191 protein-coding genes and 3 pseudogenes (2 of these 194 cut by a window edge) are annotated in these 230,686 nt (G+C 43.7%); 116 read left to right on the plus strand and 78 right to left on the minus strand.

All coding sequences use genetic code 11. The annotated features are described in order from the left end of the window. Positions 1–23, plus strand: partial view of a phosphoribosyltransferase gene (locus tag RT422_RS02580; protein WP_227522682.1) — the end only. 700 nt of this gene lie to the left of the window's left edge; only the last 23 of its 723 coding nucleotides appear in the window; its start codon lies off the left edge, out of view; its stop codon occupies positions 21–23. A gap of 38 nt (positions 24–61) precedes the next feature. On the opposite strand, the gene RT422_RS02585 is transcribed toward RT422_RS02580, so the two are convergent. Together RT422_RS02585 and RT422_RS02590 are read right to left on the minus strand one after the other, a co-directional pair. Then, complete coding sequence (locus RT422_RS02585; protein WP_313421174.1) at positions 62–847, minus strand: UDP-2,3-diacylglucosamine diphosphatase; 786 nt, start codon at positions 845–847, stop codon at positions 62–64. Between the two features lie 9 nt (positions 848–856). After that, entirely contained in the window at positions 857–1,366 is a 510-nt protein-coding gene (locus tag RT422_RS02590) for a peptidylprolyl isomerase (RefSeq protein WP_060994994.1), read from the minus strand. Between the two features lie 212 nt (positions 1,367–1,578). Here RT422_RS02590 and RT422_RS02595 point away from each other — a divergent pair, with 212 nt between their 5' ends. Further along, positions 1,579–3,330: a glutamine--tRNA ligase/YqeY domain fusion protein gene (locus tag RT422_RS02595; protein WP_313421175.1), complete on the plus strand. Its 1,752-nt coding sequence runs from the start codon at positions 1,579–1,581 to the stop codon at positions 3,328–3,330. A gap of 356 nt (positions 3,331–3,686) precedes the next feature. Continuing rightward, on the plus strand, positions 3,687–4,721 hold the full coding sequence (locus tag RT422_RS02600; protein ID WP_284033984.1) for a D-alanyl-D-alanine carboxypeptidase family protein: 1,035 nt from the start codon (positions 3,687–3,689) through the stop codon (positions 4,719–4,721). 89 nt (positions 4,722–4,810) lie between these two features. Here the strand turns inward: RT422_RS02600 and RT422_RS02605 are convergent, their stop codons facing one another. Continuing rightward, entirely contained in the window at positions 4,811–5,137 is a 327-nt protein-coding gene (locus RT422_RS02605) for a TraR/DksA family transcriptional regulator (protein WP_284033985.1), read from the minus strand. A 278-nt stretch (positions 5,138–5,415) separates the two neighbouring features. On the opposite strand from RT422_RS02605, the gene RT422_RS02610 reads away from it, so the two are divergent. From RT422_RS02610 to ruvA, 4 genes are all read left to right on the plus strand, one after another. After that, positions 5,416–6,606, plus strand: coding sequence for a phosphoglycerate kinase (locus RT422_RS02610; RefSeq protein ID WP_284033986.1), 1,191 nt, complete (start codon positions 5,416–5,418; stop codon positions 6,604–6,606). A 175-nt stretch (positions 6,607–6,781) separates the two neighbouring features. Then, entirely contained in the window at positions 6,782–7,186 is a 405-nt protein-coding gene (locus RT422_RS02615; RefSeq protein ID WP_007116727.1) for a hypothetical protein, read from the plus strand. A gap of 214 nt (positions 7,187–7,400) precedes the next feature. Beyond that, positions 7,401–8,438 carry a class II fructose-bisphosphate aldolase gene (gene fba / locus RT422_RS02620; RefSeq protein ID WP_007116726.1) on the plus strand — a complete coding sequence of 346 codons (1,038 nt, stop codon included), beginning with the start codon at positions 7,401–7,403 and terminating at the stop codon, positions 8,436–8,438. 108 nt (positions 8,439–8,546) lie between these two features. Next, a complete protein-coding gene (gene ruvA, locus RT422_RS02625; RefSeq protein ID WP_007116725.1) occupies positions 8,547–9,167 on the plus strand; it encodes a Holliday junction branch migration protein RuvA in 621 nt (206 codons plus the stop codon). A 51-nt stretch (positions 9,168–9,218) separates the two neighbouring features. On the opposite strand, the gene accC is transcribed toward ruvA, so the two are convergent. From accC to RT422_RS02655, 6 genes are all read right to left on the minus strand, one after another. Beyond that, positions 9,219–10,586, minus strand: coding sequence for an acetyl-CoA carboxylase biotin carboxylase subunit (gene accC, locus RT422_RS02630; RefSeq protein ID WP_284033987.1), 1,368 nt, complete (start codon positions 10,584–10,586; stop codon positions 9,219–9,221). A gap of 56 nt (positions 10,587–10,642) precedes the next feature. Next, positions 10,643–11,062, minus strand: coding sequence for an acetyl-CoA carboxylase biotin carboxyl carrier protein (gene accB / locus RT422_RS02635; RefSeq protein ID WP_007116723.1), 420 nt, complete (start codon positions 11,060–11,062; stop codon positions 10,643–10,645). A gap of 168 nt (positions 11,063–11,230) precedes the next feature. Beyond that, on the minus strand, positions 11,231–11,722 hold the full coding sequence (aroQ, locus tag RT422_RS02640; RefSeq protein WP_313421176.1) for a type II 3-dehydroquinate dehydratase: 492 nt from the start codon (positions 11,720–11,722) through the stop codon (positions 11,231–11,233). Between the two features lie 10 nt (positions 11,723–11,732). Continuing rightward, the gene (locus RT422_RS02645) at positions 11,733–12,914 is read right to left on the minus strand and encodes a CCA tRNA nucleotidyltransferase (protein ID WP_313421178.1); all 1,182 of its coding nucleotides are present in this window, start codon (positions 12,912–12,914) and stop codon (positions 11,733–11,735) included. Positions 12,915–12,997: 83 nt separating this feature from the next. Further along, positions 12,998–15,304, minus strand: coding sequence for an NADP-dependent malic enzyme (locus RT422_RS02650; protein WP_313421179.1), 2,307 nt, complete (start codon positions 15,302–15,304; stop codon positions 12,998–13,000). A gap of 141 nt (positions 15,305–15,445) precedes the next feature. After that, positions 15,446–16,960, minus strand: a complete 1,515-nt coding sequence (locus RT422_RS02655; RefSeq protein WP_313421180.1) for a protein adenylyltransferase SelO family protein — start codon at positions 16,958–16,960, stop codon at positions 15,446–15,448. A gap of 364 nt (positions 16,961–17,324) precedes the next feature. Between RT422_RS02655 and RT422_RS02660 the strand changes: the two genes are divergently transcribed. Continuing rightward, positions 17,325–18,668, plus strand: a complete 1,344-nt coding sequence (locus tag RT422_RS02660; RefSeq protein ID WP_096488864.1) for a calcium-binding protein — start codon at positions 17,325–17,327, stop codon at positions 18,666–18,668. Between the two features lie 44 nt (positions 18,669–18,712). Next, positions 18,713–19,393, plus strand: coding sequence for a lipoyl(octanoyl) transferase LipB (lipB, locus tag RT422_RS02665; RefSeq protein ID WP_050324406.1), 681 nt, complete (start codon positions 18,713–18,715; stop codon positions 19,391–19,393). Positions 19,394–19,439: 46 nt separating this feature from the next. Here the strand turns inward: lipB and RT422_RS02670 are convergent, their stop codons facing one another. Next, complete coding sequence (locus RT422_RS02670) at positions 19,440–20,393, minus strand: LysR family transcriptional regulator (protein WP_065252623.1); 954 nt, start codon at positions 20,391–20,393, stop codon at positions 19,440–19,442. A 255-nt stretch (positions 20,394–20,648) separates the two neighbouring features. Between RT422_RS02670 and RT422_RS02675 the strand changes: the two genes are divergently transcribed. From RT422_RS02675 to RT422_RS02685, 3 genes are all read left to right on the plus strand, one after another. Beyond that, on the plus strand, positions 20,649–21,770 hold the full coding sequence (locus RT422_RS02675; RefSeq protein ID WP_313421181.1) for a DUF805 domain-containing protein: 1,122 nt from the start codon (positions 20,649–20,651) through the stop codon (positions 21,768–21,770). A 268-nt stretch (positions 21,771–22,038) separates the two neighbouring features. Next, a complete protein-coding gene (locus RT422_RS02680; protein ID WP_313421182.1) occupies positions 22,039–22,410 on the plus strand; it encodes a hypothetical protein in 372 nt (123 codons plus the stop codon). 172 nt (positions 22,411–22,582) lie between these two features. Continuing rightward, positions 22,583–23,311 (plus strand): hypothetical protein, encoded by a 729-nt coding sequence (locus RT422_RS02685; protein ID WP_313421184.1) that lies wholly within the window; start codon positions 22,583–22,585, stop codon positions 23,309–23,311. Between the two features lie 153 nt (positions 23,312–23,464). Here the strand turns inward: RT422_RS02685 and RT422_RS02690 are convergent, their stop codons facing one another. From RT422_RS02690 to RT422_RS02700, 3 genes are all read right to left on the minus strand, one after another. Then, positions 23,465–24,655: a serine protease gene (locus RT422_RS02690; RefSeq protein ID WP_313421185.1), complete on the minus strand. Its 1,191-nt coding sequence runs from the start codon at positions 24,653–24,655 to the stop codon at positions 23,465–23,467. Positions 24,656–24,751: 96 nt separating this feature from the next. Beyond that, positions 24,752–25,354 (minus strand): TerD family protein, encoded by a 603-nt coding sequence (locus RT422_RS02695; protein WP_050324412.1) that lies wholly within the window; start codon positions 25,352–25,354, stop codon positions 24,752–24,754. Between the two features lie 67 nt (positions 25,355–25,421). Then, positions 25,422–26,000: a TerD family protein gene (locus RT422_RS02700; protein WP_007116710.1), complete on the minus strand. Its 579-nt coding sequence runs from the start codon at positions 25,998–26,000 to the stop codon at positions 25,422–25,424. A 557-nt stretch (positions 26,001–26,557) separates the two neighbouring features. Between RT422_RS02700 and tolQ the strand changes: the two genes are divergently transcribed. From tolQ to purF, 9 genes are all read left to right on the plus strand, one after another. After that, the gene (gene tolQ, locus RT422_RS02705) at positions 26,558–27,286 is read left to right on the plus strand and encodes a protein TolQ (RefSeq protein ID WP_313421186.1); all 729 of its coding nucleotides are present in this window, start codon (positions 26,558–26,560) and stop codon (positions 27,284–27,286) included. 52 nt (positions 27,287–27,338) lie between these two features. Further along, entirely contained in the window at positions 27,339–27,806 is a 468-nt protein-coding gene (gene tolR, locus RT422_RS02710) for a protein TolR (RefSeq protein ID WP_159676249.1), read from the plus strand. Positions 27,807–27,922: 116 nt separating this feature from the next. Beyond that, positions 27,923–28,888 carry a cell envelope integrity protein TolA gene (locus RT422_RS02715; RefSeq protein WP_313421187.1) on the plus strand — a complete coding sequence of 322 codons (966 nt, stop codon included), beginning with the start codon at positions 27,923–27,925 and terminating at the stop codon, positions 28,886–28,888. A 126-nt stretch (positions 28,889–29,014) separates the two neighbouring features. Next, positions 29,015–30,325: a TolB periplasmic receptor gene (locus RT422_RS02720; RefSeq protein ID WP_313421188.1), complete on the plus strand. Its 1,311-nt coding sequence runs from the start codon at positions 29,015–29,017 to the stop codon at positions 30,323–30,325. Between the two features lie 61 nt (positions 30,326–30,386). Then, complete coding sequence (locus RT422_RS02725; RefSeq protein ID WP_313421189.1) at positions 30,387–31,394, plus strand: hypothetical protein; 1,008 nt, start codon at positions 30,387–30,389, stop codon at positions 31,392–31,394. A gap of 74 nt (positions 31,395–31,468) precedes the next feature. Next, entirely contained in the window at positions 31,469–31,981 is a 513-nt protein-coding gene (locus RT422_RS02730; protein ID WP_007116703.1) for a DUF4870 family protein, read from the plus strand. Between the two features lie 277 nt (positions 31,982–32,258). Then, positions 32,259–33,302 (plus strand): quinone-dependent dihydroorotate dehydrogenase, encoded by a 1,044-nt coding sequence (locus RT422_RS02735; RefSeq protein WP_062330420.1) that lies wholly within the window; start codon positions 32,259–32,261, stop codon positions 33,300–33,302. Between the two features lie 24 nt (positions 33,303–33,326). After that, a complete protein-coding gene (locus tag RT422_RS02740) occupies positions 33,327–33,842 on the plus strand; it encodes a CvpA family protein (protein WP_095355465.1) in 516 nt (171 codons plus the stop codon). Positions 33,843–33,953: 111 nt separating this feature from the next. Beyond that, on the plus strand, positions 33,954–35,489 hold the full coding sequence (gene purF / locus RT422_RS02745) for an amidophosphoribosyltransferase (RefSeq protein WP_313421190.1): 1,536 nt from the start codon (positions 33,954–33,956) through the stop codon (positions 35,487–35,489). A gap of 38 nt (positions 35,490–35,527) precedes the next feature. On the opposite strand, the gene RT422_RS02750 is transcribed toward purF, so the two are convergent. From RT422_RS02750 to yajC, 5 genes are all read right to left on the minus strand, one after another. Then, a complete protein-coding gene (locus RT422_RS02750) occupies positions 35,528–35,905 on the minus strand; it encodes an AzlD domain-containing protein (protein ID WP_313421191.1) in 378 nt (125 codons plus the stop codon). Between the two features lie 61 nt (positions 35,906–35,966). Then, positions 35,967–36,674 (minus strand): AzlC family ABC transporter permease, encoded by a 708-nt coding sequence (locus RT422_RS02755; protein ID WP_313421192.1) that lies wholly within the window; start codon positions 36,672–36,674, stop codon positions 35,967–35,969. Positions 36,675–36,744: 70 nt separating this feature from the next. Continuing rightward, a complete protein-coding gene (secF, locus tag RT422_RS02760; RefSeq protein ID WP_313421193.1) occupies positions 36,745–38,007 on the minus strand; it encodes a protein translocase subunit SecF in 1,263 nt (420 codons plus the stop codon). A 14-nt stretch (positions 38,008–38,021) separates the two neighbouring features. Beyond that, positions 38,022–39,917, minus strand: a complete 1,896-nt coding sequence (gene secD, locus RT422_RS02765) for a protein translocase subunit SecD (RefSeq protein ID WP_313421194.1) — start codon at positions 39,915–39,917, stop codon at positions 38,022–38,024. Positions 39,918–40,085: 168 nt separating this feature from the next. Continuing rightward, positions 40,086–40,430, minus strand: coding sequence for a preprotein translocase subunit YajC (gene yajC / locus RT422_RS02770; RefSeq protein WP_159375694.1), 345 nt, complete (start codon positions 40,428–40,430; stop codon positions 40,086–40,088). Between the two features lie 345 nt (positions 40,431–40,775). On the opposite strand from yajC, the gene RT422_RS02775 reads away from it, so the two are divergent. Next, positions 40,776–41,285, plus strand: coding sequence for a hypothetical protein (locus tag RT422_RS02775; protein WP_313421195.1), 510 nt, complete (start codon positions 40,776–40,778; stop codon positions 41,283–41,285). Positions 41,286–41,512: 227 nt separating this feature from the next. Then, the gene (locus RT422_RS02780) at positions 41,513–44,569 is read left to right on the plus strand and encodes a LysM peptidoglycan-binding domain-containing protein (protein WP_313421196.1); all 3,057 of its coding nucleotides are present in this window, start codon (positions 41,513–41,515) and stop codon (positions 44,567–44,569) included. 175 nt (positions 44,570–44,744) lie between these two features. Here RT422_RS02780 and RT422_RS02785 read toward each other — a convergent pair whose 3' ends face one another. Next, a complete protein-coding gene (locus tag RT422_RS02785) occupies positions 44,745–45,017 on the minus strand; it encodes an HU family DNA-binding protein (RefSeq protein ID WP_007116691.1) in 273 nt (90 codons plus the stop codon). A gap of 449 nt (positions 45,018–45,466) precedes the next feature. Here RT422_RS02785 and RT422_RS02790 point away from each other — a divergent pair, with 449 nt between their 5' ends. The 8 genes and pseudogenes from RT422_RS02790 to fdx all read left to right on the plus strand — a co-directional run bounded on the left by RT422_RS02790 (position 45,467) and on the right by fdx (position 52,270). Further along, positions 45,467–46,129 (plus strand): hypothetical protein, encoded by a 663-nt coding sequence (locus RT422_RS02790; protein ID WP_144917634.1) that lies wholly within the window; start codon positions 45,467–45,469, stop codon positions 46,127–46,129. 206 nt (positions 46,130–46,335) lie between these two features. Then, positions 46,336–46,767: pseudogene (locus RT422_RS02795) on the plus strand (Rrf2 family transcriptional regulator); the annotation flags it as partial. Between the two features lie 179 nt (positions 46,768–46,946). Next, positions 46,947–48,164 (plus strand): IscS subfamily cysteine desulfurase, encoded by a 1,218-nt coding sequence (locus tag RT422_RS02800; protein WP_095355459.1) that lies wholly within the window; start codon positions 46,947–46,949, stop codon positions 48,162–48,164. A 101-nt stretch (positions 48,165–48,265) separates the two neighbouring features. Then, the gene (gene iscU / locus RT422_RS02805) at positions 48,266–48,649 is read left to right on the plus strand and encodes a Fe-S cluster assembly scaffold IscU (protein ID WP_050324430.1); all 384 of its coding nucleotides are present in this window, start codon (positions 48,266–48,268) and stop codon (positions 48,647–48,649) included. Between the two features lie 108 nt (positions 48,650–48,757). Next, complete coding sequence (iscA, locus tag RT422_RS02810; RefSeq protein ID WP_050324431.1) at positions 48,758–49,078, plus strand: iron-sulfur cluster assembly protein IscA; 321 nt, start codon at positions 48,758–48,760, stop codon at positions 49,076–49,078. Between the two features lie 52 nt (positions 49,079–49,130). Beyond that, complete coding sequence (locus tag RT422_RS02815; RefSeq protein WP_144917636.1) at positions 49,131–49,763, plus strand: Fe-S protein assembly co-chaperone HscB; 633 nt, start codon at positions 49,131–49,133, stop codon at positions 49,761–49,763. A 176-nt stretch (positions 49,764–49,939) separates the two neighbouring features. Next, entirely contained in the window at positions 49,940–51,892 is a 1,953-nt protein-coding gene (gene hscA / locus RT422_RS02820) for a Fe-S protein assembly chaperone HscA (protein ID WP_313421199.1), read from the plus strand. A gap of 39 nt (positions 51,893–51,931) precedes the next feature. Continuing rightward, complete coding sequence (fdx, locus tag RT422_RS02825; protein WP_313421200.1) at positions 51,932–52,270, plus strand: ISC system 2Fe-2S type ferredoxin; 339 nt, start codon at positions 51,932–51,934, stop codon at positions 52,268–52,270. A 137-nt stretch (positions 52,271–52,407) separates the two neighbouring features. Here fdx and RT422_RS02830 read toward each other — a convergent pair whose 3' ends face one another. Next, the gene (locus tag RT422_RS02830; protein WP_313421201.1) at positions 52,408–54,276 is read right to left on the minus strand and encodes a SurA N-terminal domain-containing protein; all 1,869 of its coding nucleotides are present in this window, start codon (positions 54,274–54,276) and stop codon (positions 52,408–52,410) included. A 171-nt stretch (positions 54,277–54,447) separates the two neighbouring features. Then, positions 54,448–56,103: an ATPase gene (locus tag RT422_RS02835; protein WP_313421202.1), complete on the minus strand. Its 1,656-nt coding sequence runs from the start codon at positions 56,101–56,103 to the stop codon at positions 54,448–54,450. Between the two features lie 222 nt (positions 56,104–56,325). Between RT422_RS02835 and RT422_RS02840 the strand changes: the two genes are divergently transcribed. The 4 genes from RT422_RS02840 (at position 56,326) to RT422_RS02855 (ending at position 60,648) form a co-directional block, all read left to right on the plus strand. Further along, positions 56,326–57,024 (plus strand): FFLEELY motif protein, encoded by a 699-nt coding sequence (locus RT422_RS02840; RefSeq protein WP_313421204.1) that lies wholly within the window; start codon positions 56,326–56,328, stop codon positions 57,022–57,024. Between the two features lie 85 nt (positions 57,025–57,109). Continuing rightward, entirely contained in the window at positions 57,110–58,141 is a 1,032-nt protein-coding gene (gene ubiE / locus RT422_RS02845) for a bifunctional demethylmenaquinone methyltransferase/2-methoxy-6-polyprenyl-1,4-benzoquinol methylase UbiE (protein ID WP_186303368.1), read from the plus strand. A 55-nt stretch (positions 58,142–58,196) separates the two neighbouring features. Further along, the gene (locus RT422_RS02850; RefSeq protein ID WP_282841048.1) at positions 58,197–58,838 is read left to right on the plus strand and encodes a hypothetical protein; all 642 of its coding nucleotides are present in this window, start codon (positions 58,197–58,199) and stop codon (positions 58,836–58,838) included. Between the two features lie 145 nt (positions 58,839–58,983). After that, positions 58,984–60,648, plus strand: coding sequence for an ABC1 kinase family protein (locus RT422_RS02855; protein WP_313421205.1), 1,665 nt, complete (start codon positions 58,984–58,986; stop codon positions 60,646–60,648). Positions 60,649–60,652: 4 nt separating this feature from the next. Here RT422_RS02855 and RT422_RS02860 read toward each other — a convergent pair whose 3' ends face one another. From RT422_RS02860 to rubA, 3 genes are all read right to left on the minus strand, one after another. Beyond that, the gene (locus tag RT422_RS02860; protein ID WP_409520107.1) at positions 60,653–61,615 is read right to left on the minus strand and encodes an alpha/beta fold hydrolase; all 963 of its coding nucleotides are present in this window, start codon (positions 61,613–61,615) and stop codon (positions 60,653–60,655) included. A 92-nt stretch (positions 61,616–61,707) separates the two neighbouring features. Continuing rightward, positions 61,708–63,159, minus strand: coding sequence for an FAD-dependent oxidoreductase (locus RT422_RS02865; RefSeq protein ID WP_313421208.1), 1,452 nt, complete (start codon positions 63,157–63,159; stop codon positions 61,708–61,710). Between the two features lie 21 nt (positions 63,160–63,180). Further along, positions 63,181–63,345 (minus strand): rubredoxin RubA, encoded by a 165-nt coding sequence (gene rubA / locus RT422_RS02870; protein WP_036589380.1) that lies wholly within the window; start codon positions 63,343–63,345, stop codon positions 63,181–63,183. A 366-nt stretch (positions 63,346–63,711) separates the two neighbouring features. Between rubA and RT422_RS02875 the strand changes: the two genes are divergently transcribed. Further along, positions 63,712–64,248, plus strand: a complete 537-nt coding sequence (locus RT422_RS02875; RefSeq protein ID WP_313421209.1) for an adenine phosphoribosyltransferase — start codon at positions 63,712–63,714, stop codon at positions 64,246–64,248. Positions 64,249–64,352: 104 nt separating this feature from the next. On the opposite strand, the gene RT422_RS02880 is transcribed toward RT422_RS02875, so the two are convergent. Beyond that, positions 64,353–65,291, minus strand: a complete 939-nt coding sequence (locus tag RT422_RS02880) for a transaldolase (RefSeq protein WP_313421210.1) — start codon at positions 65,289–65,291, stop codon at positions 64,353–64,355. A 407-nt stretch (positions 65,292–65,698) separates the two neighbouring features. Between RT422_RS02880 and pheA the strand changes: the two genes are divergently transcribed. From pheA to RT422_RS02915, 7 genes are all read left to right on the plus strand, one after another. Further along, positions 65,699–66,799, plus strand: a complete 1,101-nt coding sequence (gene pheA / locus RT422_RS02885) for a prephenate dehydratase (protein ID WP_313421211.1) — start codon at positions 65,699–65,701, stop codon at positions 66,797–66,799. 54 nt (positions 66,800–66,853) lie between these two features. After that, positions 66,854–67,939 (plus strand): histidinol-phosphate transaminase, encoded by a 1,086-nt coding sequence (gene hisC / locus RT422_RS02890; protein ID WP_065263655.1) that lies wholly within the window; start codon positions 66,854–66,856, stop codon positions 67,937–67,939. Positions 67,940–67,943: 4 nt separating this feature from the next. Then, positions 67,944–68,846, plus strand: a complete 903-nt coding sequence (locus RT422_RS02895; RefSeq protein ID WP_313421212.1) for a DMT family transporter — start codon at positions 67,944–67,946, stop codon at positions 68,844–68,846. Continuing rightward, positions 68,847–71,081 (plus strand): bifunctional prephenate dehydrogenase/3-phosphoshikimate 1-carboxyvinyltransferase, encoded by a 2,235-nt coding sequence (locus tag RT422_RS02900; protein WP_313421213.1) that lies wholly within the window; start codon positions 68,847–68,849, stop codon positions 71,079–71,081. A 125-nt stretch (positions 71,082–71,206) separates the two neighbouring features. Then, a complete protein-coding gene (rarD, locus tag RT422_RS02905; protein ID WP_313421214.1) occupies positions 71,207–72,175 on the plus strand; it encodes an EamA family transporter RarD in 969 nt (322 codons plus the stop codon). An 11-nt stretch (positions 72,176–72,186) separates the two neighbouring features. Beyond that, positions 72,187–72,714 carry a dihydroneopterin aldolase gene (gene folB / locus RT422_RS02910; RefSeq protein WP_284034021.1) on the plus strand — a complete coding sequence of 176 codons (528 nt, stop codon included), beginning with the start codon at positions 72,187–72,189 and terminating at the stop codon, positions 72,712–72,714. A 40-nt stretch (positions 72,715–72,754) separates the two neighbouring features. Beyond that, a complete protein-coding gene (locus RT422_RS02915) occupies positions 72,755–73,291 on the plus strand; it encodes a hypothetical protein (protein ID WP_313421215.1) in 537 nt (178 codons plus the stop codon). On the opposite strand, the gene RT422_RS02920 is transcribed toward RT422_RS02915, so the two are convergent. Beyond that, positions 73,288–74,994 carry a sigma-54 dependent transcriptional regulator gene (locus tag RT422_RS02920; RefSeq protein WP_313421217.1) on the minus strand — a complete coding sequence of 569 codons (1,707 nt, stop codon included), beginning with the start codon at positions 74,992–74,994 and terminating at the stop codon, positions 73,288–73,290. The two genes, RT422_RS02915 and RT422_RS02920, sit on opposite strands and share 4 nt — an antisense overlap. A gap of 159 nt (positions 74,995–75,153) precedes the next feature. Next, positions 75,154–75,435 (minus strand): hypothetical protein, encoded by a 282-nt coding sequence (locus tag RT422_RS02925; RefSeq protein WP_159676279.1) that lies wholly within the window; start codon positions 75,433–75,435, stop codon positions 75,154–75,156. 372 nt (positions 75,436–75,807) lie between these two features. Between RT422_RS02925 and RT422_RS02930 the strand changes: the two genes are divergently transcribed. The 6 genes from RT422_RS02930 (at position 75,808) to iscX (ending at position 80,821) form a co-directional block, all read left to right on the plus strand. Further along, positions 75,808–76,857 (plus strand): ribonuclease Z, encoded by a 1,050-nt coding sequence (locus RT422_RS02930; RefSeq protein ID WP_284034024.1) that lies wholly within the window; start codon positions 75,808–75,810, stop codon positions 76,855–76,857. A 222-nt stretch (positions 76,858–77,079) separates the two neighbouring features. Further along, the gene (locus tag RT422_RS02935) at positions 77,080–78,201 is read left to right on the plus strand and encodes a Re/Si-specific NAD(P)(+) transhydrogenase subunit alpha (RefSeq protein ID WP_096488902.1); all 1,122 of its coding nucleotides are present in this window, start codon (positions 77,080–77,082) and stop codon (positions 78,199–78,201) included. Between the two features lie 43 nt (positions 78,202–78,244). Next, on the plus strand, positions 78,245–78,607 hold the full coding sequence (locus tag RT422_RS02940; RefSeq protein ID WP_007116659.1) for a proton-translocating transhydrogenase family protein: 363 nt from the start codon (positions 78,245–78,247) through the stop codon (positions 78,605–78,607). 11 nt (positions 78,608–78,618) lie between these two features. Further along, positions 78,619–80,007 (plus strand): NAD(P)(+) transhydrogenase (Re/Si-specific) subunit beta, encoded by a 1,389-nt coding sequence (locus RT422_RS02945; RefSeq protein WP_095355761.1) that lies wholly within the window; start codon positions 78,619–78,621, stop codon positions 80,005–80,007. 88 nt (positions 80,008–80,095) lie between these two features. Beyond that, entirely contained in the window at positions 80,096–80,608 is a 513-nt protein-coding gene (locus RT422_RS02950) for an acyl-CoA thioesterase (protein ID WP_065252659.1), read from the plus strand. A gap of 12 nt (positions 80,609–80,620) precedes the next feature. After that, positions 80,621–80,821: a Fe-S cluster assembly protein IscX gene (iscX, locus tag RT422_RS02955; protein WP_065252660.1), complete on the plus strand. Its 201-nt coding sequence runs from the start codon at positions 80,621–80,623 to the stop codon at positions 80,819–80,821. Positions 80,822–81,072: 251 nt separating this feature from the next. On the opposite strand, the gene dapE is transcribed toward iscX, so the two are convergent. After that, entirely contained in the window at positions 81,073–82,311 is a 1,239-nt protein-coding gene (gene dapE, locus RT422_RS02960; RefSeq protein ID WP_282841065.1) for a succinyl-diaminopimelate desuccinylase, read from the minus strand. Positions 82,312–82,481: 170 nt separating this feature from the next. Between dapE and RT422_RS02965 the strand changes: the two genes are divergently transcribed. Beyond that, the gene (locus RT422_RS02965) at positions 82,482–83,096 is read left to right on the plus strand and encodes a LysE/ArgO family amino acid transporter (RefSeq protein WP_284034025.1); all 615 of its coding nucleotides are present in this window, start codon (positions 82,482–82,484) and stop codon (positions 83,094–83,096) included. Here RT422_RS02965 and RT422_RS02970 read toward each other — a convergent pair. Next, the gene (locus RT422_RS02970; RefSeq protein WP_284034026.1) at positions 83,082–83,696 is read right to left on the minus strand and encodes a 2OG-Fe(II) oxygenase; all 615 of its coding nucleotides are present in this window, start codon (positions 83,694–83,696) and stop codon (positions 83,082–83,084) included. The genes RT422_RS02965 and RT422_RS02970 overlap by 15 nt on opposite strands. Positions 83,697–83,828: 132 nt before the next feature. Here RT422_RS02970 and RT422_RS02975 point away from each other — a divergent pair, with 132 nt between their 5' ends. The 7 genes from RT422_RS02975 to RT422_RS03005 all read left to right on the plus strand — a co-directional run bounded on the left by RT422_RS02975 (position 83,829) and on the right by RT422_RS03005 (position 97,039). Beyond that, positions 83,829–84,716, plus strand: a complete 888-nt coding sequence (locus tag RT422_RS02975; protein ID WP_007116651.1) for a 23S rRNA (adenine(2030)-N(6))-methyltransferase RlmJ — start codon at positions 83,829–83,831, stop codon at positions 84,714–84,716. A 129-nt stretch (positions 84,717–84,845) separates the two neighbouring features. Then, positions 84,846–85,763, plus strand: a complete 918-nt coding sequence (gene pssA / locus RT422_RS02980) for a CDP-diacylglycerol--serine O-phosphatidyltransferase (protein WP_313421218.1) — start codon at positions 84,846–84,848, stop codon at positions 85,761–85,763. A 169-nt stretch (positions 85,764–85,932) separates the two neighbouring features. Further along, positions 85,933–87,597 (plus strand): prolyl oligopeptidase family serine peptidase, encoded by a 1,665-nt coding sequence (locus RT422_RS02985; RefSeq protein ID WP_313421219.1) that lies wholly within the window; start codon positions 85,933–85,935, stop codon positions 87,595–87,597. 470 nt (positions 87,598–88,067) lie between these two features. After that, positions 88,068–90,881 (plus strand): DNA gyrase subunit A, encoded by a 2,814-nt coding sequence (gyrA, locus tag RT422_RS02990; RefSeq protein WP_313421220.1) that lies wholly within the window; start codon positions 88,068–88,070, stop codon positions 90,879–90,881. A gap of 172 nt (positions 90,882–91,053) precedes the next feature. Beyond that, positions 91,054–91,749, plus strand: coding sequence for a glutathione S-transferase (locus tag RT422_RS02995; RefSeq protein ID WP_313421221.1), 696 nt, complete (start codon positions 91,054–91,056; stop codon positions 91,747–91,749). Positions 91,750–92,029: 280 nt separating this feature from the next. Then, complete coding sequence (gene aceE / locus RT422_RS03000) at positions 92,030–94,843, plus strand: pyruvate dehydrogenase (acetyl-transferring), homodimeric type (protein WP_313421222.1); 2,814 nt, start codon at positions 92,030–92,032, stop codon at positions 94,841–94,843. Positions 94,844–94,927: 84 nt separating this feature from the next. Further along, positions 94,928–97,039 (plus strand): 2-oxo acid dehydrogenase subunit E2, encoded by a 2,112-nt coding sequence (locus RT422_RS03005; RefSeq protein WP_313421223.1) that lies wholly within the window; start codon positions 94,928–94,930, stop codon positions 97,037–97,039. Positions 97,040–97,143: 104 nt separating this feature from the next. On the opposite strand, the gene ppsA is transcribed toward RT422_RS03005, so the two are convergent. After that, positions 97,144–99,510, minus strand: a complete 2,367-nt coding sequence (gene ppsA / locus RT422_RS03010; RefSeq protein WP_284034032.1) for a phosphoenolpyruvate synthase — start codon at positions 99,508–99,510, stop codon at positions 97,144–97,146. Between the two features lie 477 nt (positions 99,511–99,987). Between ppsA and RT422_RS03015 the strand changes: the two genes are divergently transcribed. The 10 genes from RT422_RS03015 (at position 99,988) to kdsB (ending at position 110,470) form a co-directional block, all read left to right on the plus strand. Then, positions 99,988–100,872, plus strand: a complete 885-nt coding sequence (locus RT422_RS03015) for a pyruvate, water dikinase regulatory protein (RefSeq protein ID WP_007116642.1) — start codon at positions 99,988–99,990, stop codon at positions 100,870–100,872. A 93-nt stretch (positions 100,873–100,965) separates the two neighbouring features. Next, a complete protein-coding gene (gene sthA / locus RT422_RS03020; protein WP_227522783.1) occupies positions 100,966–102,660 on the plus strand; it encodes a Si-specific NAD(P)(+) transhydrogenase in 1,695 nt (564 codons plus the stop codon). Further along, complete coding sequence (gene rsmG, locus RT422_RS03025; RefSeq protein WP_007116640.1) at positions 102,660–103,307, plus strand: 16S rRNA (guanine(527)-N(7))-methyltransferase RsmG; 648 nt, start codon at positions 102,660–102,662, stop codon at positions 103,305–103,307. The genes sthA and rsmG overlap by 1 nt, the downstream gene beginning before the upstream one ends. 101 nt (positions 103,308–103,408) lie before the next feature. Continuing rightward, complete coding sequence (locus RT422_RS03030; RefSeq protein WP_007116639.1) at positions 103,409–104,209, plus strand: ParA family protein; 801 nt, start codon at positions 103,409–103,411, stop codon at positions 104,207–104,209. A gap of 178 nt (positions 104,210–104,387) precedes the next feature. Continuing rightward, positions 104,388–105,551, plus strand: a complete 1,164-nt coding sequence (locus RT422_RS03035; RefSeq protein WP_007116638.1) for a ParB/RepB/Spo0J family partition protein — start codon at positions 104,388–104,390, stop codon at positions 105,549–105,551. Between the two features lie 63 nt (positions 105,552–105,614). Next, entirely contained in the window at positions 105,615–106,238 is a 624-nt protein-coding gene (locus RT422_RS03040; protein WP_050325337.1) for a MotA/TolQ/ExbB proton channel family protein, read from the plus strand. Between the two features lie 30 nt (positions 106,239–106,268). Beyond that, positions 106,269–106,724, plus strand: a complete 456-nt coding sequence (locus RT422_RS03045) for an ExbD/TolR family protein (RefSeq protein WP_007116636.1) — start codon at positions 106,269–106,271, stop codon at positions 106,722–106,724. Between the two features lie 63 nt (positions 106,725–106,787). Then, a complete protein-coding gene (gene msbA, locus RT422_RS03050; protein ID WP_313421224.1) occupies positions 106,788–108,551 on the plus strand; it encodes a lipid A export permease/ATP-binding protein MsbA in 1,764 nt (587 codons plus the stop codon). Next, positions 108,551–109,654 (plus strand): tetraacyldisaccharide 4'-kinase, encoded by a 1,104-nt coding sequence (lpxK, locus tag RT422_RS03055; RefSeq protein WP_313421226.1) that lies wholly within the window; start codon positions 108,551–108,553, stop codon positions 109,652–109,654. The genes msbA and lpxK overlap by 1 nt, the downstream gene beginning before the upstream one ends. Before the next feature lie 21 nt (positions 109,655–109,675). Continuing rightward, positions 109,676–110,470: a 3-deoxy-manno-octulosonate cytidylyltransferase gene (gene kdsB / locus RT422_RS03060; protein ID WP_313421227.1), complete on the plus strand. Its 795-nt coding sequence runs from the start codon at positions 109,676–109,678 to the stop codon at positions 110,468–110,470. Positions 110,471–110,527: 57 nt separating this feature from the next. Here kdsB and RT422_RS03065 read toward each other — a convergent pair whose 3' ends face one another. Beyond that, entirely contained in the window at positions 110,528–111,529 is a 1,002-nt protein-coding gene (locus tag RT422_RS03065; RefSeq protein ID WP_036593985.1) for an LLM class flavin-dependent oxidoreductase, read from the minus strand. A gap of 61 nt (positions 111,530–111,590) precedes the next feature. Next, positions 111,591–112,517: a LysR substrate-binding domain-containing protein gene (locus RT422_RS03070; RefSeq protein WP_128677843.1), complete on the minus strand. Its 927-nt coding sequence runs from the start codon at positions 112,515–112,517 to the stop codon at positions 111,591–111,593. Between the two features lie 541 nt (positions 112,518–113,058). Here RT422_RS03070 and RT422_RS03075 point away from each other — a divergent pair. From RT422_RS03075 to RT422_RS03090, 4 genes are read left to right on the plus strand one after another with little or no spacing between them, the layout of a single operon-like run. Next, on the plus strand, positions 113,059–114,657 hold the full coding sequence (locus RT422_RS03075) for an AmpG family muropeptide MFS transporter (RefSeq protein WP_313421228.1): 1,599 nt from the start codon (positions 113,059–113,061) through the stop codon (positions 114,655–114,657). Positions 114,658–114,661: 4 nt separating this feature from the next. After that, the gene (gene prmC, locus RT422_RS03080; protein ID WP_313421229.1) at positions 114,662–115,504 is read left to right on the plus strand and encodes a peptide chain release factor N(5)-glutamine methyltransferase; all 843 of its coding nucleotides are present in this window, start codon (positions 114,662–114,664) and stop codon (positions 115,502–115,504) included. 55 nt (positions 115,505–115,559) lie between these two features. Continuing rightward, positions 115,560–116,354, plus strand: coding sequence for a HesA/MoeB/ThiF family protein (locus RT422_RS03085; RefSeq protein WP_313421230.1), 795 nt, complete (start codon positions 115,560–115,562; stop codon positions 116,352–116,354). A gap of 13 nt (positions 116,355–116,367) precedes the next feature. Further along, complete coding sequence (locus tag RT422_RS03090) at positions 116,368–117,681, plus strand: AarF/UbiB family protein (RefSeq protein ID WP_313421231.1); 1,314 nt, start codon at positions 116,368–116,370, stop codon at positions 117,679–117,681. A gap of 12 nt (positions 117,682–117,693) precedes the next feature. Here the strand turns inward: RT422_RS03090 and RT422_RS03095 are convergent, their stop codons facing one another. Both RT422_RS03095 and RT422_RS03100 read right to left on the minus strand, forming a co-directional pair. After that, positions 117,694–119,904, minus strand: a complete 2,211-nt coding sequence (locus RT422_RS03095; RefSeq protein WP_313421232.1) for a DNA primase — start codon at positions 119,902–119,904, stop codon at positions 117,694–117,696. 87 nt (positions 119,905–119,991) lie between these two features. Further along, positions 119,992–121,074: an outer membrane protein assembly factor BamD gene (locus tag RT422_RS03100; protein ID WP_050325350.1), complete on the minus strand. Its 1,083-nt coding sequence runs from the start codon at positions 121,072–121,074 to the stop codon at positions 119,992–119,994. A gap of 249 nt (positions 121,075–121,323) precedes the next feature. Between RT422_RS03100 and RT422_RS03105 the strand changes: the two genes are divergently transcribed. After that, on the plus strand, positions 121,324–122,379 hold the full coding sequence (locus RT422_RS03105) for an RluA family pseudouridine synthase (protein ID WP_286130689.1): 1,056 nt from the start codon (positions 121,324–121,326) through the stop codon (positions 122,377–122,379). 93 nt (positions 122,380–122,472) lie between these two features. Here the strand turns inward: RT422_RS03105 and RT422_RS03110 are convergent, their stop codons facing one another. From RT422_RS03110 to RT422_RS03120, 3 genes are all read right to left on the minus strand, one after another. After that, complete coding sequence (locus RT422_RS03110) at positions 122,473–123,288, minus strand: TIGR03915 family putative DNA repair protein (RefSeq protein ID WP_284034043.1); 816 nt, start codon at positions 123,286–123,288, stop codon at positions 122,473–122,475. An 84-nt stretch (positions 123,289–123,372) separates the two neighbouring features. Further along, complete coding sequence (locus tag RT422_RS03115; RefSeq protein WP_313421233.1) at positions 123,373–124,629, minus strand: putative DNA modification/repair radical SAM protein; 1,257 nt, start codon at positions 124,627–124,629, stop codon at positions 123,373–123,375. A gap of 184 nt (positions 124,630–124,813) precedes the next feature. Next, on the minus strand, positions 124,814–125,371 hold the full coding sequence (locus RT422_RS03120) for a hypothetical protein (RefSeq protein ID WP_050325353.1): 558 nt from the start codon (positions 125,369–125,371) through the stop codon (positions 124,814–124,816). 381 nt (positions 125,372–125,752) lie between these two features. Here RT422_RS03120 and RT422_RS03125 point away from each other — a divergent pair, with 381 nt between their 5' ends. From RT422_RS03125 to RT422_RS03175, 11 genes are all read left to right on the plus strand, one after another. Then, positions 125,753–126,949 (plus strand): amino acid aminotransferase, encoded by a 1,197-nt coding sequence (locus RT422_RS03125; protein WP_284034046.1) that lies wholly within the window; start codon positions 125,753–125,755, stop codon positions 126,947–126,949. 290 nt (positions 126,950–127,239) lie between these two features. After that, the gene (locus RT422_RS03130) at positions 127,240–128,022 is read left to right on the plus strand and encodes a hypothetical protein (protein ID WP_313421234.1); all 783 of its coding nucleotides are present in this window, start codon (positions 127,240–127,242) and stop codon (positions 128,020–128,022) included. A gap of 64 nt (positions 128,023–128,086) precedes the next feature. Next, a complete protein-coding gene (locus RT422_RS03135) occupies positions 128,087–130,204 on the plus strand; it encodes a PP2C family serine/threonine-protein phosphatase (protein WP_313421235.1) in 2,118 nt (705 codons plus the stop codon). Between the two features lie 3 nt (positions 130,205–130,207). Beyond that, entirely contained in the window at positions 130,208–132,658 is a 2,451-nt protein-coding gene (locus RT422_RS03140; RefSeq protein ID WP_313421236.1) for a hypothetical protein, read from the plus strand. A gap of 41 nt (positions 132,659–132,699) precedes the next feature. After that, a complete protein-coding gene (locus RT422_RS03145; protein ID WP_313421237.1) occupies positions 132,700–133,005 on the plus strand; it encodes a zinc-ribbon domain-containing protein in 306 nt (101 codons plus the stop codon). A gap of 75 nt (positions 133,006–133,080) precedes the next feature. Then, positions 133,081–133,578, plus strand: coding sequence for an RDD family protein (locus RT422_RS03150; RefSeq protein WP_313421238.1), 498 nt, complete (start codon positions 133,081–133,083; stop codon positions 133,576–133,578). A 49-nt stretch (positions 133,579–133,627) separates the two neighbouring features. Continuing rightward, positions 133,628–135,868: an FtsW/RodA/SpoVE family cell cycle protein gene (locus tag RT422_RS03155; protein WP_313421239.1), complete on the plus strand. Its 2,241-nt coding sequence runs from the start codon at positions 133,628–133,630 to the stop codon at positions 135,866–135,868. 75 nt (positions 135,869–135,943) lie between these two features. Then, positions 135,944–138,976 (plus strand): penicillin-binding transpeptidase domain-containing protein, encoded by a 3,033-nt coding sequence (locus RT422_RS03160; RefSeq protein WP_313421240.1) that lies wholly within the window; start codon positions 135,944–135,946, stop codon positions 138,974–138,976. A 16-nt stretch (positions 138,977–138,992) separates the two neighbouring features. Next, complete coding sequence (locus tag RT422_RS03165) at positions 138,993–140,582, plus strand: hypothetical protein (RefSeq protein ID WP_313421241.1); 1,590 nt, start codon at positions 138,993–138,995, stop codon at positions 140,580–140,582. A gap of 57 nt (positions 140,583–140,639) precedes the next feature. After that, entirely contained in the window at positions 140,640–141,536 is an 897-nt protein-coding gene (locus RT422_RS03170; RefSeq protein WP_313421242.1) for a pseudouridine synthase, read from the plus strand. A gap of 51 nt (positions 141,537–141,587) precedes the next feature. Then, complete coding sequence (locus RT422_RS03175) at positions 141,588–142,958, plus strand: FAD-linked oxidase C-terminal domain-containing protein (protein ID WP_313421243.1); 1,371 nt, start codon at positions 141,588–141,590, stop codon at positions 142,956–142,958. Positions 142,959–142,987: 29 nt separating this feature from the next. On the opposite strand, the gene thiE is transcribed toward RT422_RS03175, so the two are convergent. From thiE to RT422_RS03200, 5 genes are all read right to left on the minus strand, one after another. Beyond that, positions 142,988–143,644, minus strand: coding sequence for a thiamine phosphate synthase (gene thiE, locus RT422_RS03180; protein WP_313421244.1), 657 nt, complete (start codon positions 143,642–143,644; stop codon positions 142,988–142,990). Beyond that, a complete protein-coding gene (locus RT422_RS03185) occupies positions 143,634–144,095 on the minus strand; it encodes a GNAT family N-acetyltransferase (RefSeq protein ID WP_313421246.1) in 462 nt (153 codons plus the stop codon). Before RT422_RS03185 ends, thiE begins: the two co-directional genes overlap by 11 nt. Before the next feature lie 22 nt (positions 144,096–144,117). Then, the gene (locus tag RT422_RS03190) at positions 144,118–145,050 is read right to left on the minus strand and encodes a hypothetical protein (RefSeq protein WP_050325366.1); all 933 of its coding nucleotides are present in this window, start codon (positions 145,048–145,050) and stop codon (positions 144,118–144,120) included. Between the two features lie 239 nt (positions 145,051–145,289). Continuing rightward, positions 145,290–145,592, minus strand: coding sequence for a polyhydroxyalkanoic acid system family protein (locus RT422_RS03195; protein ID WP_313421247.1), 303 nt, complete (start codon positions 145,590–145,592; stop codon positions 145,290–145,292). A 72-nt stretch (positions 145,593–145,664) separates the two neighbouring features. Beyond that, positions 145,665–146,264, minus strand: coding sequence for a TetR/AcrR family transcriptional regulator (locus tag RT422_RS03200; protein ID WP_060995738.1), 600 nt, complete (start codon positions 146,262–146,264; stop codon positions 145,665–145,667). 223 nt (positions 146,265–146,487) lie between these two features. Between RT422_RS03200 and RT422_RS03205 the strand changes: the two genes are divergently transcribed. The 5 genes from RT422_RS03205 (at position 146,488) to RT422_RS03225 (ending at position 151,880) form a co-directional block, all read left to right on the plus strand. Then, entirely contained in the window at positions 146,488–147,237 is a 750-nt protein-coding gene (locus RT422_RS03205; protein ID WP_096488941.1) for an SDR family NAD(P)-dependent oxidoreductase, read from the plus strand. Positions 147,238–147,270: 33 nt separating this feature from the next. Continuing rightward, on the plus strand, positions 147,271–148,944 hold the full coding sequence (locus RT422_RS03210) for an FAD-dependent oxidoreductase (protein ID WP_313421249.1): 1,674 nt from the start codon (positions 147,271–147,273) through the stop codon (positions 148,942–148,944). 147 nt (positions 148,945–149,091) lie between these two features. Then, positions 149,092–149,877, plus strand: coding sequence for a DUF1365 family protein (locus RT422_RS03215; protein WP_313421250.1), 786 nt, complete (start codon positions 149,092–149,094; stop codon positions 149,875–149,877). A gap of 29 nt (positions 149,878–149,906) precedes the next feature. Continuing rightward, the gene (locus RT422_RS03220; protein WP_313421251.1) at positions 149,907–151,391 is read left to right on the plus strand and encodes a cyclopropane-fatty-acyl-phospholipid synthase family protein; all 1,485 of its coding nucleotides are present in this window, start codon (positions 149,907–149,909) and stop codon (positions 151,389–151,391) included. Between the two features lie 72 nt (positions 151,392–151,463). Beyond that, the gene (locus RT422_RS03225) at positions 151,464–151,880 is read left to right on the plus strand and encodes a DUF2177 family protein (protein WP_313421252.1); all 417 of its coding nucleotides are present in this window, start codon (positions 151,464–151,466) and stop codon (positions 151,878–151,880) included. 75 nt (positions 151,881–151,955) lie between these two features. Here RT422_RS03225 and RT422_RS03230 read toward each other — a convergent pair whose 3' ends face one another. The 3 genes from RT422_RS03230 to RT422_RS03240 form a co-directional block, all read right to left on the minus strand. Beyond that, positions 151,956–152,687: an SDR family NAD(P)-dependent oxidoreductase gene (locus RT422_RS03230; RefSeq protein WP_313421253.1), complete on the minus strand. Its 732-nt coding sequence runs from the start codon at positions 152,685–152,687 to the stop codon at positions 151,956–151,958. 3 nt (positions 152,688–152,690) lie between these two features. Then, a complete protein-coding gene (locus tag RT422_RS03235) occupies positions 152,691–153,725 on the minus strand; it encodes an NAD(P)/FAD-dependent oxidoreductase (RefSeq protein WP_096488945.1) in 1,035 nt (344 codons plus the stop codon). A 157-nt stretch (positions 153,726–153,882) separates the two neighbouring features. After that, a complete protein-coding gene (locus tag RT422_RS03240; protein ID WP_144917696.1) occupies positions 153,883–154,398 on the minus strand; it encodes a fasciclin domain-containing protein in 516 nt (171 codons plus the stop codon). Positions 154,399–154,661: 263 nt separating this feature from the next. On the opposite strand from RT422_RS03240, the gene RT422_RS03245 reads away from it, so the two are divergent. After that, complete coding sequence (locus RT422_RS03245) at positions 154,662–156,107, plus strand: FAD-dependent oxidoreductase (RefSeq protein WP_313421254.1); 1,446 nt, start codon at positions 154,662–154,664, stop codon at positions 156,105–156,107. 106 nt (positions 156,108–156,213) lie between these two features. On the opposite strand, the gene RT422_RS03250 is transcribed toward RT422_RS03245, so the two are convergent. After that, complete coding sequence (locus RT422_RS03250) at positions 156,214–157,878, minus strand: fatty acid--CoA ligase (protein ID WP_313421255.1); 1,665 nt, start codon at positions 157,876–157,878, stop codon at positions 156,214–156,216. 272 nt (positions 157,879–158,150) lie between these two features. On the opposite strand from RT422_RS03250, the gene RT422_RS03255 reads away from it, so the two are divergent. The 3 genes from RT422_RS03255 to RT422_RS03265 all read left to right on the plus strand — a co-directional run bounded on the left by RT422_RS03255 (position 158,151) and on the right by RT422_RS03265 (position 160,660). Further along, positions 158,151–159,338, plus strand: coding sequence for a cupin domain-containing protein (locus RT422_RS03255; RefSeq protein WP_313421256.1), 1,188 nt, complete (start codon positions 158,151–158,153; stop codon positions 159,336–159,338). 12 nt (positions 159,339–159,350) lie between these two features. Further along, a complete protein-coding gene (locus RT422_RS03260) occupies positions 159,351–160,022 on the plus strand; it encodes a hypothetical protein (protein WP_284034068.1) in 672 nt (223 codons plus the stop codon). Positions 160,023–160,102: 80 nt separating this feature from the next. Then, entirely contained in the window at positions 160,103–160,660 is a 558-nt protein-coding gene (locus RT422_RS03265; protein WP_135889207.1) for a hypoxanthine-guanine phosphoribosyltransferase, read from the plus strand. A gap of 102 nt (positions 160,661–160,762) precedes the next feature. Here the strand turns inward: RT422_RS03265 and recD are convergent, their stop codons facing one another. Genes recD through RT422_RS03280 form a run of 3 tightly spaced genes read right to left on the minus strand, consistent with a single transcriptional unit; the run spans position 160,763 to position 171,922 of the window. Then, positions 160,763–162,742, minus strand: coding sequence for an exodeoxyribonuclease V subunit alpha (gene recD, locus RT422_RS03270; RefSeq protein ID WP_313421257.1), 1,980 nt, complete (start codon positions 162,740–162,742; stop codon positions 160,763–160,765). 29 nt (positions 162,743–162,771) lie between these two features. Continuing rightward, entirely contained in the window at positions 162,772–167,307 is a 4,536-nt protein-coding gene (locus tag RT422_RS03275) for a UvrD-helicase domain-containing protein (RefSeq protein WP_313421259.1), read from the minus strand. Positions 167,308–167,332: 25 nt separating this feature from the next. Further along, entirely contained in the window at positions 167,333–171,922 is a 4,590-nt protein-coding gene (locus RT422_RS03280) for an exodeoxyribonuclease V subunit gamma (protein ID WP_313421260.1), read from the minus strand. 375 nt (positions 171,923–172,297) lie between these two features. Here RT422_RS03280 and RT422_RS03285 point away from each other — a divergent pair, with 375 nt between their 5' ends. Beyond that, complete coding sequence (locus RT422_RS03285) at positions 172,298–172,504, plus strand: hypothetical protein (RefSeq protein ID WP_188874220.1); 207 nt, start codon at positions 172,298–172,300, stop codon at positions 172,502–172,504. Between the two features lie 24 nt (positions 172,505–172,528). Here the strand turns inward: RT422_RS03285 and RT422_RS03290 are convergent, their stop codons facing one another. Next, positions 172,529–173,200 (minus strand): YoaK family protein, encoded by a 672-nt coding sequence (locus RT422_RS03290; RefSeq protein WP_313421261.1) that lies wholly within the window; start codon positions 173,198–173,200, stop codon positions 172,529–172,531. Positions 173,201–173,372: 172 nt separating this feature from the next. Then, positions 173,373–174,176, minus strand: coding sequence for an enoyl-ACP reductase (locus RT422_RS03295; protein ID WP_313421262.1), 804 nt, complete (start codon positions 174,174–174,176; stop codon positions 173,373–173,375). A 189-nt stretch (positions 174,177–174,365) separates the two neighbouring features. On the opposite strand from RT422_RS03295, the gene folE reads away from it, so the two are divergent. Together folE and RT422_RS03305 are read left to right on the plus strand one after the other, a co-directional pair. After that, positions 174,366–174,944 carry a GTP cyclohydrolase I FolE gene (folE, locus tag RT422_RS03300; RefSeq protein ID WP_007115330.1) on the plus strand — a complete coding sequence of 193 codons (579 nt, stop codon included), beginning with the start codon at positions 174,366–174,368 and terminating at the stop codon, positions 174,942–174,944. A gap of 257 nt (positions 174,945–175,201) precedes the next feature. Next, positions 175,202–176,260 (plus strand): nitronate monooxygenase, encoded by a 1,059-nt coding sequence (locus tag RT422_RS03305; RefSeq protein ID WP_313421264.1) that lies wholly within the window; start codon positions 175,202–175,204, stop codon positions 176,258–176,260. 78 nt (positions 176,261–176,338) lie between these two features. Here RT422_RS03305 and ggt read toward each other — a convergent pair whose 3' ends face one another. From ggt to RT422_RS03330, 5 genes are all read right to left on the minus strand, one after another. After that, positions 176,339–178,108 carry a gamma-glutamyltransferase gene (gene ggt, locus RT422_RS03310; protein ID WP_313421265.1) on the minus strand — a complete coding sequence of 590 codons (1,770 nt, stop codon included), beginning with the start codon at positions 178,106–178,108 and terminating at the stop codon, positions 176,339–176,341. Between the two features lie 224 nt (positions 178,109–178,332). Beyond that, positions 178,333–179,733: a siroheme synthase CysG gene (gene cysG, locus RT422_RS03315; RefSeq protein ID WP_313421266.1), complete on the minus strand. Its 1,401-nt coding sequence runs from the start codon at positions 179,731–179,733 to the stop codon at positions 178,333–178,335. An 88-nt stretch (positions 179,734–179,821) separates the two neighbouring features. Next, positions 179,822–180,457 (minus strand): phosphoadenosine phosphosulfate reductase family protein, encoded by a 636-nt coding sequence (locus RT422_RS03320; RefSeq protein WP_313421268.1) that lies wholly within the window; start codon positions 180,455–180,457, stop codon positions 179,822–179,824. Between the two features lie 219 nt (positions 180,458–180,676). Beyond that, positions 180,677–181,252, minus strand: coding sequence for a DUF934 domain-containing protein (locus RT422_RS03325; protein WP_313421269.1), 576 nt, complete (start codon positions 181,250–181,252; stop codon positions 180,677–180,679). 3 nt (positions 181,253–181,255) lie between these two features. Continuing rightward, positions 181,256–182,965, minus strand: coding sequence for a nitrite/sulfite reductase (locus tag RT422_RS03330; protein ID WP_313421271.1), 1,710 nt, complete (start codon positions 182,963–182,965; stop codon positions 181,256–181,258). A 267-nt stretch (positions 182,966–183,232) separates the two neighbouring features. Here RT422_RS03330 and sat point away from each other — a divergent pair, with 267 nt between their 5' ends. Further along, a complete protein-coding gene (gene sat / locus RT422_RS03335) occupies positions 183,233–184,489 on the plus strand; it encodes a sulfate adenylyltransferase (protein WP_313421272.1) in 1,257 nt (418 codons plus the stop codon). 234 nt (positions 184,490–184,723) lie between these two features. Here sat and RT422_RS03340 read toward each other — a convergent pair. From RT422_RS03340 to RT422_RS03355, 4 genes and pseudogenes are all read right to left on the minus strand, one after another. Next, positions 184,724–185,434 (minus strand): annotated as a pseudogene (locus tag RT422_RS03340) (sulfate/molybdate ABC transporter ATP-binding protein); the annotation flags it as partial. A 26-nt stretch (positions 185,435–185,460) separates the two neighbouring features. Further along, a complete protein-coding gene (gene cysW, locus RT422_RS03345) occupies positions 185,461–186,318 on the minus strand; it encodes a sulfate ABC transporter permease subunit CysW (protein ID WP_313421273.1) in 858 nt (285 codons plus the stop codon). Beyond that, positions 186,315–187,226 (minus strand): sulfate ABC transporter permease subunit CysT, encoded by a 912-nt coding sequence (gene cysT / locus RT422_RS03350; RefSeq protein ID WP_409520098.1) that lies wholly within the window; start codon positions 187,224–187,226, stop codon positions 186,315–186,317. The genes cysW and cysT overlap by 4 nt, the downstream gene beginning before the upstream one ends. A 233-nt stretch (positions 187,227–187,459) precedes the next feature. After that, positions 187,460–188,608, minus strand: coding sequence for a sulfate ABC transporter substrate-binding protein (locus RT422_RS03355; RefSeq protein WP_409520099.1), 1,149 nt, complete (start codon positions 188,606–188,608; stop codon positions 187,460–187,462). Between the two features lie 266 nt (positions 188,609–188,874). On the opposite strand from RT422_RS03355, the gene xseA reads away from it, so the two are divergent. Next, positions 188,875–190,407, plus strand: a complete 1,533-nt coding sequence (gene xseA / locus RT422_RS03360; protein ID WP_313421274.1) for an exodeoxyribonuclease VII large subunit — start codon at positions 188,875–188,877, stop codon at positions 190,405–190,407. A 23-nt stretch (positions 190,408–190,430) separates the two neighbouring features. Next, positions 190,431–190,625, plus strand: a complete 195-nt coding sequence (gene xseB / locus RT422_RS03365) for an exodeoxyribonuclease VII small subunit (protein WP_007115343.1) — start codon at positions 190,431–190,433, stop codon at positions 190,623–190,625. A 71-nt stretch (positions 190,626–190,696) separates the two neighbouring features. Here xseB and RT422_RS03370 read toward each other — a convergent pair whose 3' ends face one another. From RT422_RS03370 to RT422_RS03380, 3 genes are all read right to left on the minus strand, one after another. After that, positions 190,697–192,745 (minus strand): potassium transporter Kup, encoded by a 2,049-nt coding sequence (locus RT422_RS03370; protein WP_313421275.1) that lies wholly within the window; start codon positions 192,743–192,745, stop codon positions 190,697–190,699. 153 nt (positions 192,746–192,898) lie between these two features. Next, complete coding sequence (locus RT422_RS03375) at positions 192,899–194,476, minus strand: DHA2 family efflux MFS transporter permease subunit (protein WP_313421276.1); 1,578 nt, start codon at positions 194,474–194,476, stop codon at positions 192,899–192,901. A gap of 8 nt (positions 194,477–194,484) precedes the next feature. Next, positions 194,485–195,786, minus strand: a complete 1,302-nt coding sequence (locus RT422_RS03380; RefSeq protein WP_313421277.1) for an HlyD family efflux transporter periplasmic adaptor subunit — start codon at positions 195,784–195,786, stop codon at positions 194,485–194,487. 295 nt (positions 195,787–196,081) lie between these two features. Between RT422_RS03380 and RT422_RS03385 the strand changes: the two genes are divergently transcribed. Then, positions 196,082–196,639 (plus strand): TetR/AcrR family transcriptional regulator, encoded by a 558-nt coding sequence (locus RT422_RS03385; RefSeq protein ID WP_313421278.1) that lies wholly within the window; start codon positions 196,082–196,084, stop codon positions 196,637–196,639. Between the two features lie 72 nt (positions 196,640–196,711). Here RT422_RS03385 and RT422_RS03390 read toward each other — a convergent pair whose 3' ends face one another. Continuing rightward, complete coding sequence (locus RT422_RS03390) at positions 196,712–197,824, minus strand: metallophosphoesterase (protein ID WP_099808095.1); 1,113 nt, start codon at positions 197,822–197,824, stop codon at positions 196,712–196,714. A gap of 257 nt (positions 197,825–198,081) precedes the next feature. Between RT422_RS03390 and mnmA the strand changes: the two genes are divergently transcribed. Beyond that, positions 198,082–199,257, plus strand: coding sequence for a tRNA 2-thiouridine(34) synthase MnmA (gene mnmA / locus RT422_RS03395; RefSeq protein WP_313421279.1), 1,176 nt, complete (start codon positions 198,082–198,084; stop codon positions 199,255–199,257). Positions 199,258–199,326: 69 nt separating this feature from the next. On the opposite strand, the gene RT422_RS03400 is transcribed toward mnmA, so the two are convergent. The 3 genes from RT422_RS03400 to RT422_RS03410 form a co-directional block, all read right to left on the minus strand. Further along, the gene (locus RT422_RS03400) at positions 199,327–200,205 is read right to left on the minus strand and encodes a metal ABC transporter permease (protein ID WP_313421280.1); all 879 of its coding nucleotides are present in this window, start codon (positions 200,203–200,205) and stop codon (positions 199,327–199,329) included. Between the two features lie 63 nt (positions 200,206–200,268). Further along, the gene (locus tag RT422_RS03405) at positions 200,269–201,063 is read right to left on the minus strand and encodes a metal ABC transporter ATP-binding protein (RefSeq protein WP_284034088.1); all 795 of its coding nucleotides are present in this window, start codon (positions 201,061–201,063) and stop codon (positions 200,269–200,271) included. A gap of 204 nt (positions 201,064–201,267) precedes the next feature. Next, the gene (locus RT422_RS03410; RefSeq protein WP_313421282.1) at positions 201,268–202,455 is read right to left on the minus strand and encodes a metal ABC transporter solute-binding protein, Zn/Mn family; all 1,188 of its coding nucleotides are present in this window, start codon (positions 202,453–202,455) and stop codon (positions 201,268–201,270) included. Positions 202,456–202,717: 262 nt separating this feature from the next. Here RT422_RS03410 and RT422_RS03415 point away from each other — a divergent pair, with 262 nt between their 5' ends. Further along, complete coding sequence (locus RT422_RS03415) at positions 202,718–203,488, plus strand: MipA/OmpV family protein (protein ID WP_284034090.1); 771 nt, start codon at positions 202,718–202,720, stop codon at positions 203,486–203,488. Between the two features lie 67 nt (positions 203,489–203,555). Here the strand turns inward: RT422_RS03415 and RT422_RS03420 are convergent, their stop codons facing one another. After that, entirely contained in the window at positions 203,556–203,825 is a 270-nt protein-coding gene (locus RT422_RS03420) for a hypothetical protein (RefSeq protein ID WP_284034091.1), read from the minus strand. A gap of 55 nt (positions 203,826–203,880) precedes the next feature. After that, positions 203,881–204,756, minus strand: coding sequence for a DNA/RNA non-specific endonuclease (locus RT422_RS03425; protein WP_313421284.1), 876 nt, complete (start codon positions 204,754–204,756; stop codon positions 203,881–203,883). 269 nt (positions 204,757–205,025) lie between these two features. Here RT422_RS03425 and queC point away from each other — a divergent pair, with 269 nt between their 5' ends. From queC to rlmKL, 5 genes are all read left to right on the plus strand, one after another. Continuing rightward, positions 205,026–205,736: a 7-cyano-7-deazaguanine synthase QueC gene (queC, locus tag RT422_RS03430; protein ID WP_313421286.1), complete on the plus strand. Its 711-nt coding sequence runs from the start codon at positions 205,026–205,028 to the stop codon at positions 205,734–205,736. A 107-nt stretch (positions 205,737–205,843) separates the two neighbouring features. Further along, on the plus strand, positions 205,844–206,158 hold the full coding sequence (locus tag RT422_RS03435) for a hypothetical protein (protein WP_065252727.1): 315 nt from the start codon (positions 205,844–205,846) through the stop codon (positions 206,156–206,158). 145 nt (positions 206,159–206,303) lie between these two features. Beyond that, positions 206,304–206,804, plus strand: a complete 501-nt coding sequence (locus RT422_RS03440) for a peroxiredoxin (protein ID WP_313421287.1) — start codon at positions 206,304–206,306, stop codon at positions 206,802–206,804. A gap of 76 nt (positions 206,805–206,880) precedes the next feature. Next, positions 206,881–207,984, plus strand: coding sequence for a mechanosensitive ion channel family protein (locus RT422_RS03445; protein ID WP_313421288.1), 1,104 nt, complete (start codon positions 206,881–206,883; stop codon positions 207,982–207,984). A 96-nt stretch (positions 207,985–208,080) separates the two neighbouring features. After that, complete coding sequence (rlmKL, locus tag RT422_RS03450) at positions 208,081–210,327, plus strand: bifunctional 23S rRNA (guanine(2069)-N(7))-methyltransferase RlmK/23S rRNA (guanine(2445)-N(2))-methyltransferase RlmL (RefSeq protein WP_313421289.1); 2,247 nt, start codon at positions 208,081–208,083, stop codon at positions 210,325–210,327. Between the two features lie 56 nt (positions 210,328–210,383). Here rlmKL and RT422_RS03455 read toward each other — a convergent pair whose 3' ends face one another. The 3 genes from RT422_RS03455 to dusB all read right to left on the minus strand — a co-directional run bounded on the left by RT422_RS03455 (position 210,384) and on the right by dusB (position 212,625). After that, positions 210,384–210,554, minus strand: coding sequence for a hypothetical protein (locus tag RT422_RS03455; RefSeq protein WP_313421290.1), 171 nt, complete (start codon positions 210,552–210,554; stop codon positions 210,384–210,386). A gap of 259 nt (positions 210,555–210,813) precedes the next feature. Beyond that, complete coding sequence (locus RT422_RS03460; RefSeq protein ID WP_313421291.1) at positions 210,814–211,452, minus strand: peroxiredoxin; 639 nt, start codon at positions 211,450–211,452, stop codon at positions 210,814–210,816. A 174-nt stretch (positions 211,453–211,626) separates the two neighbouring features. Beyond that, entirely contained in the window at positions 211,627–212,625 is a 999-nt protein-coding gene (gene dusB, locus RT422_RS03465; protein ID WP_313421292.1) for a tRNA dihydrouridine synthase DusB, read from the minus strand. 597 nt (positions 212,626–213,222) lie between these two features. Between dusB and rlmN the strand changes: the two genes are divergently transcribed. The 9 genes from rlmN (at position 213,223) to RT422_RS03510 (ending at position 224,730) form a co-directional block, all read left to right on the plus strand. Next, the gene (rlmN, locus tag RT422_RS03470) at positions 213,223–214,422 is read left to right on the plus strand and encodes a 23S rRNA (adenine(2503)-C(2))-methyltransferase RlmN (protein ID WP_313421293.1); all 1,200 of its coding nucleotides are present in this window, start codon (positions 213,223–213,225) and stop codon (positions 214,420–214,422) included. A 208-nt stretch (positions 214,423–214,630) separates the two neighbouring features. Then, positions 214,631–215,584 (plus strand): type IV pilus biogenesis/stability protein PilW, encoded by a 954-nt coding sequence (gene pilW / locus RT422_RS03475; RefSeq protein WP_282849584.1) that lies wholly within the window; start codon positions 214,631–214,633, stop codon positions 215,582–215,584. A gap of 1 nt (position 215,585) precedes the next feature. Further along, entirely contained in the window at positions 215,586–216,494 is a 909-nt protein-coding gene (locus tag RT422_RS03480; protein ID WP_099808110.1) for a helix-turn-helix domain-containing protein, read from the plus strand. 64 nt (positions 216,495–216,558) lie between these two features. Next, a complete protein-coding gene (ispG, locus tag RT422_RS03485; protein WP_313421295.1) occupies positions 216,559–217,674 on the plus strand; it encodes a flavodoxin-dependent (E)-4-hydroxy-3-methylbut-2-enyl-diphosphate synthase in 1,116 nt (371 codons plus the stop codon). 48 nt (positions 217,675–217,722) lie between these two features. After that, a complete protein-coding gene (gene hisS / locus RT422_RS03490) occupies positions 217,723–219,021 on the plus strand; it encodes a histidine--tRNA ligase (protein ID WP_313421296.1) in 1,299 nt (432 codons plus the stop codon). A gap of 65 nt (positions 219,022–219,086) precedes the next feature. Then, entirely contained in the window at positions 219,087–219,914 is an 828-nt protein-coding gene (locus RT422_RS03495) for a YfgM family protein (protein ID WP_313421298.1), read from the plus strand. Between the two features lie 84 nt (positions 219,915–219,998). Beyond that, positions 219,999–221,240, plus strand: coding sequence for an outer membrane protein assembly factor BamB (gene bamB / locus RT422_RS03500; protein WP_313421299.1), 1,242 nt, complete (start codon positions 219,999–220,001; stop codon positions 221,238–221,240). Positions 221,241–221,441: 201 nt separating this feature from the next. Continuing rightward, positions 221,442–222,845: a ribosome biogenesis GTPase Der gene (gene der / locus RT422_RS03505; RefSeq protein WP_007115378.1), complete on the plus strand. Its 1,404-nt coding sequence runs from the start codon at positions 221,442–221,444 to the stop codon at positions 222,843–222,845. A gap of 34 nt (positions 222,846–222,879) precedes the next feature. Further along, entirely contained in the window at positions 222,880–224,730 is a 1,851-nt protein-coding gene (locus RT422_RS03510; RefSeq protein ID WP_313421300.1) for a HAMP domain-containing sensor histidine kinase, read from the plus strand. Positions 224,731–224,794: 64 nt separating this feature from the next. On the opposite strand, the gene RT422_RS03515 is transcribed toward RT422_RS03510, so the two are convergent. From RT422_RS03515 to tsaA, 5 genes and pseudogenes are all read right to left on the minus strand, one after another. After that, a complete protein-coding gene (locus RT422_RS03515) occupies positions 224,795–225,934 on the minus strand; it encodes a D-alanyl-D-alanine carboxypeptidase family protein (protein WP_313421418.1) in 1,140 nt (379 codons plus the stop codon). Between the two features lie 202 nt (positions 225,935–226,136). Further along, positions 226,137–227,291: an RNA-guided endonuclease InsQ/TnpB family protein gene (locus RT422_RS03520; RefSeq protein ID WP_036605163.1), complete on the minus strand. Its 1,155-nt coding sequence runs from the start codon at positions 227,289–227,291 to the stop codon at positions 226,137–226,139. Then, positions 227,288–227,893, minus strand: a pseudogene (locus RT422_RS03525) (IS607 family transposase). Before RT422_RS03525 ends, RT422_RS03520 begins: the two are co-directional and overlap by 4 nt. Before the next feature lie 229 nt (positions 227,894–228,122). Further along, positions 228,123–228,515, minus strand: a complete 393-nt coding sequence (locus tag RT422_RS03530; RefSeq protein WP_313421301.1) for an MCR_0457 family protein — start codon at positions 228,513–228,515, stop codon at positions 228,123–228,125. A gap of 188 nt (positions 228,516–228,703) precedes the next feature. Beyond that, positions 228,704–229,435 carry a tRNA (N6-threonylcarbamoyladenosine(37)-N6)-methyltransferase TrmO gene (gene tsaA, locus RT422_RS03535; protein ID WP_313421302.1) on the minus strand — a complete coding sequence of 244 codons (732 nt, stop codon included), beginning with the start codon at positions 229,433–229,435 and terminating at the stop codon, positions 228,704–228,706. Between the two features lie 177 nt (positions 229,436–229,612). On the opposite strand from tsaA, the gene RT422_RS03540 reads away from it, so the two are divergent. Then, positions 229,613–230,389: a ferredoxin--NADP reductase gene (locus tag RT422_RS03540; protein ID WP_062330698.1), complete on the plus strand. Its 777-nt coding sequence runs from the start codon at positions 229,613–229,615 to the stop codon at positions 230,387–230,389. A gap of 72 nt (positions 230,390–230,461) precedes the next feature. Here the strand turns inward: RT422_RS03540 and RT422_RS03545 are convergent, their stop codons facing one another. Then, on the minus strand, positions 230,462–230,686 hold the end of the coding sequence (locus RT422_RS03545) for a capsule assembly Wzi family protein (protein ID WP_313421303.1). Its footprint extends 1,212 nt past the window's final position; the window shows 225 of its 1,437 coding nt (coding positions 1,213–1,437); its start codon lies beyond the right edge, outside the window — the gene reads right to left on this strand; it ends in the stop codon at positions 230,462–230,464.

Consider the following 230,686-nt stretch of genomic DNA (forward strand, 5'->3'; position numbering starts at 1 on the left):
GACTCATTGAAGCAGGACTTTAAAAGAGCCTCTATTAATAGTCAAAAAATTTTAAAGATGACTAAAGTGGTAATAAGATAATCGAGGTTTCATCAATAAGACAAATTTCAGCAAGTACCTGATTATCTCTAATCCGCCAATCGCCGAGCACTAACCGTTGTTTATCGCCAATTTGATGAAGAGCAGGGCGGTGAGTATGCCCATGAATCAGTATATCGGCTTTTTGCAAGGCTTGTCTGACGGCTTGTTCATTGACATCCATGATTTGCAGGGATTTTTTGGCATTATCAGTTTTGCTTTTTTGGCGCAAATCTTGCGCAATTTGTTGGCGTTTTTTGATGGGTAGCGCGAGTAAAATTTTTTTAGTGATAGGATGTTGGATGATTTTGCGAAAGCGTTGGTAACCTTTATCATCGGTGCACAGCGCATCGCCATGTTCTAGGCGAACTTTTCTGCCATTTAATGTCAGATAAAACGGCTCAAAAATCAATTGCCCGCCAAATTTGTCGCAAAATTGCTGCCCAAGCAAAAAATCCCGATTACCATGCATGACAAAAATCTGGCAGTTTTTATCAGATAATGTTTTGAGCTTTGCTATAATCGGCTGAAGCGCATCTGTTAATGTGTCTGTATCGGCAACATCATCCCCTAGCCAAGCTTCAAACCAATCACCCAAAATAAAAAACTGTGTTAAGTTGGGCAATAGAGCCAATTTATCTAAAAAATCTAAAAAAGCCTGCCCTAAAGGATTAGTGGCAGGCTCATTCATGCTCAAATGTAAGTCACTGATAAGAACCTGCGCAATGGCAGAGGGATTATCGATGACCAAATCTGCAAAACTTTGCATACAAAAAAATTATTTCTCAATTACTTTTGCATGGGTGATCACCACAGGCGTGGTTGGTACATCAGCGTGGAAACCGTATTTACCAGTCGGCACACCTTTGATTTTATTGACAATGTCCATGCCCTCAGTCACTTTACCAAACACCGCATAGCCCCAACCTTGTGGGTTTTTGCCCGAGAAGTTGAGGAAGCTATTGTCTTTTACATTGATAAAAAATTGCGCGGTCGCTGAATGTGGGTCAGAAGTACGTGCCATCGCAATCGTGCCGACTTCATTTTTCAAGCCATTATCTGCTTCGTTTTGGATTGGGGCATTGGTAGATTTTTCTGTCATGTTGGCGTCCATACCGCCACCTTGAATCATAAAACCGTCAATGACGCGGTGAAAAATCGTGCCATCATAATGACCTGATTTGACGTATTCTAAGAAGTTTGCCACGGTATTGGGGGCTTTTTCTTGATTGAGTTCGATAACGATGTTACCCATGGTGGTTTCTAATTCTACGTATGGCATATCCATTGTGTGCTCCTAATGGTTTTTATGGTTAAAAAAACGTATCTTGCAATTGTTGTGGCTATCCTAGCGATTTTCAATCAAAAAGTCAGTATTTAGTTTGCAAAGTTGGCAAAATTAAATGTTTCAATTAAATTCATTTAAGTTTTTTCAATGTCAAAAAACTGCTAGAATGGAAGATTAGTTCACCATTTTTGTAATAGGTAAGGGGCAACCAAATGACGGCGACGACCGACAAAAATACAAAAACCGACGATACAGCAACCAGTAGTGAAAAAAATGACTTTATCCGTGCGATCGTACGTGATGACCTTGCTTCGCAAAAATATAGCCAGATTGTGACCCGTTTTCCACCTGAGCCAAATGGCTACTTACATTTGGGTCATGTCAAATCTATTTGTCTCAACTTTGGGCTTGCCAAGGAGTTTGCAGGGCTGTGTAACCTACGGTTTGATGACACCAATCCTGATGCTGAAGATCAGGAGTTTGTCGATAATATCAAAGATGATGTCAAATGGCTCGGGTTTTATTGGGCAGGCGAGGCGCGCTATGCGTCTAGTTATTTTGGTCAATTGTATGATTGGGCGGTGAAATTAATCAAACAAGGCGATGCCTATGTTGATTTGCAAAGTCCTGAAGATATTCGTGAAAACCGCGGTAATTTTGGTCAAGCAGGTAAAAATTCACCTTACCGTGATGCCAGTGTTGAAGAGAATTTGCAACGCTTTGACGATATGAAATCAGGCAAATATGGCAACGGTGAAGCGGTGCTTCGTGCCAAAATCGACATGGCAAGCCCCAATATGAATATGCGCGATCCAATTTTGTATCGTGTCATGCACCAAGCGCATCACCAAACAGGCGATGATTGGTGTATTTATCCCATGTACGATTATGCTCACCCGTTGTCAGATGCCATCGAAGGTATTACCCATTCGATTTGCACCCTAGAATTTGAAGACCACCGTCCGTTTTATGATTGGGTGGTAGATAAAGTGGGCTTTGCCAAAGAACCACACCAATATGAATTTGCCCGCCTAAACGTAAACCATATTTTGACCAGTAAACGCAAACTCAAAAAACTGGTCGAAGATGACTTGGTGAGCGGGTGGGACGATCCTCGTATGCCGACAATTGCCGGTATGCGCCGCCGTGGTTATACCCCTGAAGGCTTGCGAGATTTTTGTGACCGTGTAGGCGTCAGCAAGTCAGACGGCGTGGTGGATTTTGGCTTACTGGAATTTAGTATCCGTAACTCATTAGAGCATGTGAATCGTGCCATGGCGGTACTAAGCCCACTAAAAGTGACCATTACCAATTTTGATGAAGCCGTCGCCAATGTTGAAACACTCAAAAAAGACAGTGTAAAAACTAAACTCGACAATGGTGTTTTATGGTTGACCCAGCCTAAAAATAGCCATGATGACAGCCAAGGTACGCGTGACATTCCTTTTACTAAAGAAATTTATATTGATAAAGGGGATTTTGAAATCACGCCACCTGAAGGCTATAAACGTTTATCACCGCAAAACCCAGAAATCCGCTTACGCAATAGTTATGTGTTAAAGATTGAGGAGCACATCACCGATGACAATGGTGAAGTGGTGGGGTTAACAGCGACTATTGACCCAAAAACGTTGGGCAACAATCCAGAAGGACGTAAGGTTAAAGGTGTGATCCATTGGGTGTCAGCCAGTCTAGGTGTACCCGCGAAGGTACGTCTGTATGAGCAGCTGTTTACCCAAGAAGACCCTGCCAAAATTGACATCAATAATTTAGCTGCAGAGATTAACCCTAACTCGCTACGTGAAGTAGATGCCATTGTCGAGCCTTCTTTATCACAAGTCAATGCAGGCGAGCGGTTCCAATTTGAACGTGAAGGGTTTTTTGTGGCAGATAGTAAAGATTATTCACCAGAGCATTTGGTGTTTAACCGTATTGTGACCTTAAAAGACAGTTTCAAACCATAAATTATCTTTAACTTAAAAACTAGCTGGCATAGCAATATGTCAGCTTTTTTTATAAAAGGATATCTTAACCTATTGTTACTTATGGTTTTATTATTGTATTAGCTAAACGGTTTTGTTATTTTTTTACATGCGTAACATATGTACTGTGCTAAACTACTCATCGTAAATTTAAGTCAGTCTTGCGTAATCAATCCGTTATTCTTGTTAGATTTTGTAACTTTTAATGGCTTGATTTTAATGGCTATTAGGCTTAAGGTATTGTTGTTGATCTGTTTTTCGTAAATATATTGGTATTTTTGGTAACTGTATGCTTTATCCAACAGCAAGTTAACCATGATTTGATTGAGAGTGTTGATATGAAAACATTGTTAAAGAAAACGTTGTTAGGTGCTGTCATTGCACTGGTTGGCGTACAAAGTAATGCTGAATTAAATATGCAGACAGGTAGCCAAGCTAAGGTTAGTTGGGGTGGGCAAGGTAGTTTAGATAAAGCCCGTGCCATCATGTATAACAGCACGCCACAGACGACAAGTTTTAATAGCGGTAATTATAATAACTATAACAATGCATACAGCGAGGATGATAGCTACAATCCTGCTTGGTCTCAAGACACCACGCGGGCTTCGGGCAGCTATTTTGCCAATTCCAAAGGCGCTTTGGTAGTGGATGCGTTAACGGGCAATACCATTTATGAAAAAAATGCTGATATCGCTCGTCCCATTGCCTCAATCAGTAAATTGATGACGGCTGTGGTAGTGGCGGAATCAGGCGCTAATATGAGCGAAATATTGACGATTAGTCCATTAGATTTCAAAACCCCAAAACAATCGGGTAGTGACCGTCTAAAAGTTGGCGATCAGCTTAATCGTGCTGAAATGCTACTGATGATGATGATGAAATCAGAAAATCCCGCGGCTAAAGCATTAGCACGTACTGACCCTATGGGCTATGACAATTTTATCAGCCGTATGAACCAAAAAGCGCGTGAATTGGGGATGACGCAAACCCGTTATTATGACCCATCGGGTTTGGATTCTCGGAATGTGGCATCACCGCGTGATTTGGCAATTTTGGCGCGCTATGCTTATAAGCATAATTTAATTAGCCAGTTTAGTACCACGCCTAGCCGCCAATTTGGGGTAAATAATATCAATTCAGGTTATCGCACGGTTGCAGCGCGCAGTACCAATTACATGGTGCGTGATGGTTTATACAATATTGGCCTATCAAAAACAGGGTATATTCGTGAAGCGGGTAACTGTGTTTTATTTGAAACCAATGTCGGTAATCGTCCAGCCATCGTAGTTTTATTGGGCGCCAATGACTCAAAAACCCGCTGGAACGATGCAGAAAACATTATTGCTAATTTAAGCATGCGCCGATTCACCTAATCAATTCGCAATTTACTGACTGATTTTTTGATAAAAAAGCAAGGATAACTGTCCTTGCTTTTTTATGGGGACAAAACTACCAAAACCAGCTATTTAGCGTGTTTCATACAGGTGGTTGCAAAAGGTACTGCTTCTAGGCGCGCGGGCTCGATTTCTTCACCACTCACAGCGCAAATACCATAAGTTCCATTTTCGATACGAAGTAAGGCATTATTCACCAATTCAAGGTTTTGCTGGGCTTCGACTAGCAAGTTTTTACGTACATCGTTTTGCTCATTAATCACCGCTTGGTCATCCCAATCTTGGGTCATATCCGTATCAGGATTTTGCATATCATGTTGGATTTTATACACGCGAGTTTGGTATTCTTGTTTTAGGTCAAGTAATCGTTGTTTTGCTTTGTCAAGGTTAACCATACGGCCTCCAATTTTATAATAAAATATTGAACGCAGTGCTGCGTTCATGTTTTTGTTATTATAAGCTTATCATCAACACCCTTCTTAATAAAGTAGTAATATAGTAGTAATACCGTGTTATCACCGCGCGTGGCGTTAGTTGATAGCATCAATAATGTTAAAAATACTCAAAATATGCTAATCTACGCTTATTTTTTTATTCAATTTTTGTTGTCATGTGACGACGTTTTAGCAACCCCTACGGGTCACCATCCTGTTGTTAACTTAGAGGTTAATCCATGCAATTTGCTCGTTTAAACGATATTGATGTTTCTGGCAAAACAGTTTTGATTCGCGAAGATTTAAATGTACCGTTAAAAGATGGCAAAATTGCCAATGATGCCCGCTTAAAAGCAAGCTTGCCCACTATTCAGTTGGCTTTAGATAAAGGCGCAGCGGTTATCGTGTGTTCGCATCTAGGCCGCCCAGACCCATCAAACCCTGAAGCCAAATATTCGTTGCAGCCAGTCGCAGATTATTTGGGCGATGCCCTTGGCAAACCTGTCAAATTAATGACCGATTATGCCCAAAATAATGTGACAGTAGCCCCAGGTGAAGTTGTGCTACTGGAAAATGTACGTTTTAATGCGGGTGAGAAGAAAAATGATGCCGCTTTATCTGAACGCTACGCTGCTTTATGTGATGTATTTGTGATGGATGCTTTCGGTACGGCTCACCGTGCTGAAGCGTCGACAGAAGGCGTTATCGCCAAAGCAAAGATTGCCTGTGCAGGCCCATTATTGGCGGCAGAACTTGATGCATTAGCCAAAGCTTTGGATAACCCAGCCAAGCCAATGCTTGCGATTGTTGGTGGCTCGAAAGTTTCTACCAAATTAGATGTGCTTAAATCATTGGCAAAAATCTGTGACCAAATCATTGTAGGCGGTGGTATTGCCAATACATTCTTGGCAGCCAAAGGTGCCAATGTCGGTGCATCCTTATATGAAGCGGACATGGTGGAAACGGCCAAAAGCATTATGCAAGAAACCAATGTATTATTACCTGACGAAGTGGTCGTCGCCAAAAAATCACAGATTGATTTTGATGATTTTTTGGGCTCGCTAGAATCTGCCGATGCGGTAACCAAATCAGTCGATATCATTGCAGATGATGAAATGATTCTAGACATTAGTGCAAGCAGTGCGGCGAAACTTGCCGATGCGATTAAAAATGCCAAAACCATCTTATGGAATGGTCCTGTCGGCGTATTTGAAGTCGATAAATTTGGTGAAGGTACCAAAATCGTTAGTGAAGCAGTCGCAGCAAGTGCAGGCTTTAGCATTGCAGGCGGTGGTGATACGCTCGCTGCGATTGATAAATACAAGGTCGCCGATAAAGTAAGCTACACATCAACCGGGGGCGGGGCGTTCTTAGAATTTGTGGAAGGTAAAACATTACCTGCCGTGCACGCACTGAGCCAACGTGCCTAAATGCTACCAATCATTATCATTAATTCAGCGATTTAAATTTATCATGGCTGAATAAATGTAATGTTAAGTTAATATTTGTATTTTAAACATTGTAATTAATTGCACCAAAAATATCTTGTCGATAAGATATTATATAAGTATGTATACCCATATGTTTGGCGTTTAAGGAATGAATATGTTAAAACGTAATTTAGTATTGGCAACTTTATTAGCCACTTTATCAATCACGGCATGTAGTAAAAAAACCGAAGAAGCCGCAGCTAACGGTCAACCTGAAGCCGCAGCAAGCGCAGCGGGTCAAGACATTAAAGACGCGACTGCAAGTGCCGCCAGTGCAACAGCAAATGCAGGTGACGCAGTTGCCAGTGCTGCTACCACGGGTGCCGCGGTTGCCCAAGGCGCAGCAATCAACGCGACTGAAGCTGTTGCCAATGGCGCCGCGCAAGCCACCGAAAACGTAGCCTCTGCTGTAGCGACTGGTGCAGCCAATGTAGCCCAAGGTGCAGAAGCGGTTAAAAACGATGCAGCAAATAGCAATACTGATATTCAAACAACCGTGCCAGAAAAACAAAAATACTAAATTTAGCATTCAGCCTAAAAAAGCCCCAAAATCATTTTGGGGCTTTTTATTTTATTGAGTTAACTATTTTTTCATAATATCAATCATTTCAAAGTTATTTTTTTGAATTTAAATTGTAGTGCACTTCTGTTATACTCAAGCCTTGTCCAACATGGCAAAACCCAATTTTTCTAAAATTTTCAATTGATTATTAACTTTACTAAGAGAAAGTAATATGGCTTTGATTTCTTTGCGTCAGCTTTTAGACCATGCAGCAGAAAACAACTATGGTGTTCCTGCATTTAACGTCAATAACTTAGAGCAAATGCGTGCCATTATGATGGCAGCCGATGAAACCAACTCACCTGTGATTGTGCAAGCATCGGCAGGCGCACGCAAATACGCAGGTGCCCCATTTTTACGCCATCTTATTTTGTCTGCCATTGAAGAGTGGCCACATATTCCAGTGGTTATGCACCAAGACCATGGTACCAGTCCAGAGGTTTGCCAGCGTTCAATCCAATTGGGTTTTTCATCGGTGATGATGGATGGCTCGTTAAAGAGTGATGGTAAAACCCCTGCAGACTATGATTATAATGTGGCAGTGACGCGTGAAGTGGTAAAACTCTCTCATGCTTGTGGTGTATCAGTAGAAGGTGAAATTGGCGTTTTGGGTAGCCTTGAAACAGGTATGGCTGGCGAAGAAGATGGCGTAGGGGCAGAAGGTAAACTTGACCATTCACAGCTGTTAACCAGTGCTGATGAAGCTGAGCAATTTGTTAACGATACCCATGTCGACGCACTAGCGATTGCAGTCGGCACTAGCCACGGGGCGTATAAATTTACCCGACCACCTACCGATGATATCTTATCGATTGCACGTATCAAAGAAATTCATGCGCGTATTCCTAATACTCACCTTGTGATGCACGGCTCTTCAAGTGTGCCACAAGAATGGCTCAAAGTGATTAATGAAAATGGCGGCAATATCGGTGAGACTTATGGTGTGCCAGTTGAGCAAATTGTAGAAGCCATCAAACATGGTGTACGTAAAGTTAATATCGACACCGATTTACGTCTGGCATCAACGGGTGCGATTCGCAAATTCCTCGCTGAAAACCCAGCAGAGTTTGACCCACGCAAATATTTTGCCAAGACTATCGATGCGATGAAAGCGGTTTGTATCGATCGCTATACCGCATTTGGTACGGCGGGTAATGCGGATAAAATTCGCCCAATTAGCCTAGAAAAAATGGTTAGTTTCTATAACTAAATACTAGAACTAAAGTTTTAGCAAATGACTAAAAAGCATGACATTCAAGTGGGTTGACTGAGGTTGCCCACTTTTTTATTGGATTAAATTATTTGTAGTGAGTCATCAATGATAGGATTAATTCAAGGGCAAGTGCATCATCTAATGGCACCTACGGTAGTAGTGATGACCACAGCGGGCGTTGGGTATGAAATTGAGATGCCGCTCAATGCATTTTGCCAAGTACAATTAAATCAGTCCGTCACTTTGTGGACACATTTTTTGGTACGCGAGGATGCTCAGTTGTTATTTGGGTTTTTAAGCCATAGCGATCGGGAAGTGTTTAGACTGTTGCTTAAAGTCAATGGGGTTGGGGCAAAGATGGCCTTGGCGATGATGTCAACCGTAACGGTGCAGGAGTTGCACCAGTTTGTGATGAATAATGATGAGCTGGCATTGACGCGTATTCCAGGTGTTGGCAAAAAAACCGCACAGCGATTGATTGTTGAATTAAAAGACAAAATCAAGCACTTAGGTGATACATCAGGTTTTGCACCTTCATTGCCATTAGAGACCGATAGTGGCAATGAAGGCATTATTATTGCTGAAGTCGAAGCGGGGTTGATTGCACTAGGATATCGCGATAAAGAAGCGCAAGCTGCGATAAAACTGGCAAAATCTGCCATTGATTCACCGTTAACCATTCAAAATCTGCTTAAGGCGTCTCTTAAAAATTTGGCGATGAATTAAAATTGCATAAAAAAAGAGGCTCAAATGACCCTCTTTTTTTTACCATTAACTTTATTCTTTTTCGGTTTTTGACGTCTCTGGGGGAGATAATAAGTTTTTTTCTAGATAATGAATGTTTTGCGCTTGTTTACAAAATGCCTTATCTTGCAAAATCACATCGCGATGCAATGGCACATTGGTTTTGATGCCCGTAATAATCAGCTCGTCAAGGGCATGGCGAAGCTTGGCAATCGCTTGTTCACGGGTTTGACCATGACAGATTAATTTGCCGATTAATGAGTCATAAAAGGTAGGGATGGCATAGTTGGGATAAAGGTGCGAGTCAAAACGTACACCGCTACCATTTGGCATAAAGAAGTGGGTCACCGTACCGGGTGAGGGCATGAAAGTCACAGGATCTTCGGCATTGATACGGCACTCGATGGCATGACCGCGAATTTCGATTTCGTTTTGACGATACGATAGCCCATAGCCAGATGCGATTTTGAGTTGTTCAACCACCACATCAATGCCGGTAATCATCTCAGTGACAGGATGTTCAACCTGTACGCGGGTGTTCATCTCAATAAAGAAAAATTGCTCGTCTTCATATAAAAATTCAAACGTCCCTGCACCGCGATAGTTAATTTGCTCACAAGCACGAACGCAAGCTTGCAAAATGGGTTCTTTAATATCATCAGGAATCTCTGGGGCAGGGGCTTCTTCAAGCACTTTTTGGTGACGACGTTGTAGCGAGCAATCGCGATCAAATAAATGAATGGCATTGCCTTCGCCGTCACCTAACACTTGCACTTCAACATGGCGTGGGTTTTTTAAAAAGCGCTCCATATAGACGCTATCATCCCCAAACCACAATTCGGCTTCTTGTTTGGCGGCTTGCACTTGAGATAGTAACTGCTCAAGGCGTTCAACCACACGCATACCACGACCACCACCACCAGCTGCCGCTTTGATTAACAGAGGAAAGCCAATGGCTTTAGCTTGTTCTTCAGCGTTAGCCAGAGTGACGCTACCCACTGAACCAGGGACGGTAGGCACACCGGCTTTTTTCATGGCGTTGATAGCGGATATTTTGTTGCCCATTAAGCGAATGTGCTCAGGCGCAGGACCTACGAAGGTCAGCCCTGCCTCTTCCACGCGTTCGGCAAATTCGGCATTTTCAGATAAAAATCCATAACCTGGGTGAATGGCATCAGCGCCAGAAATTTCTGCGGCTGTTAAGATAGTATCGATATTGAGATAGCTTTGACTGGCATTGGGCTTGCCAATACAGATGGATTCGTCAACGAATCGAAGGTGCATCAAGTTGTCATCTGCAGTTGAGTAGACGCCCACCGTTTGGATGCCAAGCTGCTTACAAGCGCGAACAATGCGAAGTGCAATTTCACCACGATTGGCGATCAGTAATTTTTTTATCATTGCTATCCCTAATTTTTATCGATAATCAAACTTCAAATATACAAAAAAGTTAAAAATTAAGACTCGTAACGGACAATCGGTTGACCAAATTGCACCACATCGCCGTTTTGTACCAAGATTTCTGCAATGATACCGCTTTGGGTTGCTTCAAGCGGGTTCATGATTTTCATGGCTTCAATAATGCCTAAACTATCGCCTGCTTGTACTTGTTGACCGACCTTGATAAATGGCGCGTCATTAGGACTCGGTGCAACATAATAGACCCCAACCATTGGTGATGTTTCTACCATGCCAGATTTTACAGGGGCAGCATTAGCGGTTGTCGTGGTGGTTGTAGTTGCTGTGACGGGTTGAACATTCGCTTGGGGTAAATGGCGGGAAATAGAGACCTTTTTATCGCCATCTTGTACGGTTAATTCTGCTAACGTTCGCTCTTCCATTAAGTCAATAAGTTGTTTGATTTTACTTATATCCATATCCTAACTACCTTAAAATTATACGCTTCATAGACAACTAATTCATAGATTGCCGTATTGTAACAAGATTTTTCTAAAATAAATAGATATAGCAGGGTATATTTGTGTACGTTTGTACACTTAAAATTTGCTGCGATGTTGCTATTAATTTTAGGCTATATTATGTTGCTACTGATATTTCTGAACCAGATAATTAAACGCCGCGGTATAACCAAAAGCGCCCATACCACAGATGACGGCTTGAGCTTTGTCACTAAAATAAGAATGCTGTCGAAATGGCTCACGGGTGTGAATATTGGAAAGATGAACTTCTATAAAAGGTTTATTCACGGCGAGTAAGGCATCGCGAATTGCTACCGATGTGTGAGTAAAGGCAGCGGGATTGATAATAATCGCGTCAATCTGCTCATTAGGATTTGTGGTCAACAAACCGTGATGATGGATTTTATCAATCAGGGCAGATTCCTGATTTGTTTGAAAACAGGTGAGTTTAACTTGATGATTGATGGCTAGTTGTCTTATATCATCTTCAATATCTTGTAGGGTTTGAAATCCGTAGATTTCTGGTTCTCGCTTGCCAAGCAAATTGAGATTGGGACCATTTAATACTAACACATGGGTTAGTTGGGTCTTTGTTGCTATTGCTGTCGTTGTCGTCATGATGCTTCCTTTATCGTGGGTGATTTAAAATTTCCTCAAGTTTTTGCAACCTCAACTTATCAATGGCTTCGCCGATGTGTTTGCCGGTCAGCTCACTTGCCACATCTTTGGCAGAAATTTGCGTTAATTGCGTTTTGATGGTGGCTAACAGCGCGGTTTGTTTGACCTGTTGATAAAGATGAACGACTTGTAAGGCTTGCTCTAAAAGTGAGGTGTCTTTAAGGCTATTAGTTAATCTTAACAGTTCAAATAATTGCTCCGCAGTTAAGTGATCGAAATTTTTTAATTTATCAAAGTGCTCAAGAATAAATAACCCCAAGCGCTCAGTGTTTTTTGGTACCTTTAAACCTTGGCAAAATTCTAAATACTCGGTAGTTGGGTTGTTAAGTTGCTGATCAGACTTAAAGCAGGTTGCAACCAAAGCAAACTTTATGAGGTTGTCCGCTTGTTGCTCTCCCGCCATCCGCAGAGCAGATAGCATCAATTGCCATTGCTTAGGATTATCATTCGATGCTTGATACAGTTTTGGCATAATCACATCGAGGACATTGAGCTGATAAAGCGTGTCAAAATAAATATCCGGCCAAGCCTGCGTTAACGCTTTTGATGTCTCTGACCATACCCGCTCAGCGACAAGATGATTGAGCTCACCCGCGGCTTTCATTTGGCTGGTAAGTTTCGTGGTTGATTCATCAACCGTAAATCCGAGCGGGGCATAACGACTGGCAAAACGGGCAAGGCGCAAGACACGTACCGGATCTTCTGCAAAAGCGGCGGACACATGGCGTAATTTTTTTTGGTTAATATCTGCTAAGCCATCATACGGGTCGATGATATCGAGCACATCAAATTTGCCCTGTTTAAAACCGCAGTCAAACAACCCATTAACTTCTATGGCCATGGCATTGATGGTGAGATCGCGCCTGGCTAAATCCTCTTCTAAGGTGACAGCGGCGTCAGCGTGTACGTTAAAACCAAGATAGCCGTTACCGCTTTTGCGTTCCGTGCGAGCCAGTGCATATTCGTCATGGGTCTTTGGGTGTAAAAAAACCGGAAAATCGGCACCTACTTGCGAAAAACCCAGTTCCAGCATCTGCTCAGGCGTTGCGCCGACTACCACATAATCGTGTTCAGTGACCTCTCGTGCTAATACATAATCGCGTACCGCACCACCGACCAAATAAACTTGCATGACCACCCCGATGTTTTAACTAAATTAAACCCATAAAAAAACCAGTTTAGAACACTAAACTGGTTTTATCAATCAACACAAAATTATTTTGCCAATTCTTGCGCTTGCGTCACCGCTACAGCTGTCATATTGACGATACGACGTGCTGTCGCAGAAGATGTCAAGATATGCACAGGTCTTTGCGCTCCCAATAACAATGGACCGACAGTGACACTATTGGTCGCGGTTTTTAGCAAGTTAAATGCGATGTTAGCCGCATCTAAGTCTGGCATGATGAGTAGGTTGGCTGAACCTGTTAATTTGCTAAATGGGAAAGAAGTATGGCGGATACGGTCATCAAGCGCGGTATCACCATGCATCTCACCGTCAAACTCAAAATCAACATTCATATCGGTCAGTAAATCATAGACTTGACGCATTTTTTTCGCGCTTTCAAAGTCAGATGAACCAAAGTTTGAATGTGATAACAATGCCACACGGGGTTCAAGACCAAAGCGGCGGACTTCTTGCGCTGCTAATACCGTCATTTCTGCTAGTTGTTCAGCAGTTGGGTCTTCATGCACGTAAGTGTCAGCGATGAACAAGTTACGACCTTGAATCAATAAGGCATTTAACGCATAAAAATCTTTAGCATCCGCTTGTTTTTTGATCACATTTTGCACGTAGTTTAAGTGCAAATGGTATGAGCCAAAAGTACCACAAATCATACCATCAGCATCGCCACGTTCAACCATTAGCGCGCCAATCAAAGAAGTTTTACGGCGAACATCACGACGTGCCAACTCAACCGTCACACCATTGCGTTTGTTCATCTCATAATAAAACTGCCAGTAGTCTTTGTAACGTGGGTCGCTTTCGATGTTGACTAGGTCATAGTTTTCACCCGCCACCATGCGTAAGCCCAACCGTTGGATTTGGTTGGCAATAATGGTGGGACGACCGACCAAGATAGGTTTTGCCAAGCCTTCATCCACCACCACTTGCACTGCCCGTAATACGTTTTCATCCTCACCTTCACAGTAAACGATACGTTTTGGCTCTTGTTTGGCACGGGTGAAAATAGGTTTCATCAAGAAGGCAGAGTTATAAACAAACTCTGAGAGTTTATCGCGATAAGCACGCATGTTTTCGATGGGTAGCGTGGCAACGCCAGAATCCATCGCAGCTTTGGCAACCGCTGGTGCAATCTCCAAAATCAAATTTGGCTCTAGCGGTCCCGGAATTAAGTATTCACGACCAAAACGTTGGGTTTCATCCACCGTTTTTTGACCTTTTTGTGGCGTGGCTTCTACATGTGCCATGGCAGCAATGGCTCGCACGCAGGCAATTTTCATTTCTTCGTTGACGGTCGTGGCACCGACGTCAAGCGCCCCACGGAAGATATACGGGAAGCACAGTGCGTTGTTTACTTGGTTTGGATAGTCAGAGCGACCTGTAGCGATAATCGCATCGGGACGCACCGCTTTGGCATCTTCAGGTAGGATTTCTGGGTTTGGATTGGCGAGGGCGAAGATAATGGGATCTTGCGCCATGCGTTTTACCATATCTTGGGTCAGCATACCAGCGGCAGATAGACCTAAAAACATGTCCGCGCCTTCAATCACATCTGATAAGGTTTTGGCTTCGGTGTCGCGAGCATAACGCTGTTTTGACTCATCTAGGTTAGGACGAGTGGTTGCGATGATACCTTTTGAGTCAGCGACAAAGATGTGTTCTTTTTTGGCGCCTAACGCACAAATCAAATCTAAGCAAGAAATCGCTGCGGCACCCGCACCAGATACCACAATTTTGATGTCTTCGATTTTTTTGCCGGTAATTTCTAGCGCGTTTAATAACGCAGCTGATGCAATAATCGCGGTGCCATGTTGGTCATCATGGAACACAGGGATATTCATGCGTTTACGCAATTCTTTTTCGATATAAAAACACTCAGGGGCTTTGATATCTTCAAGATTGATACCGCCGAAGGTAGGCTCTAAAGAGGCAATCGCTTCGATGAATTTATCCGGATCGTTTTGTGCCACTTCAATGTCAAACACATCAATGCCGGCAAATTTTTTGAACAGCACGCCTTTACCTTCCATCACAGGTTTTGACGCCAAAGGACCGATATTGCCCAATCCTAAAACAGCGGTACCATTGGTCACCACCCCGACTAAGTTGCTACGAGCAGTATAAAGCGCGGCTTTTTTGGGGTCTTTTTCAATTTCCAGACAAGGTACGGCAACGCCAGGCGAATAGGCAAGTGCCAAATCCCGTTGGTTGGCAAGTGCCTTGATGGGAGTAACAGAAATTTTACCTGGGCGTGGATTGGCATGATAATGCAAAGCGGCTTGTTCAAATAATTCTTTGTCTGATAAGCCATTGTTGGTCGGCGATAATTTATCCATAATATCCTTCGTTGCGACAGTCGTTTTCGAATCGTAGTGTTCGCTATTCTAGCACTATTGACAGATTGATGACTAGTTGAGTACCGGCAAAAAATAAAACTAGTTAGGTAAAAAATCGCGCTACCGACCTTGTCTGTTACCTCAAGATGAGCAGCTGACACATATTTCAGGCGCATCTGCCAACGGTGGCTCAGTGTCACTTGGCTTGGCTAATGCACTAACTTGGTAAGGATTAGCCAATAGCTGATATAGTCTATTTACCTCGCTCATGTCATTTTGTTCAGCCAATTCAATGGCTTGCTGTGCCATACTATTTCTTAATATATACACTGGATTGTGGGCCATTACCAACTGCAAAGAATCCTGCTGTAATTTGGTATGGTAGGTAGCAATCCAGTCCGCTAAGGTGGCATTGGGTTGACCGTTACCGCTGCTAATTGAAATTTTCAACTGATTAAGTAAATTAAATTCATGTAATAGGTTTAATTTATCATTGGGTTTGGCGTCAGCAACGATTGCTACTAGCGCTCGCAAACTGTTGGTAAAGTCGAGTTTGTTTTGCTGCATGGTCTCTAAGTACTGCAAAGCAAAGTCACAGTTTTCTTCACTGCTGGGTAAGCCAAATTTTTGGCAGAGACCTTGCTGATAATACTGATAAAAAATCTCACCAAAACTGTCTAAAATGTCGGTTAAATGCTCGCGCGACAAGGTTTCTGGCGGATGATTGGCGGTCAGTTTTTCGCCATTAAGACGTAAAAATAAGGTAATCAGACGTGACAAATTCCAAAGTCCAATGGATGGCTGGTTTTGATAAACATAACGCCCGTTGTAATCAGAATGGTTATTGATCCAAATCGGATTAAAGCGCTCCATAAAACCATAAGGACCAAAATCGATGGTCGCACCTGTGATAGATAAATTGTCGGTATTCATCACCCCATGGGCAAAGCCAATCAGCTGCCAGTCGGCAATGGTTTTGGCAGTTTTATCAACGACTTGTCTCAAAAAATCTTGAATGGGCGTATCACTGTCAAAACAGTCGGCGAAATAAGTTTTGATGACATAACGGGTAAAATACAGCAATAAATCAGGCGCATAATTTGCCACCCATTCAAAATGCCCGAAGCGAATATGACAATCTGCGGTACGTAGTAGCGCCGCGCCGCGTTCACGTGTCTCACGGTTGACAGGGGTATCTGACACCACAAAGCCTAGCGCGTTGCTAGACCGAATGCCCAAGCCATTAAGCGCATGACCTGCCAAATACTCTCGCACGACGCTTCGAATCACCGCACGACCATCCCCCATGCGCGAGTAGGGGGTTAATCCTGCGCCTTTTAGATGCAAATCGGTCAATTGTCCGTCTTTATTGATTACCTGCGCGAGTAATAGACCACGACCATCGCCTAATTGCCCTGCCCATTGCCCAAATTGGTGTCCAGCATACGCCATGGCTAATGGTTCAAAACCGTCGGGAACCATGTCACCGCCCAAGATTTCGACCCAATGCTGTGTTAAAAACTCATCATCAGCCCAACCAATTTGGTGGGCGACTTGCGGATTAAAATGCCCTGCTTGCGGGTTCGTGAGCGGTTTTGGGGGTTGTTTATGATAAAGCCTTGGATCGAGCGTGGCATACGAGTTTTCAATTTTCATAATTTTTCCATGTTTATAGGCATTACTAATCTGGATGTTAAATGCCCCTGTTTAAGGCGTTTTAAGTTATTAATTGCGCTATAATAGCGCGTTAACAGCCGGCTTAAAATTTGATTAAGCTTGCTGACGTTTTTTAAAATTTATATTGCTTACTATACATTTATCCGACGATAGGGTCTGTGCAATAACTGTGCATGAGGCAATGCCGCTATAAAACTCACTTTTTGCTGTGATAACTTTTTACTGTCATTAAGCGTTACTTGATAGAAAATCCGCTTAAAAAAGCAGTAAAAAAACAGGTAAAGAAAGCCACTTAAAGAAACTACCTAAACTAACTAAAAAGCCACTTACGTAAAGGAAGGTCATGCCTGCGTTAGATCTTAACAATCCCAACAATGTCTATTTGGTTCAATCGGGATTTAATGTCCAAGATATCGAAAAATCGCCTACCTTGGTCAATTTGCTCAATCGATTTCAAGGTAACTTACTCATTGATGAGCAAGATACCACCGTCGGTGTCGGCGCAAAAGCCTACGGCAATACCATTCATATTGCTAAAAGTTACAAAAATTTTTTGAACATTGCCCATGAGCTAGGACACGCAACCGGTCAATACCAAAAAATCAATAGTGATAAAGACAATTTGTATCAATTTGATACGCCACAAGCCTATGGAATGGCACGCGCCAAAGCGGAGGGTGAGGCAACTTATTATGAGTTTTTGGTGGCAAAAGAATTGGGGTATCAACGGTTTGTCAAACCCTTGTGGCTCGATAACGCGGCAAAACCGCAAGATAAAGATGTGTTTACTGAAGTCGATGAAATCATGCGCCAAGCAATCAGTGAAAACGACAAAATAACCCAATTGGCAGTCCTTAATCAAAGCATGTTGCCTAGTGGGCAGTTTCACGCGCCACTTTATACGTATGATGAATACAATACCTTGGTGTTCTTGAATAACCGTTTTGCCATTTCGCGTATATCGCAAGATTATCAGCAAGCATTTGGCAAGCCACTGGATTGGAACAGTTATGAAGCCAAATCCCTTGCTAATAAAGCTAACCAGCATTTTGGCACCTTAGCTAATGACGTCATTATCAATCACCATATTGATGGTTCTGTACTTGGACAGCAGGGCGTAGGGGATTTATTATGGGGTAGTCAGGGGGACGATGTGCTAGTGGGTAATAGCGGTCAAGATAGGCTGCTAGGCGGTGCTGATGATGATGTGCTCATCGGCAATGCTGGTGATGATATGCTAGTGGGTGGCACGGGCAATGATTTATATTATTTCACCAAAGGATTTGGTCATGATACCATCATCAATGCAGGCGGTGGCAAAGATACGCTTTATCTTGCGGATAGAGGCTATGACGAGCTCAGCTTGGTCACTCAAGAAAAGCAGGATTTAACGCTGGATTTTGCAACTACCTCGCCCAATAACAATGAGAACAACGATAAGCCGACTGACGATCAACTTACCATCAAAGATTTTTATTTGGGCGGCGATAACGCCAGTTTAGCCATCGGTTTTGCAAAAAGCGGTATCGCCAACCCTGCGATGCTGATGCCAGTCAGTCAATTAACCATTCAATTAACAAATTTGGGCTCAGTCGCAGAGCGTGATATGACTGATTATCAGCCAGTGCTAGAAAAATCTCTTTTACAACTGGGCAAAGTCAATCTTACTGCTACAAACGACAAATAAGCGGTTTGTCACACAAACACAAAAAGATACTGCAAGGAAATGCGATGTTACCATTAGAAATTAAATATTTGCAAAACGCTCAATATGAACCCACCCATGCGGCGATGCTGGCGCGCGTGTTATCACGTATCGAGCAAAAAAAATCTGCCAGCAGCGAGCAGGCGCAGCTTAGCGCTGATGAGTTATGGATTGTAGATCATGATAATGTGTTTACACTGGGTCAAGCTGGCAAACCTGAACATATTTTGCAAAGAGATAATACCCCCATAATCCACACCGATCGTGGCGGTCAAGTCACTTGGCACGGTCATGGGCAATTAGTGGTGTATTTTTTATTTGATTTAAATGCCTTGGGGTGGGGCGTGCGCGATTTGGTCAGCAAAGCTGAAAACATCATCATTGATGTCATCACGCCTTATTTGCCGCCAGATTTTTATGCCAAAGCGCGTGCAGATGCGCCAGGGGTGTATGTGTATAACCAAGACGATTTAGAACTTGGTAAAATTGCCTCACTGGGATTTAAGATAAAACACGGCTTTAGTTATCATGGCATCGCCATCAATGTACAAAATGATTTGACCCCATTTCAAATGATTAACCCTTGTGGCTATGCCGGCATGACCATGTTGCGTCTAGAAGATTTTGCGGACGTGGATTATCAAGCATTTACCCAACAATTTATCAGCCGTGTCAACCAAGAGCGTCAATTTAGCCTAAGCAAATAAAATTTTACTAAAGGCTTAAATATAAGAGCCTTTAATATAAATGTCTTTAATTTAACGATTGATTAGAGTAGGTAATGCCTTTAGCTTCATACACTTGGTAAGTCGCCTGCAGTAAATCATCAATATACGGATTGGATTGGTGTGCCAGTACATTCATAAAAATCGGGGTTGTCGCATCTTCGTGACGTAGACGATGATAATGAATTTGCTCGGTACGGACGGTTTTTAAACTATCAGGCACTAAGGTGATACCTTCACCTGCCGCCACCAAGCCCAAAGCAATTTGGATATCGCGCACTTTGGTGGTCAAATGAGGTGACAACTGATAGCGGGCAAACAAATACATGAGTTGGTCAGTTTCGCCATTAAATAGCGGATTTTGCAGCATTGGCAAGGGCGTGCGATGATACAAAATGAGGGTATCTTCTAGCAACTCTTTGAATGCGATGCCGATATCATCGGGGCGTGTTGCCAAGGGGTGCGCCATCGGCAGCGCCACCACAAAGCGCTCATGGCGTAAAAATATCTGTTGCACAAAGTTGTCACTGTGCCGAAATCTTCCAAACCCTACATCGATGTCTCCCGACTTTAGCGCTGACATTTGCTGCTCTGAATTGATTTCGACCAGCTTGATATCCAAATTTGGGTGTCGCTGTTTGACTGTAGAAATAATCTCAGGCAACAAACCATATAGCACTGAGGCGACAAATCCTATCGTCAAATGATTGTTTCGATGCGGTTGGGCAAAGCGCTGAGTCAACTCACTGGCTTGCTCAAGTTGCAACAATATTGGCTCAATCTGTGCCAAAAAAAAATGCCCTGCTGCAGTTAAGGTCATTGGGCGGTGATAGCGATCCAGCAGCTCGACACCCAGCTCGCTTTCAAGTTGCTGCACATGGCGGCTTAGCGATGGCTGTGATATAGCCAAGGTTTTGGCAGCTTGGCTAAAACTACCTGCTTTTGCCACTACCACAAAATAAGTGAGTTGTGAAATATCCATATCAATACTCAATGATAATTACAGCGTTGTGTTATCGGGGTTAAAAGCTGTTTACTCATTCAATAAATTTGCTATCAAGCCAAACCATTAAATCAATGTCACTAAATCAATGTTACAAAAAATGTCAAATTTATGTCGCCATTTCAAGATATTCTAACCAATATATTATAAAATTTGGGCAATACTACGTTAAAAATATTATGCTAAAAACCTTACGCTAAAAAAAGTTTAAACCTCTAAATTAAGTTGCTCATTATGGCCATCCGTCTACCCAAGCCAAAAAAAGCCCAGTCTTTACCCCCGATTGAACCCAGTTTCGATAATGTGCATCAAGTTGATGAAATAATTGAAACTGAAGCTGGTACGTCTTTTGTCACGTTAACCGAGCTGCATGAAGGCTTTAATAATCGTCGGTTTTTTGATTGGCACGGTCGGGTTAGCCGTGTTCAGTTTTTAGCGTATTCCACCTTCAATGCGTTGATAGCATTAATGCTGGTCGCTTTGCTATTTGTGATGATTGGTGGCTTTCAAGGCATGGTAAATGCCAGTAGTGAGCAGTTGCCGATGAGTTTGCTTGGTGCAAGTAGTGTTGGTGTGGCGGTTTTGTTTTATCTACAGCTTGCCGTTAGCAAACGCCGCTTCAATGACCTTAACAAAACAGGGTGGCTTGCGCTATTGATGCTAGTGCCTGGGGTAAATATCTTAGTTTACCTTTACTTGCTAGCAATCGAAGGGACGGCAGGCGCCAATTATTATGGCTTACCTGCTAGACCTGCTAGCCAATTGAAAACGGTACTGATGGTATTGATTCCGCTTTTAGTCATGTCACTCATCGGTTTGTTAACCCAAGTTGTCGTGCCCAGTTATCAGAGTTATCACAGTTATCAAGTGATAAGAAACAGTAGAGACACTCAAAACAATGTCATTGTGACGGCAGCAAAACCTAGTCAATCGTCACAGGCATTGCCTGCAACTGCTTCCGCTGTTGCCGCTTCGACCACTCAACCAGAGAATTTAAGAACAGAAGCGGTAATAATTACCGGTGAGCAATTAGGAAACGGCGTCTCTTCCACCCCACAACCCACCGCGCCAGCGAATGTCAATCCCGCTATGACCACCAATCAAGTGTCAACAGATACACTTGCCAATACGCCAAGTAGGACTAATCAGATGCCTGAGGCGCCAACTGACACCGCTAATCCCAATACCCTAAATCCTAATAGCTCAAATCCCAATAACCTAAATCAAGGTTCAGATGAGCGCGCGCAGACGGGCAGCAGTAATTCCACAACAAATGCCCCTAATAGTCAAGGGGTGGTTTCTTATGAAGATTTTGTCAAAGCCTCTGAACAACAAATATTCATCGATAGAAGATAAGTTGTTTAAAGTAAAGGTTAAATAAATGGTTTAATCATGACCAAAATATAAATTAACTGTCAATGAGTTTAATTATTAGTGGTTTACAAACGGTTTCAAATCTGCACATTTGCTAATACAAGTTAGCTAAGCATAACAAAACCACAATTAAACCTATGCTTAAATTAAAGCACGATATCCCTATAATGTTAGCTATCAAAAAGGGGTATTTTACATGAAGATGAACAAAACACATGACAATATAAAGAGGGGCCTAACATCTCAAAGTATGGCTTCTCAATTAGTTTTTGGTGACGTGGATGAGAGTGATTATAGTCAGGCACCTATTAAATCCCTATTACCGCGCTATGATAGTCAGCAAACGTATTTGGCAGATTACCCGTCTAATTTCTTTACTATGCAAGATGAGGACAATCAATTAACCCAAGACTTGCGGTGTAAAGATAACGTTAAAGAGTCTGCAAAACTACCAAAAAAGCCACCAAAAAAATCAGCCAAAGATGATTTGGTGGATGATTGGGCAACCGATAATAAAATCGATGATGAGTCTTGGCGCTATCATCGTAAATGGCTTAGTACCGTCTTTATGATTTGGTTCTTTTTAGCGGTCGCCTTATTGCTAAACGCTGCTTATTATTAACTGTAACTTTTAACTACCACAGTTTTTTTGAGTAATCATTACATTTCACCATGTAATGATTTTTTTTGGCTCAAATAAATGAAAAAAGTTTTATAATGAAGTCATTATGATGAAAAAAATCATTTAGATAAACAAACCATTTAGATAGACAAATCATTTAAAAGGAAATCGCTTGCTAGTCACTCAAACGGATGTTAATACACAAACTATAGCCAAGAGTACAAACAATAATACAATCATAGATTTGCTTGCGCTTATCACTGATACCATGCCGCAGTGGAAAGTGCATCGGTGTCAAGTGACGGATGGGGTTATTTCACAGCACTTGCCTATGAAATTTATTTACCATTATGAGTATTTATCTGACCTACTCAAACTGCAACATCCGTTAAATGGTCAATTGCTAGCAAGCTTTGATCGATTGCTGACGCGAGAACAATTTGCGCAAATGCTTGGCATTCATCTCCACCAAGTAGTCAATCCTTGGCAAATAAAGTTTGCTGGCAAATTAGTGGTGTTTTACCAACAACCTGATATTGCCTTGCGTCTGCATTGGGTGAATACTAGCAAAACATTTGAGCCCATCCACCTCTCATCAAAATTATCTCAAACAGAAGCTTTGCCTTATGCGATTGATAATGCTTTTACCAATTGGCAGATTACCGGGTTGGAAATCATTCTAAAAAATCCGCAGGTTGAGCTTGTGTATGACAGTGATGAAACCAATGGCACCCAATCCATTTTGCCTTCCACCCAATTTGTGCCCGTGCCTACGCCGTTAGCCCATTGGATGATGGCATATTTTCAGTCGCATCCCGTCATTGCCAATGAATGGTTGGCACTAATCAAATCAGAGGCACAATCTTATGCCCAAACACAGCATTTTATTGCCGACCCGTGAATAGCCACCAAAAATCTAGACGCATTTAGCCATCTGCTGCAGTATTAGCGCTTGATTGAGTGATTTTTTAATCGTTGTGAGTCTAAAGTGTTAACTTTTTTGATTGTATATCTTCTCTGCTGACTTCGATAAGTTCAGTCTGATAAAAAGCTGTCACGCACCACAGCCAACTAACCACAAAGCAGATTTACTCTGTTTGGTAATCTGAGGCGTGGATAGGGGTGTTTGGCTAATATTGTGGGTAAGCTCGCCTACATTAAGACCGCAGCTGGTCAAAAGCGCGGATAATAATTGATATTTGACGGCATAATTCATGTTTTGGGTATTGGCAATGGTGTGGGTAACCATACCGACCACTTCGCCTGTGGGAAGCAGGAGCGGACTGCCACTTGAGCCAGGCTGAATTGGCGCAGTAAACTGCATAAAACGAATATCATTGCCAATGCCTTGTAGCCCTGCGATATTGCCTTGGGTGACTTGTAATTGGCTACCAAGACCTGTTAGCGGAAAACCAAGCGTGGTAATCTGCTCACCCAGCAAGTCATAGCCACGTTCTCGCACGGGCAGATAACTTGGTAAAGGCTGATTGACTTTAAGTAACGCTGTATCACTACCTTCATCTGTCAGAACCACTTGGCATTCCATATCGGGATATCCTTGTTGACGCAGTGCGATTTGCGTTGTCCCGTCCACCACATGTTCACAAGTGAGTAAATGATAGGGATCAATTGCAAAAGCCGTCCCAGTCCAAGTGTCACCTGGCTGAGGGCGAGGACGTCTGTTGTCTGGTATGGCGTGCAAAACGTTGCCTGTCGTCATGTTGTTAGGGTAACGGGCGTCAAGGCTGATTTGTAAACGTTCGGCAAAATTGGCTAGACTTTGACTAGATGTTTCCGCGAGTGCTCGGCATTTATATTGCCCATTACGCTGGTAGATCTCCAGTACAATACTGGCTTTGATATGGCGCTCTGGGGTATGAAACGCATAGTCAATATCGCTAGCGACTTTGATACCCAGATCATTGACTTCCACAGCTGGGGCAATCACACTCGCGTCTTGGTAAGCATACACGATCAGTTGCAGATGCTGGGTTTGATTTTGGGAAAAGACATTGGCTAAGTCTAATGTCCAAACATGGATGTTATCACTCTCGACTGTCACCGCTGCCCAATCTTTGCTTTCATGCAGATAAGCAGGGCTGGTAGTTGCTCGGCGACTCGCATCCATCGCTATCCAAACGCACCCCATCTCAACCCCAAAACGATTGGCATTTTGGCTGGTTACTACCACTTGGCAAGGCGTGTGGGGGATAGGCGTGTTTGCCCCAGGTACCAAAGTTGGCATCGTGTTTCCTTATTATTTTTTTGATTATCCGAATAAAAAAATACCCCATTGACTGCAAATAGAGTCAAATAGGGCATTTTTATCTACAATTTAAATTTAGGCATGTGGTGTAATAGCGGGCATCAAATCATGAAAGGTACGACCACTGGCAATTTCGCCAATCGCATGCATTTTCCATTCACCATTGTGGCGATAAATCTTTGCTAAAATCAGCGCGGTATGACTGCCTTGGGCTGATAAGTTATAGCGAGCTACTTCGCTATTATTGCCGGCATTAACGATACGACAAAACGCATTGGCAACTTTCTCAAACGTTTGACCCGTAAAGCTATTGACGGTAAATACCAGTGACTGTACATGAGCAGGGACACGAGATAAATCGACATTGATGACTTCATCATCGCCATCCCCTGCGCCTGTGCGGTTATCGCCTGTATGAACGATACTACCGTCCTTTGACTGCAATTGACCAAACCAGATTGCATCGATGGGCTGTTTGCTCGCGTCAAACATAATGCAAGATGCATCCAAATCGATACTATCATTATTACCGCCACCACCAAATAGACTGCCCAAAAAGCCACCGGATTTTGGAGTGGATGCAACATCCCACCCTAGACCCATTTTGATCCGAGTCAGTGCCGTGCCTGCTTCTTTATCAAGTGAGATCTTTTGCCCTTTTTGTAGACTAACCGCCATCTTCATATCCTTTATTTAATGAGTTTTTATCATTATTTTAATGGTAAATTGCTGCTTGAAATCTGATTTAGCCGATATTTACGCCATATTGTTGGCACATAGCTGCTAAGCCACCTGCATAGCCTTGACCCACCGCACGAAATTTCCATTCGCCATTGTGTTTATAGACTTCGCCAAATACCATGGCAGTTTCGATGGAATAGTCTTCTGCTAAGTCAAACCGTACTACCTCTGCCCCTGTTTCTTCATTGACCACACGGATAAAGGCATTGGATACTTGACCAAAGTTTTGATTACGAGCTTGGGCATCGTGGATGGTCACAGTGACTGCAATTTTTTCAATATCGGCTGGTACTTGTGACAGGTTAACTTTGATCACTTCGTCATCACCGTCACCTGCCCCTGAGCGGTTGTCCCCGGTGTGTTCAACTGCACCGTTGTCAGATTTTAGTTGGTTATAAAAAATAAAGTCATGGTCACCGCGTACTTTGCCTGTATTATTAAGCAAAAATACGCTGGCATCTAAGTCAAACTCTGCCCCTGATGTGGCACGCTCATCCCAACCTAGACCAATTAATAACCGTGTTAGGGTAGGATCTGTTTTTGACAGGGATAAGTTACCGCCTTTATTAAGTGAAATAGCCATTTGTATCTCCTATATTATAATATTGAATTAGCTAAAATTTTTCTGAGGGTGTTTTCCTCCCTTAAATTAAACAATTATCTGTATAAAGTCAAAGCTCTATTCTTTAGCTTAACGCTTTATACAAAAAATATTTTAAAATTTTTGAGGTATGCTTAAAAAAAACGGAAGAAAAATATTTACTAAACTTGCATCCTAAACCAGAGTTTACCATGAGTAAGAAAAGAGTAGAACACAGCGACACCTATAAGGCTGAAGCCCGCGCCAAAATCAACTGATGGCAGCCTTGTCACCTGCGGGAATTTCTAATACTTTGACCGTCAAGCTGCTTGATAAAATCTACCAAAAGTTTTTATACGATTAGCAGATGTTATTGGTTACAATATGCTTATGTAAATTCTAGTGCTCGACCTTATAATTGCACTAGTTTTTGTTTTTTGGTTTTTGGTTTTAATCGGGTATGGCTGGCGGGCTGTTAATAAGCTGGCATCAAAATATTTAGTAATTTATATTTAGTGACTTATATTTAGTAATTTGGATGGTTGGGGAAGCATAACTTTATGGAAGGCTCGATTGATCTCGTTAGTTTGGTAACGCACGCCAGTATTTTCGTCAAAATTATCATGGGCATTTTATTATTTGCTTCTTTGTTGTGTTGGGTCACTATTTTTCGTTTAAGTAGTCGCTTGGCAATTGCCACGCGCGCCGATAATTATTTTGAGCAAACCTTTTGGTCCGGGGTTGAATTGCCAACCCTATACAAAGGCGTTCAAGGTAACCCAGATAGAAGTGGACTTGAGCAAATCTTTTTTATTGGCTTTAGTGAGTTTTTAAAACTGCTCAAAAACACCCAAGCGCGTAGTGAAATCATTGAAGGCGTCGAGCGCAAACTTCGCGTTGGCTTAGGGCGTCAACAAATTGAGCTAGAGCAAGGATTGCCGTTACTAGCCAGTATTGCCTCGGTCTCGCCATATATCGGTCTGCTTGGTACGGTCTGGGGGATTATGACGGCTTTTATGGGCTTATCGACTTCTGCGCAAGCCACACTGGCTGCGGTTGCCCCTGGTATTGCCGAAGCCTTGATTGCCACGGCGCTCGGGTTGTTTGCTGCGATTCCAGCGGCACTGGCTTTCAACCATTTTACCGCAAAAAACGATAAAGTTTATCAAAGTCGTAGCCTGTTCTGTGATGAGATGACAGGCATGTTGTTGCGACAAACTGTGGATACGGCTACCAATTTACCGACAGGGATGAATTCACCTGCCATGATGCCACCGCTCGCTAGATAAATGCTAAACGCTAAATGAATGTTAGATAAATTTTATTGAACAACTTGACACTATGAAAGCAAATCCTTACAGCCGTAGCCGTCCTCAAAAACTCAATGCGGGTATGAATGTGGTGCCTTATATTGATGTTATGTTGGTGTTGCTTGTTATATTTATGGTGACTGCGCCCATGCTAACGACGGGGGTGGATATTGATTTGCCAAAAGCGCAAACCAAATCACTACAGCAAGGCACGCAGTTACCGGTGATTGTGTCACTAAAATCTGATGGGCAGCTATATTTAAGTACCCAAGACAAAACCGATGAGCCAATGAGCGAAGAGGCACTAATCGCGACTTTGAATAATTTACAATCTCAGCCTCAATATCAGTTCGATGGTAAGCCCAATGTCAATGTGATGATTAATGCCGATCAAAATAACCAATATGGGGATATTATCCAATTAATGGCAAACTTGCAGCAAGCGGGCATTCAAAAGGTTGGCTTGTTAACGGCACCGCCAAAAGCAGCCAGCAATTAGCCTTTTAATCAAATGGCTTTTTAATGAAGTAGCTTTTTAATCAAGCACCCTTCTAATACGATGACCTTTTAATTTTTGATTGAACATTTTTGCTAGAATAAGGAAATACTGAGACGATGTATGCTGAAGTGACCTCAGTCTATGTACCCGTCAAAACACCCGATTACCCGGTATGGGCGATTGTGCTCAGCGCCATTGCCCATGCGTTGGTGGTTGGGTTATTGTTTTTCTTTTATCATAACACCCAGCCAGCGCCCATGGAAACGTCGTTGGTTACCCCTGAGCAGTTGTCGGCAATGGAAGGGCAAATCAAAGCCAACCAACAAAATGAGCTTGCGCAAAACCAAGCCACGGCTGGCGAGATGGCTGGTGCGCCCACACCGTCTTTAAATTCCCAAACCCTATCAACTGTGCCAATGAACACGCCCCATTCGACCTCAATAAATCAAATTGAAACGGTCAAAGATAATTTGGCTGCCAAGCAAGCGCAATGGGAAAAAGAGCAGGCGCTATTTGCTGAAAAGTTAGACCGGGAAGTAGCAGCTGAAAGACAAAGCGTGATTGATGAATTAAACCAGCGCAATGAAACCCAGCAGCGAAATCTGCAAGATTATAAAATTGCCGAAAGTAATATTGACGAGGTAAAAAACGAAATACGCGCGAACAATGCCGCCTATAATAAAAATCTCAATGCCAATAGCGAGCGGCAAAGTGACAATAGTATCAAGTCACTGGATTTGGGTAAAGATGGTCAATCTACAGGTGCAGCGCAATCGCAATTATCTGGCGGTCAAGGTTCTAGCAGACGTGGTGGTGCATCGGGTGGGAGTTCGGCAGGCTATGTCAGCCAAGTCATGGCGATGATTGATGCAAACTGGAATGTACCAACCAATAGTAATGGCAATTCATTAACGGCGTCATTTAGCATTGCTGCGGACGGTACAATTAGTAATATCACTATTCGCGGTAGCAGTGATGCCGCTTTTAAAGCAAGCTTACAACAAGCAATCAACCAATCAAGTCCACTGCCGCCCCCGCCAAATGGCGCAAGAACCATGACGGGCAATTTTAAAGCTAAATAGTAAATCTAAGTAGTAAAGCTAAATAGTGTAGTAGCGCTTAGTCTTGCCCAGTCTTTTTTGGCGATCAAAACAATGCTATTATTTTAAAATCACTTTTTTAATAATTATAAATGTTGCAGGCTAATTATGAACAAGACTTTTTTGAAAGCGGCAGTCATTGCCTTGGCTACCACTGCGATGCCACCTCTAGCGAACGCTGCCGATAATGTTGACTTTACTCTAGTCAAGCAGGCACCACGCTCTAACTTGCAAGTCGCCATCGTACCATTTGCTGGCGCAGAGAGTATCTCAGGGATTGTCACCAATGATTTGACCAATTTGGGACAATTTACTTTGGATAGTAATTTGCCAGAGCGACCTCATAGTAGTAGTGAAGTCACTTTGCCTGTCTGGCAGCATAACGCCGTGCCTTATTTGGTGGTCGGCAATACGCGCAGCAACCGTGGCAATGTTGAAATTAATTTTGAAGTGATTAATGTGGCGACAGGCGAGGTGATGCAGGGTCTGCAAACCGTCACCAGCAAAAATAACTCACAAAGTTTGCGTATGGCAGGGCATAAGGTTGCTGACCGTATCTATGAGATATTGACAGGCATCAAAGGCGATTTTTCTGGGCGCATTGCGTATGTGGTTGAAACAGGCAAGCCCAAAAACCGTGTCTCACGTTTGGTCATTTCTGACGTGGATGGGTTTAACCCAAAAGTGATTTATGAGTTTAACGGTACCATTAAAACCCTAAATACCTCTGCTGACAATCAAACCTTTACTTTTCAAGTTCAGCCCGACACGCTAGGCTATCCGCAGGTCATGTCTGCCAATATTGTCAGCGGGGCAGTCAGCAATTTGACGAATTTTAAAGCCATGAATTATGGCGCGTCCGTGAGTAAAGATGGCCGTGTGATATTTAGTAGCAGTTTTGAAAACGGCATACCGCAGATTTATTTGGCGCAAGGTGGCAATTCTCGTCGCTTGACCAATGACCCTGTGGGGGCTATTTATCCTAGTTGGGCGCCTGATGGCCAATCATTTGTCTATACTTCAGATAGAGCCGGTGGTAAAAAAGGCGGTAATAAAGGTCAAATTTATCTATACAATCTGGCAACCGGTAGTGAACAACGCTTGACGGGCGGCGGACTGAGCAGTATGGGGCGCATCAGCAATGATGGTAAAAAAATGTCCTATTTGTCGGGCGCCAATCAAGGCGCGGTGATGGATCTGGGTTCGCGCTCGGTAACCGCTGTAAATAACGTTGGGTTAAGTGAAGCCCCAGGTGTCTCACCCAATGGACAACACTATATTTATTCCAATAAAAATGTCATTACCATTGTATCGAATGGCAAATCCATCAGTATTAGCCCATCCCAAAATGGCGTACCCAATGGCTTGATTTATGGACCACTTTGGCTCAATCCAGACGCCAATAATGTTTTACCTTAACCAAGCTACAAATAACATGAAGCATGTTTATCTCTTACCCCGTTTATGGTGCGCCGCTGTTATGGCAATTGTCATGGCAATTAGCTTGGCGATGACAGGCTGTCAGACCATGCGCTCGCCATCAACAACCTTATCTAGCAACAACACCCTGCAAGGTTCGACCTCACTGCCCAAAGTCATAGAGGCTGTACCCACCAATTTGCCGCACATGGATGCTCGCCAGCTGTCAGGTAAGTTGATTTTTATTTATTTAACCGGATTTGGGGAAAATCGCCAAGCGCAGCTGATTGAAACCCAAATCGATGGCAGCGACCCAAAGACTTTGTATAAGGTCAATGGGACGATAATGAGCTTATCCGCCAGTCGCTTAGGCGACCGCCTGATTTTTACGGTTCAAGCAGGCAAAAGTTATCCTAAAGTTGTTATCCTTGATAGAGCGACTTTGCAAGTTACTGAGATTTCTGCGGTTTCTGCCAAACGCACCCATAATTTTAGCGGCGCAATCTCCCCCGATGGGCGCCAATTGTTACTAGCAAATAGCCAAATGGGTAATCCAGAGATTTTTTTGACCGATAGCAGCGGCAATATAAAACAACAACTGACCCATCAACCAGCGATTGATTTAGCCCCTGTGTGGCTGCCAGATGGTCAATCCTTTATATTTACGTCGGATAAAGCCAAATTTTTACAACCGCAACTTTATCAGTACTATTTTGCAAAACAACAATTTTTGCCTTTAAACTTGCCTGGTAAAACCAATGCCATCGCTCGGGTTAGTCCCTCGGGGCGTTTGATCACTTATGTCAGCGATAATAGCCAAGGCAGGCTCGCAGATATGGCAACTAAAAAAAATATCGCTATCAATGATGAAGGATTGGCTGAACCTGCCAACTTTTCGCCCGATGGCAACTATTTACTTTATTCGGCAAAAAACCGCATAAAAATCATCCCAGTACCAACCTTTAAACCATTGGCATCACAGCAGTCCCCTGTTAGCTGGACGGTCGAGTTTGCCGATAGCAACCACCAACCATTTACCATTCGAGAGCCGATTTGGGTAACACCCTAAAGTCCATAACAATCAATTGAAATTCTAGTGTATGACCCGATAAAAAAAGTAATAATCATTAATGGAAAATTATAATGAACCTAGAAAAACCAACAGATGCTCACACACCTGACCCAGCCAATCCACAATTTGGTAGTGGGGCGAATGGTTATCCATCAGCGTTACCGCAATACACGCAGCTTAGTCAAAACTTACCGGTGACCCAAAGCCAAATCAGTTATAACCACATTACTTATGCGTTGGCGCTGTTTAGTTATTTTACTGCGGGACTGACTTGGATTATTCCGATTGTGATGAATTACTTAAAGCGCGATGAGGCTAGAAACACGTGGCTTTATAGTCACTTTGATTGGCAAATCAAAACGTTTTGGTACAGTATATTTTTTTGGGTGATTGGTTTTGTCATGGTGATTTTTGCGACTGGCGGGCTATTTTTTGGCGCCGCCGTTGATAGTAATCATACGATGGGTGGTAGTTTTATTGTCGGTGCTTTAGGCGGCCTGATAATCGTCGCCACAGTCTTATGGCATCTGTATCGCATTATTCGTGGTTGGATTGCCTTGTCAAATGGTCGAGCTGTGCCTTAGTCTTTGATTATAGGACGTTAAAAGCTAAATCCTGCAATCTATATTCTAAATACTCTGGGTTGATAGCTGATATGGTAGTTAATATAGCGGTGAAGCAAAGAAAATTGCAGGTGTTTATTTAGCGTCAACACTGATATAATAGCTTTTCTGATTTTGACGAGATAGTCTAGACAGCACGTCAACGGGTGCTATCTCTCAAGCTAAATAGGTTAGTTCTGCTTGTATAAAGGGCAGAGTCAATTAGATTCACCCATGCAATGTGAGTGCTTATTCAACTATGTATGCCTTTCTTCGTCCGTTCTTATTTAACACCGATCCTGAAAAAGCCCACGAAATCACGTTATCATTACTCGAAAAATCGCAAAAATTTGGGATGCTCGGGTTTTTGTACGGTAAGCAAGAATTGACGACAGAATGTATGGGGTTAACCTTTACCAATCCGGTTGGTTTGGCAGCCGGGCTTGATAAAAACGGCGAATATATCGATGCGTTAGCGGCATTGGGTTTTGGCTACATCGAAATTGGTACGATTACCCCAAAACCACAGCCTGGCAACGAAAAACCCCGTCTATTTCGTATCAAAGAAGCCCATGCCATTATCAATCGCATGGGATTTAATAATAAAGGCGTCGATTATCTCATCGAGCAAGTTAAGCGTGCAAAATATCAAGGCATTTTGGGTATTAACATTGGCAAAAATGCCAGCACGCCTGTTGAAAATGCCCTAGATGACTATATTTATTGTCTAGAGCGAGTGTATCCTTACGCGTCTTATATTACAGTGAATATCTCCTCTCCCAATACCAAAAACCTGCGTGACTTGCAAAGTGGTGATGCGCTCACGGCGCTGCTTGATGGCATCAAATCACGCCACAGCCAACTCGCTAGCCAACATCAGTATTATGTGCCATTGGTACTGAAAGTTGCCCCAGATTTGGAAGAAGACCAAATTGATTATATTGCCAAAGAATTGGTGCGTTTTGATATTGATGGGCTGATTACCACCAATACCACCTTAAGCCGTAATGGGGTAGAAGACTACAAAATCAGTCAAGAAGCAGGCGGGCTATCAGGTCGACCACTGAGCCACCGTAGTACCCAAGTTCTTGAGCAGTTTGCCGAACGCTTACCGAGCTCAGTTGCGCTTATCGGCGTAGGCGGCATTGACAATGGTCAACGCGCGGTTAAAAAGATTGAAGCAGGTGCGGATTTGATTCAGCTCTATAGTGGTTTGATTTATGAAGGACCAGAGCTCATTCAAACCTGTGTTGAAGCCCTTGACGGTTATCGTCTAAGCCAACATTCGCCGTCTACTTTGTAAATCCCATGATACGAGCTTGACCCGATGACTTTGTTAGATATGCTAGTGTTGTTTGTATTGTTTATGGGGTTGTGGCAGGGATTTAATAATGGCTTAATGCGCTCACTGGTGGGCATGTTTGGTTGGCTATTGGCACTGCTGCTAGCCAGTTATTTGGCAAAACCTTTAGCACCGTTTTTTGTGTCATTCACTGGCTCAACCGGCCTTAGTATCATTGCGGCATTCTTGGCAATTGGCTTATTTGTCATCGTGGGACTGCAAATCGTATTATGGGTGATGAGTAAAACCTTGCAGGGGCTTAGACTGAGCATTCTAGATAAATTGGCGGGCGCAGGGTTTGGCTTGGTCAAAAATTTGGTCATTGTGTTGATGGTGCTGAGTTTATTGGCGCCTTTTGTCGGTCAACGTGACTTTTGGCAGCAGTCTAAGTTTGCCAATGCGCTACTGCCAATGGCACCTTTTGCCACACAAATCACCCAACAGCTTGCTGCCAATCTGGGGAAAACCGCTTTCGAAGGAATAGGGCAAATGGGCCAATAGCATTGGTAAGTTTAACTGACGGCTAACATCTTCTAAGCCGCCAAATAAGGTAGTTTCATTCAATTTTCATCAGGTCTCATAGCCATCCGTGAAAAATCAAAGGGGTAAAATATGTGTGGAGTTGTCGGTATAGCCGCTCACAGTCCGGTTAATCAAATGCTATACGATGCGCTGACTATGCTGCAGCATCGCGGGCAAGATGCCGCGGGTATTGTGACATGTCAAGATGGACGTCTGTTTTTGCGTAAAGAAAATGGCATGGTGCGCGATGTGTTCATGACACGTCATATGATGCGTCTTGTCGGTAATCAAGGCATCGGGCATGTACGTTACCCAACAGCTGGTACGTCTAGCAGTGCGGAAGCTCAGCCTTTTTATGTCAATTCGCCGTATGGTATTACCTTGGCGCATAATGGTAATTTGACCAACGCAGAAGAGATTGCCAAAGAACTGTTTATGGAAGATATGCGCCATATTAATACCGATTCTGATTCAGAAGTCTTGCTCAATGTGCTAGCGCATGAGATGCAAAAACTCGGTATCCAGCATCCAAGTCCCGATGATATTTTTGAAGCGATGACATCCGTCTACAAACGTATCGAAGGTGCGTATGCGGTGGTCGCCATGATTACGGGCTATGGTATTTTGGCATTTCGTGACCCCAATGGCATTCGTCCGCTGATTTTTGGTCAACGATTAGCGGAAAATGGCGGCTTTGAATATCTGGTGGCATCTGAGTCAGTTGCGTTAACTGCATTGGGTTTTGATATTGTTCGAGATGTGAAGCCCGGTGAAGCGATTTTTATCGATGAAAACAATAACTTTTTTAGTCGTCAGTGTGTCGAAGCTAAAGAGTTTAGACCTTGCATTTTTGAATACGTCTATTTTGCCCGCCCAGATTCGATTATTGATAATATTTCTGTTTATAAAGCCCGTATGCGTATGGGCGAGTCGTTAGCGCAGAAAATCATCAAAGAATGGGGTGAAGATCACGGTATTGATGTGGTTATTCCTATTCCCGATACCTCACGTACTTCTGCGATGGAACTGGCTCAGCATCTAGGCGTAAAATACCGTGAAGGCTTTATGAAAAACCGTTATATCGGTCGCACCTTTATTATGCCAGGTCAACAGCAGCGCAAAAAATCGGTACGTCAAAAATTAAGCGCGGTGCCTTTTGAATTTAGAAATAAAAACGTATTGTTGGTCGATGATTCAATTGTACGTGGCACGACTTGTCACGAGATTATCCAAATGGCACGTGATGCAGGCGCCAATAATGTGTATTTTGCCAGTGCCGCGCCACCGGTCAAATATCCCAATGTGTATGGTATTGACATGCCAGCGCGCAATGAGCTGATTGCCTCAGGTCATAGTGTGGAAGAAGTGTGTAAAATCATCGGCGCGGATCGTTTGATATTCCAAGATTTGGATGACTTGATTGAAGCGGTACAAGACAAACACAGCGATGCCAAAAAATTTGATTGTTCGGTATTTGATGGCAAATACATCGCCGGTGGTATTGATGAAGATTATTTGGATGAATTGCAGCGTAAACGCAGTGATAAAGCCAAACAGAAAAAATCTGGTATACAAGACGTGGCTGATACGCCTGTGGATATCGTCGGGGTGCAAACCGAGGTATAAGTTATCCTTCATAAAAAAAGCCCAAGTAGGGCTTTTTTTTATGGGGATTGAAAACCTATCAGATTTAGTAGCCATAAAAACCCATTAAGGCTAGCAATCCCCACCAGCATACTTAGCAGTAATTGCTTTTTCCAATGATAGCTGAGCAACACCACTAAAAGCGCCAATATCTCTGCCACAAGTAATGGCGATAAGCCCAGACTCATACTCATAGGCTTAGGCTGCTGCCAATGCAATGAAGTTAAAATCAACAGCGTCATCACGGATAATGGCAATGCTTTATTCACCGCGAGCAACAAGGGCGCATCCAATAATCGCTTTGGCAAAATTATTGGGGTGATGCGGGTGAGAAAAGTCACCAACGCCATGGCAAAAGTAGCGGCGACTAAATAAAAGTTATCAGGTGGTGTGTTCATAATATTCTAACGATTAATGGATAAATTTTTTGGCGGTTGAGCTGTCAGATAGTTTGAACTGTCAGAGAGCTTGCTCATGAGCAGATTTATTGCTCATAAAAAAGTGGATGATAATGAGTCCCAAACTCACGCAAATCGCTGATAGTAAAAGCCAATCGGATATAAAATAAAACGCCGCTGTGAACGCAATGATGGCGATGAAGATGGGATAGTAAGCCTTGACTGCTTTAAACTGCTCGTAGGCTAAAATAGCAAACAAGCACACTAACGCAAAATCCAAATGGGGCACCCAATCATTGAGCCCTGCACCCAGCATAATGCCTAATATGGTACCGATAACCCAATAACACTGATTGAGCAAACTCACCGGTAGTATGAGTCTTTGGCGTTCATTTTCATCAAGGGTGGTTAATACGGAAAAAGTTTCATCGGTTAACGCAAACAAGCAATAAAATCGACTGATAGGATTGGTTGGTAATTGTTTTAACAAAGGAATGGCATAAAAAGCATGGCGCAAATTTATCGCTAAGGTATTGCTGGCGAAGGTTGAGATTCCAACCCCGCCCGCTAACAGCGTAATAGAAGCATATTGCGCCGCACCCGCGTATAACACCACACTAGATAAAATCGCCGCCCATATAGGAAGTTTTGCTGCCACAAACAACACGCCAAAGGCAATCCCTGCAGGGATATAGCCCATTGCCACAGGAAAACTTACTTTAAACGCCTGTTGCCATAACCCATTTTTCATCAATTCATTTTTCATCATTGCTATTCTTGTTTAGATTCTAGCCATAAAAATACCCTAGCAAGTAGGGTATTTTTGCCGCTCAAACCATTTATTGATTATCTAACGCTTTGTTGTCGTACATAGGCGCATTGATAGGCGCATTGCGGTCTTCAAAAACCACTTCGTCCTCAACAAATTCTGGTTTGACTTCGACAATAAAGTCTTTACGCGACATACCGAGCCACAGTGGAATCGCACTGGCGATATACACCGATGAGAAAGTACCTAAAATCAAGCCAATGAGCAATGCTACAGAGAACCAATGTAAGCTTTCGCCGCCAAGCAGCAGCATCGCGACCACCACTAGCAACACCGTTGAAATGGTCATAATAGTACGACGTAGCGTTTCAGTGAGCGATAAATTGACAATTTGCGTTGGGCTAGCACCACGGACACGGCGGAAATTCTCACGGATACGGTCAAATACGACGATAGTATCGTTAATCGAGTAACCAATCAGTGATAACACCGCGGCAAGCACGGTCAAATCAAACGGCCATCCGAAAAATGCGAAAATACCCACGGTGATAATACTATCATGAAATAACGCCAACACCGCGCCTAAGGCTAATTTGGCTTGGAAACGCACCATCACATAAATAAACATACACAGTAATGCCAGTGCCGTTGCCCCCAAGGAGCTGATATAAATCTCATTACCTACTTGACTGCCAACCACGTCAATGTTCTTGATGGTAGCATTGTTATTGGGTAAATCTAACGCAGTATCGAGAGAGTTTGATAACCCTTCGATTTGTTTTTGCGGGGGCAGGCGTACCAGAATTTCTTTGTTACTGCCCAAATATTGCACCACACTGTCATTGATTTTATGGCTCGTTAAGGCTGACTGAACTTGGGCTTGTTGCACGGGTTGCTCATAAACAACCGTGGCTGACACACCGCCAGTAAAGTCCAAGCCTAGATTTAAACCTTTGGTTAAAATAGCGACCAAAGCCAGAATCGTTAAGATGGCAGATAATATGGCAAAAGGTTTAGATACTTTCAAAAAATTAATGATACGCCGACCGGCAAAAAGTTTTTCACCGCCAAAATCCTCTGCCGAAAATTCAGCACTGGCAGTGTTCGCCACAGCCACCTCAGCGTTTTGGGTTGTTGTATCGGAGGAGTTGGCAGGTTGCTTGACCAAATTTTTATTCACCCCTTTACCATTACGGCGCGGCGTTTTGCGGTGCTGTTTATTTGATGCTATTTCATCACTACGACGTACGCCGAGCTCTGAGAGTTTTTGCTCGGGGTTGATGGGTTCTGAGCCGTCTAAACCGTCTAGATCCTCTAACTTGTCATCATTCATTATTTATTCGCTCCTTAACCAATACTTAGGCGTTTGACAGTTTTGCGGTAGCCATAAGCTAACTGTACCAGTGCACGCGTGACGGTCACTGAGGTGAAGATAGAGCTGGCAATACCAATGGCTAAGGTGACAGCAAAACCTTTAATCGGACCTGTACCAATCGCAAATAAAATAAATGCGACAATCAAGGTAGTCAGCTGTGCATCAAAAATACTGGTAAATGCGCGGTTAAAACCTGCCACAATCGCAGATTTTGGTCTGGCGCCGTTGGCAAGCTCTTCGCGGATGCGTTCAAATATCAGCACGTTGGCATCCACCGCCATCCCGATGGTTAACACGATACCTGCGATACCCGGCAATGTCAGGGCAGAACCAATCAATGACATGATGGCTAAAATCATCATTAAGTTAAAAATCAGCGCGATATTGGCAATTAAGCCGAATAAACGATAAAAGATAATCATAAATAAGAACACGAGTAAGTAGCCGACTTGGGTAGAGAACATACCTTTTTGGATGTTATCTTGCCCCAATGATGGACCAATAGTACGTTCTTCAACAAAATACATGGGCGCCGCTAGCGCACCTGCACGAAGTAACAAAGCCAGCTCTGAGGCTTCTGCATTACTATCTAAGCCCGTGATTTGGAAAGTTGAGCCAAAGACGCCTTGAATGGTCGCTTGATTGATAATATGGCTTTCTGCGTAAGGTGTTCTTACTTCTTTATTTTGACCCGTCACTGGGTCTGGCTGGAAGGTGACACGCTGCTTATTTTCAATAAACAGCACCGCCATTTGTTTGCCCACTGATTTTGCTGTGGTGTTTTGCATCAAACGACCACCCGCGTTATCCAGCGTGATATTCACTTGGGGGCGACCATTTTGATCCATCCCTGCTTGGGCATCCTGTACGTTTCGACCGGTGACCACAGCTTGACGTTCCAATAAGGTTTTTTGTGGGCTATCGACTTCACCAAATGAATAGGCTTCAGTGCCTGCAGGCAATACCCCAGATGGATTGGCTTGGAAAGTATTGTTTTGGTCAGACACCATACGAAATTCTAGATTGGCAGTACGACCAATGACCCGTTTGGCTTCTGCGGTATCTTGTACCCCGGGTAATTCCACCACAATACGGTTGGCACCTTGGGATTGCACCACGGCTTCAGCCACGCCTAGCTCATTAATACGGTTTCGTAAAGTCGTCAAGTTTTGGGTGACCGCATCTTGAGAGATTTGTGAAATCGTTGACTGGGTCAAGGTCATGTTAATCGCTGGACCCCCCGCATTGATTAGCGGTTGTAATTCGTAATTTGTCCCAAAGCGACTACGTAACACATTCATGGCTTGATCACGCGCGGCATTATCGACAAAGTTTAACGTCAGATTATTTTGCCCTGCTTGTAAATTGGTCACGGCAATTTTTTGGTTGCGTAGCTCTGTACGAATATCTCGGGTTAGGTTTTCCAAACGCTGAGAGACGGTTTTGCTCATATCGACTTCTAGTACAAACCGTACACCACCCCGCAAGTCCAACCCTAATTTAATAGGATTGCCACCAATATTACGTAGCCATGCTGGCGTGGTTTGCGCCAAGTTCAACGCCACAACGTAATTGTTGCCAAGCTTTTCTTTTAGCACTTGTTGCGCTTTAAGCTGCGTTTCAGTCGACTCATCACCAATTTTTAACAAAGCTGATTTACCATCAAAACTGTTGTTTTTGGTTGGAATATTGGCGGCATTTAGGATAGTTTCCGCTTGTTTTAGCACATCATTGGTCAATGTGGTACTCGCGGAAGCCCCCGTGATTTGAACGGCGGGCTTGTCTGGATAAAGGTTTGGTAGGGCATACAGGGTGCTCAGTAGCAGCACAATGCCGATTAAAAAGTATTTCCAAGCAGGGTAGTGCATAATCTTGACTTCTTAAACTTGATTTTTTAGGTAACTAGTTGTTCTACTAGGTCTATTAACCCTAGGGCTATTAACCGCGATCAACAAGGCAATACAATATCATAATAGCCAGTTGGCAACTTTACAGACCGCTAGGTCACCAACCTGACAGGTGAGCTGCATCAGCAATTATTTAAGACTATCAATGGTACCCACAGGCAATACCGAAATGATTGAGGCACGTTGCACCATCACTTCTTGGGTAGGGTTTAATGCAACAACCGCATATTCACCTTGAAGCTTTTTGATTTTTCCCATCAAGCCACCGGCAAATACCACTTCATTGCCTTCTTTAATGGCATCAATCATTTGACGATGCTCTTTGTTACGACGGCTTTGGGGTCGGATAATGATGAGGTAAAAAATAGCAAAAAAAGCCAATGGCAATAGCATTTGCATGATGGTGGAAGCACCCGTTCCAGTAGGCGCTGCCGCCGCACCTTCCGCATGGGCAGATTGGATAAATGCTAAAATAGCGGTAAGTAGCATAGTTGAAATACCCTTAAATTGAGATTTAGTAATAAAATGGTGATAAAAACAACCTGTAATGATAACCGATTTAGCCAAATTAATAAATGATTAACCCTTGTTTGCTGAAATAATTCACCGCTGTAAACACGATAATTGATTTGGCGATCCAGCGATTTTGGATAGTTTTGGATAATAAGTTCAAAAATTTTTATCGGAATTATTCACTATTTTATGCTTGATTATTAACAATGACGTAACAATAAAGTTAATGGTTATGCTATGCTTAGTTGTAACAAATTATTTCTTTTAGGGTCAAACAATTGGTGTTACCAATTGAAGGAAAATCTCATGGCTATTAAGTTAAATTTTCAACCGATTGATAAAATCCGAAAGCAGGTAAGGTCAAAACTATGGCTAGGTGTAGTCATCGCGACTTCGTTAACCGTTTCAAATTTGGCAAATGCTGAAATTACCCAGCGTGATATCGAGAATTACGGTACTGCGATGGCGGCTGCAGCAAATGCCAAAAGTATTTCGCGCGTTGCAAGCCTAGTAGCAGATGATGCGTTGATATCTGTGTCGCGTAAAGGAAAAACCACGACCTTAAATAAAAGCAATTATCTAAACCTCTTGCAAAACAACTGGTCAAAAGCAACGCGATATGGCTATGATATACAATTAAATAATGTGGTATCTAGCGGTAACCATGCCAAAGCAGATGCGATAACAACAGAAGTTATCGTCGAAAATAACGTAACGACACGTTTAGTAACAACTTCACGTATTACCTTCGCTGAAAGCGGTAACTCGGTGTTATTGTCTAGGGCGATTAGCCAACTTGTGATTGAAAAGCACTAATTTAGTGGTATTAAAAGTGGTGTTAAACAGGGTGGTACAAAAGTTTTGTGCCACTTTTTTTATGGATTCTAGTATAATTTCAGCCAATATTTAATTTCACTGGCTTGAAATCACAGCCGTTTTTTTATTTATAATGTCAAATTTTAGCTTATATTCTTTCATAGTTTTACGCTATGAGATGGATATATGTCCTACATCTAAATTGCAAAAAAGAGCTAGGAATTATCATGTTGCTTTCGATAAGCCATTCATCAAAAAAAACTATCAAACCGTTAAGTTTAGCTATTTCCTCTATTATTTTGGCAGCCTGTAGCAGTGCGCCAACCACCAGCACCACCAGTCCAGCCGGTAAACCTATGATTGGATCATCCAGTCACAGCAAAAGCACGGTGCGTAGCGCGCAAGAAAATGCGGCGCTACTGGATATGGATAGTTTGGATGAACTGGAAGGCCTGCTTGAAGCCACCGACATGAGCATGGTAGAGAATAACGCTTTGTTGGTTCAGCGCTATGGTAATTTGTGGGATAGACTGCGCGTCAATTTTCGTATGAACTCGAATGTGTACGATCCGCGTATTGAAGCGCAAAAAAGTTGGTTTATTAGCCGCCAAGACTATCTAAACCGCTTAACAGCGCGTGCTAGCCGCTATTTATACTACACAGTGCGCGAAGCTGAACGTCGCAATATCCCAACAGAACTGGCATTATTGCCTGTGATTGAAAGCTCTTATGACCCCAATGCCAATAGTAACGCGTCTGCTGCAGGGTTATGGCAGTTTATTCCAAGTACAGGCCGTATTTATGGGTTGAATCAAACCAGCACCTTTGATGGTCGACGCGATGTGATTGAGTCAACCCGTGCCGCTTATGACTTTTTGACGGCTTTGTATAACCAGTTTGGGAGTTGGGAGTTGGCATTGGCATCCTACAATGCCGGTCCAGGCCGTGTCCAATCCGCGATTAATTATAATGCAGCACGTGGTCTACCAACGGATTATTGGTCGCTTAAGTTACCTACTGAAACGATGAACTATGTTCCTCGGTTTTTGGCTGTGGCGCAAATCGTCAAAAATCCGAGTACCTACAATGTGTATTTACCCGCAATTGCGAACCGTCAGCATTTTAGAAGTGTCCCTGCCAATGTTGGCGTGAGCTTGTATGAGATTAGTAGTTTGACAGGCGTAAGCTATGAAGAACTGCGTGCCCTAAATCCTGCGTTGATTGCAGGTACGGTAGATATGTCAGGCCCAAGCCGTATTCTGATTCCTAATGATCTCAATGAATCAATTGACCGTAAAATCACCCAATTACGCGGTAATGGTTATATGAGTCAGCAAGGTTATTTGGCAAACAATAGCTATGTCACGCCTAAAACTGTTACACCGACTTATAACACACCGACCACAAATTTTGGCAATCAAACCCGAACTACCACCACAAGTCAGGGTGATTCACTCAGTGCCGCCAAACAAGCCTATAGCAAAAAAGAAACAGTTAACTTGCCATCCTCTAGCAGCGATTTGGCGGCGATGGCAACTAGTATGGTTAAAAACCAAACCACGACTTATATCGCCCCCATTCCTAGTACACCAAGCATCCAAAGCCGCAATACAGTAATCAAAGAACCACCGATTACCGCCACCGAGCAAAAAATGGTGACCGCTGAAATGCAGTCTACCAATACATTACCAACCACTTCAGCCGTTGTTACTGCCAACAACACCGTGGTGCAAGAACCACCTTTATCCAATCAAGAGCGTAACTTGATTGCTAAAGAAATCGAAAAAACCGCACCCCAAGTAGAGCAAGCGATTAACCCTACAGATGGTAATATCAAGCTCAATGCCATCCAGACCCAGCAAGCTATATTAGAAGCCAAAGGCGAAACCAAAAAACTCAGTTACGAAGAGCCGCCAGTGGTGTTGCCAAAAGAGGTCAAAATTACCCAAGCGTCGAGCTTAAATGGTAAAGCACCAAACACGGCGCAAGTGACCACGAGCAAATCCAATACCGCCAGTGAAAGCAATGCTGTCACGGTTAGCAAGCCGGCTGCCAAAAAACGTCCAAGTGGCACACGCAGCACCTATCAAGTCAAAGCTGGCGACACCTTGGCAAATATCGCCAGTCGCATGGGTGTAAATTGGCGAGATATCGCTGAATGGAACCAAATTGACCCAAATGCTGCCTTGCTAGCAGGTTCAACACTTTACTTATACAACGCCAAGCCTATCGAACCCAAAGTAGCAGAATCGCCAAAACGTAAAGCCAATAGCTATATCGTGCAAGCGGGGGATACCTTGACAGGCATCGCCGACAAGTTTGATCTAAATGTCAGTGAGTTAGCAAAATTCAATAATTTACCAGTCACTTATCAAGTGCGTACCAACCAAAACTTGTGGTTAATTCCAGACAAAATGCCAGAGCCGCCAGTGGCACAGCCCGCAGCGCAAAAGCCTGCCCCTGCTAGAGCTGAAGTGCAACCGGTATCAAGTCGTTATACGGTTCAGACGGGTGATACCTTGTCGGGTATCGCTGATCGACTGTCCGTATCGCCCAAAGACATTGCCGATGTCAACGGTTTTAACACCAATTATCGTGTGCAAAAAGGACAAGTCATCATCGTGCCTGTCACAGTTGAAAAGGTCAAATATGCGCTAGCTGGCAAATCGATTAACTACACGGTACGTCCAGGTGATAGCTTAGGTAGCGTCGCCAATAACTTTGATTTAACGGTAGCAGACTTGGCCAAAGCCAATTATCTAAAACCGACTGCAAATTTAATTCAGGGGCAAAAACTGGTTATTCCTCAAGCAGGATTGGGTACGGTGGCTAGCGTGACAGCGACCCGCGAACCGATGAGCAAGCAGGACTCTGCAAAACCAGAGAGCAAAAAAGAAACAAAAAAAGAGACCAAAACAGCCAAAGATACCCAATCAGAGGATGATAACAAGCCAGCGTCAAAACCAGTAAGCAAATATAGCCGTGGTGATACGCAAAGCTACCAAGTAAAATCTGGTGATAGCCTGACAAACTTGAGTGCAAAATATGGCGTTTCCAAAAGCGAACTTGCCGCCTTAAATAACTTAAAAGGTAATGAGTCGTTATTGATTGGTCAAAACATCAAAATCCCGAAAACCACAACAACCTATAAAGTCAAAGCAGGCGAAGGCTTAATTTCTTTGGCGGGACGCTTTGGCATCAGCCCTAAAGAACTGGCTAGCTTAAATAACTTGTCACCAACAGCATCGCTAAAAGTGGGTCAAACCATTACGGTGCCAAGATAGGTTATAGTTTATAAAATAAAAAACCGCTATGTAAAAATAGTGGTTTTTTATTTAGCTGTTTTACTTGGTTTTTGTGTTTGGTTTTTTATATTTGATTTTCATAGCCATTAAGGCAATAAAAAAGCGTATTTAATTAAAAATACGCTTTTTTAGATATAAAGAGATAAAGGGTTAATTAATTAACCATATCTTTTAAACTTTTACCTGCTTTAAAGCTTGGCACTTTGCTTGCTGGAATTTGAATTTCTTCTTTAGTCTGTGGGTTACGACCTGTACGTGCTTGGCGTTCTTTTACGCTAAACGTACCAAAGCCAACCAGTGACACGGTATCATTGGCTTTCATCGCTTCGCCAATCGTTGCGATAAAGGCATTTAATGCTTCAGTTGATTGGGCTTTAGAAAGACCACTTTTTTTAGCAATGCTATCAACTAATTCTGACTTATTCATAAGAATATCCTTCAAATTTTTAGGGATGAAAATAAACGTTATATATACAAAGCACACGCTCGGCAATTAATTAGGCTCAAAGCCTTAAGTATCAAGTGCTGCATAAGTAATTATGATTCGATTATAAGTAAACTCCAACGGCTTCACAAGCAGTTTAAGCATAATTTCTGTGGAATTAAGCATTGATTAACGTGTTTTTGCAAAATATAGTGGTTAGCACACCAAACGATAACATTTTTTTTCAACAAAAATCGCTAAAACTTGTTATATAAAACCATATGGCTAAAATCAATCTAGCCATTATGCTTTTATTAGCAGCCAATATGAATATTGAACGACTAGCATTGTTTTATACCAGACTTACAATAATTAATGTTATTAACAACCTTTTGAAGTTACACTATCGACAAATTACAAAACCCATATTTGATTAATTTTGTGGAAATTTAATGAACGATAATTTTCAAACTTCGACCAATGCCCCAAGCAATATAGCCACGACAGCGCTCAATGTTGTATTAGTGATTATTGAAACCTTGCTGACCCTGTTGCTACGTTTCGATGCGGATCTTCGTAAGACTGTTTATCCTTTAGCCACTACCAATACCGTCGTCCGTATTCATGCTTATGTCCCAAGCGTCACTTTTTATATGACCTTTACGGTTAATGGTATTTTGCTAGACAGCCAATTACAGCCTTCTCAGCAGGTCGATGTGACCATCAATGGCTTTACTTGGCAAATTGCACAGAATTTATTTACCAACCAGCCTAAAGCCATCGAGCAGCTACAAATTCGCGGCGAAGCACAAAAGATGGCAGAGGTGAAGGCTTTTTTACATCAAATTGGTATCAATCAGCTATTACAAGTCATCACAAAGGCAGTCAAAGGCGATAAAGACAAGCAAAAAACCAAAAAGCCTATCAAAACCGATGCTGACTACAAACAACAAGTTGAGACACTCAATAGCCAAGTCAACGCCGCAAATCTACAAAAAACAGCGCTTGAAGCACAAATTGTAGAATTAAAAAGTAAAAATCAATGGATGAAACGCGCGGCAATCGCATTTTTTGTATTATTCGTTATTTGCGCGATTGGCTGGGCGGTAAAATAACAACTATTGCCTGCATTGCTTTGATTAAAGTCGCTTATCATTAAACAAATAAATCTGAGAAATAAATAAATCCGAGTGTTTTAGTAAGAATTAATCTTGACTAAAAGACTCGGATTTTCATATAATAGTCCTACCAATCATAAAACGCGTTTTCACAATTTACGATGCTTGAACAGATTTAAATTTTTAACTTAAGTGGGGCTATTATGCGATTGACAACCCGAGGACGCTATGCAGTGACGGCGCTGCTAGATTTGGCATTGCAAGAGCAAAAACATGAATTGGCTGTGTCATTGTCTGATATCGCAAAACGTCAAGAGATTTCTATTTCTTATCTTGAGCAGTTGTTTTCAAAGCTGCGTAAAAAAGGTTTGGTGGTAAGCACTCGTGGCGCATCAGGTGGTTACCATATTGCCAAACCCATCAATGAAATCTCAATTATGAGTATTATTTCAGCAGTTGATGAGTCGGTTGATGCCAGAGCTTGCGAAGGTAAAGGTAACTGTCAAGATGGCGCTATGTGTTTAACCCATGATTTATGGAATGGCTTGTCAGAGCAAATTGAAAATTATCTGTCCACCGTGACATTAGATACGCTCATTAATCGTCAAATTATCCGTGAAATTTCTGAGCGTCAAATTTTGATGGTTGAAGACATGCAGGATAAAAATCAGTCTGCGGTAAACCCGATGACAGAGGCACCCGTATCGCAACGATCAAAGAAAATCACCAATAAAGTTAGTAACATTAGTAATAATCATTCATTAGCTGATAACAGCAAAACCTTACAACAAAATTCCGGGGAGAATTTGTTAGCATGAATAAATTAGTCTATTTAGATTATGCCGCGACTACACCAATTGATGAGCAAGTCGCCCAAAAGATGATGAAATACATGACCTTTGATGGCGTGTTTGGTAATCCTGCCTCACGTTCACATGGGTTTGGTTGGCAAGCGGAAGAAGCGGTTGAAACTGCCCGTGAGCAAATTGCAGAATTAATCAACGCCGATCCACGTGAAATTGTATTTACTTCAGGTGCTACTGAGTCAGACAATTTAGCGATTAAAGGGGTGGCACAGTTTTATAGTGGTAAAGGCAAACACATCATTACTAGTAAAATCGAACATAAAGCCGTGCTAGACGTCTGCCGTGAATTAGAAACAGAAGGTTTTGAAATCACCTATCTAGACCCACAACCAAAGACAGGCCTGATAACGATTGACCAAGTTAAAGAGGCTATTCGTGAAGATACTATTTTAGTGACCCTAATGATGGTTAATAACGAACTTGGTACGTTAACAGATGTCGCGGCGATTGGTGAAATCACACGTGAAAAAGGTATTATTTTTCATGTCGATGCGGCGCAGGCAGCCGGTAAAACTCCGATTGATTTAGAGCAATTAAAAGTTGATTTGATGAGTTTTTCTGGGCATAAAATTTATGGTCCTAAAGGTATTGGTGCGCTATATGTTCGCCGTAAACCACGTGTGCGCCTAAAATCACAAATGCAAGGTGGCGGTCATGAGCGTGGTATGCGTTCAGGTACGTTGGCAACGCATCAGATTGTGGGAATGGGTGAAGCCTTTGCCATTGCGGGCAAACGTATGGCAGAAGATGAAGCCAGACTGACAAAACTGCGCCAACGTCTGTGGGATGGCTTAAAAGAGCTTGATGAGGTTTATCTTAATGGTGACATCAATCACAGCATCCCAAATATCGTCAACATCAGCTTTAACTTTGTAGAAGGCGAATCGTTGATGATGTCATTGAAAGATTTTGCCGTGTCGTCTGGTTCTGCTTGTACATCAGCGACGCTTGAGCCTTCCTACGTATTACGTGCGATTGGATTATCAGATGAGCTTGCTCACAGTTCAATTCGTTTTAGTTTGGGACGTTATACCACCGAAGAAGATGTTGACCATGCGATTGCTGAGATGCGAACCGCGGTTGAAAAATTACGCGCTTTATCACCGCTTTGGGATATGTATAAAGAAGGCGTTGATTTAAATAGTGTGGAATGGAATGAACATTAATTTGAATTAAAAATTAATTTCCATTAAAAATTTATTCAATCAAATTAATAAGTAAAGATTAGTCAGTTACGTTTAACGTAACCAGCCAAAAGGAAAATGAAATGGCCTACAGTGATAAAGTGCTTGACCATTATGAAAATCCACGAAATGTGGGAAACTTAGATAAAGATGCCAAAAATGTCGGTACCGGTATGGTCGGTGCCCCAGCGTGTGGAGATGTGATGCGCCTGCAAATCCAAGTGGGTGATAACGGTATCATTGAAGATGCGCGCTTTAAAACCTATGGTTGTGGTTCAGCCATTGCCTCAAGCTCATTGGTGACAGAGTGGCTTAAAGGCAAAACCCTGGATGAAGCTAGCGCAATTAAAAACAAAGATATCGCAGAGGAGCTGGCATTGCCACCGGTTAAAGTGCACTGCTCAGTGCTGGCAGAAGACGCCATTAAAGCAGCGATTGAAGATTATAAATCTAAAGCCAATGCTTGATTGATTGTACGATTGTCAAAGTCTTATTGACTCATCCTCAATAAGACTTTGGCTCAGTTACTTAAAGTGAGTCGCTTAAAGATTGAAATTAGTAGATGGGGTAGTAAAGTGATTGAATTATCAAACGATGCAGCTGAACATGTACGCGATTTTTTACAAAACCGTGGTCATGGTGAAGGTATCCGTGTGGGTATCCGAACCGCAGGTTGTTCTGGCTTAGCGTATGTGCTGGAATTTGTCGATGAGCCAGACCCTAACGACCAACGTTTTGAAAGCAACGGGGTTAGTGTATTTGTCGATCCAAAAAGCTTGGTTTATCTTAATGGTTTGAAAATGGATTTTGTCAAAGAAGGTCTCAATGAAGGCTTTAAATTTAGTAATCCAAACCAAAAAGGTGAGTGTGGCTGTGGTGAATCTTTCACCGTTTAGTTTTTAATATTTTTTTGTCAGTATATTGATGGCTCGGTAGGGGAAATTGAAAATGGTTAATTATTTTGAGTTGATGAATGTACCCCAACACTATCAAATTGATATAGCCAAGCTTCAGCAGACCCTTCGCCAGCTTCAATCTAAGTTCCATCCTGATACTAATCTTGATGCGTCTATAGCTGAGCAAACCCTTTCGCCATCTGCTAATACGGATAGTTCTTTGCGTGAATCAATCGCTAAGTTATCCTCACTAAAGCCTGAGCAAGCGTCTGCGATTATTAATGAAGCCTACAATACGCTTAAAAACCCCGATTCTCGCGCGTCACATTTATTGGCACTCAAAGGCATTTCACAATCTATTAACCAGCCGATTCGTGATTTGGACTTTTTAGACGATGCCATGTCATTTCGTATCGATTTAGACGATGCTGATAGCCAAAGTATTACCTTGCTTAGCAAAAAACTTACCGAATGGCTAAATAATTATCAACTTGCTTTTGACGAAGTTTATCAAAAAATTGATAACTCAGATGCAGCTGAGGCTAATGATGATGCCTTAACCAAGCAAGCGATAGATATCATTCAAAAACTGCAGTTTTTGGTTAAACTGCAAGTAGATGTGGCAAAAACCACCGATGAATTAGCCAAGCAGAATTTTGATAATGATGACGATCTGTATGTGTAAATCATGATTAAAGGGTAAGTTGTCATAGCGTTGGTTAATTTATTTGGTTTATCATATTTTTAATTTATAATACCATCCGTTTTGACTTTCTATAAAGATATAACCTAAGCTAAAGATATAAACTAAGCTAGTTTTATCTTCAAATTATTTTTTCTATTTGTTAATTGGTCCAATATATGTCGTTATTACAAATCGCTGAACCCAATCAAAGTGCCAAGCCCCATGCGCATCGTTTTGCTTTAGGAATTGATTTAGGAACCACGCGTTCAATTGTAGCGGTAGTCCGTTCAGGCGAGCCACAAGTGATTGGCGATAAAGTTAGCGAATGTCAATCCAGTGACAATAACGCCAATGACGACAGTCAAATTGCTAATCAGGTAAAAGGTATCGATTGCCAAAAGCTTTTACCCTCGGTGGTGTATTTTGGCTTAGATGACAATGGCAATCCAGAAACTTTGGTAGGTAGTCAAGCGGAAGCAATGGCAGAGCAAGCGCCAAGCTACACTGTACGCTCGGTCAAACGGTTTATGGGTCGAAGCATCAAGGATATTAAGTTTAATCATCCCTATGAATTAGTCGGCGATGTCGACGTCATGCCAAGTATCCAAACCCCACAAGGTGCCAAAAACCCTGTTGAAGTATCAAGTATCCTGTTAAAACATCTGTATGATCGGGCAAAATTGGCGTTACCTGACAATAGTATTGTGGGTGCGGTGATTACGGTGCCGGCTTATTTTGATGAAGCACAGCGCCAAGCCACCAAAGATGCGGCTAAATTGGCAGGCATTCATGTGATTCGCTTATTAAACGAGCCGACTGCCGCCGCGATGGCGTATGGGCTGAACCAAGCACAAGACGAAGCGTATCATCTCATTTATGATTTGGGCGGCGGCACGTTTGATGTATCGGTGTTAAAGCTCAATCACGGTGTGTATGAAGTGCTGGCAACGGGTGGCAATAGCGCACTGGGTGGCGATGATATTGACCGCCTGATTGCTAATTGGCTCATTCAACAAACAGGCTTGAATCCATCAACCATTGATAACCATCAAAAACAACTGCTAAACGTACAGGCTCGCACGCTTAAAGAGCAGTTGTCAAAAACAGACCAAGTGACTGCCGAAGTTTCACTGAACGGTCAAACTTTTGATATTGTGTTAACCCAAAGCAATCTTCGTCAAATCATCCAGCCTGTGACTGACCGTACATTAGCGGTGTGTGCGCAAGTGCTACGTGATGCTGGACTTGAAACGTCCCAGCTTGATGAAGTGGTATTGGTAGGGGGTTCGACACGAATGCCATTGATTCAGCAAATCGTGGCAGAAACGTTTAATCAGCCGCCACTGTCACGCATCAATCCCGATGAAGTCGTCGCGTTAGGCGCAGCCAAATATGCTGACCAATTAATTGGACAACAGCAAAATACGGTGTTGCTGCTTGATGTCACGCCTTTATCCTTGGGGCTTGAGACTATGGGCGGTCTTACCGAAGTAATTATTCCGCGTAACACGCCCATTCCTGTGACGCGTAAACAGGTGTTTACAACCTATCAAGATAACCAAAATGGTATGATTATCCATGTGGTACAAGGTGAACGCGATACGGTGGCTGACAACCGCTCGTTAGGGCAGTTTAAACTGACTGATATTCCAGCGATGAAAGCAGGATTGGCGCGTATCGAAGTTACTTTTCAAATTGATGCTAATGGCCAATTAACCGTTTGGGCTAAAGAGTTAACAACGGGCAAAGCAAGCCAAATTCAAGTCAAGCCGTCTTATGGGTTATCAGAAGATGAGCAGGAAAAACTGCTCAAGGCAGGCTTTGATTTTGCCATGCAAGATCGACTGCAGCGCAGCTTGATTGAAAGTCAAGTAGAAGCAAAACGAGAATTGTTGGCGCTAGCATCCGCGCTTGCAGAATTTGGCTTTTTATTAACCGATGAGCAGAAAAATACGCTGCAAACCTCGATGGCTGATGTTCAACAGGCAATTGATGGTGCTGAACAAGCCCAGTTAGAAACAGCGAGCGCGCAGCTAAAAGTTCATAGTGATGACTTTGCTGCACTTATCATGAACCAAGCGGTCAATGAAACCATGAAAGGCACTTCAACCGCGGATTGGTCAAATTAATTTTGAATACATAAGACTATTAATCGTTAAGAGATTGCTATGCCAAAAATTACTGTATTACCACATCACCAAATTTGCCCTACTGGCGCAGAGATTGAACTCAATGCAGGCGATAATCTATGCCGTGGTTTGCTAGAAAAAGGCGTGAAAATTGAGCATGCTTGTGATATGTCAAAAGCTTGTACTACCTGCCATGTTATCGTGCGAAAAGGCTTTAATAGCTTGGAGGAAATGGATGATATCGAAGCTGATTTGCTGGATCGCGCTTGGGGGCTAGAGCCAGATTCAAGACTGTCTTGCCAAGTCATCATCGATGGTCAAGATTTGACCATTGAAATTCCAAAATACACCATCAATCACGCCTCTGAAAATCATTAATACCGACCAATAAAAAAAGGCTTACTAATCATCGTTAGTAAGCCTTTTTTGATAGCGCTACGTATTGCTAAACACTCGTTATTGCTAGAACAAGGCGCTGACTCATTCAGATTCAGCGCATATTTATTCACAGCATATTATGGTGCAGCAGTCTGCGGTTTAACCGTGACTTGAGTGATGGATTTTAGGTATGCTAAATAATCCTCAAACTGAGACTGACCGATATTTTCGCGCACGATTTGGGCAGTTTGTTGTTTGACTTCGGGTGTGATTTGCGCGTTATCATTGCTAATAACCCCACCAACAATCACGCTTGCACCCGATACAGTAGGCCGCGTCATGACCGCTAATTGATTGTTAACAGCAGGTTGACTAAATGCCACACCACGCTCGTCATCGCTGAGTTTGCTGTCTTGACGAGTCACAATCCCCAAATCTTGGAATGGGGCACCCGCCGCTGCAATTGAATTGGCTTGTTTGACTTTGGCAGCGATGGCATTGGCCTCTGCCACGGCTAAACTTTTTGCTTTCTCTTCAATAAGTTTGGCTTTGATAACCGGCTCGGCTTCGGCTTGTGTCATGAGTTTGCTGGTGCGGTGATTGGTTGATTGTAACCATACCACTTTATCAGAGACATCTATGCCGACTGACACACTGCCTTCTTGCAGCGCTAGTGGCTCAAATGCTGCCGCTACAATGGCAGGTTGATTGAGAGCAGACGAGTTATTGGTTTTAGGGTAGTTTTTAATCGATTTCGCGGTTAATTTATAGCGATTGGCAAGCTCGGTGATAGTAGCGCCAGCAACTGCGTCATTGTTGATTTTACCAATCAAATCTTGATAGGCGGCTTCACGCTTTTGCGCCATCACTTGTTCGGTTAACACAGGCGTCAAGCTTTCAATGGTTGGTGGGGTTTGACCATTGATTTTTACCAATTTGAATAAATGATAGCCATAGTTGGTTTTGATGGGGCTGGTGACTTGACCGACTTTTAGGGTCTTGATTTGGGTCATGATGGAATCATAATCATTGGGGAACATCGATTGGGTAATTGGACCGATATTACCGCCATCGTTTTTACTGCCTTCATCTTGCGAGTACTGTTTGGCAAGTGCCGCAAAATCCGCTTGGTTGGCATCAAGTTTGCTTTTTAATGAGGTTAAGGTGGCTTGTGCTTGAGCGCCATTCATCAAAATCATTGCCAATTCGTATTCGGTCTGGTTGTTGCTATTTTTCAAATAGGTTTGATACTGTTGCTGCAATTCCTGAGCCGTTGGGGCAGCAACAGGCAGGGTATCTTTATTGAGTTCTAAATAAGTTAAATCCACCATGTCACTAGATTTAAGTGTCGCTTGATTTTTTTGATAATAGCTTGCAATTTCTTGCGGCGTCACTTGTACCTGCGGCACAAAGCTGTGCCAGTCCAAACGCAGCACTTGCACAGGGCGAGACTCAGACTGCATTGACATAAGTTTATCAATACTCCCTTGCGCAAAAATCCCTGTATTAATGATACCGCGGCTAAAGGCAGTTACCAACAAGTCTTGACGAACCGAATCAAATAATTGTTCTTTGGTCATGCCGCGACTGGTTAAATAGTTAGCAAACAACTCGTTAGAAAATTTTCCGCTGGCGTCTTGAAAGGTTTTTTCTGCCATCAGCATTTGGGTGATAGTCGCATCTGACACAGTAAAACCCAGCTGGTTGGCTTGGTTTATAATCAAATAACGGTCAATTAAATTGTGCAGCATCTGCTCACGTAATTTATCGCTATTAAGTAGGCTTGCATCGCCATTCACTTGCTCAAGCAAGGTTTCGCGGCGATTGTTAATCATGGTTTGCAAGGTGGCATTATCGATATTTAACTCTGCAACTTTGGCGACAGCATTGGGGTCATCTCCGCTACGGACAATCGACTCAAATCCTGTGATGGCTAAAGGCAGTAAAAAAAGAACGAGCAAGGCTTTGCCCATCCAACCTTTCAAAAAATTGCGTAAAGATTCCATATTGCTCACTTGCAGTTTAGATGGATTTATTAAGGATAACTAATCAGGCTAAATAATCAAATCAAACACGATATTATAGGGGAACTGTCCACCAAAATCATTATCTTTCATCAAGTTGGGTAGACAGTTTTAAGATATAGCAAAATAGTAAAAAGGCAGACTGTTAATAATTTATAAATTTTTAGATAGCTCGGAAATAATAGCGTCAAGGATTTTGAGCCTCGCGGTATATTTATCATCGGTGGCAATCACATACCACGGGCGTTTTTTATGGTGAGTCAAATGAATCATGTCGGAAGCGGCTTGCACGTACTCGTGCCATTTGGCACGGTTACGCCAATCGTCATCGGTAATTTTAAACTGTTTATTGGGCGTCTCTTCACGCGCTTTAAAGCGTTTAAGTTCTTCTTGTTCACTGATAGCGAGCCAAAACTTGACCACAATGGCGTTGCTCTGTACCAAGTCGTTTTCAAAGCGATTGATTTCGCCATAAGCACGTTGCCAGTCTGCCGCTTTTGCAAAGCCCTCAATACGTTCAACGAGTACACGACCATACCAACTACGGTCAAAAATGGTCACTCGGCTATTATGCAGGCGTTGTTTGAGTAAGGCGACGCATTTATTGCGTTTGAATTTTTGCGATAAATACGCTATATCCACATCTGCCATTTCATCATGGGGCAGGCGCGTCCAAAAACGCCACAGATAGGCGTGTTTTAATTCATCTTCGGTCGGTGCGGAGATAGCGTGGATGGTAAATTCACGCGGGTCGAGTGGGGCAATGATGCGGCGTATCGCACCGCCTTTGCCTGCCGCATCCATACCTTCAAAGACAAAGATGATATGGCGCTGACCTCGCTCACGAATCAGTTCAGCGAGTATATGTTGTTTGCTATGTAGTTGTTTTTTATAGTCTGCTTTTGCTAATGCTTGGGATTGGACGCTAACCAACTCATTAATCAGAGGGGTGGGTTTAAAAGGCAGCGGGTTGGGTTTAACAGGATTTTCGTCCGTTTTAAGGTGAACCGATTTATCAGTTTTTGCTCGGTTGTCTTGGTCATCATCGGCTGCAGCTAGTTGGTTCATGGTTTGCAGCGCTGCTAATACAACATTCGCAAATTGGATGTTTGAGGCATCAATATCCTGTCCATCTATGTGGTGCCAGCTTGATTGTAACCCCATCAGTCTGCTGCTAAAGCGTTTGAAACGTTTCACGTCTTTTTTTCGAAACCAATCTAAATGGTACAACTGCTCAGGGTCAGGCTCTTCATCGGTCAAGCGTTTTTTTAGCGTTTTATTATCGACCCAAAACAAGCACTTGACGATATCGGTGTTGTTATTGACCAAATCTTGTTCAAACGCCTCAATGTCTTCAATCATTTGCTGTAAGCGCTGTTCATCTATATCATCGCCACAGTCAAACACATAACGAATCAAGTCAGCGTACCAGTTGCCAAAATACACGGCAATTTCACCCTTTCTAGGCAGTTGCCATGTGTGACGTTGCCAAATAGGTTGGTAGCGGCTGGGATGCTGTCCCATGGTGGCGTGAACCTTGATATAGCGTGCGTCCATCCATTCGGTTAGCGCTTTGACCGCTTCGCCTTTGCCCGAATTTTCCATACCATTCACCAAGATTAGTAGCCCGCGCGAGTTTTTGCCAGCCCGTTGCTCGCGTAGGGTGGTTTGCGCGGTAATCAGGTCAAAACTTAATTGGTCTTCAAGCGTTAAAGATGAGGTGTTTTTTTCAAGTTTGGTTACTTTATCGGTGGGTTTAGAAGCGGCTATATCGTTGTTTTTGGAATTGCTGGTGCTGTGTATTGCCATGTGTCCTGCTTAGGGGAATACCCGAAATGATAGGGATGAAGTTTTTATTTTTCTAAAAGATAGCAGTTAAAGCACAGTTGAACAATTTACGATTTGTATTTTTGCTGGATTTACATTAAGGTAATGCGGCACAAAACTTCATTTTACTGTGGGTTTATACAATGGATAAACTGCAGTTTCTCTGTTTTGAATTTAAAAATTTTGCAAAAAAATCGAGGCCCTATGAGCAGCTTAAGCCAATTAGAACAAGATTTAAAACAATTCCGCGCCCTTCCATACCACAGCGATACCCAGTTAGCGCAAAAACTCAGTGAAGTACAAGCCTGGCAACGCGGTCGTATTCATAAAACCCACCAAGCGTTATTTGCCAGCGCCAACAACCAAGCCATGGGGGAATTTTTAATTGACCAACTATATGGGGGCGAAAAATTCAATGTGCTCGCTGAACAGCTAGAGCGCATGGTGCAAAAGGCTGAAAAATTAGAAAAATTTATCCCTGCCAATGCCGTGAGCACAGGGGCAGCCGGTATCATCGAAGCGATTAACGCCATTAAGCTTGATTTACAGCTTGCTCAGTATTTACAAGAAAATCATTTATCCGTGGATGAGCCATCCATGATTAAAGCCTATCAGTCCGTGAATGCAGAGTCGGCAAGACGCCAGCAGATGGCTGACCTCAAGCAAATGTGCTATCGCACGGATAAATATCTTAAATCATTTATCTTACAAAAAGCATTTTCACTCGCCAAAGGCACAGCGTACAAAAAAGGCTTTCAGCCGTTATATGACTTTATCGCTGAAGGTTTTGCTGCCATCAAACCGATTAAAAGTATTGGCGCATTTATTGAGCCATTTTGTGAAAAAGAGTTGCAAATCATTACCAATGTGCATGCTGGCAAAGAACATCCTTTTGATGTTTAATGATAAAATAGAAAAAAATTTGCACCAACTTTGCGCTTTTAACTTTGCCAAGTTTTGATTGGCGATGACCTCACTAGGAAACCACATGAACGACAATAACCATAATTCAATCCAAGACAGCTTGGTAAAAGACAGCCTCCAAGCCAATGACAAGCTCAATAGCCAAGTACAACAGTCACTGACAGCTGACACCACCATCAACCGTCAATTTACTGGCACAGCTGATTTGCCAGAATCTGTGCCGCAAGGTCAGCAGCTCACTCGCCCTGCAACCGCTACCCCAAATGACGCTATCCCCAATGAGTCGTCAGCGCAATCCCATAGCGGTTTTGATAAATCAGCTATCTACAATCCGCATACCGAAGCCACTGATGGCAATGAAGAAACTCATTTTGGCTACAAAACCGTCAAAAAAGCTGAAAAACAACAAAAAGTAGCAGAAGTATTTACCTCTGTTGCCAAAAAATACGACATCATGAATGATTTAATGTCACTGGGTATTCATCGTCTGTGGAAACGCTATGCCATCAGCCTAACGGGCGTGCGTGCAGGTCAACGGGTGCTAGATATCGCAGGGGGCACAGGTGACTTGGCAAAAGCCTTTAGTAAAGAGGTGGGTCGCACAGGTCATGTGGTATTATCCGATATCAATGAAGCGATGCTAGAGGTTGGTCGTGAGCGTCTGCTCAATGCAGGCTGTAGTAATGTCGACTTTGTACTAGCCAACGCTGAGACGCTGGCACCATTTGAAGATGAAAGTTTTGATTTGGTGACCATCAGCTTTGGGCTACGCAACGTCACCGACAAAGACGCGGCACTGCGCTCGATGTATCGGGTGCTCAAAAAAGGTGGTCGCTTGTTGATTTTGGAATTTTCAAAACCTGTGTTTGAGCCATTTGGTAAAGTCTATGATTTGTACTCGTTTACCGCATTGCCACTCATGGGTAAATTGGTGGCGAATGATAGCGAAAGCTATCAGTATTTGGCAGAGTCTATCCGTATGCACCCAGACCAACGCACCCTAAAAGGCATGATGGAAGACGCAGGCTTTGTCAATTGTGACTATCACAACTTAACAGGCGGTATCGTGGCGGTACATCGTGGGTTTAAAAAGTAACTGATGGCGAAAAATATAATAGCTCACTGAAATTTATATACTAAAAGAGAATCAGATGTTTACTGTATTACTACTCGCAGGTATTGAAAAAGTGGTTAATCTAGCGATTGCCACTGACCCCATCACCCAAGCAGGTTTACAACCGTTATCGGGTAAAGTTTTGCGCCTAGTGATGGCAGAGCCAGCCATTGAATTTGATACGATTTTTAATGATGACCACATTCGCTTTGAACCTGTGACGGTTGATGTTTTTGAACCTAAAGGTAGCGCTGTGGTAAGCAAACCTGATTGTGTTGTCAAAGTAGACAATCCTGTGCATTTGCTCAATTTGATGGGTGAACCACAAGGCAATCTGCCGATTGAGGGCGATTATAAAGTGCTGATGCAAGTCAAACAATTAGTCGCTGGGTTTGATCCTGATATTATTGGTAAACTGCAACCTCTGATTGGTCTTCCGATGGCAAGTCAATTGTCTAATCTTTTATCCAACCTAAAAGGCACAATCACTGCACCTGCTAAAGAGATGTTTGCCGATATTGCCAATATCAGAGAGTGGAAAACCAACGATGCAAATACTGATGACAATACAGGCAATGAATTAAAGCAACAGTTACTAAAACTGCGGGCGGATATTGAACGTGAACAAGCCAGACTCGATGCCATCAAGCAACAGCAAGCGGCTTTATTGGAAAAGTAGATTGCAAAAGTAAATTTATTGCAAAATTCGCTTTTGCACAATCAAAATGACGGGTTAAATCCCCGTCTTTTTTTTAACCATTAAAAAATTGCTTATATCATGCTAGAATTCCCACCATTGATAAGCTTTCTAACGAGTTGCCAACGTGTTACTAAATCATCGCAAACGTCTTTTACAACTGTGGCGCATTGCCGCTCATTATCGTGTTGATACGCATCTACCTATTGAAGAGACGCCGCAGCTTGAGCCCATTGCCAAACTTATCCGTATGCACCCTGCCAGCTATTTTCAAAAACCCCATCCAGACGGGGTTAGGCTGGCACTTGAAGAGATGGGCACGCTGTTTTTAAAATTAGGGCAGCTGCTTTCCACCCGTCGTGATTTGGTTACCCCTGAGATTATTGAGCAGTTGGTGCATCTGCAAGACAGGGTAAAGCCCTTTAGTGTCGATACGGTTATCGAGCAAATTGAACAATCGACAAAAAAAGGCGGTTTGGGGCAACCTATCAATCAGCTATTTGCTAGATTTGATGGCACACCGTTAGCGGCGGCATCCATCGCCCAAGTACACACCGCACGCCTGCATGATGGGCGTGAAGTGGTGGTTAAAGTCGTTCGCCCAACCATCCGTGAACAGATTATTGAAGATTTTGAATTATTGCGCGATTTGGCAGGGTGGGCATCGGCACGGATCGAAGCGGCGCGTGCCGTACATATTATCGATATCGTTGAAGATTATCGGCAAGTCTTGCTCAATGAGCTTGATTTAACCCTTGAAGCTGCCAATACCATCCAAATGCGTAACAACTTTTTGGGTTCATCGATGATGTATGTGCCTGAAGTATATCAAGCCAGCAAAAATATCATGATTATGGAGCGCATTGTTGGGGTGCCGATTTCGCAAACCCAAGTATTTGATGCGCTTGGATATGATAGGGCGGCACTTGCGGCAAAAGGATTAACGATTTTTTTCACCCAAGTATTTCGGGATAATTTCTTCCATGCTGATATGCACCCAGGCAATGTGTTTGTTGAAACGCTGCCAGCCGATACCCCAAATCCCAATCCCCGCTATATCGCCCTTGATTGCTCAATCGTGGGCGAGCTATCTAAAGCTGACCAAATGATTGTGGCAAGGCTTTTATTATCGGTAATGAACAATAACTTTACCGGTCTAGTGGATATCATCGCGCGAGCAGGCTGGATTCCACCCAATACCGATAAATACGCCCTCATGCGCGATATGCGCCGCACCGTGTCACCGATGATTAGTAAGCCAATCAACGACATTGATTTTGCAGGCGTGCTCATGTCGGTGCTCGATATTGCTCGTCGCTATCATTTGGATATACCGCCGCAATTAATGTTACTGCTTAAAACGCTCGTGCATGTGGAAGGTTTAGGACGGGATTTATACCCTGAGCTTGATATCTGGTCGCTCGCCAAACCGATTTTGACAGGCTGGGTAAAGCAGCAATTTGACCCGATGCAAAAAATTGGCGAGCTACGCAAGCAATTACCTGAACTGTTACTGAGTCTCAATGACATGCCACAATTGCTAGATAATAGTTTGCAAAGTCTGTCAAATCTGGGTGGCCACCAAGACCAGCAGCTGCGTGAAATACAGCAAATTCGCTCAGATATGCTCAAAAGTCGCCAGCAGGATTGGCTTGCGCTGCTTGGGTTTGTGGGTTCGTTATTTATCGCGCAAATGATTGCCAGTCATGCCGTTTGGCAGGTGAGTAGCTGGCTTGCACCAATTTTTTATGTGATTGCCGTGCTGTTTGTATTGTGGCGGTTGTTAAATTAGCGACTTAAACATGCTTCATATAATGATCGGTTAGCAGTTTGACAATCGTAGGGATAAAGGGTTTTGCCAAATCATGTCCCATATCCTTTATCAAATGAAACTCACTGTGCGCAATCGCTTTGGCAATCGCCCGACCATGCGCCGGTGGCACCAGTCCATCTTTTTCCCCATGAATGATAATAGTTGGCTGTTTGATTTTTTGGTCGAATTTAACAATAGAGCCAGTGGCTAATATTGCTTGCAGCTGCTGAAGCGCGCCACGTGGGTGATAACTACGTTCAAACCGCAAACGAATGAGTCGTTCTACTTCCTCTTCATCCACATGATTGGGTGAGCCGATACGCTGCATACACCACACGCCATATGCGACTACGTCATCAATTTGGGTGGTTTTGGGATGTGACAGTAGGGTTTGTAGCTGCTTTGGCTTGGTGGGTGGTAAAAATGGCTTGTTATTACTGGTAAACATGAGGCCCAGTGTCGACACGCGTTTTGGGTATTTGGCAGCCAAAATTTGCGCAATCATCCCGCCCATGGAGGCCCCCACCACATACACATTTTTTAGCTCAAGCTTATCAAGCAAGCGGCGGGTATCTTCCACCATGTCAAATAAGTTATACGCCACAGGAAAATGACGGTTCGTCAAACCCACTTGCATACGCAGCATCATTTTGACATTGTTGATGGGAAAACGGGGGAAAGGTCGGGCGATTTTTGAGGATAGCCCGATATCACGATTGTCAAAACGAATCACAAAAAAGCCGGCGTCAATCAAGCCTTTGACAAAACTATCTGGCCAAAACACCAACTGCGAGCCTAAGCCCATAATCAGCAGCAAGGGCGGATGATCAGGATTGCCACCAACTTCAACACACAGTTGTAATTCATCACCAATATCAATTATGGCATTTTGCATAAAGTCCGTAATCACCGAGGGTTCAAAATTAAATTTGGCTAAATCCATAATTTATTCCAAAAATATCAATCTGCTAGTGGGTTGTTGAATGAACTTTCCGCAATAGATGACCCGTTGCACGAGCGTGGCAACTAAGATAGTTACTAAGACAGCCAATCCGCCACTTGCTTGGTTAACGTTAAGCGCTGTTTTGCTGCTTCTTTACCGGCTAATACAAACCCTAAAATGCTATTAGAGCTATCTTTTGGATGGGCTGTCATGACCATGCCATCAGTCGTTGGGGTCGTTTGCCAATAAAGTTGATCGTCACTGTACTGCCCTGATACCGGTAATACCACCAAAGGTAAACTAGGTGTTTTGATAGCCACTGGCATGGCAGGATACGCCACTTTGGTCGGCGCCATGTTAGGGTCAGCTAAGGTTTTTGCCAACGCTTTGGCTTGGTTCATCAATGGCATGACATAGGGCATATAGCTACCCATCACGTTGGCACAATCGCCAATGGCATAAATATGCTTGGCTGATGTGGCTAGGTAGGCATCGACCTTGATGCCTTGCTGCACTGTTCTTGGTAAATGGGTTACTGTAGGATTGATGTGCTGTGACGATGCTATGGCAATGTTCGCTGATGCGGCAAGGTCAGTATTAGCCACCAAACCAATCGCTATCAAAACAATATCCGCCTCAAAGGTTTGTGATTGGTTATCCTTGTCAAACGAGATGGTCACGGTTGCATTATCGCTTGTGTCAATAGTTGTAGTAATATTTTTATTAAGGTTTGTCGTGATATTGGTGATATCAGTGCCTAAATAAAATGTCACCCCTGACTGAGTCAGAGCGTCTTGTAGCATGATACCTGCTTCGCTAGGGAGCTGCTGAGCCAGTGGGCGTGCTGCTTTATCAAACACTGCCACTGCGATGTCAGCGGTCTGGTTATCTGTATTTTGACCAATCAAATCATTGGCAAATTCACAACCAATCAACCCTGCACCAATAATCGCTACCTTAATGGGCGCTGATTTTTGAGATTTTAGGGTGTTTAGGCGCTGCTGAAAGCTTTTGTACTCATCTAAATGATTGACGGCAAAAATGGTTTGGTGATTGACAGCTAGATTGGGTAACAGTCTAGAATGCGCGCCTGTCGCCAATACCAAATCGCGATACGCAAGCGTTGTTTGAGACGCTTCATTGACTAACGAGCGAACCACAATAACTTGTTCATCGGCATTAATATCGGTGACTTGATGAAAATTTAATAGGGTCAGGTTTAACGTTTCTGCCATTTTTGCCGCGCTCGCATTGGCGATAGAATCGGCAAGTTTGTTTTGCGCATAGGCATTTGACAAGGTTGGCTTAGCATAGCTATCACCACTGTCTTGACACACCATGACAATAGGCAAACTAGTCGTTAGTTTTCTGAGCTCACGCGCTAGCGTATAACCCGCCATTCCTGAACCAACAATGATTACAGGTTGTGGCTCTGTATTTGATAGTTGTGCAATAGGCGCATCATTTGACATGATACTGTCTAAGCTTATACTATTGTCACTGGCACTATCGACACTCGCACTATCGGCATTGTTAGTTGATTGCATAATAAAACCCTATTATATTCATTATAGTTCAATCATTTCAAAGTCCACTTTGCTAACCCCACATTCAGGGCAAGTCCAGTCTTCGGGAATATCTTCCCAGCGTGTACCCGGCAGGATACCTTCTTCTGGGCAGCCCAGTGCCTCATCATACACCCAACCACACACGATACATTGATATTTTTTCATTGATAACTTTCCCTATGTTAGTGGTAACTTTTGCTATTGAAGATAAGGATAAAAATTGCAATTACAATGCCGAGCAGTATGTTAACCATGCAAAACTTGCGCAATCACCTAAAAATTTAACTTGCGATAGTTTACAAGTATGCACTGAAACAAGCAAGCCAATGACAGGCAACATTCAACCTCATACCGCAAATCTTTAAATCAGTTCGCCCAAGCCTAGCCTATTAATATGGTTAAAGTAAATACTTAATGCCATCCCTGACCCTGATTGGCTCAGCAGGAAAAAATTGCTAGAATGAGGCACGCTTTAGCAATTTTTACTTAATTTTTACTTAACACTTATTTTTTCTGAACTAGGTCAATCCTATGCAATCGACTATCACCCCTGATTCACCACACCCATTTTGGCAAATCATCAGAGTGGTACCTGATTTTCCCAAACAAGGCATTGCGTTTTATGATATCACGCCATTATTGCGCGCTCACGTCAATGCAGTAATTGATGCGTTACTGGCAGCGATACCACAGCCAGTATTTGAAGCGGTTGATTGCTTTGGCGCTATTGAAGCACGGGGGTTTATTTTTGCTAGCCTGTTGGCGGGTCGGACAGGCAAAGGCATGGTATTGATACGCAAAGAAGGCAAGCTGCCACCGCCTGTGGCGAATAAAAGCTATGCGCTAGAATATGGTACCGATACTTTAGAGATGCAGGCGGGACTTGCGCCGGCTAATGTGTTGTTGGTGGACGATATATTGGCGACAGGCGGTACCTTGAGCGCTGCAGTGGGGCTTTGTGAAGCCGCAGGACATCAAGTATTAGGCGCACTTGTGTTGCTTGATTTGGTGGATTTGCATCAACCGCTTGCTATACCACTTTATACCGTGTTGCAAGCTAAAGGCTAGTGGGGTGGCATGGGGCTAATCATGATTAAAGGACATGATTAGCCGCTCATAAAAATTTAATGAACTAAGCTTTATTATTCATTAAGGCTTTATTCATTAAAGCTTTAGTTAACCAAGCCTCTCAAGGTTTGTTCTAACGCTTCTCTAGCTTGGATAAAGCCTTCAATGCCTGCAGATAATAACGCTTGGCTGATAGGATCAAGCGCATGTTGTTCGGCAAATTGGGTCTCATCGAGGGTTTCTTTTTTTAGGTCAATAAATTTCATGTCTGGGAATAGCTGACGCTCGACTTTGACGTCCATCGTGGCAAGTTGGTCTAGCAAATCAGGCGCAATCGTCAATAAGTCACAACCCGCCAAAGCTAATATTTGCTCAATGCTGCGAAAACTCGCGCCCATGATTTGGGTCGTGTAGCCGTGCTGTTTGAAGTAATGATAGATAGTTTTGACTGAGCTCACGCCTTTATCACGGCTGATTTCGATGCTATCGAGTCCTTCATCTTTTTTCTGCCAATCCAAAATCCGTCCGACAAATGGCGAAATCAAGGTAACATCGGCATCGGCACAGGCTTTGGCTTGGTGCAAGCCAAATAGCAGCGTCACATTACAATGGATACCTTGTTGCTCTAACGCTTTGGCGGCTTGGATGCCTTCCCACGTGCCAGCGATTTTGATGAGTACGCGTTTTTTATCAATCCCGGCGGCTTCATAGGCTTTGATAAATTGCTGCGCTTTGACAATTGTGCCATCGGTATCATAAGACAACCTTGCATCCACTTCAGTGGAAACACGACCATCAATCAGTTTTAAAATTTCGGTGCCGATATAAATGGTGAGCTCATCAATCACCGCATCGATATCATTGCGGTGTTTTTTTAATGTCTCAATCAAAATAGGCTGCATTTGTGGCGCTGACAATGCCTTGGTAATCAAGCTTGGGTTGGTGGTCGCATCCACTGGTTTTAAGCGGGCAATCGCTTGTAAATCCCCAGTATCTGCCACAATGGTTGTCATCATTTTTAGTTGGTTTAAGCTGCTAGTCATGTACTTTCCTAAATGTCAAATTGCTGCATGTCTCTGATAACCAATCACAGACAAAATAGTATGGTTTCATTCAATGTTAGTTAACTTACCTTAAAAGCTATCACAAACATTGTGACAATCGCTAGTTTTTTTTCTATTTTGCAAGTATTTGTTAAGCTGCAAGCAGAAAAATCCAATTTTTTTTAGGGTATGCCAAAAATATTGTGTCTATATCACTATTTGTGATGAAAAAGCGCCGAGCGAAACTCGATTAACAGGCGTGATTTGTGCTAGTATTAGGCAATTTCTGCTATAAAGCCATTTGGTAACTTTATATATTTCAAGGTATATTTCAAGCTAGGCTGCCTGTGATTTATGACCCTCAATCCTATCGCGCAGGTCAGTGTTGACTGTTGAGTTGTAATTTTATGAATGAACAAACGATGAGCAATGATGAATTAATTGGACTTCGCCAAAAAATTGATGAAGTGGATGAAAAAATCCAGCGACTAATCAACGAGCGAGCAGACTATGCGGTGCAAGTAGCCAAAGCCAAAAAGACGCAAGAGGACAATCCGATTTTTTATCGCCCAGAGCGAGAAGCACAGGTGCTAAAAAAGGTGATGGCGCGTAATGAGGGTCCACTCCCTGCCGATAAAATGGCACGTTTATTCCGCGAAATTATGTCAGTGTGTTTAGACTTAGAAGCCCCACAAAAAATTGCTTATTTGGGCCCTGCAGGTACCTTTACCCACATGGCAGCGCTGAAGCATTTTGGCAAAGCCGCCACCACAGTGCCGCTATCGACCATTGCTGATGTGTTTCGTGAAGTGGAAGCAGGCTCTGCGATGTATGGCGTCGTCCCTGTGGAGAATTCGTCAGAAGGCGTGGTCAACCATACCCTTGATGGCTTCTTATCCTCCGATCTGAAAATCATTGGCGAGGTGGAATTACCGGTGCATCATCAGTTTTTGGTGGGTGAGCATACCAAAGTGGGCGCGATTTCAAAAATTTATGCCCACAGCCAAGCGCTTGCCCAATGCCGCCAATGGTTAGATACCCATTATCCCAATGTCGAGCGGGTCGCAGTCTCTAGCAATGGTGAAGCGGCGCGGCGTATCAAAAATGAGTGGCACTCAGCCGCCATTGCAGGGGAAGTGGCAGCAAGCGAATATAATTTGCACAAACTATTTGAAAACATCGAAGATACCCCGTCCAATACCACACGTTTTTTAATCATTGGCCGCGAAGCAGTAGCGCCGTCAGGTCAAGATAAAACCTCGATTTTAGTGGCAGCCAAAGATCAGGCGGGCGCGCTGATTCAAATATTGCAGCCACTCGCAAAACATGGGGTGTCAATGACCAGTATCGAAACCCGCCCAGAGCGTCCAAACAAATGGGCGTATGTGTTCTTTATTGATATGCTCGGTCATATTGACGATGCCAATATGCAAGCCGCCCTCGCTGAGATTCGCCCGCAAGTCAAAGATTTACGGGTATTAGGCGCTTATCCAAAAGCGGTGATTTAACCGTTTTTGGCAATAAAATTTTATCAGTATCAATCATCAACTAAAGGTTTTGATATGACGATCCAATCGGTCAATCACAGTATTGAGCAGTTAAAAGCTTATGAAATGGATAAATCCAATGAAGAGCTGACCCGTGAGTATGGCTTGGGTGACATTGTCAAATTGGCGAGCAATGAAAACCCAACCGGCTGCTCACCACACGTGACCTTGGCAATCACGTCAAAACTGGGCGAATTATCGCGTTATCCCGATGGCGCAGGGCAGGGGCTTAAACAAGCCTTAGCCGATTTTTTGGTCTGTGAAACAAAACAAATTGTGTTGGGGAATGGCTCTAATGAATTACTCAATAACATTACCGCAAGCTTTGCCGATGGCGATGATGTGATTGTGTATTCTCAATACGCGTTTTCGGATTACGAATTGGCGTCTTTGGGTATCAATGAGCGAACCCAACAAGTCGCTGCCAAAAATTTCGCGCATGATTTGCCTGTGATGCTTGAGACCGTCAATCAAACCGCCAATTGTAAAATGGTGATTATCACCAATCCCAACAACCCTACAGGCACCGTGCTCGCCAAAGATGATCTGATTAAATTCATCAAAAAAGTGCCATCGAAGGTGTTGGTGGTGATTGATGAAGCTTACATCGAATTTGTGCCAACGCTCAGCTGTGTAGATTTGACCCAAGAATATGACAATATCATTGTGCTACGTAGCTTTTCCAAAGCTTATGGACTGGCAGCCTTGCGCATAGGTTATGCAGTAAGCAGCGCAAGCATTGCCGAGATTTTAAATTATACGCGCCAGTCGTTTAATACCAGTACATTGGCGCATGCCGCCGCCACAGCAGCGATTAAAGACCAACATTTTATTAACCAATATTTGGCGTTTAACCATGAGCAAAAACAAGCCTTGTATGATGGCTTGGATAGCTTAGGTGTCGTCTATGTCAAATCAGCCACCAACTTTGTGATGGTCAATGTCGGCGATGGCATGGATATCTACCAAACTTTGATTGAGCAAGGCGTGGTAGTGCGACCGATGGTTGGGTATGGTCTGCCAGCCTGGATACGCGTGAGTGTGGGTTTGCCTGAAGAAATTAACCGTTTTTTAGATACGTTGGCGCAGGTATTGAGCTAAGCCGATGTTAGAAAAAAGGTTAGAAAAAAATCGTGAAGTATTTTGGCATTTTTTAGCGTTATTTGTGGTCATCGTTTGGGGAACAACATTAGCAAGCACTAAGGTGTTGCTGGCGGATATGTCACCCATTCAGATTTTGCTGTATCGGTCGTTATTTGCCTATGGATTATTGTTTGCCATGTCACCTAGACTGCAAACCTTTAGCAGTGTAAAAAACGAAGTGTTGTATTTTTTGTCGGGGCTGTGCGGTATCACCTTGTACTTTTTGCTAGAAAACACCGCATTGCTATATACCTATAGCAGTAATGCGGCATTGCTAGTCACAGCATCCCCCTTGTTTACGGTGCTGATTGCCAGTTTTATCATTAAAACCCATGCCTTTAGCAAGTTGCTGTTGATTGCCTGTGTGATGGCATTGGTTGGCGTGGCGTTGGTATTGGCGAATCAGCCGATGAGTTTAACCAATGGCATGCTGGGTAATATTTTGGCAATATTAAGTGGGTTGGCATGGTCGTTTTTTGGGTTTGCTAACAGTGCCATTAAAGATGCGCTCAACCCGATGGTACGCATGCGTAAAGTGTTTTTGTATGGCATAATCACCGCATCGCTGTATATGCTTGTGACAGGTGAAGCCTTTATCAACCTTCACGCGTTTACACCCATGAATCTGGCAAATTTGCTATTTTTAGGGGGTATCGCTTCCGCTTTGTGTTTTGTATTATGGACCAATGCCAATAAGCATTTGGGCGTGGTAAAAACCTCGCTGTATATTTATTTTATTCCGTTCATTGCGGTATTGTTGGGCGTGGTTTTATTGGGCGAAACAATCACCATCAGCACTATGTTGGGTGGGATTTTGATTGCGTTGGCAGTCTTTTTAGCAAATTATAAAAAATCGGTAAGTTAAATGTTTGAAAAAGTGTGTTTTATTGGGCTGGGGCTCATCGGCGCAAGTTTGGCACAAGCCATGCGTGATAAAAAATTGGCCAAATCAATTGTGGCGGTCAGCCGTTCACAATCAACCATTGATAAAGGTATCAACTACGGACTGCTTGATGCAGGATTTGATGATGCTACGCTTGCGGTGCAAGGGTCAGATTTGGTGGTAATAGCCACGCCGGTGCAGGCGGTCAAAAAGATTTTTGAACAAATCAAACCCTTTATTACCGATAAAACCATTATCATGGATGTGGGCAGTACCAAAGGCAATATCATTGCAGACGCCAACGCGGTGTTTGGTGAGGATATGCCCAAAGGTTTTGTGCCCGCCCATCCGATTGCAGGGGCAGAAAAATCAGGGATTGATGCGCGTAATGCCAAACTATTTGATAACCATAAAATTATCTTAACGCCGCTAGATACCACCAGCAAACAAGCGGTTAAAAAAGTGATTGCACTATGGGCGCAGACTGGCGCAGAAGTGGTGACCATGCCAGCGGATTATCATGATAAGGTGCTCGCGCGTACCAGTCATTTACCCCACTTGCTCGCCTACAATCTAGTCGCGCAACTAGCCAAGCATAACGACAATATGGATATTTTTCGTTTCGCGGCGGGTGGTTTTCGGGATTTTACCCGTATCGCCGCCAGCGACCCAACCATGTGGCATGATATTTTTTATGCCAATAAAGCCGCGCTACTCGATGCCATTGATGAATTTAGTGAGCAGTTAAGTCAGTTGAAAGCAATTATTGAGACCAATGATTCTGAGCAGATGCTGGGTATATTGACCCAAGCCCAAGCCGCTCGACAACATTTTGGACATATGTTAAATAAAACGCCTTATTTGGAAAAACAAGCCATGAAGCAAACTTACATTATCGCCCCAGCGCAACAATTTGAAGGCAGTCACACCGTCGCAGGTGATAAGTCTATTTCTCACCGTTCAATTATGTTTGGTTCGTTAGCCAAAGGCACCACCACAGTGACAGGGTTTTTGGAAGGTGAAGACGCACTCGCTACTTTGCAAGCCTTTCGTGATATGGGGGTAGTGATTGAAGGACCAAACCAGGGCAGGGTAGTGATTCATGGGGTTGGATTACATGGGTTAAAACCCTCGCATGATCCGCTATACATGGGTAATTCAGGCACCAGTATGCGCTTGTTATCAGGTATTTTATCGGCACAAAAATTTGATTCAGTGATGAAGGGCGACCCGAGTTTATCCAAACGTCCCATGGAACGCGTTGCCAAGCCTCTGCGTGAGATGGGCGCCAAAATCCAAACCACAGGCGAAAAAGGCACGCCACCGATTAGCATCACCGGCAATCAAACTTTAACAGGTATCAGCTATGAAATGCCGATGGCATCAGCACAGGTCAAATCGTGTTTGCTGTTAGCAGGGCTATGGGCACAAGGTACTACCACAGTGATTGAGCCAGAAGTGACGCGCGATCACACCGAGCGCATGCTGACGGCATTTGGTTATCCTGTGACAGTGTCAAAAGTGCACAATGGCAATCAAATTAGTGTTACAGGGGGCGGCGAATTAACGGCATGTGATATCGCAGTGCCTGCTGATATTTCATCCGCGGCATTTTTTATGGTGGCAGGCGCCATCGCCCAACAAGGCAATGTGACCATCAACAAAGTGGGCATCAATCCCACGCGCACCGGCGTGATTGATATCTTAAAGCTGATGGGTGCTGATTTGACATTGACCAATGAAACCACCGTCGGCGGTGAGCCAGTTGCCGATATCGTGGTGAAATCTTCAAAGTTGCAAGGTATTGAGATTCCTGAGCATTTGGTGCCACTTGCTATTGATGAATTCCCTGTGCTGTTTGTGGCAGCAAGTTGTGCCACGGGTAAAACAGTCCTCCATGGCGCAGCTGAACTACGCGTTAAAGAATCTGACCGTATTCAAGTCATGGCAGATGGGCTAAAAACCTTAGGAATTGCATGTACTGTACTCGATGATGGCATTGAAATTGAAGGTCGCGGTGATGTGGCACAGGTGTTTGGCGGCGGTGAGATTGAATGTCACCATGACCATCGCATTGCCATGAGTTTTACTGTGGCAAGTTTGCGCGCAAGCGATACGATTACCATTCATGGTACTGAAACGGTCAATACTAGCTTCCCCAACTTTGCTGAACTGGTCAATAGTGCAGGATTGCAAGTTAAAGTAGTGACTGACTAAAACCTAGGTGAGCTAAATTTGTATCACTGTCGCAAGTCTTTACATGGATGACATGAAAACTAAGATAGACTATGACTTTCTTAGTTTTCGCTTTTTTATAAAAAATAAAATTTATCGTTGTGTTAATGAAAAATCAAATCCCCGAAAATCAAACAATTGATATCATCAATAGTGACATTTCGACCCGTGTCGTTGATATTACTGACCATGAAAAACCAACCATAGTGACCACCCCCAGAGGGGTATTGACCGCACTGGCTGCTTTTTTAATTTGGGGGTTTTTCCCCCTGTATTTTAAGCTACTCAAAGATTATGATGCGATTGAAATCATTGGGCATCGAATTATTTGGACGTTTGTCACGATTTTATTAATCATGACAGTGACCAAAAACTGGCACTGGGTGAAAGTGATTGAAGCCAACCCAAAATGGCTACTTTATACTGCCGTTTCAGGGGCGATTATCTCAGTCAATTGGCTGGTGTATGTGTGGGCGGTCAATCATGATCAGATTTTGGAAGCCAGTTTGGGCTATTATATTGGTCCGTTGATGGGTATTTTACTATCGCTAGTGGTCATCAAAGAAAAACTGCGTCCTTTGCAATGGATGGCAGTGATTTTGGCAGCGATAGGCGTGGCGATTCAGTTGGTCGTGCTGGGTAAATTGCCGTGGGTATCGTTATTGTTGGCGAGTAGCTTTTCTGTATATGGTTTGATGCATCGCCATACCCCGCTTGACGCGCTGTCTGCGATGTTTATCGAAACGGCGCTATTAGTGCCGGTATTTATTGGCTGGTTTGCTATGCATGATGTTGCTAGTAGTCAATTAGATTTTTGGCTGTCGCCATCAATTTTTTTATTGATGCTTGCAGGGCCAGTGACCTTGATACCGCTATTGATGTTTAATAAAGCTACCAAAATGGTCAACTTTAGTTTATTGAGCTTTTTAAATTATTTGACCCCGTCCATGATTTTTTTATTGGCGATATTTTTGTATCATGAGCCTTTTAACATTTATAAATTGATTACCTTTGCCTTTATTTGGACAGGGTTGGTATTTTTTAGCTATGATTTAATCAAACAACGAAATACCTAACGAGAGTAAAAATGACCACACCAGAAACCACCCAACAAACTAAGCTTGAAACGCCCCATGATACCACGCAAGCCCCCACACAAAAAACCATGCATGAATCACTATATTCAGCGGCGGATGCCTTGCACGCGATTGCAAACGAAAAGTCCAACAATCAGCCAATCAAACTGACCGGTAATTCAACAGATACGGTGTTTGTCAAGGGTCTCAAGGTCGATGCTGTGATTGGCGTGTATGAGTGGGAGCAGCAAATAACCCAACCGTTGATTTTTGATATTGAAATGGTGGGCTGTCAATACCAAGCGTCGCAGACTGATAATATTCAAGATGCCATCAATTATAAAAGTGTCAGTGAGCGCGTGGCTGAAGTGAGCATTGCCAATAAAGTCGCGCTGTTAGAGCGGTTAGCGCAATTGGTCGCTGAGATGATTTTGGCAGAATTTGCCCCAGAAAAAGTCACAGTAACGATTCACAAACCCACCGCCATCAAACAAGCCGATAGTGTCGGGGTTAAAATTACCCGTTTTCAGCAAAATTAATTAGCCTAAGCAAAAAATATGTTTATTTGAGCATTTGAGTATGAGTGTACCACCGCGTGATGTCATAGTCATCGAAGCCTGTGTTTTGTCGTTAGCCAGTAATGTCAAACAACCTTATTATTTAGCAAAAGCCAAAGACTGGCTGCAAAACTTTGGCACTTTGACCCTCAGTGCAATTCATCCCAGTGAAGATACCTGTAGTGATGACAATTTAAACAAGCAAACATCCAATACACCGGTTTATTTTAACCAAGTGGCTTATTTAAACTTTGCGCAGCCCATAGATTATTGGCAGTGGTTACAACTCACCAAGAAGTTTGAACAGCAACAAGACAGACTTCTGTACCAAAAACCCGCTGTTACGTTAGACATCGATATCATTGCGGTAAAATGCCTGCATCAAATTGATAATATCGACAATAAGCTCGATGAAAAAGGCAATCGATTCGTACTATTCGCTCAATCAGCAAACCAGTGGTTAGGCATCCGCCGGCGTTTTCCGTTAGCTTGTTATGACCAAGTAGGGATAGTAGATTTATCAAAAAATATCGATTTGTCTTTTATCCGAAGTTTTTAATCCTCATCGCTATCACTATCACTATTAATATCACTGCCACTATCAATGCCCAATTTTTTCATACGGTAGCGCAGTGAGCGAAACGTTGTATTTAATAATTTGGCGGCTTGGGTGCGATTCCAACCACTGCAGTTGAGCGCCGCGATAATGACTTTTCGTTCTTGATTCATCAAATATTCTTCAAGCCCTTCTTCAGGCAGCTGACCTTCCTCAGCAGAGGGCTGGGCTAGATCGGGCGCATTGATATCCTCTATCGGCGCATCTAAAGTTAACGATTCAAGGGTTAACGCATCATGGGTGGATTGGGTTGGTGTGGGCGCAAGTTGAATATTGGGTTTGACTTTGTAACCACTTGCAAACAAGTTGCTGCTATAGGAAGTATTGATGGGGCTGTTGGAAGCGGATTTAGCTTCAGCTAATGGCACAACTTTTGGCGTGCTCGGTTGACTCGGTATTGATAAGACGGGGTGATTGGAGTTTTCTGTGATTTCATGAATTTTTTGGATTTCATGGATTCTAGGAGTGTCAGCCGGTACGTTGGCGGCTGATAATGGCAAATTCAAATGATGGGCTTCAATCACATTATCATCAGCTAGGGTAATCGCGCGCTCTAAGATATTTCTTAATTCACGCACATTGCCTGCAAAGTGATGGTTTGTCAATTGAACCGCGGCTTCATTCGATAATGTCAGTGGCTGCGCTAGTCCCCAATCGTCTGCAATCAAAGCGATAAAATGATTGGCTAACAGTAAAATATCATCACGCCGTTCATTGAGACTTGGTAATTTTACTTCAATCACGTTGATGCGATAATATAAATCTTGTCTAAATTCACCCGTTTCGACAAGCTTAGCCAAATTTTTATGGGTAGCGGATAAAAGGCGCACATCCACGGCAATCTCTTGGGTGCTCCCAATGGGGCGGATTTTCTTTTCTTGAATGGCGCGTAATAATTTGACTTGCATGGAAATCGGCAAATCCGCTACTTCATCCAAAAATAGCGTACCGCCATTTGCTTGTTGGAATAACCCTTCTTTATCTGCGGTAGCGCCCGTAAAGCTGCCTTTTTTGTGCCCAAAAAACTCGCTTTCCATCAACTCTGATGGGATGGCGCCGCAGTTAACAGGCACAAAATTGGCAGAGCAGCGCGGGCTTAAATCATGAATCAGCTTGGCAACGACTTCTTTACCGGTGCCCGATTCTCCCCACAAAAATACGGGCGCTTGGCTACGCGCCAATTTTTGGATGGTGGTTTTGAGCTGGGTAATGGCGTTAGATTGTCCGATTAAGCGATTGCTGAAAGGATCATAGACTTCTTTACAATTAAGTTTATGGGTATTTTCTGCTACTTTTAAGGCGTTTTCGACCAGTTGGCGTAGCCGTGATAGCTCAAGTGGCTTGTTGACAAAATCAAAGGCGCCCAATTTTAACGCTTCAATCGCCAAATCCATGCTACCGTGGGCGGTAATCACTGCCACGGGGGTTTTGGCATAATTTTTACTGATAAATTTAACGATATCTAGTCCTGTGCCATCAGGAAGTTTAAGATCGGTTAAGCAAAAATCAAAATTATACGCTTGAAGATGGCTGATGCCGGTGGCATAGTCATAGGCGACTTTGGATTCAATGCCCATTTTTTTGAGTGTCATCTGCATCAAGCGACACAAATCTACTTCATCATCAATAATCAGCGCTAATGCCATACAGATGCAAAACCTTTAACACAAAGTAATTAGAGGGATTATAGCTCTTCGCTTGTTTTATCGTCAGTCAGCTATGGCAAAACAAGCTAGTGCAGACGTTATAGCGGGCTAACTTATGATAGCCCAGCTATTTGCTAGCTCAGTCACTTACTAACTCATTCACTTGCTAGTCTCTGACTCACAAGCACCTTTGGTGACGCTCATAGTCTTGTCCATAGCATTGACGCCATTATTTGCCATACAAGCGTTGCCATAGGTTTGATAGCGGACGATGCCATTATTGATGGTCTTGACGCAGACAGGATCATATTGCATGGTGCACATCATCTCAGGTTTCTTAATTGGCTGAGGCATAGGTTGGGGGTTTTGCTGATCTGAGCTAACAGCTTGGCAGCCAAATAAACTTAATGAGAAACAGAGTGGGGTAAAAAACTTGAACATAGCATTCCTTATTTTGTTCCGTAAGTGATACAAGAGATGATATAAGCGGCATTGAGTATACCAAAACTATATGAAGTCATCCTCAATAATAACCCGCTTGCCAAATTATTATTGCTATTATGTGTTACCAAATCTTTAAAACGTAAACGGGCAGCCAGCCGTTGGATCCGTAATAAAGCACGCCCCAAATCAACCTATCGCCAAGTACAAGGCTAATGGTTAAAGGCTAGGGGTTAAGGGTTAAAAAGATGCGTTGAAGTCAATGTCATAGCCCAATCAAAAGTTGTTGTGAAATTTGTTAGCGCATTTTATAGTTAAATTTATGAAAAATTCAATATAAAGATAAGTAATACGTTTGACAATGAGGTAATCATGTTAACACTCACTTTTTTGGGCACATCTGCAGGGATACCCACCAAACACCGCAACGTCACCGCGCTTGCTGTATCACTCATCAATCCTTATAGCAAAGCAAAAAATGTCCCTTGGATATTGGTGGACTGTGGGGAAGCCACCCAGCATCAATTACTCAAAACCCCGTTGTCCGTGATGCAGCTAGCGTTAATTTGTATCACCCATGTGCATGGCGACCACTGTTATGGCTTGCCAGGGTTACTGGCAAGTATGGCGATGAGTGGACGCAAGCACCCATTAACCCTCATCGCCCCACAAGCCATTGCTGATTATCTTGCCGCCGTGCAAGCCACGACAGCGCTGATGATAAATTTTGACATTAATTTTATCGCCATTGACAATAGAGTGCAGGGGGATAGTTACCCACCCATCATCCTGGATTTGACAGATGACCATCAGCTACAAGTTGACGTGATTGCGCTATCACACCGTATCCCTAGCCATGCCTTCAAATTCACCCAGCGACTGTCCAAAAAAACCTTATTGACCCAAAAACTCACCGAGCTTAACGTGGTAGATAAACGGCTATGGGGCAAACTTAAGTACGGTATTGACGTCAATCTAGATGATAACACCTTGCTAAAATCCGCGGATTTTGTCACTACCACGCTGCATAAAACCGTGCTAATAGTCGCAGGCGACAATGACTCACCTGAGCTATTAGCAAATGCCATATCAGATACCGATGTGCTAGTACACGAGGCAACCTATACCCAAGCAATCGCTGATAAACGAAAAGTAGCCCCTAACTATTTTGACCCCATGCATTCAACCGCCAAGCAAGTTGCCGAGTTTGCGCAGCTATCACAATTAAAAAACCTGATTTTGACCCATTTTAGCGCGCGTTTTCAACCTGTTGATAAACCTAGTAGCAAAACTTTGAATATGTCACATATTCGGGCAGAAGTTGCTGCCAGTTATCAAGGTAACTTTTGGCTTGCGCAAGATTTTGATGAATTTGAAATCAATAACGGTAAGGTTAAAAAGCGCAATAGACCGCTAGATTAACCTTCAACAAGCCATCGTATTAAAAGAAAATTTTGTAAAAAGTTTTATTGATAACTTTTTTTTATACGCACCAGTCAAATTTACTTGTTATTCCGCCTAGAATTATTTTGCATAATTAATTATATTTATGGTAATTTAATTATCATTTTTTTAATTTATAACTGACTTAGCCAATCGCCAGTTGTAGATTGAGAAGCCAACCGAACCGCTTGAGGAGAGTGTATGCAAATTGGTGTACCAAAGGAAACTGCATTATATGAAAATCGGATTGCGATTACCCCCGATACCATTAAAAAGTTCATCAAGTTGGGTCACAGTATTGTGGTCGAACGTGATGCGGGTAAAGGTTCGTTTATTACCAATGATGCGTTGGAACAAGCAGGGGCGCAAATTGTTGATGATGCGATCTCAACAAGTGATGTGGTGCTCACGGTCAATAGCTTACCGATTGAAAAAATCAACCAGCTAAAACAAGAAGCGATTGTTATCGGCATGATGAATCCGTATCGCAATGCCAATTTGCAGGACTATGCCAATCGCCACGCCAAAGTATATGCCATGGAGCTATTGCCGCGAACTTTGTCGCGGGCACAGAACATGGACGTGCTGTCATCCCAAGCCAACTTGGCAGGCTATAAAGCGGTGATTTTGGCTGCCAACCAGTTTGGTCGTCCTTTCCCCATGTTTATGACATCGGCAGGTACGGTGAAACCTGCGCGTATTGTCATCCTAGGCGTGGGCGTCGCGGGTCTGCAAGCGATTGCCACCGCCCGTCGTTTGGGTGCCGTTGTAGAAGCCAGTGACTTACGTCCCACCGTGCGTGATCAAGTGGAGTCAGTGGGTGGTAAATGGCTCGATGTTCCCATGAGTGATGAGGAAAAAGCCAAAGCCAAAGACACAGGCGGCTATGCCTGGACACCGTCTGAGCAATATATCAAAGACCAAGCCGCGGTTGTCGATAAAGCAGTCAGCCAAGCAGATATCGTGATTACCACGGCTCAAATTCCTGGTCGCAATGCGCCGCGTTTGATACACCAAGCTACCATCGATAAAATGAAATCTGGCTCAATTTTACTCGATATGGCAGTGGAAACAGGCGGTAACGTAGAAGGCTCAGTGGTCGGACAAAATATTATCACCCCAAACGGTGTCACCATCATGGGTGTACCCAATATTCCATCGACCTTGGCGGCACAGTCATCGGCATTGTATGCCAACAACTTGTATAACTTTTTTGCAACCTTGATGGATGACAATAAAGCGTTTGCGCTCAATCCAGAAGATGAAATCCAAAAAGCCTTGCTGGTTACTAGCCAAGGTCAAGTATTGTTAGCCAGTCGCTAACCTAATTTTCATTTAATTTTACCTATCGAGGTTAGGAGGTTTTATGTTATTGACCCTATTAGCGTCTGCGACATCTGCCACCCCATTTGTGGCAATCTTTAGTATCTTTGTTTTGGCTATTTTTGTGGGTTATTACGTGGTTTGGGGGGTAACACCTGCACTGCATACCCCACTCATGGCGGTGACCAATGCATTATCCAGTATTGTCATCGTCGGTGCCATGCTGCAGACCGTCAGCATCGATGGCAATATGTTTACCCCAACCAGCTTATTGGGGGCGTTTGCGGTATTTCTAGCCAGCATCAATATTTTTGGTGGTTTTGCGGTGACGGAACGTATGCTTGCGATGTTTAAATCAAAAGATAAAAAAGCCAAAGCTGAGCCAAACAAAGAAGGAAATGCTTGATGAATGAGAATTTGAATTGGGTCGCCCAACATGCGGATTGGTTTTATTTGATTGGTGCGGTGCTATTTATTTTAACCTTACGGGGTTTATCAAGCCCAAAAACCGCCATCCGTGGTAACCGATTCGGTATGATAGGTATGGCGATTGCTATTATCACTACCTTTTTTTTAGCACCCAGTCCGGTATTTGTATTAATTGTTGGCGCGATGGTGCTAGGCGCTGTGGTTGGTACTTGGAAAGCACGCACTGTCGCCATGACGCAAATGCCAGAAACCGTGGCTTTGATGCACTCTTTAGTCGGTCTATCGGCAGTTGCCATTGCACTGGCGAGCGTGTTGCATACCGGCGTCGAGCATAGCACCATCGCGCGGTTTGAGTTGTTTGTGGGCTGTTTTATTGGTGCAATTACCTTTTCAGCATCAATGTTTGCTTTTGGTAAATTGGCGGCAAAAAGCTGGGCAAAGACGCTTAAAGGCACTTGGGTAAAACCTGTCCAAGCGTTATTATTCATCGCGATGTTAGCGTTTGGTATTATGTATTTCACCACCCAATCCATGCCAGCGTTTTATGCCATGACCATTCTGGCTATTATTTTTGGCTGGATGTGGATTGCGCCGATTGGTGGCGGTGATATGCCTGTGGTGGTATCGCTATTAAACTCATTTTCTGGGTGGGCGGCAGCCGGTATCGGTTTTACCCTAGGCAACTCAATGCTGATTATCGCAGGTTCGCTGGTGGGTTCATCTGGGGCGATTTTGTCCTACATTATGTGTAAAGCCATGAACCGTTCACTGCTCAACGTATTGTTTGGCGGTATGTCAAGCAGCTCAGCCGCTGCGACAGAAGAAGATACCGGACCCAAAACTTACCGTACAGGCTCACCTGAAGATGCCGCCTTTATGATGGAAAACTCTAGCAGTGTCGTCATTGTGCCAGGTTATGGTATGGCGCAAGGCCGTGCCCAAAATGCGGTAAAAGAGCTTTATGAAATGCTCAAAGAAGAAGGCGTGGACGTGCGTTTTGCGATTCACCCCGTGGCAGGTCGTATGCCAGGTCATATGAACGTACTATTGGCTGAAGCAGATGTACCGTATGAAGATATCTTAGAAATGGATGAAATCAACTCGGACTTTGCCGGTACTGACGTTGTGCTGATTATCGGTGCCAATGACGTTGTCAACCCAGCGGCAAAAGACGATCCAAACTCACCCATCTTTGGTATGCCAATTCTTGAAGCAAACAAAGCGCAAACCGTGATGGTCATCAAACGCTCAATGAGTGCCGGCTACGCAGGTCTTGATAATAGCTTGTTCTACATGGACAAAACCATGATGATCTTTGGCGATGCCAAAAAAGTGGTGGAAGACATGATTCGCCATATCAATGGCACAGGTCACTAAGTTTTTTTAACTTTAATCAACCCTGACTAACCAGTTTAGTCAGGGTTTTTTATTTGCTATAATCAGGCGGATATCACAAGGAAAGTTTATGAATTTATTACTGCGTTACCTTATCTTATGCTTGATGCTAAAATCCGATAAAGCAAAGTCATCTAAACCAAGCTATAGCGATGCGATCATCCGCCACTACCGGATTTTGCCACATGATATGGGGTTTCGTCACCATGTGCCTAATTATCGCTACTTAAGCTTTATTGAGCTCAACATCCAACAGTGGTTGATGCAGCAACGCCCAACGGACAAGCTAGGTTGGGTGATTGCATCGCAACAATTAACTTACATTAAAGAAAGCTTTTTGTTTGATAAATTGGCGCTTCGCAGTCAATTATTGGCTTGGGATAAAAAATATCTGTATTTTCGCCACGAGTTTTGGGTCAAAAATGACTTAAATGTGGTGGCATTGACCAAAATTGTATTGATGCTAGATGGGCAAGTGCAACCGACCAGCGTCATTGTACAGCAAGATGAACAAGCTCATCCTGTCATCAAAACTTGGCAAGACAATCTTAACGAAATCAAAAAACTCACCCCCATCAAGTAACTGGAGAAAAATATGTCCCTCAAATGGAACGACACATTAGAAATTGCCATTCTACTTTCTGAAAAATACCCTGATGAAGACGTGCAATATATTCGTTTTACCGATTTGCATCGGTATGTGACGCAATTAGAAGAATTTAGCGATGACCCAACCAAATCGACTGAAAAGCAACTAGAAGCGATTCAAATGGCTTGGCTAGACGAACTAGATTAAGCTGAATGCTAGGTTCTTCTTCATACTATATTCTTAAATGAGCAGCAGCTAAATTAATTTACCCATGAAAAATGACTCGCGTTTGCTTAATGCGTCAGCCAAAAAGTAACGGTTTTTGACATCATTTGACTTGGGTAAATAATCATTTGACTTGGGTAAATAATCAGTTGACACGCCCACGAAGATTGCCATCCCAGCAAAATTAGCAGTATCACTGGGTTGTTAGCATGCAATATTTAGGTTAATAGTATTCAGTCTAACAGTAAGTTTTGTAATATTTGCTCATAAATTGCGGCAAGTTTGCCCAAATCTTCGACTTCTACACATTCATCAATTTGGTGGATGGTCGCATTACGCACGCCAAGTTCAACCACTTCAGGCGACCTATTGTCAACATTCAACGTTGCAATAAAACGACCATCTGAGGTGCCGCCTGTGGTTGAAAGCTCTGTCTCTGTCCCCGTCATAGCTTTAATCGCGGATTGACAGGCGCCGACGAGGTTGCCTTGCGGCGTCAAAAATGGGTTGCCCGATAGTTTCCAGTTGATGTGATAACTGGCTGCACCGTCTTGAAAATGCTTGTCAAAAATCGCATGGGTGGTCGCTTTAAGTTTCTCATCGTTGGTCTCAGTTGAAAAACGAAAATTAAACTCGGCGCTTAAAGTTGCAGGAATCACGTTGTTAGCCCCAGTCCCTGCATTAAGGTTTGAAATTTGCAGGGTGGTGGCAGGAAAATACGCATTGCCATTGTCCCAAGTTTGGCTACAAAGCTCGGATAGTGCTGGCAAAGCATAATGAATGGGGTTCACTGCCAAATGCGGGTAGGCAACATGGCCTTGTTTGCCTGTCACTGTCAAAACGGCGCCGAGCGAGCCACGGCGACCATTTTTGATGATATCGCCCAAGGTGTGAGTACTAGAGGGTTCGCCAATCAAGCAATAGGTTATCGGTTGGTTGCGCGATTGCAATGTTTCCACCACTTTGACTGTACCGTTAACCGAAGGACCTTCTTCATCAGCGGTAATTAAGAAAGCAATTGAGCCGTGATGATTGGGGTGCTTGGCGACAAAATTTTCAACAGCGATAGTAAATGCTGCAATCGCTGTTTTCATGTCTGCAGCACCACGCCCATACAGTATGCCATCTTTGATAGTGGGTTCAAATGGCGGATAGGTCCATTGGCTGACATCGCCCGTGGGCACGACATCAGTATGTCCTGCAAAGCATAATACGGGCGCCTGCGCCTGCCCACGACCTTGACGGATTGCCCATAAATTTTTGACTTCTGCTTCGCGTCCTGTTGCGCCTTTTTCACCAAAGTATAAAAACTCACAATCAAAGCCGAGATGGTTAAGCCGCTCAGCCAGTATGTTTTGACAGTCAAGGTCAGTCGGCGTCACTGATGGCTCGCGCATCAGCTGTAAACTTAGTGCTAAGGTTTGCGCTTGAAGGTGGTCTAAATCAGTGGCGTTACTGGCATAATCAGTCATTGTCGTTTCCTCAAAATCTCTCAAAAATCTCGCTTATTTGCGCTGCATATTAGCATAAATTAGCGCCTTAGCGGGTCGCATTGTTCGCAATCGCTCAGGATTTTGGCTACAATACGCTTTTTTTCTCACTGTGCTTTTTTTGTGTTTTTTGCGAATGTTACTGGGGACGTGTGGTACTGATGAATATCTCTACTTTTTTAATGGGCATGAGCGTCTGCTTTTCCCTAATTTTGGCGATTGGGGCGCAGAATGCATTTGTGCTGAAACAAGGGCTAAAACAACAATTTGTGTTTATCGTGTGTTTGATTTGCGCATTATCTGATGCGGTATTGATTACGGGTGGCGTGTTTGGTTTTGGCAAGCTGATTTCGCAATTCCCGCTGATTATCACCATCGCAAAATACGCAGGGGCGTTGTTTTTAATTGTGTATGGTGCTCGAAGTTTTATTGCGGCTTATCAATCAAACCAATCGCTCATGGCGCAGGGTGAAGACGTTGGTAATTTAAAACAAGTGATTGCCATGTGCTTGGCGTTTACTTGGCTTAACCCCCATGTGTATTTAGATACGGTGATTTTGCTTGGGACGATTGCATCGCAGGTTACCGATAAGCTGGCATTTGCCTTGGGCGCAATTTTATCTTCGTTTATCTTCTTTTTTAGTTTGGGTTATGGTGCGCGTGTGCTGCAGCCCCTATTTGCCAAACCACTGTCTTGGAAAATTCTTGATATCCTCATCGGGGTTGTGATGTGGGGGATTGCGGCAAGTTTATTACTGGCTAATTAGCCCATCTTTTCTCATCCAAGTGGCAATGGAGAAGCGTTCACGATGGGTGATTGCGACTTGATGTACTAAGTTACTGTTAAAAATCACCAATCTGTTACCTTGGGGCTGTAATTGTTGTTGTGTGTCATGCTGATCGATGACGACAATTTCACCGCCATCGTGCGCGCCCCAACCCTCATTGAGATAAAAAACCGCCGATAACACACGTTCATCACGCCCTTGCGGGTTGTCTGAATGCCACTGATAACCAAACCCTGCAGGGTAGCGGGCATAATGGGCCTCACTACGGCGAATGCCGGTATATAAGGTTTGATTAAAAAATTGCGCCAGCTCATTAATCGCTTGTAGATACTGCATACCAATCGGACAGTGCTCATCAATCCAGCGGGTGCTATCGCCGCGAATGCTAGTGATTCGCTCACCCTGCGTCAAATTGGCGGCTTGGTAATCAATCAAGCCACTCTCTTTTTGTAACGCCCGAAAAAAATTGACGTCAAAACAGTCATCTAGCACGATAAAACCGTCATTAACCAGACCGTCAAGCTGTGCGTCGTTTATTTTTTCAAACCAGTTGGGCAGGATAAAATTCAACTCTGGCATGTGCGCTGTGTTTCCTCCAGCATTGTTTAACATTTAACTGGGCAATTTTTAGCAAAAACTTCTAGCAAAAACTTCGCCAATTTTTGATAGCTATGCTACCATACCTGCTAATTTGTTTACGAAAAATTTATTATGAATTATCAACACAGCTACCACGCGGGCAACTTCGCTGATGTGGTAAAACACGTTTTATTATTGCAATTACTTGAGATGATGAGCGCCAAGCCAAAACCTTATTATATTTTGGATGCGTATGGTGGTCGCGGTTTGTATTCACTGGCCAGTGATGAGGCGAAAAAAACGGGTGAAGCCATCCATGGCATTACCAAACTGCTAGCGCAAGACAATAGCCAAGCGCCACAGGCGGTGCAAACCTATTTACAAGATATTGGCTACGCCAAAAAATTCTACGATAAGCATGTGTATCCAGGTTCGCCTTGGTTTATTGCCCATCACATCGAAAAACAACAAGACGCTCACCCAGAGATTAACAATCGCGCCGAAGCGTTTGAATGGAAAGCAAGCGAGTTTGATGCACTTAATTACCAACTGCACCAATTGCCCATTGGTGTGCAACATCGCAATGCCTATGAAGGGATTTTGGCGGTGCTACCACCGCAAGAAAAACGCGGGTTGATTCTAATCGATCCTCCCTTTGAACAGGAACACCGTGATTTTAGCGCATTGGTAGATTTATTGGTCAAAGCGCATAAAAAATGGTCAACCGGGGTATTGGCTCTTTGGTACCCCATCAAAAACAACGATGCGGTTGAACTGTTTTATAAAAAAATGAAACGTACTGAAATCCGCCGTCAGTTGGTGCTTGAGCTGAATATTTTCCCACCCGATTTGCCGATGGGTTTAAATGGGACGGGCATGTTGGTGATTAACCCACCGTGGCAATTTGATGCTAAAGCCGAAGAGATTTTGCAATATCTACAGCCAATTTTGCAGCATCCTGAAAGCCCACAAATGAGCGTAGAACAGCGCACCAAAGTACAATGGTTGGTTGGCGAATAATTTCACACTTGGCGGGTTAACTGGTCACAAAACCCGCCAAATTTCGCAATTTGTTACCGAGCTCGATGCACCTAGCAACAGACGATTTATTACAGACGACCTGCAAGAGACAACCTGCAAGGATAATCAATGAATAACAATAATAATAACCAACCAACCCTTATCAAGACGCCCATCGACCCATCCCAACAGCCGCCACCGGCTCAGGATATCAATCCAATTCAGCTTGAGCATCAGCGTAACCGTGAATTGGCAGAAACCGATGACTATGATGGGCTCACCTTTGAAGTCATTGAAAATGCGCGTGTCGCTGATAAAACGATTGCGCAAAAAGGCGTTTATTTAATTCCCAATTCATTTACGCTATTGTCGCTACTTGCGGCATTTTATTCGATTACCCAAAGCGCGTTGGGGGAAGGGCATTATATGCGTGCCTGTGTGGCGATTTTTATCTCGGCATTGCTAGATGGGTTAGATGGCCGGGCGGCAAGGCTGTTCAATGCACAAAGTCCCTTTGGCGAGCAGCTAGACTCGCTAGCCAACTGCATCGCGTTTGGACTTGCGCCTGCGTTATTGATTTATCATTATGCGTTAGAGCCTTTGGGGCGTATTGGTATCGCTTGCGCCTTTGTGTATGCTGCCTGTGCGGCGCTGAGACTGGCGCGTTTTAATGTACAAATTGGTGTCGTTGATAAAAAATACTTTGTCGGGGTAGCAAGTCCGTTAGCCGCTATTTTAGTCACTACGTTTGTGATGGTACATATGGATTGGCAAGTTGAATTGCCGGCGACCAGTCCTGCTTTTCAAATCTTGGCAGCCATTTGGGTAGTGGTTGCGGGCTTTTTGATGGTGAGTAATTTAAAATACTATAGCTTTAAAGAGTTTGATAAAAAGCGTGTCCCCTTTGTGGCATTGATTTTGATTGTGTTTGCGCTCGGTATCGTGCTGTATAATATTCCTGCAGGATTGCTGGCGATTAGCGTGATTTACGCCTTATCGGGCCCAGTAACTGCGGTTTGGAGCAAGGTTAAACGCAAATCTGTTTAGCGCTACTTTAGGTTTTTTTGTTTTAGTAGCAAATTTTTTTAGAAACGGATGTTCAAATAGTATAAAAACTGGCATGATGAGCGTATCGTTTTCATGCCCGTTTTTTTTTGGGTAACATGATGCGTTGTTCAAGGATATGAACCATTAATTCCCTCATAAGGAGTATGAGATGCACCGTCAGTTTGATTTAATCCACCCTACTTTTAGCCTAACCAAAATTTTTATCTCGGTGTGGCTGGCCTCAACCTTAGCCGCTTGTGGTAGCGACAATGATTCCGCGATAACGCCACCTACCAAAACAGGCGTTGCTTCACTGCCCACAGGTAATTTAATCAAAGATCCATTAACGACCAAAAATCTCACCGCCAGCGCCTTAACCCAGTTATTTAATACCACAGATCCCGATTTTAGCCAAGTTGCAGCCACGCCCAAGTGTGGTGTGCGTGTAGAATACATGCAATATGATACCGTCGATGTCAAAGGTAATAAGACCGATGCGACGGGTGCTGTGTTTATTCCAACAGGCACGGATGCAAGCTGTAGTGGCAATCGACCCATTGTACTCAATGCACACGGCACGGCAACGACCAAAGCCTATAATTTTGCAGAAGTCGGTAATGCCAATAATGAAGCAGGACCAGCGGCGACATTGTTAGCGGCTTTGTTTGCAGGGCAAGGCTATGTGGTTATCTCACCCAATTATGCAGGTTATGACAAATCAAGCTTAGCTTATCATCCATACCTCAATGCCCAGCAGCAGTCACACGAGATGGCAGATGCGTTAAAAGCAGGCAGGGAAGTGGTACGCCGCACGGGCAGTGCAACCAACGTTGCCGACAATGGCAAATTGTTTATCACAGGTTATTCTCAAGGTGGCTATGTCACCATGGCAGCCACGCGCTATCTTGAAACGCTTAAAGAACCTGTGACAGCAGCACTGCCAATTTCTGGACCCTATGCCATGGAAGCCTTTGGTGATGTGGTATTTGGTGGTAAAGTCATGCTCGGTGCGACGTTTTTTGCTCCGCTGATGGCTCGCAACTATCAAGAGCAGTATGGCAATATTTATGCCAAACCCAGTGACATGTTCGCGCCAGCCAATGCCGATGAAATCCCCTCGCTACTGCCTAGCGCCAGCATGACTGATATGCAGCTCATTTTAAGTGGTAAATTGCCTGCCTCAGCAATGTTTCAAAAAGCGCCAACGGGCAATTCAACGCTCGATGCGATATCACCGTCTGACCCAGCATTTAGCTTTGGCTTTGATACAACGCAGTATTTAGTCAAAAATGACTACCGTTTAGGGTACTTGGCGGATGCCCAAAAAAATGTCGATTGGGCAGTGCCTTATTTACAAGGCTATACCAACTATAGCCCAGTGCCTGCTACACTGCCTGAACATCCCCTACGTAAAGCGTTAAAAGCCAATGACTTGCGCGGCTATTTACCAACAATGCCTGTCATTATGTGTGGTGGTAACCAAGATCCGATGGTGTTCTTTGACGTCAATAGTAGTTTAATGAAAAAACTATGGGACACAGATACTAATAAAACTAGCGCGACCAAGTTGGGAATTATTGATATCGATGTCACCAATCGCGCCACGCGTCAAAAACCGGTTTATCAAACGTTAGGTTTTGATACTGTCAACAATAATAGCATCCAGTCTCAATCAGAAAAAATGCAGGCAGGATTTGCTAGTAAAGTGCAAAATATTGCGGCGAATGCTGCCGCCAACGGGGGCAATCCATCACAAGCCGTTGCTATGCAATATCATGGTTTAGTCACGCCGTATTGTATGGGTGTGGCACAGACATTGTTTAGCCAGTTCTAAGTTTAGCCAGTTCTAAATTTGCGATAGCCTGAAGCTATAGCCAATTAACCAACACGCACTTAACTGATTCTCATTTAACAAAGCCTGTTTATCAACAGGCTTTGTCATTAGACAGTTTATTTTATAGATTATTACAATAGTTGATTAAGATAGCGGGTAAAGTTTGGGCAGTTTACCATGGGGGTAAAATAACACCCGTCAAAGCATGATATTTTGACATTACGGTCGACATTTGGCGGTGAGTTAACTGCTAAATCATGCGTTTTATGCTATAATTATTCCTTTTTACTATCCTAAAAATATAACGTCATCTGTGTTATTTTTCTGAAGTTTTTGATTGGGGTTTTTTGCAACTTTTGGTCAAAATTGCGCATTACTTTTAAACACATTGTTGTTAACTTAGGCATCGCCTTGAAAAGTAAAATAAATAAGATGACTCATATATAAGTAGCTTGATAAAAGGAGCGTGCATGTCCACCGATTCCGTTAGCCCCATTGGCATCGTCGATGAATTAAAACAATCTTATCTCGACTATGCCATGAGCGTAATTGTCTCCCGTGCTTTACCTGATGTGCGTGATGGGCTGAAACCTGTCCATCGCCGTGTGTTATACGCGATGCATGAATTATCAAACGACTTTAACAAACCTTACAAAAAATCGGCGCGTGTGGTCGGTGATGTTATCGGTAAATACCACCCGCATGGCGATACCGCAGTGTATGACGCGATTGTACGTTTGGCGCAGCCGTTTTCAATGCGCTATATGCTCATCGATGGTCAAGGTAATTTTGGCTCAGTGGATGATGACCCTGCCGCAGCGATGCGTTATACCGAAGTGCGCATGCAAAAACTCACTCACCAAATGCTGGGTGATTTGGATAAAGACACCGTGGATTGGGAGCCAAACTATGATGGCTCTGAGCAAATGCCAAGCGTCATGCCAGCCCGTATTCCAAATTTACTCGTCAATGGTGCCACAGGGATTGCGGTGGGTATGGCGACCAATATGGCGCCACACAATCTGACGGAAGTGATTAATGCCTGTTTGGCCTATGCCGATGATCCGCACATCTCTGGTGAAATGCTCATGCAGTATATCACCGGTCCTGATTTCCCAACAGGCGGTATTATTTATGGTCGCTCAGGCATTGTCGATGCTTATCGCACCGGTAAAGGTCGCCTGCATTTGCGCGGCAAATATCATATCGAACCGATGAGTGAAACGGGCGCCAATAAAGAACGTGAACGTATTGTATTTACCGAGATTCCGTATCAAACCAATAAAGCAAAATTGATTGAAAAAATCGCAGAATTGGTACGCGATAAAAAACTTGAAGGCATTAGCGAGATTCGTGATGAGTCAGATAAAGATGGCATGCGTATCGCCATTGACTTAAGACGTGGTGAAAACGCGGAAGTCATCGTTAACAATCTATTTATCCAAACGCCTTTAGAATCGAGTTTTAGTATCAACATGGTTGCCTTAGATGAAGGTCAACCTAAAATCATGACGCTGCGTGATTTAATTGCCGCCTTTGTGCGTCACCGCCAAGAGGTTGTCACTCGCCGTACTATTTTTGAACTCAAAAAAGCGCAGGCGCGTGGTCATTTGCTCGAAGGACTAACGATTGCCCTTGCCAACATTGACCGTATTATTGACACCATCAAGGCATCGGCAAACCGCCAAGAAGCCCGCGATAACTTACTGACCAATACTTGGCAGTCAGGTGGCGTGATTGCCATGTTAGAGGCAGCAGGCAGTCATTCGATTCGACCTGATGTGATTGAAGGCGAAGACCTAAATGCCCCATATGGACTGATTGATGACAACCAGAATTATCGTCTATCGCCTGACCAAGTCAATGCTATTTTGGATATGCAGCTGCACCGTTTAACAGGGCTAGAGCAAGACAAGCTACAGCAAGAATTCAAAGAAATCTTGGCGCTGATTGCCCAATTACAAAGCATTTTGGATAACTTTGACCAATTAATGCAAGTAATCAAAGACGAATTAATCCAAATTCGTGATGATTTTGGCGATGCACGCAAAACCCAAATCGTCGATAGTCGCAGTGATTTTAGCCGTGCGGATTTGATTCCTGAACAGACCGTTGTGTTGACTGTGTCACGTACGGGTTATGCCAAAACCCAGCCTATCAGCGACTATATCGCCCAAAAACGCGGTGGTAAAGGCAAGTCAGCCACTGCCATGAAAGCAGACGACGTCATTGACCATATGGTGGTCACATCGACACACAACAATGTGATGATTTTTACCGATCGGGGTCGTGTGTTTGGGTTACAAGTGTTTGAAGTGCCTATTGCTAGCCGTGGTTCGCGTGGTCGTCCGATGGTCAATTTGATTGCGCTCGATGCCGATGAAAAAGTCACCGCCATCTTGCCAGTGACCGAAGACGACAAGCAAAATGACAATAGCTATGTGTTCTTTGCAACCGCATCGGGTATGGTAAAACGCGTCCAATTGTCCCAATTTAAAAACCTTCGTGCCAATGGACTTCGCGCTGTCGAACTCAACGACGGCGATAACTTGATTGGCGTTGCTATTACCGATGGTGAGCAAGACATCATGTTATTTTCCAATGAAGGTAAAGCCATTCGCTTTAATGAAAGTAAAATCCGTGCGATGGGTCGTACCGCAAAAGGGGTACGCGGTATGCGGGTGACGCTACTGGCCAATCAAGGTATCGAAGACGAAGACACCGAGCTTGAAGAGGATAGCCAAGATGACCAAGACAATGACAGTGTCGTTGCGGTTAGCCGTGTGGTATCGTTGGTTGTTGCCCCACAACAAGGCGAGATTTTATGTGCTTGTGAGCGGGGCTTTGGCAAACGCACACCTGTCTCTGATTTCCCTGTCAAAGGTCGTGGCGGTAAAGGCATTATTGCCATCAAAACCACGGCGCGTAATGGCGAGCTGGTGCAGGCGTTAGCGGTAACCGATGCCGATGATATTGTGCTGATTTCTGATGCCGGCACGCTGGTGCGTACACCTGTCGGACAAATCGCGCAGACAGGTCGTAATGCGCAAGGGGTCACCCTGATTCGTATTTCACAAGATGAATCATTGGTTTCCATCGCTTTGGTTGAAGGCGGTAGTGAAGACGAGCTGGACGAAGATAGTTTAGAGGCAGCATTGAATGACAATATCGCGCAAGATGGTACTGATTTACGAGACAGTGCGGATTTGCAAGAAATCGAGTTGTCTGAAGCCCTGCAACAAGATGGTTTACTAGAAGCCGATGCACAACAGCTAGATGACTAATTTGTAGCTTTGATATTTGTAACCTCCCTTTATCAAACCAGCTTACCAATCAATAAGCTGGTTTTTTTCGCTGAATTCTACAATTTCGCAACAGCCAGCAAGTTTAAAGCCTTATAAAATTTAAAATTATCTTGTTCCAACAATCCTATTACATTAAAAGACGAGTATACCCATGTCAAAACTGCATCTACATCACCTTGAAAAATCACGTTCATTCCGAATTCTTTGGCTATTAGAAGAATTAGAACTGCCTTATCAGTTGACTAAGTACGAGCGCCATCATGGTTTGGCGCCCAAGTCTTTGCAAAAAATTCACCCGATGGGTAAGGCACCTATCCTACAAGATAATGGAAAAACGCTGATTGAATCGGCCAATATCATTGAGTATTTGATTGATAACTATGACCAGTTAAGCGACCAGCAAGATGCACAGCCAATCTCACAACTGGTGCTGAATAAAAAATTTCGCCCAGATTATGGGAGTGAGGCGTATGAACAGTATCGATATTGGCTGCATTTTACCGAAAGCTCGTTGATGCCCTTGCTTATTATCCGACTAATATTTGCTACCATGATAGAAAAATCACCGATAGGTATCAAACAAGTGGCAAAATTACTCAAATCGGGGATAGACAAATCTTATCTGAATCATTCATTAACCGAACAGCTCAAAATGCTAGATAAGCATTTGGGAAATAATGAATGGCTTGCTGGCAACCAATTTAGCGGCGCTGATATACAGCTTGAATTTGCCATAAACGCCATGCAAGAAACCCATAGTTTAGAGGCAAAATACGCCAATATTCACAATTGGTTAAAAAAATGCCAAGCTCGCCCAGCTTATCAAAAAGCGGTTGATAAGTGTTGATGGTTGACTGTCAAGCGACTTAATGCTTTTATTGCTTTACCTTGTCAATAAATTTACTACGCGGTCAGAAAAAACAGTTGTCTTTTTCACCTTTATTTCATAGCTAAATACCTATTAAAAATTAGCGAAAATACATAAATATTTTTTTCATGTAAAATATTGCTATCGCTATTTATAACAATGTTTTGTGTCTAATAGTTGAATACTTTGAGTCGTTTACAACCTAGCTCCATTCTAGGTTATTTCCATGGATGGATGCCATTGCCAGAAGGAACGAAAAATGCAATATCAGTATTTTAAAGACCCTGATAGTCAAGAAACCCAAGAATGGCTTGACGCCTTTGATTCGGTAATCAAGTCAGTGGGAAAAAAGCGTGCTACTTTTTTACTAAAAGCCATCTATGATAAGGCGGTACAAGAAGGGTTGCGCGTTAACCGCCTTGACACCGCTTACATCAACACTATTCCTGTAGAAGATCAGCCCTCGTATCCCGGTGATTTAACCCTAGAGCGTAAAATTCGCGCTATCATTCGTTACAATGCAGTGGCGATGGTGATGCGTGCCAACAAAAATGACGACGACTTAGGCGGTCACTTAGCGACGTTTGCCTCGAGTGCGACGTTATACGAAACAGGTTTTAACCATTTTTGGCGCGCAGCGAGTGAAAGCTTTGGCGGTGATATGATTTATTATCAAGGTCATGGTTCGCCAGGGATGTATGCTCGCTCATTTTTAGAAGGTCGATTGACTGAAGAGCAGCTGACGAATTTTCGCCGTGAAGTAGGGGGCAAGGGGCTATCTAGCTACCCACACCCTTATTTAATGCCTGACTATTGGCAGTTCCCAACCGTATCGATGGGTTTAGGCCCAATCATGTCAATTTATCATGCGCATGTGCATCAATATCTTGAAAATCGCGGCTTGATTCCAAAAGAAGGTCGCAAGATTTGGGCATTCTTGGGCGATGGTGAAACCGACGAGCCAGAGAGCCTAGGTGCTATCTCACTAGCCGGTCGCGAGAATCTAGAAAATCTGATTTGGGTGATTAACTGTAACTTGCAGCGCCTAGATGGCCCTGTACGTGGTAACGGTAAAATTATCCAAGAGCTTGAATCCGTGTTTCGCGGTGCAGGCTGGCGAGTGATTAAAGTCATCTGGGGCGGTAAATGGGATACGCTTCTAGATAAAGACCATACAGGCGCGCTCAAACACCGTATGCTTGAGACCCTCGATGGTGAATACCAAGTGTATAAAGCGCGTGATGGTAAATTTGTCCGTGACTATTTCTTTGGTAAATACCCAGAACTTGCCGAAATGGTCAAAGATTGGACTGACCAGGAAATCCAAAATTTAGACCGTGGTGGTCACGACCCGATGAAAGTGTATGCCGCATTTAGCGAAGCCATGAAAGCCAAAGGTCAGCCGACGGTGATTTTGGTTAAAACCGTCAAAGGTTATGGCTTATCTAACCAAAGCCAAGCGGTCAACAAAACCCACCAAATCAAGAAACTCGAAATTGATTCATTAAAATACTTCCGTGACCGTTTTGATTTGCCATTTACTGACTCGCAGCTTGAAGAATTGCCGTTTTATCGTCCTGATGAAAATTCTGCTGAAATCCAATACCTTAAAGGTCGCCGTCAAGCACTGGGCGGACATTTGCCCAATCGCCGTAGTGGTCATATTCCACTCGATGTCCCAGGATTGGAGATTTTTGACAAATTACTACAAGGTAGTGCAGGCAAAGAACAATCTACCACCATGGTATTTGTACGCTTGCTAGCCGCACTGCTAAAAAATAAAGCGCTGCAAGAGCGTGTGGTGCCGATTGTTCCTGATGAAGCCCGTACTTTTGGTCTTGAAGGTATGTTCCGCCAATTGGGTATCTACTCGGCATCGGGTCAAAATTATACCCCTGAAGACCATGAAGCCTTGATGGGTTATAAAGAAGCCAAAGACGGTCACATGCTTGAAGAAGGCATTAATGAAGCGGGTGCGATGAGTGCGTGGATTGCGTTAGCGACCAGTTATTCAACCAATGCGTTGCCGATGATTCCTTTTTATATCTATTATTCGATGTTTGGTTTCCAACGCGTCGGTGATTTAGTTTGGGCGGCAGGCGATATGCAGGCGCAAGGGTTCTTGCTTGGCGGTACCGCAGGTCGTACCACACTTAATGGCGAAGGCTTACAGCACCAAGATGGTCATCAGTTGATTCTATTTAACACGGTGCCAAACTGTGTCACTTATGACCCATGTTATGGTTATGAGCTAGCGGTGGTCGTACAAGATGGTCTGCGCCGTATGTATGGTGAAGGCGAACGGGTTTTCTATTATATCACCTTAATGAATGAAAACTACGAGCAACCAGCCATGCCAACAGGGGTAGAAGAAGGCATCAAAAAAGGCATGTACTTGCTCAAAGATAATGGTTCAAAACAAGTGCAATTGCTAGGTTCAGGCGTGATTTTACGTGAGGTTGAAAAAGCCGCGCAAATTCTAGCTGAAGAATTCAATATCAATGCCAACGTGTGGAGTGTCACAAGCTTTAATGAACTCACCCGTGAAGGCATGGCATGTGATGAGTACAATCGTTTGCACCCACTAGATGAACAGCGTACGCCTTGGGTTACTGAACAACTTGCACAGCATGAAGGTATTGTGGTCGCTGCCACCGACTATATGCGCATTTTCTCTGAACAAATCCGCGCCTACCTACCAGACAGTCGTCCGTATGCCACCTTAGGTACCGATGGTTTCGGTCGTTCGGATAGTCGTCGCCAATTACGTAGTTACTTCAAAGTAGATGCCGCCCACATTGTGGTAGCAACGCTTAAACTATTGGCAGATGAAGGTGAAGTTGATGCGCGTTTGGTCAAAGATGCGATTAGTAGCTTGGGTATTGATGCCGATGCTTCACCTGCTTGGTATCCTCAAGTACAAATCGACCAATCCCCAGATGCACCAGCGATTTTAGGCGCGAATCCAAAACCTGTACCAACCTTGGTTGAAGAGGATGATGAAGCGATTTCAGCAGACGGCAAAGCAGAAGATAAAGCCGATGCGCCAATTCTTAACGAAAAACCTGAATAATATCAATTAATAATTGGGAAAAATCAGCCACGTATTAGCGGCTGATTGCCAACTTAGTAAAAATAAAACTTTAAGGATAAACCCATGGAAATCAAAGTTCCCGACTTAGGCGTTGATAGCGCTGAAGTCAGCGAAATTATGGTCAAAGTCGGCGATGTCATCAATGTGGACGATAACATTGTCTTATTAGAGTCTGACAAAGCCTCTGTAGAAGTACCTGCGACATCAGCAGGGACTATTACAGCAATTAGTCTTCAAATCGGCGATAAGGTCAAAGAAGGTGATGTGATTCTCACCATCGACAGTGTAGACAATAGCCAATCCAACACTACACCCGTAGAGCAATCTGCGCAACAGACAGACCAACAAGCAGACCAATCTAAAGAAGCTAAAAAAATTAAAGAAACTAGCGCGACTTCATCGCAAGCGCCGTCTATGGCTGCGCCAAATCAATCACAGCCTACATCAGCTGAAGCAACCTATACATTGCCAGATTTGGGTGTCGATACCGCAGAAATTAGTGAGTGGTTGGTCAAAGAGGGCGATACTGTCACTGCTGAGCAACCGCTAGTATTGGTCGAATCCGATAAAGCATCGGTCGAAGTACCAGCACCTGTTAGCGGAAAAATTGTCAAATTCTTAGTCAATGCAGGGGATACGGTCACCAATGGTCAGGACTTTATCGTGATGGCCTCCCAATCAGCTACGCAACAGTCATCATTAGCCAGTGACCCATCAGAACAAGCTGCCAGTCAAGCCACTTTAGCTGCAAACCAAAATCAGCCACCCGCTCAAACGGTATCTGCGCCTCAATCATCCACCCCCGCTGGTAAACAAACATTCGGTTTGCCCGATTTAGGGGTAGAGTCAGCACAGATTAGTGAGTGGATGGTCAAAGTAGGCGATGAGGTCACAGCCGAACAACCGCTAGTATTAGTAGAATCTGATAAAGCATCGGTTGAAGTCCCTTCGCCAGTTGCAGGTAAAGTAGTGGAATTACTAGTTAATGCTGGTGATACCGTCACCAATGGTCAAGACTTTGTTGTGATTGAAGCGGCGGGATCAGTGCAATCCGCATCAAGTTCAACTTCACAGCCGCAAGCGACCACCCATACTACTCAGCAAGCAGTCGTTAAAACGCAAAATACCGCGTCGACTTCAACTAATAGCGCTACCACGACAGCTAGCCAGTCAACCACAACAGCTAGCCAGTCAAATTCACAGTCAAAACTGTCTGAAGCGCAAATTAATGCCAAAAACGCCGCAGTTTATGCAGGTCCTGCGGTGCGCAAACTTACGCGCCAATTGGGTGTTGATGTCAGTGAGGTGACTGGCACGGGCGCTAATGGGCGTATTGTCAAAGAAGACGTGTTTGCTTATGTCAAAAATACAATAAAAGCAGTTAGCACGCCAGCCGCTGCAAACAAAGCCTCTGCGCCTTCAGCGGCTCGCTCAGGATTACCTAATTTACCCGATATGAGTAAAACGGAAATTTGGGGAGAAATTGAGCGCCAAGATTTGACCCGTCTACAAAAAGTCTCAATTCCGCAGCTTAATTACAATACCTATTTGCCACAAGTCACCCAGTTTGATTTGGCAGATATTACCGATGTTGAAAAATTGCGTGGTGACCTAAAAGATGAGATGAAAAAAGAAGGGGTGAGTCTAACTATTCTGGCTTTCATCATGAAAGTAACCGCTTACGCGCTGATGCAACATCCAAAATTTAACAGCCATTTAAGCGATGACAATACCCAAATTATCATCCGTAAATCTGTGAATTTAGGATTTGCCGTCGCAACCGAGGAGGGTTTGACAGTCCCTGTCATTCAACGTGTAGAGCAAAAAGGCATCAAGCAACTAGCGATTGAAATCGGTGAGCTTGCCAAAAAAGCGCGTGATAAAAAACTATCTGCCAAAGAGTTAACCGGCGCGTCATTTACGATTTCAAGTCAAGGCAATCTTGGCGGTACTTACTTTACGCCGCTGGTTAATTGGCCACAAGTTGCGATTTTAGGCATCAGTGAATCTAGCATTCAGCCACGTTGGAATGAGACCAAAGGCGAGTTTGAGCCACGTTTAATGCTACCGTTGTCATTATCGTATGACCACCGTGTAATCAATGGTGCGGACGCTGCGGTATTTACCCGATATATTGCAAAATTACTAGCAGATCCACGCCGCGTGTTGTTATAAATTGCAGCGCAAAAAAACCTAGCGGGTCCTCTCCATGCTGGGTTTTTTTAATGCCCAAAAAAAGCCCTTAGTCAAAACTAAGGGCTTTATGAATGCCAACAAGCTTATTTTTCGGTTTTTGCTAAGAAGAACCAAGTGTCTAACACCGAATCCGGATTCAATGAAACAGAAGTAATACCTTGTTCCATTAACCACATCGCTAGGTCTGGATGGTCAGAAGGACCTTGTCCACAGATACCGATATACTTGCCTTGTGCGTTACAGGCATCGATAGCCATTTTCAGTAGTTTTTTAACCGCTGGGTCACGTTCATCAAATGATTGAGATACGATACCCGAATCACGGTCAAGACCAAGGGTTAACTGGGTTAAATCGTTTGAGCCGATTGAGAAACCATCGAAGTATTGTAAAAACTCTTCTGCCAATAAAGCATTGGTTGGCAACTCACACATCATAATAACGCGTAAACTGTTTTCACCACGTTTAAGACCATTTTTCTCAAGTAGCTCTAATACCTTACGCGCTTCTTCTGTGGTACGTACGAATGGAATCATAATCTCAACGTTGGTTAAGCCCATTTCATCACGAACACGTTTTAATGCACGACATTCTAATTCAAAGCAGTCACGGAAGTTTTCTGACACATAACGGCTGGCACCACGGAAACCGAGCATGGGGTTTTCTTCAGATGGCTCATATAGTTTACCGCCGATTAAGTTTGCATATTCATTCGATTTAAAGTCAGACATACGTACGATAACTTTCTTATCTTTAAATGCGACCGCTAGGGTTGAAATACCTTCAACCAATTTATCAACGTAGAAGTCAACCGGTGAAGCATAACCTGCCATACGCTCTTGAATCGCTTGTACGATTTCGCGTGGTAGGGTGTTCATGTTAAGCAGTGCCTTTGGATGCACACCAATCATACGGTTGATGATGAATTCTAATCGCGCCAGACCCACCCCTTCATTAGGGATTTGGGCAAATCCAAAGGCGCGGTCAGGGTTACCGACGTTCATCATAATTTTAAATGCCAAGTCTGGCATTGACTCAATTGAGTTGTTTTGGATTTCAAAGTCCAATTGACCTTCGTAGATATAACCGGTATCACCTTCTGCACAAGATACAGTGACTGCTTGACCATCGGTCAATAGGTCAGTGGCGTTACCACAACCCACGATGGCAGGGACGCCCAATTCACGCGCGATAATTGCCGCGTGACAGGTACGACCACCACGGTTAGTGATGATAGCAGCCGCACGTTTCATGACGGGTTCCCAGTCTGGATCAGTCATATCAGACACAAGGACGTCACCTTCTTGTACTTTATCCATTTCATGGATTGAATTGACCACGCGTACAGTACCTGCGCCGATACGTTGACCAATTGAACGACCTTCACAGATGACATCGCCTTTTTCTTTAAGGATGTAACGCTCCATGACGTTTTGACTTTCACGGCTTTTTACTGTCTCTGGGCGTGCTTGCACAATGAATAATTTGCCACTGTCACCATCTTTTGCCCATTCGATATCCATCGCATGACCATAATGTTTTTCGATGATTAATGCTTGTTTGGCAAGTTCAACCAACTCTTCATTGCTTAGTGAAAATTGGTTGCGTTCCGCTTTGTCTACGGGGACTATTTTGACTGATTTGCCAGCTGAGTGCTCGTCTGCATAAACCATTTTTTGTTGTTTGCTGCCGAGGTTACGACGAATTACCGCAGGTTTGCCGGCATTTAATAACGCTTTTGAAATGTAGAATTCGTCAGGGTTTACCGCACCTTGCACGACCATTTCACCCAAGCCATAGCTTGCGGTGATAAATACCACGTCGTTAAAACCACTTTCGGTATCAATGGTGAACATCACACCTGAAGTGCCTGTCTCTGAGCGTACCATGCGTTGTACGCCAGCTGATAACGCAACACCTGCGTGCTCAAAACCTTTGTGAACGCGGTAAGCGATGGCACGGTCATTATATAAAGAAGCAAAGACTTCTTTAATAGCAATCAAGATATTGTCAATACCACGGATATTAAGGAAAGTTTCTTGTTGACCAGCAAATGAGGCGTCTGGTAAATCCTCGGCAGTCGCTGATGAACGAACTGCAACAGCGATGTCCTCGCCTTGGCTCATCTCGGCAAAGGCATCACGGATTTCTTGTTCCAAATCTTTAGGTAACTCTTGTTCAATAATCATGTCACGGATTTTTTTGCCCGTGGCAGTCAATGCCGCAACATCATCCACATCCAGACCTTGAAGCGCGTCTTTGATTTTGTCTTGAAGACCTGTACCGATTAAGAATTTGTTAAAAGCTTCAGACGTTGTTGCAAAACCACCTGGTACGCTTACCCCTAAATCCGTTAGGTGACTAATCATTTCACCTAATGAAGCGTTTTTACCGCCTACTTTGTCAATGTCATTTTTGCCTAACTTGTCGAGTGAGATAACTTGTGCGTTCAAGGTGATAACTCCGTGAAATAAAGATTATTTTGAAAAGATTATAACGGTATTTCGTAGAAAATTCATCTTAAAAAATGATTTTCTAGCAAAAAATTTATAATTTTAAAAAAACTGTTAGCGATCAACAATTCAATTAAAATTTTGCTTGGATATCTTTGAGTTTAAGGGGATAAAAAACGTAGATAAGCCTTCAATGACAATAACTGATGGCTAATTAAGGCAAATTAAGCATCGATTTGTTAGATTAAAGCCTACAAGTCACGTATAATAACAAACTCTCGACCTGTAAGACAAACGCCTGTGAGACAAATGCCTGTAAGACAAACGATAGTGTCTGCACTGATAACGACATTAATAAGATGACATTCACTGCCAAAAACGCAGTTAATGTGTGAGGTTAACCATCAGTGTGAGTTTAAACCAGTATTAATTTAAATTAGTATGGACGCTTCTTGTCATTTTTTTGGATAATTTTTCATGACCATTGAGCAAATCAAAGCCACGATTCAAAATAAAGACGCCTTAAATTTTGCAAATTCGCAGTCGTTGCGAAGTGTGTTTTTTATCTCCGATGGTACCGCGATTACGTCTGAAACCCTAGGTCGCTCTATTTTAAGCCAATTTCCCACGGTACCATTTGAGACTCGGGTTATTCCTTATGTTGATACCCTCGATCGCGCCGATGAAGCGGTCAATCAAATCAATCTTGCCCACCAGCGTGATGGGGTAAAGCCGCTAGTCTTCGATACCATCGTTGACCCTGTGATTCGTGAACGAATCAACGGCGCAGATGCCTTTAACTTAGACATTTATGAAGGTTTGATTAGTAAAATTGCCGATGAAATCAAAGTGCAACCTGCACCGCATACCGGTCATGCGCATGGGGATGTCGATTCTGAGAACTATAAATCACGTATCGATGCGGTGCATTTTGCTTTAGACAATGATGATGGCGCGCGTACCACCCATTATGATGCGGCAGATATTATTTTGATTGGGGTGTCACGTTCGGGCAAAACGCCCACCTCTTTATACCTAGCGTTGCAATTTGGTATTCGTGCGGCGAATTATCCGTTGACTGAAGATGATTTATATGAAAATTCGTTGCCTAAAGCGTTAAAGCCCTACCGTGACAAACTGTTTGGTTTGGTGATTGACACCGATCGACTGGTAAAAATTCGTAACGAGCGCCGTGCAGGTAGCCGCTATGCAAGTTACCAGCAATGTCAGCAGGAGTTGCGCGCCATTCAAGGTATTTATATTTCTCAAGGGATTCCAAATATTGATGTATCCACGATGTCGATTGAAGAAATCGCGACGCGTATTTTACAAATGACGGGGTTAAAACGTCGAATTGGTTAATGTAACCTCTTAACGTACGGTTAATTTATCGTATTTTATATTTAATTTAAAAATTTTTTATTCATTATCAAGGCTTAAAATATGGGAGCTAATATGCCAAAAAAACGGATTAATGACAAAGTTACTCAAATTCCCCCTACAAACAATGACAACGAAAACATCTGTGATTCCAACACACAGTCAATTATTGAACCCCAAGAAAATATTACCGAAATTTTGGCAAAACCAACCAAAACTGAAATTTCGGATTCTGATAAAAAAGCCAATACCGTCAGTATCAGTGAAGACGATGATAAGGTAAAACATTTTGATGATGCATCGGTGCATTTTGATTTAATTAGCCCGCTGGATAACACCCGTATCAATTTAAAGCGTTACAAGCGTCAAGATGCCGTTAGCCATGCCTATGATTATGATGCTATTGTGATTGGGGCAGGACCCGCGGGTGAAGCAGCAGCGATGAAAATCGCCAAATCTGGGCAAAAAGTTGCCGTGATTGATCCACGCAAACAAGTGGGGGGCAACTGTACGCACGTAGGCACGATTCCAAGTAAAGCATTGCGTCAGTCAGTGTTTAATATTATCGGTAATCGCCGCGATCCTATCTTAAACCAAGGCATTGACTATCACCAAATTCCACTCAATAAAGTGTTAACCAAAGCGCGCGAAGTGGTGCGTAACCAAGTAGAAACCCATACACGTTTTTATGAGCGTAACCAAATTGACTTAATCAATGGTTGGGCAAGTTTTAAAGATACCCATACCATTCATGTTGATATGAGTGATGGTACCGAGCAAGACATTACCTTTGAACAAGCCATTATTACCGTGGGTAGCCGTCCTTATCGCCCAGATTTGTTAGATTTTAGCCATCCTCGCGTGTTTGATTCTGATAAAATCCTACAAATGGATTATGTGGTACAGCGCATTATTATTTATGGTGCAGGCGTGATTGGCTGTGAGTATGCGTCTATTTTTACTGGTCTTGGCTATAAAGTAGATTTGATTAATACCCAAGAGCAGTTGCTTAGCTATCTAGATGATGAGATTTCTGACGCATTATCGCATGACTTTAGACAATTTGGCGTGTTGATTCGTAACAAAGAAGAAATTGAACGGCTAGAAACTTATGATGACTGCGTGATTTTATATCTAAAAAGTGGTAAACGCATCAAATCAGATGCTATTTTATGGTCAAACGGTCGCTCAGGTAATACCGACAGTCTCAACCTTGCCGCCATCGGACTCACCGCAAACAGCCGTGGTCAACTTAAAGTCAATGAACATTACCAAACCGATATCCCAAATATTTACGCAGCAGGGGATGTGATTGGCTGGCCATCGCTTGCATCGGCAGCTTACGACCAGGGACGCTGCGCCGCTGCTTATATGGTGGGCGATGAAAACGCACAACCTGTTCGCAGTGTGCCAACGGGTATTTATACCATTCCTGAAATTTCAAGCATTGGTAAAAACGAACAAGAATTAACGGCCGAAAAAGTGCCGTATGAAGTGGGTCAAGCCTTCTTCAAACACCTTGCCCGCGCACAAATCATCGGTGAGCGTAGTGGGGTGTTAAAAATACTGTTTCACCGTGAAACCTTAGAGGTTTTAGGTATCCATTGTTATGGCAATCACGCCTCTGAGATTATTCATATCGGACAAGCAGTGATGGAAAGTAAGGGCAGCAATACGCTAGAATACTTTGTCAATACTACCTTTAACTACCCAACGATGGCAGAAGCCTATCGCGTTGCTGCGCTCAATGGTCTTAATCGGGTGTTTTGATGGCGCAAATTAATGTAAAGCTACAACCCCAGTACGTAAAATTACAACCGCAGTTGCAACAAGCACTCTCTGAGTTAAAGTTGCCACTATCGGATGAGCAGCAATTACAGCTACTGTACTATCTACAGCAGCTGTTGTTTTGGAATAAAGCGTATAATTTGACCGCTATCAAAGATGACCAACAGGCATTAATCAAACATATCTTTGATAGTTTGTCGATTGTGCCATTTTTGCCAGCCGGTGATTTGCTAGATATTGGGACGGGTGCGGGTTTGCCAGCGGTGATAGTTGCTATTTGTCAGCCACAACGTGCGGTGACAGCACTCGATAGCAACCAAAAGAAAATTCGCTTTATCAAACAAGTCGCCAGTGAATTGGGGTTAAAAAATCTGACACCGGTTGCCAGTCGTATCGAAGCACATGAAGGCACTTATCAAGTAATTACCTCAAGGGCGTTTGCGTCGCTGGTGGATTTTGTCACCCATAGTCAAAGCAAATTGGCAGATAATGGTATCATTTGTGCCATGAAGGGGGTTGAACCCATTGATGAGATTCAAGCGCTTCAAAATGAGTGGCAAATTAACACCCAAGTGTTAACCGTGCCAAAGCTCTATGAATCACGCCACTTGATTTATTTGCAAAGATAAACACCCCATTTCAGCCAGTTTTACCGGTATTAGGGTTTGAAAAACTGGCTGTTTTTGACTACAATTTTCAACCTTTTTATCAACACATTGCGAGACAGTTCATGGATATTTTAGCCATTGCTAATCAAAAAGGTGGGGTGGGCAAAACCACCACCGCGGTTAATTTGGCAAGTGCACTGGCACATCGCCGCAAAAAAGTTTTACTGATTGATTTGGATGCCCAAGGCAATGCGACCACGGCATCAGGACTGGATAAACGCGAGTTAGAGTACAGTATTGCTGATGTGCTGTTAGATGATTTGCCAATCCATGAGGCGATTGTCAAAACCGCAAATGGGTTTGATATTGTCGGTGCCAACAATGAATTGTCAGGCAGTGATTTGCATTTAAGTCAAAAGCCTGAAAACCATGCAATTTTGTCAAAAGCCATGCAGCAGCTCGCTGATATGCCTGCCAAAAACGGCCGCGCGACTAAGCCGTATGATTTTATCGTGATTGACTGCGCCCCGAGTTTAAGTTTACTTACCATCAATGCAATGTGTGCCACATCAGGGGTGATTATCCCGATGCAATGTGAATATTTTGCATTGGAAGGATTGGCGGATTTATCGCAAACCATTGAGCGTTTGAAGTCGCTAAACCCAAACTTGCATATCCGCGGTGTGCTAAGAACCATGTTTGATCCGCGCAATACCTTGGCAAATGATGTCTCTATGGAATTGATTGAGCATTTTGGTCCGATTTTATTTAATACCATTATTCCCCGTAATATTCGTCTAGCAGAAGCACCGGCGCACGGCATCCCTGCGCTTGATTATGAGATGAATTCAAAAGGCTCACAAGCGTATATTCGCCTTGCCAATGAAATTATCAAGCAAAGTCGCCAATTCCAACTTACCTAAATTAAACTGTTTAGGCACTTTCTTTGTTAATTTGTTGGCAAGTGCGCACCGACAAAAGCAATGAAACTATTTTTCAAGCTATGGCGAATCTGCTAAAATAGCCAGTTCAAAAATGGCGGCATTGGTTTAATTTTTTATCAGTCATTTTTAACTATTTAATGGCATTGGGAATTTCGACATGGTTAAAAAGCGTGGATTGGCATCAAATCGAGGACTTGATGCGTTACTCGGCTCAATCAAAACAGAAAAATTGATTACCGGTAATCTAATCGATGCGAGTGTTCGAGCCGCTGTCGATGACGCGAAAAGCGCTGAAAAACTAAATGCCAAATCGAGCGATGATGGGCAAAATGTCGCGGATGATGAATCAGCCGAAGCTAGCGACACTATAGCTGTAGCCAAAAAATCGCCTACAGCTGCGGTAACCCCCAAACCACTCACCCCAAAACCCGCCAAAACAGTAACGTCAAATACCGATAACACACCCATAAATAACGATGCCAATAATAATAGTAATGATAGTAGTAATGTGGCTGGGTTAAATTTGATGCATATCAACGTCGCGTATTTGCAGCGTGGCAAGTATCAGCCGCGCCTTGATTTGGACGAAGATGCCTTGCAAGAGCTGGCAACGTCTATCAAGCAACATGGCGTGATGCAGCCTATTGTGATTCGACCCTTAGCCAAAGTATTGCCCAATTCCCCGATTACCCATGAAATTATCGCGGGTGAACGTCGCTGGCGTGCGGCGCAAATTGCAGGTTTAACCCATATACCCGCCATCATGCGCCCAATGTCAGATGACTTGGCCATCGCTTTGGCATTGATTGAAAATATACAACGGGAAGATTTGAGCGTCATGGAACAGGCTGCCGCATTGCAGCGTTTTCATGATGAATTTGGCATGAGTCATTCGCAAATTGCGGATGTGGTCGGTAAGGCAAGAACAACGGTTTCTAATTTGTTGCGTTTGAACCAATTACATGACGATGTCAAACAAGCGTTAAATGAAGGGCAAATGGATATGGGGCATGCCAGGGCATTATTGGCGCTGTCGCCCAAACAGCAGCCTGTTATTGCCAAAAAAATTATACAAGGTCAACTGACCGTCCGTCAGACTGAAGCCTTAGTCAAAGACATTTTAAATCCAAAAGCGCCGACACAAAGCCAAGAAATTGATTATGATAGGCTGCGACTGAACCAACACCTCTCTGAACAACTCGGTGCCGTGGTAAAAATCAAAGGCTCTTCAAAAGGAAAGGGGAGTATTGAGATATTTTTTCACAATGAAGAGGAATTACAAGCTTTGATTGTGCAGTTTCAGTCGCAACTTGAGCATTAATCTTGCGCATTAGATTAGTTTTCTCAATTTATTAGTCATTGACATGCAAAGGCAGTATAACCGATGTGGGAATTAGTTAAAGCAGGCGGTTGGTTGATGTGGCCCATTGTCCTATGTTCGATTTTGATGTTAATTATCATCATTGAGCGCGCGATAAAACTTAAAGCCAGTACAGTGACACCCGCTCATCTGCGTGAACAATTGATGCAGCAATTGATTGAGCAGGGCGACATTGATCGTGAATCGCTTGAGAATGTCAAACTCAATTCGCCTTTGGGTGATATCCTTGCTGCAGGACTCATGAATCGCCAGCATGGGATTGATTCAATGACCATGCATATGGAAAACCGCGCCAGTATCGCCATTCACCAATTAGAAAAACATATTAATATGCTGGGTACCATCGGTGCTATCGCGCCATTGTTAGGTCTTTTAGGTACCGTACTGGGGATTATTTCATCCTTCTTAGCGATTACTGAAGGCGCAATGCAAGATCCGACCATGCTGGCAGCTGGCGTATCCCAAGCGCTGATTACCACAGCGGGGGGTATGCTGGTTGCGATACCTGCAGTGATGGCATACCGTATTTTTCAGCGCCGTATCATTGATATTAATGCCGCGTTTGAACAAGAAGCGGGTTTGATGATGCAAGAATTACTGGACAATGGTCTAATCACGCCTCGTTAATGGCGTATAGCTGCGTAAAAGAGTCAACCCATGCGATTTCGTAAACCCACGGTCGAACCTTTAGAAATCAATCTTACCCCGATGATTGATTGCTTGCTGTTTTTGATTGTTTTTCTACTGCTGTCGACCACCTTTAACCATTTTAGTAAACTCAATATCATTTTGCCGCAAGCAGAAGGCGTACCGATTACTGAGAAAAGCAAACGCATTGAAATCGCGGTGCAAAAAGATGGTAGCTATTTGGTCAATGGCATTGCTTTATCTGGCAATGGCGAAGCTGAGTTGACGGCAATGATCCGTCAAGAAGCGGGTGAAGACCGAAAGCAGCTATTTGTTATCTCCGCCGATGCCGATACCAGTCACCAATCGGTGGTTAAAGTGATGGATATAGCGGGTAAAATGGGCTTTATGAATTTAAATATCAGTACTGTGATACCTGTCACTTCGCTCGATAGTAATATTGCCCCAGCGCCAGATGTCAAATAATTTTTATGGTTCAATTTACTGATACAATAGCTGTTAAGTCGTTCTTTTATATATTGAGATGCCATGACCGTTTCAAAACCTTCCAATGCTCACCCACGTTGGCAGACCTATCGAAGATTGCTAGGTTATCTCAAGCCGTATTGGTGGGCGATGACGCTAGTCGTCATTGGCTTTACCTTAAATGCAGGCACCGAAGTGGGCATTGCCAAGCTGGTCAAATTCATTATTGATGCGATTAATGATCGTGATCAAGCGCATATCAATCTTTTTCCAGCTTTAATCGTATTGTTGTTTGTACTGCGCGGACTTAGCTCATTTTTGGGTAATTACTTTAGTGCAGTGATTTCACGCAATGTCGTCTATCAGCTGCGTATGCAAGTGTTTTCAAAATTGCTCAGATTACCTAGCCAATTTTATCTCAACCACAATGCCGGTCAGATTTCTGCAAAATTAATCTTTGATGTCGAGCAGGTGACTGCGGCGGGTACCGATACGCTCAAAACCTTGTTACGCGATGGTTTGACTGTGATTGGGTTGTTGGCGTTTTTGCTTTACAGTAATTGGAAATTAAGCCTGTCGTTGTTTGTGGTATTGCCGCCGATTTTATTGTTAGTCAGTAAAGCCAGTAAACGCTTTCGCAAGCTGTCGCGCGGTATTCAAAAATCCATGGGTGAGGTCAGTCATATTACCAATGAAGTCATCACAGGCTACCAAGTGGTCAAAAATTATGGCGGTCAGCAAAATGAGCTAACGCGGTTTAATAACGCCTCTTTAACCAACCTTAAACAAGGGCTAAAAGTGGTGGTGACCAATAGCATCAATACCCCATTAATTCAATTATTGATGGCGTGCGCGATGGCTGTGGTGGTATGGATTGCGTTAAGACCCAATGTATTAGGCGACACCACCGCAGGCGAGTTTATCGCTTATATCAGTGCAGCAGGGCTACTGAGTAAACCCGTGCGCTCGTTGACCGATATCAATCAAGGCTTGCAAAAAGGTTTGGCGGCGGCGGATTCTATATTTGAGATGCTCGATGAAGCCGAAGAAAAAGACACGGGCAAGGTTGAAAAAACCCTGAGTGGTAAAATAGTACTTAACGACCTAAGCGTCACTTTTGAGGATGGCAAACAAGCGCTCAATAACGTAAATTTGGTGGTCAATCCCGGTGAAACGGTGGCGTTAATCGGTCGCAGTGGCGCAGGTAAAACCACCCTAGTCAACTGTCTGATGCGCGCGCTAGAGCCTACAGCGGGCAATATTTATCTTGACGATGTCGCTATCGAAGATTTGACATTACATTCACTGCGTAGTCAGATTGCCAGCGTCAACCAACAAGTGGTACTGTTTGATACCTCTATCCACAACAATATCGCCTATGGCGAATTATCTAATCGAACCTCGGAGCAAGTGATTGATGCTGCAAAATCAGCCTTTGCGCACGATTTTATCATGCAGTTGCCGCAGGGTTACCAATCAAAGATTGGCTCACAGGGTCTGCAGTTATCTGGCGGACAACGCCAACGCTTATCCATTGCACGCGCCCTGCTAAAGGATGCGCCTATCTTGATTTTGGATGAAGCCACGAGCGCGCTAGATAACGAATCAGAATTTTATATCCAAAAAGCGCTGGAGCGCGTCATGCATGGCAGAACCACCATCGTTATCGCGCATCGATTAACGACCATCCAAAATGCCGATAAAATCGTGGTCATGGATAACGGTGAAATCATCGAAGTCGGTACCCACGACAGTTTGCTAGCCGCGCAAGGTACGTATGCCAAGTTGTATGAGCGTCATTTTGAAGAGGACATATTGTCAAGCTAATGCAACAGACACTACTACAGGCGTGGCGCAACAAATCTCTGTGGCTATGGTTGTTATTGCCCGTGTCTTGGTTGTATGGGTTGGTTTTTTGGCTCAATAAAACTATTTATCGACTAGGGCTAAAACCCGTTTATTATCCCAAGGTGCCCGTCATTGTAGTGGGCAATATCACGGTTGGCGGTAGTGGTAAGACGCCGCTAATCATTGCGGTGGTAACTTACCTGCAGCAAAAAGGGGTGACAGTCGGGGTCATCAGTCGTGGCTATGGCGGACAACCCAAGCTGATGCCTTGTCTCGTGACAACAAATTCAAAGCCCAGTGACGTTGGTGACGAGCCGTGTCTGATTGTCCAGCGTACAGGTGTGCCAATGGCAGTCTGTCCAAACCGCGGGCAGGCAATTGAGTTATTGCTTGAGCAATATCCAAGCATTCAACTTATTTTGGCAGATGATGGACTGCAACATTTTGCCTTGGATAGGGATGAAAACTGGATTGTCGTCGATGCCGATCGCGGCTTTGGTAACCGCCAGCTATTGCCCACAGGCTTTCTGCGCGAACCGATTAAACGCCTGTATCAGCCCAATACCACCGTCATATTTCACCAAAGTGATTGGCAAGATACGCAGACTTTAACCAATTTTTCAAATAGCCTAAGCAGAAATTGTCATAGCATATCACCCGATGTTCGCATGCGTTTGCTACAAAAACCCCTAGTACCTTTATTTAAAACACCTTTATTTAAAACGTGTTCGCAAAATAGCTTACCTGCCCAACAAGTGATTGCCATGACGGGGATTGGATTGCCGCAGCGTTTTTTTAATAGCCTAAGCCAATTAGGGTTTGACATCATACCGATGCCATTGAATGACCATCACACTTATAGTTTGCAAGATTTTGCCAACTTGCCAAAGTTACCGATTATCGTCACCGATAAGGATGCGGTCAAATTGCGTGTTTTGTTCGCCCAAGGTCATGAAAAAAATGACATTGCAACAAATATCTGGGTGTTACCGGTAGAAGCCGAATTATCACCCGCCTTTTATGCGTTAATCGACCGACAAATCGGTGAGTTGGTTACCCTTGCTGACAATGCTGACAATTAAAAAACTTGTAGGAAATACACTATGTTAAAACATGTGGTCATACCAGCCCGTCTAAAAAGTACCCGACTACCCAACAAACCACTGTTAGAAATTCATGGCAAGCCGATGATTCTATGGGTGATTGATCGTGCCAATGCGGTAAAATCGGCGGAAATTGCCGATGATATTTTTGTGGCAACAGATGATGATAGCATCGCTAAACTGTGTCAAGACTATGGGGCAAATGTCATCATGACTGACCCCAATCATGCGTCTGGCACTGATAGGCTTGCTGAAGTAGCTAGGCTTCAGCAGTGGTCAACTGAAGATATCGTGATTAATATGCAAGGCGATGAACCACTCGTGCCTGCAGGGCTCATCAAACAAGTGACTGAGCTTCTGCTACAAAAAAAAGATTGCGTGATGGCGACTTTGGCTGAACCCATCCAAAGCCTTGAAGAGTTTTTACGGCCATCGGTGGTCAAAGTCGTCAAAAATGCCCACAAGGAAGCCTTGTATTTTAGCCGAGCGCCAATTCCTTGCGATCGCTATACAGCATTGTTGACTGACCAGCCAATCAGTGGGGAAAATAGCGCGCCAAAAAACGCTTACCGACATCTAGGGATTTATGCTTATCGGGTCAGTTTGCTACAACAATTTAGTGTTTGGCAGCAAGGCGAGCTAGAGCAGCTTGAATCATTGGAACAATTGCGTATTTTGGAGCAAGGCATGCGTATCGCCATTGATATCGCTTCAGAATTGTTGCCGCCCGGTGTAGACACGCAAGAAGATTTGGATCGGCTCAATGAGTTGGCGTTATCAGAATTATTGAAATAATAAAAAAGCCCAAGTTAGTCTTGGGCTTTTTTATGGTTTGCGTTTTTATGGTTTTGATTAGCTGTTTAAGCTAAATAAATCAAGCGCCTTCACCAATGATAAGGAGTTGAGGCGGGCTTGTTGGTCATAAATATTACAAGTGACAATCAATTCATCAGGGCGGATAGTCTCAAGAAAATGGTCAAGTTTTGGTTTGACACTGTCAGGTGTACCGACAAACGAAATTGCCAACGACGATTCAACCATGTATTTTTCTGCAGAGGTCCAAAAAGCATCAATATTCTCAATCGGTTTTGGCATTTGTGAGGGTTTACCACGGCGCAAATTGACAAAACTTTGCTGCGCTGAGGTGAATTGGTAAGCGGCTTCCTCGTCGGTGTCGGCCAATAGCAGGTTACTTGCTACCATCACATAAGGTTGTTGCAAGTAGGCAGAAGGCTTGAAATTCTCACGGTACAATGTCACCGCTTGCGATAACATCTGCGGCGCAAAATGCGACGCAAATACATAAGGCAAGCCTAATGCAGCAGCGAGACTGGCACCAAATAAAGACGACCCTAAAATCCAGACAGGCACATTTAAGCCATTAGCCGGCATGGCAGTCACTGTCTGACCATCGAGCGGGTCAAAATAATGCATCAGCTCTTGCACATCTTGCGGGAAGTTTTCGGCATCATTCATGGTGCGGCGCAACGCACGGAAGGTTGCCCCATCCGTACCAGGGGCACGGCCGACGCCAAGATCGATACGTTCGCCATACAAAGTGGCTAACGTACCAAACTGCTCTGCGACCACTAAGGGTGCATGGTTAGGCAACATGATACCACCCGAGCCAATTCGTATCGTTGAGGTGTGAGCGCCAATGTGAGCTAGCAACACACTGGTTGCAGTACTGGCAATGCCACGCATGTTATGGTGCTCAGCCAGCCAATAGCGGTTAAAACCTACTTGTTCGGCAGTTTGGGCAACAGTCACCGCTTGCTTAAGGGCGTTTTTGGCGTCACTGCCTTCAGGTACAGGAACAAGGTCTAAAAATGAAATAGGGATTTGTTTGGTCATCTTTGTAGTCATCATAAAAAGAATAGTAGTCCCTTTATAATGACGAATCCAAAAAAATCAATCACCCAAATTGTTGCTGACAAATATCAATGAAAGCTTTGCCAAAATTACGGATATCTCCATCGACACGGGTGGCTATCCACGTCACATGTTTTCCAAAAATTTTCGTTGGAATTTTGACAAGATTGCGATAATTCTGACCTTCAAATGCCATTTCAGCAATTGTGCCCACGCCCATACCAATACCGACATAGGTACTAATCACATCGGCATCCAAAGCAGTAAGTACAATATTAGGTGTCAGTTCTGCCGCACTAAAGGCTCTATCAATCGCACCACGACCCGTAAAACCACCGTGATAAGTGATAATCGGATAATTCGCTAAGGTTTGGATATCAATCTCAGTGCGATTCTCAAGCTCATGTCCCACGGGCACAATCACATGATGATACCAATCATAATAGCGAATACAGTGTAGATTATCGTGCGCAAGCAGCGATTCAGTTGCGATGCCAATATCGGCTTGACCTTGTGCCACCATATTGGCAATCGACTCAGGGTCAGCTTGATGCAAAATTAGATGGACATTGGGAAATTGTTGTTTAAAGCGCTGTACCACCCAAGGCAACACATAACGTGCTTGGGTATGCGTCGTGGCAATTGATAATTCACCCTGATGGGGATTTTGAAAATCTAAGGTTAAATTTTCAATCGACCGTACTTCCACAAAGATTTTTTCAATATGCGGTAGTAGCAGCTCACCGATAGGGGAGAGACCCACCAATCGTTTACCCTGACGCACAAAAACTTCCGCCCGAAGCTGACTTTCGAGCGCGGCAATATGCTTACTAAGACTGGATTGACTGGTGTGTAATACTTTGGCGGCTTGGCTCAAATTGTAATTATTAATCACAGTCTGCCAAACGGTTTCAAGTTGTTTGAGTTGAATTTGTAAATAACGTTGATTGATGACAACATTGATTGCCATAAAATGACCTTAATAAAAAAACGAATAAAAAAACGAAATAAAATGCTCGTTATATGAGCTTGGTTGAACTTAAATATTAACAAAACTAGGCATTACCGCCATATCTGTGTTAGACACCGCGCCTGCCATGCTACTATCAATTACAGATATGCTTTCAATATCAGGTACCGTGACATGATAGGCATTATTTTGCTGATAGATAGCAATCGGCTATTGCATAATTTGCCTCAAAGCTGCTAACAAAAAGGTTGAAAGTCATCGCAGGGTGTCAAGTATAGCATATTACCATAAAATAGCAGGTTCAAAACCTAGCTGCTTACGTCAGGCATATTTAATAGGCTTAAAATTTAAAAAATTGAAATATGACAAGTCTGTAGACATTGACTCAGTTATCGACTTGATTGCAGTGCTGCCTTGTTTCAGATATCGACGTTTCAGACAGCCATAATAATTTTAGTTTGTCTAGACCTAGAAAACCGCTACAATAGCAAGATTTTAATGAAGTTTTGTGGTAAATCGTGCGTGACGAGTGAGAGGTAACATGGAAATATCAAAACAACCTGTGTCAAACGACCAAGCAGCGCTACCAAGCGAAAGCTCAACAGGCACAAAAAAGTCTTGGGGCGAAGCCATCAAAGCCTATATGGACAAGCGCGCTTGGGTGATGTTGCTATTGGGTTTTTCTTCAGGTTTACCTTATCTATTGATATTTTCTAGTTTATCAATTTGGCTCAAAGAAGCAGGATTTGATATCAAAATTATCACCATGTTTAGTTGGGCGATGCTGGGATACTCGTTTAAGTTTGTTTGGTCGCCCCTCGTCAATGCCGTGCCGATTCCGTTGTTAACTAAAATGCTAGGACAACGCCGTAGTTGGCTGGTTGTGGCACAAATTGTGGTCGCCTTTGCAATTTTCATGCTTGGTAGTTTTAATCCCACCAGTGATGTTGTACTCGATTATATGGCATTTTTTGCCGTGTTATTAGGTTTTTCAGCGGCGACACAAGACATCGTGATTGATGCCTATCGCATTGAAATTGCTGAAAAATCTATGCAGCCCGTACTCTCTGGTATGTTTATGGCAGGCTATCGCATTGGTCTGATTGTTGCAGGGGCAGGGGCGCTGTTTTTGGCAGAATATTTTGGCTCGACCAAAGCCACTTACAACTACGCTGCTTGGCAACAAACCTATTATATTATGGCCTCTTTGATGCTCATAGGGGTTGTCACTACCCTTTTGATTAAAGAACCCACCGTCACCCGTGTGCAGCATGAACGCCCGATGTCGGATTATTTTCAACTGTTTTTACTATTTTTAATTTCAGTGATTGCGCTGATTGCCAGTTTTATTGGCATCGGTCATGTGCTTCCAGCGACTGAGTCAAAGTTTTTGGGCTTTATTTATGAGAGTATTAAATTTATTGGCGCTGTGGTTATCGCCATTAGCACCGCTTTAGTGTTATTAAAAGCCAAAATCATTAAAAAGCAAGTCGCGGTTGACATGTGGGTCGCGCCGATTCAAGACTTTTTCATTCGTTATGGTAAAAAAGCCGTGTGGCTGATTTTATTGATAGGCTTGTATCGTATTTCAGATATTGTGGCAGGTACGACGTCAAACTTGTTTTATGTCAATTTAGGCTTTAGCAAAACCGATATCGCCTTGGCGGTCAAAACCTTTGGTATGGGGATGTCAATTGTAGGTGGTATTCTAGGCGGTTTGCTTGCTGAGCGTTTTAAAATCATGAACGCTATGTTGATTGGTGCTATTTTAGCGTCAGCGAGTAATTTATTGTTTGTGATTTTGGCGGGCAAGGGACATGATTTTTTTTATATGTACTCAGCGGTGATGTTTGATAACCTCGCATCAGGTCTAGCAAGTGCCATCTTCGTCGCCTTTTTATCGGTATTGACCAATATTCGCTTTAGCATGGTACAGTATGCACTGCTTAGTTCATTGATGACGTTAACACCAAAGATTTTAGGTGGCTACTCAGGTGCGATGGTAGAAACCATGGGATATCCTGCTTTCTTCACCTTTACCGCATTGATTGGCATTCCTGTGCTGTTGTTGATTTATATGGTAGATAAGCATGTGATGAGCCAAGATGCGACAAGAGGCGATAACATCACCCATGAATAACCCAATGTCATCTTATACTATTCAATCATTGTTGGCTGTACCAAGCACGGTTGAAAAACACATCCGCAAACAGTTGCTGGGTGAATATCTTCATGTAGGGCAAACTTATCTTATTACCCATGATAGCGAAATGGTAACTGCAGCAATAGTCACTCAATATTTTGCTGCGCTAGAGGAGTTGATAGCCGGTAAACCATTCGCTTATGTGCTCGGTAAACAAAGTTTTTGGCAGCATGAATTTTTAGTCAATCAGCATACTTTAATACCGCGTCCTGATACTGAGAGGTTGATAGAAGCGGTGCTTAACCATCATAAAAATAGCCTAAGCAAACAAATGAATATCTTGGATTTAGGCACTGGGTCAGGTTGTATTGCCATCACGCTGGCAGAAGAATTTAAAAATTCATCCGTTAGTGCAGTAGACAAATCACCTCAGGCACTGAGCGTTGCAACACAAAATGCTAAAAGAATAGGGGTTAGTAATATCGCGTTTTTTGAAGGCAGTTGGTATGAACCCTTTATGACAGCCCATGGAGATGAAAGCAATAAATTTGATATTATCGTATCTAATCCACCTTATATCGATCCCAACGATCCCCACTTGGCAGGTTTAACTGATGAACCCATTAGCGCGCTAATCGCGGATAATAAGGGAATGTCGGACATCTGTCATATTGTCAAAACTGCGCCACAATTTTTACAGCCTCATGGGTTATTAGCGATTGAACATGGGCATGAACAGGGTGAACAGGTTAGGGATGTGTTTCTGTCAAATGGCTTTGGCGATGTAATCACCGTCAAAGACTATGGGCACAATGAACGAGTAACGCTGGGTGTACTAAATTAGTGTACTAAATTAATGGGCTAAAATAGCCTAAGTAAATATGTGAAATTTAACAACTATGTCAGAACAAACAGAATTAACCGATGCAGAAATGCTACGCTATGCCCGCCAAATATTGCTAGAAGGGTGGGATATAGAAGCACAAACGCGGCTAAAAAATAGCTGTTCAATTATTATAGGCATGGGCGGGCTAGGTTGCCCACTTGCAGAGACCTTGTGCCGTGCTGGCATTGGCAAGCTACTGATTATTGACGATGATACGATTGATGAGAGCAATCTGCAACGGCAGTCGTTGTTTACCCCTAATGATATCGGTCAATCTAAAGCGCTAGTAGCCAAAGCTAAATTACATGAAATCAATGCATTTTGTGACGTTATCGCCATACAAGCACGTTTAACAGCAGATAATTATCAACAAATGGTTGAACAAGCGAAAATAAATAGCCTAAGCAAATTGATATGCGATTGCACCGACAACTTCAAAACACGAGACCTCATTAATACCATCGCTGTCAAGTCAAATTTGTCGTTATTATCAGCCTCAGCCATAGCGCAAACCGGGCAACTGGCATTATTTGCGCCGCAGCAAGGTTGCTATCATTGCTTGTTCCAAGGGGTAGGGGATGATGAGCGAAATTGTGCCACTAGCGGCGTGCTTGCCAGTACCACCCAAATCATCGGCAACCTTCAAGCCCAAGCGGCTTTAAGTTTTTTGGGACTGGGCATCAATCCTATAGCGCAAACGTTATTGCTATGGAACGGCAAAACCATGAATCTTAAAAAACTTCACTATCGTAAAGACGCTAACTGCGAGATTTGTAGCCAACCATCGGCTATCGCAGACGTAATTTAAACTAGAGTTAATCATGCAAAAAAATCACTTTTTAAAAAAATCCTTAAATGTCATTCAGCGGGTCGGGAAGACGGCAACTGTGGCTGGCAAAGCAGGGCTGCGTATCGCCCAAGGTGAAAAAATGACCCCAACGCTGCTGCGCCAAAGCTTTGAAGAGTTGGGTACTACCTATATCAAAATCGGTCAGTTTATTGCCAGTACCCCATCCATTTTTCCCCGAGAATATGTGACAGTATTTCAAGGCTGTCTGGATCAAACCACGCCCATGCCTTATAGTTATATCGAAGGCGTCTTAAGAGAGGAACTGGAAAAAGATGGGCAGACCTTAGAGGATATTTTTCAAAGTATTGAGGTCCAACCGCTAGCGTCTGCATCCATCGCCCAAGTTCACAGTGCTATTCTAAAAAATGGCGATAATGTGGTGTTGAAAGTGCAAAAACCTGAAGTAGACACCATCATTCAAACCGATTTAGGCATGATGGTTGGATTAACTAAACTTATTGATAGTATCGCACCGTCGCTAAAATTTGCCAGTGTTTCACCCATTATTGATGAAATCCGTTTGCGTATGGCAGCAGAAACGGACTTCTTACAAGAAGCCAAAAACATTGATGATTTCCAAGATTTTTTGAAAAGAACCGACAATCATAAAGTAGTCGCGCCCGATGTTTATCATGATATCAGTACCAAAAAAGTACTTGTCATGACCCGGTTCTTTGGGGTGTCGATGATTGATGATGCTGCCATGCGTCAATACTGCAAATACCCAGCACAGGTGATGACAGATACTTTAAATACGTGGTTTTCTAGCTTGATGCTGTGCAATAGTTTTCATGCTGATTTGCACGCAGGTAATTTGATGTTGTTGACTGATGGTCGTATTGGCTTTATTGATTTTGGGATTGTCGGTAAACTTGAACCCAAAGCGTGGCAAGCCAGTATGGGCATGATGGACAGTTTTGCTAAAGAAGACTATCGCAGCATGGCACATTATATGGTTGAAATGGATATGACCCATGCGCGAGAGCAAGTCAATGTCGATGTCCTTGCCCAAGATATTCAATCAGTGATGAAAAAAATCTTGGCAGATGATAGTTTGTTTATGGGAAAAACCATTGACCAAACCATGCCAAATCGCTTGAAAGATCATACTGATGAAATCAACCAAATGTTGCTTGAAATGGTGGAAGTCGGTAAACGCCATGGCATTCACTTCCCAAGAGATTTTGCACTACTCACCAAACAACTATTATATTTTGACCGCTTTATGAAAGTACTTGCCCCTGAGATGGATATGTTTCATGATGCGCGGATTAAAATGGCATAAACACGCGATGAATTAATCCTCTTTGCGCTGTAGCCATGTTCTAAGCCAAGTTAAAATCGCTTGGTGGTGTTTGATACATAGGCTCAGCGCCTTTAAGTCTGCTTTTAGGGTTTTTTGTTCGCGCTGTAGGGTTTCTAACATCAGTTGAACCACCAACTCTGTCACCAGGTCTGAGATATCATCAATATTGCGCTGACTGAGTTCCTTAAAAAACCGCGCCCAATGTTTGATAAGTTTATTTTGCTGCTCTGATGTCAAGCCCGCCAGTATAAAATGCGCTTTGGCATTGATTCGCTCGTAAGTTGACCATTTTGGGTTATCAAAATCCTGCAATCTTGACTGAATGGTTTGAATCCAAGTAATCAACTTCAATAATTCTTCATCGGCAATGGCTTGCCAAGTTAGGCAGCAGCTTTCATCATAGTTTTTGCAGGGCGCATCGATGACATCCGTGATAACACCAGTGTTGCCAGTTGAATTTTCGTCCAATCGAATCGGGGCTGTCGGTTTGGTAGATGGGTGTTTCGGTTTAAAAACGTTAGCCGCTTCGCTGCGCTGATAAATATCGCGGATGACAGATTGGCTAATGCGGTTATTTTCCAGACTGCCTAACAGCTCTGGTTGAAACAAAAAACACAGCTGCAGATGCAGTTGTACCGTCAATTCGCTATCAAAATTGAGCAGGGCATCTTGCGCTTGCCGTGCTTGGTTTTTTCGCCCCAATCCCATTTTGTTTTTGATGTCTTCACGCAGCAACCAGCCATAACTGCCTTTTGGCAGTTTTTGGGTCAGCGCAGAGAGCTGCTGCAAAATTTTGCTGCGATTTTCAGGGGTATTGGTAGGATATTGACGCGTCAGACTTGAGTATAAATAGGCTGATAGGGGAACCGCTTGGGCGATTTGTTGCTGCATCGCTAACAAACCATGCGCTTTGACATAACTATCCGGGTCATGATTATCTGGCAGTGTCAAAAAGTGTAATTCCTTGCCATCAGTGAGCGCAGGCAACCCCACTTCCATGGCACGCCAAGCGGCTTTTTGTCCTGCACTATCGCCATCAAAACTTAAAGTAAGTATGGGATTAAATTGCAGTAATCTTTCGATTTGTGATTGCGCCAGCGCTGTTCCCATGGAGGCAACTGCGCCATACACGCCCGCTTGATGAAGGCTTATGACATCCATATAACCTTCAACCACCAGCCAGTCTTTGGCTTTGGCCTTGCGACCTTCAAACAGACCATATAACACGGCTTGTTTATGAAATACAGGTGAATCTGAAGAATTGATATACTTGGGCTGTTCGTCATCAGATAGGGTGCGACCGGCAAAGCCGATAACACGCCCTTGTTGGTCGCGGATGGGAAAAATCACGCGATTGCGCAGCAAATCAAAATCCCGCCCGTTTTGCGAAGTGCGCACCAATCCCAGAATTTTCAAACCTTCAATATCTTGGGGGAAAGCTTCTTCAAGATGTTGCCAACCGTTTGGGGCAAAGCCTAAGGCAAATTCTTCGATAGTGTGTGGCGTCAATCCACGTTTGAGCAAATAATGTTGGGCAAAGCTATTTTGCTGTAATTGATGTTGATAAAACTGGCAGATTTGGGTCAGTAAGTCGTATAAACTTGATGAACTATCCTGCGGACTGCTATTACCCATGCCATCAAAGGGTGAAAACCCGCCAACGCTTGCATCATCATAATCAGCAAAAGGGATAAAGCTCACATCTAAGTCATTAGACGTTTGAAAATCATCAAAAGCGTCTATCCACAAAGCCTCTGCATCGTCAATAGACGGACGCTCGGCAACATCTGAGTCAGAGAGGGCTTGAGCAGGACTTTGAGCCAGATTTTGATGAGAGGATGCCCTTGCTTGCGATACAGCAGGTTTGGTTTGAACGGGTGTTTTTTTATAGGTATGTGATTTATTAATAGGTTCTTTGGGCAGCTCAATCCCCGTTTGACGGGACAGTTCTTTGAGCGCTTCACCCGCGGTGAGGTTTTCGTACTCTTTCAAAAAGGTGAGCGCATTGCCTGCGACACCACAGCCAAAACAGTTATATAGCCCTTTTTGCGGATTGACAAAAAATGAGGGCGTTTTTTCTCCATGAAAAGGGCAACAGCCTTTGAATTCATTGCCCGAACGTTTGAGCTCCACATGCTTGCCAATAATCTTGACGATATCGGCATTAGCAATGATTTGATCAATGATGGCATTGTTACTCATGGTAAAAAGCGCATTTCCAGTTAAAAATTAGCTGATTGAAAAAAAATAGCTAGGATAAACCTAGCTAATGTTAACAGGGTTTATAGATTATTTGACTTGACTGGTATTGTCAGGTGGCAGACCCAAACCAATTGTGGTCTCACGTGCTCTGGTTGGTGTTTCATCATTTGCCGTGGTAGCTGGACTTGGCAAGCGCATTGCCGCAGCTTGCTGAATTGAGGTCTGAATTACTTGTGGCTTGGTATTGCCTGAGTATTGCCCCGACTGCTGGGCTAGCCCTTGAACAGCAGCATTTCGTGAGCTTTGACCGAGCACGCCCAATGTGGCTTTATTTAACCAGTTTGAACCGGTACGGGTATTATCAAGTTTGACGTTGCCACGCGCATCAATCAGACCAGGGTAGTTGATACGAAGGAGTTGTTTATATTGATCGGCGGTATCTGTCATTCCCAGTTTGTCATAGCTATAGGCGATGGTTGCAATAGACTCTGGAATCGCTTCGCTTTGTGGATAGTACTGAAATACCCATTTAGCACGGTTGGCAGCTGCCACATAGGCTTTGCGTTTAATATACCAGCGCGCTACATCCATCTCACTTTCTGCCAATTGGTTATAAATATAACGCATACGTAGCGCAGCGTCTGGGGCATAGGCACTATTGGGAAAGCGATTAATCAGTTGCTGAAAGTTATTAAAGGCAATGCGCGAATAGCCCATATCACGGTGTGCAGGATTAAGTTTGGTGTATTTCATTACGCCGCCTGAGGCTGCCTGCATATTTGAGATGCCGCGAACATAGTACGCATAGTCAACTTGCGGGTTCGATGGGTAAGACTGGATAAAACGATCAGCACTGGCAATCGCATCCAAATAGTCACCATGTTGGTACTGCGCATACATCAAGTCAAGTAACGCTTGCTCGCTGTAATCACCCACAGGATAGAAAGTCCGTAAATCGTTTAACTGGCTAATCGCTTTGGCAAAATTGCCTTTTTTGATGTTGTCAGACGCCGCTTGGTAGTAGCCTTGCTCGCTTTTTTCAGCTTTGGTCGCAACGACTTCGTCTTTGCCACCCAACAATTTTGAATTTTTTAACGTTTGACAGCCCGATAAAGTGGTCAAAGCTAGAGTAATTGCGGTGACACCCACAACTTTAGAAAGATGATGCATATGAACCTCAAATCTATTGCAAAAATATTTGCCCATCATAATACTTATTGTTCAAAACTGAATGCAAAATATTGTATTAAAAATTTCACTAAGTCTATCACGAAACGTTATACTTTGTGACCTATCCGCACATATTAATTTTGAAAATCCCTATACCCTAAGTCTGAACTGTTTATGACCACGCCAATCGCCTCACATCCGATCAACTTAAATCCAATCGAATCAAACATTGAATCTATGAACGAATCTATGACTCAAAACAATACCAATCAACTCGAAGAAGAATGGGAAAACCTGTCACAACCACACCCAAGCCATCAGGATCTGCAGACCCACGATGCTGGCAGTCATCAAATTGTCCAAAATTATACAGTCAACTCTGAGCAAATAGGGGAGCGCATTGATAAAATTGCTGCCTTGGTGTTTAGCGACTATTCGCGTGAGCAAATTAAAAATTGGCTTGAGTCAGGCGAATTAACCGTAAACGGCGCAGCGCAAAAACCCAAATATCGTCTTAAGCCCAATGATATGTTGGTGCTTAAAGCGAGTTTGACCGCTCAACAGCAAGATTTGCCTGAGAATATCCCACTTGATATCTTGTATGAAGATGAGGCGGTGCTGGTCATCAATAAGCCCGTAGGCTTGGTCGTCCATCCTGGCGCGGGCAATGGGTCAGGTACGCTAGTCAACGCGCTGCTTTTTCATTATCCTGACAGCCGCACGCTACCTAGAGCAGGATTGGTACATCGCATCGATAAAGAAACATCGGGTTTAATGGTGATTGCTAAAGACAGTCAAAGCCAACTGCATCTAATTAATCAGCTTAAAGACAAATCCGTGTACCGGCTTTATCAAGCGATTGTGTTAGCGTCCGCGGCTGAGCTTGCCCGCCATCGCACCATTGACGCCCCCATTGGTCGCCATCCGACCCAGCGCACTAAAATGGCGGTGGTGGGTAGTGGCAAACCCGCTGTCACCCATCTTGAGAAAATCACAGCGATAAGCGACGCTGTCTCATTGGTCAGCGTCCGCCTTGAAACAGGGCGTACCCACCAAATCCGTGTACACTTATCAAACTTGGGTTTTCCGTTGCTCGGAGATCCGCTCTATGGTGCAGCTCGTAAAAATGCGATATTGTTAAAAACTTTGCATGACGACCAAAAACACATCGTGCAACAGTTCCAGCGTCAGGCACTACATGCTTATGAGCTTGGCTTTATCCACCCAAAAACAGGCGAGCCTATTAAAGTGCAAGCACGCCTGCCCGAAGACATGCAAAAATTACTCGACACCCTAAAGCCCTAACAAAGCCATAACTTTTTACCGTTATACGACTTTGATTAAATGACTGAGGCGTTATTGAGGCGTGTTAGCGGGCAATTAGGGTACGCCCCGCTATTAACCCATTTTTTCCGTCAAATATTTCCAATAGCGTTTTGGCAAATACTGAATATGCAGCTTGCGATTCAACCGCTCCTTGATGGTCACGTGGGTAAAATATTTTTGCCAAAGCGTTTGGTATTGTCGTTCTGCCTTGCTATAAAACTGCTGCGGATGCAGTAGCGCTTCATCATCTACATCACAGATAATATGGACTTGTTCGCTGCGATCATCGTGAGCGTAATAAATACCAAACCCGCGTTTGACATCATAAATCGCCCAAGTCTGATCGGCATAGCGTGCTTTAAAATGCTGATGCAAAATGGGTAATACATTAAAATCAGGCTCAACGCGCGCAAAATATACCGGTTTGTCGGTGTCTGGCATTTGCATTTGTTCAAATCGCACAAACGCCTGCATACGGTGGCGCTCTCGCCCGACCATTTTGATAAGCTTGCTTACTGCCATCACATCCGCATGGGTATAATTCTCCCACACATTAAGGTTGGGATTGGACAGTTGAAACCGTACCACCCCAAACAGATGACTATACACCGTAGGCGATTCTGATAAAAAGCCCCACAGCAGTTGCCGCATACCTTTTTTGCCAAAGACGCGCGCTAATTTATCACTCACCCGTAAGGTTTTGGCTTCATCGGTTGCGACGGTGACAGTGTCTTGCCAAAAATTGGGCACTACTTCATGCTCGGCTTGAATGGTCACAATCGGGGTGTGCTGCCAACCGTTCTCATAGATGGTAAACACACACGTGAGCCACCCTTCAAAGCTGCCATCAAAGATTAAAATAGGGGGCTCAGCCGTCATTAAATCCATAAATGATTGACCTTTTGCACAGTGGACTTTAAAACCTTAATTTTAAAAGATTGATTTTAAAAAATTAATTTTAAAACAATAATGCTAAAACAACACCAATTGACCATGCCGCTCGGCTTTGAATTTGGTTTGGGTCTGCGCCAGCACATAATCGCGAAAGTTATCCTGCGTTAAATGACTTAAATGCTCATTGCGACCTTTGAGTGCGATAAAGTATTTGGCACGGTTTACGGCAGCGCCCATTTGCTTGAGATGTTCGAGCGTCAAAGTCGAAAATTTTCGTGCCTGAACAATTTTTTTGGCAGTTCGGGTGCCAATACCAGGAATACGCACAATCATTTTGTAAGGCGCGGTCTGAATATTGACGGGGAAATGTGACTTATTACGAATCGCCCAAGCCAATTTGGGGTCACAGTCCAAATCCAAGAACGGATGGTCATCGGGTAGAATTTCTTCTGCTTCAAATCCATAAAAACGCATGAGCCAATCCGCTTGGTACAAGCGATTTTCTCGCACCATCGGCACAGGAGTACCCATGGCGGGCAAGCGATTGTCACTGAGCATAGGTACATACCCTGAATAGTACACCCGTTTTAGGTCGTATTCTTGATAAAAATGGCTCGATAAACGGATGATTTGTAAGTCGGTCTCTTGCGCTGCGCCCACAATCAGCTGGGTACTTTGACCCGCTGGGGTAAATTTTGGGGTATGTTTGTGTTGTTTTTTACTGTCTTTAAACACCACGATTTGTTCTTGCACCACTTTCATTGGCGCTTTCATATCGTCATGGTTTTTTTCAGGGGCGAGCAATGCCAAGCCTGATTTGGTGGGGATTTCCATATTGACGCTTAAGCGATCGGCATACAATCCTGCTTCCTGCATCAGCTCAGCAGACGCACCGGGAATAGTTTTTAGATGAATATAGCCATTGAATTTGTGCGCAAGGCGCAAGGTTTTGGCGACACGAACCAATCGCTCCATGGTGTAGTCGGGCGATTTAAAAATCCCTGAGCTTAAAAACAAGCCTTCAATATAGTTGCGCCGATAAAACTGCATGGTCAAATCAACCATTTCTTCGACAGTAAAAGCTGCGCGCGGCGTATCGTGACTGCGCCTTGAAGTGCAATAGGCGCAATCGTAAATACAATGATTGGTAAACAATATTTTTAATAAGGAAACACAGCGGCCATCTTCGGTATAGCTATGACAAATACCCGAGTTAGCCGTACCGATTCCTTTGTTATGATTGTCACGTTTGCTACCACTTGATGAACAGGAAACATCATATTTGGCAGCATCGGCTAAGATGGCTAATTTGTCTTGCAATCTTTCATAATTCATCGCGAAAACCTTGCATCTCTCATATATCAGCGGATAAAAACATAAAAAATAGGTTACAAAATTAAACTTAAGATGAGTATTTTACCTTATCAGCCGCTAAAAATACGGTCAAAAAAAAGCAAGACGACAACGTGTGACGTCTTGCTTTTGGTAGATTAATTAATTAGTGACCACAAATTACGAATTACGGGTTAACGATAATAGCCGGTGCGGTCGTGACAGGCACGGTGGTCATTGTCGCTACCGCAGGCGTTGATGCGGGTAGCAATACAGGAGTTGTCGTAGTAGTAGAAACAACGGTGGCAGGTTTTGACACGGTTACTGTCGCGCCTGAGCCTGTTTGTACCGTCACTGGGGTGGTGGTATTGACATTCGATGTTGATACTACAGTTGTAGTAGGTGCTGTTGTTACCACAGGGGCTGTGGTAGTGACGACAGGCGTAGAGGTAGATGTAGAGACAGTGCGATAGGTCGGCGTGGTGACAATTTGCGTCGGGTAAAATGGCATACCGTCAACGATGGTAAATCCATTGGGTCGAACCATTACCGTATCGCTCGTGCCATCGATATGTTGGTTGACAATTGTTGTGGTTTTTGGCGCGACGCGGGTCGTGGTTACTGTTGTCGTTTTTTTGGCGGCGGCTTTAACGGTGCGCGCATGACTCGGTGTTGCCACCGCAGTCATGGCAATCACCGCAACTGTCGCGGCAACGATTTGGGATTTTTTTATAGCGGTCATCATGTTGTGTTTCCTCAAAATACACAGTGGCGAAAAATAAATAGGGGTCAAAAATATACACCGAATTGATAAAATTATTATGCGCATATTGTTGATAGAAATATAAGTTATAAATGTAAATAACACAGAAAATTTGCAATTTATGCGATAGCTGCTGTGGAAAAATGTAACTGCATGGGTCAATTAACCCATTGAACAGGACACTTTAACAGGCTTGAATTTTTGCTAATTAAAGCGCTTAGACAAGCAAAAAAATAGGCGTGACGGTTGTTTTATTGGGTTACAAGGTTTATCCTTATCCGTTGACATTGAATATTTGGGCAATGCCACGTTAGCGTAAATTTTTTAGCAGTCAAACTTATCAATTAAATGTAGGAGCTATTCATGTTTTCACATGTAGAACCGTATGCGGGTGACCCGATTTTGGGGTTGATGGACAAGCATAAACAAGACCCACGTGCCGACAAAGTTAATTTGGGTGTGGGTGTATATTTTGATAATGACGGTAAATTACCCGTCCTTAACTGTGTGCAAAAAGCTGAAGCACAAATCGCTAATCCACCAAAACCACGTCCCTATCTGCCAATGGACGGTCTGCCAGGTTATCGCGCTGCTTGCCAAAACCTATTGTTTGGTAAAGATGCACAAGTATTAAAAGACAAACGTGTAGCAACCACAGCAACCATCGGTGGTTCAGGTGCGCTCAAAGTCGGGGCTGATTTTATTCATGCTTGGTTTCCACAAGCCAAATGCTATGTGTCTGACCCAACGTGGGCGAACCATATTGGTATCTTTGAAGGGTCTGGTTTTGCAGTGGGCAAATATCCTTACTATGATGCAGCGACCAATGGCATCAAATTTGATGAGCTGATTGCTTTTCTAAACACCTTGCAAGCCCATGATGTGGTGTTGCTGCATCCCTGTTGTCATAACCCAACGGGCGTTGACTTGACCCAAGCGCAATGGGATAAAGTGCTTGAAGTGGTCAAAGCGAAAAACTTGCTTGCCTTTATGGATATTGCTTATCAAGGCTTTGGTGAAGACATGGATACAGATGTCTACGCGATTCGCAAAGCAGTGGACATGGGCTTGTTATTCTTTGTCAGTAACTCATTCTCAAAAAATCTATCACTGTATGGTGAACGCGTTGGCGGTTTATCTGTGGTGTGTAAAGATGAAGCACAAGCCAAAGCAGTACAAGGTCAACTGCAGTTCAATATTCGCCGCATTTACTCAAGCCCACCTTCGCATGGCGGTCACGTGGTTGATATCGTGATGAATGACGAAGCGTTATTCAATGAATGGGTACAAGAAGTGTATGTGATGCGCGATCGTATCAAAGACATGCGCCAAAAACTGCGTGACAGTTTAGAAGCCAAATTACCGGGTCGCAGTTTTGAATATATCACCAAGCAAAATGGTATGTTTAGCTATACTGGTCTCACCCCTGAGCAAGTAGCGCGCATTATTAAAGATTTTGGTATCTATATGGTTGCTAATGGTCGTATCTCGGTTGCCGGTCTAAACGCTAGCAATATCGACTATGTAGCCAATGCCATGGCAGAAGTGTTAAAAGACTAAGCGTATTACATGGGCTTATTAAATAAGCCTGTTAAGAAACTAAGATAGCTTAAATCATCAAAACCCTTAACCGCGTGTTAGGGGTTTTTTATGACGTATGGCTTACGATTTATAAGTGATGGTTTATGACTTATGATTAACGGGGCGGGGGAGTATTTAAGCCCTTCTGGTAAGATTGTAGAAATATTTTTGAGGGTTGTTAATTAAATCCCCACAAAAAACCTTGCTTTTCGTATCGGCTTTTGCTGAGATACCGATTACAATAATTTTTATAAAAATAGGATATCTTTATGGTCGCCCAAAACCCCATACCCAATTTTCAAACCGCAACTGATTCTACGCCGCCATCCATCCCGCAAGCCATCACCCCGCAGTTTCGTGAAATCGACTACGGCAATAACGTTGCCCAGCGTACCCTATGCGTTTTGGTGTTGGATTTGTCAGGCTCAATGGCGATACGCTCAGGCAATGGCGACAAACGCCGTATCGATATGCTCAATGAAGGGATTGAAGCGTTTTATCATGATTTGATGAAAGATGAAACAGCACGTAACCGTGTGCGTTTAGCCATTGTCATCGTAGGCGGGGTCAATGACACTGCAGAGCTGATGATGGACTGGACGGATGCGATTGATTTTTTTCCGATTAAATTTCGTGAAAATGGCATGACGCCGCTCGGACAAGGTATGTTACTTGCGCTCAACTTGATTGAGCAAGAGCGTATCAATCTACGCGACAACGGTATCAATTATACCCGTCCTTGGGTTATTGCCATGACGGATGGTCTGCCCACCGACAGCCAAGATGTGTGGCAGGCGGCTATCAATCAATGTCACCAAGCCGAGCAAAATAATCAATGTATTATTTATCCGATTGCCATTGATGCGGGTGTGCAAGAAGTTAAGATGCTCAAGCAATTGTCGATTTTAACCCCGCCCGTGCATCTCAACTCCGTTAAATTTGTCGAATTTTTTGTGTGGTTGTCCGCGAGTCTTAAGACCGTGTCACAATCTGCGCCTGGGGAAACCGTGCAATTAGGGAGTATCTCACCGTGGGCGACCATTCAAAGTTGATGGCAAAGATAATCACCTTCAACGCTCATGATAATAAAAAAACCTAAAAAAATTGGGGATAATGATGAACCAAACCACGGATTTGTTCGCGCAAACATCGCAATCATCAGTCCAACCATCTTGGCAAGTGTATGGCGCATCCAGTATTGGTAAATCCCATATCGACAGCAACCTGCCCAATCAAGACAGTATCTATTTGCAAAAAAACGAACACAGTATAGCGGCTGTAGTATGTGATGGGGCGGGCTCGGCAAAATTTAGCCAAGCGGGGGCAGCGTTTTTTAGTCAATCAATTGGAAAAATGCTGCTCAGTCTCGGTGTGGGTCTCAGTGTTAGTCACAGTGTCAGTATCAGCGGCATTGCGTTTGATTTGGTGCAAGTCAAACAGCAAATTATCGAGCAATTATCACAAATACGCCTCGACCTGCAGTCACAGCTGACCGCTGAATCGAGCCTAAGAGATTATCACACCACCTTTACTGGGCTACTCATTCATTCAAATCATCAAGCACTATTGGTGCAAATCGGTGATAGTCCTCTTATCACCAGCCAATTTGTTGTCCGCCATCCTCACATTGATTATTTTACCAACTTGCAAGTGTACGGGGATGATAGCAAGAATGAATACGTCAATGAGACGCATTTTATCACCCAAGACAATTGGCAATCCTTTTTAAGGGTTGAGCCCATTGATTTATCGCAAGTGGATTGCCTTGCACTGATGTCGGATGGCTGTGCGGACTTGGTATTTGAAGGCGCAAGTGTTACGCCCAAAATTTACCGCCCTTTTTTTGGCAACTTGCTGTTTAATTTAACCCAAAGTCAAAGCGCACAGCAGGGCAGCGCGATTATTGAACAGGCGCTTGGCAACCCTGCGACCTATCGATTAACCGGTGATGATAAATCCTTGGTGGTGTTATTAAAAAATCAACAGCATTATCAAAACCTTGAACCGATGGTTGAGGGGCAAAATGAAACCCTAGAGAATGACACTATAGTGACTGAAATCATAGCGACCGCACCAAACAACCCCACGGTCTGGCATACCGATGCTGTCAATCATAAAAATACCCGAGCCACTAGCACGCCTGATGACCTAGCCTTTAATAACATCAATAACATAGCGCCTAACCCAAATCCGCACGCCAGTGTTGTACATACTGCTCCTGCAACTCCAGCTGCCACAACATCGCAGGTGTTGCCGCCTTCGCAGTCCGTCAGTGACTCAACCAGACAGCGGCGTAATACCGCTATGATGGCTGGCGCCGCGATGCTCATTGGCACAGGTATATTGGGCTGGATAAATAAAGATCGATTGCTGCCCACACAAACTGTCAACAATGCCAATACTACGGCATCGGTGGCGAGCACAACGCCCGCCTCGGCTATAACGCCCCCACTGACCGCGCACGCACTGGGTGATTCCTATGCCATTGACTTGACCAAAGCCGCAACGGTTACCGAGAGTGGCAATCCGAGCGATGATCCCATCTTTAAGGTAATAATAGCTAGCCCGCAAGGTCAGTCTATCGATGTCATCGAGCAAAAATCTAAACCAACAAGTAGCGCTAAAACTAAAAACGACAATAAAAACGAAAACAAAAACAAAAATAATGCGAATCAGCCATTGTTATCCGCCACTATTACCACGGTGGTCGCTAATAAAAACCCATCGGCTGCAACGGTTGCCAGTGGCGCAGCGAGTACAGCGTTGCAAAACCAACATACCGATGCTGCTTTGGCGGCTACTTTGAGCGACTCACAATTTAACAATCATGCTGTCAAACTTGCCGCTAAAGCAAGCTGCTTGCCAGTTACCGATACCCATGATTTGACAAGTTTGGGTGTCACCATCCAGCCCACCATGAATTACTACAACTGCCAAATTAGCTTGCCTATCAAATCGATGATAAGCCAAATAGCTGGGTTAAGCAAAAAGACGGAAATCTTGGATAGTCTGACGCTCGATAAAGGGTTATCAGAAATTTTAACTAGCTCTACCAGCCATACAGCAGCTACCGCCTCTACGGGTTTGCCTGCTAGCACGGTCAGCGATTCTAGCGGCAATCAGCAAATACAGCTATACTATTTGGGTATTACTGAGCCAGTAAATCATATGAGTGCTACTGCTAGCACTGAGTTAGCCGCTTTACCCACCTCATCTGCCCATCTGAAGAGATAGTCCATGCCGTATTTAATTGCAAACAATCAGCGTATCACCATTGATTTGCCTATCTCTCATGAGATCGGCTCGGGCGGTATGGGCATTGTCTACCGTCTTGGTAATCTGTTTGGCACGGGCAATTTGGTGGCAAAAATCTTTAAAAATCCCACCGATCCCAAAAACCCCAGCCTTGCCAAACTACAAGCCATGATGGCGCGCCCGCCTGAGCATATTTATGAAGTGATTAATGGGGTAGGGTATACCCAGTTTGCTTGGGTGAGACATCTGATTGTCGGCGAACATGATGAGCTCATTGGCTATGCCATGCCAGAGCTGGACTTTGATAGGTCGTTATCGCTCAATCCTTTTATGTACCCAAGAGAGGCAGCAAAACTGACTGCGTATCAGCAGAGTCTCAATTATCGTGTGCAGCTGTGTGCCAATATTAGCGCCTTGATGGCGGACTTGCATGGTCATGGGCATGCCTTTATTGATTTTAAAGAAGCCAATATACGTCTGATGCCAGAGCCAAGCACGGGCATGGATGATGATTATAAAGGCTTTATCGTTGGGTTTATCGACTGTGATAGCTATCGTATTACTGGCAGTGATGGCAGCGTTTATCCAAGTCCTGTAATCTCACCTGAAATGACCAGTCCTGAATACCATGAACACAAAGATATTGGTTTGTTGGATGAAAAACACGACCGTTTTGTACTGGCGATTGAGCTGTTTAAAATTTTAAACAATGGTATTCATCCTTTTTATTTTATCCCTGTGTCAGACCGATTAAAAAATGCTGCCCATCGCAATACCGACCAATTCATCAAAGAGCGGCTATATGCTTATGGCTTGCAGCCACAGCCAGAGATTGCACCGCTAAAAAATAGCATTCATGTGTGTTGGGATGACCAAACCCGTGCAATGTTTGATAAAGCGTTTTTATCGACCAATCCAACTGATCGCCCAAGCGCTGCCGAGTGGGAAAATCATCTACGCGGATTGGTTCAACACCGCCAGTTTAAAGTGTGTGAAAACTATCCCAATGATGCTAGCCACATTCATTTTGTCGGTAAACCCTGTCATCGCTGTCTGTTTTTAACCGTACCCAATAACCCGTTAACTACGCCCGTACCCGCAATTAGCGCTGCAGCGACAACCAGCGTCTGGCAAACCACGCCCAACCGTGCTTCTGTAGCGTCCACTGCCGCAAATCCCCCAAATCATCGGCCAAGCGCGGCTTTGACCGGTTTGATGGATGATGAGACATTGGCAAATAATCGTCGGCTTGAGCAATCGCTCAATACTCAGGCTAACAGTCACAGGGGCACACCGATCCAGCCCATCAATGTAGTCAATGCAGTCGATGACGCGACCCAAACAACGGCGACTCATTCAATGGCGATGCCAGACACAATGGCAGATACGATGACAGCACCCACTTCGCCACCGCATACCACTGCCACCGGTGAGGTATCTGTCAAAAAGCCCTCTAAAGGGTGGCTGATAGCGATGATTGCTGCCCTAGTGGCAATCGGTGGCTATGGCGTATCAAGGTTAAAATCCGCCTCAACACCCATAACATCACAATCCGCCACTAACAATCAGTCCGATAATACCAAAGCGGCAAGCACCGATGATAATCCACAAAAAAAACCAAAAAGCCAAAATAGCTACAGCACCATCATCAAATCGCTGCCAACAGCAAAAGCCACTATGACGCAAGCGCTTAAAGCGCAAAATGGGTTTTTTTCTTCCTCGTCGCAAACTAGCGTAGCCAAGCTGTATCAAGACACGCTCGGTATTAGCCCTGAGTTTTTTGATAACGTAGTCAAGGTGGGTGAGTTTGCCGAGCCATCGCTCAAACAGCTGCAAGAGCTTGGTTACAGCCAAGATATCAATGCGACAAAGCAATACTCGCTTGAAGCCTTTCGCAACGCGGATATGGGCTATTTTAAACAGCAGCCGATAAATAAAACGCTCGCCAAACAACTCAATGAAGCGGCAAAAAGCTATTACTGGCGCAAAAAAGACCCAAAAGCCGCCGCTTATCTTCAAGCGCAAGCAGTGAAATACAATCCCAACCAAGGCGAATATGTCGCTAATTTCGCTTATTATTTATTTAAAAATAACTATCCTTATAGCAAATCTTTTTTGCTTTATGCGCTACAAACGCCGCGTGATAGCAGCAAATACCCCAATACTTATATGATTGAATTGGCAGCGGCAATGGCACTGCAAGTGGGTGATGACAAAGGCGCAGTGGGGTCGTTATTGGCACAGTTTTATACCACGGACGATCAACAAAAACGTTGCCAAAACATGTTAAATTATCCGCAAACCTATCCAGAACTGGTACCCATCGCCGAGAAAGTATTAGCCATTATCGACCAGCAAAACAGCAGCGGCGCCAATCCTGTACCTGCTGAGTGCTTGCCGCCATACAACTGGGTCGTTGGATCGTCAAATTAGTTTATCAAATTGAAAATATGAAAATAGGGTAGTAAACATCTATGATTATTGTCTGCCAACAATGTGGTCAAAAATTACCAAAAACTGCGGTTATGTGCCCAAATTGTGGCAGTCGTCAGTTTGCGCAACAATTTGATAATCATACTCAGCCGCAGCAAGCAAATTCGTTTGTACAGTCAAGTGGCTATAATACCTATGACGCGACCCAGCCCGAACATTCCACTTGGCAAAGTCATACGCCAAATCCATCTGCAGGCAATTATCAACCGACCGATATGCCAGCTATTCAGGCTAGTCAACCCATGCAGCAACCTGCTCAACCAATCTATGCCCAGCCTAACTATTAACAGCCTGATATTGCTCAGGCGTCAAATCCACCCGCACAACCCACTGACTATGCGACTCCTTATGTCGCTCCTGCAGTGCAACCCCAGCAACCTAGCCAATACCCAACGCCTGCTACCAATCAGCTGCCTTCGACCGCGCTGCAGACTCGTAAGCCGGCTTATACCATGCTATATGCAGGTTTTGTGCGCCGCGCATTGGCTTATCTATTTGATTTAGCGTTAGTGAGTTTATTATTGGGATTGGCTTATCAATTATTGTTGCCGCAGATTTTACCGCAGCTTGGCATTCGTGGGTTTACCGATCAAACGCTTGCCTTGATAGCGTATGGATTTTATTTGTTTTATATGACGTTATTGACCTGTTTGGGACGACAAGCAACGGTGGGCAAGGTGATTATGGGTATGTGGGTGTTTGGTATGCAGGGTCAACGGGTTAATTTTTTCCATGCGTTAATCCGCGAAACCTTAAAGCTTATCTTATTGCCATTTGGTTTTTTGATGTGGTTTACCGCCCGAAAACAAACGCTGCATGATTTAATCGCACGCACGGTGGTGTTGTATGACCCCAATTAATTTTTAAACAGGGATAGCAATAAAAAAGTTAATCAATTTGGAAAACCCCATGCTAAACATAGTGAGTCGTACAAAAGCCAGCAAAAAACCCAACGCCAAAGCGCAAACGTTGAGCGAAATCATGATTTTAGCGGTGGTATGGCTCCTGTTAATTGGCGCATTTTTACTGGCAGATTACGCCCATTCGCCCAAACTGCAGCGTTATCAACTCGAATTGATGAGCTATACCGAAGGCATCGCCAAACCGCAACTGCTCAGCAAGTATTGTGGCGACAACGTTATTACTAATCTGTATGACAACCGTAATAACCGCAATTATGGCATGACTCAAGCCTGTGCCCAAGCCAGTCAGCCCGCACAATTAATGAGTGAGGCAAAGCAACATTTTGTTAAAACCCAGCACGCTTTAGCGGCCGCATGGCAAACCCAAGGCAAACAGCAACGCCAAACCGAGCTGGTTGAAAATGAAACCGAAGTGAATTTGGGTGGCGATAAACTCAGCAATCGCCAAGACTGGCTACACCTTAACGCTAGTGGTCAACTTGATAGTTTAAACAACCTAATGGCGGTGAAAACCGATAAATTCTCGCCCGCCGACCAAGCCAATTTTGCGGTGTCATTGCTTGCGGTTGCCGATGGCAATCGACGTTTTGCCTACAATCGCCTGTTTAGCAATCAGCCTGCCATTGCCAAACTGTTAAATCAATCAGCAAATGATGTTGCCAGTATCTATGACGCCAATAACAACCAACAAAAAGCCCTGCAAGCGAACAATTTACTGCCATCAATTGGCACGCCCATGCATTTGGGAATGCTCACGCAGGTGTGTATTTGGTCATGGGTGACGTGGGGATTGCTATGGCTGTCGCGGCGTAAGCATTGGCTAGAAGTGTTACCGATAGCCATCACCGTGTGGGGACTGGTCATTGCCGGTGTTAGCCATACAGTGATATTGCCGATGATGGTGGGGGGTGTGATGTTTTGCGTCGGCGTGTTACTGAGTGTATTGACGATTTTTTCGCCCATGCGTCGGTTGATGGAAAAATTCCCCGACAACCGTGCCATGCTGTCATCCGCGTGGATTTATCCGTTATTTGTAGGCTTTGCCACCTTTGGCTTGATGATTTTATTTGATTTAAGCACGCGTAGTTATTTGTCACTACGTTATATTTTCCTCAATCATTTCAAAGATTTGTTTTGGTGTTTTGTGTTTATTAGCCTGGCTCGCCCGATTAGCAGTTTGCTGAGTTGGGGGCTTAAAATCCTCGTTGCCAATAACTTACTACACAGCAGTTGGGGCAATGTTAAATCGGCGATGACTAAAGCGCGTGTGTGGCTACTTGCCTTTGCGGTGGGCTATTTGGGCTTGGCAGTGTTGATTCACAGTGACAGTGCGAAAGTCGCTGAACTGTCAAAAATTTGGCTGATGGTGTTTTTGGGCGTGTTTTTGGCGATTAACCAACGCGGCTTGATTAATCATCTGTTTTTCCGCTCCAAAAAAATGACCCTGCTGCTTGCTTTTGCGGTGGTGTTGCCGTTTATCGCACTGGGTATTGCCAATGAAAAAGGCACCATGCTGGTATTTTTGTTTTTGTTTACCTTTTTGGTAGGTGTGGCGCTATCCAACAAAATTTTCCAAATGGGCGGTCGGGGTTATATTTTGGGCGTGTTGTCGAGTACCGCGATTTTGCTTTTGCTGATGATGGTATTGGTGAATTTAAGCGGATTTGATGCGCGTACTGCCGAGCGGGTCAATGCTTGGGTCAATCCGTTTGTGGCGAGCAACGATCAGATGGCGATTTTGCATTGGTTTCGCGATAGTGTGCCGATGATTGGCTATGGGTTTGGCGATATTCCGTGGTGTGGTTATCACTTAACAAACAGCCATTTATCGGGCTGTCAGGGCGTGCCGCTACAGATGCAAAGTGACTATACGATTACCTCGGTGATGGCAGTGGTGGGTATCGGGGCCAGTGTGGTGCTGATGATGGTGTATTTTGCGTGGCTTGCGCTCATTGCCCGTCAGCAGATGGCGTTTGCCAGTGAGCAGATGAAATCACGGCTGTTGTCGGGCGGTTATTTTTTGCTGGCGTGGGTGATTTTGCTGTGGGTGGTGATTACGGTGTTTCAGGCACTTGTCACCATTTCGGGGAATTTAGGAATTTTACCGCTCACGGGGGTGACGTTGCCGTTTTTAAGTTATGGCACCAGTAATTTATGGCTCAATAGTATTATGCTCAGTTTGGCATTATTTCAGCCAAAGTTGATGTTGGACGGCAATAAACCGTAAACCTTATGCTCAAGAACTTATCCAATCGTAGAAACGTCAAATTTTAGTAAGGCTTGCAAAAATTAAAGGTTCAAAATGACCGAAAACCAAACCCCGAAAGACGAAAACAGTCAAGAAACTATGAACAGTGGCGATTTAGAAACTGTCAACAACACAGGTTCTGACACGCTGTCACAGGACGAAAATGTCGCTGATTCAACCACAGAGGTCGAACAAATCACCACGCCTGCCAATGCATCCGACAATACGCAAGCAAGTAAAACAAAAAATACTAACAAAAAAATCAAAAACGACGGTAAAGTTGCTAGTTTTCGGGTTTCTCAAGCGCTTTACAAAACCATTTTGACCAACTTACAAGTGATTTTGGTGGTGTTTGTTGTCGGTCTTATCGGCTGGGTGGCGTGGTATCTCTCGCCCTTAACCGCCTCAAATACCACGTACAATGCAGAGGCGAATGAAAACGCCGTGTCACTTGTCGTCGATAACCTAGGTATGGCAGATGTGGTCAACCAAGCCAACAGCCAAAATACTAATACCCAAAGTGCAAACGCTAATTTATCAACTTCGGTCAACGCCACGCCTGCCAAAACGTGCGATTTAACTCAGCCCAAAAACCAAGCCCGTTTTACCGACAGTATCAACCGAGTCAATCAAAGTCTGCTCAGCTTGTATCAGCAAAAACGTCTGGCCAACCAATACCAATTGCAAACTGCCAGCCTTTGGCAACAAGCCTGTGAGCAACATATCAACGAAGACGCGTTAGCCTTTGCGCTAAGAACGCTTGCCAGCCCTGAGCGATTGTTGCAGCTACAATGGCGAGAACAACAGCCCAATCGCCGCAACCAAAACGACCCCAATGTCGCCCATATGCCAATCAATTGGCTCACCCAAACCAACCCTTGGTATGGGCTACCGGGCTGTGTGTATATCAAAACCGCCAAAACGGCGGACAATCAAACAGGCTACCTGTATGTCGATAATCGTGGCAATACCATGACTGACACAGGTGACGTTGATCCATTAACCCAACTTTGTAATAACCCTAGATTGATTCCGGTGTCGGTCAAATCGTTGGCGGTTAAACCATTGACAGGGGCGGCGACTTTACCCAATGCGCCAGCATCTGACCCCAACAATGCTTTTACTAAAACCAAAAACGATGTTCAAAACCAAGCCAATGGCGTGCTGCAAACCCTACAAGACAAACCCACGCAAGACCCGAAAAAACGGATTGCCTCCACCAGCAAAACTGAGGTTGCTTTACCGACCAATCTAGGGTTGATGTATAGCGAATTGTCCAACATTCACGCCAGCCATTTTGACCGTCAGTTATTGGACGCTTATCAAAGCTACCAACAAAAAAATGATCAACGCAGCTGGTGGCAAAAACTCACGGCACCGCCAATCAATAGTATCAATATCGATGGCTCGGATATCAAAATCGGCTACAACATGGCGTTAACCCTGGATCCCGCTGTACAGACCACCGCCCAGCAAGTAGCGGACTGTGTCACCAATAACCCCAATGGCACGGACTGTAATAACGTGCTATCGCCTGCGTTGCAAAACGTCGCCAATGGCATGTATGAGAACGCCTTGGTACGCAGTATCGGTATCGCGGTGATTGATGTCAAAACCCAAGGCGTGCTTGCCCTTGCTAGCGCTGACTCCAACTGCTACCGTGCCGATAATGGCGATACCACCATTAAGCCCACAGGCTGCCCGATACTGTGGAAAAAAGACTGGAGCAAGCAAAACCTCATGAACCATGCGTTATACCAAACCGTATACCCAGGTTCGACCGTTAAAACCGTACAAGCATTGGCACTGGTACGCGCCAATCCACGGTTTAAAAATATGCAAACCCCTGAAGCGCAATATCTCAAACAAGTGATAGCAAGCTCATCTACCGAAAAAGTGGCGAATTTTTTATATTGTCAACGTACGACCAGTGCGATGTCATTACAACGTGACCGACAAGGCGTTTGCCCAGGTATGCCCGCCTTTAAAAAAGCCAGTGATGACATGGGCTGGAGTGTGAATTGCGCGGATAAAGGGGGAGTAAATTGCGGATTTAAAGATTTACTGTTTGGTAAAGCCTATAATAGCGACCCGATGCTACAAAGCCGCTATTTTTCAGGTGTACTGCTCACCGATGGCAAGCAAGATTACACCACCAAGCAATTGCAATTTAGCGAAAGCCAAGTGGCAAGCTGTGTCAAAGCCAATGGCGGACGTATGAACGGGGCGTGTCGTCAAGGGGGCGATATGCTCAATGCCAGCATGAACCAAGTGTTTGGCGCAGGCAATGCCAAAACCTCGGTACTGGGTGTATCGGATATGTTTGCCAATCTGCTGATTGCCGATAATGGCGCGACCCAACGTCGCGGCGTGCATTTGATTGAGGATTTGTGGGGCGTCAATCAAATTCCGCTGCGCCCTAAAGCCTGGCGAGGCGATGCCCAAAGCCAAGAGATATTGACCACAGCTACTAGCCAACTCGGCGCCATGCCTCTGGGCATCAACCAATCTGACGCCCGTGGTGCGCTTAATTTATTATCAGGTACGCTGCTAGCAGGCACAGGTTTGGGCGGCGGCAATGGCACAGCTTTTGCTGCCTGTAACCAAGCGATTGGTAGCTGTGCTTGGACACAGGGCGTGATAGTGGGCAAAACAGGCACACCCGGCTTTAACTACCCAACCACACAAAACGGTCGCAGCTTTTATACCCCCAATGTCACCGTCAGTATGGTGGCAAATCTTTGTAACAATGCGGACATTCGCGCAGGCAAAACTCAGCCATCGGTGGCGTGTTATGCTCGTCCGTATAAATGGTTTGTCTATGGGCTAAAAGATAAAACTGGCAAATGGGATAAAGCGGTAGCGGTATTGGTTGAACGTAACTGGACTAAAAACGGCTTGGTCGATGACCCTCGCGATGGCATTAATCGAGCAGTACAGGCAGGTATGATGTTAGCCAAACAGATGTATCAAAGCTCAGCAATTAGCCGTCCTACCAGCGACAACCCATTGGCCGACTCAGTGGCGAGTCCAGTAACTGATACTACGCAAGCTGTTAAAAAAACACAACATCAATCAAAAAGTTAACCATTAAGAGTAAATTATGGCTTACATCACCACCAATCACCGTTTTATCATTGACGACAAACACCCAAGCGATGTGTTTGATGAAATGGAAAATTTCTTTAGCCTTTACACCACCGCCATTGATGACTTACAACGGGTGAGCGTTCAGCTCTCGGTGCCGACGAGTTTTGATATCACTGCCAATAAGAAACTGGCAGAAAGCTACCGACAATTTACCCAAGCGCTCAAATACACCATGCCTGATATTCATATTTTGCCGATTAAAACCCATGCCGCCCAAAAAGCGGATGACGACGACACAGCCAGTGAAGCAGATAATTCGGTCATTTTGCTGATTCAACGGCTTGATGGCTATGCCCTAGATGACGAAGACGAGAACCCCAGTCTATATCAAAGCCTGTTAGGGCGACTGATTCCACGTTTTGTTGAAGAAAAATCCGAGGCGGGATTCTACCCTGAACGCGCCCCAATCACTTTGCCTGAACCTATCGGGCAACCAGCATCTTCAGCCCCGATACCTGTATCACCGCAGTATCCAAATCCAACCCCGTCCGTTTCGCCACCACCACAGCCTACTCAAGCTTATCAAACGCCTGTGCAACCAACACTACCGCCTTCAAACCCCAATCCAGTGCCTGCAGTTGCGCCGATGCAGCCGCCGCTGGTAAATACTGAGCCTATGCCATCTGTATCCTCTAATCCACAACCTACGAGGGTGCAAGCGCCAACAGCTGCGCCCAAACCGATGTTAACTGTGTTGCCAAACATCCAAAAATCCGCCAAGCCGTACCAAGATTTATTGACCGATGCGATTATGGCAGCGGCGAAACAATTGGTGGATAAATCCCAAGTGATTACTCAAATCACATTAAAATCCAATGATGGACTGACAACCGCGATGGTGGAGCAGTTATTTAGCAGTTTTAATCATGCCCATGAATCCACCCATACCCCGCATGATGCCATTGATTTGGTATCTTACGGTTATGAAGTATTAAAACCCAAGCTTGCCACAATTGGGGTAACCTTGTCCGACGAAGCGCAATTTGGGTTAAAAGCCAAAGTGCCAGCCACGCCAACGGATATCGCACGTTTGCAAAAAGGTGAGGTGTTTAGCAATGAGATTAAACTGGGTGTTAAATTCATGACTCAGACTCAGACTCAGACTCAGGCACAGCCAAACTCAAATCATCATATCCCAGCAAGCCTGCCCGCTTTTAGTACTGCTAGTACTGCGCCACGCCAAGCGCAAAGCAAACTGCCGCAGTTGAACCAAAATCTGCAGCAGATTGTTTTGACCATAAAATCTGTGGATGGGCTAGGGGAGCGCCAACAAAAAGTACGCGAGTTTCCGATTGTGTTTGCCAGTCGGGAAGCACAAATCGCGCATGCCTTACGTCTATTTGCTGCCAATGACCTAAAGCCGGCCAGCGGCGTGTATTTTGCGATTGTCGAATCTCAAGGGCAGCTGCTGATTGATGAGATTGACCCTAACATCAGCATTACCCGAAACGGTCAACCCATCAACCGACATGATGTTTTGCTGCCCAATGATGTGCTAAGCATTAATCATGCGATAACTGTGCAGTTGTTGTTAGCCCAATAAATAGGCGTAAAGTAAAACAGCATCGATAAAGTGATTTTTTAAAATGATAGATTTAACATGATAGAGCGCGGCATAAAACCCAGTAAGTTATATTTACCCCATGATAAGTCGTTTGTGGGTGGGCGGCTTATCGATTATTTGGCAGCGCATTTTTCCCATATTAGTTTGGCAAACTGGCAACGACGATTTGACAGCGGTTTAATTAGCCTTGAGCGTGGTGAGCCACTTAAACAAGATTCGCCCTATTTGGCAGGGCAAACCATCTTGTACTATAGGCAGGTTGAAAATGAGCCTATCATTCCATTTGAGCCCCATATTCTTCATTTGGATGAACATTTACTGGTGGTCGATAAACCGCATTTTTTACCCGTTACACCGTCAGGTCACTATGTCAGCCAAACCCTACTAGCCAAATTAAGAAATCATCCAGACTTACAGCAGTTAGCCGTGAATGATATTTCACCTTTGCATCGGTTGGATAAGGACACGGCAGGCGTGATGTTATTATCGGTTAATCCAAGTAGCCGCGCTTGCTATCATGCGCTGTTTGCCGATAGACACATACACAAAACTTACCATGCCATAGCACCGACTCGCAGCGATTTAAGTTATCCCTTTCACATTCATTCCAGACTTGAGCGTGGCGAGCCGTTTTTTTTGACCAAGACGACCCAAGGTGAGCCAAATGCGCACACTATGATTGAATTGATTGAAAATAATGGGGCGTTTAGCTTATACCGATTAACCCCGGTGACAGGCAAAAAACACCAGTTGCGAGTGCATATGGCTAGTTTAGGAATGCCACTGTTAAATGACAATTTTTATCCCACTGTCAAACCTAAAGGTACAACCGATTTTGCAAAACCGTTAAAATTGCTGGCAAAATCCATTGCGTTTATTGACCCATTGACTAACGAATTAAGGGATTTTAATAGTAATTTGAGTCTAAATTAATACAAAAAACAAATTGACTAGAGATAAAACTAGGTAAGGTAAGTTATGCAAATGAATGATTTTTCACAGGCGATTAATGTGCTACAAGCACGTTTTGGCAATCAATTATCGACCAATTTAACCACTCGTGAACAGCACGCCCATACTATGAGCTGGCTACCCAATGAGCCTGCCGATGCTGTTTTGACCGCTCACAACAAACACGACGTCGCCGATGCCGTCAAAATTTGCAACGAGTATAAAATGCCTGTGATTGCCTTTGGTGTTGGTTCATCGGTAGAAGGTCAGCTTAATGCCCCTCATGGCGGATTGTGCATTGATATGTCTGCGATGACCGAGATTTTGCAGGTCAATGAAGCGGATTTGACCGCCACCGTACAGGCTGGCGTGACTCGTGAACAGCTCAATCATCATTTGCGGATGACTGGGCTATTTTTTCCCATTGACCCTGGGGCAAATGCCACGCTTGGCGGTATGGTCGCCACTCGGGCGTCTGGCACGAATGCGGTGCGTTACGGTACGATGAAAGATGTCGTGCTGTCGCTTGAAGTCGTCATGCCAAACGGTGAAATCATCCACACAGGCACACGAGCCAAAAAATCATCGGCAGGCTATGATTTGACACGGCTGATTATCGGCTCAGAAGGCACGCTTGGTATTGTGACCGAGATTACGGTGAAACTGTTTGGTGTGCCAGAATGCACAGGCTCTGGGATTTGCCATTTCCCAAGCATTGACTTGGCGTGTCAAGCAGTGATGACAACCATTCAATACGGGTTGCCAGTGGCTCGCATTGAGCTACTCGATGCGGTGCAGATCAAGGCATGTAATGCGTATTCCCAATTAACCTTAAAAGAAATGCCAACCTTGTTTGTCGAATTTCATGGCACAGAAAATGGCGTAAAAGAACAAGCCGAATTGTTTGCAAGTATCATTGCTGAGTATCAAGGGCAAGACTTTGCGTGGGATACTGCCGAAGATAAGCGTAAACAGCTTTGGACGGCTCGCCACAATGCCTATCACGCCAGTCGAGCGTTACGCCCAGAATGTGGCAGTTTATCGACTGATGCGTGCGTGCCAATCTCGCGCCTTGCTGAATGCGTCACCGAAACGGTCAAAGACATCGAAAGCACAGGGATGCTTGCCCCGATTGTCGGTCATGTGGGCGATGGCAATTTTCATGTGTTGCTGCTCATCAATATGAAAGAAGAAAATGAAGTGAGAACCGCTGAAGGCATTTTACATCGCCTAGCCGAGCGAGCGATTGACATGGATGGAACTTGTACAGGTGAGCATGGGATCGGGCAGGGTAAACGTAAATATATGGATAAAGAACATGGCAATGCGATTTATTTTATGAAAGCGATTAAAAACGCCATTGACCCAAACAATATCATGAATCCTGATAAAATTTGGTATTAATTATTGATTTCATGATTATCTAATCATAATTATTTAATCATATTTTTGAGCTGTTCGCTCGCGAGTTTGACATCTTTTTGCCCCAAAATTGCAGAAACGACTGCTACGCCGTCAATCACACCACCAGTGGACATTTCGGCAGCTTGGAGCGCTTGTTGTAAGGCGGGCAGGGTGGTGTGATTGATACCACCAATGGCAACAATCGGAAGCGTTACCGCTTGTCGTATTTGCATTAAGCTCGCTATGGTAACTGTTTGGGCATCTTGTTTGGTGGATGTGGCAAACATCGCGCCAACGCCCAAATAATCTGCGCCGTCTGCTTGCGCTTGGATGGCTTGCTGGACGGTGCGCGCGGAAACCCCAATGATTTTATCCTTGCCTAAAATTTGCCGAACCACGCGACACGGCAAATCACTTTGACCGATATGCACCCCATCTGCCTCAACTGCGAGGGCGATATCGACACGGTCATTAATCAGTAATGGCACGTTATAGCGGTGGCAAATCGCTTTGATACGCAGCGCGCGCTCATAGAACTCTTTGCTAGCAATCGCTTTTTCTCGAAGCTGCACCAATGTCACGCCGCCCAATATCGCCTGTTCAACGGCTTGTTCAAGCGTCTGCTGTTGCAGGCAATTGCGATCTGTGACCAAATATAGCCGATAATCAGCACGGTTATGCATCATGTTTGACTTCCCATATCATATTGACATGCTCAATGCCATCTTCAAGGTAATAGTCACCTTGTATACAAAAGCCGAGCGCTTGATAAAATTGTATCAGATACGTTTGAGCGGCGATAAAAATCGGCTGGCTAGGGTAGTATTGCTGGCAAATTTCAATGGCTTTTTGCATCAAATCACGCCCATAATGATGACCACGAAAATCGCCAACCGTTAACACGCGACCAATCGCGACATAACCCAAATAATGATAATCGGGTGGGATAATCCGCGCATAACACGCCAGACTATTATCAATAAAACCCTGTAAATGCCAACACAGCAAATCTGTGTCATCAATGTCTGGATAAGCGCAATGTTGCTCTACAACAAACACATCACAACGCGCCTTAAAAATGCCATACAAGGCTTGTGATGATAACTGTGGCAGTAGATTAAGTGTAAACGTTAGCATACGAATAAATCGAACATCTGCATTATTTTAAGCTGGCTTGGCTGTCGATAGTATGCCATTTGACCATTTTTTTACCCAATAACGGCAAGCAAAACGAAGGCAATTGGTACGCGCCAATCAGCGGTAAAAACATCGCACCCATAAACGGCGTGGTGATGGTATACGCCAATAACACATTGCGGCCACCGCACGCCAGCGCAGAGATAATGGCGTTTTCATAGCCAAAGCGGCGGTATAAAAAATAGGCAGAAAAGTAAAATACTAACGACAAGACAGTGCCTAAACCAAACAAGCTTAACGCCTGCATGGGATTGGTGTCAAAGGTATGTCTAAAGCCCGACATCAATCCAAGCGGAAACATCATCAGTAGAATAATGTTAAACTTAGCAATTTTTGGATAATAAGTATTGAGCGTATCACGGGGAATGTATTGGCGTGCTGCGACCGCCAAAATCATGGGGGCGATAATGTAAATTAATAACCGCTTAATATACAGTACAAAGTCTAAATGGGCGTCCTTGCTGCCAAGCAACCACAATATCACCAGTAAGCTAACAGGCATCACCAACGTGGCTGTGATGGTTTTTGCCATGGCTAATAGTGCATCAAAACCCACTGCATTCACAATAGCGCCCGTACCAAATAGCGGTGCGGTGGCTGACAGACCCGCGATAGCCAACAACAAATCACCACGGACACCTAGCAAATAAGCAATCAAGGTCATGGCTAAGCTCATCAGCGCACTTTGGAAGATGGCAAATCCCCAAACATATTGGGTCGTCATGCGCCTAATCAGCTGGGTTTGGTCAATGCCCAACAAGGTAAAAAACATCAAGAAAAATAAAATCTGCGGCAGAAGCCCAAGGACAAAATGCGACAAGTCAGGAAATATAAATCCAATCACGCCAAACAATGGCATAAAAATCGTACTGTGACGGGCAATAAATCCAATCATGATAAATCCTTGGCGATTTTAATGATAAACAATAAATAAATAATTGAGTGAGCATACTACTCATTATTGATTGATAAATGCAAATGATTTTGCTGCTAATTGTCATTTCATCATTAAATTAATCACTATGCCATATATACCATTTTTGACGCCGATAGCTTTTATTTCGCATAATGTATATTATGTTAAATAAAATAATTTAAACTAAACGCTAACTGCCACTCAGCTCACTGTATATGCTAACGGTCTTTCACAGCTTGCAATGCGTTATCAAGATTTTGGTTCACTGTCTTTTCTATCAGCGGCAAAAAACTTTTGAATAAAAACCCAAGCTTTGCTTGCATATCAAATACCTTATCATCTACTGTTAACGTACCTGTCACACCGGCACGAGAAAAGTTGACGCGTATTTGCTCATCACTGCGCACTACATCGCAATGCATTTTATAGTCTTTTTCTGCTGAGACAATCCAGTCTTCGGTTATTCCAAAGGCTTGGGCTTTACTGATGCCATGCTCACGATGAATCACAAAATTACTCATACTTTTCTACTTTTTTTCTACGCTGTCTTGGATTTTTGGCTATTTATTGTTAGTGGTCTGCGTTAGCTTAATCTAGGTTAGCCCTTCAAAACACGTGCGGGTCACGATAGCGATAATCTCATCATCGTCATACAGCTGCGACGAGCGTAAAAAACCCAGTACAGGGTCACAAGCTCTGGCATATAAGGTATATAAAATTGCCAGTCCTGGTATGTTGCTTTGCAACTTGCCCTCTGCTTGCGCTTGCTCAATCCATTCACCGATGCTATCTGACAACATGACCAAGTTGTTGGTGTAATCATCATTGGCAATTAGCAGCTCGCGCAGCTGGGAGTTTTCACTCGGCAGATTTGGCATTTTTTGCGCCAGTTTTAGTCGCATCGCCCACTGTGTCAGCGCTTTGAGCTTATCGATGGCGGTTTGGTCGGTCGCGTTTAGCTGATTGATGATCTCAAGCGCTTTGTGCATGATATCAACCAGTGCCGCCATGCCTAGCGCTTCTTTACTGGGAAAATGTCGATACAATGACGCCTTGGCAATGCCCACCGTATCAGCAATCTCATCGACGGTCATCGCGTCATAGCCTTTGGTGGCTAACAAATGGTTGACCGTTTCAATAATCAGCGACTCACGCTCTAGCATCATTCGCTGTTTAAACGTTAACTTTTTCATCACAAGTTTCTAATGTTTTTCAGGTTTCTAATATTTATGAGGTTAAAAATTAGCTAATATTATACTACAAATGTTTTTATGATACTTATTATTTGATTATATACCAATAATTATATTTTTATACTAAATAGTATAAAACCTATTGCTAACTATCCGCTACTCTTTTATAGTATGCGGTAAGTCGTTTTCAAAATTTTGTATTGAGTTGTTATATTGAGTCGCTATGATGCCAACCTCCAATCCCTCAAAGCCTTTATCCATCGTCATTACAGGTGCAACCTCAGGCATCGGTTTACAGTTGGCAATGGATTATCTAAGTCAAGGTCATGAGGTGTATACGGTGGGTCGAAACAGCGATGTTTTGCACACGTTGGCAGCAATGGGAGCAAAAACGATTCAGCTCGACTTAACCGAGTATGATGCCGTGATGCAAGCTTTTAGCGACATTAAAACGCTGGATTTATTCATCGCGGCAGCAGGTGTTTGCGAATACATTGACATGCCAAACTTTGATTCGCGGTCTATCATGAGGGTGATGAATGCAAATTACGGCTCGTTAGTGCATGCCATCGAAGCGCTACTACCCGCCCTCACGGCAACTAAAGGTAAAATTGTCACCGTCGGCTCTGCTTCTGCTTTGGTGCCCTTTGTGCGTGCAGAGGGGTATGGTAGCTCAAAGGCGGCAATCCATTATCTGAGCAAAACCTTGCAAATGAGCCTGCAACCTTATGGGGTCAAAGTGGCTTTGGTAGTACCGGGCTTTGTCAAAACGCCGATGACGCTGCAGAACGACTTTCCAATGCCTTTTTTGCAAACCGTACAGCAAGCCAGCCAAGCCATTCAACAAGGGATTGCCAATGATGATAATGTCATTGAATTTCCGCAGATATTGGTACAGCCCTTAAAGCTGTTGTCGCAGTTACCTGATGCAGTATGGCATTTTGTGGGCTCAAAACTTTCTCATACGACTTAATCATTTGGCTTGGTTTTAAAGGTATATCCGCACATGGCAGTGTTTACAAAAAAATCCCCGCACTATAATCACACAGCCCTTAAGCCTGTGGTGGCTAATACTATAGTAGCCAAGCCTACTAAGCCAAATAGTACCACACCAAAGATTGCCATTATTGGCAGTGGTGTATCAGGGCTAACATGTGCGTATTATCTCAAAGACAGTCATGCAGTGACGATGTTTGAAAGCAATGATTATTTAGGCGGGCATGTCAATACGTTGGATGTCACCGTTACCGAGCGCTCAGCTTTTAAAAATCCGTTTAAACCATCAACCGAAAAAGTCGCTATCGATACAGGGTTTATTGTATTTAATGAGCGTACTTACCCCAATTTTATTCGCCTACTGGATGAACTCAACGTGCCATTTCAAAAAGCTGAGATGAGTTTTTCGGTTAAAAATACTTATATTAATTTTGAATACAATGGTCACACTTTAAACAGTCTTTTTTCTCAGCGTCGCCATGTGCTAAGCCCTCGATTTTGGCAATTTGTTCAGCAGATTTTACGCTTTAATCGCGAGACCAAATCACTATTAGCGAATTTTCGCCAAGCCGATAAAATGCAGCAAGCGGCTTTAAGCCAGCAAACACTCGGGGATTATTTAGACAGTCATGACTATGGCGAGTTGTTTAAAACCAACTACTTGGTGCCGATGGTATCTGCGATATGGTCGATGGGAATGAATGACGCCAAGCGTTTTCCCCTACTCTTTTTTGCCCAGTTTTTTGATAATCATGGTCTGCTAGATGTGGTCAATCGCCCACAGTGGTTTACCTTGGTGGGCGGCTCAAAGCAATACGTCAATGCCTTAATCACTCAGCTCGCTGCAGCAGGTACAACCCTGTATATCAATACCCCCGTGCAATCGGTCACGCGTGGCAAGGATGGCGTTAGCATTGAATTTATTCATCAAGGTAAGCGTCAAACCCAAGTGTTTGATGACGTTGTATTTGCTTGCCATGCCGATGTAGCAAGACGTCTACTAGCCGACATCTCTGAGACAGAATCGGCTATTTTAGGGGCTTTTGACTATACAGATAACGAAGCGGTTTTGCATACTGACACCCAAGTTCTACCCAAAAAACCGCTGGCTTGGGCAAGTTGGAATTACGCGATAGATAAACCCACCGCGCGCGTGGCTGACCAAAAACCCATATTGACGTATCACATGAATATCCTTGAGCGATTGACGGCAAAACATAACTATTTGGTGACGCTTAACACACCGATTAATGAAGCGCATGTCATCAAACGTGTGGATTATCGCCACCCTGTATATGACAACAAAATGACTGATGCCCAAAAACGCTGGCATGAAATTTCAGCGAAGCGACATACCCATTTTTGTGGTGCTTATTGGTTTAATGGGTTTCATGAAGATGGGGTAAAAAGTGGCTTGCGGGTATGCAAAAGCTTGGGGGTGGATATCGATATTTTGGTCACTACCAATACCACAGCTGCTTCAACCGCTGCTCAAATCAAACGGCTGTCTAAGCCCAGTAATAAGCCCAGCAAACCGTCGGCAGAATTTACCGTGTCAAAGTTACCGAGCCATGCTGATAAAAAACGCTCGGTGCTGCAGCGACGGCAAGTAACCGCCACGACCAACCATGCGTTTTGCCAGAACCTAGCGCATGATGGTTTGTGCAACACCCATCAAAGGTAAATCATCATGACATTTGCCCATCAAATCCTGCAAGGTGTGACTTGGCATGCCAGAAAAATCCCTACCAGTCATGAGTTTCATTACCCCTATCGGTTTTAGGCGGTCAATTTAACCCAGCTAGCAGACAATCCATTACCTAAGGTCAATATGGTCGCCAGTCATGTGCCAACATGGTTGCCCCAATGGCTGAAAAAATCGCTGCAACAATCATTGAAGATCCCTCTGCTATCACAACACCATTGGGCGCTTTACCAATTCCATCAAGCAGATTATTTTGCTATCAATCGATTAGACGCCTCTTTGGATAACCGCCTAACCGCGTCAGTAGGACAACCTGCGCCATCGGCTGGTTTATTGGTCAAAGCGCAACAAACCTGGCAGCAATTGACTGGCAGTCAGCCGATTGGCGAGGTGGTGGCTTTGGTGGTGTTACGTAATATGGGTTGGTATTTTAGCCCTGTCAATTTTTATATTGGCTTTGATGAGAACCACCAGCCAAGCCATTTTTTGGCAGAAGTCTCTAACACCCCTTGGAACAAACGCCATTACTATGGTTTTTTACTCACAGGTGAAAAGACCTTGTATCAACATGACAAAGGTTTTCATGTATCGCCTTTTAATCCCATCAATCAGCAATATCATTGGCGTGTTGAGATTCACCCTAAACGCTATGCATCGGCAAATGACAATCCCGAGCAAAATGGCTTTGATGTTGTGATTGATATTGGACTGACAGATAGTCGCGGCAAAGTGTTTAATGCAGGCGTGAGTCTTAAAGGCGTTCAATTGGATGAGGCTTCGGTGATAACGGCGATTAAGCGCCGACCCTGGATGAGTGCCACATCACTACTGCGAATTTACTGGCAGGCTTTTAAATTATACGTGCTAAAACGTGTGCCTTATCAAGCTTATAACCAACGTTTACCCCAGTAATTTACTGAAATTTTTTATGGGAATTGACTATGACACCGTCTTCTTTAGAGGCTAAAAACACTGCAACCTCTCACCCGTCAAATCACCTATCAAAAGGTAAGGAGACTTTGGTTAAACGCCGTCAATCCGATTTAGCCAAGCGACGCTCGTTTACCGATTACCTACCCTACCCAATTGTTGACCATCTGCTCACGCCCGTTCAACAAAGTGCGGCAAAAGCAGCACGGCAAATAATATTTTTATTGCTATCAAAGCTCAAACGGGGTCATCTAACCATCATTGAAACCTTCCATCAGTCTGACGATATAGCAACTAAGGCAGCGACTAAGGCAGCGACTCATAAAACCTTCGGTGTTAGGGTAATGAATACTGAGCCTGTAACACAGTCGCCAGTGAGCGATACACAACGAACGCTAGGGGAACAAATTGGCAATCATCCTTTGGCAGTGACACTCACCATCCATTCACCGCAGGTGTATCAACACCTATTAACAGGCGGTTCGATTGCTTTTGCTGATGATTATATTGATGGTTTGTGGCAAGCCGATGATTTAACAGCATTTTTACGTTTGATTGCGCGCAATTTGACCCTCATCAATACCATAGAAGCCAAATTTGCCAATTTGACCAAACGCTGGGAACACCGCCAACACCGCAATCGGCATAATGATAAACGCAATGCCAAATCCAATATTTTAGCCCATTATGATATTGGCAATGCGATGTATGCATTATTTTTGGATGAGCGCATGATGTATTCATCGGCAATTTATCCGACACCCTCATCAAGCTTGGCGGTAGCCCAAACCCACAAGTTGGCAAAAATTTGTGAATTAGCTGAGTTAACAGCTGACGATCATGTCATTGAAATCGGCACGGGCTGGGGTGGATTTGCTATTTATGCCGCGACCCAATATGGCTGCCGTGTCACCACCACAACTATCTCAGACGCGCAGTATGAAGAAGCTAAACGCCGCATTGCCGCTGCCAATCTAACCGACAAAATCACCCTGCTAAAACAAGATTACCGTGAGCTTACCGGCAAGTATGACAAGCTGGTTAGTATTGAGATGATTGAAGCGGTCGGTCATGAATATCTGCCAAATTTTTTTGCCCAATGTAATCGATTGCTCAAAGATAATGGGCTGATGGTATTACAAGCGATTACCTTTAATGATCGGGGTTATCAAAAATATTTGCATGGTGTGGATTTTATCCAAACCCATGTTTTTCCAGGCGGGTGTTTATTGTCTAACAGTGAAATTCTCAGCCAAGCGCGTGACCATACCGATATGCAAGTAACGTCACTGGTTGATTATGGCTATGACTATGCCCGTACCTTGATTGATTGGCGCTATAACTTTATGCAGGCGCTACCGCAGCTCAAGGCACTTGGCTATGACGATGCGTTTATGCGTTTGTGGCATTTTTATTTTGCGTACTGTGAAGCAGGATTTTTGGAAAAAACCATTGGCGTGGTGCAAGTACGCCTTGAAAAAGCCCAGTACCGTTAACCCAATTTGCGCGGCAAAGGGTTCAGGACAATGGGTTCAGGACAATTAATAACAGGACACAAGGATTTAGCAATGGCACCATTAAACTATCTGTGGGTATATCTGATCGCCGTCATGGTATTTTTAGGTATTGATGCCGTATGGCTTAAAACCATGACCCAACGCTTTTATGCACCGCGCATTGGACATCTACTCAGTGAATCACCCAATATGACGGCAGCAGGCGTGTTTTATCTATTTTATGTTTTTGCGCTTTGTGTGGTGGTCATCTACCCGCAGCTAAAAGCTCACGCGTCATTGGCAGTACTGGCAGGATATGGGGTGGTCATTGGGCTAATGGCATATGGAACGTATGATTTTACAAGCTTAGCATTACTTAAAGGTTATGATAAAACTGCGGCACTGGTTGATTTCATTTGGGGCGGCTTGGTCACAGGATTAACTTGCGTAATTGTGGCCTTCATCTACAAAAACTGGTTGATGGATTAGGCTTACGCTAGGTACGAAGCTACCACCCTAATACAAGGCTAAGGTACAACTTCAAAGGAAAATTTTAAGGCAGATTTAAGGCATGATTTCTTTGCCATCCCAAGCCCAAATTTTGCCCGAGTCTTTAGGCGTCAGCTGATGCAAAACCTTAAGTAAACTTTGTGCGGAAAACGCTGGGGTAAATAATTTACCTTCTGCCACATTTTTTTGAAATGGTTTGGATAAATTACTGTCTACCGTGCCGGGGTGCAAAGCAACAATAATCGCGTTGGGGTTTTTTCGTTGCAGCTCGATGCTTAAATTTTTAATGCCCATATGTAAACTTGCTTTTGCCATCCGATAACCATACCACCCGCCCAAGCGATTATCCGAAATACTCCCTACCCGTGCCGACAATACGGCAAATAGGGATTGCGAGGATTTGTTTAAGGCGGGCAAGGCGTATTTGGCAATCATCATTGGTAATACTGCATTGACATGGAAATATTGATGCAGCTGATCGGCTGTGATATCTCGCAGCGATTTTTCAGGCGCGATGGGTTGAGCCCCGAGTTTAGAGTCATGTAATAACCCAATCGTCACAATAACACTGTCCAAGGCTTGAGTGCTACTAATAGCTTTGATAAGCGCGGCGATAGCCAGTTCATCATCAAAATCAAGCTGATGAGGGACGATATGAGGGTGGCTAAATGCCGGGGGTTTTCTGGCAATGGCATGAATGGTGGCATTTGGATAGGCGATAGCCAAACAATCACAAAATGCCTTTCCAATCGCGCCAGAAGCACCAAATATGGCGATATGTTGCATACGCTACTCGCTTTTTAGTAGTTCAATCATCGCTTTTGCCAGTTTTTGACCGCTTAAGTAGGCAGACTCGACATCACCCTTAAGTAGCCAGTCCCCACAGACAGCGATGTTTTGGTCGCTATCTAGTAGATAGCCTAACTGGTGGTCACCTGATTGGAGGTTAACCGCTTCGCCTGTGGCATAGCGCCAGTGGTGTATGTCTTTGTGTGCTGCAGTCGATAAATCAATACCCAATACTTGACTCGCCGCTCGTGTCAAATGGTTGATACAGGCAGTTTTATCTTCCTCAATATGTCTATTCGTCCATGCTGGGGTACTATGAATCACAAGGCTATAACCGCCTTCGCGATGGGGTTTTGCACTATTGACGATAATTTTACCGATATCCTCACTCTCGATTTTGGCATACTCATAGTCTAAAGCCAGCGGTGTATCAAATCCCAGCATCAGCACACTACAGGGCATGAGGGCATATTTATTCAACACTTTGGTATGTAGCGATGTTTGAGCAAAGCTTTTTGCTTGTTCTACCGGCATCGCCGAAATAATCCAATCAAACTGACCCAACGTTTCACCCTTGTCACTTAACAACTCCCAACTATTAAAAATGGGATGATGGTCAATGATAGCCCCTACCCTAGTATTGCGCCGCACAGTTAAGCCACGGGCGAGATGTTTACCAATGGCATTCATGGCGGGTATGCCGACATAGTACTCAGAATAACAGCCAGACACTCTGGGCATGGAATGTGGTTTGGTAGATACAAGGGGGTTATCGGGGGTAGCTTGGTCAACTGCCCATACTGCAACCACCCCTTCAGCGAGTAATTGATTGACAAAACCTTGAAAATCGTCGTCACTGGCAGTAAACGCGGCAACACCATGATCAAAATAAAATGGTTCGGCACGACGCGTTGCCAGTCGCCCACCGATGCCACGGGATTTTTCAAAAATCACTACGTCGTGCCCTGCTTGCTGCAACGCTTTACCACAAGTTAATCCTGCCAATCCTGCACCGATAATGGCAATCCGTTTCATAGTTTTACCCGCTCTATACGATTTTTGAAAGTTAAAAAAATAGCGATGAATCGTATCACCGCTATGCCATCAGACCAATAAATTGTTGGCTAGTATAGCTAAAGATAATTATGCTTAAAGACAACAATTTATGGCCGATAACTTTATCTATGATAACTTATCTTTTTGGCAAAATGACACGGTCAATCACATGTACCACACCATTGCTCGCTTTGATATCTGTGGTGACAATGTTGGCAACACGTCCATTTGCGTCTTGTAATTTACCAGTTGAAGTCACCATGACGTTTTGACCCTGTAAGGTTTTAACCATACCTGGTTTGACATCTTTTGCCATTACTGTGGCTGGCAGCACATGATAAGTTAACACAGATTGTAATAGTGGTTTGTTTGCAAACAATTGCGCTTTGGTCATACCGAGCTCAGCAAGTAGATTGGCAAACGCAGCATTGGTCGGCGCAAATACGGTGATGTTTTTAGTAGTCGCGACGGTATCGGCTAAACCTGCGGCTACCACCGCTTCAACTAATATTGAAAAATCTGGATTTGATTTTGCTACATCAACAATGTTAGCTGCGTGCATCGGTGCATGAGCGGTATGGGTTGGCGTCGTGGCACAACCGGCTAATAACGTAGTAGAAATCGCTGCTGCTAGGAAGGCTTGTTTTAACATACTTATTTTCCTTACTTAATTATGATTGTTGGATAAAATACAGGTCAGCTTTTTAAGCTAAATTAACTTTAACTGATAATATTAGAATTTTCAATATGTTTTTATACTAAAAAGTATAAAAAATACTACTTATTTTAATATATACTATTGGGTAAAATTCATTAACAACAAAAGCGACAATGACTGCATAAATGTCACAGTAACTAGATTATTTTCCGCTACAATTTATTTCTTCATTTTGGGCAACGCATAAGGGCAAAATTATGTACGTTAATTCAAGTACGCAATCACCGACCGTAGCAGTGATTGGCGGTGGTTCAGCAGGTTCTACGATTGCTATACGGCTGGCGATGGCGGGCATTCATGTGCATTTGATTGAAAAAAATGCCAGCCTTATCAACGCTCCACCCATGTGTCATCTGCATGCGGGTGGCAATTTGTACCGCGAAATCAGTGATGAAGATTGCCGCGTGTTGATGCGCCAATGTATTGATATTGCCAAGTTGTATCCAGAAAGTATTGATGTGCGCCCCACCCTCATCACGGTGCCAAAACGCGATAACAATACCGCCACTGACTTACTGCCACGTCTTGATATGTTAACGGCTTACTATCAATCATTGGTTGATGCTGACCCTAGCAACCAAGTGTTAGGCAATGTCGAAGATTATTACCGAGTATATGACAAGCAGCAAATTCAACAGCTAATTCAATTAGAAGCTAAAGACATTCCGACCACCACGGATGAGTGGGTTGTGGCGGCTCTTAAAGTGATGGATTTGGAAAAACTGCAATACCCCATCATTGCGGTGCAAGAATTTGGCTGGAATATTTTTAGACTCTCTGCCAGTGCTTTTTTACAATTGCAGCGCCTACACAGCGCTCAGGTACATCTAAATGCCCAAGTTGATGATTTAAAACGTCACATGGATGGCTGGCAAGTGTCATTTACCGATGAAAATGGCGAGCTTCAGCATATCTATGCCGATTTTGTGGTCAATGCTTGTGGTTTTAGAACCGGTATCATTGATGACAAAGCAGGCGTGCATATCAAACGCATGGTAGAATTTAAAGCTTCTTATATCAGTGAATGGCGTGATTATAAGGGGCGTTTGCCTGAGATTATTTTTCATGGTGAGCGTGGCACGCCCAATGGCATGGCGCAGTTTACCCCTTATCCTGACGGGTTTTTTCAGCTACATGGCATGACTGAAAACATCACTTTATTTAATGATGGGTTAACCAAAGCCACCCAAGAAAGCAGCCAACCGCCCATTAATCCACAATATCTAAATTATATTGAAAACGGCTGGGAGCCAAACGCACTAAGAGAGCGCACCCAAAACGCCATAGATTATGTCAGTGAATTTGTGCCAAGTTTTCGAACTGCACAAACGGCAGATAATGCGCTATATGGTGGGCAGCAAGTACCGAGTGATGATATTACCGTGCGCGTTGCGGATTTGCAGGTGTTTGCCAAGCTGCGTTATGCGGTGGCAGAAAATGTGAAAGCCAATTCTACCCTAGATGTGGCGGATAAAGTCATGGATGCGCTAGTTGATGCCAATTTGATAGAGAAATCTGCTTGCAAACGTCCTAACTGGCACAAAATTGATGTCAATGAGGTCAATATAGTCGCATGCGATATTGCCAAAGCCCGACATTACCCATTACCGATGGCAAAGGTCAATCAACGGTTAATAGTTTGATGGATTGCTTGATTATTTGATTGCTTGGATAATAAAAAAGGTAGAAAAAATTCTACCTTTTTTACTTTTACGCTGTTTTTACCCTGTCATCGTTGAGAAAAACAGTCTAAGCAAATAACCCTTGGGCATATTGATCGCGGATGACTTTTTTGTCAATTTTACCCACGCTGGTTTTTGGCAATTCCGTGATAAATTTCACATCCTGCGGAATACCGTATTTTGGCAAATGACCGCGCTCATACGCTTGTTGCGCAATCGCGATGATGTCTTCGGCTTTGGTGTCTTGATGATCGGGTTTGAGCACAATCAACGCCATCGGACGCTCACCCCAGCGCGCGTCAGGAATCGCAATTACAGCAATGTCGGCAACGCTTGGGTGTAATGACATGATGGTTTCTATTTCAAGTGAAGAGATCCATTCGCCCCCCGATTTGATGACATCTTTTAGCCGGTCGGTGATTTTGACATTGCCTTTTGCGTCCATCCAACCGATGTCTTGGGTGTGCAGATAACCACCTTCCCACAGTTCGTTGCCTGCGTCCTGATTTTTGTAGTAACTCTGCGTCAACCAAGGTGAACGCACCACGATTTCGCCTGTGGATGTGCCATCGTTTGGCATACGTTTGCCGTTGTGCCAGATTTGCAAATCGACCAATGGCACCGGTGAGCCTGACAAGCAGCGATGCTCAATTTGTTGCTCTTCGCTCATGTGTTGGAATGTTTCATCAAAGTTGACAATGCTGATAATAGGACAAGTCTCTGACATGCCATAGCCCGTACAAACTTCGATGCCGCTGGCTACAGCCATTTTGGCAAGCCCTTGATTGAGTTTAGAGCCACCGATGACCATTTTTAAGCCGTTGAATTTTTCTTGGCGTTTGTTGATTTCACCCAGTAGCATTTGCAAAATCGTTGGCACGCCATGGGTGGTGGTGACATTGTGTTTTTTTACCAAGTCAACCATGGTGGAAGGCACATAGCGACCCGGATAGATTTGCTCCAGTCCCAGCATGGTTGCGACAAAAGGAAACCCCCAAGCATGGACATGGAACATAGGCGTCATTGGCATATAGACATCTGAGTAGCGCAGCCCTTGACCTTCGATATTAAGTGCATTGGCAATTGCAACGACGAGCGTATGCATGACGATTTGACGATGGCTAAAAAATACGCCTTTGGGATTGCCTGTTGTACCGCTGGTATAGAAGGTTGTAGCAATGGTGTTTTCATCAAAATCTTCAAACTCACACTCATCGCTGGCTTGTGCTAGCATGGTTTCATATTCGCCTTGGGCGTATGGGGGCATTGGCGTGTTGTTATCATCCAACCAAATCACATGCTCGACCGATGGCGCATCTTGGGTATGGCTTTTGATCATCGGTGAAAATTCTGAATTTAACAGTAGCGCTTTTGGTTTGGCATGATTGATGGTATATAGCACTTTGTCTTCTGACAAACGCACATTGACGGTTTGCAAGATATAGCCACACATCGGGATGGCAAAATAACATTCCAAATAACGGTGTGTGTCCCAATCCATGACCGCAACCACATCGCCTTTTTGTAGGTTTAAGCCTTTTAAGACATTGGCTAAGCGATTGACACGTTTGAAAAACTCTTGATAGGTGTAACTGGTTTTGTCAGCGTAATGGATTTTTTTGTCGCCAGAGACCACTTTGGCGCGAGACAATAAATTTTTGATAAGCAAGGGAAAACCATAAGCTTGGTCGGCTTGTAGGTAGTTTTCGTGCTGATTTAAAATAGCTGTCATAGAACATTCCTTTGTTGTGGTATAACTGTTGTTGTATAAACAACGAGTCAATCAAATATTGCTCGTCTAACTTTCCTGTGAGTACTTCCTTGTGAGTATTGACTATATACGAGCGTTATAACCAATACAACAAAAAATATGAAACTTTCCAGTTCAATATGTTTCATATTTTTACGCTTGTTTTACACTTTGATGAAAAAAATTTTATTATAGGATTTTGGTATACTGCCTTTGCTATAATGCGCGTTACCTATCCCACTGAACGAAAAAATATGACCCAGCACTTTTGTTTGCCTAGCGATATCAGCCCCGAACAATTTTTGATCGAGTACTGGCAAAAAAAACCACTGCTAATCAAGCAGGGCTTGCCGCAATTGGTTGGTATGTTTGAGCCAGACGATATCATCGGGCTTGCCCAAGATGAAGACGCCACTGCCCGACTCATCAGCGAAAATAACCAGCAATGGTCACTTAAAACCAGCCCTCTTACCGCCAAAGACTTTCAAAAACTGCCAAAACATTGGACGGTGCTGGTGCAAAATATGGAACAATGGTCGCCAGCGCTTGGCAACCTATGGCATGCGTTTGATTTTATTCCGCAGTGGCAACGTGATGACATTATGGTGTCGTATGCGCCCTCAGGTGGCAGCGTTGGCAAGCATTATGACAATTACGATGTCTTTTTGGCGCAAGGATACGGCAAACGTCATTGGCAATTGGGCAAGTATTGCGACCAAACAACCCAATTTGAAGCAGGTCAACCGATTCGTTTGATGAATGAAATGGGCGAGCTGATATTTGATGAGGTGCTTGAGCCAGGCGATGTGCTGTATGTACCGACCAATCTCTCTCATTACGGGGTGGCCGTTGACGATTGTTTAACTTTTTCCTTTGGCTTTAGGCGACCTACCCCATTACAACTGCTAGATAGTTTGGCGGATGTCGCTACCCATTTTGATGATTTAGCCATTCCGCTCAAAATCAACCAACCCCCCGCCGTTGCAGGCGAGCTGTCGATAGCCAGCATTCAAGATATCAGAGCGCAGCTGATTGCGCTGCTAAACTCTGAACTTGGCAATGAAATAATCACTCAAGCGATTAGCGAAACGGTAAGCAAGCGTCAATATGAGCTGATGCTCCCTGACGCGTATGCCGATATTGATGAGATACAAAGCGCCTTGGCAGCGGGTGCGGTCATCAGACAAGACATGTCTAGCCGTATTATCTTTACCCAAACCCAAGCGGATTCAAAAAATCAAGCAAAAGTTTATGTCAATGGCTGTGCCATTGACGCGGATGACATACCCGCGAACGCGCAATCACTCCTCATTCGGCTTGCCAATGGCGAATCAATCGATGAGCAAATTTTGCAAGCAGCCGATGTCGAAACTGATATAATTTGTGATTGGATAGAAAATGGCTGGGTAGTGATTGATTACCCTGAAGAAATCATTGGATAACGAAAAAATATTATGAGCTATTATTTTGGGTTTACCCCTTCCGTAGAATTGAGCGCTACCATTGATAAGGCGTATGAGCTGATTGCTAGCAAAAGTAGCGAACGTTATGACATTTATCGCGATAAAATCACCCAGTTGACCAGTAAAGAGCTGATGGATGCGCTACTGATTAAATTAATCGAATCGCTACCGGATGATTCAGAACGAAAAGCGCATTTGATTAAAACCGCAGAAACCATTGAGGCGACTAGCGACAAACTGATTAACACACTATTAAGCCCTACAAAAAATGAAGATGTATTACCTAGCTTTGATTTTTTTGACCAAAAAGTGTTAAAAAACACCCAATCGGGTGAACGTCGTATCTCAGTGCCACTGAGTGACGAGCTAGCAAAGAATTTACTGGCTACCATAGAAAACGTCCAAGCAGGTAACGGGCTTGAAGAGCAGCAAAATTTGATTCGGTTATTTGGCGAGCTAACCAAAGCCTGTTTGCAGCATTTTTTGGTCGATTTTACCAAAACGCTCAATTTAAATATGCTTAAACGTGCGGCAATTCCAGTGACCGATGGTATCATCGTTAAAGTAATTGATATCGCGCTACGCCGTTTAATCCCCCAAATGCCACAAGAATCGCTTGAGCGTTTTACCAAACATTACCAAGCGTTAATATTTAACGATTAGGTATTGCTAACCGTTATTATTCAATTGGATAAAACTGCGTTACAATAGCCCACTTATTTTTTTAAATTAATAGGTCCACCATGAATCAACTTAGCAATCAGCAAATCGAAGAAGCGCTACGCAATTCTGAATGTCTCATCAGTAGTTTTGAAGTGAGTAGTGCTTACGAGCGTTTGGCAGCCAGTGTCAACCTGCACTATGCAGGTCAAAATCCCATTGTGATGGTGGTGATGAATGGCGGGTTGATTCCAGCAGGTCAACTGCTTACCCAGTTTACTTTTTATCATCGTATGTACTATATCCATGCGACCCGCTATCGCAACAACCAAGGCACTAATGAACTTGAATGGAAATTCAAACCTGATATTGATTTGGCAGGTGAAGATATTTTATTGATTGATGATATTTTTGATGAAGGCATTACCCTAAAAGCGGTGGTGGACGAGCTGGCAAAAGAAAATCCAAAATCTATCCGCACCTGTGTGCTACTCAATAAACTCCATGACCGAAAAGTACAAGAGTTTAAAGTCGATTTTGTGGGTCTAGATGTGGCAGATCGTTATGTGTATGGCTGCGGTATGGACTATCATGGGTATCTACGCCATATGCCAGGGATTTATGCATTAAAAAATGTGTAAAACTGCTTGTCATAAATAAAAAGGTATCGTTGGATACCTTTTTTTATGGCGTGTTTTTTTAGAAGATATCTTTGTATGATGTCTGTTTTTATGACCTATCTTTTATGGCGTGTTGTTGAGATGATCAAATTGGAGTTGCAAACCAGTTTGTCGCACGGCTTTTTGTGTCACAGCTAACTCAAAATTTTCTTTAGCGCTATATATGGATAAAGCGGATTTACTGCGCGTCACCGCTGTATAAATCAGCGCTTGGCTTAGTAGCCTTGTATGCGCTTTATCAATACAAATGGCGACCGTGTGAAATTCTGAGCCTTGTGACTTATGAATGGTCATCGCATAGGCATAGTCACAACTTTCACGGCTTAATCGCTGGATGGGTATCACTTTTTCTGCAAAACAGGCGTATAACTGCCCTTGGTACAACAGACAAATCGCAATATCGCCATTAAATAACCCCAACTGATAGTCATTGTTTTGGATGATAATCGGTAAACCGTGATAAAAGTAAGCTTTGCTTCGCGTGATTTTGGAAAACTCGGTAAAAGCTAGGCTCATCTTTTGGTTGATTGATTGGGTGCCCAATTGTCCTTGATGACCTGCACACAGAATGCGATACCTATCAAATACCTCAAACAACCTTTTTCGATTATTCGCTTCAAAAATATTGACGGGCTGGCTGTACCATTGCTGCATAAACGCAAAAAATGGATGGTAAGGTTTCGCTAATTGGTTGAAAACAGCAGGCAGACTCGAAGACGCATCAATTGGGTAAAAAGGAATATTGGCTATTTGCTGCTTTGTTTGCTGTGTTTTACCAGCCAAGTCTGATGGATTTTCACTTTGAGATGGCTTAATTGCTTGCAAATCAATGGGTTGTAATAATCGCTGTATGAGCTTTATTTTTTTAGGTGCAGGCAAATTTTGCTGAATGGCGAGAGCAAACTGACCGACAACTGAATTTGAATCAAAGCGTTTTGACTCCGTCAACTCAGTGATATAAGGCTGCAAACGCGTCACCGCGCACAAATCTGATAGAACCGACCCCGCATCTACCGCAGCCAGCTGATTGGCATCACCCAACAAAATCAGCCGACCCGTGGGTTTGATAGCATCAACTAACTGACTAGCAAGCTCAAGCCCTAACATGGACGCTTCATCTACAATAATCAAATCATCGGGTAATGGATTTTTGGCATGATAGCGTGGTATGCCATCACTACCAATACCTAACAGCCGATGTAAGGTTTTTGCATTGTCCAAAGTGATTTCTTCATCTTGCAAGCTTTTTTGCAAGCTTATACGTAATGATTCTTGCATACGCTGCGCTGCCTTCCCTGTGGGTGCAGTCAGGGTGATGGATAAAGGCGGTAAATTAGGGTCCTGTTTTCTTTTGTGCTCGTGCCCCTTTTGCAGAGTGGTTACCAGCTTAGCTACGGTAAAAGTTTTACCTGTACCAGGTCCGCCGATAATAATACTCAGAGCGTATTGACTTGATTTTTCGATGGCGAGTTGCTGCATCGTATTGGGTTTGGGCGCCAAACCTTTATCGACTTCTCTTGATGAAGATATACCATTGAATTCCGCCACTTTTCTATGGGCAATTTTCATCAACTGCTTGGCTAACGATTGTTCTGCATACCATTGTCGATGTAGCCAAACAATGTAGTTAACCTGCGTTTCACCAACTCCATCAACTGATTGCGCGAGTTTTTGAAGAATGATAGGCGCATTGGTATCATGGTTGTATAACTTATCATCCTTTGCCCCTATTACGCTTGCCCAGTTATTGTTAGTTAACTCTGCAATGAGTGATTTTTCTTCTTCATTGTTGACCGTCATTTCATACACGGTATGACCTTCTGATAGTTGTTCATTGATTTGGTCAAAAATTTGCAAGATTTTCGGTTTTTCTTTTGCTTTTGTACTTTTATTTTGATTTTCTTTACTTAGGCTATTTTTATTGGTTTCTGTTTTATTTAACTGTGATTTTTGCTGCTTGCGGTATTGAATAAAATTGGCTAATTGGGTTAATTTGGCAGTTTCTTCAAGTGCAGCGGTTGGCTCAGTCGTGTTTGTTTTCATAATAAATTCTTTATGCGTAATGGTTAATTTTAATTGTCATTGGGATAGCCGAACATATCATCTAATGCCAAGATAAAGTCACTATCAAACTGTTTTACTAGCTTTCCACGGGTGTCATGCTTGGGTGACATACCGCGTAAAAAAGCATATTCGACCGCACCCAAATGGGTATTGATGTCATAATTGGGTAGTCGTAACTTTAAATAGCGATGCAGCGCCACTTGGTAGATGCTCGCTTGTAACCAATAACTATGCGTGGTCATCGCGTCATATAATGCTGCTTGGTTATAACTGTCGAAATCATTGCCAAGATAATTGCTTTTATAATCGACGATAAAAAACTGTATGCCGTGCTGATACACCAAGTCAATCTCCCCGTTGAGATACTGCCAAACCATGGTGTTGACTTCTTGGCTTTGCAATTGCAGTGGGATATCGAATTGGTGAAACAACCTGTTTAAGTCGCTAAATGACAAATGCTGGTTTAAGCGTAAATTAAACCCTAATTCAGCAACTTTTTGGTTATATTTGATATTGACCAGCGGCACTGCCGAAGCGGCTAACGGTGTATGGATGATATCATCCAGCCAATCCACCAACGCGACATAATCAGGCTGCAAATCATCAATGTTGATATCATGCCAGTTGCCATACTGCCCTGCACTACTCTCTTTTGTAGAAAAGTAATTGCTCGGCATTTGGTAGCGTCTTAACGTGCGATCCACCATGACTGACCAGCGTTTTAACTTGTCTGCTCTGGCATCTTGCTGTGGTATAGCAAACTCAGGGGTTTCATTGTAGTTATTGGCAATGTCTTCTAAGACACTATGTAAAAAAGTACCCGGGTTTGTGCCTTTTTCAAAGTTAAATCTAATGGAATTAACCTCGTTACTCGGCTCCCCCGCTAGCCTACTATTGGGGACAGGCAACAAATTGGTTTGCGCTGCTGCTAAAATATCATCATCTTGCCTGTCTTCCGCATTGACCACTGTGTCAACGTTGGTATGGTCAATATAACGAGACAATGCGGTAAAACTGGTATTCGCCCATCCCTTAAAGGTATCGATGGTGATAACTTTGATGATTTCATCGTAATCAATCTTAGCGACCGTAGCGTTTTGCTCATTCTGCCTATTTTCTTTGGGTGTGAATTTTAGCTTTGAGTCATAGTGTTTGCTTAGGCTATTTGAATCTATGATATGAGTTGTTTCAGTCAATGTTTCTTTGACAGCGAATTTTGCCAAATCATCCATAAAAGGCGCCAAAGCAGAATTTTTCACCGCAGATTTTTTGGCGACAGTAACAAGATACACTTGTTCTTTTGCGCGGGTAAGGGCAACGTACAATAATCGCAATCGTTCTTCATAGGCAGATTGGTCTTCAATAGCCACATAATTGATTGGATTAATTGGATTGTTATCGGTTATTTGGCTGGGCAACGCGGTCAATCGGCGGCTTAACAGCGGGTTATCATTGTTTTGAGTCAATTTTTGAGTGAATTGAGGCGTTGCTTGATGAGTGACTTGTATACTATACAGATATAATGGCGCACCATAAAACTTGGCTTTACTCTCCCCTGTAAACCCAACCACAAATACTATCGGAAACTCCAAGCCTTTAGACGCGTGAACCGTCATCAGTTGCACGCCTTCATCGGATGGCAAGCGCTGCTGCGTTGACCAATCTTCTTTTGGCTGCTGTTGTACTTGGGCGCAGAACCACTCAAACAGTTGATGCTCGCCCACCTGTCCATTGAACTGGTCGCTAATAATATCTAACAACTGGCGTAAATCAATGAGCAATCGCTCACCATTTGGATGTTTGGCAAGGCGCTGCCAAAAATTGAGTGTGATTTGGCTGGGTAAAGTAAGCGGTTGATTGAGCAGCCACTGTATCGCGACCAAAAAACTGTGTTTTTGCCACAATTCGCTGGCGGTCAATACCAACTGCTGAATGTCAGCCAGACTGGTGTTTGTTGACGCTTGATGATGAGGGTGAGCTTGTCCTTGCGCCGCTTGGGTGTTAGTTTGATTAAGCGCATCATACAACTGGTTGATTTGTTCAAGGGTCAGCTGAAAAAAACTAGACAACATTAAGGATTTTAATTTTGATTCGCTAAATGGCGTCAACAGCACGCTTTGTAAGGTCATCAAATCAACACTCATGCTATCACCAAAGACACTTTGACTACCGCCTCTCACGGTCGCAATCCCATGATGATGTAAGCGTTTCTCGATGGTATTAAGCTCACTGTTTTTGACTGCCAACACACAAATATCGCTCAGCGTCAAGCCACGATTCTGGTAGCTTAATGGTTTGCCATCATCAAATAAATCAAAAATTTGCGCGGCAATCGCATCGGCATAATCCACCGTTTTTTCATCACTTGATGAGATGATGTCATTTGAGGAGTCAGTGTTATTCGGGCATGCGGTGTCATTCGAGGTAGCGTCATTCTCGGCTACTGCCACCACTTGCTGACTATAGGGCGCTTTATATTCGATAGCAATATGATTGAACGCAGGTAAGCTGGCAACTTCATTTTCCGCCGCATTACCGACAACCAGCTCTGCGGTTTGGCGCGTCGCAGAAATTTTACGATAATAAATTTCACGCCCCATAAAATACGGCTGTTGGCTGATATTGGGCAGCTGGTCGGCTTCATTTGGGTCAATATCTTGCTCGCCAACACCATACCAGTGATTGAGGCTATCAATCAGTGCGGCTGATGAGCGATGGTTTTGGTTCAGTGACTTGGGCTGTTCCGGAAATAGTTTTTTTAGCGTCGTGTAATTTTGTACGTCCCCACCGCGAAATCCATAAATTGCCTGTTTCGGATCCCCTACCAACAGCAAAAATTGCGAGGGAGTGTGATATTTTTTTCCATTTGATTTTTCTGCTTTATCTGCTGTCTCTGGCTCAAAATCTTGTAAATAAACCCTTTGAATCAGTAACGCTTGTTCGGTGTTGATATCTTGCGATTCATCAATTAAGGCGATAGGGTACTGATGGCGAATATAACGCGCTAACGACTGACCTTTTTTGCCGGATAACGCATCGTTTAACCGCGCCAATTGTAAGGCAAAAGTAGTTAGCCGCTGTGATTCTAGTCGTTTTGGTAGGTGGGTACGCACATAACGGCTGATAAACTGGGTAAAGTAAAAATTTACTTGTTTAAAGTAGTCTTGCAAGGCTTGCGTTTGTTGAATAAGCTGCCAAATGTTGTCCACGATATCAAAGGATTTGAATGTGGCGCTTTGCTGTTCTTTTTTGCTATTAAAGCCTTTATCGTTGACGTATAAATCTTCAATACCTTCTAGTACCTTCACTATGTTGCCAACTTTATACATAGCAAAAACATTGGTAATGTCACCCGTGCTGAGTAAATTTTGCAGATTTTTAATTTCGTTAAAATGCTTATGAAGTTTATTGCCAGCACTAAACCCTTGCGCTTTACGAAAATCGCTATCAAAATATGCCTCAAATCCACTATCATCATAACCCGCAATCGACCGCATCAGTGCCTTGATAGCAGTAGTATCAAACGCTGTCAATGTTACCGTATCAATATCAGCGGTATAAAAATTCAGCGCGCGATTGACCGCCTCGTAGTAATCATCAACGGGTAAAAACACGTTATTGTCAAACATCATCGGGTACAATTCAGGCATATTGGCATTGACCTGCGCCATAAATGCCCTAAGTTGGTCATGAATCATACCCTTGATGATGCCGCTGACATCATTACTGATTTGCACCTCTGCAGAAAACCCCGTTTCGCTACTGTATTCTCTTAGCCACTTTTGACACAAACTATCGAGGGTGCTGACAAATAAGCGATCAAGTTGGTTGAGCGCCAATGTGGTGCGCTGCAGTGCGATACGAAAATTGACGGTATTTTTGGCAGGTTTATGGGTGCTGTTTTCACTATCCTCAGCGGTTGGCTTTGGGGTGCTTAGGCTTTCTTTCGGGCTTACTTTTGTGCTTGCTGCTGGGGTTACATCTACTGGCAAACCAAAGACTTGTTTGGCGATCCACTCGATTAAGTGTTTATTGATAGGGTCTTGGTACTTACCCAGTAAATTTTTTTGTGCCGCAAGCGCTTGCACCTGCGCAATAAAATGTGCATATTTTTGCACAGCGATAGCTTTGCTGCTATCCAAATCGCTGTCACTTAACGGTGTAAATGTAGAATGATTAATCATTTGCAGCAATTGATAAAAATCTTGCAAGCGCTCACGAATCCGCTGGCGCATTTCGGCAGCGGCACTTCGCGTAAAGGTCGTGGCGATAATTTTTTCACACGGCTGCCCCGCTTGCACGATTAGTCGCAACATCACGCCCGTCAGCGTCCATGTTTTGCCTGTGCCTGCTGAGGCTTCAATCAAATGACGCCCCGTCAATGGCAAAGTGACTGCAGGAGGTAGTAAAGATTCAGCGTCTTCTTTAATGCGTGCTTCGTCGATGTTTGTTTGAGTGTTTGTTTCGATATTTGTTTTGATGTTTGCCTCGATATTTGTTTCACTACTTACTTTTATGCTTGGGGTATGAATATCGTGTTTCATAAGATTTCTTTGATAAAAATGCGTGTCATGCTTCAATAAGTTGGTGCAATTCTTTGACCATAGATAACATAGGTTCATAAATCAGCGCGCCCAACGTCTGTGCAAACCCAATAATCACCGATGGTTTATAATCGCCAATTAAATGCTGCCAAATCGGATAGTCAAACTGGTTCACATCCACAAAATTAAAATTACTGTCTTTTAGCCAATCACCTAGATGCTGGCTGGCTGCCACCTCTGGCTGTTTTTGTTGTTTTTGTAAAAATGACAGGCAAAAAGCAGGCGGTACAATGGTTACAACACTATCGATGAGTTGATACACCATCATAATGTCCTGCAAATAACCACAGGCTTGCTCACAAGGGATGGCAGGTAAATACACGGTTTTTTTATTGCTAAACTGCCACAGCGAAAAGCCATCATTCAGCTTTGCTTGTTGAGCCGTGGTGCGGCGAAGTACTTGCCAACATAAATGATGCAGCCAAAATTGTAACAGGTATTTTTCTTTGCCCGAGGTTGGCAAATAATTTAACCAATAGCTGGGATTGGCAGCTGCTGCAACCTTATCTTCAATTGATTGATACGGTTTATATAATGGCAAGTTGGCAGTAATGACCCAGCTTTCTTTACTGTCCATCAGTCCCGCTTGTTTATCCAGCGCTAAGGTGTTAATGGCGATTCGCTGCTCTTCACAGGGGGTTAACGACGTTGCCACCCATTGGATGACTTCATCGGTGTTTTGTACATCTAATGCCCCAAATTTATCTGAGTAAAAATTCCCTAACAACTTTGCCTCAGTAGCCTCGAGCTGTTGGCTGATGGTTTTTAAGTGATGAACAAAATCCTGCAAATCTTTTTTGAGTTGTTGCTGATTTTGCTGCAACGATTGGTAGCGGTTCACCCCGGCTGGCAATAACTCATTGATAGCGATGTTGATTGATTCTTGAATGATTGGCTTTTGCGCGTTTGCTGCAAGTTTCATCTCGTTGTTATGAGTATTATGGGTATTATCGCCCTTATCGGACAAGGCTTGGGCAAAAAAAGCATCTAACAAAGATTTACGCAACAACCAGCCATCTAACGCATCCAAGGTTAACGATTCAAACTCGTTATCATTGTCATTTCTATCATTGCCACCACTATCGTTGTCACCTTGGGCAGGGATAGCAATGTTTTGTGCTTTCACAAAGGCTTTGGCAGGATCGGCTAAGTTGCCAACGATTTTGCTCAAGTTGATATAATGCTGCTGCGACTGTTCAGGCAGGTCAGACAGCTGCTGTTTTAGTTGTTGCCACTGCGATAGCCAGTCAGTTAGTTGCTTGGTATCCCAGACTTGCACGATTGGCTGAGTGGACGTAGCATTTTTATCTTGCAGCGCTGTATAAAGATTGTGCCAGATTTTGGCAGGTGGGTACAGGGCAGTTTTTGACAGCTTGATTTGTTGGTTTAGAGTAGCTGTGGTTTGGTGTAAATCAGTGGATACCCCCTCGTCATTAATTTGCTCATGACTTTGAATACCTTTATCTTTATGCTCGCTCTTTTGCTCGTTTTTTTGCTCAGCTTGCGGCAATTCAAAATAACTTTTATCAAATGGCAAGGCGGCATGATGGGTGACCAAATACGCTTTTACCCATTGTTCAAAGTTGGCTGATTGGGGATTTAGGGGACTTTGAGAATTATTGCTTAGGCTATTTGATTCGTTATTGGGGTCAAGAATAGCGTCATCACTTGCCATTCGGTTTTGCAAAAAGTCGAGTAATTCCTGTAAGGGACTGGCAGGTAAATGCTCGTGGGTATCTGTAGTACTTTTACCATTATAAAATATCCAGCACGCTTGCTTGGCGCACAACAACGCGTCCAAAAACGCGCCTAAATCGTCATCTTCTCTAAATCTGTCACCGCGAATCGGTAATCCTGCCTGCATTAAGTTATAACGGTTTTGCTGCTCTTGCTTTGGAAACTCAGATAAATTTAAATTGAGCATCACCACTAATTTATACGGCAGGCTGCGCACTGAACCGATACGGGCAAAGGTAATCACCCCAGACGGCTCGGCACTTACTTGCTGATTGATAATCGATTGGGCGATGTTTTCGAGTACGAAAGTGAGTTTAAGTGGCAAATGCTCGGTGTCAATTTGCTGCACTGGCTCGGTAGGTGGGTTGGGATTTTTTGCGGTTTTGCTTGTTACCGTAGCGAGGTATTTGCTATTGGCTTCGATATTTTCTTTTAGGTCATTTTGTGCGGCAAAAATAGCACGCCACGCATTGGTTTGATTAAATAGGCTAAATTTTTGTTGAATGAGCTTTTCTATTTGGGTTAGCCAGTCAGGCAGGGTTTTGACGTCATTACCTAGGTGACGATTGTCATCCAACGTTTGATAAATATCACACAGCACAGCGACGATGTCGGCATCTGCCATAGTCAAGTTTGTCAGTGGTACAAACTTCTCTACCACGCCAAAGCTATTGGTATACTCGCCAAAACTGACCAACGTGGCTTTGGGCATCATCACGCCAGCGACTAAGCGCTCAAGCGCATAAGCAAAGGTGTATCGATAATCATCATCGGCAGCGCTTAAGGTTTGCTGCAAATGCAGCTCGTCAAACCCGCGAATAAATCCTGCCTGAGTCAGCAAATCACAAGCACGGGTCATCTGCTCCAAATTAAGCCCGAAGCTTTCATATAGTGGCGCTAGCATCAACCAATCAAATACTTCGCTACGCTGAAACCGAGCGCCTGCCCGATTGAGCAGCGTGTAGTACCCTGTAATCGCTTGCCAAAGTCGGTTAATATCTTTTGCCACCACGCCTGTCACTTTGGCTGGCAACTGATAGCCATCGCCGCCCACATGTTTGGGGAACGTGGCTTCGATGATGTTCTGGTGGGTTTCGATATCGGGCAATAATACCAAAATATCTGACAACGCCCGTCTGTCCCAAGGATCGGTGGGAATCTGCGCTGGCGTGGCTTGCATATCGCTATAATTTAGCCAGGCGATAATCATACTGCGTAGCACTTCAAGCTGGCGAACCATGCTATGACAGACATGAATGGCAATACTGGTATCAAGTGGTTTGGGTCGCCATTTTTCCACGTTTTCAAGTTGCTTATTGGATTCTTGCTTGAGTTTGTCTTTAATGGCTTTGTATAGACCAAGCGTGGATTCAATATCTTTCAGCCCATTACTTTGAATATTGGCAAGCTGCTGCTGCAAAAGCTGGGTTTGCTGCACGAGGTTTTGGCGACCATCTTCACTCGCTGCTTTTGCTGCCTTTGCTTCCTCGCCTTTCACCAGTTTAAGCATGTCATTGATTTTGGCGGTGGTTGCGACTTCTTCTAGCATCAAGATGTCATGTTGGATAAATTCGAGTAACGTATTGGGCGGCGTGTTATCAAAATCATCTTGCCATAGCACATGTTCATATTCATTACCCGATAAGCTTGCCAGCATGGCAAACACTTCACGCGATTGTTTGCCAAACCGTGACAACAAGGTATGACCATAATCTTTTAGATACCAAGCGTCATGTTTGCTGGTATCGTCTTCCATTTGCATTTGCATGAGCCAATTTTTATCGACGATATCTGCCCAAAATTGCTCTGACGGGTTAAAGTGTAAAATCGTGACGTCGGTTAGCACCCCTAAGCGTTGTAAGTCCAGTAACTCTGTCGGCGGTAACTGCTGCAAAGTAAATAAAAACACGTGCTTTGGTAACTTGCTACGGCTGATGTTGCGGATACGGGTTTCTGAATGGTTTAATGCTTGCCAAAACTGCTGATGCAACTGCTCGCGAAACCGGTAGTCATCATCAAACAGCTGCCGCCATAAAAATCGCTGCGCGGCTTCTAACTGTTCGTAGTGCTCAACGAGCCAGTCAGGTGTGTCAATGGCGTTGGACGCATCCCGCCCGTTTAAGCGATTATGCAGCGCATCTTTTTTGGCAATCATGTCACTCACAGCCACAGGCTTGTCTTGCCCCCAACTACTGAGCCACTGCGGACGATAGGTCATGTAGCGATTGAGCATATTTGCCATATCACTGGCTAGCTGCCAGATGCGCTGATCTTGGGTTTGTAATTCAGCAGATTGGCTAATCACGTCATTAGACAGTAGCGACTGGTTATTTGCCCAACTTAAACTGTCAACGATGGCGGGTGTATCAGGTGCAAAACCAGTCGTATTTGGGCTATCTGCTTCTTTGTCTTCAACCAACGGGGATAAAAATGGATGAAGCGGATGGTGTGGCTGCTCCACAATGGCTTGTCGGTACTGGGTTAAATAGCCAAATATTTGCCACTGCATGACGTTTTTGGACAGCATTGCCACTTCTGGCACGTCTAATATATCGTCGTCTTGCGAGATGCGCGCATAGGTTCTTAAAACCCGCTGCATCAGTCCCAAAAAATAGCGACCCCAAAATTCGGTGGTCACTAAGGTGCTGATGCCTGCCTTATCTGCGACTTGTTTTTTTAACCACTCCCCCATGACTTTAGATGGCACAATCACCTGAAATGGCTCAAAAATTGAGCTTTGATAACTGGGATTTTTGTAAGCCTTTAACAAATGGTCAAATAGCGTATCGATTTTATTACTTTGTACAATCGTTAGCATGCAGTAAATACTCAAGAATTTTTATAGATAGTGAGTGGGGCGCTCAAAAAATTATACAGCAAAAAAATGCACCACCATCACCGCTCAATGAAAAAATCGCCCGAATTGCAACATTCGCGACAGCGAGTGTCGCCAGCAGTCTGTCAATCTCCCTAACTCACTTAATTGCCATGCACTACAAAGTATGCAATCCAAAGCAAGTAATACACCGCGAACAAAGTGATAAACTTATTCCTACGTCACTCATGAGTATATTTTTGGTTACGTTTCATTTTTAAGTGTTGTAAGCCATTTATTTTACTTATAATATTAAGCTTACTAGGTCTAACGCATAAAAGAAAAAACCGTATAAGAGAAAACAATAAGGAGACGATCATGACTGACAATACTAACGCTAACCCTATCGACAAATCTCAATTAGACAACGCCCAATCTGATGTTGCCAATGAAGCGATGGAAGGCATCAATCGTACCGACATCAACCAAGATAATGCGAGCACTCCTACCTCTAAGGGCTCTGATGAATCGCTACTTGATATGTTACATGAGGCGAAAAAATTCGAAGATGAAGATGAAGAATAAGATAAAATCAAACGGTTAAGGTCGCTACTTAGCCGTTTTTTTACGGGTTAATAAATATGTTTGATAAGCCAACGCTGACGATAACACAATCACAATGGGTAACATCAGCGTCATGTATTTATAGTGGATATAGCCCAAAGCACCTAATACCCCGCCCCCGCAAAAGCTGTACCATATCATCGCTTGAAACACGAACATCTTCTTATTAATCGGTCTGCCTGCCAGCCAATTACCCAATGCTGAGCCCATATCTGAGGTCAATCCTGTCAAATGGGTGGTGCGAATCACGGCACCGCTATAGGTCGCGACCATCGAATTTTGCAGTCCGCAAGCCATCGCGGCAAACACCTGCCCCCAAAACGACTGATAGCTAAATAAAATTAGACTGATGATTAATAAACTTGCTTCAATTAACAAAGCGTTGCCATAGCGCTTACCTTCTTTTAATGCCGTACTACCCACCACAAAGCCACTGATAACTGCCCCAAATAAAAACGATAATAGCACGATACAAACCATTGCCATCTGCTGGTAATGCTGTTCCGCCAATGCTGTGGCAAATAGCGTCACATTGCCCGTTACATGCGAAGCGGACAAATGCGTAAAGCCGACTAACGCGGTGCTATTGATACACCCTGCATTAAACGCCAGCACACAGCCACCCCATAAAATCCACTTAGGTAATTTATTAATCATTAGCTACCGCCATCTATCAGTCTTTAGCTGATTTGCCAAACATGTTAAGCCTGACAAAAAATGGTAAGCTTAACCAGACGGCTTTGCAATCCCTATCCAAAGATCGATTAAAAAAAGTAAGCAAAAAAAAGAGCAACCATGGTCGCTCTTTTATCCACTACCCGCCTAAAAATTAGTCTTCTACCTGCATCATCACTTGTTCAGAGAGTGCCACGGTATTAAACCCAGCATCGACAAATAAAATCTCGCCGGTGATACCAGACGCCCAAGGCGATAACAAGAACATCGCGGCATTACCGACTTCTTCAATATTGACATTGCGCTGTAGCGGTGACATTTTGGCGTTGGTGTCGAGCATTTTACGAAATGATTTGATACCGCTTGCCGCCAAGGTACGAATCGGACCTGCAGAAATCCCATTGACACGGATACCATCGCTACCCAGAGAGCTGGCAAGGTAGCGAATGCTCGCTTCCAGACTGGCTTTGGCTAGACCCATGACATTGTAGTTTGGCAACACATGGATACTGCCTTCATACGTCAAGGTTAACAGCGAGCCTTGGCGTTTTGCCAGTAACTCACGGCTGGCTTTAGCAAGCGCCACAAAGCTGTAGCTACTAATATCATGGGCAATGGCAAAGCCTTCACGGGTGGTCACCTGAGTAAAATCACCATCTAGCTGATCGGCAGGGGCAAAACCAATGGCATGCACGACCCCATCAATGCCATCTGGCCAGTGTGCAGCAACTTGGGCAAAACACGCTTCGATTTCGCTATCTGATGCCACATCACAGGCCAATACCTTCTCTGCACCAAAAGTTTCGGTTGCCATATCCACGCGTTTTTTCATTTTTTCATTCGGATAGGTCAAAATTAAACTCGCGCCTTCACGATGTAACGCTTCTGCGATACCCCAAGCAATCGATAATTTACTGGCGATACCGGTAACAACGAAACGCTTCCCTGTTAATAGCATGGTTTTTCCTTATTTTTCAGTGAACGAATATGCACTATAATAGCTCAAAATTAGGGGTTAATTCTAGCAAAAAACCCAAACAAAGCAAATTTAGTGATTTTCATGGCGTTTGTGACAAAAATCGCTTTACAAATAGTGGTAAAGCGTTAAGCTATGCCTATTTTTTTAAACTTAAATGTTATCATGACTATGCCTGCAAATTTTGACGAGATTATCCAACAAAACAGTGATGCCTACCGCACCCTCATTGCATCAACAGGGGAAGACTTAACACGTGAAGGACTGCTTAATACCCCAGAACGTGCCGCTAAAGCCTTTAGTTTTTTGACCCAAGGCTATCATCAAGACTTGGTCGAAATTACCAATAACGCGATTTTTCCAACTGACAATAATGAATTGGTCATGGTAAAAAATATCGAGTTTTATTCGATGTGTGAGCACCACATGTTGCCTTTTTATGGCGTGGCGCATGTGGCGTATCTGCCCGATGGCAAAGTGATTGGACTGTCAAAAATGGCACGTATCGTGGATATGTACGCTCGACGTTTGCAAATTCAAGAAAACTTAACCCGCCAAATCGCGCAAGCGGTGATGGATATGACAGGGGCAAAAGGCGCGGCGGTGGTGATGGATGCCGCGCATATGTGCATGATGATGCGCGGCGTGATGAAACAAAAATCTGATACCCGCAGTATGTCACTCCTGGGAGAATTCAAACACAATACCGAGGCAAGACAAGCGCTGTTAATGGCGATCCCAAGCGCCTAATATCTAAGCTACTTAATACCTAAGCTTAGTACTTAAGCTCAGCACCTAAACTTAGCGCCTAAATGGTCAACCTAAGTTAACTAGTCAAAAAAGCCCTAGTAATGTTACTGGGGTTTTTATATTCAGTCGATTTATAACGGGCATATAGTACTTTTCAATGTCAGCTATTGGCGATACACTAAAATGGTTTTCGATTTTTGCCCTGTAAGTCAATAGCATTAAGACAAATACATTAAAACAATAACAAGGAACATAAAATGATCCATCATACCAAAGCAATTAACAGCTTTCTTGACTACGTTAAAGTTCAATTGCCGATCATCCAAGCGCCGATGGCAGGTGTCCAAGACAGCAAACTTGCTATCGCAGTGAGCCAAGCAGGCGGACTGGGCTCACTCCCCGGCGCCCTGCTCAGCCTACAAAAAATCGAAAGTGAAATTGCGAGTATCCGTCAAGCGACTGATGCCCCCTTTAATGTCAATTTTTTTGCGCATCAACAACCTGACTATACCCAAGCGATGCAAGAAAAATGGTTTAATGCCCTACTACCTTATTATCAAGAATTTGGTTTGACGCAAGATGAGATAGCCACGACCGGTGGACGTCAGCCATTTACCCATGAACAAGCAGCGCTATTGGCGGATTTGAAAGTCCCTGTGGTGAGTTTTCATTTTGGGCTACCGGACAAAGCTTTGTTAAATATCGTCAAAAAATCCGGGGCTATTGTGATATCGTCTGCCACTACCCCTGCTGAAGCGCGCTGGCTGCAGGCCAATGGGGCGGATATGATTATCGCGCAAGGATTGGAAGCGGGTGGGCATCGGGGTATGTTTTTAAGCCAAGATGTGACTCTGCAAGCGGGCACTTTTAGCCTACTGCCCAATATCATCAACGCTGTCAGTTTGCCGGTGATTGCGGCAGGCGGTATCAGCGACAACGCTACCGCACAAGCAGCGTTTGCTATGGGCGCTAGCGCGGTACAGGTGGGTACGGCTTTTTTGCTGGCAGAGGAGTGTGATACCAAAGACTTTCATCGCAAGGCACTGCAAAGTGAGCGAGCCGAACACACGGCTTTAACCAATGTATTTAGTGGCGGCTTAGCACGCGGGATTGTCAATCGCTTTATGCAAGAAACGGGGTATATTAGCGAGTCTGCACCGCCATTTCCCCATGCATCGTTCGTCAGCAACCCCATTAAATCCAAAGCCGAAAGCATGGGAAGTGATGAATTTAGCTCACTGTGGGCAGGGCAAAATGCAAGATTGGCGAAAAGTGGTACAGTAGATAAAATTATTCAAGATTTACTTGGCTACTAATTGCAAAAAATAATCTTGATATATTTTGTTAGTAAAAAAAAACGTGAGCACCCTCACTCACGTTTTTTAATGAACAGTTTAGAAACCTAATGTTTTGCCATCAGGATTTCTTGGGTCAGAATAGCCATAAAAACCAGAATCATCAGCTTGAATAATTTGAATACGTCCCATTGGTGCTTTAGTAACAACTTTATGACCTTTGTCTTGCAACAATTTTATCGTATCAGGACTAATGCCTGCTTCAACTCTAAGCTCATCGGGTAACCATTGGTGATGAACTCGTGGTGTAATTATCGCTTCTGCTGGATTCATTTCATGATCAATCGTATTAACCACACTTTGCAATACAGTCGTGATGATACGCGCTCCACCTGGACTACCTGTAACCAGCCAAGGTTTATTATTCTTCATGACAATCGTTGGTGTCATTGAAGAAAGTGGACGTTTTTTTGCTTCAATCGCATTGGCAGTACCACCCACTAGACCAAACGCATTTGGCACACCGGGTTTCACTGAGAAGTCATCCATTTCATTATTGAGTAAAATCCCTGTGCCTTCTACAACAATGCCACTACCAAAGTTAAGGTTTAATGTATAAGTGACAGCAACGGCATTGCCCGCTTTATCCATGACGGAAAAATGCGTAGTCTGGTCACTTTCATAAGGTTGTGGTTTACCAGGTTTAATGTTTGATGAAAGTCTTGCTTTATTATCATCAATCGTTTTGACCCGTTCATTAGCATAGGCTTTCGATGTTAAACCTGTGACAGGGATTTTGACAAAATCCGGGTCGCCCAAATATTCTGAGCGGTCAGCATAGGCTAATTTCATACTCTCTGCCATGTGGTGAATATTTTTGGCACTATTTACCCCATCTTCTTTGATAGGGTAATGCTCAAGCATATTTAATATCTCAATCAAGTGTACACCACCCGAACTTGGGGGTGGCATGGTAACAACTTTATAGCCTCGATAATCACCAATAATTGGCTGACGCTCAACAACTTTATATGCTTTTAAATCTTCAAGTGTCATTGTGCCGCCATGTGTTTGCATTTCTTTAGCAATTTTTGTGGCGATTTCACCTTGATAAAATGCTTTCGCCCCTTGTTTGGCAATCAAACGCAATGATTTCGCCAAGTCTTTTTGTACCAACAAATCACCAGATTTCAGCGGTTCACCGTTTTTGAAAAAAATCGCTTTGCTAGCTGCCCATTTACCCAGTGTTGATTTTTCTTCTTTTAACGTCTGTGCCAATACATCACTGACAATAAACCCTTTGTCTGCAAGCTTAATTGCAGGCTCTAGCACTTTAGATAATGGCATGGTACCCCATTTTTTTAGCGCGTATTCCATCCCAGCCACTGTACCAGGCACACCTGAAGCGTCATGCGTGAACAATGATTTTCCATCAATAACATTCCCTTGATTATCAAGGTACATATCACGGCTAGCTTTGGCTGGCGCAATTTCGCGAAAATCAATCGCAACATCTTTGCCAGTTTTATCATCATGCAACACCATAAAACCACCACCACCAATGTTGCCTGCATTTGGCAAGACGACTGCTAAGGCAAATCCAACCGCGACCGCCGCATCGATAGCATTCCCGCCTTTTTTTAATATATCCAAACCAACTTGCGTTGCTAACCCTTGCTCGGAAGCCACCATACCATTTTTACCATACACGGGATGAAAGATATCATTACTGCTATCGTAGCGATTTGCCGCTGACTGGCTAGCGTTGGTGGCTGGTTGTGGTAATAGTTTGCTTTGGGCAATGGGTGATATCACCAACATTAAAGCCAATGACAGATTGGTTAAAATCAGTTTAGGTTTTAGTCGCATGTCCCTATCCTTTTAAATTACTAGTTGATGTTGTAGCAGATACAAATAATATGTATTGCTACAATATACATAAATCCTTTCACAAAAACGTCATATTAAATGGTGACAAAAATATTTTTGTTATCTGACCCATTCGTTAATTTTTCTAACGGATATTTAAGTTATAAGTATTTACCACAATCTGCAAGCTTTTTTAACTGCCATACCCCATCAATTAAAGATTGCTATCGTTTATTAAGTCTGTGATGTAGCTTAACCACATTGCCCATAATCAAAATCGCTGGGGCGGGCAAGTTTGCCTCACGTTGTTTTGCCACGATGGTCTCAAGCGTGCCTGTCAATACTTGCTGATGCGGCAAGCTGGCATTTGACACAATCGCAATCGGTGTACTGGGATTTTTTCCTGCGTTAATCAAGCCACTCGTCAATTTATCAAGCTGTTTTAATCCCATATAAAAAACCACGGTTTGGTTATCATCAAGCCAGCTGACAAAGTCTTCATTGATAGTATCCGTCTTAAGAGAGGCGGTGACAAATTTGACAGAGTGCGCATACGCACGGTGAGTCAATGGAATACCGGCACAGCTTGCCGCCGCGGTGGCTGCGGTAATGCCGGGCACGACTTCAAACTCAATCCCAGCTGCAACCAATTGCTCGGCTTCTTCGCCGCCCCGCCCAAATACATACGGGTCGCCGCCTTTGAGACGTAACACGCGTTTTCCTTGCTGCGCCTGTTCAACCAGTAGTTCATTGATTTTTTCTTGCCTTACCGCATGATCACTGGCTTTTTTGCCGACGTAGATTTTGGTGGCATCGCGCCTGCACAGATCGAGAATCTGCGCTGAAACCAAATTATCATAAAACACCACATCCGCTTGTTGCATCAATCGTAGCGCTTTAAAAGTTAGCAAATCAGGATCGCCTGCCCCTGCACCCACAATGTACACCTTACCAAGCTGGGCTTTATCTGTCGGCTGGTTGTTGGCGTGCTGCTGTAGTAGGGTTTCAAGTTGGCTTTCAGCTTTGCTTAGGCTATTTGTATTGCCTTCAAATACGGATTCTGCGACTTGTCCTTCAAAGGCTTGCTCCCAAAACTTACGTCTAGCCGTCACATTGGGCAATGCAGCTTTCACTTTATCGCGAAATTTACCGGCCAACCCTGCCAATTCACCATATTGCGGTGGCACGACTGTTTCGATTTTGGCTCGCAGCAGTCTTGCCAGCACAGGGGCTTTGCCTGCACTTGATACCGCAATGGTAATCGGATTACGGTCGACGATGGCAGGAAAGATAAAGGTACATAGCGGTGGATTATCGACGACATTGACTGGGATAAAACGGGCTTCACAGTCATGAAAAATCTGTGCATTCACCGTTTCATCATCGGTACAAGCAATGACAATGGTTTGTTTATCCAAATATTTTTGCTGATAAACATCGTTAATCAATTGATGACGAGAATCACTAAATTGCGCGGTGAGTCTTGGCTCATAGCTAGGTGCGACAAAGGTGATTGTCGCACCAGCCTTATCGAGCAAATCCGCTTTACGCAGTGCCACTTCCCCACCGCCAACCACAAGCACGGGGCGATTTTCTAATTTAAAAAATAGCGGTAAGGTATTCATAGACATTCTCAACATTAGATAGTGACAAGAACAATTAAGCCGAACCGAAGTTCAGCTTAACATTTTCATACATACTGCCGATCAAAAATTATAATTGTGTGTGTAGACCACATTCACGGTTCTCTTCTACTTTGGTAGGGTCAAAGTAGTCATGTTCATTTGGTAAATCATGCTCTTTTAAGTAAGCTTCTAAGTCATCTTCTGACCAATGGAACAATGGTGCTACTTTTAACACGCCGTCTTTGCTTTCTGACAACACGTCAAGCGATTGACGAAATTCTGTTTGGTCTTTACGAATCGCATTAATCCACACGTCAGGGGCAATTTCTTTTAACGCACGTCCAAATGGCTCAAGTTTAACTTGTTGGGTGAATTTTTCGTGCGCTGGGTTATTGACGCTAGGTACGCCGTTGAATTCGACATCACGCCAAGCTGCGGTTTGTTGCGGCAAGTAGGTAATCACGTTTAAGTTTAGACGTTTAATCAAATCTTGGGCGTGGCGATAAGTGGCTTCAGTGTTGTAACCAGAATCCACGAACAATACTTTGATATTAGGACGTTGTTTAGCAACCATCTCTAACAGTACCACTTCATAAGGGCGAAAGTTGGTAGTGATGATAGGATTACTACCTTGTGCCAGTGCCCAAGCAATGATTTCCTCTGGGGTTTTGCCATTCAATTCTGCGTTGGCTTTGTCTAGGTCGATATTTAGTTTATTGCTCATTGGATTTCCTAATGTTTTATGGTGAAAAATTGGGATACGCTATGCTAATCAATTATGCGATGTTTAAAAAATGATTTTTAATGATATTATTATGAAAATTTAGAATTAACAAATTAACTTGAAATGCAGAAACCAGAAGTTCGAAACGACACGCTAGCAACTTGCTAACATTAAAAAAGCGAACCCTTAGATTCGCTCAATCTTAGCATCATTCAACAATTAATTAGCAAAAATCGGTAATTGCGTCACACTGCGGCCTGTATAACGGTGTTTGATATCGATAAAATAATCAAACCAACTGGGGTTAAAATCACTGTCAGCAATATCAAACTCACTAAATCCTACTTCGGTGAGCAGCTGCAAGGTATCTGGCAAGATATCACCGCTAGCGCGCAACACAATAGCGGGGTTATAACTGGGGTGTTGCTGGATTTTTTGCGCCAAACTATAACCGCGTCCATCACGAAAACCATGAAAATCAATCACAATCACGGACAGTAGCGGCATCACTTTGACAAAGTCCTGTTGCAAAAACTGATAATCACTAGCACCCGATAAAATAATACCCAGTTTTTTATCGCCCAACCGATTGGATAATGCTACCAAATCATCCGCTTCTAACTGCGGTTTTGGCGGATTTTTCTCGCTAAATTCGACAGGGCGATAGTCCACCAAAATTTCAGTGATATCTGAGGCATACTGGGATGGGTCGATATGCTCGATTTTTTGCTCATGAATACTCACGCTCACTGACTTTACATTATCAATCACTTGGCTTTGGTTAATGAGTGCCATGGCTTATCCCTCCACCGGCTGTTCTGATTTGTCACGATATACATACTCTTTAAATGGCTCAATACCGATACGATCAACAACTTCAGCAAACGTTTCACTACCAAAGTCGGTATCCGCCGCTTGACGGTATTTAAGATAGACTTGCAGGATATCATCCACCGTCGCCGCAACCGCATCGACAGGTACGGATTTACCCAAAATATCGCCTAATTTAGCGTTTTGACCCGATCTACCACCGAGCGAGATTTGGTACCAATGCTCGCCCTTTTTATCTACGCCCAAAATACCGATGTCGGCGACGTGGTGATGCGCACAGGCATTCATACAGCCTGACATATTTAGACGAATCTCACCAATATCATGGACAAAGTCTGCGTCTTGGAAATATTGATTGACTTGGTTAACGATATTTAAGGTGCTAGCATTGGCCAATGAGCAATAGTCAAAGCCTGGGCATGAGATAATATCCGTCAATAAGCCAATATTTGGGCGGGCAAGGTCGTATTGTTTGAGCACCTGATAGACGTCATATACTTCTTCAAGCTTGACGTCCGTGAGCACCAAGTTTTGATGATGGGTGCCGCGCACTTCACCAAAGCTGTATTTATCCGCCAAATCAGCCACCACGCGCATTTGGGTGGCGGTGATATCGCCGGTGTCTTGCATAAAATGTTTGAGTGAGATAATCACCACGTGATAGCCTTTGACTTTATGCTCGCGGGTATTTTGATTAAACCAACGCACAAACTCGCTATCTTCAAACTGGGCAGCCAGTTTGTCTTGGCTAGCTTGTAATTGTTGTTGGCTGAATGTTTGATACGCCGGCTGTGGAAAGTAGGTTTTGGCGTGTTCAATTTGCTCAGCTGTCAGTGTTAACGCACCGTCTTTATTGTGTTTTTCCCAATCTTCTTCCACGATTCTTGAAAACGCTTCGGCGCCCATACTTTCAACCAAAATCTTGATACGGGCTTTGTATTTGTTGTCACGGCGACCATATTGGTTGTAGATACGTAAGATGGCATCTAAATAAGAGAGTAAATGGCGTTCAGGTAAAAACGGACGAATCACTTTACCAATGACAGGGGTACGCCCTAGACCACCGCCCACAATCACTTCAAAGCCGATGTCACCTGCGTCATTTTTGACCACATGCAAGCCAATGTCATGCAGCTGTGTCGCGGCACGGTCTGAGCGAGTACCGATAACCGCAATTTTAAATTTACGCGGTAAATAGGTAAATTCTGGGTGAAATGTTGACCATTGGCGAATGATTTCACAATACGGACGCGGATCGGCAATTTCATCAGCCGTCACACCGGCAAACTGGTCAGTGGTGGTATTGCGAATACAGTTGCCCGAGGTTTGAATCGCATGCATTTGGACCGATGCCAATTCTGCCAAAATATCGGGCACTTCTTCTAATTTTGGCCAGTTAAATTGCATATTGGTACGGGTGGTGATATGACCATAGCCACGGTCGTATTTTTCGCTGATGTCGGCAAGTTTACGCAGTTGATACGTCGCAAGCAGACCATAAGGAATCGCCACGCGAAGCATCGGCGCATGACGCTGAATATATAGACCGTTCATCAGGCGTAATGGCAAGTACGCTTCTTCACTGAGCTCGCCAGCCAAAAAACGTCGGGTTTGGTCGCGAAACTGCTCGACCCGATCATCTACCAATTGTTGGTCAATTGCGTTGTATTTATACATGCGGATTCCTATGTCACTAAGACAAATTCTAATTACAAAGTGAATTTAAAACTTTTAGCTTTTGCAGCCATTTCAACTGGGTGAAATTTTAACCTGCTTATCATAAATGCCCAAGGGGTTTTTAGTAAATTCCATTTTTACATAAATATATCGAATTACTGCATTTATTATTGCGAACTGCAATATTCTATTATACGCTACCTTAATTTTCTTGAACCGTCTGTTTTTTTGACACGTTAATTTTGACACGCTAATATAGGATATCCGATGAGCCAAAGCGCCACTTCAACTCACCATTCTCTAAGCCAACTGGTCCCACCACACGGTAGTGACACATTAAAAGAAAAATTACTTAAAGGCGATGCGCTAACCGCTGCCCAGCAAAAAGCCAAAAATCTGCCAAAAATCCAAATCAGCTCCCGTGAAGCCGGTGATTTGATTATGCTCGGTATTGGCGGCTTTACCCCGCTAGATGGTTTTATGAACCAAGCAGACTGGCAAAGCGTATGTGACAATATGCATTTAACCACCGGTGACAATGCGGGCGTGTTTTGGCCCATTCCTATTACCCTATCAACAGATACTGCCACCGCCGATACGCTAAACCTAGGCGATGACATTGCGCTAGAATACCAAGGCGAAATCATGGGGATTTTGACCTTAAGCGAAAAATACCGCATTGATAAAGCGCACGAATGCCAAACCGTCTTTGGCACCACAGAACTTGAGCATCCAGGCGTTGCCATGGTGATGGCGCAAGGTGATGTCAACCTAGCGGGCGATGTGGTGGTGTTAAGCGAAGGTGAATTCCCGAGCAAATATGGTGATATCTACCTCACCCCGGCACAAACCCGTGACATCTTTACTCAAAATGGCTGGAAAACCGTCGCTGCCTTCCAAACCCGTAACCCGATGCACCGCTCACATGAGTACCTTGCCAAAATCGCCATTGAAATCTGTGATGGCGTACTCATTCATTCATTGCTTGGCGCATTAAAACCTGGGGATATTCCTGCAGACGTACGCCAGGAAGCCATTGGTACATTAATCGACCATTACTTCCGTAAAGACACCGTCATCCAAGCAGGCTATCCACTGGATATGCGCTATGCAGGTCCGCGTGAAGCATTATTACATGCCTTATTCCGTCAAAACTACGGCTGTAGCCATTTGATTGTCGGGCGTGACCATGCAGGCGTGGGTGATTACTATGGCGCGTTTGATGCGCAGCATATTTTTGATACGCTCAAACCGAATGATTTAATCACCCAACCGTTAAAAATTGACTGGACATTCTGGTGTGACGCTTGTGACTCCATGGCATCGACCAAAACTTGCCCACACGATGCCAGCCATCATGTCAAAGTCTCAGGTACCAAATTGCGTAAAGCCCTATCTGAAGGGGAAGACGTGCCTGACAACTTCAGCCGTCCAGAAGTGTTAGCGGTACTTCGTAACTACTATGAAGGCTTAGAAGATCATCAAAAACATAAAGTGGAGCTAACAGGTCACTCTGCAAAATAATTATTGCGCAGTTTAACGCTTATCCCTCGATAAGATAATCCATCGATAAAAAGGGTATGTCATAATACCCTTTTTTTATTCAACCTTTAGCAAAAAAATTAGCAAAAAAATTAGCAAAAAAAAGAAGCACGCGGCTTCTTTTTTTATTGCTCAACTAAGCTAAATTTAACTGAGCTAAATTTAACTGAGCTAAATTTAACTAAGCTAAATCACATATTCGACGTGCGAATCTTGCAGAAAATTGGCAACAAAATGATTCGAAGGATGATTGACTAGCGTCTCATAATCTCCAATTTGCACGATTTGACCTTGGTTCATCACCACAATTTCATCGGATAATTCTGCCGCTTCCTCTTGGTCATGGGTCACTAAAATACTGGTGACACCGAGCTCGTGATGAATTGAGCGCAGCCAAGCGCGTAATTCTTTACGGACTTTGGCATCGAGTGCGCCAAATGGCTCATCGAGTAACAACAGCTTTGGCTCTACCGCTAACGCACGCGCCAATGCGATACGCTGACGCTGACCGCCTGAGAGTTGATGCGGGTATTTTTTTGCGGTTTGGGATAGTTGCACCAGCTCTAGCAGATGATTGACTTTTTTGGTGATTTCCGCGTTGCTTAAGCGTTTGTTTTTTGGCATGACGGTCAAGCCAAACGCCACGTTATCAAACACGGTCATATGGCGAAATAACGCGTAATGCTGAAACATAAAGCCGATATGACGCTGCTGCACAGGCACATCGGTCACATCTTCACCATCAAACAAAATACGCCCCGTATCGGCAAGCTCAAGCCCTGCGATGATGCGCAGTAAGGTAGTCTTACCACAGCCTGAAGGTCCCAAGAGCGAGGTTAATTTGCCCGTCGGTACAGTTAAATTAATCGGTTGTAGTGCAGTAAAGCGACCAAACTGTTTGGTGATATCACGGATTTCGATACTCATGGTATTCTCTTAACTTTTTTTACTTTTTAAATTGCATCATTGCCAGACTGACGTTTAGTCAACGCCTGCTGCACGATTAAGGTAACGAGCGCCAACAATGCCAACAGACTCGACAACGCAAACGCCGCCGTCATGTTGTATTCATTGTAGGCAATCTCAACCAATAGCGGCATGGTATTGGTTTCACCGCGGATATGACCTGAGACCACACTCACCGCGCCAAACTCACCCATCGCACGGGCATTGGTCAAAATAATACCGTATAGCAATGCCCATTTGATATTGGGCAGCGTCACCCGCCAAAACATTTGCCAGCCTGAGGCACCAAGTGTTAATGCCGCTTGCTCTTCACTACTGCCTTGCGATTGCATCAGCGGAATCACTTCACGCGCCACGAATGGAAAAGTCACAAACATGGTGGCAAGTACGATACCTGGAATGGCAAAAATCACCTGAAAACCAAAATATTCTAACCAGCCGCCAAGCCAAGTGTTGGCGCCCAATAGCGCTACAAACATCAAGCCTGCGACCACCGGCGACACCGAAAATGGCAAATCTAGCAGCGTGGTGAGGAATTGTTTACCTTTAAAATCAAATCGGGTCAATAGCCAGGCTAATGCAATCCCAATCACCGTATTAATCGGCACCACAATCAGCGCCGTAATCAAGGTAAGCTTGATAGCGGATAATGCTTCGTGATCCGTCAAGGCAGCCACATACAACTGCCAGCCAGACTTTAATGCTTCATAAAACACTGATATCAGCGGAATCACTAGCATTAGCGTCATAAACGCCACCGCAATACCAATTAAGGTATAACGTAACCATGTCGGCTCACGGGTTGCGGCTTGGGTTTGGTAAGGATATTGGCTGCTGTCTATCATACACTTGCCCCGCCCATACGTTTGGTAAATAGCCACTGCAAGGCATTAATGGCAAATAAAATCACGAACGAAATCATCAACATAAACAAAGCAACCGCGGCAGCCCCCTGTACATCAAAGCTTTCAAGCTTACCAATAATGATTAACGGTAAAATTTCAGATTTCATCGGTAAATTACCCGCAATAAAAATCACCGAGCCATACTCTCCCGTCGCCCGTGCAAACATCATGCCTGAGCCCATCAGCAACGCAGGATACAACTCTGGCAAGATGACCCGTCTAAAAGTTGTCAATCTACCAGCGCCTAGCACCGATGCCGCCTCTTCATATTCTGGCGACAGCTCCGCAAGCACAGGTTGCACCGCACGCACAATAAACGGCAAACTTACCACAATCAGCGCCAACCAAATACCAATGGGGGTAAAAGCAATTTTAATGCCGAATGGCGCAAAAAACTGCCCGATTAAACCATTGGGTGCATATAAGGTTGCTAGCGAAATACCCATTACTGCCGTTGGCAAAGCAAAGGGCAAATCGACCAGTGCATTTAAAATCGACTTTCCCCAAAACTCATAGCGCACCAATACCCATGCAATCAGCGTACCAAACACCAAATTGGTCAATGTCGCTAGTAATGACATTTTTAGCGACAGTTCAATCGCTGCCTTGACGCGCAGTTCGGCAATGGTTTTGATAAATCCTGCCACGCCAATATCGGCGGCCGTCATTACCATTGCCACAAATGGCAATAGCACAATAATCGACAACGCCAACACACTGATGCCCAAACTCAAATTAAAAAACGGCATGATATGGCGCTTTTTATTGCGTTTTAAGGGTGAATTGGGTGTTTTAGGCTGATTGTTTGATGTTAAATCGGCTTGATGGTTAGCATTGATGCTTGCCATGCAGGGCTTCCTTTACTAATAATCGGTAGGCAACGTCAGAATTTAAACTAATAAACATACAAAAATAAAAATTCAAAAATAAAGATACAAAAAGCTCTGTACCCAAAATCTTAAGCACGGCTATAGTACCATCTCACTTTGATTTTCCAAACTATATTTATGCGCTTTAAATATTCTTAGCTAGAATAAAAAACCAGAGCCGAACTCTGGTTTTGTGAGCTTAACACAGCGAACTATTTTGCCGCAGGTGCCGATGCTATGGTGCTCGTTGGGCTGGCTAGCTGATCAAAGACACCCCCATCTTTGAAGTATTTGGTCATGATATCCGTCCAGCTGCCAAATTCGGCATTAGGACTAAAGGTGGTAAGCGCGGGTAATTTATCTTGATTTTTAGCCAGTACCGCAGTGTCGCTTGGGCGCAGGTATAAATCTGCCGCCAATTGCTGGGCAGGCTCGCTCCATAAATAATCAAGATACGCTTTCGCTGCGTCGTTGGTGCCTTTTTTATCGGTCACTGATTTGACAATCGCCACGGGGTTTTCTGCTGATATGGTGTAGCTTGGATAAACAATTTGCACATCGCCTTTACCAAACTGTTTAACCGCTAGGTTGGCTTCGTTTTCAAAGGTGACTAACACATCGCCAATTTGACGTTGTAAGAACGTGGTAGTCGCCGCACGCCCACCATTTTCATACACAGGTACGTTTTTGAGCAACTCTTTGACAAAGTTTTTGGTTTTACTTTCATCTTTATTAAAACTATGTAAGCCGTAGCCATACGCACCTAAGAAAGCATAACGCCCATTACCCGTGGTTTTTGGATTGGCAAGTACGATTTGTACGCCTGGTTTTGCCAAATCAGACCAGTCTTTGATTTGTTTTGGGTTGTCTTTACGCACCAAAAACACGATGGCACTGGTATAGGGTACTGCTTTGTTTGGGAATTGGCTTTGCCAATCTTGTGCCACCAAGCCTTTTTTCACTAACAGCTCTACATCTGAGCCTTGATTCATACTGACCACGTCTGCTTGCAGACCATTGGCAACTGCGAGCGCTTGTTTACTAGAGCCGCCATGCGATTGCTGGATATCAACGGTTTTGCCGCTATTTTTGGCTTCGTAGTCTTTGATAAACAGGGGATTGTAGCTTTTATAAAAGTCACGCGCGACGTCATAAGAGACATTGAGCAGTTTAATACCACCTTTATCGCTTGCACCTGCATTTGATTGCGTGGCGGCTTGACCTGAAGCGGCCTGTTGGTCTTGCTGGGTGGGCGCACGTGAACAGCCTGCTAGGCTCACGCCTAATAACGCTAGACTTGATAGCACGGCTACGGTTTTGTGTTGAACCTTAGTTTTTTTTTGAAAATTAACAGTCATCATGGTCACCCCTCATCTCAATGTATAAAAATCAATATATAATGTTAAATGTTTAATTCATTCCTACTATTTTACAAAAAAAGCGTCGTCAAGCAAAAACAATATTATTCCTTATCCATATTCCACTTATGAATATTACATCATAAAATATAATGTAATAGTTAAAATTAACGGTTTAACAGGCTGAATCACACCTAAATCACAAATGTCACGTTGTCAGTTTTATCATTTTCGCCTACAATTTTATTTTTAGTTAACAAGAATTCGCCATGGCAAAAGCTTCCAAAACCGTTATCAAATCAATTGAAGCGCAGCTCGCACGACTGGATTTGCAAACCATCCCATTAAATCAGGCTGATGACGTATTTTTGGCGCTGCTTGACGATAGTGAGCCTGATAATAAAGCAACTACAAAGCGTGGCAGTATTGATAACTTAAGCGTTGATAACTTAAACGATGATGACTTTAGCGAACAATTAGCCATTCAAGACCGCGATAGCCAACTGCAACAGGCATTAAGCGATACTATATTGTCACTAAGTGATTATCTATCCGCTGTGCAGTTGGTGATTAGTGAAACGTTTGCCCATACCGTTTGGGTGAAAGCTGAAATCCGTAGTCTGTCAGCCAAAGGCGGTCACTATTATTTTGAATTGGCGGATAAAGATATGGAGGGCAAAGTCACCGCCAGCTGCCGCGGCACGCTATGGCGCGGTCAAGCAGCCAAAGTACTGTCAAAGTTTGAAAAAAACACTGGCATGAGCCTTGAGCGAGGCTTGAATGTATTGCTCAAAGTCTCAGCCACGTTCCATGCCCAATATGGCTTTTCGCTAAACATCGTCGATATCGACCCCACTTACACACTGGGCGATTTGGCAAAGCAATACCAAATGATTTTAACCAGACTGCATGAAGAAGGGCTGCTCGATCTCAATCAATCGCTCCCGATGCCGTTTGATATTGAGCATGTGCTCGTCATCGCGCCTGAAAAAGCCGCAGGGTTGGGCGATTTTCGCGCGGATGCCGATAGACTTGCCAGCACAGGGGCCTGTATTTTTCATTATGAGCACGCCACCTTTCAAGGCAATCACGCCCCTGAAGATATCCGCCAAGCCCTCATTAAAGGCATGAAAAATCTGAGCAAGCAGCATATTACCGCAGATTTAATAGTGATTATCCGAGGTGGTGGCGCGGTGGGCGATTTGGCGTATCTCAATGATTACGAACTTGCCGCGCTGGTAGCGGAGCAGCCGATACCGGTCTGGGTCGGCATTGGTCATGAGCGCGACCGCGTCATGCTAGATGAAGTAGCACATCAAAGTTTTGATACCCCATCCAAGGTTATCGCAGGCATTCGCAATCATTTACTCACTATTACCCAGAGCGCCAAACAACATTTTTTGACCATCGAGCAAATTGCTAAATCCAGCATCTTGCAGGCACGCCGTGATAGCGAACAACAACTTACTAAGATACAATCGGCAGCGCAGCGACAATTATCTGCCGCTAAACTTGCCATGGACAACCAATTTGTACAGATTCGCCAACTTGCCTATCAGCAAATCACCACGGCTCGTCAATCGACCGATCGACTGCGTGAGATGACATTGTTACAGCACCCGTCAACCGTATTAACCCGTGGCTATGCGATTATCAGAACCTCCCATCCTGCCTCAAAAGATTCAGCATCAAATACGGTGATGACTTCGATTGCCCAAGCTGAACCCAATTCAACCATAACCATTGAGCTACATGATGGCTATCTACAAGCCACTGTCAATGTCAAACACCCTAAAAACTGACCTATCTATCAACAGGAACAACCATGACCGAGCCAACTGATTTTAAAAGCGCCTATGAGGTGTTAAAAACAAATGCACAGCGCTTGCAAAATAGCCAAGAGCCCAATATCGACGCGCTGATGACCATTGTAGCGCAGTCCATTGACGCCTATAAAGTATGCCAAGCGCGGATTGATGCCGTTGAAGCCTCGCTTAATCAAGCATTTGAAACAGACTAAGTTTCAATCAAGCATAAAAGCACAATAAAAAAGCCACTATCGAAGGATAATGGCTTTTTTATGTTGGGCATTTAAATTTCTACTTTGGCGCCCATTTCTACCACATTGTTACTAGGAAGTTTTAGAAACTCAGCCGCGGTGCCGGCATTACGGTGCATATGGGCAAACAATTTTTCACGCCATAATGCCATACCTTTGATGCTCTCAGATGCCACCACTGCCTCATGGGATAAGAAATAACTGACCTTGGCAGGATCGAAATCAAAGTTAAATTGCTGAATGTGTTTGAGCGAATCTGGCACATCAGGGTCATTTTTAAAGCCAAAATTGAGTACCACCTTCCAGCAATTGTGTCCCAAATAGGTCACTTCACTACGTTTACTAAGACCCACCCAAGGGGTTTCTAAGGTATTAACGGTGACAAAGATATTGTACTCATGCAAGCATTTATTGTGCTTTAAGTTTTGTTTCAACGCCACGGGCACGATATCGACTTCAGAGACCATAAATACGGCAATGCCTTTGATTTTTTTGATATTTTCAAAGAGCACTTGGCAACGCTGATTGATTAAGATTTTCTCTTGCAGTAACGCTTGCTGATTTTGCAGCTCTTGGATATTCTCAAGTGGCGCGTTTTCAATATCTTGGGTCAGCTTTTCTAATTTGCCTTGCGTCGACTCCAGGGCTATTTGTAAGCGTTTATTGGTAAAACTACCAAACAAGTCATCCAAGAAATTTTTTAAGTTAATTTGTCTTGTGGTATGGGCAATTCTCACCAAGTTACGCCCATCTCGCCAAGTCATCATGAGCACAAACATGACGCCCCCTAACAACAACGGGAACCAGCCGCCTTTGAGGAGCTTCAGCAGATTCGACGCCCAAAACAAGAAATCCACCACAAAGAATAATGAGGTCGCGGCAATACACAGTAGCAAAGGATATTTCCACGCATAGCGAATCACAAAGAAGGTCAATATCGTGGTAATCAGCATATCCGTACAAACCGCAATACCATAAGCGGCCGCTAACGCACCCGATGATTTGAACATCACCACAGCAAACGCAATTGCGATAAATAAGCCCCAGTTAATCGCTGGAATATAAATCTGACCCACTTCTTTGACATTGGTATACACAATACGCATACGCGGTAAAAAGCCAAGTTGCACCGCTTGTTTGGTGATACTAAACGCCCCAGAAATCAGCGCTTGTGACGCAATCACCGTCGCTAGAGTTGCCATCACCACCATGGGAATACGCATGGCATCTGGAATCATCAAAAAGAAGGGATTGGATTTGCCATCGGGATTGGCGAGTAAAAATGCGCCTTGACCAAAATAATTGAGCAGCAAGGCGGGCATGACAATGGAAAACCACGCGATACGAATCGGTTTTTTGCCAAAATGCCCCATATCGGCATACAAGGCTTCACCGCCTGTCACACACAACACAACTGCCCCCAATATGATAAAGGCGAGTGTCGGATTGGTCATCACAAACTGATAAGCATAGATGGGATTGATGGCTTGTAATATTTCGACATTGTGCTGAATATGATAAACCCCAATGCCAGCAATCAACAAAAACCATAGCACCATCACAGGTCCAAACAGCTTGCCGATACCTTTGGTACCAAATTTTTGCACAAAAAATAACAGGAACAAAATGGTCAGCGTGGCAGGAATTACCACACTATGCAGCCGTGGCGATACCACCGTCAAACCTTCTACTGCCGACAGCACTGAGATGGATGGGGTAATCACCCCATCGCCATAAAACAAGCAAGTACCAAATATCCCCATGGTCATGATGATTGCGTGCAATTTTGGGCGATGTTTCACCGCGCTTGATGCCAAAGCGAGCATTGCAATCAGACCACCTTCCCCTTTATTGTCGGCGCGTAGCACCAACGAGATGTACTTGAGACTGACGATGATGGTGATAGTCCATACAAATAATGACAGCACCCCATAGATATTGGCAACATTAAAGGCGACATGACCAGAATTAAAAACTTCTTTTACTGAATACAGTACACTGGTACCGATATCGCCATAAACGACCCCGATTGCCCCTAATGTCAGTGCAGGAACCGAGGTTTTAGCATGTGCTTTACTCATAAATTAACGACGCAATTTGATAAGATGGATTATTATAAGTCGAATTATAAAATTGCGGTTAAATTATATTTTGTAACCAAAGTTATCTATGTACTTGACGATAGTAACATTTTATCAGCGTCAATTTTAGATAAGTAACCTAACCCCTTATTTTTAATGGTGAAATGGCGGTTTGGCAAGCCAAATCATACCAATCAATAATAAGAACACCAAGCCAAACAGATAAAAGACCTCATTCGAGCCAATAATCAGCGCCTGTTGGTTAATATTTTGGTTGATGAGTGCCAACGTTTGGTCATAACTCATGCCAGACGCTTGCAGGCTTTTTGACCACGCATCAAAATTAGAATTTTGGGTGATACTTTCGGTCAAATAAGTATGCGCATAATTGCTGCGTCTTTCCCACACAGTCATCACCATTGAAGCGCCAATCCCGCCCGCCAAGGTTCTCACAAAGGTAAAAATCCCTGTCGCTGCCGCCATTTTATGATGCGAAATGTTGGAGAGTGCAATGGTGGTTAAGGGCATAAAAAACATGGCAGTACCCAGTCCTTGGATAAACTGCGGCCAAAACACATCCCAAAACGTCATCTGCGGATTAAAATCACTACGCCATACGAAGGTCGCACAATAAATTAAAAAACTTAAGGTCACCAAGATGCGCATATCGATGTTTCGCGCGTATTTACCAATCAAGGGCGTCAACAATACTGGGAAAATACCAATCGGTGCCGCTGCCAATCCTGCCCAAACCGCGGTATAACCCATCGTTTGCTGCAGCATGAGGGGCAATAGCACAATGGCGCCCATATATAGCAAAAATGCCAAGCTAATCACCAATGTGCCAATGGTAAAATTGCGGTCTTGAAAAATCGACAAATCAATAATCGGATGTTCCTCACCGCGCTCCCAAATTATCAAATAACTCAAACATAAAACGCTAATGACGGCTAAAGCAATGATTTCAGGGGAAGCAAACCAGTCGAGCTCACGCCCACGATCCAAGAAAAACTGCAGTGCACCCACCCCGACAATCATCAAAACAAGGCCTACTTTATCAATATCGGTCTTGATGACAGGTGTTTCGCGGTTTTTAAGTTGTTGCCATGCCAAAATAATGGCGACAATACCAATCGGAATATTGATAAAAAATATCCAGCCCCAGTGATAATTATCGCAGATATAACCGCCCAAAATCGGACCTAATATCGGCGCAGTGACGACCACCATAGCAAATAATCCAAGCGCCATCGCCCGTTTTTCAAGCGCAAAAGACTGTAATAATAGGCTTTGTGCCAGTGGAATCATCGGGCCTGCTACTGCGCCTTGCGCCACCCTGGCAATAATCAGCATCGTCAAACTATGTGACACCCCACATAGCCATGAACAAAACACAAATAAACTTGCCGACACCAAAAACACTTTGACCGAGCCATACTGACGAGCCAACCACCCTGTGAGGGGAATAGATATCGCGTTGGAAACGGCAAACATGGTAATCACCCATGTACCTTGTGAGGTCGCCGCACCCAAATCCCCTGCGATGGTCGGTAATGCCACATTGGCAATGGTCGAATCAAGCACCATCATAAACACCGCCATCGATAGGGCAAAAGTCACAATCGCAAGCGGCATCCCTGATAAAGGCGGGGGTTGATTTAGCTGACTACGGGCTGGACTATCAGTCGCTGGCTGCTCTGTATCGATATTGGGTGAAATTGCTTCCGCCATTTTTCACCTCACGATTGGTTTTGCTGGATAATTTGTTGGATAATTTTGGTCGCGCCTGACATATCGACTTGCGGCTGCAGCTGGGCAACAGGTTTGTTGCTAGCGGTCGCGGTAGCCACCTGCGGTTTGCCTTGTTGGTCTCGGCTATCCAGCTCGGCATGCATACTTAGCCCCACGCGTAGCGGATGCTGTTGTAATTCTTTGCTATCGAGTGCAATTCGTACAGGTAGACGCTGGGTGACTTTAATCCAGTTACCGGTGGCGTTTTGGGCAGGCAAAACCGAGAACGCACTGCCCGTCCCTGCTGACAAGCCAATAACTTTGCCATGATAAATAACTTCTTTACCATAGATATCAGATGTTAAATTCACCGCTTGACCTAGGTGAATGTCTTTAATTTGGCTTTCTTTAAAATTGGCATCGACCCACAAATCATGTAACGGCACAATCACCATCAAAGGCGTGCCTGCGCTGATTTTTTGACCTAATTGCACACCGCGTTTGGCAATTTGCCCATCGATGGGCGCCACGATTTGGGTACGGTTGAGATTGAGCCAAGCGGTTTGGATATTTGCTATCGCGGTTTGCACCGCAGGTTGTGATAGCACATCATTTTTACCCAAATTGGCCACTGTCACATTGCGCTGCGCTTGGGCAGTCACAACGGCAGAGCGAGCGGTGGCTTGCTTGGCAACTGCCGCATCGAGCTGGGCTTGGGCTTTTTTGACAGTGTCGGCAGCATGCTGGACTTCTTCTTGCGATACCGCTTGACTTGCCATCAAAGCGGCGCGGCGTTGATAGTCAGATTGTGCCGCAAGTAGCGCAATTTTGGCAGATTCAATTTGCGATTGCACTTCATTCATCGCAGTTTGCGCTTGCGAGATATTGACATCAGCTTGTTGGATGGTTGCGGTTTGGGTTTTGTACTGTCTGATTGCTGTGCGCAATTGTGCCTTGGCGGTTTCAAGGGCTAAGCCATTATCCGCCTGGTCTAACGCCACCAAGGTTTGCCCAGCTTTGACCATATCCGTGTCATTGACCCCAATTGCTGTCACCGTCCCCGATATTTGCGCGTTGATTTGTACTTGGTTGCCGCTCACATAGGCGTCTTCAGTACTGACTTGATAGCGCCATTGGGTAACGTATAACCATAACGTCACCGCAGCAATGGCTAAAACAATCAAGGTGAATAACCATAGGTTTTTTTTACGTTTGGATTTGGCAGGAAGTTGGGTTGTGTTATGCGTAGGTTCTAGTGTCGGTGCTGGTTCGGGGCTATCATCAACCCCAGTCGGCATGGTTTCAGCCATTTTTTTATCCTTATCGCTAAACTTGAGTGGCAAAATCTAAAAAATCCGACGGTTGACAGACGGATTTATCCTAGAAAATAGCTCGATTATGTAATTTGATATGCTTAATGGGTGGCAATATAAAACTATCCTAAACAGCCATCAAGCATCAAATAAAACATAAATGTTGCATAAGAATACAGTTAGATAGATAATGTTGTTTATTGTAAAAATTTTGCGCAATTCGTGCGATTGCTAAAATTTAAAGGCTAAGACATAAAGCGTAGGATAAAGAGCGTAAGGATACCAAAAAGCGATGAACGAAAATGATTTACGGGTCATTAAGACTGAACAACATATCGAGCAAGCTTTTCTCGCATTACTGCAGCAGAAACCTTACCGCGCCATCACGGTCCAAGATATTTTAGATACTGCAGCGATTAATCGCTCAACCTTTTATCGTCATTACGCCAGTAAAGAGGCGCTGGCAGAGAAAATGGTAAGTAATTTTCGCCAAGTGTATGAGAAGTTTTTAACCGAACGCTTTAGTGTCGCTAGTCAAGAGAATTTACTGGTGTGTTTGGAACAGTTTTGGGCGTTTATCCACACGCAAAAACAACGCATACTGGCTTTTTGGCAAATCAAAACCCCCAATATTCATTTATATGATGACATGTATGCGTTAATCAAACAAAATTATATTGAGCATGCCAAGCGTCATGGACGCCCAGGTGACTTGGATTTTCAAGGCCATACGTATGCAGGCATTATATTAAACAATTTAAGTTACTGCCTGCAGCAAGACCACCAAATGTCACTCGAGGATATTCGTAGCAATATACAACTGATGATGCAGACAGTGTCTATACAGTAATCTCTCATCATCATAATCTGCAATAACCTCAATACGCTCATTAGCAGCCAGTTTTAAGCGCTAAAGTCCTCTTTAGGATTTTTTACCGACTAAATCAATCACCCAAAGCTCCGCTTGCGAGCCCAACCGAAACGGCACACCCCAAAAACCATACCCCGAGCTTACAATCACATCGGTATTGTTGATACGCTCATAGCCGTAACCCAAACGATTTAAGAATTTGACAATGAAATTGGCAGGAAATATTTGCCCATTATGGGTATGTCCAGACACTTGCAAATCAATCGGTAATTGTACGTTTTGTTCAATCTCATTGGGCTCATGGTCAAGTAAAATTATCGGCTTATCGGTACTTGACGGCATTAAATCCTTGGTCGCTTTACGATAACTGGCATGATTATCCAGTCGTCCTACCAACCAAAGCTGGTTATCAACCAACACTTTGTCATCTGCCAATAAGGTGATATTGGCTTTTTGGATCGCATCGCGAATCTCGCCTTCATGCCCATACATATCATGATTGCCTAGCGTGGCATACGCGCCCATTGGCACTGCATTTGCTAGTTGCTGCAGCGCAGGCTGCATATTTTGCGAGGTATAGTAATCAACATTATCATCCATAATATCGCCAGGCATCAACAGCAGTTGCACGTTCTGTGCTTTCACCATCTCGGTTAATCGGTTAATTTGCCGCTCACCGACCATTAGACCCAAATGCAAGTCTGAAACCATCCCAATACGAATCGGTTTGGCAAGCGGCTGGTTGGCAGTCAAGCTGATATGACGAATGGTGGGTGTATAAGCATTATAAATACCCATCAACACCATGCCAAAAAACACGACCGGCAACAAAATGCGTTCCCCGTAAGTTTGATAACTCACGGAATTAAAAAATTGCGGGGCAACTTTCATCAACACCAGATTGATAATGCCCACCGCCACCATTGACATGATGACAAACCACAAAATAGTCAGCCAAGTCATAGACAGCTTAAGCCCAAAGCTCGTCAATCGTGCGATGCCAAATACCAATAACGCATTACTCATCACAAATAGACTAATCATCAAATAGCGAGAAGACCGATCGGATAACCAAGACCCTGCCCACCACTGCAGCCCCCGCCCCGCGCCATAAGTAAACAATTCAAACAACAATACAATGACGGTCAGAAATATCCAACGCATACCAGCCCCAAATTTTTGATAAGTAAAGGTTATATAAAGAATGTTTGTGAATTTACAATGTCGCTTTATCTATTAAAGCCAATCAGTGAATTTGAAAAAATCAATTAATATAATTTGCGCATTAAAAAACCCAACTTACGAGAATAAGTTGGGTTTTTTCGATATCGGCTCATCCGATAACGGTATTGTGGCAGGTTTATTGATTTTTAACAAGCAATAAATTTGCTATAATAACCCTTTTGGCACTTTTAAAAATTATGACATATTCAACTGCTGTTAATTTATCTGATATTGCGAGCCCTGCCAAAACCCGCGTCATTGTGGGGATGTCAGGAGGCGTTGATTCTTCTGTCACCGCCGTTTTGCTCAAACAAGCGGGCTTTGATGTTGAAGGCTTGTTTATGAAAAACTGGGAAGAAGATGACGGTACCGAATATTGTACCGCCATGACTGACCTTGCTGATGCGCAAGCGGTGGCGGATAAAATCGGTATTAAACTGCATACCGCCAACTTTGCCATGGAATATTGGGATCGCGTATTTGAGCATTTTTTGGCGGAATATAGCGCCGGTCGCACCCCAAATCCTGATATTTTATGCAACAAAGAAGTCAAGTTTAAAGCCTTTTTGGATTATGCGCTAACTTTGGGGGCGGATTATATTGCCACCGGTCACTATGCACGCCGCGGTTTTAGTGATGAAACTGGCAAAGCGCCACTACTGCGCGGACTTGATAACAATAAAGACCAAAGCTATTTTCTGCACGCGGTGGCAGGTGATAAAATCGCCAAAACCTTGTTCCCTGTGGGTGAGTTAGAAAAACCTGAAGTACGCCGAATTGCCGAGCAGTATGATTTAGCGACAGCGAAGAAAAAAGATTCTACCGGCATTTGCTTTATCGGCGAGCGACGCTTTAAAGACTTTTTACAGCAGTATTTGCCCGCTCAAAAAGGTGATATCTATACCGATGATGGCAAAAAAATCGGCACCCATGATGGCTTAATGTATTACACACTTGGTCAACGTGGCGGTATTGGTATTGGTGGGGTCAAAGATAGAGATGAGGCGCCTTGGTTTGTGTTGCACAAAGACTTGGATAATAATCGCCTGATTGTCGGTCAAGGGCATGACCATCCGATGTTACAATCCACCGAATTGACTGCCTATAAACTTGACTGGGTGGTTGATGCACCCACCCAACTCTTTACCGCCCAAGGTTATCGCTGTACCGCCAAAACGCGCTATCGTCAGCCCGATCAAGCCTGTACAGTTTTTGCCCTTGATGAAACGGGTGATACCATAAAAGTGGTGTTTGACGAGCCACAGCGTGCGGTGACACCCGGTCAGTCTTGTGTATTTTATGATGGTGATATTTGTCTAGGTGGTGGCGTCATTCAAACCATCGATGCCCCTACTAGCCTGGCTGAAGTTTAAAGTTTAATACACATCAAGATATAAACAGCGCAAATTGATACCATTTGCGCTTTTTTTATACCCTATTGATTAAGAAAAGTTCGCAGCTAAGCGTTTGTTCCACCCCGCTTTTTTTCGTAAGTACCCAATCCCCCAGCAGCTTAAATAAATCACAAATGAAATAGTGGTAATATAAGGTGAAATCGGCAGTCCAGGTCCTAACGATAGTAATATCCCGCCGACCCCAGCGGTGATGGCAAACAGCATAGACAACAAATAGACATAGATAGGTCTAGCCGTCACTTGACTCGCCGCTGCCGCAGGCGTGATGAGTAACGATAATAGCAGCAATGCACCGACAAACTGCACACTCACCGCTACCACAAGACTTAGCGCAAACATAAACAGCAAAGATAAAAATGTTAAATTCAAATGCTGTGCTTGGGCAACTTGCGGGTCAACTGCGGCAAATAACATGCGCTGACCAAATATGGCAATGATTGATAGCACAATCACTGCAACCACTAACATCGACTGCAATTCAGCGGGCGTGATTGCAACAATTTGCCCGGTTAATAAGCCAAATTTATTGGAGGAGCGACCTTGATACAAGGATAAAAACAACACCCCCAGCCCAAGCCCGAATGGCAACAAAATACCCACCACTGAGTTGCGGTTTTTGCCATCAATCCCCATGACCCCCAGCACCATGCCAGCCGTCACCGCTCCAATGACGGCGCCTAGGGTGACTGAAGACCCTAACCATAAGGCACACGCCGCCCCTGCAAACGACAGCTCTGCTGTCCCATGCACGGCAAACGCCATATCGCGTGCCTGTACCATCGGTCCAATGAATCCTGCCATCACACCCAACAATACCGCGGCCACGACGGACGTTGATACCAAGGGCAACAGCTCAGCAAAGTTATCAAAATTGATGATGGTATGTAGCCAAGTCGTGAGCAGCATGTAAATTCCAAAAGTTAAAAAACCATCGAATGTGATGGCTTGTTTTTGATTAAAGCAAATAAATTAGCGAAATCGATTGATTAAGTCGACACCACCGAGGTTGGCAGTCGCATTTTCAAGGCGCAGCACTTTATCTACCAAAGGTATAATCGGTTCGAGTTCATGGCTAATCATCAAAATCGCGGTATGATGTGCTTGTTTGCGATGGGCTAAAATATCACTAACCACATACTGGCTTGCCACATCAAGACTCAGCAGCGGCTCATCCATCAACAAAACATCAGGCTCAGCGACCAAGGCTTGGGCGATACGCATGCGCTGCTGCTCACCACCCGAGAGCATGGTAAGCGGTGCATCACAAAATGACTCACCGCCGACTTCCGCAATGGCTTTATCCACCAAGTATTTTTTTTGTTTTGCCGTCTGCCAAAAACCGCCCAAGGTTTTTTTCGGGCTAAATAGACCAAACAGATAATTTTCCCCATCTAGCCCTAGCTGCACCAAGTCCCTACCCCGAATCGGTAGTTTTGGCGCAAAGTCTTTGAGCTGTGGCACATAGCCCACTCGAATATCTCTGCCAAGCGTGATTGAACCACTTGAAAGTGGCACAAGTTTGAGTAAACTTCGCAGCAATGTGGTCTTGCCTGTACCATTGGCGCCGAGCAGTGCCACAAATTCACCCGATAAAATCGAAAAATTGACATCCTGCCAGAGCAGACGTTGTCCAAAGTGCATACTGCCATCTTTGACTTGCAAAACGACTTGCTGTGATTGGGGCAGTTTGACAAACGATTGGCAATGAATAGCCTGCGCAAACTGCCGCTCGCTATTGGCTATTTTGGTGGTTGACATGGGCATGGTGGCTACTTCTTCATCCTAACGGCAAGATGCTAACGACAAGATCCTAAAGGCAAGGATGGTTGATTGGCAATATCACATTGCAAAAAATCTGGGCTAAAAATTAAGCATTATAAGGGATAACCAGCCAATACTATACCAATTAACGCAAATTTTTCCTCAAATGCGTTAATTGGTAATCTAAAATTTTTAGGCTACTTCAGATTAGCGCGTCGCTGCCGCAAAATCATCCAGGGTTTTTTCAATAAATTGCGTATAGCTTGTCACGCCATCGGGCAGAGTTTCATAGACCGCCACAACCGGTACTGTTGATGCCTTAGCCAATGTGATTAGTTGCTTTGAGGTGGCATCTTCGGTCTGGGCATTGACAACCAACAAACCCACTTGTTTATTGCTCAGCAGGCTTTTGCTGTCATTGAGCACTTTGACCGACACCCCTGCATCCGTCTCTGATTGCACAGCATAGGCTTTTGGCGTCACATCCTTGATGCCCATGTCGGCTAGCAAATACCCGATGACAGGCTCAGTAGCAAAGGCAGTGATGGCTTTTTGCTGTCCGATTTGTTTGGCTTTGACTTTAAGCGCATCAATTTGCTGGATGAATTGCTGGGTATTTTTTGCATAAATTGCTTGATTGGCAGGTGATGTTGCAGCCAATTGCTTGTTAACCGCTTCAGCCACTTTTTTTGCTGTATCAAGGGAGAAAAACACGTGCTCATTGAAGTCACCGTGCGAGTGACTATGTACTTCGCTATGCACCTCACTGGGCACTTCACTGGACATGTGAGGATGATCTGATGGTTGCGGATCAGCGATCTTTATTTCGTGTTGGGTATCGTGTTGGTGTGGTTCACTGGCAGGCTCATCTGCCGCATTGTCGGTGTTAGGCGACAGTCCTGAAAGTGCTACGGCATTAATCACCACAGGTTTGTGGCTCACCGACTCAGCCAAGCTCATACCCCAATCATCATATCCGCCACCGTTGACCAGCATGACAGCAGATTTAGTGACATTAAGCTTGTCGGTCGCTGTGGCTTGATAATCATGCGGATCTTGTGATAAATCATCAACCCCCACAATCACATTAACTTTATCCCCTCCGACCGCTTTAGCCACCGAACCCCACACATTGGTGGTGGCATAAACGGTGGGTAATTGGCTATCAATAACGGTGTTTGATGATACTGTTGTAGCTGAGCTATTTGATGGGGATTGATTTGAGGCTGATTGCGTTGAAGTGGATGGATTGTCAGTTTGCTTTTGGCAGCCTGTTAATCCCCCCACTAGGCTCATCGTCAATGTCACCCCTGCAATTGTGGGGATTTTTAGTGGCATTAGTAGCAAAAAAGGTCGGCTAAAAAAAGCATATTCGTTAATCAATGCGTTTATCATACGGGGTCGCCAAATCAAGTATTGAGACTATAAAACATGTTATATTATAACATTTTAATGGTGTTCTCAAGGTAGCTCAAGGATTTATGCTGGCTTGGATTTCATCTATCGCACCTTTAAATTCAACTATTTGCACTGACCTTTTTATGCCATAATAAATTTATCACCTTGCTGTATGGTTCACAGGCAAATCGGTTGTCATTTTTTACGCTTTACGCCTGTCAGCACTTTTTTGTATGGCCCACTCTCACAGGATGTTTTTATGAAACAATTTTTCGCGCCTTGTCTGGTACTTGCCAGTATGTTGGGCACAACATTTGCCCACGCTGCCTCTATGCCAGTGGATACCAATGCCCGCTTTAAACTGGGTTTAAACGCGTCAATCAACCATTATGCGTACGATAAGGACAATGATGTTACTATCATGCCACAGGCATTTTATGACAATAATCGATTCTACATTGAAGGCAGTGAAGCGGGTTATTATCCTTACAAAGATGCACAGAACGAATGGCGATTGACCGCAAGCTACGATAGCCGTTCATTTGATCCAGACGATGCGAGCACAGCGGCGTTAAAAGGACTCGATGAGCGTAAATGGTCTGCTATGGTGGGCACCAGCTATATGCGCATCACCCCGTATGGTGGCTTTAAAGCGCAAGTGGAAACTGATGCGTTAGGTCGCAGTGATGGTACCAGCGCAAAAGTGGCGCATTTAAGCAGATTTAAAGCAATGGATGATAGAATCACCATTTATCCTGAGTTAGGACTGCAGTGGTACAATGACAAGTACAACAACTACTACTTTGGTGTTTCTGAGCAAGAATCGCTACGCACCGGAATAAAAGCTTATAACGCTGATAGTAGCATTACTCCCTATGTCAATGTCAGCGCCAGTTACGCCATTTCGCCACGCTGGAGTGCGTTTATCAGTCAGCATTTAGAATATTTGAGCGATGAGCAAAAAGACAGTCCACTGGTTGATAACCGTGTCGATAGCAAAACTAAAATTGGCTTTAACTATCAGTTTTAATGCCTAGTTTACCAATGGATAGTTGACCCATAAAAAGCGCAAATTGTTTGATTTATGCTTTTTTTACTTACAAGAAAGGATTATTTACTTCGTCCACGTGCGACGCTTGCTGCTGTTGCGTGGCAGATTTTTCCACCGTTTGCACTTGATGGGCTTCTAAATACGCAACGATTTGGCTCAATACATCTTGTAATTGTTTTGCCGTGGCTAAACTTTGTTTATCCAACGTAAAGGTCGCACTGCCATAGAGATTGACTTGCTCTCCTTGATTCTCAAGGGTAAATTCGCCCAAGCCAACGCTTTGGCTATCATTTTGAAATGGTTTAAAAGCACTCATCTTTTTCCCCTGTTTAGTTACTGATTTGCTGTTACTGATTTTGGTTATGGTGAAGTTATGGTGCAATAGTCGCTACATTGCTCGGCAAACTGGGAAACGCATTGACCCCGGTGCGTTTTTTAAGTGTGCTTAGGCTAATTTTTTCAACGGTTCCGCTATCATCATTCGGGCTAAAAAATGCTATCGCTTGATGTTGTGATGCCAAATATACCGCTTTAAAAAAATGCGATGGCACCAACACGCGATTTTTTAGCCGTTTGACTTCCGGTGTTAAGAATGCCACCCCTGTCACTACATAAGCTGAGCCGTATTGGTTGGTCAAGTTGCGAGTTTGTGTTTCAATCTTTACCCAAGTTTTACGGTTGTTGTCAGGCGTTTGTGGGGCAATATTGGCTAAACTAAAACTATCAAATTGTGAGTCCGGGTTTGCCATATCCGCATTGGGCGCTAAATGCCCTCTGTCAAATCCGGTACGGGTATAATCGTTCAATAAGCTACGCACCTCGGTTGGCAGGCGAGTTTCTTCATGAAAGTTATCCTCTCTGACCAAGCTTTTGGCAGCCGTTATTCGTTGTCGCGTCAAATGCTCAGCGACCCAAATCGGGGTTTTGGTGACCCCCGAATACATCACCGCAAAGCCATTAAAGCACAGTGGGTAGGTTTGTTGCGAAAGCTTGGCGGTCATTGTCGGCTGGGTTTTCTCCAAAAACTCGCTGGCGCATTTTTGTAGCGCCTTGTCTAGCGGACGCGTGGTGAGTGTTTGGGTATCTGTATTCGCTTGGGTGGCAGGAATAGTAGTAGGGTTAGTAACAGTATTGCTATCGGGCTTGGTGGCTGAAGGCGCAACACTACAACCTGTCAAATACAGCAAGCCAACACTCACGGCTGATAAGATGGCAGTGTTAGTAACGAAATGGGTATGAACTATCATGAGTGACCTTAAAAAAAAGAAAAAATGAAAAATGGTGCAATGACGACAATGGTATGGTTTGGGCTAAAGTGTTGGATAACGTAGTTTAAAACTTCTTGGTTATTTTATAAGTTTTTTTAGTGGAATACGCAAATATTTACGGGTAGTGATAGCAGTTTTTTGAAATGTTTTTTGGCTAATATTGCGTTGACTACTTTTATCCCCATATTTTCCCATCAACAATTGCTTCAGTTCTGATAAAATACATCTTTTGTCGTTAGTAAATTTTTATGAGTACATCAACCACACCACAAAATGCCGTCGTCTTACTCTCGGGCGGGCTAGATTCCGTGACTTGCCTTTACTGGGCAAAAGCCAATTATGCCAACGTCACAGCGGTAAGCTTTAACTACGGTCAGCGCCACAATAGCGAACTTAATGCCGCCAAAAAAATTGCCGCGACTGCCCAAGTCAATCATCGTATTATCGATATTGATTTGGCACAGTTAGGTGGCTCAGCGTTGACCGATGCTTCGCTGGTGGTACCCGATGCCAAACAAACAGATTTTAGCGATAATCAGCATAATGACAGCATTCCAATCACCTATGTACCTGCGCGTAATACCATCTTTTTGTCGTATGCGCTGGCATTGGCAGAGGTGACACAGTCCAATGCCATTGTGATTGGCGTCAATGCAGTCGATTATTCAGGCTATCCTGACTGCCGTCCTGAATATATTGAAGCCTTTGAAAACATGGCAAATCTCGCTACCAAAGCCGGTGTGATGGGCAATCATCTCCACATTGCAACGCCATTGTTGCATTTAAGTAAAGCAGAAATCATTAAGCTTGGGGTATCGCTGGGGGTGGATTATGCATTAACCGTGTCATGCTACCGCGCAGATAGCGAAGGGCGCGCCTGCGGGCACTGCGATAGCTGTTATCTACGTCAGCAAGGTTTTTTACAAGCTGAAATAGATGACCCGACTATTTATCAGTAATCTATCATCATCAAATCCTGCCAGCTTTATTGCGTCAACGGTAAAGCTAGCCATTGTACGATTGAACACCTGCTGTTCTATACTGCTGTCTCTTATGAGGATAAACTATGAAACATTCAGCCATCGTGACCCTATTTGCTAGCATGGTTTTGCCGTTTGCCGCACATGCCGCCAATCCACAATATGTCAATGCTTGCGCCACCCAAATGACCGAAAAACACATCACTGATGCCGCTTCTGCAAAAAAAGTATGTACTTGTGTGGTAGATGAACAATCAAAAATCACCCAAGCGCAAAAAAATGAGCTTGATACTTGGGTAAAAAGTGGCAAAGATGTTCGCCAAAACAAAACTTTTCAAACCATCAGTGCTCGTATGAAAGCGTGTGGTAACGGCGTTAAATTTAATAAAGCCCGCCCCTAAGCGGTTACAATCAATACCATAATCGATAGCGCCGCACCACCAGACCAGTTGTTTACTGGTCTTTTTTTGTTTTGTCGCATGAAGAAATTTGTACTCAATCTGGCTTTCTGATATTGTTAGTTCAATTTTTGCTTGGGAAATGCCCATGACTCAACTACCCAATTTTTTGGTCACCACTGTGGAAGCGGATACCAGCTGTCATTCTACAAATCAGCCGCAATTTATCCGGCGTCAAATCCACCTGCCAGCGTATGCCAAGCAAGCAGACAAAGGCTTGATTCTGTATTTTTATCCAAAAGACAACACCTCAGGCTGTAGTGTGCAAGCGCAAGATTTTAGCCAGCATTTGACCCAACTGCAGCAGCTTGGCTACCAAGTCATTGGCGTATCAAGAGATAGTGTCAAAAGCCATGAAAAATTTATCGCCAACCAACAGATTAATTTTGCGTTGGTGAGTGATACCGATGAACAGCTTTGCCAATATTTTGGCATCATTGCCGAAAAAAAATTGTACGGCAAAGTCAGCCTTGGCGTGGTACGTTCAACCTTAATTTTCGATAAAGCAGGCAAGCTGGTTCATGAGATGCGCAATGTCCGCGCCAAGGGACATATTGATAAATTACTTGCGATATTGCCTACCCTTTAACCCAAAACAACCTAAATTAACCCAAACGCCTTACATTATTTTTATTTTGATTTTTTGACTCGAGATCACTCATTGTATGTCCGTGAACCAATTTTTTAAAAATATCTATCACGACTTGTATTATGACGTCTATAAAGCAGTCGGTGGTTCGCTCGAAGATGAAGCGGTTAATTGGCCGCTGTATCTCTCCAAACTTGCCAGTACAGGCATCAAAATTATGGTGCTCTTGGCAATTTTGGGCGTGGTCTATCGGTTAAGTTTATTGCTCATCAATTCTGCCCGTTTTATCGCCAAAGACAGTAAATACAGCCAATCGTTAAGGCTCATCGCACGGTTGATGTGGTTGTTTTCAAGTTTGCTTGCGGTGATGAGTCAGCTTAATTTTGAACCTGAAACAGTCAAAGCCACTGCCAAAGCCGGTATTTGGTCAGTGATTTTTTATATGGCGTGGTACAACCTCGGTTATTTGATGCAAAAAATGCTCAAAAATTATGGGCTAAATGCGTCGATTGAACAATTACTGCACAATTTGTTGTCCATGCTCATCATCGTATTGTGGATTGCCTCGGTGATGTCACAGTTTGGTTTTGATATTGTGTCTGTGGTCGCAGGTCTTGGAATTGCAGGTATCGCAGTGGGTTTTGCGGCACAAGCCACACTTGCCAATTTTATTGCCGGTATCACCATTTTGATTGAGCAGTCATTTCAAGTCGGTGATTGGGTCAGCATCAATGAAAAAGAAGGTAAAGTGGTGCAAATCGCCTTGCGCACTACCCAAATTTTGACCCGTGACAATATCACCGTGATTTTCCCCAATTCAACCGTTGCTTCAGCGGAAGTCATTAATTTGACTGCCAAAAATCTGATTCGTTTTGATATTGAAGTGCGTATCGCGTTGGAAGCGGATATTGAAAGCGCTCGCGCTATCATTCTTGATATTTTAGCCAACACCAAAGAGGTATTAGAGCGTCCTGCGCCCACAGCGACAGTGGATAAAATTGGCGATTTTGGGGTATTTTTTATCGTGCGGTTTTGGGTCAATCCGCCACACGTGTCTCGAATGCCATTTATCAAAGAAAATCTACGCGAACAAATCAAAGTAGCACTCGATGATGCCGGCATTGCCACACCTTACCCTCATATGCAGCTTTTAATGCCAAGCGAAGTAGCCCATCGGTAAAAACTTGCCCATAATTTCAGACATTCTGTCATATGTCCTTTGCTAATCATGCTAAAATACGCCATTAATCAACTTTGACTTTTTTTGGCAGTATTTATGACAGACAGCAATACAACGCCCGTCGGGCAAACTTTTCACATTGTAATCACTTGTGCGGATGGGCTAGAGATTCCCTTGCAAACTGAGCTGGCAAGCTTTGGTATAGGTACACAAATTGAGCGCACGGGTCGGCTGATGGCGACATTGACGTTGGCGCAGATTTATCAAGTTTGTCTATGGTCTCGTGTGGCATCGCGGGTATTGCTACCACTGGGCAAAAAGAACATCAATCCCGAGTACGATATTGCAGATCAGCTCTATACCTTTGCCAAAACTGTCAAATGGACCCAGTTATTTGATTTGGAACAAACCTTTGCGATTCGTTTGACCCTAGATAAGCGCGTACAAGCCAACCAGCAATTCACCATGCTGCGTGTCAAAGATGCGATTGCCGACCAATTTAACGAGCAGTTCGGGCGTCGCCCCAATGTCGATAAAAACCCCGATTTTGGCATTGTCGCTACTGTGGGTGACAAACAAGCTGAATTGTATCTAGACTTATCAGGTACCAGTTTGCACCGCCGTGGTTATCGTGCTGCGATGACTGAAGCGCCACTCAAAGAAAACTTGGCGGCTGCCCTGCTCTATAGCGTGAATTTTCACACCACCCAATTTGACAGTATCGTCGACCCAATGTGCGGCTCAGGCACGCTGATTATTGAAGCCTTGCTGATGAGCGCAGATTATGCCGTAGGACTCGATAAGGCCGATAGCCAATTTGGGTTTTACGCATGGCAACATCATGATACTGACCTTTGGGAGCGTATGGTGCAAGACGCGCAAACCCGTTTTCATCATCGCCTAAATGCCATGGCAAATGGCGAGATGCCCGCGGTATTTGCTTTTGATATGGACTCAGGCGCGGTTCGAGCCACGCACAAAAATTTAATCGCCGCAGGTTTGACGCCTATCATCAACCGTATTACCTTGCAGCAGCGCTCACTAGCGACCCTTAATTTGGCACTAGAAAAACAAGTCAATGGCTGGGTCAATCCCCTGTTTATCACTAACCCACCGTATGGTGAGCGCTTGGGTGAAGAAGAATTGATTAAACCCTTGTATCAAGGCTTGGGTAAAAAATTACAAGCCCTGTTTGCAAATAGCCCTGCCAAAGTGACTTTGGGTGTCCTCGCTGCCAAAATTGAACAAGCTGACGTACTACCCCTTGCCGAGCCAAAAACCCTACGCTGTCATAATGGCGCTATCACCGTTTATTTTCGTTATGGTGAGCTGTTAAAGAGTAAAGACACACCGTTGATTACGCGTTTTGAAAAGCGTGAAATCGCTGTAGAAGAAGGTCAAGATTTTGTCAATCGACTACAAAAAAATCTTGCCAATCTGCGCAAGCTTGCTCACAAACAAGCCGTGACCAATCTGCGGGTGTATGATGCCGACTTACCTGATTTTAAAGTGGCGGTGGATGTGTATGGTGAATTTGTGCATGTGCAAGAATATGCCGCCCCCAAATCAATCCCGTTAGAGACCGCCAAAAAACGCTTTAATCTAGCGCTGCATGGCGTGCGTGAAGCCTTGCAAGTGAACCGTGAGCAAGTGTTTATCAAAACCCGCGCCCGCCAATCAGGCAATGAGCAGTATGAGAAGAAAGCCAATTCGGGTAAATTCCATGTGGTCAGCGAGCCAACCACCAACAACCAACGGGCGTATTTTTTGGTGAACTTTAGCGATTATTTGGATACAGGGTTATTCCTTGACCATCGCAGCATCCGAAAAATTATTGCAGAAAACTCACGCGGTAAAACGGTGCTTAATCTGTTTGCTTATACTTGTACTGCCAGTGTGCATGCGGCTTTGGGCGGTGCAAAAGCGGTGACATCGGTCGATTTATCACAAAACTATCTGGATTGGGGACGCAAAAATTTTGCCCTAAACGGCTTGCCAGATTTGCCAAGCTACCAGTTTATTGCCCAAGATATTTTTGAATGGATTAAAAGCAATACTGAGCAGTACGATGTGATTTTTATCGATCCGCCGACTTTTTCTAATTCCAAGAAATTCCAAGGTACTTTTGATGTGCAGCGCGACCACGTACCACTCATCAACCGTGCCATGAATCGCTTATCCTCTGATGGCGTGTTATATTTTTCCAATAACTTTACCAAATTTGTGCTAGACGACGAAATCAGCAACCGTTACCACGTTGAAGAAATGACCAACCAAACCATCGGCTTTGATTTTGATAGTAAACGCCCTATTCACCAGTCGTGGGCGATTCGCCACAAATAATTTGCCAATAAAAAAGCGATGACTCGTGTTAGCCATCGCTTTTTTTGATGAGTTGGTTATTTTACCAGAGTCTTGGTTTCAATCACACTCTCAAGCTGATAAAGGTTGCCATAGCCTTTGGTATCGGTGGGCGGTGTGCGATAGCGAGTCAAGCGCAAAACCCGCTGTGCAGTTTCATCATGACGATAATTGATGATAGGCGCATCGAGAAGATGCCATTGACCCACCGCTGTTTTTAGTATTCACCGTTTGGCAACCCGTCAGGGCAAGCATGAGCAATGCGCTCGTTTTAAAGCTACCTTTAATTATTCGATTGTTTATCATTGTTTGTATCCATTATTACGCCATTAATTTAAGTTTAGCCAAATATTTATGGTTATTCAGCATCCGTTCTGTAAATTTAGTTGAGTATATTTAATGGAAGAGTTGGCATAAAAAAACCCAGTCAAGCGACTAGGTTTTTGATTTCAAACTTAACATAAACGATTATTTATTCGGCTGGGGCGTGGTGCGTAGATAAGGCTTGATTTCTTTATGACCTTTTGGGAATTTCGCGGCGATTTCTTCGTTTTTGACGCTTGGCGGGATAATCACATCGTCCCCATCTTGCCACTCAACTGGCGTTGCAATGCCATAATTATCTGACAATTGCAAGGCATCAATCACCCGTAAAATTTCATTGAAGTTACGACCTACGGCAGCTGGGTAAGTGAAAGTTAACCGCAGTTTATGCTGTGGATCGATAATGAATACACTACGAACCGTGTGCGTGGTTGACGCATTTGGGTGAATCATGTCGTAAGCTTCCGATACTTTTTTGTCAGCATCTGCAATGATGGGGAAATTCACCTCGCAGCCTTGGGTTTCTAAGATATCGCCTGCCCAAGTTTTATGGTCTTCGACACTATCGACTGATAAAGCAATGGGTTTGACATGGCGTTTTTTGAATTCATCACCCAATGATGCCGTGCGTCCTAACTCCGTGGTACAGACTGGGGTAAAGTCTGCCGGATGTGAGAATAACACCACCCAGTTATCACCTTGCCAATCGTAAAAATTGATGTTGCCTTCAGTGGTTTGTGCGTCAAAATTTGGTGCCGTGTCGCCAATTCGTAATTGTGCCATCGCTGACTCCTTATAATTTGATTAATCGTATATGGTTATTGTTTGATATCGGTCTTTTACACAGACTCAGCAAAATTTTAACAGATTTTAAATTCATCAATAATGACTTTTTGCGAATCCTTGTTTCTAAAAAGTCATAAGCGCGCTACGATTGACTGTTTTATAGTGGAGATTTTAATCAAATTCCGCAGTCTTTAAAAACCGCGCGACCACGTTAAACTGCCCAGCGGTGGTATCTTCTTCATACATGGCTTGGCGAAACGCATTAGAATTGGCAATGCCTGAGGTATACCAAGCAATATGTTTACGAGCGATACGACACCCCGAGTATTCGCCATAAAACGCATAAATCTCCTGCAAATGGCTCAATACAATCTCTTTTAACTCATCCATCGTTGGACTGGGCAGGATTTCACCAGTCTTTAGATAATGCGCAATGTCGCGAAAAATCCAAGGCTGCCCTTGCCCTGCCCGCCCAATCATAATGCCATCAGCGCCTGTTTGCTCATATACTTGTTTGGCTTTTTGCGGGCTGTCGATATCCCCATTGACGATAACAGGAATGGTGAGAAGATTTTTGACCTCTTTAATTAACTCATAGCGAGCGCTGCCCAGATATTTATCTTCTCGGGTGCGTCCATGAATTACAATCATGGCGATACCTGCCTCTTCTGCCATTTTTGCGACACGTAAAATATTTTCTTCGCCATTGGCATAGCCTAGACGGGTTTTTAGCGTGACTGGTACATCCACTGCATTGACCGTGGCATCTAATAGTCGCTTGACCAAATCTTCATCTTTGAGTAGCGCTGAACCAGCAAGCTTTTTGCATACTTTTTTTGCCGGGCAACCCATATTGATATCGACAATTTGCGCCCCATTGGCAACTTGATAGCGAGCGGCTTCGGCGATTTTTTCTGGGTCTGAACCAGCGATTTGCGCAGAAATAGGCGCGATTTCGCCATCAAAATTGGCACGATACAGTGTTTTGTGATGGGCAAACAAAGTGGCATCAGAGGTCATCATCTCCGACACGGCATGCCCTGCGCCAAAGGACTTAGCCAGCATGCGAAAAGGCTTATCAGTGACCCCTGCCATCGGGGCAACGATGATGCGGTTGGCGATGGTCTGGTCACCGATACTGAGGGGGGTAAGTAATGGATGGTTGGACATAAATACAAAAGAATGACGAGCTCAAAAATGGGGGAACATTATAACTTTTATTGTCCATGCTTTGGCTAAAAATATTACGCATTTATCATACTCCCCATTTCCCCCTCTTTTAAACAATCGGGTGAGTTTTTATATCAATTTTTTACGATTTTTTATCTGTTTGTCATATAGACTTAACCCAATAGAAGTTTAATAGTGTCATACTCATCAATTTGTTAGACCTAGATTTAGACATAGAAATGGGCATAAACATATGTTAAAACAGCTTAAGCTTTGGTATCGAGGCGGCAGGTATGTCAATGGCGAAGTGGTTTATCAGCTACCTCATTGGTCTGCTAGGGTGGCTCGTCGTACGGTTGATTTTGTTTCGCTTGAATGGAAGTGGTTATTGGCATTTTTATGCCTAATTATTGCAATTGTTGTTATCTCCATTTGATGGAGAGAGACTTTATAACCTTAGCCATGCCAATTTGGGCAACATATCAGAGGTAAAGATATTGTATATAAAACAGCTAACAAGTCACTATGTTTTACCATGACAAATAGTTGAGATTTTAGTATAATATCTTGTTTATTTGACACGCTTATACGACCGCTATGACCCAAATTCCTGTCATTCAAAACCCAGAAATGGTTAATCCCCAAGACCTTACCGCAAAAACCAATTTACTTGGCATGAGTAAGGCTGAGCTTGGACAATTTTTTGTAAAGCTCGGCGAAAAACCATTTCGTGCCACCCAAGTGATGAAGTGGATCTATCAGTTTGGCGTGACCGATTTTTATCAAATGACGAATTTGTCCAAAAAACTACAAGAAACATTGGATGAAGTGGCAACTGTGTCGCCCCCAACGGTCAAGTTTAAACAATTTAGCGAAGATGGCACCCGTAAATGGGTGTTTGAAGTAGCAGGTGGCTCGCTGGTGGAAACTGTGCTCATCCCAGCTGACGATAACAAACAGTTTGGACGTAAGACCTTGTGTATTTCCTCGCAAGTCGGCTGTGCGCTTGACTGCTCGTTTTGTAGCACCGGCAAACAAGGCTTTGAGCGGGACTTATCGCCTAGCGAAATTATCGGGCAGCTGTGGGTGGCCAACCAGTCTTATATGGAAAACGTGCCTGTCACTGAACGCGAAAATCGGGTTACCAATGTGGTGATGATGGGCATGGGTGAACCCCTGTTAAATTATGAGCCTGTGGTAGCCAGTATGTCATTGATGCTCGATGATTTTGGTTTTGGATTGTCCAAACGCCGCGTTACCCTATCAACATCGGGCATCGTGCCAAAGATGTATGAGCTCGCCAAAGACATTGATGTAGCACTTGCTATCAGCCTACATGCACCCAATGATGAACTGCGTAACGAACTGGTACCCATTAATAAAAAATATCCACTCAAAGAGCTGATAGCCGCCGCCAAATCTTATGTATATGACGAAAATCCCCGTCATAAAAAACACGTCACCATCGAATATGTCATGTTAAAAGACGTCAATGACACGGATGAGCACGCCCGTCAGCTGGTCAATCTGCTCAAAGATTTGCCCTGCAAAATTAATTTGATTCCGTTTAATCCGTTCCCGCATGCGCCTTACGGACGCTCTAGTAACAATCGTATCCATGCGTTTAGCAATATCTTGAACCAAGCAGGGTTTGTCTGTACCATTCGCCAAACCCGCGGCGATGACATTGATGCGGCATGTGGTCAATTGGTCGGACAAGTGACTGATAAAACCCGCCGAGCAAAACAATGGCAAGAAAAAGTGTCGAAAACGTTACAATCTAAAGCGTCTCATTAAATCTTTTATCATTATAATAGTTCGGCGTGATAAAGGCGCAAGTTAGCCTTATCGGTTGGTGTTATCAAGGTTTTTTTGCTATAGTAATAGCCATTTTTAGTGATAGGCTTGTTTTGCTATTGGGTTTTATCGACGATTAAAATTGGTTATCTACTGTCAAAATTTTTAATTATTCAATTTAGTTCATTTGATTATGAGTAAGTTTGTTATGCCACCATGTCACTCACGTCAAACTCATTTATACCACAGTCAACCTGCTATTTTGTGTCAATTACACGACAACGATATAGAAGACAATGATAAAATGCCCGGCAAATCAAATTTTTTATCTAAGATTTTTGCCGCAGGTATGATTGGCCTTTCAAGCCTCACCCTTTGTCTAACAGGTTGTACCACCACCCGACAAGTCACCACGCAAACAGTCACCGCCAGTGACCCAAGTCGTTGGGAAAAAAATCCAGAAGAAATCGCCAGAATTCGCACCGCGATTGCCGCTGAATATATTCGTGGTGGTAAATTAGACGATGCCAAACGACAGTTAGAAAGTGCATTAAAGTCTTATCCAAAGTCAGCAGAAGCCAATGATATGATGGGCGTGTTATTGCAGCAAGAAGGCAGCCCGCGCAATATGCAAAAAGCCGAAGCTTATTTTAAAAACGCCATCGCCCTCAATCCTGACTTTAGTCAAGCAAACAACAATTATGGCGTCTATCTCGCCCAACTCAGTCGTAACCAAGAAGCGATTGCCCAGTTTCAAATTGCGGGTTCTGCCTTAGGGTATGACGGTCGTGCCAGTGCGTTAGAGAATTTAGGGCGTACAGCATTAAAGGTCAAAAACAAACCACTGGCGATACAGTCATTTATCAAAGCACTCGATGCCAATCGCCAAAGCATCGTCGCCCGTACAGAGCTGATTGATATTTTATTGACCGATGGCAAATTTTTGGAGGCGCAGGCACTGTATAATGATTTGGTTAAAATTATTGGTCAAGCCAACCTTGACCCGCGCACTTTATCGCAAGGAATTAGGCTTGCCAAACTTGCGAACAATCCCATGGAAATGCAAAAATTAGCGCAGCAGCTTTTGGATCGCTATCCCCTTAGCGATGAAGCAAAGCAGATTCGTTCTGGACTTTTAACCCCAACGTCAACTTGGAAATAAGATGGAAAACAGCAATAACACCGACAATCAACAAAACTCTACCCCTGTTCATGACACAACCCAGCTTTTGGGTCAGCGTTTTAAACAAGCCCGTGAGAAAAAAGGCTTATCGATTGACGATGTGGCTGCCAAAACTTTCATTTTAAAAAGCCATCTTCGGGCGCTTGAAGCCAATGATTTTGACGCCTTACCACAGCCTACCTTTGCGCGCGGTTTTGCCACGACCTATGGGCGTTTTTTGGGTTTGGATAAAAATCTGGTTGCGCAAAGTTTTGATGCCCAATACCCCGCCACCCTCAAACAAAAATATGCCACGGTCATCAATGCCCCGATGCAGCCGATGGGCACGCTTAATCGTGAAGCGCGTCCTAGTGTGCGTATTAACCCTTTTGTCATTGGTGGGATTTTATTGGTATTGGGGCTTGCGATTTTTATTTTTAATAAAGTTAGCAAAGCACATAATGACTCAGTTGAACAAGCGCCCGCTAGTGCTGTTGCCAGTATGCCAACCCAAGACCAAGTCAGCGGTGCGTCGCTTAACAATGCAGGCTCAGCGATTGTGACAAACACGGTGACTGCCAGTGGGTTACCCGCAACCGGATCTGCCATTACTGGTGTCGCGGTGAGTGCTGATAATGCCAGTGGTACAGCAGCGACAGGACAAGCTGGCGCCAAAGCTTCGATTGACATTTTTGTGAAAGATACCACCAAAATCACCATTGTCGATGCGACAGGCAATACGATTTTAGATGGAGATCAAGCACGCGGTAGTTACCAATTGACAGGTCAAGCGCCGTTTCAAGTCAATATCGATAAAGCCAGCAATGTGAGCTTGGATTTGAACAAACAACCGATTAAATTAAGCAATTATGCCCAAAACGATAAAGCCAATTTTACGTTAAAACCTTAACCGCTTATAACTTTAAAAATACGCTAAACCATTCGTTATAACAGTTATAATAATAGGAACGCCTATGTCAGCGCATAACCCCATCAAACGTAAACTCACCAAAAAAATCTACGTCGGTAATGTCGCAGTAGGCGGTGACGCCCCCATTAGTGTGCAAAGTATGACCAATACAGATACTTGTGATGTCGATGCCACTGTGGCACAGATTCAGCGCTGTGTCGATGCCGGTGCTGATCTAATGCGCGTCTCAACGCCAACGATGGAAAGCGTAAAAGCCTTTGCCGAAATCAAAAGACAAGTTTCTGTGCCCCTAGTGGCAGACGTTCATTTTGATTATAAAATTGCACTGGCGGTGGCTGATGCAGGTGCAGACTGTTTACGTATCAACCCAGGTAATATCGGCAATGAACAAAAAGTGCGTGAAGTGATTGCCGCCGCCAAACATCATGGCATCAGTATGCGCATTGGCGTAAACGCGGGGTCACTAGAAAAAGATATCCAAAAAAAATATGGTGAACCCACGGGTGAAGCCATGCTTGAATCGGCGATGCGCCATATTGATATTTTAGATCGTAATAACTTTGATCAATTTAAAATCTCAGTCAAAGCCAGTAATGTGTTTTTGACCATGGATGCGTATCGGTTGATTTCTGCACAAGTTGACAATCCCTTGCATTTAGGTGTGACAGAAGCGGGAGTGTACCGCACCGGTACCGTTAAGTCTGCGATTGCGTTAGGCGGGCTATTACTAGAAGGTATTGGTGATACCATGCGTATTTCGCTAGCCGCTGAGCCAGAAGAAGAAATTAAAATCGGTTTTGATATTTTAAAATCACTCGGTATTCGTAGTAATGGGGTGAATTTTATCGCCTGCCCTAGCTGCTCACGCCAAGAGTTTGATGTGATTCGGGTGATGATGGACTTAGAAAAACGCCTAGAAGATATCCGTGAGCCAATGGATGTATCGGTGATTGGCTGTAAAGTCAATGGTCCAGGGGAAGCCAAAGAATCAGATATCGGCGTGGTGGGTGCTAGTCCAAATAGCCTAGTATATAAAAATGGGGAAAAATCACATTTGATTGATACCATCAAGCTTGCTGACGAGATTGAAGCCATGGTCCGCCAAAAAGTGGCTGAGCGTGAAGCGCAGCGCGCCAATGAAATTTTACGGGTTAAATAATTTTTGTGTCGTTTATTTTTTTAGTTTGTATTTTTTGGGAAATTGACCATGTTAAAATCCATTAAAGGGTTTAATGATATCTTACACATTGAGACAGAATCTACGCGCCCATCGAGCGAATGGCGCCGACTTGAAAGCAGCCTTATCGATGTGCTCAATCAATTTGGCTTTGAGCAAATTCGCATTCCAATCGTTGAAGAAACCCAGCTATTTGCCCGTGCGATTGGCGATGCCACTGACATTGTCGAAAAGGAAATGTATAGTTTTTATGACAAATCCAACCCACCTACGGCATTGACGCTACGCCCTGAAGGCACGGCAGGCGCGGTACGTGCCGTAGTGGAGCATAACTTATTGCGGGGTGACAATCCAAAACTTTGGTACATCGGTCCTATGTTTCGCTATGAACAACCGCAAAAAGGCCGTTATCGTCAGTTTCACCAATTAGGGGTTGAGAGTTTTGGCAGTGAATTGGCGGATGCCGATGCTGAGCTCATTATCATGACTTACCAAATGTGGCAAAAATTGGGTATTTTAGACGTGGTGCAACTTGAGATTAATAGCTTGGGTGAGATAGACGAACGACTGGCATATCGTCAAGCCTTGGTGGATTTTTTAACCGATAAAAAATCTCAATTGGATGAAGATAGTCAGCGCCGCTTAACCACCAACCCACTACGTATTTTGGATAGTAAAGATAAAAACACCCAACAAATTTTAGAGAACGCCCCAAAGCTTGCTGACTTTTTGGGGGCAGCAAGCCAGCAGCATTTTGAAGCCTTGCAACATTATCTTAAAGCAGTCGGCATCAATTTTGTGATTAATCCAAAACTGGTACGCGGTTTAGATTATTACAATAAAACCGTATTTGAATGGACGACTGACCAGCTAGGTAGCCAAGCCACGGTATGTGCTGGGGGGCGTTATGATGGGCTTATTGGACAAATCAAAGCCATTGGCAGTGATAAACCAGCCGCTTCCGAGCCGGCAGTAGGTTTTGCCATGGGGCTTGAGCGTTTGTTGTTACTCATGCAAAAGGTGCATCCGTTTGAGGCAACACCTGCCTGTGATGTATTTGTGGTCGCCCATCCTGATGTTTACACCGATGCCATCAAATTTGCCCATGAGCTACGTACACGACGTTCGAATCTTCGCGTGAAAATGGCAAGTGCCACGAGTTTAAAAGCGCAAATGAAAAAAGCCGACAAATCAGGTGCGCACTTGTCAGTGATTATCGCGCAAGATGAAGTCGCTAACCAGCAAATTACCATCAAAAAAATGGCAACCGGTGACCAAATTACGGTCGCGAGTGACACACTCTTTAGCGAAAATCCAGATTTTATCTAATCTATCTGATTGAGCCAAATTTGATGGTTAACTTATATCAGTAATTTTTTGAAAGGCTTTATGTAATGGTTAAAGACGTACAACCTAAGCTAGTGAATGATGAACAGCAATCCTTAGGCGCGCTTAAACAATATGGTGGCTATATTTTGTCCGCCATTATGTTGGTATTAGCGGGCTATTTTGGCTGGAGTTACTGGCAAAAGCATGGCGGCAATATAGATACCGCAGCGGCGAACGATTTTGCCAAAATTCAAAGCGACCAAAACAACATTGAGACCCTAACCACCCAAGCTGCCACCGATACCAAAGCACAAGCGCAACTGACTACGGCGCAAACCAATTTGGACAAAGATTTGAGCGAATTTGTGGCTAAACATGATAATTCGGTTTATACATGGCAAGCCTTGATGCTGCAAGCCAAACAGCAAACCGATAAAAATGATCTAAAAGCGGCGGCGGCAACGCTACAAAAAGCATCTCAGTTAACGCTGAAGGATGATGGGCTAAAAGCCATTGCCATTTTGCGCCAAGCACAAGTGCTATTGTCAGACAATCAAGCGGATGCGGCACAAAAGCGCTTACAAAGCCCCTTACCCGCTGCCTTTGAAGCCAGTAAACTTGAGATTTTGGGGGACATTGCCAACCAACAAGGTGATAAAAAAGCGGCTGCTACTCATTACCAAAAGGCTTGGCAATTGATTGAACAACGTAATCAAAACAACCCAAACCCACAAGACCGTGCATTGCTGCGTATCAAAATGGAAAGCCTAGGCCTAAGCGTCAAACAACCTGATTTAACAGGTGGCGTACTCGCTAAGCCTACCCAAGCTGAAAATACTGCCCCTGCTGCAGCAACCGCATCTGCGCCTGCTGTTGCCTCAAGCATAAAATAGGTGCAAATTAGGTAAAAAATCTTAACCTGACAAAACTTTTAACTGACAACATTTTAAACTTCACCATACGTTACGAGATAAACAATGACTACCATAACAACAACAAAATCGACGCCTTTATCGACAAACTTAATGAAACCTGCCGTATTTGCATCCGCTTTGGTGGTAGCGTTGACCATGACAGGTTGTGACAAGTTTAAAAAATCTGACAATGTCCATAAACCTGCCGCACTTGTGAAACTCGCTAGCAGTCAAAATGTGATTTCCCCACTGTTTAGTCAAGGCAGTAATACAAAAGTTAGCAAACGCTTTGGCAGTTTGCGCAACAAAACCACCATCAGCCAGCAACCTACCGCCTTTCGCGTGGCGTATGACAACAATGGCTATGTGAATGCGTTAGCAGACGGTAGCGTGCAAGCGTTTGATGGGCAAGGCAAAGTGCTTTGGAGTACCAAGCTCAAGCAAGGCTTAATGTCAGGGGTGGCGCTAGATGAACAATCTCGCGTAGCCGTGGTCAGTGACAGCAAAGGGGTCATCATTGCGTTAGACAGAATGACTGGCAAAGTTATTTGGAAAACGCCGTTGGACACCGCAACCCTATCCCCTGCCCTAATCAGCCAAAACCGTGTCATCACCCTTGGCAATGATGGTAAAATTAGTGCGCTGTCGCTAGAGTCTGGCGCGCCTATTTGGACTTTTAACACCCAAAATCCAAATTTAAGCGTTCGCGGTAGTGCCACGCCGATTTTGTTCAATCGCAATACGGTGCTGGTTTCGACAGCCGATGGTCGTATCCATGCTTTAAACATCGATAATGGCGTACCCATTTGGTCAAAACGTTTTGGTATTAGCAAAGGCAGTAGTGATATCGAAAAAATTTCTGATGTAGATGCCACCCCCGTACTAGATGGCAATATGCTGTACGTTGTGTCTTATAGCGGTCAGTTAGTCGCTGCCGATATGGCTTCCCAGCAGTTAAGTTTTGTCAAAGAGTTGGCAAGCCTAAAATCAGTCGGCACAGATGCTAGCCAAGTTTACGCCACTTCGCTCGATGGCGAATTGGTAGCGATGGATAAAATGACAGGCACAGTTAATTGGCAAACCGATAACTTGTCTTATCGTGGTTTGAGTAACGCGGTGAGTATCGGCAACTATGTGGTGGTTGGTGATGCCATGGGTTATTTGCATGTATATGACCGCGCTTCAGGGGCACTGGTTGACAGAAAACAAGCCAAATCCGACGTGGCGGTATTACAGTTTATCAATAACCGTTTGATTGCCCAAAGCGCAAATGGCGCATTTAGTGTTTGGCAAGTAAATCGTTAATTGTTAAACTGTTTACGCATTTAGCAGTTTTGGTGATTGGGTTAGCAGCCCAGACTGATAAAAGTGTGAGTTTAAATGACAACCCAGCATTGCAGCGCGATGTTGGGTTTGTTAAGTTATAGAAATAATGAATTTTTCAAGCTTGTTGAAAATCTTGCTTGTTTAAAATCTTGCTTTTTGAAAATTTTGGAAATTAAATTTATGAAACCAGTTGTTGCCTTGATTGGCCGTCCGAACGTTGGCAAGTCCACCCTATTTAATCAGTTGACCCGCAGTCGTCAAGCCTTGGTTGCTGATTTGGCAGGTCTTACCCGCGACCGTCAATATGGCGATGCAACCTTTGAAGAAAAATCCTTTATCGTCATCGATACCGGTGGTATTGGCGAAGTGGATGAAGGTGACGGCACCATTGATGACTATATGTCGCACCAATCGCATACCGCTATCCATGAAGCCGATATCATTGTATTTGTGGTTGATAGCCGCGCAGGTATCACAGGCGCGGATGAAGTCATTGCCAAACAACTTCACACCCTGGGCAAGCCGGTGTTTTTAGCCGCCAATAAAATGGATGGCGTCCATGAAGCGGCGATTCATGAATTTTATGCGTTAGGTTTTGGCGAGCCATTTCCCATGGCAGCCAGTCACGGACGTGGGGTCGGCAATTTATTAGAAGCCGTCACTGCCAATATGCCCACCGATGACCAAGAAGAACAAGCACCTGATGGCTTGCGCATCGCCATCATTGGCAGACCCAACGTGGGCAAATCAACGCTTGTCAATCGCTTGCTCGGTGAAGAACGCGTGGTGGTTTTTGATATGCCAGGTACCACGCGCGATAGTATCTATATACCTTATGAGCGTGACAATAGACATTATGTGTTGATTGATACTGCGGGTGTGCGTCGCCGTGGACGTATTGACGAAAAAGTTGAAAAATTTTCTGTGGTAAAAACCTTGCAAGCCATCAAAGATGCCCACGTGGTCATCGTGGTCATTGATGCGCAAGAAGGCATTACCGATCAGGATTTGAACTTGTTGGGCTACGCCTTAGAAGCAGGTCGCGCGATGGTGCTTGCCATCAATAAATGGGACGGGCTTGACCAAGACCAAAAGAACTTTGTCAAAATTGAAATGGATCGACGTTTTAACTTTATCCCTTATGTAAAAGTCCATTTAATCTCGGCGCTTCACGGAACGGGTGTTGGCAATCTTTACCCATCGATTCACCGTGCCTATGATGCGGCAATGTTTGATATTTCCACCAGTCGCTTGACCCAAATTTTGCAAGATGCGGTTACTGCCCACCAGCCCCCTATGGTAGGCGGGCGACGCATTAAATTGCGATTTGCGCATTTGGGCGGTCATAATCCACCGATTATTGTGATTCATGGCAATCAGACCAGCCAAGTGCCAAACAGTTATCGTCGCTACCTAGAAAACGAATTTCGCAAGGTATTTAAGCTTGAAGGCACTCCGATTCGGGTCGAGTTTAAACAAAACGCCAATCCTTATGCAGGTCGCACCAATACCATGACGGATGCGCAAAAAGAACGTAAACGTCGAGAGGTGCAAAAATTCAAAAAACGCGGCAAAAAACGTTAAGGTGATGTTAATTGGCGTTTTAAGGGATGAGTGAATGGTACAGAAGACTTTAGGTTATCAAATTGGGGTAAAGCGTATCGTTGCAATACCCTTTTTATTGGTTTTATTTATTTGCCTTGCGATTTATACCTTAGTTGACTTGACCCAAACGGTGCAATATGAAATCAAACAGGCCAGTAAGATTAATTATCTACTTGCCCAGTCTACTGCAAGTAATCCTAACGGTGTGACAACCGCTAGCATTGACACACTATTAAGCGAGATGCCGCAGTACGAAAGCATTGTGTTTTTTCCATTTGACCAGCAGCAGCATCCGACCACCCATCCGATTAAAGTCACAGAGGTTTTTTTTGAGCGCTATTACGGATTGAGTGAACCTGTTAAAATTAATTTATTGACATTCAAGCCCCATCAAGACAACACTAAAGTAGAGCAGCTGATTGGTTATAGCAATATCACCCTTGACCTACAAACCATTCGTCAGCAATGGTTTTGGCAACATTTGCCGTTAGTACTGGTGTTATCATTTATTGCGCTGTTCAATTTGTGGTTTGTGTTGCAAAAGGTGCAAAATTTAACCCATCGCTTACCAAAACTTGAAAATTTAAGCCATCACATTTTGCAAGATGAATTTTTAGCGGCAGAGGCGTATAAGCTGCCAAAAAGTAATGAGGCTTGGGTATTTGAAAAAGCCTTGGTGTATTTTCTCAACAAGCACAAGGCGCAAATTGCCCAAATCAACACCCTGCGCCAAGAAAACAATGACCTTGAAGAAACCCAAATTAAGCAGCTTGAGCACAATTCAAAATTTGAAAATATTTTGATTCATGAGTTCAAATCCTCTGTAAGTCGTATCGAATCGGGTCTACAGCTGTTACACAATCAATATATCAGCGCTGAGCAAAAGGATGCCGTTGAAATTATTAGTTTGGGCAAAGATGATTTAAATGCTAAGCTTGATCAAATCATCCAAATTAACCGTATCGATAAAGGTCAAACAGGGGTCAGCGCCTACCAATTTAGTCCAACGGGGTTAATTACCCAAATTGTCAATGATTATCAGCCTGTGGCTGCCGAGAAAAATATTACGTTAAAGGCAAAGCCCTATCATGCCGACTATGTCCTAGAAGGCGATGTTCAAAAAATCACCCTAATTATCAGTTCATTGGTAGAAAATGCGATTAAATTTACCGATAAAGGCAGCATAACAATCACCTCGCAGTTGCAACATTTACAAACGCAAGTACGATGGACGCTGCAGATTGAAGACACCGGCATAGGCATTGCAAAGGAATATTTAGAGCTAATTTTTGAACCTTTTTTCCAAATTAATCCTGAAGTAAAACATTCCTCATCAACTAATTCTGCAGGATTATTTTTGGTGAAAAAACTCTTAGCACTGATGAAAGGCAGCATCACAGTTACTAGCGAACCTGATGTGGGTAGCAATTTTCAGGTATCGTTATTGCTAAAAGATTGGAAACACAACTATGAACGCAATTTATTGCTAAATAAACATATTGTCGTTTGGTATCACTATGAGGATTTATTCGAAACGGCCAAACGCATGGAAAATGCGGGTGCTAAAGTTGAGACGTTTACCAGTAGCGAACTTCTTGAAGATTATTTGTTATTTCATACGGTGGATGCGCTATTTATCTCCCGAAATATTGATTATCAAGCGATGTTAGACTTCGTCAGCAAATTTCGTGAGCGTGAAAATAAAGCCAGGGTCACCATTATCTGCGTTTATGACACCAAAGCGTTAAATCCGCATACCATTGAATTACTAAAAATAGCTGGGGTGGATTATTTTGTCAAAAAAGAAGTCATAGACGAGCGACTCGATCAATATATCAAAGAGTTGTCCAATATATTGAGTTAAATTTTGAGTTAAAAAAACCCTTCGTTTCATTTGAAGGGTTTTTTTTGTGATTTTTCTTTGTAATTTAGAATAAACCTTTAAAGAACAGTACGATATGTTGCCACATACGTTTAAAAATTCCTGCTTCTTGAACTTGGGTCTCAGCGACCAGTGGGACAGACGCCACAGGTTTACCATTGAGCATAGCAACCAGCTTACCCACTTCTTGCCCCTGCGCTAACGGCGCTTTAACATCGGCTGGCAAATTGACCACGGTGCTGATTTTTTCTTGATCCAACTTTGGCACTAATACTTGTAAATTGCCTTTGCTGACGACGTTGACTTTATCGACAGCACCGAAGTTGACTGGCACGCTGCCGTAGTTTTTTTGTGCTGGGGCGGCAATTTTAGTAGCAAAATTACTAAATCCCCAGTTGAGTAAGTTGCGCGATTGGTCTGCGCGCTCTTGCACGCTTTTAGTACCCATAATCACTGAAATCAGGCGCATATCACCGCGTTTACTCGACGCTACTAGACAGTAACCTGCTTCGTCGGTATGCCCTGTCTTTAGACCGTCTACCGTTGGATCGGTGAACAATAACGCATTGCGGTTACCTTGGGTGATGCCGTTATAAGTAAATTGTTTCTGGCTATAGATGGGATAATACTTTTTGCTGTTCTTAATAATGGCTTGGGCAAGTTTCGCCAAATCTTCGGCAGACGCTTGATGGCCTTCTTGTGGCATACCGGTCGCATTCATAAAATGCGTATGGGTCATGCCAATTTTTTTGGCTTCTTCATTCATCAAATCGGCAAACGTGGTTTCGCTACCGCCAATGTGCTGTGCCATCGCTTTTGATGCATCATTACCCGATTGGATAATAATACCTTTTAACATATCAATCACAGGGGCGGTTGTATTGACAGGCACATACATACAAGACTCTTTACTTGAGCCTTTACACCATGCTTCTGGGGTCATGAGGATAGGTTCGTTTTCCTTTAATGCCCCTGATAGCAGCCGCTGCTCAATGATGTAACTGGTCATCATTTTGGTCAATGACGCAGGTGGGAACGGCTGAGCGGCATTTTTTTGAGCCAATACCGTACCCGTATCATAGTCAATTAGGATAAAAGCAGAATTGTCTAGTTCAGGCTGTTGTATGGCAGCATTTGCCTGTACAGTTGTGGCAAAAAAACTGGCGGCGACAAAGGTGCCGACCATCAGACGTTGGGTGTATTGCGGTATTACGATTGCTTTCATCTCACTCACTGTTCCTTAAAACCTATCTAAACCTATCTAAAGGATAAATTTAGCGTTTAATTCCTACTTCACCGTTGTTTGCCTTATTCTTTTGAACTTGGACTTACATCAACTCCATAGGCGTTTTTAATTGGGGATAGAACCTACCCACCAATGGTTAAAATTAAGACAAGGTTAAAACCCTATCTGCTTGATTTAAAATATTTAAACTTGCGTTAATATCACGGTCATGCTGTGTGTCACAGCTAGGACATTGCCAGTTACGAATGGCTAACGTTAAATCTATTTTAGCCATCACAAAGCCACAATGCGAGCAAGTTTTAGAGCTTGGATAAAATCTATCCACTTCTTTGATTGTCTTGCGAGATTGATTTGCCTTATAAATCAGTTGGCGTTTAAACTCATAAAAGCTTAAATCACTAATTGCACGGCTTAATTTGCGATTTTTTACCATGCCCTTAACGTTTAAGTTTTCTATACAAATCACATCATACATTTTGACAAGCTTTGTGGTGAGTTTATGAATAAAATCTTTTCTGATGCAACTGATTTTGTAATGCAATCGTGATAGCTTGGTTTTCGCTTTTTCACGGTTTTTACTACCTTTTTGTTTCCGGCTAAGTTGTTTGCTTAGTCGTCTTAGCTGTTTAAGTTTGCTTTTCAATGGCTTAGGGGCTTGCACTTTTGTGCCGTTTGATAACACAGCTAAATCGGTTATGCCTAGGTCTATGCCAATGGCTTTGTCTGTTCGAGGGAGGGGCTTTGGTGTTTCGTTAATTTCTACACCAATAGAGACAAACCATTTCATGCCTTTTTTGAAAATAGTGGCATTCATGATTTTGCCATTAAAACGCAAGTTTTCTGTTAATTTGACCCAGCCCAAATTGGGAATTTTTATATTTTTGCCAATTATTTTAAACTGGTCGTTGGTTAAGCTAAATTTGTCATTTATACCTTTCTTGCGAAATTGGGGGTACTTTGCACGTCCTTTAAAAAAGTTGTCAAATGCTTTGCCAAGTTGAATAATGGCTTCTTGTGGACTGCATTTGGTAACGTCAAACATAAATGGAAATTTTGTTTTTTTGATAAAATTTAGCTGTTTTCGGAGTTTAAATTGGCTTGGATTGTTAAGTTTGGTTCTGTCAATTGCTATGCCATTTTTTTGACAGTTATCACGATATACTTTATCAGCTTGATATTGGTTTTGCCATTCTGCCAACGCCCAGTTATAAGCTAAACGAGCTACACCACAAGCCTTAGCAAAGTAGGTGGCTTGTTTGTTGTTCGGTGTTAGTTCTATCGTGTGTCCTTTTATCATGGCGTTTCTTTTACCATTTGTTTGACTTGTTTTTTATATTTTCTCAGTCCGTATAGCCGACTGCTAAAGCTATAAATGATTGCTAGCATGTCTTCAACCAATTATTGTTGTGGTGATAGCTTTTCTTGGTTGGCTACAATGATTTGGCAGTTGTGGCGATTTGCCATGTGTTCAGAGTAGTCAAAGCCAAAACGTGTTAGACGGTCTTTGTATGCAACGTACAGGGTTTTAATTTCCCCTATTTCTATTCTACCCATGAGTGATAGAAAAATTTTACGTTTAAAGTTCAAGCCACCGCCTAATTCACTATGCCATTCATCAACAGCTATGCCTTGTGCCAGGCAAAAGGTCTGCATGGCATCTATCTATGAGTGTAGGTCGTCTTTTTGGGCATAGCTTGATACTCTGCAATAGACAACGATTTTACCTTGATTGTTCGGTTTTTCAATGTTTAAGACTTTGAAAATGTCTTCATCGGTATAAACACGGTGGTTGGTTGCGGTTCTGGTTGGTACAAGTCTTCCTTATTTGTCCCATCGCCTTAAGGTAGATATTGATACGCCGATTTTTTTGGCAAATTCTTTGGGTTTGTAGATGGTCAAAAAAATATCTATTTTAAATGGTTTTAGATGGGTTTGCAATTACTAGTTATTTGCTCTTAGCTCAAATCAAATGCGATCTGTTTGCTTGGACGCTTGGTAAAACAAATTGCCTATATTAGCAAAAAAAATCGTAATTCAACACTGTATTCGGTCTAAAAATCAACGATTTATCATACATAAAACCCCCTAAATCAGTTAGGGGGTGGATAGCGTAGATTGACTTAAATTATTATTTACTGTTGGCAAGGTCTTTGCACAGTTCAAGATTCTCCGCTTTTGGATAACTGAGTGTCCATTGGCGGGTTTCATTCAAAATTTGCTTGTAATCTTGCTGAGAGGATAAGTACTGCACCGCTAAACGAGGATCGCTGATGGTCGGCATTAATTTTTTTAGCTCGACATTATAAGCGGTGTTAAACCCTGTCTGTTGCGATTTATTAAGCATGGGTGGGCAGATTTCTGATAACACTTGTAATACCGCCACTTCTTCTTTGGTGGTCGATAATTCTGACATATCGATTGCGATAGTATCGTTACTTTTATCTTCAGCGATACCACTCACGGTGACGCTCATTAACAGCATGCCTATCATAGCTTGACTGATTTTGCCCAGTTTAATCATACGGTGTCCTAACGTTATCTAAGTAAAATACAGCCCATATCATACTAAATAATCAAAAAAAATATAGCGAATAATCACGCTATATAGTCAGTATTTTGTGAACAAGTAAAATTTTTTGAAACAGTGTAGCAATATACTACTAGGTAAAAAATTCGGCATTATCCATGTTACGGCTTAGTTTACACGGTCTAGTTTAATAGCTCAATCGCTTGAATTTGCAAAACACTCTCTGCTGTCTGGCTAAAATGAACATCGACATTTTGATAACGCATGACAAATGGGATATTAAGCTCCTGTTGTCGATATGCAGGTCTAGGGTCTTGGGCAATGAGTTGCTCGATGGTTTGCCAATCTGTTTGATTTAGCTGACTTTTTATTGCAATATTGGATAAATCGTGCAATAAATCTGGATGCCAATGCACAGACTTGATGACGGGTTTTTGGGCGGCATACCCAGCAATCGCATCATTGATACTATCGCTATAACGCAAATATGGTTTGATATCGATAACTGGCGTGCCATCTACCATATCACCGCCGATGATATGCAGCCTCAAGCCCGCCTCACTGTTTTCAATATGCGAAAATTTGACCACTGATAATCCAATATTTGCCGGTCGATACATACTTCGACTGGCAAAAACCCCTATCTTTTGGTTGCCGCCCAGTCTAGGTGGACGAACCGTTGGTTGAAAATTTGACTGATTTGCATTGATTCGATTTTGATGAAATTGCCATATAATCCAAAGATGACTAAATTGCGCAATGCCTTCAAAAGCACTGAGCATATTGTAGGGCGGCAACATGCTGATAGTAGCGTTGATATCCACAAGATTGGGTTGGCGAGGCGTGCCAAACTTTTGCTTAAGTGGGGAGTTCACAATGCCGATAATCGGCAGGGTAATTTGTCGTGGTAACATAATGGGTCGTTAAAATATGATATTTTAAACTATGATTATGCCATTTTTTTACGCCCAAATTCGACTAATTCATCAAAAATTTGCTATCATATCGCCCCAGAATGTCAATATTAACCCGCTTTTTTTATCCTTTATCCAGTTTTATTTTTATTTATGACCAATACAAGGTTGGGTGCTATGTCAAAATTTTATGAAGAAACCGTTACCTATGTGCATCATTGGAATGACACATTATTTACCCTAAAAACCACCCGTAATGCAGGTTTACGTTTTCGCAATGGTGAATTTGCCATGATTGGTCTGGAAGTCAATGGAAAACCTTTGATGCGTGCCTACTCAATTGCCAGCACCAACTATGATGAAGAGCTCGAATTTTACTCTATCAAAGTCCAAGATGGTCCTTTGACGTCTATTTTACAGCATATTAAAGTGGGTGATAAATTATTGGTGAGCAAAAAACCCACTGGCACCCTGGTGCTTGATGACCTAAACCCTGGCAAGCACTTGTATATGCTAGCAACCGGTACAGGCTTGGCACCATTTTTGTCACTCGCCCGTGACCCAGAAGTGTATGAGCGTTTTGAGAAAGTTATCGTGGTGCATGGCGTACGCTATGTGAGTGAACTGGGCTACCGTGAGATGTTTGAAAAAGCCTTGTTTGAAGATGAGCTACTGGGTGAATACGTTAAAGATAAACTCATCTATTACCCCACGGTCACGCGTGAGCCGTTCCGCAATGAAGGGCGTATGACTGATTTGATGAAGTCTGGCAAGCTGTTTACTGATATCGGCTTACCACCCATCAATCCAAGCGATGACCGCGCGATGATTTGTGGTAGCCCATCTATGAATAAAGACGTAGCGGCCCTACTCGACGAATTTGGTCTTAAACCATCGCCTCGTATGGGTGGTACGGGTGATTATGTGGTTGAACGTGCCTTTGTCGAGCAATAAAAGTTGAACAGTAAAAGTTAAACCGTAAAATCATAAAAAAAGCCCTACTTGGGCTTTTTTTATAACTCAAAATTAGTAGCTATATTCCAACACCAAATTACCACCCGCATCTTTATCATCGCTGATGCTGTCTTTTTTACCCCAAACACCCAGTTTAACCGAGGTTTTGTCATTGTATCTATGTTTCCAATCGGCTTCGACAATATCCAAATCTTGCTTGGATGGAAAAGCTGAATTAATCACTTGATTAGACTGATTCACTTTGGCGTTGGCGTATTTTAACCCGAACTGGTTGTT

It is taken from the genome of Moraxella sp. CTOTU49803 (assembly GCF_032097965.1).
Classification (GTDB): Bacteria; Pseudomonadota; Gammaproteobacteria; order Pseudomonadales; family Moraxellaceae; genus Faucicola; species Faucicola tetraodonis.

Coding starts and splice junctions, on each gene's coding strand:
- RT422_RS02585 (WP_313421174.1), bottom strand. CDS start 847: ATGCAAAGTTTTGCAGATTTGGTCATCGATAATCCCTCTGCCATTGCG.
- RT422_RS02590 (WP_060994994.1), bottom strand. CDS start 1,366: ATGGATATGCCATACGTAGAATTAGAAACCACCATGGGTAACATCGTT.
- RT422_RS02595 (WP_313421175.1), top strand. CDS start 1,579: ATGACGGCGACGACCGACAAAAATACAAAAACCGACGATACAGCAACC.
- RT422_RS02600 (WP_284033984.1), top strand. CDS start 3,687: ATGAAAACATTGTTAAAGAAAACGTTGTTAGGTGCTGTCATTGCACTG.
- RT422_RS02605 (WP_284033985.1), bottom strand. CDS start 5,137: ATGGTTAACCTTGACAAAGCAAAACAACGATTACTTGACCTAAAACAA.
- RT422_RS02610 (WP_284033986.1), top strand. CDS start 5,416: ATGCAATTTGCTCGTTTAAACGATATTGATGTTTCTGGCAAAACAGTT.
- RT422_RS02615 (WP_007116727.1), top strand. CDS start 6,782: ATGTTAAAACGTAATTTAGTATTGGCAACTTTATTAGCCACTTTATCA.
- fba (WP_007116726.1), top strand. CDS start 7,401: ATGGCTTTGATTTCTTTGCGTCAGCTTTTAGACCATGCAGCAGAAAAC.
- ruvA (WP_007116725.1), top strand. CDS start 8,547: ATGATAGGATTAATTCAAGGGCAAGTGCATCATCTAATGGCACCTACG.
- accC (WP_284033987.1), bottom strand. CDS start 10,586: ATGATAAAAAAATTACTGATCGCCAATCGTGGTGAAATTGCACTTCGC.
- accB (WP_007116723.1), bottom strand. CDS start 11,062: ATGGATATAAGTAAAATCAAACAACTTATTGACTTAATGGAAGAGCGA.
- aroQ (WP_313421176.1), bottom strand. CDS start 11,722: ATGACGACAACGACAGCAATAGCAACAAAGACCCAACTAACCCATGTG.
- RT422_RS02645 (WP_313421178.1), bottom strand. CDS start 12,914: ATGCAAGTTTATTTGGTCGGTGGTGCGGTACGCGATTATGTATTAGCA.
- RT422_RS02650 (WP_313421179.1), bottom strand. CDS start 15,304: ATGGATAAATTATCGCCGACCAACAATGGCTTATCAGACAAAGAATTA.
- RT422_RS02655 (WP_313421180.1), bottom strand. CDS start 16,960: ATGAAAATTGAAAACTCGTATGCCACGCTCGATCCAAGGCTTTATCAT.
- RT422_RS02660 (WP_096488864.1), top strand. CDS start 17,325: ATGCCTGCGTTAGATCTTAACAATCCCAACAATGTCTATTTGGTTCAA.
- lipB (WP_050324406.1), top strand. CDS start 18,713: ATGTTACCATTAGAAATTAAATATTTGCAAAACGCTCAATATGAACCC.
- RT422_RS02670 (WP_065252623.1), bottom strand. CDS start 20,393: ATGGATATTTCACAACTCACTTATTTTGTGGTAGTGGCAAAAGCAGGT.
- RT422_RS02675 (WP_313421181.1), top strand. CDS start 20,649: ATGGCCATCCGTCTACCCAAGCCAAAAAAAGCCCAGTCTTTACCCCCG.
- RT422_RS02680 (WP_313421182.1), top strand. CDS start 22,039: ATGGCTTCTCAATTAGTTTTTGGTGACGTGGATGAGAGTGATTATAGT.
- RT422_RS02690 (WP_313421185.1), bottom strand. CDS start 24,655: ATGCCAACTTTGGTACCTGGGGCAAACACGCCTATCCCCCACACGCCT.
- RT422_RS02695 (WP_050324412.1), bottom strand. CDS start 25,354: ATGGCGGTTAGTCTACAAAAAGGGCAAAAGATCTCACTTGATAAAGAA.
- RT422_RS02700 (WP_007116710.1), bottom strand. CDS start 26,000: ATGGCTATTTCACTTAATAAAGGCGGTAACTTATCCCTGTCAAAAACA.
- tolQ (WP_313421186.1), top strand. CDS start 26,558: ATGGAAGGCTCGATTGATCTCGTTAGTTTGGTAACGCACGCCAGTATT.
- tolR (WP_159676249.1), top strand. CDS start 27,339: ATGAAAGCAAATCCTTACAGCCGTAGCCGTCCTCAAAAACTCAATGCG.
- RT422_RS02715 (WP_313421187.1), top strand. CDS start 27,923: ATGTATGCTGAAGTGACCTCAGTCTATGTACCCGTCAAAACACCCGAT.
- RT422_RS02720 (WP_313421188.1), top strand. CDS start 29,015: ATGAACAAGACTTTTTTGAAAGCGGCAGTCATTGCCTTGGCTACCACT.
- RT422_RS02725 (WP_313421189.1), top strand. CDS start 30,387: ATGGCAATTGTCATGGCAATTAGCTTGGCGATGACAGGCTGTCAGACC.
- RT422_RS02730 (WP_007116703.1), top strand. CDS start 31,469: ATGAACCTAGAAAAACCAACAGATGCTCACACACCTGACCCAGCCAAT.
- RT422_RS02735 (WP_062330420.1), top strand. CDS start 32,259: ATGTATGCCTTTCTTCGTCCGTTCTTATTTAACACCGATCCTGAAAAA.
- RT422_RS02740 (WP_095355465.1), top strand. CDS start 33,327: ATGACTTTGTTAGATATGCTAGTGTTGTTTGTATTGTTTATGGGGTTG.
- purF (WP_313421190.1), top strand. CDS start 33,954: ATGTGTGGAGTTGTCGGTATAGCCGCTCACAGTCCGGTTAATCAAATG.
- RT422_RS02750 (WP_313421191.1), bottom strand. CDS start 35,905: ATGAACACACCACCTGATAACTTTTATTTAGTCGCCGCTACTTTTGCC.
- RT422_RS02755 (WP_313421192.1), bottom strand. CDS start 36,674: ATGATGAAAAATGAATTGATGAAAAATGGGTTATGGCAACAGGCGTTT.
- secF (WP_313421193.1), bottom strand. CDS start 38,007: ATGAATGATGACAAGTTAGAGGATCTAGACGGTTTAGACGGCTCAGAA.
- secD (WP_313421194.1), bottom strand. CDS start 39,917: ATGCACTACCCTGCTTGGAAATACTTTTTAATCGGCATTGTGCTGCTA.
- RT422_RS02775 (WP_313421195.1), top strand. CDS start 40,776: ATGGCTATTAAGTTAAATTTTCAACCGATTGATAAAATCCGAAAGCAG.
- RT422_RS02780 (WP_313421196.1), top strand. CDS start 41,513: ATGTTGCTTTCGATAAGCCATTCATCAAAAAAAACTATCAAACCGTTA.
- RT422_RS02785 (WP_007116691.1), bottom strand. CDS start 45,017: ATGAATAAGTCAGAATTAGTTGATAGCATTGCTAAAAAAAGTGGTCTT.
- RT422_RS02790 (WP_144917634.1), top strand. CDS start 45,467: ATGAACGATAATTTTCAAACTTCGACCAATGCCCCAAGCAATATAGCC.
- RT422_RS02800 (WP_095355459.1), top strand. CDS start 46,947: ATGAATAAATTAGTCTATTTAGATTATGCCGCGACTACACCAATTGAT.
- iscU (WP_050324430.1), top strand. CDS start 48,266: ATGGCCTACAGTGATAAAGTGCTTGACCATTATGAAAATCCACGAAAT.
- RT422_RS02815 (WP_144917636.1), top strand. CDS start 49,131: ATGGTTAATTATTTTGAGTTGATGAATGTACCCCAACACTATCAAATT.
- hscA (WP_313421199.1), top strand. CDS start 49,940: ATGTCGTTATTACAAATCGCTGAACCCAATCAAAGTGCCAAGCCCCAT.
- fdx (WP_313421200.1), top strand. CDS start 51,932: ATGCCAAAAATTACTGTATTACCACATCACCAAATTTGCCCTACTGGC.
- RT422_RS02830 (WP_313421201.1), bottom strand. CDS start 54,276: ATGGAATCTTTACGCAATTTTTTGAAAGGTTGGATGGGCAAAGCCTTG.
- RT422_RS02835 (WP_313421202.1), bottom strand. CDS start 56,103: ATGGCAATACACAGCACCAGCAATTCCAAAAACAACGATATAGCCGCT.
- RT422_RS02840 (WP_313421204.1), top strand. CDS start 56,326: ATGAGCAGCTTAAGCCAATTAGAACAAGATTTAAAACAATTCCGCGCC.
- ubiE (WP_186303368.1), top strand. CDS start 57,110: ATGAACGACAATAACCATAATTCAATCCAAGACAGCTTGGTAAAAGAC.
- RT422_RS02850 (WP_282841048.1), top strand. CDS start 58,197: ATGTTTACTGTATTACTACTCGCAGGTATTGAAAAAGTGGTTAATCTA.
- RT422_RS02865 (WP_313421208.1), bottom strand. CDS start 63,159: ATGCAATCAACTAACAATGCCGATAGTGCGAGTGTCGATAGTGCCAGT.
- rubA (WP_036589380.1), bottom strand. CDS start 63,345: ATGAAAAAATATCAATGTATCGTGTGTGGTTGGGTGTATGATGAGGCA.
- RT422_RS02875 (WP_313421209.1), top strand. CDS start 63,712: ATGCAATCGACTATCACCCCTGATTCACCACACCCATTTTGGCAAATC.
- RT422_RS02880 (WP_313421210.1), bottom strand. CDS start 65,291: ATGACTAGCAGCTTAAACCAACTAAAAATGATGACAACCATTGTGGCA.
- pheA (WP_313421211.1), top strand. CDS start 65,699: ATGAATGAACAAACGATGAGCAATGATGAATTAATTGGACTTCGCCAA.
- hisC (WP_065263655.1), top strand. CDS start 66,854: ATGACGATCCAATCGGTCAATCACAGTATTGAGCAGTTAAAAGCTTAT.
- RT422_RS02895 (WP_313421212.1), top strand. CDS start 67,944: ATGTTAGAAAAAAGGTTAGAAAAAAATCGTGAAGTATTTTGGCATTTT.
- RT422_RS02900 (WP_313421213.1), top strand. CDS start 68,847: ATGTTTGAAAAAGTGTGTTTTATTGGGCTGGGGCTCATCGGCGCAAGT.
- rarD (WP_313421214.1), top strand. CDS start 71,207: ATGAAAAATCAAATCCCCGAAAATCAAACAATTGATATCATCAATAGT.
- folB (WP_284034021.1), top strand. CDS start 72,187: ATGACCACACCAGAAACCACCCAACAAACTAAGCTTGAAACGCCCCAT.
- RT422_RS02915 (WP_313421215.1), top strand. CDS start 72,755: ATGAGTGTACCACCGCGTGATGTCATAGTCATCGAAGCCTGTGTTTTG.
- RT422_RS02920 (WP_313421217.1), bottom strand. CDS start 74,994: ATGGCATTAGCGCTGATTATTGATGATGAAGTAGATTTGTGTCGCTTG.
- RT422_RS02925 (WP_159676279.1), bottom strand. CDS start 75,435: ATGTTCAAGTTTTTTACCCCACTCTGTTTCTCATTAAGTTTATTTGGC.
- RT422_RS02930 (WP_284034024.1), top strand. CDS start 75,808: ATGTTAACACTCACTTTTTTGGGCACATCTGCAGGGATACCCACCAAA.
- RT422_RS02935 (WP_096488902.1), top strand. CDS start 77,080: ATGCAAATTGGTGTACCAAAGGAAACTGCATTATATGAAAATCGGATT.
- RT422_RS02940 (WP_007116659.1), top strand. CDS start 78,245: ATGTTATTGACCCTATTAGCGTCTGCGACATCTGCCACCCCATTTGTG.
- RT422_RS02950 (WP_065252659.1), top strand. CDS start 80,096: ATGAATTTATTACTGCGTTACCTTATCTTATGCTTGATGCTAAAATCC.
- iscX (WP_065252660.1), top strand. CDS start 80,621: ATGTCCCTCAAATGGAACGACACATTAGAAATTGCCATTCTACTTTCT.
- dapE (WP_282841065.1), bottom strand. CDS start 82,311: ATGACTGATTATGCCAGTAACGCCACTGATTTAGACCACCTTCAAGCG.
- RT422_RS02970 (WP_284034026.1), bottom strand. CDS start 83,696: ATGCCAGAGTTGAATTTTATCCTGCCCAACTGGTTTGAAAAAATAAAC.
- RT422_RS02975 (WP_007116651.1), top strand. CDS start 83,829: ATGAATTATCAACACAGCTACCACGCGGGCAACTTCGCTGATGTGGTA.
- pssA (WP_313421218.1), top strand. CDS start 84,846: ATGAATAACAATAATAATAACCAACCAACCCTTATCAAGACGCCCATC.
- RT422_RS02985 (WP_313421219.1), top strand. CDS start 85,933: ATGCACCGTCAGTTTGATTTAATCCACCCTACTTTTAGCCTAACCAAA.
- gyrA (WP_313421220.1), top strand. CDS start 88,068: ATGTCCACCGATTCCGTTAGCCCCATTGGCATCGTCGATGAATTAAAA.
- RT422_RS02995 (WP_313421221.1), top strand. CDS start 91,054: ATGTCAAAACTGCATCTACATCACCTTGAAAAATCACGTTCATTCCGA.
- aceE (WP_313421222.1), top strand. CDS start 92,030: ATGCAATATCAGTATTTTAAAGACCCTGATAGTCAAGAAACCCAAGAA.
- RT422_RS03005 (WP_313421223.1), top strand. CDS start 94,928: ATGGAAATCAAAGTTCCCGACTTAGGCGTTGATAGCGCTGAAGTCAGC.
- RT422_RS03015 (WP_007116642.1), top strand. CDS start 99,988: ATGACCATTGAGCAAATCAAAGCCACGATTCAAAATAAAGACGCCTTA.
- sthA (WP_227522783.1), top strand. CDS start 100,966: ATGCCAAAAAAACGGATTAATGACAAAGTTACTCAAATTCCCCCTACA.
- rsmG (WP_007116640.1), top strand. CDS start 102,660: ATGGCGCAAATTAATGTAAAGCTACAACCCCAGTACGTAAAATTACAA.
- RT422_RS03030 (WP_007116639.1), top strand. CDS start 103,409: ATGGATATTTTAGCCATTGCTAATCAAAAAGGTGGGGTGGGCAAAACC.
- RT422_RS03035 (WP_007116638.1), top strand. CDS start 104,388: ATGGTTAAAAAGCGTGGATTGGCATCAAATCGAGGACTTGATGCGTTA.
- RT422_RS03040 (WP_050325337.1), top strand. CDS start 105,615: ATGTGGGAATTAGTTAAAGCAGGCGGTTGGTTGATGTGGCCCATTGTC.
- RT422_RS03045 (WP_007116636.1), top strand. CDS start 106,269: ATGCGATTTCGTAAACCCACGGTCGAACCTTTAGAAATCAATCTTACC.
- msbA (WP_313421224.1), top strand. CDS start 106,788: ATGACCGTTTCAAAACCTTCCAATGCTCACCCACGTTGGCAGACCTAT.
- lpxK (WP_313421226.1), top strand. CDS start 108,551: ATGCAACAGACACTACTACAGGCGTGGCGCAACAAATCTCTGTGGCTA.
- kdsB (WP_313421227.1), top strand. CDS start 109,676: ATGTTAAAACATGTGGTCATACCAGCCCGTCTAAAAAGTACCCGACTA.
- RT422_RS03065 (WP_036593985.1), bottom strand. CDS start 111,529: ATGACCAAACAAATCCCTATTTCATTTTTAGACCTTGTTCCTGTACCT.
- RT422_RS03070 (WP_128677843.1), bottom strand. CDS start 112,517: ATGGCAATCAATGTTGTCATCAATCAACGTTATTTACAAATTCAACTC.
- RT422_RS03075 (WP_313421228.1), top strand. CDS start 113,059: ATGGAAATATCAAAACAACCTGTGTCAAACGACCAAGCAGCGCTACCA.
- prmC (WP_313421229.1), top strand. CDS start 114,662: ATGTCATCTTATACTATTCAATCATTGTTGGCTGTACCAAGCACGGTT.
- RT422_RS03085 (WP_313421230.1), top strand. CDS start 115,560: ATGTCAGAACAAACAGAATTAACCGATGCAGAAATGCTACGCTATGCC.
- RT422_RS03090 (WP_313421231.1), top strand. CDS start 116,368: ATGCAAAAAAATCACTTTTTAAAAAAATCCTTAAATGTCATTCAGCGG.
- RT422_RS03095 (WP_313421232.1), bottom strand. CDS start 119,904: ATGAGTAACAATGCCATCATTGATCAAATCATTGCTAATGCCGATATC.
- RT422_RS03100 (WP_050325350.1), bottom strand. CDS start 121,074: ATGCATCATCTTTCTAAAGTTGTGGGTGTCACCGCAATTACTCTAGCT.
- RT422_RS03105 (WP_286130689.1), top strand. CDS start 121,324: ATGACTCAAAACAATACCAATCAACTCGAAGAAGAATGGGAAAACCTG.
- RT422_RS03110 (WP_284034043.1), bottom strand. CDS start 123,288: ATGGATTTAATGACGGCTGAGCCCCCTATTTTAATCTTTGATGGCAGC.
- RT422_RS03115 (WP_313421233.1), bottom strand. CDS start 124,629: ATGAATTATGAAAGATTGCAAGACAAATTAGCCATCTTAGCCGATGCT.
- RT422_RS03120 (WP_050325353.1), bottom strand. CDS start 125,371: ATGATGACCGCTATAAAAAAATCCCAAATCGTTGCCGCGACAGTTGCG.
- RT422_RS03125 (WP_284034046.1), top strand. CDS start 125,753: ATGTTTTCACATGTAGAACCGTATGCGGGTGACCCGATTTTGGGGTTG.
- RT422_RS03130 (WP_313421234.1), top strand. CDS start 127,240: ATGGTCGCCCAAAACCCCATACCCAATTTTCAAACCGCAACTGATTCT.
- RT422_RS03135 (WP_313421235.1), top strand. CDS start 128,087: ATGAACCAAACCACGGATTTGTTCGCGCAAACATCGCAATCATCAGTC.
- RT422_RS03140 (WP_313421236.1), top strand. CDS start 130,208: ATGCCGTATTTAATTGCAAACAATCAGCGTATCACCATTGATTTGCCT.
- RT422_RS03145 (WP_313421237.1), top strand. CDS start 132,700: ATGATTATTGTCTGCCAACAATGTGGTCAAAAATTACCAAAAACTGCG.
- RT422_RS03155 (WP_313421239.1), top strand. CDS start 133,628: ATGCTAAACATAGTGAGTCGTACAAAAGCCAGCAAAAAACCCAACGCC.
- RT422_RS03160 (WP_313421240.1), top strand. CDS start 135,944: ATGACCGAAAACCAAACCCCGAAAGACGAAAACAGTCAAGAAACTATG.
- RT422_RS03165 (WP_313421241.1), top strand. CDS start 138,993: ATGGCTTACATCACCACCAATCACCGTTTTATCATTGACGACAAACAC.
- RT422_RS03170 (WP_313421242.1), top strand. CDS start 140,640: ATGATAGAGCGCGGCATAAAACCCAGTAAGTTATATTTACCCCATGAT.
- RT422_RS03175 (WP_313421243.1), top strand. CDS start 141,588: ATGAATGATTTTTCACAGGCGATTAATGTGCTACAAGCACGTTTTGGC.
- thiE (WP_313421244.1), bottom strand. CDS start 143,644: ATGATGCATAACCGTGCTGATTATCGGCTATATTTGGTCACAGATCGC.
- RT422_RS03185 (WP_313421246.1), bottom strand. CDS start 144,095: ATGCTAACGTTTACACTTAATCTACTGCCACAGTTATCATCACAAGCC.
- RT422_RS03190 (WP_050325366.1), bottom strand. CDS start 145,050: ATGATTGGATTTATTGCCCGTCACAGTACGATTTTTATGCCATTGTTT.
- RT422_RS03195 (WP_313421247.1), bottom strand. CDS start 145,592: ATGAGTAATTTTGTGATTCATCGTGAGCATGGCATCAGTAAAGCCCAA.
- RT422_RS03200 (WP_060995738.1), bottom strand. CDS start 146,264: ATGAAAAAGTTAACGTTTAAACAGCGAATGATGCTAGAGCGTGAGTCG.
- RT422_RS03205 (WP_096488941.1), top strand. CDS start 146,488: ATGATGCCAACCTCCAATCCCTCAAAGCCTTTATCCATCGTCATTACA.
- RT422_RS03210 (WP_313421249.1), top strand. CDS start 147,271: ATGGCAGTGTTTACAAAAAAATCCCCGCACTATAATCACACAGCCCTT.
- RT422_RS03215 (WP_313421250.1), top strand. CDS start 149,092: ATGGTCGCCAGTCATGTGCCAACATGGTTGCCCCAATGGCTGAAAAAA.
- RT422_RS03220 (WP_313421251.1), top strand. CDS start 149,907: ATGACACCGTCTTCTTTAGAGGCTAAAAACACTGCAACCTCTCACCCG.
- RT422_RS03225 (WP_313421252.1), top strand. CDS start 151,464: ATGGCACCATTAAACTATCTGTGGGTATATCTGATCGCCGTCATGGTA.
- RT422_RS03230 (WP_313421253.1), bottom strand. CDS start 152,687: ATGCAACATATCGCCATATTTGGTGCTTCTGGCGCGATTGGAAAGGCA.
- RT422_RS03235 (WP_096488945.1), bottom strand. CDS start 153,725: ATGAAACGGATTGCCATTATCGGTGCAGGATTGGCAGGATTAACTTGT.
- RT422_RS03240 (WP_144917696.1), bottom strand. CDS start 154,398: ATGTTAAAACAAGCCTTCCTAGCAGCAGCGATTTCTACTACGTTATTA.
- RT422_RS03245 (WP_313421254.1), top strand. CDS start 154,662: ATGTACGTTAATTCAAGTACGCAATCACCGACCGTAGCAGTGATTGGC.
- RT422_RS03250 (WP_313421255.1), bottom strand. CDS start 157,878: ATGACAGCTATTTTAAATCAGCACGAAAACTACCTACAAGCCGACCAA.
- RT422_RS03255 (WP_313421256.1), top strand. CDS start 158,151: ATGACCCAGCACTTTTGTTTGCCTAGCGATATCAGCCCCGAACAATTT.
- RT422_RS03260 (WP_284034068.1), top strand. CDS start 159,351: ATGAGCTATTATTTTGGGTTTACCCCTTCCGTAGAATTGAGCGCTACC.
- RT422_RS03265 (WP_135889207.1), top strand. CDS start 160,103: ATGAATCAACTTAGCAATCAGCAAATCGAAGAAGCGCTACGCAATTCT.
- recD (WP_313421257.1), bottom strand. CDS start 162,742: ATGAAAACAAACACGACTGAGCCAACCGCTGCACTTGAAGAAACTGCC.
- RT422_RS03275 (WP_313421259.1), bottom strand. CDS start 167,307: ATGAAACACGATATTCATACCCCAAGCATAAAAGTAAGTAGTGAAACA.
- RT422_RS03280 (WP_313421260.1), bottom strand. CDS start 171,922: ATGCTAACGATTGTACAAAGTAATAAAATCGATACGCTATTTGACCAT.
- RT422_RS03285 (WP_188874220.1), top strand. CDS start 172,298: ATGACTGACAATACTAACGCTAACCCTATCGACAAATCTCAATTAGAC.
- RT422_RS03290 (WP_313421261.1), bottom strand. CDS start 173,200: ATGATTAATAAATTACCTAAGTGGATTTTATGGGGTGGCTGTGTGCTG.
- RT422_RS03295 (WP_313421262.1), bottom strand. CDS start 174,176: ATGCTATTAACAGGGAAGCGTTTCGTTGTTACCGGTATCGCCAGTAAA.
- folE (WP_007115330.1), top strand. CDS start 174,366: ATGCCTGCAAATTTTGACGAGATTATCCAACAAAACAGTGATGCCTAC.
- RT422_RS03305 (WP_313421264.1), top strand. CDS start 175,202: ATGATCCATCATACCAAAGCAATTAACAGCTTTCTTGACTACGTTAAA.
- ggt (WP_313421265.1), bottom strand. CDS start 178,108: ATGCGACTAAAACCTAAACTGATTTTAACCAATCTGTCATTGGCTTTA.
- cysG (WP_313421266.1), bottom strand. CDS start 179,733: ATGAATACCTTACCGCTATTTTTTAAATTAGAAAATCGCCCCGTGCTT.
- RT422_RS03320 (WP_313421268.1), bottom strand. CDS start 180,457: ATGAGCAATAAACTAAATATCGACCTAGACAAAGCCAACGCAGAATTG.
- RT422_RS03325 (WP_313421269.1), bottom strand. CDS start 181,252: ATGGCACTCATTAACCAAAGCCAAGTGATTGATAATGTAAAGTCAGTG.
- RT422_RS03330 (WP_313421271.1), bottom strand. CDS start 182,965: ATGTATAAATACAACGCAATTGACCAACAATTGGTAGATGATCGGGTC.
- sat (WP_313421272.1), top strand. CDS start 183,233: ATGAGCCAAAGCGCCACTTCAACTCACCATTCTCTAAGCCAACTGGTC.
- cysW (WP_313421273.1), bottom strand. CDS start 186,318: ATGATAGACAGCAGCCAATATCCTTACCAAACCCAAGCCGCAACCCGT.
- cysT (WP_409520098.1), bottom strand. CDS start 187,226: ATGGCAAGCATCAATGCTAACCATCAAGCCGATTTAACATCAAACAAT.
- RT422_RS03355 (WP_409520099.1), bottom strand. CDS start 188,608: ATGATGACTGTTAATTTTCAAAAAAAAACTAAGGTTCAACACAAAACC.
- xseA (WP_313421274.1), top strand. CDS start 188,875: ATGGCAAAAGCTTCCAAAACCGTTATCAAATCAATTGAAGCGCAGCTC.
- xseB (WP_007115343.1), top strand. CDS start 190,431: ATGACCGAGCCAACTGATTTTAAAAGCGCCTATGAGGTGTTAAAAACA.
- RT422_RS03370 (WP_313421275.1), bottom strand. CDS start 192,745: ATGAGTAAAGCACATGCTAAAACCTCGGTTCCTGCACTGACATTAGGG.
- RT422_RS03375 (WP_313421276.1), bottom strand. CDS start 194,476: ATGGCGGAAGCAATTTCACCCAATATCGATACAGAGCAGCCAGCGACT.
- RT422_RS03380 (WP_313421277.1), bottom strand. CDS start 195,786: ATGGCTGAAACCATGCCGACTGGGGTTGATGATAGCCCCGAACCAGCA.
- RT422_RS03385 (WP_313421278.1), top strand. CDS start 196,082: ATGAACGAAAATGATTTACGGGTCATTAAGACTGAACAACATATCGAG.
- RT422_RS03390 (WP_099808095.1), bottom strand. CDS start 197,824: ATGCGTTGGATATTTCTGACCGTCATTGTATTGTTGTTTGAATTGTTT.
- mnmA (WP_313421279.1), top strand. CDS start 198,082: ATGACATATTCAACTGCTGTTAATTTATCTGATATTGCGAGCCCTGCC.
- RT422_RS03400 (WP_313421280.1), bottom strand. CDS start 200,205: ATGCTGCTCACGACTTGGCTACATACCATCATCAATTTTGATAACTTT.
- RT422_RS03405 (WP_284034088.1), bottom strand. CDS start 201,063: ATGCCCATGTCAACCACCAAAATAGCCAATAGCGAGCGGCAGTTTGCG.
- RT422_RS03410 (WP_313421282.1), bottom strand. CDS start 202,455: ATGATAAACGCATTGATTAACGAATATGCTTTTTTTAGCCGACCTTTT.
- RT422_RS03415 (WP_284034090.1), top strand. CDS start 202,718: ATGAAACAATTTTTCGCGCCTTGTCTGGTACTTGCCAGTATGTTGGGC.
- RT422_RS03420 (WP_284034091.1), bottom strand. CDS start 203,825: ATGAGTGCTTTTAAACCATTTCAAAATGATAGCCAAAGCGTTGGCTTG.
- RT422_RS03425 (WP_313421284.1), bottom strand. CDS start 204,756: ATGATAGTTCATACCCATTTCGTTACTAACACTGCCATCTTATCAGCC.
- queC (WP_313421286.1), top strand. CDS start 205,026: ATGAGTACATCAACCACACCACAAAATGCCGTCGTCTTACTCTCGGGC.
- RT422_RS03435 (WP_065252727.1), top strand. CDS start 205,844: ATGAAACATTCAGCCATCGTGACCCTATTTGCTAGCATGGTTTTGCCG.
- RT422_RS03440 (WP_313421287.1), top strand. CDS start 206,304: ATGACTCAACTACCCAATTTTTTGGTCACCACTGTGGAAGCGGATACC.
- RT422_RS03445 (WP_313421288.1), top strand. CDS start 206,881: ATGTCCGTGAACCAATTTTTTAAAAATATCTATCACGACTTGTATTAT.
- rlmKL (WP_313421289.1), top strand. CDS start 208,081: ATGACAGACAGCAATACAACGCCCGTCGGGCAAACTTTTCACATTGTA.
- RT422_RS03460 (WP_313421291.1), bottom strand. CDS start 211,452: ATGGCACAATTACGAATTGGCGACACGGCACCAAATTTTGACGCACAA.
- dusB (WP_313421292.1), bottom strand. CDS start 212,625: ATGTCCAACCATCCATTACTTACCCCCCTCAGTATCGGTGACCAGACC.
- rlmN (WP_313421293.1), top strand. CDS start 213,223: ATGACCCAAATTCCTGTCATTCAAAACCCAGAAATGGTTAATCCCCAA.
- pilW (WP_282849584.1), top strand. CDS start 214,631: ATGCCACCATGTCACTCACGTCAAACTCATTTATACCACAGTCAACCT.
- RT422_RS03480 (WP_099808110.1), top strand. CDS start 215,586: ATGGAAAACAGCAATAACACCGACAATCAACAAAACTCTACCCCTGTT.
- ispG (WP_313421295.1), top strand. CDS start 216,559: ATGTCAGCGCATAACCCCATCAAACGTAAACTCACCAAAAAAATCTAC.
- hisS (WP_313421296.1), top strand. CDS start 217,723: ATGTTAAAATCCATTAAAGGGTTTAATGATATCTTACACATTGAGACA.
- RT422_RS03495 (WP_313421298.1), top strand. CDS start 219,087: ATGGTTAAAGACGTACAACCTAAGCTAGTGAATGATGAACAGCAATCC.
- bamB (WP_313421299.1), top strand. CDS start 219,999: ATGACTACCATAACAACAACAAAATCGACGCCTTTATCGACAAACTTA.
- der (WP_007115378.1), top strand. CDS start 221,442: ATGAAACCAGTTGTTGCCTTGATTGGCCGTCCGAACGTTGGCAAGTCC.
- RT422_RS03510 (WP_313421300.1), top strand. CDS start 222,880: ATGGTACAGAAGACTTTAGGTTATCAAATTGGGGTAAAGCGTATCGTT.
- RT422_RS03515 (WP_313421418.1), bottom strand. CDS start 225,934: ATGGTCGGCACCTTTGTCGCCGCCAGTTTTTTTGCCACAACTGTACAG.
- RT422_RS03520 (WP_036605163.1), bottom strand. CDS start 227,291: ATGATAAAAGGACACACGATAGAACTAACACCGAACAACAAACAAGCC.
- RT422_RS03530 (WP_313421301.1), bottom strand. CDS start 228,515: ATGATTAAACTGGGCAAAATCAGTCAAGCTATGATAGGCATGCTGTTA.
- tsaA (WP_313421302.1), bottom strand. CDS start 229,435: ATGTTACCACGACAAATTACCCTGCCGATTATCGGCATTGTGAACTCC.
- RT422_RS03540 (WP_062330698.1), top strand. CDS start 229,613: ATGTCAAAATTTTATGAAGAAACCGTTACCTATGTGCATCATTGGAAT.